Source organism: Streptomyces showdoensis (assembly GCF_039535475.1).
GTDB classification, from domain to species: Bacteria; Actinomycetota; Actinomycetes; order Streptomycetales; family Streptomycetaceae; genus Streptomyces; species Streptomyces showdoensis.
In genome coordinates this window covers 2195755-2422556 of record NZ_BAAAXG010000026.1, presented here as the reverse complement: position 1 = coordinate 2422556, position 226802 = coordinate 2195755, and the positions used below count along the sequence as shown (strand labels likewise).

Annotated in this window: 196 protein-coding genes, 3 tRNA genes and 4 pseudogenes (2 of these 203 only partly in view); 87 read left to right on the top strand and 116 right to left on the bottom strand. The window is 72.9% G+C overall.

Features of this window, described 5'->3' with window-relative positions:
- The 3 genes and pseudogenes from ABD981_RS24080 to ABD981_RS24070 form a co-directional block, all read right to left on the bottom strand.
- A protein-coding gene (locus ABD981_RS24080) for a serine/threonine-protein kinase (RefSeq protein ID WP_046910161.1) crosses the window boundary here: on the bottom strand, window positions 1–1422 show its 5' portion. 114 nt of this gene lie to the left of the window's left edge; 1422 of the gene's 1536 nt are visible here — the first part of the coding sequence; its start codon is at window positions 1420–1422; its stop codon lies off the left edge, out of view.
- Window positions 1419–2057: a hypothetical protein gene (locus ABD981_RS24075; protein ID WP_046910162.1), complete on the bottom strand. Its 639-nt coding sequence runs from the start codon at window positions 2055–2057 to the stop codon at window positions 1419–1421. The genes ABD981_RS24080 and ABD981_RS24075 overlap by 4 nt, the downstream gene beginning before the upstream one ends.
- Before the next feature lie 77 nt (window positions 2058–2134).
- Window positions 2135–4271, bottom strand: a pseudogene (locus ABD981_RS24070) (N-6 DNA methylase).
- 178 nt (window positions 4272–4449) lie between these two features.
- Here ABD981_RS24070 and ABD981_RS24065 point away from each other — a divergent pair.
- Window positions 4450–5247: a DUF4352 domain-containing protein gene (locus ABD981_RS24065; RefSeq protein WP_046912046.1), complete on the top strand. Its 798-nt coding sequence runs from the start codon at window positions 4450–4452 to the stop codon at window positions 5245–5247.
- A 121-nt stretch (window positions 5248–5368) separates the two neighbouring features.
- A complete protein-coding gene (locus tag ABD981_RS24060) occupies window positions 5369–6145 on the top strand; it encodes a hypothetical protein (protein WP_046912047.1) in 777 nt (258 codons plus the stop codon).
- Between the two features lie 148 nt (window positions 6146–6293).
- Here ABD981_RS24060 and ABD981_RS24055 read toward each other — a convergent pair whose 3' ends face one another.
- From ABD981_RS24055 to ABD981_RS24045, 3 genes are all read right to left on the bottom strand, one after another.
- Window positions 6294–7037 carry a hypothetical protein gene (locus ABD981_RS24055; RefSeq protein WP_046912048.1) on the bottom strand — a complete coding sequence of 248 codons (744 nt, stop codon included), beginning with the start codon at window positions 7035–7037 and terminating at the stop codon, window positions 6294–6296.
- 75 nt (window positions 7038–7112) lie between these two features.
- A complete protein-coding gene (locus ABD981_RS24050; protein WP_205628322.1) occupies window positions 7113–7757 on the bottom strand; it encodes an HNH endonuclease family protein in 645 nt (214 codons plus the stop codon).
- Window positions 7758–7850: 93 nt separating this feature from the next.
- Window positions 7851–8693: an SCO6745 family protein gene (locus ABD981_RS24045; protein WP_046912059.1), complete on the bottom strand. Its 843-nt coding sequence runs from the start codon at window positions 8691–8693 to the stop codon at window positions 7851–7853.
- 226 nt (window positions 8694–8919) lie between these two features.
- Here ABD981_RS24045 and ABD981_RS24040 point away from each other — a divergent pair, with 226 nt between their 5' ends.
- Window positions 8920–9501: a TetR/AcrR family transcriptional regulator gene (locus ABD981_RS24040; RefSeq protein WP_046912049.1), complete on the top strand. Its 582-nt coding sequence runs from the start codon at window positions 8920–8922 to the stop codon at window positions 9499–9501.
- 73 nt (window positions 9502–9574) lie between these two features.
- The gene (locus tag ABD981_RS24035; RefSeq protein ID WP_046912050.1) at window positions 9575–10840 is read left to right on the top strand and encodes an SGNH/GDSL hydrolase family protein; all 1266 of its coding nucleotides are present in this window, start codon (window positions 9575–9577) and stop codon (window positions 10838–10840) included.
- A 21-nt stretch (window positions 10841–10861) separates the two neighbouring features.
- Here ABD981_RS24035 and ABD981_RS24030 read toward each other — a convergent pair whose 3' ends face one another.
- From ABD981_RS24030 to ABD981_RS24015, 4 genes are all read right to left on the bottom strand, one after another.
- Window positions 10862–12820: an NACHT domain-containing protein gene (locus ABD981_RS24030; protein WP_131723948.1), complete on the bottom strand. Its 1959-nt coding sequence runs from the start codon at window positions 12818–12820 to the stop codon at window positions 10862–10864.
- A 67-nt stretch (window positions 12821–12887) separates the two neighbouring features.
- Window positions 12888–16421, bottom strand: a complete 3534-nt coding sequence (gene mfd / locus ABD981_RS24025) for a transcription-repair coupling factor (RefSeq protein WP_046912052.1) — start codon at window positions 16419–16421, stop codon at window positions 12888–12890.
- A 147-nt stretch (window positions 16422–16568) separates the two neighbouring features.
- On the bottom strand, window positions 16569–19142 hold the full coding sequence (locus ABD981_RS24020) for an ABC transporter permease (protein WP_046912053.1): 2574 nt from the start codon (window positions 19140–19142) through the stop codon (window positions 16569–16571).
- Window positions 19139–19927, bottom strand: a complete 789-nt coding sequence (locus tag ABD981_RS24015; RefSeq protein WP_046912054.1) for an ABC transporter ATP-binding protein — start codon at window positions 19925–19927, stop codon at window positions 19139–19141. The genes ABD981_RS24020 and ABD981_RS24015 overlap by 4 nt, the downstream gene beginning before the upstream one ends.
- Before the next feature lie 234 nt (window positions 19928–20161).
- On the opposite strand from ABD981_RS24015, the gene ABD981_RS24010 reads away from it, so the two are divergent.
- Window positions 20162–21910, top strand: a complete 1749-nt coding sequence (locus tag ABD981_RS24010; protein WP_046912055.1) for an MFS transporter — start codon at window positions 20162–20164, stop codon at window positions 21908–21910.
- Here ABD981_RS24010 and ABD981_RS24005 read toward each other — a convergent pair.
- A complete protein-coding gene (locus tag ABD981_RS24005) occupies window positions 21888–23192 on the bottom strand; it encodes an MFS transporter (RefSeq protein ID WP_123955217.1) in 1305 nt (434 codons plus the stop codon). The genes ABD981_RS24010 and ABD981_RS24005 overlap by 23 nt on opposite strands.
- A 78-nt stretch (window positions 23193–23270) precedes the next feature.
- On the opposite strand from ABD981_RS24005, the gene ABD981_RS24000 reads away from it, so the two are divergent.
- Window positions 23271–24185 carry an ArsR/SmtB family transcription factor gene (locus ABD981_RS24000; protein WP_046912056.1) on the top strand — a complete coding sequence of 305 codons (915 nt, stop codon included), beginning with the start codon at window positions 23271–23273 and terminating at the stop codon, window positions 24183–24185.
- Here the strand turns inward: ABD981_RS24000 and ABD981_RS23995 are convergent.
- From ABD981_RS23995 to ABD981_RS23985, 3 genes are all read right to left on the bottom strand, one after another.
- Window positions 24182–25072 (bottom strand): coiled-coil domain-containing protein, encoded by an 891-nt coding sequence (locus ABD981_RS23995; protein ID WP_046912057.1) that lies wholly within the window; start codon window positions 25070–25072, stop codon window positions 24182–24184. The two genes, ABD981_RS24000 and ABD981_RS23995, sit on opposite strands and share 4 nt — an antisense overlap.
- 134 nt (window positions 25073–25206) lie before the next feature.
- Entirely contained in the window at window positions 25207–27786 is a 2580-nt protein-coding gene (locus tag ABD981_RS23990; RefSeq protein ID WP_345530377.1) for an SUKH-4 family immunity protein, read from the bottom strand.
- Window positions 27787–27793: 7 nt separating this feature from the next.
- Window positions 27794–28792 (bottom strand): SMI1/KNR4 family protein, encoded by a 999-nt coding sequence (locus ABD981_RS23985; RefSeq protein ID WP_046906968.1) that lies wholly within the window; start codon window positions 28790–28792, stop codon window positions 27794–27796.
- A gap of 263 nt (window positions 28793–29055) precedes the next feature.
- Between ABD981_RS23985 and ABD981_RS23980 the strand changes: the two genes are divergently transcribed.
- Together ABD981_RS23980 and ABD981_RS23975 are read left to right on the top strand one after the other, a co-directional pair.
- A complete protein-coding gene (locus tag ABD981_RS23980) occupies window positions 29056–29568 on the top strand; it encodes a YwqJ-related putative deaminase (protein ID WP_046906967.1) in 513 nt (170 codons plus the stop codon).
- 49 nt (window positions 29569–29617) lie between these two features.
- Complete coding sequence (locus ABD981_RS23975; protein WP_046906966.1) at window positions 29618–30109, top strand: SUKH-3 domain-containing protein; 492 nt, start codon at window positions 29618–29620, stop codon at window positions 30107–30109.
- Window positions 30110–30160: 51 nt separating this feature from the next.
- Here the strand turns inward: ABD981_RS23975 and ABD981_RS23970 are convergent, their stop codons facing one another.
- Window positions 30161–31495 (bottom strand): sensor histidine kinase, encoded by a 1335-nt coding sequence (locus ABD981_RS23970; protein ID WP_046906965.1) that lies wholly within the window; start codon window positions 31493–31495, stop codon window positions 30161–30163.
- 577 nt (window positions 31496–32072) lie between these two features.
- Between ABD981_RS23970 and ABD981_RS23960 the strand changes: the two genes are divergently transcribed.
- From ABD981_RS23960 to ABD981_RS23930, 7 genes are all read left to right on the top strand, one after another.
- Window positions 32073–32147, top strand: a tRNA-Gln gene (locus ABD981_RS23960).
- A 107-nt stretch (window positions 32148–32254) separates the two neighbouring features.
- Window positions 32255–33703, top strand: a complete 1449-nt coding sequence (gene glmU / locus ABD981_RS23955; protein WP_046906964.1) for a bifunctional UDP-N-acetylglucosamine diphosphorylase/glucosamine-1-phosphate N-acetyltransferase GlmU — start codon at window positions 32255–32257, stop codon at window positions 33701–33703.
- Window positions 33704–33824: 121 nt separating this feature from the next.
- Window positions 33825–34799 (top strand): ribose-phosphate diphosphokinase, encoded by a 975-nt coding sequence (locus ABD981_RS23950; RefSeq protein ID WP_046906963.1) that lies wholly within the window; start codon window positions 33825–33827, stop codon window positions 34797–34799.
- Window positions 34800–35064: 265 nt separating this feature from the next.
- Entirely contained in the window at window positions 35065–35658 is a 594-nt protein-coding gene (locus ABD981_RS23945; RefSeq protein ID WP_046906962.1) for a 50S ribosomal protein L25/general stress protein Ctc, read from the top strand.
- Window positions 35659–35755: 97 nt separating this feature from the next.
- The gene (gene pth / locus ABD981_RS23940) at window positions 35756–36352 is read left to right on the top strand and encodes an aminoacyl-tRNA hydrolase (protein ID WP_046906961.1); all 597 of its coding nucleotides are present in this window, start codon (window positions 35756–35758) and stop codon (window positions 36350–36352) included.
- 54 nt (window positions 36353–36406) lie between these two features.
- Window positions 36407–36850, top strand: coding sequence for a hypothetical protein (locus ABD981_RS23935; RefSeq protein ID WP_046906960.1), 444 nt, complete (start codon window positions 36407–36409; stop codon window positions 36848–36850).
- A 128-nt stretch (window positions 36851–36978) separates the two neighbouring features.
- Complete coding sequence (locus ABD981_RS23930; RefSeq protein ID WP_046906959.1) at window positions 36979–37773, top strand: LPXTG cell wall anchor domain-containing protein; 795 nt, start codon at window positions 36979–36981, stop codon at window positions 37771–37773.
- An 87-nt stretch (window positions 37774–37860) separates the two neighbouring features.
- On the opposite strand, the gene ppc is transcribed toward ABD981_RS23930, so the two are convergent.
- Complete coding sequence (ppc, locus tag ABD981_RS23925; RefSeq protein WP_046906958.1) at window positions 37861–40590, bottom strand: phosphoenolpyruvate carboxylase; 2730 nt, start codon at window positions 40588–40590, stop codon at window positions 37861–37863.
- Window positions 40591–40826: 236 nt separating this feature from the next.
- Here ppc and ABD981_RS23920 point away from each other — a divergent pair, with 236 nt between their 5' ends.
- Both ABD981_RS23920 and ABD981_RS23915 read left to right on the top strand, forming a co-directional pair.
- The gene (locus ABD981_RS23920; RefSeq protein WP_046906957.1) at window positions 40827–41819 is read left to right on the top strand and encodes an acyl-CoA desaturase; all 993 of its coding nucleotides are present in this window, start codon (window positions 40827–40829) and stop codon (window positions 41817–41819) included.
- On the top strand, window positions 41816–42496 hold the full coding sequence (locus ABD981_RS23915) for a TetR/AcrR family transcriptional regulator (protein ID WP_205628138.1): 681 nt from the start codon (window positions 41816–41818) through the stop codon (window positions 42494–42496). The genes ABD981_RS23920 and ABD981_RS23915 overlap by 4 nt, the downstream gene beginning before the upstream one ends.
- 57 nt (window positions 42497–42553) lie before the next feature.
- Here ABD981_RS23915 and ABD981_RS23910 read toward each other — a convergent pair whose 3' ends face one another.
- Window positions 42554–42922, bottom strand: coding sequence for a VOC family protein (locus ABD981_RS23910; protein WP_046906956.1), 369 nt, complete (start codon window positions 42920–42922; stop codon window positions 42554–42556).
- On the bottom strand, window positions 42922–43758 hold the full coding sequence (locus ABD981_RS23905; protein ID WP_046906955.1) for a trans-aconitate 2-methyltransferase: 837 nt from the start codon (window positions 43756–43758) through the stop codon (window positions 42922–42924). Before ABD981_RS23905 ends, ABD981_RS23910 begins: the two co-directional genes overlap by 1 nt.
- A gap of 178 nt (window positions 43759–43936) precedes the next feature.
- Between ABD981_RS23905 and ABD981_RS23900 the strand changes: the two genes are divergently transcribed.
- Window positions 43937–44434 carry a MarR family winged helix-turn-helix transcriptional regulator gene (locus ABD981_RS23900; protein WP_046906954.1) on the top strand — a complete coding sequence of 166 codons (498 nt, stop codon included), beginning with the start codon at window positions 43937–43939 and terminating at the stop codon, window positions 44432–44434.
- Here ABD981_RS23900 and ABD981_RS23895 read toward each other — a convergent pair.
- The 8 genes from ABD981_RS23895 to ABD981_RS23860 form a co-directional block, all read right to left on the bottom strand.
- Window positions 44393–45118, bottom strand: a complete 726-nt coding sequence (locus ABD981_RS23895; RefSeq protein WP_046906991.1) for a LuxR C-terminal-related transcriptional regulator — start codon at window positions 45116–45118, stop codon at window positions 44393–44395. The genes ABD981_RS23900 and ABD981_RS23895 overlap by 42 nt on opposite strands.
- A gap of 239 nt (window positions 45119–45357) precedes the next feature.
- Window positions 45358–46512: a galactokinase gene (gene galK / locus ABD981_RS23890; protein WP_046906953.1), complete on the bottom strand. Its 1155-nt coding sequence runs from the start codon at window positions 46510–46512 to the stop codon at window positions 45358–45360.
- Window positions 46509–47477: a UDP-glucose 4-epimerase GalE gene (gene galE, locus ABD981_RS23885; RefSeq protein WP_046906952.1), complete on the bottom strand. Its 969-nt coding sequence runs from the start codon at window positions 47475–47477 to the stop codon at window positions 46509–46511. The genes galK and galE overlap by 4 nt, the downstream gene beginning before the upstream one ends.
- Complete coding sequence (galT, locus tag ABD981_RS23880) at window positions 47474–48514, bottom strand: galactose-1-phosphate uridylyltransferase (RefSeq protein WP_046906951.1); 1041 nt, start codon at window positions 48512–48514, stop codon at window positions 47474–47476. The genes galE and galT overlap by 4 nt, the downstream gene beginning before the upstream one ends.
- A gap of 111 nt (window positions 48515–48625) precedes the next feature.
- Window positions 48626–49300 (bottom strand): response regulator transcription factor, encoded by a 675-nt coding sequence (locus tag ABD981_RS23875; protein WP_046906950.1) that lies wholly within the window; start codon window positions 49298–49300, stop codon window positions 48626–48628.
- A 134-nt stretch (window positions 49301–49434) separates the two neighbouring features.
- Window positions 49435–51258, bottom strand: a complete 1824-nt coding sequence (locus ABD981_RS23870; protein WP_046906949.1) for an outer membrane protein assembly factor BamB family protein — start codon at window positions 51256–51258, stop codon at window positions 49435–49437.
- Between the two features lie 52 nt (window positions 51259–51310).
- Window positions 51311–53116: an outer membrane protein assembly factor BamB family protein gene (locus ABD981_RS23865; protein WP_046906948.1), complete on the bottom strand. Its 1806-nt coding sequence runs from the start codon at window positions 53114–53116 to the stop codon at window positions 51311–51313.
- A 132-nt stretch (window positions 53117–53248) separates the two neighbouring features.
- Entirely contained in the window at window positions 53249–55054 is a 1806-nt protein-coding gene (locus ABD981_RS23860; RefSeq protein ID WP_046906947.1) for an ABC-F family ATP-binding cassette domain-containing protein, read from the bottom strand.
- Between the two features lie 109 nt (window positions 55055–55163).
- Between ABD981_RS23860 and ABD981_RS23855 the strand changes: the two genes are divergently transcribed.
- Together ABD981_RS23855 and ABD981_RS23850 are read left to right on the top strand one after the other, a co-directional pair.
- Window positions 55164–56243, top strand: a complete 1080-nt coding sequence (locus ABD981_RS23855; RefSeq protein WP_046906946.1) for a hypothetical protein — start codon at window positions 55164–55166, stop codon at window positions 56241–56243.
- Complete coding sequence (locus ABD981_RS23850; protein ID WP_123954348.1) at window positions 56240–57349, top strand: hypothetical protein; 1110 nt, start codon at window positions 56240–56242, stop codon at window positions 57347–57349. Before ABD981_RS23855 ends, ABD981_RS23850 begins: the two co-directional genes overlap by 4 nt.
- Before the next feature lie 118 nt (window positions 57350–57467).
- Here the strand turns inward: ABD981_RS23850 and ABD981_RS23845 are convergent, their stop codons facing one another.
- A complete protein-coding gene (locus tag ABD981_RS23845) occupies window positions 57468–58802 on the bottom strand; it encodes an acyltransferase family protein (protein WP_046906944.1) in 1335 nt (444 codons plus the stop codon).
- Between the two features lie 213 nt (window positions 58803–59015).
- Here ABD981_RS23845 and ABD981_RS23840 point away from each other — a divergent pair, with 213 nt between their 5' ends.
- Window positions 59016–60005, top strand: coding sequence for an SMP-30/gluconolactonase/LRE family protein (locus ABD981_RS23840; RefSeq protein WP_046906943.1), 990 nt, complete (start codon window positions 59016–59018; stop codon window positions 60003–60005).
- A gap of 3 nt (window positions 60006–60008) precedes the next feature.
- On the opposite strand, the gene ABD981_RS23835 is transcribed toward ABD981_RS23840, so the two are convergent.
- The 6 genes from ABD981_RS23835 to rsmI form a co-directional block, all read right to left on the bottom strand.
- Window positions 60009–60917, bottom strand: coding sequence for a 4-(cytidine 5'-diphospho)-2-C-methyl-D-erythritol kinase (locus ABD981_RS23835; protein WP_046906942.1), 909 nt, complete (start codon window positions 60915–60917; stop codon window positions 60009–60011).
- On the bottom strand, window positions 60914–61795 hold the full coding sequence (gene rsmA / locus ABD981_RS23830; protein WP_046906941.1) for a 16S rRNA (adenine(1518)-N(6)/adenine(1519)-N(6))-dimethyltransferase RsmA: 882 nt from the start codon (window positions 61793–61795) through the stop codon (window positions 60914–60916). Before rsmA ends, ABD981_RS23835 begins: the two co-directional genes overlap by 4 nt.
- Window positions 61792–62952, bottom strand: a complete 1161-nt coding sequence (locus tag ABD981_RS23825) for a resuscitation-promoting factor (protein WP_276205570.1) — start codon at window positions 62950–62952, stop codon at window positions 61792–61794. Before ABD981_RS23825 ends, rsmA begins: the two co-directional genes overlap by 4 nt.
- 72 nt (window positions 62953–63024) lie before the next feature.
- On the bottom strand, window positions 63025–63894 hold the full coding sequence (locus tag ABD981_RS23820) for a TatD family hydrolase (RefSeq protein WP_046906940.1): 870 nt from the start codon (window positions 63892–63894) through the stop codon (window positions 63025–63027).
- A gap of 52 nt (window positions 63895–63946) precedes the next feature.
- Window positions 63947–64375, bottom strand: coding sequence for a hypothetical protein (locus ABD981_RS23815; protein WP_046906939.1), 429 nt, complete (start codon window positions 64373–64375; stop codon window positions 63947–63949).
- A gap of 139 nt (window positions 64376–64514) precedes the next feature.
- Window positions 64515–65402 carry a 16S rRNA (cytidine(1402)-2'-O)-methyltransferase gene (gene rsmI / locus ABD981_RS23810; protein WP_205628136.1) on the bottom strand — a complete coding sequence of 296 codons (888 nt, stop codon included), beginning with the start codon at window positions 65400–65402 and terminating at the stop codon, window positions 64515–64517.
- A 52-nt stretch (window positions 65403–65454) separates the two neighbouring features.
- On the opposite strand from rsmI, the gene ABD981_RS23805 reads away from it, so the two are divergent.
- From ABD981_RS23805 to ABD981_RS23785, 5 genes are all read left to right on the top strand, one after another.
- Window positions 65455–67209 carry a dolichyl-phosphate-mannose--protein mannosyltransferase gene (locus ABD981_RS23805; RefSeq protein WP_046906937.1) on the top strand — a complete coding sequence of 585 codons (1755 nt, stop codon included), beginning with the start codon at window positions 65455–65457 and terminating at the stop codon, window positions 67207–67209.
- A 115-nt stretch (window positions 67210–67324) separates the two neighbouring features.
- Window positions 67325–68962, top strand: a complete 1638-nt coding sequence (locus tag ABD981_RS23800) for a penicillin-binding transpeptidase domain-containing protein (protein WP_046906936.1) — start codon at window positions 67325–67327, stop codon at window positions 68960–68962.
- A gap of 113 nt (window positions 68963–69075) precedes the next feature.
- Entirely contained in the window at window positions 69076–69564 is a 489-nt protein-coding gene (locus tag ABD981_RS23795; protein WP_046906935.1) for a YbaK/EbsC family protein, read from the top strand.
- The gene (locus ABD981_RS23790) at window positions 69561–70412 is read left to right on the top strand and encodes a DMT family transporter (protein ID WP_046906934.1); all 852 of its coding nucleotides are present in this window, start codon (window positions 69561–69563) and stop codon (window positions 70410–70412) included. The genes ABD981_RS23795 and ABD981_RS23790 overlap by 4 nt, the downstream gene beginning before the upstream one ends.
- A gap of 115 nt (window positions 70413–70527) precedes the next feature.
- Window positions 70528–71043: an RICIN domain-containing protein gene (locus tag ABD981_RS23785; RefSeq protein WP_165590918.1), complete on the top strand. Its 516-nt coding sequence runs from the start codon at window positions 70528–70530 to the stop codon at window positions 71041–71043.
- On the opposite strand, the gene ABD981_RS23780 is transcribed toward ABD981_RS23785, so the two are convergent.
- The 4 genes from ABD981_RS23780 to ABD981_RS23765 form a co-directional block, all read right to left on the bottom strand.
- On the bottom strand, window positions 71040–72203 hold the full coding sequence (locus ABD981_RS23780; protein ID WP_123954346.1) for a serine hydrolase domain-containing protein: 1164 nt from the start codon (window positions 72201–72203) through the stop codon (window positions 71040–71042). The two genes, ABD981_RS23785 and ABD981_RS23780, sit on opposite strands and share 4 nt — an antisense overlap.
- A 113-nt stretch (window positions 72204–72316) precedes the next feature.
- A complete protein-coding gene (locus tag ABD981_RS23775) occupies window positions 72317–73081 on the bottom strand; it encodes an energy-coupling factor ABC transporter ATP-binding protein (protein ID WP_123954345.1) in 765 nt (254 codons plus the stop codon).
- A complete protein-coding gene (cbiQ, locus tag ABD981_RS23770) occupies window positions 73069–73830 on the bottom strand; it encodes a cobalt ECF transporter T component CbiQ (protein ID WP_046906930.1) in 762 nt (253 codons plus the stop codon). Before cbiQ ends, ABD981_RS23775 begins: the two co-directional genes overlap by 13 nt.
- Window positions 73830–74909: an energy-coupling factor ABC transporter permease gene (locus ABD981_RS23765; protein ID WP_046906989.1), complete on the bottom strand. Its 1080-nt coding sequence runs from the start codon at window positions 74907–74909 to the stop codon at window positions 73830–73832. Before ABD981_RS23765 ends, cbiQ begins: the two co-directional genes overlap by 1 nt.
- 144 nt (window positions 74910–75053) lie before the next feature.
- Between ABD981_RS23765 and ABD981_RS23760 the strand changes: the two genes are divergently transcribed.
- A complete protein-coding gene (locus tag ABD981_RS23760) occupies window positions 75054–75416 on the top strand; it encodes an SsgA family sporulation/cell division regulator (RefSeq protein ID WP_046906929.1) in 363 nt (120 codons plus the stop codon).
- A gap of 138 nt (window positions 75417–75554) precedes the next feature.
- Here the strand turns inward: ABD981_RS23760 and ABD981_RS23755 are convergent, their stop codons facing one another.
- Both ABD981_RS23755 and ABD981_RS23750 read right to left on the bottom strand, forming a co-directional pair.
- Window positions 75555–77735, bottom strand: coding sequence for an MMPL family transporter (locus ABD981_RS23755; RefSeq protein WP_046906928.1), 2181 nt, complete (start codon window positions 77733–77735; stop codon window positions 75555–75557).
- A 113-nt stretch (window positions 77736–77848) separates the two neighbouring features.
- The gene (locus ABD981_RS23750) at window positions 77849–78418 is read right to left on the bottom strand and encodes a TetR/AcrR family transcriptional regulator (RefSeq protein WP_046906927.1); all 570 of its coding nucleotides are present in this window, start codon (window positions 78416–78418) and stop codon (window positions 77849–77851) included.
- Window positions 78419–78603: 185 nt separating this feature from the next.
- Between ABD981_RS23750 and ABD981_RS23745 the strand changes: the two genes are divergently transcribed.
- Window positions 78604–82107, top strand: coding sequence for a S41 family peptidase (locus ABD981_RS23745; protein WP_046906926.1), 3504 nt, complete (start codon window positions 78604–78606; stop codon window positions 82105–82107).
- Here the strand turns inward: ABD981_RS23745 and ABD981_RS23740 are convergent.
- From ABD981_RS23740 to ABD981_RS23720, 5 genes are all read right to left on the bottom strand, one after another.
- Window positions 82050–82598, bottom strand: coding sequence for a GNAT family N-acetyltransferase (locus ABD981_RS23740; protein ID WP_046906925.1), 549 nt, complete (start codon window positions 82596–82598; stop codon window positions 82050–82052). The two genes, ABD981_RS23745 and ABD981_RS23740, sit on opposite strands and share 58 nt — an antisense overlap.
- Window positions 82599–82714: 116 nt before the next feature.
- The gene (locus ABD981_RS23735) at window positions 82715–82897 is read right to left on the bottom strand and encodes a hypothetical protein (RefSeq protein ID WP_046906924.1); all 183 of its coding nucleotides are present in this window, start codon (window positions 82895–82897) and stop codon (window positions 82715–82717) included.
- A gap of 166 nt (window positions 82898–83063) precedes the next feature.
- Window positions 83064–83945 (bottom strand): SDR family oxidoreductase, encoded by an 882-nt coding sequence (locus ABD981_RS23730; RefSeq protein WP_046906923.1) that lies wholly within the window; start codon window positions 83943–83945, stop codon window positions 83064–83066.
- Window positions 83942–84844 carry an alpha/beta fold hydrolase gene (locus ABD981_RS23725; protein WP_046906922.1) on the bottom strand — a complete coding sequence of 301 codons (903 nt, stop codon included), beginning with the start codon at window positions 84842–84844 and terminating at the stop codon, window positions 83942–83944. The genes ABD981_RS23730 and ABD981_RS23725 overlap by 4 nt, the downstream gene beginning before the upstream one ends.
- Complete coding sequence (locus ABD981_RS23720) at window positions 84841–86364, bottom strand: flavin-containing monooxygenase (RefSeq protein ID WP_046906921.1); 1524 nt, start codon at window positions 86362–86364, stop codon at window positions 84841–84843. The genes ABD981_RS23725 and ABD981_RS23720 overlap by 4 nt, the downstream gene beginning before the upstream one ends.
- A gap of 322 nt (window positions 86365–86686) precedes the next feature.
- Here ABD981_RS23720 and ABD981_RS23715 point away from each other — a divergent pair, with 322 nt between their 5' ends.
- The gene (locus ABD981_RS23715) at window positions 86687–87301 is read left to right on the top strand and encodes a MerR family transcriptional regulator (RefSeq protein WP_046906988.1); all 615 of its coding nucleotides are present in this window, start codon (window positions 86687–86689) and stop codon (window positions 87299–87301) included.
- A 20-nt stretch (window positions 87302–87321) separates the two neighbouring features.
- On the opposite strand, the gene ABD981_RS23710 is transcribed toward ABD981_RS23715, so the two are convergent.
- Entirely contained in the window at window positions 87322–88125 is an 804-nt protein-coding gene (locus ABD981_RS23710) for an exodeoxyribonuclease III (RefSeq protein WP_046906920.1), read from the bottom strand.
- A 50-nt stretch (window positions 88126–88175) separates the two neighbouring features.
- Between ABD981_RS23710 and ABD981_RS23705 the strand changes: the two genes are divergently transcribed.
- Together ABD981_RS23705 and ABD981_RS23700 are read left to right on the top strand one after the other, a co-directional pair.
- The gene (locus ABD981_RS23705) at window positions 88176–88667 is read left to right on the top strand and encodes a GNAT family N-acetyltransferase (RefSeq protein WP_046906919.1); all 492 of its coding nucleotides are present in this window, start codon (window positions 88176–88178) and stop codon (window positions 88665–88667) included.
- 194 nt (window positions 88668–88861) lie between these two features.
- Complete coding sequence (locus tag ABD981_RS23700) at window positions 88862–89602, top strand: class I SAM-dependent methyltransferase (protein WP_046906918.1); 741 nt, start codon at window positions 88862–88864, stop codon at window positions 89600–89602.
- Window positions 89603–89696: 94 nt separating this feature from the next.
- On the opposite strand, the gene ABD981_RS23695 is transcribed toward ABD981_RS23700, so the two are convergent.
- The 7 genes and pseudogenes from ABD981_RS23695 to galU all read right to left on the bottom strand — a co-directional run bounded on the left by ABD981_RS23695 (window position 89697) and on the right by galU (window position 95100).
- Window positions 89697–89770: transfer RNA gene (locus ABD981_RS23695), tRNA-Ala, on the bottom strand.
- A 96-nt stretch (window positions 89771–89866) separates the two neighbouring features.
- Window positions 89867–90947: pseudogene (gene sepX / locus ABD981_RS23690) on the bottom strand (divisome protein SepX/GlpR).
- A 155-nt stretch (window positions 90948–91102) separates the two neighbouring features.
- Window positions 91103–91720, bottom strand: coding sequence for a GNAT family N-acetyltransferase (locus ABD981_RS23685; protein ID WP_046906916.1), 618 nt, complete (start codon window positions 91718–91720; stop codon window positions 91103–91105).
- Entirely contained in the window at window positions 91717–92313 is a 597-nt protein-coding gene (locus tag ABD981_RS23680; protein WP_240495163.1) for a MogA/MoaB family molybdenum cofactor biosynthesis protein, read from the bottom strand. Before ABD981_RS23680 ends, ABD981_RS23685 begins: the two co-directional genes overlap by 4 nt.
- Entirely contained in the window at window positions 92310–92795 is a 486-nt protein-coding gene (gene moaC, locus ABD981_RS23675) for a cyclic pyranopterin monophosphate synthase MoaC (RefSeq protein WP_046906915.1), read from the bottom strand. The genes ABD981_RS23680 and moaC overlap by 4 nt, the downstream gene beginning before the upstream one ends.
- Before the next feature lie 57 nt (window positions 92796–92852).
- Window positions 92853–94196: a molybdotransferase-like divisome protein Glp gene (gene glp, locus ABD981_RS23670; RefSeq protein ID WP_046906914.1), complete on the bottom strand. Its 1344-nt coding sequence runs from the start codon at window positions 94194–94196 to the stop codon at window positions 92853–92855.
- 4 nt (window positions 94197–94200) lie between these two features.
- Window positions 94201–95100: a UTP--glucose-1-phosphate uridylyltransferase GalU gene (gene galU, locus ABD981_RS23665; RefSeq protein ID WP_046906986.1), complete on the bottom strand. Its 900-nt coding sequence runs from the start codon at window positions 95098–95100 to the stop codon at window positions 94201–94203.
- A 126-nt stretch (window positions 95101–95226) separates the two neighbouring features.
- Between galU and ABD981_RS23660 the strand changes: the two genes are divergently transcribed.
- Window positions 95227–95808 carry a 5-formyltetrahydrofolate cyclo-ligase gene (locus ABD981_RS23660; protein ID WP_123954353.1) on the top strand — a complete coding sequence of 194 codons (582 nt, stop codon included), beginning with the start codon at window positions 95227–95229 and terminating at the stop codon, window positions 95806–95808.
- 25 nt (window positions 95809–95833) lie between these two features.
- On the opposite strand, the gene ABD981_RS23655 is transcribed toward ABD981_RS23660, so the two are convergent.
- Window positions 95834–98548, bottom strand: a complete 2715-nt coding sequence (locus tag ABD981_RS23655; protein WP_046906912.1) for a penicillin acylase family protein — start codon at window positions 98546–98548, stop codon at window positions 95834–95836.
- Between the two features lie 224 nt (window positions 98549–98772).
- Between ABD981_RS23655 and ABD981_RS23650 the strand changes: the two genes are divergently transcribed.
- The 6 genes from ABD981_RS23650 (at window position 98773) to mscL (ending at window position 104539) form a co-directional block, all read left to right on the top strand.
- Window positions 98773–100332 (top strand): potassium/proton antiporter, encoded by a 1560-nt coding sequence (locus ABD981_RS23650; protein ID WP_123954343.1) that lies wholly within the window; start codon window positions 98773–98775, stop codon window positions 100330–100332.
- Between the two features lie 243 nt (window positions 100333–100575).
- Window positions 100576–101850, top strand: coding sequence for an MFS transporter (locus ABD981_RS23645; RefSeq protein WP_046906910.1), 1275 nt, complete (start codon window positions 100576–100578; stop codon window positions 101848–101850).
- 68 nt (window positions 101851–101918) lie between these two features.
- Window positions 101919–102245 (top strand): FmdB family zinc ribbon protein, encoded by a 327-nt coding sequence (locus tag ABD981_RS23640; protein ID WP_046906909.1) that lies wholly within the window; start codon window positions 101919–101921, stop codon window positions 102243–102245.
- Window positions 102246–102321: 76 nt separating this feature from the next.
- Window positions 102322–103164 carry an S-methyl-5'-thioadenosine phosphorylase gene (locus ABD981_RS23635; protein ID WP_046906908.1) on the top strand — a complete coding sequence of 281 codons (843 nt, stop codon included), beginning with the start codon at window positions 102322–102324 and terminating at the stop codon, window positions 103162–103164.
- Window positions 103165–103381: 217 nt separating this feature from the next.
- On the top strand, window positions 103382–103939 hold the full coding sequence (locus tag ABD981_RS23630; protein WP_046906907.1) for a hypothetical protein: 558 nt from the start codon (window positions 103382–103384) through the stop codon (window positions 103937–103939).
- A gap of 111 nt (window positions 103940–104050) precedes the next feature.
- Window positions 104051–104539: a large conductance mechanosensitive channel protein MscL gene (mscL, locus tag ABD981_RS23625; protein ID WP_046906906.1), complete on the top strand. Its 489-nt coding sequence runs from the start codon at window positions 104051–104053 to the stop codon at window positions 104537–104539.
- Window positions 104540–104558: 19 nt separating this feature from the next.
- Here mscL and ABD981_RS23620 read toward each other — a convergent pair whose 3' ends face one another.
- The 10 genes from ABD981_RS23620 to ABD981_RS23575 form a co-directional block, all read right to left on the bottom strand.
- Window positions 104559–104774: a hypothetical protein gene (locus tag ABD981_RS23620; RefSeq protein ID WP_046906905.1), complete on the bottom strand. Its 216-nt coding sequence runs from the start codon at window positions 104772–104774 to the stop codon at window positions 104559–104561.
- 84 nt (window positions 104775–104858) lie between these two features.
- Window positions 104859–105278: a hypothetical protein gene (locus tag ABD981_RS23615; RefSeq protein ID WP_046906904.1), complete on the bottom strand. Its 420-nt coding sequence runs from the start codon at window positions 105276–105278 to the stop codon at window positions 104859–104861.
- Window positions 105275–105943, bottom strand: coding sequence for a QcrA and Rieske domain-containing protein (locus tag ABD981_RS23610; RefSeq protein WP_046906903.1), 669 nt, complete (start codon window positions 105941–105943; stop codon window positions 105275–105277). Before ABD981_RS23610 ends, ABD981_RS23615 begins: the two co-directional genes overlap by 4 nt.
- Window positions 105940–106539 carry a 4Fe-4S dicluster domain-containing protein gene (locus ABD981_RS23605; RefSeq protein ID WP_046906902.1) on the bottom strand — a complete coding sequence of 200 codons (600 nt, stop codon included), beginning with the start codon at window positions 106537–106539 and terminating at the stop codon, window positions 105940–105942. Before ABD981_RS23605 ends, ABD981_RS23610 begins: the two co-directional genes overlap by 4 nt.
- An 8-nt stretch (window positions 106540–106547) precedes the next feature.
- A complete protein-coding gene (locus ABD981_RS23600; RefSeq protein ID WP_046906901.1) occupies window positions 106548–108860 on the bottom strand; it encodes a molybdopterin oxidoreductase family protein in 2313 nt (770 codons plus the stop codon).
- Complete coding sequence (locus ABD981_RS23595; RefSeq protein ID WP_046906900.1) at window positions 108857–110035, bottom strand: hypothetical protein; 1179 nt, start codon at window positions 110033–110035, stop codon at window positions 108857–108859. The genes ABD981_RS23600 and ABD981_RS23595 overlap by 4 nt, the downstream gene beginning before the upstream one ends.
- A gap of 83 nt (window positions 110036–110118) precedes the next feature.
- The gene (gene pflA / locus ABD981_RS23590) at window positions 110119–110919 is read right to left on the bottom strand and encodes a pyruvate formate-lyase-activating protein (protein ID WP_046906899.1); all 801 of its coding nucleotides are present in this window, start codon (window positions 110917–110919) and stop codon (window positions 110119–110121) included.
- Between the two features lie 222 nt (window positions 110920–111141).
- On the bottom strand, window positions 111142–113436 hold the full coding sequence (gene pflB / locus ABD981_RS23585; RefSeq protein ID WP_046906898.1) for a formate C-acetyltransferase: 2295 nt from the start codon (window positions 113434–113436) through the stop codon (window positions 111142–111144).
- Between the two features lie 152 nt (window positions 113437–113588).
- On the bottom strand, window positions 113589–115013 hold the full coding sequence (locus tag ABD981_RS23580; RefSeq protein ID WP_240495162.1) for an MFS transporter: 1425 nt from the start codon (window positions 115011–115013) through the stop codon (window positions 113589–113591).
- A gap of 119 nt (window positions 115014–115132) precedes the next feature.
- Window positions 115133–118030, bottom strand: a complete 2898-nt coding sequence (locus ABD981_RS23575) for a nitrite reductase (protein ID WP_046906897.1) — start codon at window positions 118028–118030, stop codon at window positions 115133–115135.
- A gap of 315 nt (window positions 118031–118345) precedes the next feature.
- Here ABD981_RS23575 and ABD981_RS23570 point away from each other — a divergent pair, with 315 nt between their 5' ends.
- From ABD981_RS23570 to ABD981_RS23545, 6 genes are all read left to right on the top strand, one after another.
- Entirely contained in the window at window positions 118346–119089 is a 744-nt protein-coding gene (locus tag ABD981_RS23570) for a sirohydrochlorin chelatase (RefSeq protein WP_046906896.1), read from the top strand.
- A gap of 131 nt (window positions 119090–119220) precedes the next feature.
- Complete coding sequence (locus ABD981_RS23565; RefSeq protein WP_046906895.1) at window positions 119221–120393, top strand: low temperature requirement protein A; 1173 nt, start codon at window positions 119221–119223, stop codon at window positions 120391–120393.
- 195 nt (window positions 120394–120588) lie between these two features.
- Window positions 120589–120723, top strand: coding sequence for a hypothetical protein (locus ABD981_RS23560; protein ID WP_276205569.1), 135 nt, complete (start codon window positions 120589–120591; stop codon window positions 120721–120723).
- Between the two features lie 62 nt (window positions 120724–120785).
- A complete protein-coding gene (locus ABD981_RS23555) occupies window positions 120786–121841 on the top strand; it encodes a P1 family peptidase (RefSeq protein WP_046906894.1) in 1056 nt (351 codons plus the stop codon).
- Between the two features lie 170 nt (window positions 121842–122011).
- Window positions 122012–122800 carry a DUF6227 family protein gene (locus ABD981_RS23550; RefSeq protein ID WP_046906893.1) on the top strand — a complete coding sequence of 263 codons (789 nt, stop codon included), beginning with the start codon at window positions 122012–122014 and terminating at the stop codon, window positions 122798–122800.
- Entirely contained in the window at window positions 122797–122931 is a 135-nt protein-coding gene (locus ABD981_RS23545) for a hypothetical protein (RefSeq protein WP_276205568.1), read from the top strand. Before ABD981_RS23550 ends, ABD981_RS23545 begins: the two co-directional genes overlap by 4 nt.
- A gap of 64 nt (window positions 122932–122995) precedes the next feature.
- Here the strand turns inward: ABD981_RS23545 and ABD981_RS23540 are convergent, their stop codons facing one another.
- From ABD981_RS23540 to ABD981_RS23525, 4 genes are all read right to left on the bottom strand, one after another.
- Window positions 122996–125017 carry a PTS fructose transporter subunit IIABC gene (locus tag ABD981_RS23540; protein WP_046906892.1) on the bottom strand — a complete coding sequence of 674 codons (2022 nt, stop codon included), beginning with the start codon at window positions 125015–125017 and terminating at the stop codon, window positions 122996–122998.
- 166 nt (window positions 125018–125183) lie between these two features.
- Window positions 125184–126137 carry a 1-phosphofructokinase gene (pfkB, locus tag ABD981_RS23535; protein ID WP_046906891.1) on the bottom strand — a complete coding sequence of 318 codons (954 nt, stop codon included), beginning with the start codon at window positions 126135–126137 and terminating at the stop codon, window positions 125184–125186.
- Window positions 126134–126895, bottom strand: a complete 762-nt coding sequence (locus ABD981_RS23530) for a DeoR/GlpR family DNA-binding transcription regulator (RefSeq protein WP_046906890.1) — start codon at window positions 126893–126895, stop codon at window positions 126134–126136. The genes pfkB and ABD981_RS23530 overlap by 4 nt, the downstream gene beginning before the upstream one ends.
- Before the next feature lie 321 nt (window positions 126896–127216).
- Complete coding sequence (locus ABD981_RS23525) at window positions 127217–128776, bottom strand: MFS transporter (protein ID WP_046906889.1); 1560 nt, start codon at window positions 128774–128776, stop codon at window positions 127217–127219.
- Window positions 128777–128838: 62 nt separating this feature from the next.
- On the opposite strand from ABD981_RS23525, the gene ABD981_RS23520 reads away from it, so the two are divergent.
- Window positions 128839–129801 (top strand): helix-turn-helix transcriptional regulator, encoded by a 963-nt coding sequence (locus tag ABD981_RS23520; protein ID WP_046906984.1) that lies wholly within the window; start codon window positions 128839–128841, stop codon window positions 129799–129801.
- Between the two features lie 277 nt (window positions 129802–130078).
- On the opposite strand, the gene ABD981_RS23515 is transcribed toward ABD981_RS23520, so the two are convergent.
- Together ABD981_RS23515 and ABD981_RS23510 are read right to left on the bottom strand one after the other, a co-directional pair.
- The gene (locus ABD981_RS23515; RefSeq protein WP_046906888.1) at window positions 130079–131080 is read right to left on the bottom strand and encodes a sigma-70 family RNA polymerase sigma factor; all 1002 of its coding nucleotides are present in this window, start codon (window positions 131078–131080) and stop codon (window positions 130079–130081) included.
- A 319-nt stretch (window positions 131081–131399) separates the two neighbouring features.
- A complete protein-coding gene (locus ABD981_RS23510) occupies window positions 131400–132188 on the bottom strand; it encodes a dioxygenase family protein (protein ID WP_046906887.1) in 789 nt (262 codons plus the stop codon).
- 119 nt (window positions 132189–132307) lie between these two features.
- Between ABD981_RS23510 and ABD981_RS23505 the strand changes: the two genes are divergently transcribed.
- Window positions 132308–132802, top strand: coding sequence for a MarR family winged helix-turn-helix transcriptional regulator (locus ABD981_RS23505; protein WP_046906886.1), 495 nt, complete (start codon window positions 132308–132310; stop codon window positions 132800–132802).
- Window positions 132803–132986: 184 nt separating this feature from the next.
- On the opposite strand, the gene ABD981_RS23500 is transcribed toward ABD981_RS23505, so the two are convergent.
- Window positions 132987–134534, bottom strand: coding sequence for an MFS transporter (locus ABD981_RS23500; RefSeq protein WP_046906885.1), 1548 nt, complete (start codon window positions 134532–134534; stop codon window positions 132987–132989).
- A 106-nt stretch (window positions 134535–134640) separates the two neighbouring features.
- Entirely contained in the window at window positions 134641–135315 is a 675-nt protein-coding gene (locus ABD981_RS23495) for a TetR/AcrR family transcriptional regulator (protein WP_046906884.1), read from the bottom strand.
- 277 nt (window positions 135316–135592) lie between these two features.
- On the opposite strand from ABD981_RS23495, the gene ABD981_RS23490 reads away from it, so the two are divergent.
- Window positions 135593–136867 (top strand): M6 family metalloprotease domain-containing protein, encoded by a 1275-nt coding sequence (locus tag ABD981_RS23490; RefSeq protein WP_046906883.1) that lies wholly within the window; start codon window positions 135593–135595, stop codon window positions 136865–136867.
- A gap of 197 nt (window positions 136868–137064) precedes the next feature.
- Here the strand turns inward: ABD981_RS23490 and ABD981_RS23485 are convergent, their stop codons facing one another.
- The 4 genes from ABD981_RS23485 to ABD981_RS23470 all read right to left on the bottom strand — a co-directional run bounded on the left by ABD981_RS23485 (window position 137065) and on the right by ABD981_RS23470 (window position 142010).
- Complete coding sequence (locus ABD981_RS23485) at window positions 137065–138951, bottom strand: class I adenylate-forming enzyme family protein (protein ID WP_382747698.1); 1887 nt, start codon at window positions 138949–138951, stop codon at window positions 137065–137067.
- A 113-nt stretch (window positions 138952–139064) separates the two neighbouring features.
- The gene (locus ABD981_RS23480; RefSeq protein WP_046906882.1) at window positions 139065–139700 is read right to left on the bottom strand and encodes a ScbR family autoregulator-binding transcription factor; all 636 of its coding nucleotides are present in this window, start codon (window positions 139698–139700) and stop codon (window positions 139065–139067) included.
- Between the two features lie 130 nt (window positions 139701–139830).
- Window positions 139831–141090, bottom strand: a complete 1260-nt coding sequence (locus ABD981_RS23475) for a cytochrome P450 family protein (protein WP_240495160.1) — start codon at window positions 141088–141090, stop codon at window positions 139831–139833.
- Window positions 141091–141326: 236 nt separating this feature from the next.
- A complete protein-coding gene (locus tag ABD981_RS23470) occupies window positions 141327–142010 on the bottom strand; it encodes a ScbR family autoregulator-binding transcription factor (RefSeq protein WP_046906881.1) in 684 nt (227 codons plus the stop codon).
- A 272-nt stretch (window positions 142011–142282) separates the two neighbouring features.
- On the opposite strand from ABD981_RS23470, the gene ABD981_RS23465 reads away from it, so the two are divergent.
- Together ABD981_RS23465 and ABD981_RS23460 are read left to right on the top strand one after the other, a co-directional pair.
- A complete protein-coding gene (locus ABD981_RS23465) occupies window positions 142283–144187 on the top strand; it encodes an acyl-CoA dehydrogenase family protein (RefSeq protein ID WP_123954340.1) in 1905 nt (634 codons plus the stop codon).
- Window positions 144188–144252: 65 nt separating this feature from the next.
- Window positions 144253–144325 (top strand) — tRNA-Arg (locus tag ABD981_RS23460).
- A 93-nt stretch (window positions 144326–144418) separates the two neighbouring features.
- On the opposite strand, the gene ABD981_RS23455 is transcribed toward ABD981_RS23460, so the two are convergent.
- Complete coding sequence (locus ABD981_RS23455) at window positions 144419–145621, bottom strand: tyrosine-type recombinase/integrase (RefSeq protein ID WP_123954339.1); 1203 nt, start codon at window positions 145619–145621, stop codon at window positions 144419–144421.
- Window positions 145621–146196 (bottom strand): helix-turn-helix domain-containing protein, encoded by a 576-nt coding sequence (locus ABD981_RS23450; RefSeq protein WP_123954338.1) that lies wholly within the window; start codon window positions 146194–146196, stop codon window positions 145621–145623. Before ABD981_RS23450 ends, ABD981_RS23455 begins: the two co-directional genes overlap by 1 nt.
- 128 nt (window positions 146197–146324) lie before the next feature.
- Here ABD981_RS23450 and ABD981_RS23445 point away from each other — a divergent pair, with 128 nt between their 5' ends.
- The 12 genes from ABD981_RS23445 (at window position 146325) to ABD981_RS23390 (ending at window position 154139) form a co-directional block, all read left to right on the top strand.
- Entirely contained in the window at window positions 146325–146552 is a 228-nt protein-coding gene (locus ABD981_RS23445; RefSeq protein WP_240495159.1) for a helix-turn-helix transcriptional regulator, read from the top strand.
- Between the two features lie 26 nt (window positions 146553–146578).
- Entirely contained in the window at window positions 146579–147193 is a 615-nt protein-coding gene (locus ABD981_RS23440; RefSeq protein WP_240495158.1) for a hypothetical protein, read from the top strand.
- Window positions 147190–148962, top strand: a complete 1773-nt coding sequence (locus ABD981_RS23435) for a DUF927 domain-containing protein (RefSeq protein WP_046906880.1) — start codon at window positions 147190–147192, stop codon at window positions 148960–148962. The genes ABD981_RS23440 and ABD981_RS23435 overlap by 4 nt, the downstream gene beginning before the upstream one ends.
- Window positions 148963–149324: 362 nt before the next feature.
- Entirely contained in the window at window positions 149325–149579 is a 255-nt protein-coding gene (locus ABD981_RS23430) for a hypothetical protein (RefSeq protein ID WP_046906879.1), read from the top strand.
- Window positions 149576–149743 carry a hypothetical protein gene (locus ABD981_RS23425; protein ID WP_165590917.1) on the top strand — a complete coding sequence of 56 codons (168 nt, stop codon included), beginning with the start codon at window positions 149576–149578 and terminating at the stop codon, window positions 149741–149743. The genes ABD981_RS23430 and ABD981_RS23425 overlap by 4 nt, the downstream gene beginning before the upstream one ends.
- Window positions 149744–149912: 169 nt before the next feature.
- On the top strand, window positions 149913–150152 hold the full coding sequence (locus tag ABD981_RS23420) for a hypothetical protein (protein WP_046906878.1): 240 nt from the start codon (window positions 149913–149915) through the stop codon (window positions 150150–150152).
- Entirely contained in the window at window positions 150149–150727 is a 579-nt protein-coding gene (locus tag ABD981_RS23415) for a hypothetical protein (protein ID WP_046906877.1), read from the top strand. Before ABD981_RS23420 ends, ABD981_RS23415 begins: the two co-directional genes overlap by 4 nt.
- Window positions 150727–151563 carry a hypothetical protein gene (locus ABD981_RS23410; RefSeq protein WP_046906876.1) on the top strand — a complete coding sequence of 279 codons (837 nt, stop codon included), beginning with the start codon at window positions 150727–150729 and terminating at the stop codon, window positions 151561–151563. The genes ABD981_RS23415 and ABD981_RS23410 overlap by 1 nt, the downstream gene beginning before the upstream one ends.
- A 283-nt stretch (window positions 151564–151846) precedes the next feature.
- Window positions 151847–152233, top strand: a complete 387-nt coding sequence (locus tag ABD981_RS23405) for a hypothetical protein (RefSeq protein WP_123954337.1) — start codon at window positions 151847–151849, stop codon at window positions 152231–152233.
- Window positions 152234–152578: 345 nt separating this feature from the next.
- Entirely contained in the window at window positions 152579–152779 is a 201-nt protein-coding gene (locus ABD981_RS23400; RefSeq protein WP_046906875.1) for a hypothetical protein, read from the top strand.
- A gap of 2 nt (window positions 152780–152781) precedes the next feature.
- Window positions 152782–153318 (top strand): DUF6879 family protein, encoded by a 537-nt coding sequence (locus ABD981_RS23395; RefSeq protein ID WP_046906874.1) that lies wholly within the window; start codon window positions 152782–152784, stop codon window positions 153316–153318.
- On the top strand, window positions 153315–154139 hold the full coding sequence (locus ABD981_RS23390) for a helix-turn-helix domain-containing protein (RefSeq protein WP_345530376.1): 825 nt from the start codon (window positions 153315–153317) through the stop codon (window positions 154137–154139). The genes ABD981_RS23395 and ABD981_RS23390 overlap by 4 nt, the downstream gene beginning before the upstream one ends.
- A 1350-nt stretch (window positions 154140–155489) precedes the next feature.
- Here ABD981_RS23390 and ABD981_RS23385 read toward each other — a convergent pair.
- From ABD981_RS23385 to ABD981_RS23345, 9 genes are all read right to left on the bottom strand, one after another.
- Window positions 155490–155756 carry a hypothetical protein gene (locus tag ABD981_RS23385; RefSeq protein WP_046906871.1) on the bottom strand — a complete coding sequence of 89 codons (267 nt, stop codon included), beginning with the start codon at window positions 155754–155756 and terminating at the stop codon, window positions 155490–155492.
- Window positions 155757–155941: 185 nt separating this feature from the next.
- Window positions 155942–156184, bottom strand: coding sequence for a hypothetical protein (locus tag ABD981_RS23380; protein WP_046906870.1), 243 nt, complete (start codon window positions 156182–156184; stop codon window positions 155942–155944).
- Between the two features lie 23 nt (window positions 156185–156207).
- Window positions 156208–156603, bottom strand: a complete 396-nt coding sequence (locus tag ABD981_RS23375) for a DUF6907 domain-containing protein (protein WP_046906869.1) — start codon at window positions 156601–156603, stop codon at window positions 156208–156210.
- A 2-nt stretch (window positions 156604–156605) separates the two neighbouring features.
- The gene (locus ABD981_RS23370; RefSeq protein WP_046906868.1) at window positions 156606–156989 is read right to left on the bottom strand and encodes a hypothetical protein; all 384 of its coding nucleotides are present in this window, start codon (window positions 156987–156989) and stop codon (window positions 156606–156608) included.
- A gap of 469 nt (window positions 156990–157458) precedes the next feature.
- A complete protein-coding gene (locus ABD981_RS23365) occupies window positions 157459–157743 on the bottom strand; it encodes an HNH endonuclease (RefSeq protein ID WP_046906867.1) in 285 nt (94 codons plus the stop codon).
- Window positions 157740–157931: a hypothetical protein gene (locus tag ABD981_RS23360; RefSeq protein WP_046906866.1), complete on the bottom strand. Its 192-nt coding sequence runs from the start codon at window positions 157929–157931 to the stop codon at window positions 157740–157742. Before ABD981_RS23360 ends, ABD981_RS23365 begins: the two co-directional genes overlap by 4 nt.
- Window positions 157928–158284, bottom strand: coding sequence for a hypothetical protein (locus tag ABD981_RS23355; protein WP_046906865.1), 357 nt, complete (start codon window positions 158282–158284; stop codon window positions 157928–157930). The genes ABD981_RS23360 and ABD981_RS23355 overlap by 4 nt, the downstream gene beginning before the upstream one ends.
- On the bottom strand, window positions 158281–158868 hold the full coding sequence (locus ABD981_RS23350) for a DUF6907 domain-containing protein (protein ID WP_046906864.1): 588 nt from the start codon (window positions 158866–158868) through the stop codon (window positions 158281–158283). The genes ABD981_RS23355 and ABD981_RS23350 overlap by 4 nt, the downstream gene beginning before the upstream one ends.
- Entirely contained in the window at window positions 158865–159383 is a 519-nt protein-coding gene (locus ABD981_RS23345; RefSeq protein ID WP_046906863.1) for a DUF6907 domain-containing protein, read from the bottom strand. The genes ABD981_RS23350 and ABD981_RS23345 overlap by 4 nt, the downstream gene beginning before the upstream one ends.
- A gap of 344 nt (window positions 159384–159727) precedes the next feature.
- Here ABD981_RS23345 and ABD981_RS23340 point away from each other — a divergent pair, with 344 nt between their 5' ends.
- On the top strand, window positions 159728–160444 hold the full coding sequence (locus ABD981_RS23340; RefSeq protein WP_382747712.1) for an XRE family transcriptional regulator: 717 nt from the start codon (window positions 159728–159730) through the stop codon (window positions 160442–160444).
- A gap of 293 nt (window positions 160445–160737) precedes the next feature.
- Here the strand turns inward: ABD981_RS23340 and ABD981_RS23335 are convergent, their stop codons facing one another.
- From ABD981_RS23335 to ABD981_RS23325, 3 genes are all read right to left on the bottom strand, one after another.
- Window positions 160738–162789: a restriction endonuclease gene (locus tag ABD981_RS23335; RefSeq protein WP_205628135.1), complete on the bottom strand. Its 2052-nt coding sequence runs from the start codon at window positions 162787–162789 to the stop codon at window positions 160738–160740.
- Window positions 162790–162940: 151 nt separating this feature from the next.
- Window positions 162941–164632, bottom strand: coding sequence for an MFS transporter (locus ABD981_RS23330; RefSeq protein ID WP_123954336.1), 1692 nt, complete (start codon window positions 164630–164632; stop codon window positions 162941–162943).
- A 272-nt stretch (window positions 164633–164904) separates the two neighbouring features.
- Window positions 164905–167328 (bottom strand): D-alanyl-D-alanine carboxypeptidase family protein, encoded by a 2424-nt coding sequence (locus ABD981_RS23325; RefSeq protein ID WP_240495157.1) that lies wholly within the window; start codon window positions 167326–167328, stop codon window positions 164905–164907.
- A gap of 184 nt (window positions 167329–167512) precedes the next feature.
- On the opposite strand from ABD981_RS23325, the gene ABD981_RS23320 reads away from it, so the two are divergent.
- The 3 genes from ABD981_RS23320 to ABD981_RS23310 all read left to right on the top strand — a co-directional run bounded on the left by ABD981_RS23320 (window position 167513) and on the right by ABD981_RS23310 (window position 169747).
- Window positions 167513–168217, top strand: a complete 705-nt coding sequence (locus ABD981_RS23320; protein ID WP_046906859.1) for a GOLPH3/VPS74 family protein — start codon at window positions 167513–167515, stop codon at window positions 168215–168217.
- Between the two features lie 212 nt (window positions 168218–168429).
- Window positions 168430–169326 (top strand): helix-turn-helix domain-containing protein, encoded by an 897-nt coding sequence (locus tag ABD981_RS23315; protein WP_046906858.1) that lies wholly within the window; start codon window positions 168430–168432, stop codon window positions 169324–169326.
- A gap of 220 nt (window positions 169327–169546) precedes the next feature.
- Window positions 169547–169747, top strand: a complete 201-nt coding sequence (locus tag ABD981_RS23310) for a DUF397 domain-containing protein (RefSeq protein ID WP_046906857.1) — start codon at window positions 169547–169549, stop codon at window positions 169745–169747.
- 189 nt (window positions 169748–169936) lie between these two features.
- Here the strand turns inward: ABD981_RS23310 and ABD981_RS23305 are convergent, their stop codons facing one another.
- Window positions 169937–170758, bottom strand: coding sequence for a hypothetical protein (locus ABD981_RS23305; protein WP_046906856.1), 822 nt, complete (start codon window positions 170756–170758; stop codon window positions 169937–169939).
- Between the two features lie 82 nt (window positions 170759–170840).
- Between ABD981_RS23305 and ABD981_RS23300 the strand changes: the two genes are divergently transcribed.
- Both ABD981_RS23300 and ABD981_RS23295 read left to right on the top strand, forming a co-directional pair.
- A complete protein-coding gene (locus tag ABD981_RS23300) occupies window positions 170841–171635 on the top strand; it encodes an SDR family oxidoreductase (RefSeq protein ID WP_046906855.1) in 795 nt (264 codons plus the stop codon).
- 182 nt (window positions 171636–171817) lie between these two features.
- A complete protein-coding gene (locus ABD981_RS23295) occupies window positions 171818–173365 on the top strand; it encodes a sodium:solute symporter family protein (RefSeq protein ID WP_046906854.1) in 1548 nt (515 codons plus the stop codon).
- Here ABD981_RS23295 and ABD981_RS23290 read toward each other — a convergent pair.
- Window positions 173350–174468, bottom strand: coding sequence for an ADP-ribosylglycohydrolase family protein (locus tag ABD981_RS23290; protein ID WP_046906853.1), 1119 nt, complete (start codon window positions 174466–174468; stop codon window positions 173350–173352). The two genes, ABD981_RS23295 and ABD981_RS23290, sit on opposite strands and share 16 nt — an antisense overlap.
- Before the next feature lie 166 nt (window positions 174469–174634).
- Between ABD981_RS23290 and ABD981_RS23285 the strand changes: the two genes are divergently transcribed.
- A complete protein-coding gene (locus ABD981_RS23285) occupies window positions 174635–175714 on the top strand; it encodes a tyrosine-protein phosphatase (protein ID WP_046906852.1) in 1080 nt (359 codons plus the stop codon).
- Between the two features lie 25 nt (window positions 175715–175739).
- On the opposite strand, the gene ABD981_RS23280 is transcribed toward ABD981_RS23285, so the two are convergent.
- Both ABD981_RS23280 and ABD981_RS23275 read right to left on the bottom strand, forming a co-directional pair.
- On the bottom strand, window positions 175740–178331 hold the full coding sequence (locus tag ABD981_RS23280; RefSeq protein WP_046906974.1) for a bifunctional FO biosynthesis protein CofGH: 2592 nt from the start codon (window positions 178329–178331) through the stop codon (window positions 175740–175742).
- 124 nt (window positions 178332–178455) lie between these two features.
- Window positions 178456–179290, bottom strand: a pseudogene (locus ABD981_RS23275) (TIGR03619 family F420-dependent LLM class oxidoreductase).
- A 151-nt stretch (window positions 179291–179441) separates the two neighbouring features.
- On the opposite strand from ABD981_RS23275, the gene ABD981_RS23270 reads away from it, so the two are divergent.
- On the top strand, window positions 179442–180902 hold the full coding sequence (locus ABD981_RS23270) for a CehA/McbA family metallohydrolase (RefSeq protein WP_046906850.1): 1461 nt from the start codon (window positions 179442–179444) through the stop codon (window positions 180900–180902).
- Window positions 180903–180981: 79 nt separating this feature from the next.
- Here ABD981_RS23270 and ABD981_RS23265 read toward each other — a convergent pair whose 3' ends face one another.
- Both ABD981_RS23265 and ABD981_RS23260 read right to left on the bottom strand, forming a co-directional pair.
- Window positions 180982–181617 carry a hypothetical protein gene (locus ABD981_RS23265; RefSeq protein ID WP_046906849.1) on the bottom strand — a complete coding sequence of 212 codons (636 nt, stop codon included), beginning with the start codon at window positions 181615–181617 and terminating at the stop codon, window positions 180982–180984.
- Window positions 181618–181720: 103 nt separating this feature from the next.
- Entirely contained in the window at window positions 181721–182254 is a 534-nt protein-coding gene (locus ABD981_RS23260; RefSeq protein ID WP_046906848.1) for a GNAT family N-acetyltransferase, read from the bottom strand.
- A 51-nt stretch (window positions 182255–182305) separates the two neighbouring features.
- Between ABD981_RS23260 and ABD981_RS23255 the strand changes: the two genes are divergently transcribed.
- Window positions 182306–183073 (top strand): GNAT family N-acetyltransferase, encoded by a 768-nt coding sequence (locus ABD981_RS23255; protein ID WP_046906847.1) that lies wholly within the window; start codon window positions 182306–182308, stop codon window positions 183071–183073.
- A 123-nt stretch (window positions 183074–183196) separates the two neighbouring features.
- Window positions 183197–183664 (top strand): carboxymuconolactone decarboxylase family protein, encoded by a 468-nt coding sequence (locus tag ABD981_RS23250; protein ID WP_240495156.1) that lies wholly within the window; start codon window positions 183197–183199, stop codon window positions 183662–183664.
- Here the strand turns inward: ABD981_RS23250 and ABD981_RS23245 are convergent.
- Entirely contained in the window at window positions 183630–184133 is a 504-nt protein-coding gene (locus tag ABD981_RS23245) for a GNAT family N-acetyltransferase (RefSeq protein ID WP_046906846.1), read from the bottom strand. The genes ABD981_RS23250 and ABD981_RS23245 overlap by 35 nt on opposite strands.
- A gap of 119 nt (window positions 184134–184252) precedes the next feature.
- On the opposite strand from ABD981_RS23245, the gene ABD981_RS23240 reads away from it, so the two are divergent.
- On the top strand, window positions 184253–184471 hold the full coding sequence (locus ABD981_RS23240; RefSeq protein WP_046906845.1) for a hypothetical protein: 219 nt from the start codon (window positions 184253–184255) through the stop codon (window positions 184469–184471).
- 85 nt (window positions 184472–184556) lie between these two features.
- Here the strand turns inward: ABD981_RS23240 and ABD981_RS23235 are convergent, their stop codons facing one another.
- From ABD981_RS23235 to ABD981_RS23210, 6 genes are all read right to left on the bottom strand, one after another.
- Window positions 184557–186131 carry an APC family permease gene (locus tag ABD981_RS23235; protein WP_046906844.1) on the bottom strand — a complete coding sequence of 525 codons (1575 nt, stop codon included), beginning with the start codon at window positions 186129–186131 and terminating at the stop codon, window positions 184557–184559.
- A gap of 246 nt (window positions 186132–186377) precedes the next feature.
- On the bottom strand, window positions 186378–187859 hold the full coding sequence (locus ABD981_RS23230) for an aldehyde dehydrogenase family protein (RefSeq protein WP_205628134.1): 1482 nt from the start codon (window positions 187857–187859) through the stop codon (window positions 186378–186380).
- Complete coding sequence (locus tag ABD981_RS23225) at window positions 187856–189595, bottom strand: N-acyl-D-amino-acid deacylase family protein (protein WP_046906843.1); 1740 nt, start codon at window positions 189593–189595, stop codon at window positions 187856–187858. The genes ABD981_RS23230 and ABD981_RS23225 overlap by 4 nt, the downstream gene beginning before the upstream one ends.
- Window positions 189596–189758: 163 nt before the next feature.
- Window positions 189759–190883 carry an LLM class flavin-dependent oxidoreductase gene (locus tag ABD981_RS23220; RefSeq protein ID WP_046906842.1) on the bottom strand — a complete coding sequence of 375 codons (1125 nt, stop codon included), beginning with the start codon at window positions 190881–190883 and terminating at the stop codon, window positions 189759–189761.
- 153 nt (window positions 190884–191036) lie between these two features.
- Window positions 191037–191798 carry an SDR family NAD(P)-dependent oxidoreductase gene (locus tag ABD981_RS23215; protein ID WP_046906841.1) on the bottom strand — a complete coding sequence of 254 codons (762 nt, stop codon included), beginning with the start codon at window positions 191796–191798 and terminating at the stop codon, window positions 191037–191039.
- Window positions 191799–191884: 86 nt separating this feature from the next.
- Window positions 191885–192805: an LLM class F420-dependent oxidoreductase gene (locus tag ABD981_RS23210; protein WP_046906840.1), complete on the bottom strand. Its 921-nt coding sequence runs from the start codon at window positions 192803–192805 to the stop codon at window positions 191885–191887.
- Window positions 192806–193026: 221 nt separating this feature from the next.
- Between ABD981_RS23210 and ABD981_RS23205 the strand changes: the two genes are divergently transcribed.
- Window positions 193027–193500, top strand: a complete 474-nt coding sequence (locus ABD981_RS23205; protein WP_046906839.1) for a DUF2690 domain-containing protein — start codon at window positions 193027–193029, stop codon at window positions 193498–193500.
- 20 nt (window positions 193501–193520) lie between these two features.
- Entirely contained in the window at window positions 193521–193997 is a 477-nt protein-coding gene (locus ABD981_RS23200; RefSeq protein WP_046906838.1) for a DUF2690 domain-containing protein, read from the top strand.
- Between the two features lie 91 nt (window positions 193998–194088).
- Here ABD981_RS23200 and ABD981_RS23195 read toward each other — a convergent pair whose 3' ends face one another.
- Window positions 194089–195306, bottom strand: a complete 1218-nt coding sequence (locus ABD981_RS23195; RefSeq protein ID WP_046906837.1) for an amidohydrolase family protein — start codon at window positions 195304–195306, stop codon at window positions 194089–194091.
- A 145-nt stretch (window positions 195307–195451) separates the two neighbouring features.
- On the opposite strand from ABD981_RS23195, the gene afsR reads away from it, so the two are divergent.
- Both afsR and ABD981_RS23185 read left to right on the top strand, forming a co-directional pair.
- Window positions 195452–198658, top strand: a complete 3207-nt coding sequence (gene afsR, locus ABD981_RS23190) for an SARP-family global regulator AfsR (RefSeq protein ID WP_046906836.1) — start codon at window positions 195452–195454, stop codon at window positions 198656–198658.
- Window positions 198659–198886: 228 nt separating this feature from the next.
- Window positions 198887–199093, top strand: a complete 207-nt coding sequence (locus ABD981_RS23185; RefSeq protein ID WP_046906835.1) for a hypothetical protein — start codon at window positions 198887–198889, stop codon at window positions 199091–199093.
- 414 nt (window positions 199094–199507) lie between these two features.
- Here ABD981_RS23185 and ABD981_RS23180 read toward each other — a convergent pair whose 3' ends face one another.
- Window positions 199508–201052, bottom strand: coding sequence for a FadD3 family acyl-CoA ligase (locus ABD981_RS23180; protein ID WP_046906834.1), 1545 nt, complete (start codon window positions 201050–201052; stop codon window positions 199508–199510).
- Between the two features lie 86 nt (window positions 201053–201138).
- Between ABD981_RS23180 and ABD981_RS23175 the strand changes: the two genes are divergently transcribed.
- Genes ABD981_RS23175 through ABD981_RS23165 form a run of 3 tightly spaced genes read left to right on the top strand, consistent with a single transcriptional unit; the run spans window position 201139 to window position 203505 of the window.
- Window positions 201139–202281, top strand: a complete 1143-nt coding sequence (locus ABD981_RS23175) for a lipid-transfer protein (RefSeq protein WP_046906971.1) — start codon at window positions 201139–201141, stop codon at window positions 202279–202281.
- Window positions 202282–202285: 4 nt separating this feature from the next.
- Complete coding sequence (locus ABD981_RS23170; RefSeq protein WP_046906833.1) at window positions 202286–202723, top strand: Zn-ribbon domain-containing OB-fold protein; 438 nt, start codon at window positions 202286–202288, stop codon at window positions 202721–202723.
- Window positions 202720–203505: an enoyl-CoA hydratase/isomerase family protein gene (locus tag ABD981_RS23165; RefSeq protein ID WP_046906832.1), complete on the top strand. Its 786-nt coding sequence runs from the start codon at window positions 202720–202722 to the stop codon at window positions 203503–203505. Before ABD981_RS23170 ends, ABD981_RS23165 begins: the two co-directional genes overlap by 4 nt.
- On the opposite strand, the gene ABD981_RS23160 is transcribed toward ABD981_RS23165, so the two are convergent.
- The gene (locus tag ABD981_RS23160) at window positions 203471–204112 is read right to left on the bottom strand and encodes a hypothetical protein (protein ID WP_046906831.1); all 642 of its coding nucleotides are present in this window, start codon (window positions 204110–204112) and stop codon (window positions 203471–203473) included. The genes ABD981_RS23165 and ABD981_RS23160 overlap by 35 nt on opposite strands.
- A gap of 121 nt (window positions 204113–204233) precedes the next feature.
- On the opposite strand from ABD981_RS23160, the gene ABD981_RS23155 reads away from it, so the two are divergent.
- Window positions 204234–204869 (top strand): hypothetical protein, encoded by a 636-nt coding sequence (locus ABD981_RS23155; RefSeq protein ID WP_123954334.1) that lies wholly within the window; start codon window positions 204234–204236, stop codon window positions 204867–204869.
- A 28-nt stretch (window positions 204870–204897) separates the two neighbouring features.
- Here the strand turns inward: ABD981_RS23155 and afsK are convergent, their stop codons facing one another.
- Together afsK and ABD981_RS23145 are read right to left on the bottom strand one after the other, a co-directional pair.
- Entirely contained in the window at window positions 204898–207348 is a 2451-nt protein-coding gene (gene afsK / locus ABD981_RS23150; protein ID WP_345530375.1) for a protein serine/threonine kinase AfsK, read from the bottom strand.
- A gap of 156 nt (window positions 207349–207504) precedes the next feature.
- Window positions 207505–208284: a VOC family protein gene (locus ABD981_RS23145; RefSeq protein ID WP_046909945.1), complete on the bottom strand. Its 780-nt coding sequence runs from the start codon at window positions 208282–208284 to the stop codon at window positions 207505–207507.
- Window positions 208285–208593: 309 nt separating this feature from the next.
- Between ABD981_RS23145 and ABD981_RS23140 the strand changes: the two genes are divergently transcribed.
- On the top strand, window positions 208594–209241 hold the full coding sequence (locus ABD981_RS23140; protein WP_046909946.1) for a TetR family transcriptional regulator: 648 nt from the start codon (window positions 208594–208596) through the stop codon (window positions 209239–209241).
- A gap of 109 nt (window positions 209242–209350) precedes the next feature.
- Here ABD981_RS23140 and ABD981_RS23135 read toward each other — a convergent pair whose 3' ends face one another.
- Complete coding sequence (locus tag ABD981_RS23135) at window positions 209351–209836, bottom strand: nitroreductase family deazaflavin-dependent oxidoreductase (protein WP_046909947.1); 486 nt, start codon at window positions 209834–209836, stop codon at window positions 209351–209353.
- The gene (locus tag ABD981_RS23130; RefSeq protein WP_046909948.1) at window positions 209837–211036 is read right to left on the bottom strand and encodes an acyl-CoA dehydrogenase family protein; all 1200 of its coding nucleotides are present in this window, start codon (window positions 211034–211036) and stop codon (window positions 209837–209839) included.
- A 209-nt stretch (window positions 211037–211245) separates the two neighbouring features.
- Between ABD981_RS23130 and ABD981_RS23125 the strand changes: the two genes are divergently transcribed.
- The 4 genes from ABD981_RS23125 (at window position 211246) to ABD981_RS23110 (ending at window position 218030) form a co-directional block, all read left to right on the top strand.
- Complete coding sequence (locus ABD981_RS23125) at window positions 211246–212421, top strand: thiolase C-terminal domain-containing protein (RefSeq protein ID WP_046909949.1); 1176 nt, start codon at window positions 211246–211248, stop codon at window positions 212419–212421.
- A 97-nt stretch (window positions 212422–212518) separates the two neighbouring features.
- On the top strand, window positions 212519–213874 hold the full coding sequence (locus ABD981_RS23120; protein ID WP_123954848.1) for an FAD-dependent monooxygenase: 1356 nt from the start codon (window positions 212519–212521) through the stop codon (window positions 213872–213874).
- Window positions 213875–214019: 145 nt separating this feature from the next.
- Entirely contained in the window at window positions 214020–217325 is a 3306-nt protein-coding gene (locus tag ABD981_RS23115) for a FlgD immunoglobulin-like domain containing protein (protein WP_123954849.1), read from the top strand.
- A 36-nt stretch (window positions 217326–217361) separates the two neighbouring features.
- A complete protein-coding gene (locus ABD981_RS23110) occupies window positions 217362–218030 on the top strand; it encodes a pyridoxine/pyridoxamine 5'-phosphate oxidase (protein ID WP_123954850.1) in 669 nt (222 codons plus the stop codon).
- Window positions 218031–218037: 7 nt separating this feature from the next.
- On the opposite strand, the pseudogene ABD981_RS23105 reads toward ABD981_RS23110, so the two are convergent.
- From ABD981_RS23105 to ABD981_RS23090, 4 genes and pseudogenes are all read right to left on the bottom strand, one after another.
- Window positions 218038–219937: pseudogene (locus ABD981_RS23105) on the bottom strand (AMP-dependent synthetase/ligase).
- Window positions 219938–220189: 252 nt separating this feature from the next.
- Complete coding sequence (locus ABD981_RS23100; protein WP_046909952.1) at window positions 220190–220981, bottom strand: ABC transporter permease; 792 nt, start codon at window positions 220979–220981, stop codon at window positions 220190–220192.
- A 98-nt stretch (window positions 220982–221079) separates the two neighbouring features.
- Window positions 221080–222057 carry an ATP-binding cassette domain-containing protein gene (locus ABD981_RS23095; RefSeq protein WP_046909953.1) on the bottom strand — a complete coding sequence of 326 codons (978 nt, stop codon included), beginning with the start codon at window positions 222055–222057 and terminating at the stop codon, window positions 221080–221082.
- A 43-nt stretch (window positions 222058–222100) separates the two neighbouring features.
- Complete coding sequence (locus ABD981_RS23090) at window positions 222101–222772, bottom strand: DUF4097 family beta strand repeat-containing protein (RefSeq protein ID WP_046909954.1); 672 nt, start codon at window positions 222770–222772, stop codon at window positions 222101–222103.
- Between the two features lie 261 nt (window positions 222773–223033).
- On the opposite strand from ABD981_RS23090, the gene ABD981_RS23085 reads away from it, so the two are divergent.
- Window positions 223034–223819 carry a GbsR/MarR family transcriptional regulator gene (locus tag ABD981_RS23085; protein ID WP_046909955.1) on the top strand — a complete coding sequence of 262 codons (786 nt, stop codon included), beginning with the start codon at window positions 223034–223036 and terminating at the stop codon, window positions 223817–223819.
- 97 nt (window positions 223820–223916) lie between these two features.
- Here the strand turns inward: ABD981_RS23085 and ABD981_RS23080 are convergent, their stop codons facing one another.
- From ABD981_RS23080 to ABD981_RS23070, 3 genes are all read right to left on the bottom strand, one after another.
- A complete protein-coding gene (locus tag ABD981_RS23080) occupies window positions 223917–225257 on the bottom strand; it encodes a dicarboxylate/amino acid:cation symporter (protein WP_382747733.1) in 1341 nt (446 codons plus the stop codon).
- 387 nt (window positions 225258–225644) lie between these two features.
- Window positions 225645–225911 carry a DUF4229 domain-containing protein gene (locus tag ABD981_RS23075; RefSeq protein WP_046909957.1) on the bottom strand — a complete coding sequence of 89 codons (267 nt, stop codon included), beginning with the start codon at window positions 225909–225911 and terminating at the stop codon, window positions 225645–225647.
- 94 nt (window positions 225912–226005) lie between these two features.
- On the bottom strand, window positions 226006–226572 hold the full coding sequence (locus ABD981_RS23070) for a hypothetical protein (protein ID WP_046909958.1): 567 nt from the start codon (window positions 226570–226572) through the stop codon (window positions 226006–226008).
- 166 nt (window positions 226573–226738) lie between these two features.
- Between ABD981_RS23070 and ABD981_RS23065 the strand changes: the two genes are divergently transcribed.
- Window positions 226739–226802 carry the 5' portion of a GNAT family N-acetyltransferase gene (locus ABD981_RS23065; protein WP_046909959.1) on the top strand. Its footprint extends 470 nt past the window's final position, so 64 of the gene's 534 nt are visible here — the first part of the coding sequence; it begins with the start codon at window positions 226739–226741; its stop codon lies beyond the right edge, outside the window.

The following is a 226802-nucleotide window of genomic DNA, read 5'->3' as shown; positions in this document are numbered from 1 at the left end:
CGCCCGGCCCGCCCCGTGGTCCCCCATGGCGAGCAGCAGCAGCCCGACCCGGTGCCGGATGTCGAACGCGCGGGTCTGCTGGTCCGGGGCCGTGCCGTGCTCGAAGTACGGCAGCAGGGCGCGGTACTCGGCGAGCGCCGCCGACGGGTCGCCGAGCTGCTCCAGGCACTGGGCCGCGTCATAACGGAATTGAAGGGTCTGGGGATCGGCCGGGCCCGCCTCCGCCGCGCGGTCCTCCGCGAGGCGGCGCAGCTCGGGCAGGGCCCGCCGGTACTGGCCGTCGTCCATCAGCGTCGACGCGTACTGCTTGCGCAGGATGCGGACGACCGGCGAGTGCTCGCCGTGCTCCGCGGCCGCCGCCGGGAGGATGCCGCCGAGCATGTCCACGGCCTGCGTCAGGGACCCCTCGCCGAGCAGGCGCTTCACCTCGTCCACCGCGGCGGCCACGTCCGGCTTCGCGGGGGCGGGCGGCACGGACGGCGGCGGGGGCACGGCGGCCTGCACCGCGTGGTCGGGCCAGGGGGCGTGCGGGCGGCGGAAGGGGCGGGTCGGGTCGAGCGGACCCGACGGCCCCGGCGCGCCGCGCGGCGGCAGCAGCGGGAGCAGGTGCTCGTACACCTCCTGCGCGCCCGAGGGGCGGGCCAGCGGGTCCTTCGCCAGCAGGCGCAGCACGAGCGCTTCGAGGGCCTCGGGCACCTCGGGCCGGATCCGGCGGACCGGGACGGGCGCCTCGTACAGGTGGCGGTGGAGCACGCCGAGCGCGGTCGAGCCGGCGAAGGGCACGTTGCCGCTGAGGAGTTCGTGGAGGAGCACGCCGAGCGCGTACAGGTCGGTGTACGGCCCGACGGCGCCGCCCATCGCCTGCTCGGGCGCCATGTAGGCGGGGCTGCCGATGGGCGAGCCGGTGTGGGTGAGGCGGGTGGTGTCGGTGTCGAGGACGGAGGCGACGCCCAGGTCGAGCACGATGACGGTGCCGTCGGGGCGGACCATCACGTTCCGCGGCTTGAGGTCGCGGTGCACGATCGGCACCGCGTGCACGGCCGCGAGCACCGCGCACAGCTGCGCGGCGACGGAGACCGCCCAGGGCCAGGGGTACGGGTCCTGCTCGGCGAGGTGGTCGGCGAGGTCGGCGCCCTCCACGTACTGCATGACCAGGTACAGGTCGTCGCCGTCGCTGCCCGCGTCGTGGACGGTGACGAGCCCGGGGTGGCCGACCTGGGCGGTGACCCGGCACTCGCGCACGAATCGGCGGCGCAGCTCCTGGGCCGCCGTCGCCGGGCCGCTGATGGCGACGGGGCTGAGCAGCTTCACCGCGACCCGGCGGTCCAGCCGGCCGTCGTACGCCGTCCAGACCTGGCCCATGCCGCCCTGGCCGATCAGGGTGGACAGCTCGTAGCGCCCGCCGATGACCCGCCCGTTCACCGCCCGCCTTCCCGGGGGTCCTTGTCCTTGCGGAGGAGGTCGCTGAGCTCGTCGAGCTCGGCGCGGACCTGGTCGATGCGGGGGCTCGCCGCGGGGGGCACCGGCGGCGGGGTGACGGCCGGGGGCCGGGGGTGGGACGGCTGCGGTACCGGCTGGGGCTGCGGTACCGGCTGGGGCTGCGGGTAGCCGTAGGACGGCTGCGGCTGCTGGTACGGGAGTTGCTGCGGCTGGGCCTGCGGGTGCCGGTGCTGCGGGACCGTCGCCGCGTACGGGTTGTACGGCTGCGGCGGGACCGCCGCGCGGCCGGTGTGGTCGTGGCGGATGTCCACGACCAGGAAGTACGCCGTGAACGCCACCGCGTTGAGCAGGATCATCCCCACGGCCCAGTCGGCCCGGCTGGTGTTCTCGTCCTCCGGCATCAGCACGATCCCGGCGATGACGACGGCGACCGAGACCCCGAGCAGGATCCAGTCGACGACCCGGCGGGTGAGCAGTGCGATCCGCAGGGCCGTCGCCCAGGCGAGCAGCCCGATGCTGACCAGCGGGAGCACGACGAAGAGCACCCGCAGCACGATGACCGAGGCGGGAACACCGCGCTGCGGCGGCGCGGGCTGCGGGTGGCCGTGGCCGTACATTCCTGCTCCTGGTCACCTGAATGGCTCTGTTGTCGAGGACGAGCGTATACAAGTGCGGCCCGCGCCGTCAGGGAGCTTCAGGGAGCCACGGTGCCGTCCGCGAGCCCGTCGTACATCCCCTGCACCAGCTGCTCGCCGAGCCGTCCCGCCTCGCGCAGCGCCTCCTCGAACTCCGCCAGGGCGCGGAACCGCTCCCCGTAGCGCTGCTGTTCCGCGAGCGGGAGGCGGGGCAGCTGGAGGCGGCGGACGTCGAGCCGGGTGGCGGTCGAGGCGTACGAGCTGGCCTGCCGGTTGTTGGCGGTGGCGCGCAGGAAGCCGGCCAGGAACCAGGGGTCCAGGGCGGCCGGGTCGGGGCGCAGCAGGTGCACGTTGCGGCCGAGGGCGGCGCCCGCGGTGGCCGGGTCGACGACCCGGGTGACGGAGCCTCCGCCGAGGACGGGGACGACGACGTCGCCGGCGGCGAGCAGCACCGGCTCCTCCCCCGGGCCTTCGGCCGGGGCCTCGGGCAGCACGCCGGAGGGCGCGTGGCCGGCGAGGACGTCGGCGTCGGTGAGGACGGCGACGGGGGCGCCCGGGGCGGCCGTCCCCGAACCTCCCGCGCGGAGCGTGAGGGCGCCCGCGCGGGCGAGCTCGCCGACCGTCGTCGCGGGCCGGCCCGGGCCGCCGGGGGCGGGGCTCGCGGCGGGCGGCGGGGTCAGCTCGCGGGTGCGGCGCAGGGTCTCGGTCAGCCGCTCGCGCACGCCCGCCAGCTGTGCGGCGCCCTCGGCGGCGGCGGGCGGCGGGAGGTGGCGGGCGGGGGTCAGATCGACGTCGTCGTCGAGGAGCTCGACGACGGGGACGCCCCGGCTCTCGCCGGGCGTCTCGGCGAGGACGCCGTCCCGGTCGAAGGGCCGCCAGGCGTCCAGGACGGCGGCCTCCACGGCGGGCCAGTCGAGCCGGTCGCGGCCGGCGGCGCCGGTCGGGGTGTGGTCCGAGGCCGTGTCGACGAGCAGCAGTTCGGCGGGGGGCCGCTCACCGGGGACGGGCCTGCGCAGCACCCACAGGTGGAGCGGGATGCCGTACGGGGGCGCCGCGCCGGCCGGGAGGGCGACGACGGCCCGCAGGGCGCCGCGGCGCAGCAGGTCGGCGCGGATGCGGCGGCCGGAGCGGCGGGAAGCGGCGGCGGGCGGCATGAGCAGGACGGCGGTGCCGCCGGGGCGCAGACGGGCCAGGGAGTGCTGGACCCAGGCCAGTTCGGACTCCGTGCGGGCCGGGAAGCCGTACTCCCAGCGGGGGTCGTAGGCCAGCTCGTCGTGGCCCCAGTTGCGCTCGTTGAACGGCGGGTGGCACAGCACGGCGTCGGCGAGGAGCGCCGGGAAGGCGTCGGCGCGCAGGGTGTCCCCCGCGTGGACGCGCACGTCGGCGTCGCCGGAGAGGGCCAGGCGCAGGGCGGTCAGCGCGGCCAGGTCGGGGTCGGCGTCCTGGCCGTGGAGGGCGCCGCGCACGCCCCCGGCGGGCAGGGCGGCGGCGAGCAGGGCGCCGGTGCCGCAGGCGGGGTCGAGGACGCCGGCCGCGGGCCCGGCGAGCGCGGCCATGAGGGCGGCGGGGCCGGGCGGGGTCAGCGTGTACTGGCGCGGGTTGGCGTCGAGGTGGCGCCCGAGGAGGAACGCGTAGGCGTCGTGGGCGCCGGTGGTGTCGGGCGCCGGGGTGGCGCCGGTGGCGGTCGGGGGGGGCCGCCGCGGGGGCCGCCGCGGCGGCGGCGGCGAGCTCCACGACGCCGCGCAGGAGGGGGACGGAGGGGGTGAGTTCGGCGGCCGAGGGGGTGCGGACGGCCCGCTCGGCGCCGAGGCGCTCGGTCAGCGCCTCCTCCAGCGGGACCGGGAGCACCTCCGCGAGCCGCTCGTCCGGCACCGCGGCCAGCGCCGGCCAGGCCGCCCGCCGGTCCCGTACGAGGAGGAGCGCGCAGCCCGCGTGGACGAGGGCGGTGACGGCGCCGGCGGGGTGACCGGCGACGAGCTGCCAGACGCGCTCGCGCAGCGGGACCTCGGCCAGCTTGCCCTGGGTGCGCAGCCACTCCTCGACGTCGGCGAGGGCGAAGGAGGGGCTGGTCTCCGTACCGCCGACGGGCTTGGGGAAGTCGGCGTGACGGCGGCGCCAGTTGCTGACGGCCGCCCGGCCGACCCCCGCGAGACGGGCGATGCCCGCGGCGGTCACCTCTGCTGCGCTGTCGGGCACCTGCCTCAACTCCCCTCATTGCCGTGTGTGTGACGCCGATCTTACTGACGAACAACGCCCGCACCACTTCACAGCGTGAGCCGATCCATTTCTCGTGAACCGTGTTGACTCGGTTCACAGTCTCTGTTGTTATTGATCCATCGCGCCAGACAAACTCACTGTCCGGGAGGACACACCCATGTCGTACGACACGCAGCTCCCGCACGCCCCGACCCCGGCGGTCATGCGCAACGGGCTGGGCACCGCGGCCCTGATCCTCGGCATCATCGGCACGCTGTCCGGCCTCATCCCGCTGTTCTTCTGGCTGGCCGGAATCCTCGGCCTGATCGCGCTGATCCTCGGCCTGGTCGGCAAGGGCCGCGTGAAGCGCGGCGAGGCGAACAACAAGGGTGTGACCCTGACCGGCGCGATCCTCGGCCTCGCGGCCCTGGTCCTCTCGGTGGTCGGCGCGGTCATCACCTTCACCGCCGTCAGCGACGCGGTGGACGAGATCGACAAGGCGATCAAGGACTCCGCCCCGAAGGACCCGAGCTCCAAGAGCCCGGCGGGCAAGGGCGACGCGGGCGGCGCGGCCGGCAAGGACAAGCCGCTCGCGGCCGGCGACACCGTCGTCTACGACGACGACCTGAAGGTCACCGTGACCGAGGCCAAGACGTACTCCCCCGGCGAGTTCGCCATGGGCCACACCAAGGGCAACAAGGCCTACCAGGTCACCGTCACCATCGAGAACGGCGGCAAGAAGAAGTTCGACACCGCACTGGTGACGGCGCAGGCCCGCGCGGGCAAGGACGGCGCCACGGCCGAGCAGATCTTCGACGACAAGGTCGGCAGCGGCTTCAGCGGCACGGTCCTGCCCGGCAAGAAGGCCACCGCCACCTTCGCCTTCGACGCCCCCGCCGCCGCCAAGGACCTCACGGTAGAGGTCGGCCCCGGCCTGGACTACAACGCCTCGCAGTGGGACCTGAAGATCGGCTGACCCCGGCCCCCGTCGTCCGGGCAGCCTCCCGGGCGGCCACCCCCGCCCCGTACCTCCCGCGCTCCCCGCGTAACCTCCTCCCGCGCATCACGCACACCCCCATCCCCCTCGGAGAACCACCATGTCTGCCACCGTCCGCCTCCGCCGCGCCGCCCTCACCGCGACCCTGTGCGCCGCCGTCGCCATCGGTGCGACCGCCTGCGGCCCCTTCTCCGGCGGCACGAACGACGACGCGAAGCCGGCCAAGCCCGCCGGGCCCTTCGGGGACCTGAGCGGCCCCCAGATCGCCAACAAGGCGATCGGCGCGACGAAGGCGGCGGACTCGCTCACCCTCGACGTCGCCCTGAAGACCACGGACGGCCCGATCAAGGCCCGCCTCGCGACCGACGTGCGGGGCCACTGCGCCGGCACGATGACGATCGGCACGACGGGGAGCGCCGAGCTGATCAAGCCGGACGCCAAGTCCGTCTACATGCGCTTCGACGAGGCCTTCCTCAAGGAGCAGGCGAAGGGCGAGTCCGCCGAGGTGCAGGCGGAGGTCGTGAAGCAGCTCAAGGGCCGCTGGCTGAAGACGGACGCCAACGACCCCGACGCCAAGGACAGCCTCGCGCTGTGCGACCTGAAGTCGCTGCTCTCGGAGTTCGAGCAGGGCCTCAACACGGCCGTGAAGGGCAAGGAGACCACGGTCGGCGGCAAGAAGGCACTGATGCTCACCCAGGCCTTCGACTCCGAGAAGACCACCCTCTACGTGGCCACGGAGGGCGAGCCGTACCTGCTGAAGATCGTGACGGCGGGCGGCAAGGAGCCCGGCACGGTCTCCTTCTCCGACTACGACAAGCCGGTCGACGCGAAGACGCCGCCGGCGAAGGACGTGGTGGACGAGAAGGACCTCGGCTGACGGCCGAGCGAAGAACCGGAACCCGGGGGGGGATCCGGGGGACCCGGGGCCCGAGGGGGACCCGGCAGGGGGAACGGAAAAGGCGTGAAGGCCGCTGCGGGGGAGCGGCCTTCACGCCTTCCGTCGTCGTACGGGACTCCCGAGAGCCTCAGAGACCGTGCCGGACCCACACGTTGGGCTCGACGTACACCGCGTAGCCGCGGGAGACCTCGCAGTGCACCGGCACCAGGGCGCCCTCGACCTCGACGGGGCCGTCGGTGTCGAAGGGCAGACCGGTCCACCGGCGCCACTGCTCCACGGAGGCGCCGATGGTCATCGAGGCCGGGGCGACCTTCTCGACCGTGGCGCCCGCGCGGACGTGGACGCGCAGCCAGGGGTCGACCGGCAGCCCGTCCTCACGGGTGCGGAAGGCGTACTCGTGCATGGACGACTCCGCCTCCAGGTGCTTGCCGTTGGGCCGCACCGGGGCGACCACCTCGGCGAAGCCGAGGCGGCGGGCGTTGTCACGCATGGCGGACAGCATGATGTGCGAGAGCCCGTTGCCGAGCGCGCTCGTGTCCACGGTCACCTCGATCGCACTGACCGTGTCGGGCGTGCGCCCGTGCCGGAGGTCGGAGAACGCCCAGAGCAGGACCTGGTCCCAGCCGGTGCCGGGCAGTTCGCCGCGGCCCTCGGCCGAGAGCTGGAAGGGCACGCTGAACGCGCGGGCCACGACCTTGCCTTCGGGGTCGGTGGCGACGAGGACGAACTCGGGGAACGCGGAGACGATCTGCCCCATGTTCGCCCAGCCGACCGGGTCGTACATCATGAACTCCGGCCAGAGGTCCTTCATCCGCCACAGCGCCCCTTCGAGTTCGGGGCGTTCGGCGAGGGTCGTGATGTGCAGGTCCATGCCGGTGAGGTTAACGGGCGTTCCCACCAGGGGAGAAACGATTTTCCCTGGTCACCCGCCCCCTCCCCGCGAGCCTCACGGCAGCCGCTGCTCCGGGCACGTCGCCAGCACCCGCTTCATCGCGTCGCGCTCCCCGGCCGTCACCCACACCCCGTACTTCTTCTTCACGGCGGCCTGCCGGGCGACGTACGCGCACCGGTACGCCTTGTTCGGCGGCAGCCAGGTCGCGGCGTCGCCGTCCGACTTGCGGCGGTTGGCGGCCGAGTCGACCGCGAGCAGGTTGAGCGGATCGTTCGCGAAGCGCACCCGGGTGTCCGGGGCCCACTTCTGCGCCCCCTTCTGCCAGGCGTCCGAGAGGGCCACGACGTGGTCGATGTCGACCTTGCTGCGCCCGCGCACGTAGGCGACGGCGCCGCCGGTGTACGGGTCGTCGTCCAGCGTCCCGGAGGCGACCTTGCACCGGCCGTCGGCGAAGCGGACGCCGGACAGGTCGCGCCGGAGTATGTCGTCCCGGGTGCCGCAGCCGTTCCGGTCGACGTCGACCCAGGCGCGCCCGAACTTCTCGCGCTCGTAACCGGTCCTGGGCGCACGCCCCTTCACGGGGAGCGCGTCCACGGCGGCGAGCGCGGTGCCGGCGGCCGCGGGCTTCGGGGGCGCGCCGTTGCCGTCACCGGACGCGCCGCCGCCCGCGAGGGGGCCGCAGGCGGCACTGGCGAGCATGGTGAGGACGGCGAGGGCCGAGGCGATGAGGGTCTTTTGATACGTCAGCACCAGAAGATCCTATTTGATACATGATCAGGGATATGGGACCCGCTATCCGATCGTCCCGATCCCCAGCGTGTTCTCCGCCGGCAGCAGCCCCGAGCCGATGACCGCGAGCCACGGCCCGCCGAGCAGGTCGGCGAGCCGGGCCGTGGCCTCCGGGCCGAGGGCGGCCCAGGGGGCCGCGGCCAGTTCGTCGGTGCGGCGCTCGACCTCGGCGCGCAGGGCGCGGCCGGCGGCGGTGGCGGTGCCGCCGGGGCCGACGAGGCCGCGGGCGGCGAGGCGTGCGCGGGCGGCGGCCCATTCCCCCTCGGTCCAGCCGCGGCTCGTGAAGACGGGCTCGGCGGCGGCGCCGACGGCGGCGAAGGAGACCAGGGCCTCGACCGGGTCGAGGCCGGCGGCCAGGAGTGCCGCGAGGTGTCCGTCGCCTCGGTGTTCGCGCAGGACCGTGGCGGCCTGCCACAGGACGAGGTGCGGGGCGTCGGGCCAGGGCAGTGCGGCGTTGGCGGCGGCGAGCGGGCGGCCCGCGGTCACCGAGGCCTCGGCGGCGCGGCGGGCGAGCGCGGCGGCCTCCGCCAGCTCGGGGCCCTCGACCGTCCCGTCGCCGAGGACGGCCCGGTAGGTCCGGTCGACGGCACGGAGCCGGGCGGCGAGGACGTCGGCGGGCGCGGCGAGGTCCCAGGCGGCGGGGACGTACCGGTCCACCATGTCCGGGGCGAAGCTGTAGAACGCGGAGGCCACCCGGACGCCGCCGGCCGGACCGAGGGGAGCGGCGCGCCAGGCGAAGTAGGAGGGCCAGCGCTCGTCGACGCCGTAGCCGAGGGCGGCGGCCTCACCGAAGGCCTCGGGGGCGTAGTAGAGCACGGCGTGGAGGGGTTCGAGCAGGTGCCACATCTGGCGCACGCGCCCGGGCTCCACGACCTGGCCCCGCAGACCCCACAGACCCTCCGCACCCTCGGCGCCCCGCGCGCCCTCGACACTCCCGACACCCTGCGCGTTCCGCACGTCCTGCGAGTTCTGCACGTTCACGACGTCTCCCGTCCCGCATCATCTTGTCACTGACTAGATTCCTCCCGCACTCCGAACTTGTCAATGCCTAGATCCCGCGTACGCTGCTGCCATGACCAGTCGGCGCACCTACCACCACGGCGACCTGCGGCAGGCCGTGCTCGCCGCCGCCCTCGACGTGATCGCCACCGAGGGCCCCGCCGGGCTCAGCCTGCGCGACCTCGCCCGCCGCGCGGGCGTCTCGCACGCGGCCCCCGCCCACCACTTCAAGGACCGCACGGGCCTGCTCACCGCGATCGCCGCACAGGGCTACGAGCTCCTCGCCGAGGCCCTCGCCGACGCGCCCGACCTGCGGGAACGCGGGGTGCGGTACGTCCGCTTCGCGGCGGCCCACCCGGCGCACTTCCAGGTGATGTTCCAGCCCGACCTGCACCGCGCGGACGACCCGGAGCTGCTCGCCGCCAAGGAGCGGGCCGGCGCCGAGCTCCGCGCGGGCGTCACCGGACTCCCGGTCACCACCGACGCGCCGCGCGACACCGGGATCGCCGCCTGGTCGCTGGCCCACGGTTTCGCGACCCTGCTCCTCACCCACAACCTCGACGCCCCGCTCGGCGACCGGGATCCGGGCGAGGTGTTCCGCGCGCTGACCGGACTCCTCGGCTCCGCCCAACTCGACGGCGAGGGGCGGGAATAGCCGAAGTCGATCAAGACTTGTCACCCGTCGTGCGCACAGGAAAGACCACGGCACACGACAACGGGCGGAACACATGAAGACCAGCAGCACCCTCCGGCGCGCGGGCATGACCCTGCTCGCCGCCACCACCCTGACCGCGATCCCCACCACCGCCGCGACGGCCGACCAGGCCCGCGGCGGCGCCGCCTGGCACGGCACCTGGGCCGCCTCGCCGCAGGCGCCCGCCGCGCCGTTCGCCCCCAACTGGTCGGTGCGGGGCTTCGACGACCAGACCGTCCGGCAGACGGTGCGCGTCACCACCGGCGGCACCCGGGCCCGCATCGAGCTGACCAACCGTTACGGCAGCACCCCGCTCAGGATCACCGGCGCGACCGTCGCCCGTACCGCCGAGGGCGGCGCGGTGCGGCCCGGCTCGGTCCGCGCGCTCACCTTCGGCGGGCGGGGCTCCGTCACGATCCCGGCCGGCGGCACGCTCGTCAGCGACGGCGCCCCGTTCAGGACCGCCGCGTTCGAGACGCTCACCGTCACGCTCTACCTGGCCGGCCCGACCGGTCCCGCCACCTTCCACCACTTCGCCGGCACCACCAGCTACCGGGCGGCGGGCGACCACCGCGCCGACGTGACCGGCACGGCGTTCACCGAGACCGACTCGTCCTGGTACTACCTCTCCGGCGTCGAGGTCTCCGGCGGCGCCCACACGGCCCGCCGGGACGGCATCGTCACCTTCGGCGACTCCATCACCGACGGCGTCGGCGCCACCCCGGGCGCGGACGACCGCTACCCCGACGAGCTCGCCGAGCGCCTCGCCGCGGCCGGTTCCCCTCGCGCCGTCCTCAACCACGGCATCGGCGGCAACCAGGTCGTCAACGACACCACCTGGGCCGGCGAGAAGGGCATCGCGCGCTTCAAGAAGGACGTGCTCACGGAGAAGGGCGTCGGCACCGTCGTCCTCCTCGAAGGCATCAACGACATCGGCGGCAGCGGCCCGTCCTTCCCCGGCGGCCCGACCCCCGAGGTCTCCGTGAACCGCCTCATCGAGGGCCACCGCAGCCTCATCCGGCAGGCGCACGCCCGGGGCATCAAGGTGATCGGCGCGACGCTGACCCCGATCAAGGGCTCGTTCTACTTCACGCCCGAGAACGAGGCCAAGCGCGAGGCGTTCAACGCCTGGGTCCGCACGTCCGGCGCGTACGACGGCATCGTCGACTTCGACCGCGCGGTCGCCGACCCGGCCGACCCGGACCGCATCCTCCCCGCGTACGACTCGGGCGACCACCTCCACCCGGGCGACGCGGGCTACCGCGCGATGGCCGCCACGCTGGACCTCGACGAGCTGTGACCCGCCGCGGCACCCCGCCCGCTACGGCGCGGGGTGCCGCACCAGCCACTCCTGGAACTCCCGGTGGCGGAACTGGTAGGCGGCACCGGAGGTCCGGAGCAGGCCGGCGGCGACGGACCAGTCGAGGAAGCGGGCGAGGCGGAGGGGGAGGCGGCGCAGGTTCCACAGCCGGAACAGTCCGTACTCGACGAGACCCGAGAGCAGTTCGAGCACGACGGCCGAACCGATCATCGCCACGACCGACGTCGGCAGCCTCATGGCCTCGCCGCCGTAGAACACCGCCGCCACCGCCGTGACGAGCACAGTGGCGAGGGCCAGTTGGCCCCGCAGCTGGCCCGCCGGGCCCGTGGCAGCGTCGTCGACTTCCGCCGCAGCGGCGAACACCAGGTAGAGGACGAACACCGCTCCCACCACCGGCGCCAGCGAGGTCATGCCCTGGCCGCCCAACCGCTGCGGCACGGCCTGCCAGATGCCGAACAGCAGGGTGCCCGAGATCATCAGTCCGGACCAGCTCCGGGGCACCCTTCGCATCACCCGGCGCACTCCCACCCGCCACAACGCACTGCCGGCCGGCGGCATCGACGCCGCCGCCTGCGACCGTGACGACACCTGCGCCCTCAGCCTCCGGACCAGTACGGCGATCATGAGGAGCACCGCGAGCACGACCGGGAACGACAGCTCGACGCGCTCCCCCGAATCCAGCGCGAGATCCGCCAGCACGACCCACAGAATCACGCCGAGCTGGACCAGTTCCAGCACCCTGACCGCCCAGCGGGGCGCGAACCGCCCGAGCCCCAGCAGGGCCAGGTCGGTCTCCGGCCCCAGGAGCACGGCGAGCACCCGCAGCCGCCGGTGCACCCAGCCAGGCGCGTAACGCCCCGCCCCCACCGCCGCGCTCCTCACCGACGCCCCGATGAACCGCCCCAGCAGCAGATCCGCCGTCTCCCCCTCCGTCCCCGCACCCACCAGCTCCGCCGGGTCGCCGTCCCGTTCGTACGCCACCGCCACGAGGGTCAGCCGCCACGGCGTGGACAGGGCGCGGGCCAGGACACCGTGCGGGTGGGCGCGGAGTTCGTCGAGGACGGGGTCCCAGCGGTGCGGGCGGCGGGCCCCGCGGAGCGCCAGGAAGTCGTGGGCGCGCTCCGCCGTCACCGGGTCGATCCCGATGCGCGCCGCGTCGAGGATGTGGACCCCGTCGGCCTCCAGCGCGTCGTACTCGCGCGAGCGGCAGGTGAGGACGAGCGGCGCGGGTTCGGTGCCGTCCTGGTAGCGGGAGAGGGCCTCCAGGGCCCGGCCCGCGCGGGAGTCGGCGGCGGGGGTGCCCGTCGGGTCCATCTCGTCGAGGCCGTCGAGGACGGGAAGCACCATGCGGGCGGCGACGACCCGGCGGGCGGAGGCCGCCGGCAGGCCGTAGTCCCGTTCCAGGTGGCGGGTGAGCCAGTCGCGGAAGGGCTCCCCCGCGTCCCAGTCGGCGAGGGCGACGAGCACCGGGACGGGCTCGTCGTCGGCCCGCACCCGGGTGAGCTCCATGACGAACTTGCGGGCCAGCACGGTCTTCCCGGCCCCCGGCTCGCCCGTGATGACCAGCCGCCGCGGCCGCAGCCCCCGGTAGTCCTCGACGACCTTCTCCAGCCGGCCCGCGGGCGAGGCCGGCAGCTCGGCGGCGCGGGCGCCCGCGTACGGGCGGAAGGCGAAGGTGACGTCGATGGCCTTCAGGTCGCCGCCGAGCGAGCTCATCCACTGCGGCTCGCCGATCGCCTTCACCTCGCGGGCGAGCCGGGCGACCGCCGCCGCCTCGTCCTCGTCCGCGCGCCGCCAGAACGTGGCGACGAGTCCGACGACGCCGACCGCGCCGCACGCGAAGGCCATGAGGTCGGTCCGCTGGGACAGGTCGAGCGCGCCGGACCGCCCCGCGAGGGCCCAGAACAGCCCGCCGATCACCAGGGCGCAGCCGCCCGCCCCGATCACCCACCTGCGCACCACCCGCATCCCCCTCCCCGTTCCGGTCATCCTGCCGGAACGGGGAGGGGGCGCGGTCGGGAACGGGTCAGGACCCCAGGATCTCCGCCAGGAACTCCCCGGTCCACGCGAGCAGTTCGCGGCCGACGACCGGCTTCCCGCCGATCTTCCCGGCGGTCGGGCGCGGCACCAGGATCTGGTGGACGGCCGGCTTGATGACCGTGCGCGGGTAGAGCCGCTTCAGGCGCAGCTCCTGGGACTCGCGCAGCTCCACCGGCGCGAAGCGGATGTTGGGGCCCTGGAGGACGATCTCGCCGACGCCGCAGGCGCGGGCCAGCATGCGCAGGCCGGCGACGAGGAGGAGGTTCTCGACCGGCTCGGGCAGCTTGCCGTAGCGGTCGGTGAGCTCCTCGCGCACGGCCTTGATGTCCTCCTCCGAGTTGGCGGAGGCGATGGCCCGGTAGGCCTGGAGGCGCAGACGCTCGCCGGGGGCGTAGTCGTGCGGGACGTGGGCGTCGACCGGGAGCTCGATCTTGACCTCCAGGGGGGCCTCCTCCTCCTCGCCGCCCTCCATCTGCGCCCGGTAGTCGGCGACGGCCTCGCCGACCATCCGTACGTACAGGTCGAAGCCGACCCCCGCGATGTGGCCGGACTGCTCGCCGCCGAGCAGGTTGCCCGCGCCGCGGATCTCCAGGTCCTTCATCGCCACGTACATGCCCGCGCCCATCTCGGTGTGCTGGGCGATGGTCGCGAGGCGCTCGTGGGCGGTCTCGGTGAGGGGCTTCTCCGGCGGGTAGAGGAAGTAGGCGTAGCCGCGCTCGCGGCCCCGGCCGACGCGGCCGCGCAGCTGGTGCAGCTGGCTCAGGCCGAAGTTGTCGCCGCGCTCGACGATCAGGGTGTTGGCGTTGGAGATGTCGATGCCGGACTCGACGATCGTGGTCGAGACCAGGACGTCGAACTTCTTCTCCCAGAAGTCCACCACGACCTGTTCCAGGGCCTGCTCGGACATCTGGCCGTGGGCCGTCGCGATCCGGGCCTCGGGGACGATCTCGCGCAGCCGGGCCGCCGCGCGGTCGATGGACTCGACGCGGTTGTGGATGTAGAAGACCTGGCCCTCGCGCAGCAGTTCGCGGCGGATGGCCGCGCCGATCTGCTTCTCCTCGTACGGGCCGACGAAGGTGAGGACCGGGTGCCGCTCCTCGGGGGGCGTCGTGATCGTCGACATCTCCCGGATGCCGGTCACCGCCATCTCCAGCGTCCGGGGGATGGGGGTGGCGGACATGGTCAGCACGTCGACGTTGGCGCGGAGCTTCTTCAGCTGCTCCTTGTGCTCGACGCCGAAGCGCTGCTCCTCGTCGACGATGACCAGGCCCAGGTCCTTGAACTTCGTCTCGGAGGAGAACAGGCGGTGGGTGCCGATGACGACGTCGACCGAGCCGTCCTTCAGGCCCTCCATCGTCGCCTTCGACTCGGTGTCCGTCTGGAAGCGGGACAGCGCGCGGACGTTGACGGGGAACTGCGAGTAGCGCTCGGAGAAGGTGCCGAAGTGCTGCTGCACGAGCAGCGTGGTGGGCACGAGGACGGCGACCTGCTTGCCGTCCTGGACGGCCTTGAAGGCGGCGCGGACGGCGATCTCCGTCTTGCCGTAGCCGACGTCGCCGCAGATCAGACGGTCCATGGGGACGGTCTTCTCCATGTCCTCCTTCACCTCGGCGATGGTGGACAGCTGGTCGGGCGTCTCCGCGTACGGGAAGGCGTCCTCCAGCTCCCGCTGCCAGGGGGTGTCGGGGGCGAAGGCGTGGCCGGGGGCGGCCATGCGGGCGGAGTACAGCTTGATGAGGTCGGCGGCGATCTCCTTGACCGCCTTCTTGGCGCGCGCCTTGGTCTTGGTCCAGTCGGCGCCGCCGAGGCGGTGCAGGGTCGGGGCCTCGCCGCCCACGTACTTGGTGACCTGCTCCAGCTGGTCGGTGGGGATGTAGAGGCGGTCGCCGGGCTGGCCGCGCTTGGCGGGCGCGTACTCGACCAGGAGGTACTCGCGGGTGGCGCCCTGCACGGTCCGCTGGACCATCTCGATGTAGCGGCCGACGCCGTGCTGCTCGTGGACGATGTAGTCGCCGACCTCCAGGGTCAGCGGGTCGATCGTCTTGCGCCGCTTGGCGGGCATCCGCTGCCCGTCCTTGCCGGCGGCCTTCTGCCCGGACAGGTCGGTCTCGGTGAGGACGGCCAGCTTGAGCGCCGGGTCGACGAAGCCGTAGTCGATGGAGCCGCAGGCCACGTGGACGACGGACGGGGAGATCGCGGCGAGGTCGGTGTCGAGGCGGGCGGCGATGCCCTCGCCGCCGAGCACCTCGACGGTCCGGGAGGCGGGGCCGTGGGCCTCCGTCACGTAGACCGTGCGCCAGCCCTCGGCCAGCCAGCCCTTGGTGTCGGCGAGGGCGCGGGCGGTGTCGCCGCGGTAGGTCTCGGGGGCGTGCATGCCGAGCTTGAGGGTGTCGGCGGCGAGGGCGGTGTCGTCGGCGGCGAACGGGGACACCGACCACCACATCATGTCCAGCTCGCGGGCCCGGTCGCGGACGTCCGCGATCCCCCGGAGGGAGGCCGCGCCGACGTCGATCGGGGCCTCGCCGCCGCCGGCCGTGGCGGCCCAGGAGGCCTGCAGGAACTCCTGGCTGGTCGCCACCAGGTCGGCGGCCCGGGTGCGCACCCGCTCGGGGTCGCAGACGACGGCCATGGAGCCCTCGGGGAGGACGTCGAGCAGCAGCTCCATGTCGTCGACGAGGACGGGCGCGAGGGACTCCATGCCCTCCACCGCGATGCCCTCGGCGATCTTGTTGAGCAGCTCGCCGAGCTCGGGGTGGGCCTCGGCGAGGGCGGCCGCCCGCTCCCGTACGTCGTCGGTCAGCAGCAGCTCGCGGCAGGGCGGCGCCCACAGGCCGTGCTCGGCGACCTCCAGGGACCGCTGGTCGGCGACCTTGAAGTAGCGGATCTCCTCGACGTCGTCGCCCCAGAACTCGATGCGGAGCGGGTGCTCCTCGGTGGGCGGGAAGACGTCCAGGATGCCGCCGCGGACGGCGAACTCGCCGCGCTTCTCGACGAGCTCCACCCGGGAGTACGCGGCGGCGGCGAGGCCCTCGACGATCTCGTTCAGGTCGGCGGTCTGCCCGCTCCTCAGCGCCACCGGCTCCAGCTCGCCCAGCCCCTTGACCTGCGGCTGGAGCACCGAGCGGATGGGCGCGACGACGACGCTGACGGGTCCGGCGGCGGGGTCGTCGGTACGGGGGTGGGCGAGGCGCCGCAGGACGGCGAGGCGCCGGCCGACGGTGTCCGAGCGAGGGCTCAGCCGCTCGTGCGGCAGCGTCTCCCAGGACGGGTAGTCGACGACCGTGTCGGGGTCGAGGAGCGAGCGCAGGGCGGCGGCCAGGTCCTCGGCCTCGCGCCCGGTGGCGGTGACCGCGAGCACCGTCCGCCCGGCCTCACGGGCGAGGGCGGCGACGGCGAAGGGGCGGGCGGCGGGCGGGCCGACCAGGTCGACGTGCGCGCGGTTGCCGTCGCGGGCGGCCGTCACCGCTTCGGCGAGTGCGGCGTCCTTGACGACGGCGTCCAGCAGACCGTGCAGGCTCATGAAGGTCCATCCCGGCGGAGGTGGGCAACGCGAAGGGCCCGACACGTCTCACGGGCCGGGGGCTCCAGCGTACGACGCCCCGCCGACAGCCGCCGCCGGACCCGGCCGTGTGGGGCGGGTCCGGCGGCGGGCGCGGAGGCTCCGGGACTACTCCGTCGCGATCGCGTTCAGCACGTTCATCCGTCCTGCCCGGAAGGCCGGGACCAGGGCCGCGAAGAGGCCGACGAAGGCCGAGCCGACGAAGACGGTGAGGATCGTCGGCCAGGGGATCTCCAGGACGCCCAGGCCCTCCAGGGCGAGGAGCCGCTGGGCGGCGGTGCCCCAGCCGAGGCCCAGGCCGAGGCCGAGGAGGGCGCCGAAGAGGGCGATGACGACCGACTCCAGGCGGATCATGCGGCGCAGCTGGCGTCGGGAGAGGCCGATGGCGCGCATCAGGCCGATCTCGCGGGTCCGCTCGACGACCGACAGGGCGAGGGTGTTCACCACCCCGAGGACGGCGACGATGATCGCGAGGGCGAGCAGTCCGTACACGATGTTCAGGAGCTGGCCGACCTGGTCCTGGAGCTGCTTCTTGTAGTCGGCCTGGTCGGCGACCTTGTACTGCGGGTAGGGGGCGAGGGCCTTCTTCAGCCCCTCGTACGCGGCGGCCTCCTGGCCGTCCTTCGCCGTGGCGAAGACGATCATGCTCTTGGGCATCCGCTCGGCCGGGAGGAAGCGGGCCGCGGTGGTGATGTTCGTGTACATCACGCCCTTGTCGATGTTGTTGTCGTCGGAGGTGACGGCCGCGACCCGCAGCCGGGCCTTCTCGCCGCCCTTGAAGGCGACCGTCAGCGTGTCGCCGACCTTCACGCCGTGCTCGGCGGCGTAGAGGCTGCCGACGGACATCGCGCCCGGCCCGTAGGCGGCGGACAGCTCGCCCGCGGTGGTGTCGCGGCGCACGTCCTGGGCGTACGTCGGGTCGGCGGCGACCAGGCCCAGCTCGGCGGCCTTTCCGCGCGGGTCGGTGACGACGGCCTCGACCCACTTGTACTCGGTGACGTGGTCGAGCCCCGGGGCCCGCTCCACGGCCGCCTGGGCCTGCGGCACGACCGGCTGCCGGTTGGTGGACTGCACGATGAAGTCGGCGCCGACGGAGCGGTCGAGCTCCTCCGTTGCGGAGGCGACCATCGAGGAGCCGACCACGGACAGGCAGGCGACGAGCGCGAGGCCGATCATCAGGGCGGCTCCGGTGGCGCCGGTGCGGCGCGGGTTGCGCAGCGCGTTGCGCTCGGCCATGCGGCCGACCGGGCCGAAGACCCGCAGCACGACGAGGCCGAGGCCCCGGACGACTCCGCCGGACAGCAGCGGGCCGATCACGACGAAGCCGAGCAGCGACAGGACGACGCCGAGGCCGAGCCAGAGGGAGCCCGCGCCGGCCTTCTCGGCCTGCGTGGCGGCCCAGAGCGCGGCGGCGCCCGCGGCGGTGAGGACCAGGCCGAGGACGGCCCGTACCGCACCCGCCTTGCCGTCGGCGGGGGTTCCCGCGTCGCGCAGGGCGGCCATCGGGGAGACCTTCGAGGCCCGGCGGGCGGGCACGAAGGCGGCGAGGAGGGTGACGACGACGCCGAGGACCAGGCCGACGACGGGGGTGGTCCAGCGGACGGTGAGGTCCTCGGTGGACAGCTCCATGCCCATGGACGACATGAGCTGCATCAGGCCGACGGCGAGCCCCACGCCGGCCGCGACGCCCGCGACCGAGCCGACGACGCCGAGGAGCAGCGCCTCGACGAGGACGGAGCGGTTGATCTGGCGGCGGGAGGAGCCGATGGCCCGCAGCAGGCCGATCTCGCGGGTTCGCTGGGCGACCAGCATGGAGAAGGTGTTGACGATGAGGAAGATGCCGACGAGGAACGCGATCCCGGCGAAGCCGAGCATCGCGTACTTCATGACGTCGAGGAAGCCGGCGACGTCCTCGCGGCCGGCGTCGGCGGACTCGGCGGCGGTCCGCAGCGTGTAGCCGGAGCCGACGGCCGCCGCGATGTCCGCCTTGAGGGCCTCGTCGTCGACGCCGGGCGCCGCGTCGGCGGTGATCCGGGTGAACAGGCCCTCCTTGCCGAGGAGTTCACGCTGGGCGGTGGCGGTGTCGAAGTAGACGAGGGTGGCGCCGGGGTTGGTGACCTTGAAGTCGACGATGCCGGAGATCCGCGCGGTGAAGTCGCCGGTGACGGCGATGGTGCGCAGCTCGTCGCCGATCTTCAGGTGGTGCTTCTCGGCGGTGCCGCCGTCGACCATGACCTCGGTGGGGCCGCGCGGCTCGTGGCCGGACGCGATCTCCATCGAACGCAGCTCGTCGGAGGACCAGTTGGCGGCGATGGTCGGGGCACCGGTGGTGGGACCGACGTTCTCGTCGCGGGAGTCGACGACGGTGACGCTGGTGGAGACGACCTGGCCCTGCGCGGCCTTGACGCCCTTGGCGCCCTGGACCTTCGCGACGAGCGAGGCGGGCAGCGTCTCGGGGCGCCCGTTCTGCGGGATCTCGTCGTCCTGGCCGGCCCGCGACGGGCTGACGGTGACGTCCGAGGCGGTGGAGGCGAAGAGCTTGTCGAAGGTGGCGGTCGTGGTGTCGCTGAACACCAGGGTGCCGCAGACGAAGGCGACGGAGAGGAGGACGGCGACGGCGGAGAGCGCCATGCGGCCCTTGTGCGCGAGGAAGCTGCGCAGCGAGGTCTTGAGCACGGTCACGACGTCCGCCCGCGCGCGTCGAAGTCCTTCATGCGGTCGAGGACGGCCTCGGCGGTGGGCCGGTGCATCTCGTCGACGATGCGCCCGTCGGCGAGGTAGAGGACCCGGTCCGCGTAGGAGGCGGCGACGGGGTCGTGGGTGACCATGACGATGGTCTGCCCCAGCTCGTCCACCGACTGCCGGAGGAAGCCGAGGACTTCGGCCCCGGCCCGCGAGTCGAGGTTCCCGGTCGGCTCGTCACCGAAGATGATCTCGGGCCGGGCGGCGAGCGCGCGGGCCACGGCGACGCGCTGCTGCTGGCCACCGGAGAGCTGGGTGGGCCGGTGCCTGAGCCGCTCGCCGAGACCGACGGTCTCGACGACCCGCCGCAGCCACTCCTGGTCGGGCTTGCGGCCGGCGATGTCCATCGGCAGCGTGATGTTCTCCAGCGCGTTCAGCGTGGGGAGCAGGTTGAAGGCCTGGAAGATGAAGCCGATGCGGTCGCGCCGCAGCCGGGTCAGCTTCTTGTCCTTCAGGCCGGTGATCTCGGTCTCGTCGAGGAAGATCTGGCCGCCGGTGACGGTGTCGAGCCCGGCGAGGCAGTGCATGAGCGTGGACTTGCCGGAGCCCGAAGGCCCCATGATCGCGGTGAACTGTCCGCGGGCGATGTCCACGTCGACGTGGTCGAGCGCGACGACCCGGGTCTCCCCCGTGCCGTACGCCTTGACGACCTGTCGCGCCCGCGCGGCGACGGCCGTACGCCCTCCAGTACCCCCGTGCCTGGGGATGGTCACAGCCGAAGTCACGGTAAGTCTCCTATGCGGTCTTCGTGTTGGTCTGCGGTCTTCGTGTTCGTACGGGATTCCGTAAGACCAAGCTAAGGACGGCGGGGGCCCGGCTCGTCCTCCGTCGGGACGAACGGCCCCTGGGCTGGATGGGGGAGGAGCCCCTAGGGGTTCTCCATCGGAGGATCGAGTGAGAGGCTGACCCGGGCGCACTTAGATGTACGAAGCATCCGTCGGGTGGGGAGAGGGGCCAGCGTGTCCGAGGCGACCACGAGACAGACAGTGCCGCCGGGGGCGGACGCCACCCGGCGCGGACCGGTCGTCGCCGCGCTGATGCTCGCCATGGCGCTCGCCGCGCTCGACGGCACCGTCGTCTCCACCGCCGTCCCCCAGATCGTCGGCGACCTCGGCGGACTCTCCGTCTTCTCCTGGCTGTTCTCCGGCTATCTGCTCGCCGTGACGGTGACGCTCCCGGTGTACGGGAAGCTCAGCGACACCTTCGGCCGCAAGCCCGTCCTGGTCTCGGGAATCGTCCTCTTCCTGGCCGGCTCGGTGCTGTGCGCGACCGCCTGGGACATGTACTCGCTGATCGCCTTCCGCATCGTCCAGGGCCTGGGCGGCGGCGCCCTCCAGGGCACGGTCCAGACGATCGCCGCCGACCTCTACCCGCTGAAGGAGCGCCCCAGGATCCAGGCCCGCCTCTCCTCCGTGTGGGCCACCGCCTCGGTGGCGGGCCCGGCGGCGGGCGGACTGCTCGCCGGGTACGCGGACTGGCGCTGGATCTTCCTGGTCAACCTGCCGGTCGGGGCGGCGGCGCTGTGGCTGATCACGCGGTACCTGGTGGAGCCCGGGCGCCCCCTAGGGGACGGGCGGCCGGAACCCGCCGCCGGGCACGCCGACGCTTCCCGCTCCCGCCCCGGTGCCCGCACCCGCACCCGTGTCCGTGCCCGGGTCTCCGTCGACTGGGCCGGCGCCCTCGCCATCTTCGCCACCGGCACCCTGCTCCTGACGGCGCTCGTCCAGGGCGGCGTCGCCTGGCCCTGGCTCTCGGGCCCGTCGCTCGGCCTGTTCGGCGGGGCGGCGGCGCTCGGCGTCCTCACCGTGTTCATCGAGCGACGGGCCGCCGAACCGATCATCCCGGGCTGGGTCTGGCGCCGCCGCACCATCGCCGCCGTCAACCTGGCGCTCGGCGCCCTGGGCCTGCTGATGGTCGCCCCGACCGTCTTCCTGCCCACGTACGCCCAGGCCGTCCTCGGCCTCGGCCCGATCGCCGCGGGCTTCGTGCTCTCCGCGATGACCCTGAGCTGGCCCGTCACCGCCGCCCTGTCCAACCGGGTCTACACCCGCATCGGCTTCCGCCTCACCGCGATCCTCGGCATGACCGGCGCCCTCCTGGTCCTGCTCGCCTTCCCCCTGCTGCCCTTCCCCGGCGAGCCCTGGCAGCCCGCGCTGCTGATGCTGCTGCTCGGCGGGGCGCTCGGCTTCTTCCAGCTGCCGCTGATCGTCGGCGTCCAGTCGACCGTCCCGTACGAGGAGCGGGGCACGACCACCGCCTCCGTCCTCTTCGTGCGCCAGGTCGGACAGAGCGTCGGCGCCGCCCTGTTCGGCGCCGTCGCCAACGGGGTGCTCGCCGCGCGGCTGGGCGGCGGGGGCGGTGAGGGGAGTGGCGGGGGCGGTGACCTGGACGGTCTGGTCCGCGCCCTGGAGGACCCCGGCTCGCTCACCGGACAGGCCGCCGACCACCTGCGCCGGGCGGTGGACGCGGCCGTCGACTACGTCTTCGTCGGCGCGGCGGGCGCGGCGGCCCTCGCCCTCCTGGCCCTGCTCACCCTCGCCCCGCGCCGCTTCCCGGTGCTCAAGGAGCAGCGGTCCGCCGAGGACGGGGCGGACCGGGCGGACCGGGCGGACGGAACCGAAGGGACCGACACGGCGGACGGGACCGAGAAGGCGGACGGGACCGACACGGCGGACGGGACGGACGCTACCGCCGGCTCCGCGGGCTGAGCGCGAGCGGCAGGACGGCGAGCAGTTCGCCGAGGGCCCCGGCCCACAACGCGGTCCGCACCCCCGCGTACTGGCCGAGGAGCGCGCCGAGCAGCGCGCCCAGCGGCATGCAGCCCCACACCACGAAGCGGAAGGTCGCCGTCACCCGGCCCAGCAGCGGCTCAGGGACGAGACGCTGGCGCAGCGCCACCGACCCGATCTTGAAGGGCATGAACGCCGTCCAGCCCAGCCCCTGGAGCGCCACCGCCACCGCGAAGCGCCAGTCCGCCTGGAAGAACGGCAGCGCCAGCAGCCACAGCACCCCGCTCACGACGACGGAGCCGCACATCACCACCCGGCCCTCGCCGAACCGCCCGCCCAGCCGCGCGGCGACCCGGGCGGTGAGCAGACTGCCGAGGAAGCCGCCGGCCGCCTCCGCCGTGAAGACCAGGCCGCACAGGAACGGCGAGAGCCCGAGACCGCCCTCGCCCTCCCCCGCGAGCAGCACCAGGAGCATGGAGGCGCCGACCGTGCCGCACAGGTTGGAGACCGCGGCGGTCAGGGTGAGCGCCCGCAGCACCGGCGTCCGGAACACGAACCGAAGGCCCTCGCCGATCTCCGCCCGCAGCCGCGTCCCGGGCCGCCGTTCGGGCCGCGGGTCGGGGCGGCGGATCCGGGAGAGCAGCAGCGCGGACGCCAGGAAGCTGACCGCGTCGGCGACCAGCGCGAGCGGCGCGCCGACGGCGGCGATCAGCGCCCCGCCCGCGCCGGGACCGCCGGCCGCGGTGACCGTACGGGTCGACTCCAGGGCCACGTTCGCCGCCAGCAGCCGGTCCGCGGCGACCAGCCCGGGCAGATGGCTCTGGTAGGCGATGTCGAAGAAGGCCGTGCAGACCGACATCCCGAAGGCCACCGCGTACAGCTGGGGAAGGGTCAGGACACCGCACCAGGCGGCCACCGGCAGGGAGGCCAGGAGCAGCGCCCTGACCAGGTCGGTCACGACCATCACCCGGCGGCGGCGCATCCGGTCCACCCAGGCTCCGGCGGGCAGCCCCAGCAGCAGGAAGCCGAGGTACTCGCACATCACGAGCAGCCCCGTCCCGAAGGGCGAGGCACCGAGCGGGCCGATCGCCACCAGGGGCAGGGCGAGCACGGTGACCGCGGTGCCGGCCTGGCTCACGGTGTCCCCGGCCCACAGCCGGCGGAAGTCCGGGAGGCGCCACAGCGGGGGCGGGACGGGGAGGGCGGGGGCAGGGGCGGCGGGTGCGGTCGCGGGCGCCGCGGCGGTCGTATCCGGGGTCATGTCCGGGAACACCACCACCCGGCCCGGCTCCTGCCCATTGTTTTAGTCTGGGCTAAACAGTCCGAGGGGGGCGCGCTCATGGGTGACGTACGGTTCGGGGTCGACGACCTGGGGCGGCTGCGGTTCGCCGTGTCGCCCCTGTGGGAGACGGTCGCCGCCCTGCGCGCCGCCGCCGACCCGGGCGGCCATGCCCTCCATCTCCCCTGGCTCAAGCGGGTGTTGACGCTCCCCCGCCCCGTGGAGGCGCTCGACGCCGCCGTCCCCGCCCCGCGCTGCCCGCTGGCCGAGGTCGAGGAGGAGCTCGCCGCGTACGAGGGGCCCGCCGCGACGGCGCGGGCGCTGACCGACTGGTGGCGGGCGGCCGTCCGCCCCCACTGGCCGCGCATCCGCGCCGTCCTGGAGGCCGACCTCGCCCACCGCACCCGGCAGCTCTCCGAGGACGGCATCCAGGAGGTGCTGACCGGCCTCCACCCGGGCCTGCGCCGGACCGGGGACCGGCTGAGCTCGCCGGACCTGCCGGCCGGCGAACTCGCCCTGGACGGCGGCGGGATCACCCTCGCGCCCAGCGTCTTCGCCACCCGCTGCGTCCTGCTCCCCGGACGCCCCGGCACTCCCCCGTGCCTGGTGTATCCCGCGCGGGCCGTCGGCACCCTGTGGGAGCGCGGCGGGGACGGCGGCGACGGACTCGCCCGGCTCCTCGGCCGCAGCCGGGCCGGGCTGCTCGCGGGCACGAGCGCGCCGGCCACCACCACCGCGCTCGCCGCCCGCAGCGGGCTGACCCCGGGCGCCGTCTCCCAGCACCTCACGGTGCTGCGGGACGCGGGCCTGGTGACCGGCCACCGCTACCGGCGCGAGGTCTACTACCGGGCGAGCGAGCTGGGCCTCGCGCTCCTGGCGGGGGCGGGGACGGCCGGACCGACCGGGACAACCGGGGCCGTGGGGGCCGTGGGGGCCGTCGGAAGCGCCGAGGCCGTCGAGACCGCCCGGGGCTAGGCGCCGCCTTCGGGCTCCTCGCCCCTCGGCGGCTCCACCCGGCCGGTCAGCGCGGCCAGCGAGGAGCGGATGTGCTCCATGTGGGAGTGGATCTCCTCGCGGGCCTCGTCGTGCTCCCGCCGCACCCGGTCCGTCTCGCGCTCGATCCGCTCCTGCCGGAGGCGCGCCTCGGCGAGGATCTCCGCGGCCTTCGCCTCGGCGTCCTCCTGGCCGTGCCGGGCGGCCTCCTTCGTCTCGGCGAGCCCGCGCCGCGCCTCCTCCAGCTTGCCCTCCGCGTACGCGACGAGCTCGTCGTGCCGCGCGTCGAGCTCGGCCACCCGCTGCCCTGCCGCCCGCTCCGCCTCCTCGCGGAGCGCCTGGTGCTCCTCGCGCTGCGCGGCGCGGAGCGCCTCGGCCTCGCGCCGGATGCCGTCGAAGGCGGTCCGCGCGTCGGCCCGCGTCTTCTCGGCGTCGCGCTGCGCGGCGGTCCGCAGGGCGTCGGCCTGGAGCCCGGCCTCCCGGTCCGTCGCGCGGGCCGCCGAGTCGGCCGCCGCGCGGACGCCCTCCGCGTACGCCTTCGCCGCCTCGGCGGCCTCCGCGGCGGCCGCCTCCGCCGCCTCGGCGAGCTCCTGCGCCTCGGCCTCCGCGGTCCGTACGAGGGTCTCGTCCTCGGCCTCGGCGAGCTCCAGGATCCGGCGGGCCCGCTCGCTCAGGGTGTCGTAGCGCTGCGGGGCGAGGGTGGCGACGGCCTCGCGCAGCCGGGCCGCCTCCGCCTCCATCTCCTTGGCGAGGACGGTCAGGCGCGCCGCGCGCTCCCACGCGCCGTCGCGCTCCTCGGACAGCGCGGCCAGGTAGCGGTCGACCTGCTCCGGGCGGTAACCACGTCCCCGTCCGACGGCGAAACTCATCCCTGACGCCCCTTCGTCTCCCTTATGTCCGACAAACATCAAGGATGCGGCATCAGAACGGACGAAAGGCGCCCGACGTGAACACACGTCGAGCGCCTTTCGTCACATCCCGCTCATGCGGGGACCCGGTCGGGCTACAGCAGGCCGTCCCACATCTGCTCCAGCAGCACCGACCACCAGTTCTCCGGCGAGGACAGCGCCGCCGGGTCCAACATCGCCAGCTGCGCCTGGAAATCGGTCGTCCAGCGACCCGCCTGCTCCGGGTTGAGCCCGAACCGCAGCCGCCACATGCGCCCGAGCAGCGCCAGGCAGCGGACGAACTCCGGCAGCCCGGTGTTCACGAACTGCGGCGGCACCGACTGCCCGCCCGGACCGGCCTCCACCGGGACGGCCACGATGTGCGCCGTCCCGTACTGGACGCAGATCGCCCGGCCGAAGTCCGAACCGAGCACCAGGTACGAACCGGCGTCCGGCGCCGGCTGCACCTGCCGCTGCGCCGCCAGCTCCGCGAGCGTCGGCACCACCGGCATGGCCGGCTGCGCCCAGAAGAACGGCCCGAAGTCGGCCGGCAGACCCGCCCACACGAGCGTGACCGCCACCAGCTCCGGCACCCCCTGGCGGGACACCGCGCGCTGGTCGAAGCGCAGGATTCCGGGACCGAACGCCCCGGCCAGCTCCTGCGCCACCCCGTCCGGCGGCAGCGGCGGCGCCGGCTGCACCTGCGGCAGCGGCGCCCGCACCGGAGCGGGCCGCGCCGGACCGTCCGCGACCTGGTGCAACTCACCCTGGTGCGTGATGAGTTGCTGCATGCCCTGCTGACGGCCCGCGTGATCACGGCCGTACGGGGCGATGTTGGTGATCCGCGCCTGCGGCCAGGTCTCCCGGATCATCCGCGCGCAGTAACCGCCCGGCAGCTCGCACGACTCCAGCTCCGTGTGCAGCTCCAGCACCTGCTGCGGCGGCACGTTCATCGCGCGCAGCTCGTGCAGGATCTGCCACTCCGGGTGCGGCGTGCCCGGCGCGGAGCGGCGGATGATCTGCTGCTCCGAACCGTCGGGCGCGCGGAAGCGCAGCACGGCCTGGTAGCCGGGACCCACGGTCGGCAGCCCGGCGGGCGGCTGCTGCGGGTACCCGTACGCGGGCGGCGGCGCGGGCGCGTTCATCGGCGCGGGCGCCGGCCCCGGCGGCGGGGGCGGCCCGGCCGGACCGGGCTGCGCCAGCATCGTCGCGGCGTGCGCGATCCCACCGGGCGGCGTCCCTGCCGCACCGGGCATCCCCGGCGGCGGGGGCGGGGGCGGCGGCGCGCCGGGCCCGCCCTGGTTCGGGTGCGCCAGCATCGTCGCCGCGTGCGCCACCCCACCGGGCGGCGTCCCGGGCGCGCCCGGCATCCCCGGCGGCGGGGGCGGGGGCGGCGGGGCCCCCGGACCGCCCTGGTTCGGGTGCGCCAGCATCGTCGCCGCGTGGTGCACGGCGGGCGGCGGCGTCGCGCCGGGCGGCGCCGGCGGACCGGGCGGACCGGGCGGCGCGGGCTGCGCGGGCGCAGCGGCGGCGGGCGGCGTCGGCTGCGGGCCCTCGGGCCCGAGCTGCGACACCAGCTGCGTCCGCACGTACCCACCGGGCGGCGGCGTCGGCGCCTTGCTCGTCGCCGCGTCCGCGAGGTCCGCGGCACCGGGCGCGCCCTGCGGCGCGGGCGGGGCGGGCGGCGCGACGGGGCCGGGCGGGGTGCTCGGCGGCCCCGGGGGCACGGCGGGACCGCCCTGCCCGAACGGGGCGTCCGTGTTCAGCCGCGGGGCGATGGCGGTCGGCGGCAGCGCGCTGCCGCCCTTCATCAGCGCGGTGGGAGCGTCCGCGCCCACGACCGGCGGCGGCGTGTCCTCGTCGTCCGCCCCCGAGAGCGGCGGCGCGAACACCGTCGCCGGCAGCGGTACGGCCCCGTCGGCACCGCCCGCACTCGCGTTCGCGTCCGCCCACGGGCCCTGCGCGGGCGCGGCGGCGGGAGCCTCGGCCGGAGCCGGCACGGGGGCGGGCACCTGGACCGGGGCCGGAGCGGCCTCGGACGCGGCGGCCGGGGCCCCGGAGCCGTCCGGCACGGACACCCCGGCAGCGGGCGTGGCGGCCGGAACGGGCGCGGCCTCGGGCACGGGAGCGGCCTCGGGAAGCGGCACCGGCGCGGGCGCGGGCGCGGCCTCCGGCGCGGAGAACCCCCCGGCACCCGCCTCGGCCGCGGAAGCGGAGGCCCCGTCGACGGAGACCCCGGCGGCCGACGCCTCCGGACCCGCCGAACCACCCTCCGCCGACGCCCCCGCACTCGCCTGCGACGCGTTCGACTCCACCGGCGGCAGACCGATCTTGTCCGCCGCCTCCTGCAACCACTCCGGCGGACTCAGCAGGAACGAGGTCTGGTTCAGGTCGATCCGGGCCGACGCCTGCGCCGGCACCGGAGCCGCCTCCGCGGCGGCCCCGTACTCCTCCTCGTACCGGCGGATCACCTCACCCACCGGCAGCCCCGGCCACAGCGTCGCCTCACCGCTGTCACGGGCGATGACCAGCCGCTGCCGGCCCCCGTCCGGGGTCGGCGCCTCCTCGCGGTCCTCGGCCCACACCACGAAACCGAGCCCGAACTCCCGCACCCGCACCTCACGGTGCAGATACGCCGGCACATCGCCGTTGATCCACTCCTCGGCGCGCTCCTGCGCCTGCGCGAACGTCACCACAGCCAGTTCACTCCCCCACCGGAACCACGGGAACGGCGCGCGCGAAGCCGCCGTCCACCATCAGGTTCGCCACCGTCTCCAGCTCCGGCGGATTGCCCGCGAGCCGCTGCAGGAACACGTCGAAGTCCGCGCCGCAGGGCAGCAGCAGCCGCTCCACCCGCTCGTTCACCGACCAGCCGGCCGCGACCTCCCCGGAGTCCCGGGCGTCGTCGTAGGCGCAGAACCACACCGAACCGACCGCATCGCCCTTCACCTTCACCGCGAGCAGACCGCCCTGCACGAAGGCCACCCCCAGGTAGTCCTTCGTCAGATGGTCCCGGAGGCACTTGTTCACGTACACGAGGTCGTTGACCCCGGCCTCCTCGCGCACCGTGAAGAACGGCTGGTCCACCAGCAGACCCAGCTCCGCGTCGAGCGCCGTGCCCACCGGAGCACAGCCGCCCGCCGCCTTCAGGAACGACCGGTACGCGCCCGGCAGCCGGTACCCGAGGTCCTCCTCGACCCCCTGCAACTGCTGCTCCGACACCGGCATCGCCCGCTTCGGCAGCCCGAAGTGCGCCGGCCGCGTCTCCTGCAACGGCCGCGTGCCCCGCTTCGCGTGGTCCACCGCCGCCGTCGTCACGCCACCGTGGTGCCGCAGCAGGGCCTTCACCTCGACCGGCACCAGCTCCAGCCGGCGCGTGTGCGCCACGTGGTGCCAGGTCCAGCCGTGCGGGGTCGCCACCGCGGGGATCGTGTCCCACAGCTCGTGCCCGGTCGCGGCCAGCGCCGCGTTCGCCGACACGTAGTCCGTCAGACGCAGTTCGTCGACACCGAAACCCTCCGGCGGATCGGCGATCTCCGCCGCCGCCCGCGCGTACACGGAGAAGTCCGGGTAGCCGCGCTCGTCCACCCGCACCCCACGGGGATGCCGGGAGGCCCGGACCGGGTCCGGGAAGTGCACGACCTGCCCGGCGTACGCCGAGTTCGGCGGCGCGGTGTCCTGGCCGAGCCGACCTGTCGTCATGGCGGTTGCCCCCTGTGACTGCCGCCGGCTCCCGCCGACTGCTGCTGGTTGGTCCGCACAGCCTAAGCGGTGCCGCCCGCACCCGACCCGGCCCGATGTCCCCACCCCGCCCACGGTGACCACGTGTCACGACGGCATGACAGGACCGCCATGATTCCGACACACCGAAAACACGTTTCCGCGCCCCAGCTTCCACATCCGGCACCGCGTTTGGCAGGCTGTTCACGCAACTCGGGGGATTGCAGGAGGGGAAGAACAGCACCATGCACGCAAGCACCACACCGGCACCATCACCCACACAGGGTGACCCACGCCTCAGTTGGGGCAGCGACGCCGACCACCAGCGCGCCCCCTTACTGCGTCACCGCCGCGACGGAATCCTGCCCGCCGTCGGCGCGGCCCTGTCCGTCCGCGGCGAGACCCTCACCTGCACCGCCGCCCGCGGCGACCGGGCCCCCGCACTCCACCCGCTCGTCCAGGACTTCCTCGACACCCTCACGAGCGGCCAGCGCGAACGCTTCACCGGACGCTGCCCGGAAGCCATCCTGCTCTCCCGGCACCTCACCGCCACCGAGGGCACCCGGTCCAAACGAGCCCAGCGCAAACCGCTCACCCAGAGCGAGGCACGCCGCTCCCTCAAACACGCCAAACTCACCGCACGGCGCATCCGCGAGGACGGCGACCCGCTGCACGGCAGCTACGCCACACCCTGCCGCTCCTGTACGGCGATGCTCGCGCACTTCGGCGTCCGCGCCGTCGACCCCACCGACGGCTGAGCCCCGCCCCGCACCCGGCCGCCACGCCCAGAACGGCAGAACCACACCCATGCCCGACCTGAACAGCACCCGATTCCCGGTCAACGTCGACGCCGCCCTCCGCGAAGCCGGCTGGCAGCCCGGCCGCTGGGACATGAAGCTCGCCGAGGAATGGGCCGACACCCTGCGCGCCCACGTCACCCCCGCCGGACACCGGCACAGCGTCTTCCCCGCCGCCGTCGAAGCCTGGGCCGAATTCGGCGGCCTGCACGTCACCGCCCCCGGACACGGCCGCCAGATAGCACCCGCCGCCGTCCGCTTCGACCCCCTCGCCGGCATCCACCTCGCCCGCACCCTCGGCGACCTCGGCCGCGCCCTCGACACCGAACTCGCCCCGCTCGGCGAAGAGAGCGAACACCGGGCCGTCCTGGCCATGGACGTCGAAGGACGCGTCTACAGCATCGACCACACCGGCGACTGGTACCTCGGCCGGGACCTCGACGCGGCCCTCTCCACCCTCATCACGGGCACCCAGCCGACCCGCCTGGTGGCAGGAGCCTGAGCGAGGACCCAGCCCCCGGGCCCTGATCCGACCCGATCCCGAAGACCGGGCCTAGACCGGCTCCCCCACCGGCAGCACCGGCAGCACCGCGCTCACCCGGAAACCGCCCGCGTCCGTCGGCCCCGACACGAACACCCCGCCCAGACCCGACACCCGCTCCCGCATCCCGACCAGCCCGTTCCCGCCGCTCGGCAGATGCGCGTCGGCGGCCGCCGCGTCCGACGGACCGTTCTCCACCTGCATCGCCACCTCGGCCTCCCGGTGCGCCAGACGCACCACGACCTCGGCACCCGCCGCATGCTTGTGCACGTTGGTCAGCGCCTCCTGGACCACCCGGTACGCCGTCTGCTCCACCTCGGCCCCGTACGCCCGCGGCTCCCCCATCACCACGAGCTCCACCACCGCGCCCGCCTGCCGCGACTGCTCCACCAAGGCCTCCAGGGCATCCAGGCAGGGACCGGAATCCTCCGCAGCCGCCTCCGCCGCGGCGGCCGCCGCACGCCCCACCGCGGCCAGCGGCAGCGCCGACGACGCCTTCGGCACCTCCTCGCGGAGCACCCCCAGCATCTCCCGCAACTCCGTCAGCGCCTGCCGGCCCATGTCCCCCACCAGCGCCGCGTTCTTCACCGCCTTCTGCGGATCCTTCAACGCCACCGCCTGCAACGCCGCCGCGTGCACCACCATCAACGACACCCGGTGCGCCACCACGTCGTGCATCTCCCGCGCGATCCGCGTCCGCTCCTCCTGCCGCGCCCACTGGGCACGCTGCTCCGCCCGGTCCGCGAGCAACGACAGCTCCTGCTCCAGGCTGTCGGCACGCTCGCGCAGCGACTCCATGAGCCGGCGCCGGGCACCTATGTAGAGGCCGAAGAGGAGCGGCGGGGCGTTCAGCCCCAGGGTCATGAAGAGCGAGACGACCGGGACGTACCAGCCGCTCGGATCGAAGTCCTGCTGGTCCACGTCGGCGTGGGCGACGTCCTGGCGGAGCCGGACCATCGTCACGATGTACACGGCGACCGTGGACATGCCGGCGAGCGCGGCGGTGAAACGGCGGGGCACCTCGGAGGCGGCCAGCGAGTACAGGCCGACGACGCCCATCAGATAGCCCATCTCGGCGGGCGTGACGGCGATCGACACCAGCACGACGGTGATCGGCCACCGGCGCCGCACCAGCAGCACGGACCCGACCATCAGCCCGAACAGCACCCCGACGGGCACCGGCAGCGAGGCCTTCTCGGCGAAGCCGATCCCCTCGAGCCCGCACTCCAGCGCCGACACCACGGCCAGCGCCACGTCGAGCACGACGCTGCGCCGCCTCCCCCACCACCACCAGGCACGCGGGGCGCGCGCGCCCGCAGCGTCCTGGTCTGCCCCCGTTGTGGTCATGCCTTCCACCCTACGGGCGAGAGCCAGCGATTTTCCCGCCTCCACCACCGCCCGGAGCGGCGCACGTCAACATGTGCGCACACCAGGCGCTCGAACTGGTGAATCGACAGCACTTTCGACCCGGACGTCCGCATTCCGGACGACGGTGGTCCCATACCAAGCGAAACGAGCCGGTACGCCGACTTCGAAGGCCTGCGCGCCCAGGCCGTGGCCCTCCGCCGCGAAGGCCTCAGCCGCTCATCCGGCTCTACCTGGCCTCGCTGCGACTCCTGGAGGTCAAACCGGAACGGCTCGCGTTCCGCGTCATGATCCACGCGACGGCGGACGCGGAAAGCGCCCTGCACTATGGGCCGAGCTCATCGGCGTCGCCCCGAGGGCCTTCCGGAAGACCACGATCAAGAGGCACAACCCGAAGACGGTCCGGAAGAACACCGGCCCCGATTACCGGGGCTGTCTCGTCATCCGCGTCGCACAAGGCGCCGAGCCGTACCGTCGCATCGAGGGCTGGTGGTGCGGCATAGTAGGTGCCGTCGACTCGGCCGGCACCTCACAATGTCCGATTTAGTCGACTTAGCTATCCCCTGTGGTGTAATCGGCAGCACTGGGACCTTTGGAGTCCTATGTCCGGGTTCGAGTCCTGGCAGGGGAGCCATTCGGACAAGGGTCCCGACCTACCAGGTCGGGACCCTTACTCATACCCCGCCCAGTACCCCCCGGTATCCTTCGGAGGTCCACCACCCGAAGCCGAAGGGCATTCCCGTGAGCGCCAACCGCCCGGCCGCCGTCGTCGTCCTCGCAGCGGGTGAGGGCACCCGCATGAAGTCGAAGACCCCCAAGGTTCTGCACGAGATCGCCGGGCGTTCGCTCGTCGGGCATGTCGTCTCCGCCGCCCGTGAGCTGGAGCCCGAGGACCTGGTCGTGGTCGTCGGGCACGCGCGGGAGCAGGTCAAGGGGCATCTGGACGAGCGGTACGCGGGGACGCGGACCGCCGTGCAGGAGGAGCAGAACGGGACCGGGCACGCGGTGCGGACGGCGCTCGGGGAGCTCGGGCGGGCGCCCGAGGGGACCGTGGTCGTGGTCTGCGGCGACACCCCGCTGCTGTCCGGCGAGACGCTGCGGGCGCTCGCCGCCACGCACGCGGCCGACGGGAACGCCGTGACCGTGCTGACCGCCGAGGTGCCGGACGCGACCGGCTACGGGCGGATCGTGCGGGACGGGGCCACCGGGGCCGTCACCGCGATCGTGGAGCACAAGGACGCGTCCGACGCGCAGCGGGCGATCCGGGAGATCAACTCCGGGGTGTTCGCGTTCGACGGGGTGCTGCTCGCGGACGCGCTGGGCAAGGTCCGGACCGACAACAGCCAGGGTGAGGAGTACCTGACCGACGTGCTGTCCATCCTGCGGGAGGCCGGGCACCGGGTGGGCGCGTCCGTGGCCGTGGACCACCGGGAGATCCTGGGGATCAACAACCGGGTGCAGCTGTCGGAGGCCCGCGCGCTGCTCAACCAGCGGCTGCTGGAGCGGGCGATGCTCGCCGGCGTGACCGTGGTGGACCCGGGCTCGACGTTCGTGGACGTGACGGTGACCTTCGAGCCGGACGCGGTGGTGCTGCCGAACACGCTGCTGCTGGGCGCGACGCACGTGGGCGAGGACGCCGTGGTGGGTCCGAACACGCGACTGACGGACACGACGGTGGCGCGCGGCGCGCGGGTGGACAACACGGTCGCCGACTCCGCCGTGGTGGGCGAGGGCGCCTCGGTGGGGCCGTTCGCGTACCTCCGTCCGGGGACGAAGCTGGGTGCGAAGGCGAAGGCCGGTACGTACGTCGAGATGAAGAACGCCGTGGTGGGCGAGGGCACGAAGGTCCCCCATCTGTCGTACGTGGGTGACGCGACGATCGGCGAGTACACGAACATCGGCGCGGCGAGCGTCTTCGTGAACTACGACGGCGAGGCGAAGCACCACACGACGATCGGTTCCCACTGCCGTACGGGTTCGGACAACATGTTTGTGGCACCCATCACGATCGGGGACGGGGCGTACACCGCCGCCGGGTCCGTCATCACGAAGGACGTGCCGCCGGGTTCGCTGGCCGTCGCCCGTGGCCAGCAGCGGAATATCGAGGGCTGGGTGGCCCGTAAGCGGCCGGGCAGTGCGGCCGCGCAGGCGGCTCAGGTCGCCTCGGAGAACTCTGTCGGCGAAAGCTGACCGGAAACGAGTACGTCGAACTCGGCGTACCGTGATAAGTGCACACAAATTCGGCTGGCTCGCACACGCGCACGGGAGCGCGGGTATCCGTTGCCAGAGAAACCGTCGAGGAGACAGTGCTGTGACCGGGATCAAGACGACCGGCGAGAAGAAGCTGATGCTCTTCTCCGGCCGCGCCCACCCCGAGCTGGCCGAGGAGGTCGCACACCAGCTGGGTGTCGGCATCGTGCCGACCAAGGCTTTCGACTTCGCCAACGGTGAGATCTACGTCCGCTTCCAGGAGTCGGCGCGCGGCGCGGACTGCTTCCTGATCCAGAGCCACACGGCTCCGATCAACAAGTGGATCATGGAGCAGCTGATCATGATCGATGCTCTGAAGCGGGCTTCGGCCCGGAGCATCACCGTGATCATCCCGTCCTACGGCTACGCCCGTCAGGACAAGAAGCACCGCGGCCGTGAGCCGATCTCGGCCCGTCTGGTCGCCGATCTGCTGAAGACCGCGGGTGCGGACCGCATCCTCACGGTCGACCTGCACACGGACCAGATCCAGGGCTTCTTCGACGGTCCGGTGGACCACCTGTCGGCGCTGCCGGTCCTGGCGGACTACGTGGGCGCGAAGGTGGACCGCTCGAAGCTGACGATCGTGTCCCCGGACGCCGGTCGCGTGCGCGTGGCGGACCGCTGGTGCGACCGCCTGGACGCGCCGCTGGCGATCGTCCACAAGCGCCGTGACAAGGACGTCGCCAACCAGGTGACCGTCCACGAGGTCGTCGGTGACGTGAAGGGCCGCGTGTGCGTCCTGGTGGACGACATGGTCGACACCGCGGGCACGATCTGCGCGGCGGCGGACGCCCTGTTCGCGCACGGCGCCGAGGACGTCATCGTGACGGCGACGCACGGCATCCTGTCGGGCCCGGCCGCCGACCGCCTGAAGAACTCGAAGGTCAGCGAGTTCGTGTTCACGGACACGCTGCCGGACCCGAGCTCGCTGGAGCTCGACAAGATCACGGTGCTGTCGATCGCGCCGACGATCGCGCGCGCGGTGCGCGAGGTGTTCGAGGACGGCTCGGTGACGAGCCTGTTCGAGGAGCACTGAGCCTCGCCCCCGGAGTGACGGGTAAGGGCCGCTTCCCCTGGGGAGGCGGCCCTTACCCGTGCCCGGGCTCGTGTCCCCGCCGGGTCCCGGGGTGATCCATTTGGGTGCCCGGTGGGGTGCGGCTAGACTGTCGTGGTTGCTCGGCGAGGGAGGCCGGATCCTGTGGATCCCGGCGGTCCGTTATCGACGCGCTCTTCGTAGCAGGCCATCGCCAGTCGTGGCCGGGTGACAGTCGCAACCGTCACCACCCATACGAGGAGTGCACATGTCCGAGGTCAAGCTTTCCGCTTCGATCCGCACCGAGTTCGGCAAGGGCGCCGCCCGCAAGATCCGTCGTGACGCCAAGATCCCCGGTGTTCTCTACGGCCACGGCTCGGACCCGGTTCACGTGACCCTGCCGGGCCACGAGCTCCAGATGGCGCTGCGTACCCCGAACGTCCTGCTGTCCCTGGACATCGAGGGCCGCAACGAGCTGGCGATCCCGAAGGCCGCGCAGCGTCACCCCGTGAAGGGCGACCTGGAGCACGTCGACCTGCTCGTCGTGAAGCGCGGCGAGAAGGTCACCGTCGAGGTTCCGGTCACCGCCGAGGGTGAGCTGGCCGCCGGTGGCAACCTGCTGGAGCACGTCCTGGGCACCCTCTCCGTCGAGGCCGAGGCCACCCACCTCCCCGAGGCCGTCACGGTCTCCGTCGAGGGCCTGGAGGCCGGTGCCTCCGTCCTGGCGCAGGACATCGCGCTGCCCGCCGGCGTGACCCTGGTGACCGAGGCCGACGCCGTCGTCCTGCAGGTCCTGGCCGCGCAGGCCGAGGAGCCGGCCGCCGAGGGCGAGACCGAGGCCGCCGAGGGCGCCGAGGCCTGAGCCGTAGGCTCTGCTTGACGTGACGGGGTGACGGGCCGGGAACGGCCCGCCACCCCGTTTCTTTCTGTCTGTACGCATTCGAGGAGACGTGACGCAGATGACGGACGACGCGAACGCCCCCTGGCTGATCGTCGGCCTCGGCAATCCGGGCCCCGAGTACGCGGGCAACCGGCACAACGTGGGCTTCATGGTGGCGGACCTGCTGGCCGAGCGCATCGGCGGCAGGTTCAAGCGGGCGCAGAAGGCGCAGGCGCAGGTGGTGGAGGGCCGGATGGGCCCGCCCGGGCCCGCCAACCGCCGGGTGGTGCTGGCGAAGCCGATGTCGTTCATGAACCTGTCGGGCGGTCCGGTGACGGCCCTGCGCGACTTCTACAAGGTGCCGACGGCGCACGTCGTGGCGGTCCACGACGAGCTGGACATCGACTACGGGGTGCTGCGGCTGAAGGTCGGCGGCGGCGACAACGGGCACAACGGTCTGAAGTCGATGACGAAGTCGATGGGTGCGGAGTACCACCGGCTGCGGTTCGGCATCGGCCGGCCGCCGGGCCGGATGCAGGTCGCGGACTTCGTCCTGAAGGACTTCTCGTCTACCGAGCGCAAGGAGCTGGACTACTTCGTGGACCGGGCGGCGGACGCGGTGGAGTGCCTGGTGACGGAGGGTCTGGAGCGGGCTCAGTCGGCGTACAACGCGTAGCGCGTGGCGGGCGCGGCCTGGCGCCCGTTCGGTACGACTGTACGATCGCGGGTCATGACGTTCGCCCGTAACGCCGCCATGGCCCTGGTCGTCCTGCTCCTGCTCGTCGCGGGCGCCTGGTCCTCCTGGAACACGGCCCAGCACGTACTGCTCCCGAAGGGGCGCGAGCACGGCACGCTGACGGTGACCGGCTGCACCGAGGAGACCTGCAGCGGCCGTTACGTGCCGGAGGACCCGGCCTCGCGGCTGCGGGCGCTGACGATCGAGCACTCGGTGGCGGCGGAGAAGGGCGAGACGCTGCCGGTGGTGGTGAAGCCGGGTACGCAGGAGGCGGTCCGGACGGGCTGGGGCGGCGGGCTGCACGCGTGGCTCCCGCTGGGCGGGGCGCTGCTGTTGGCGGCGCCGCTGATCGGGGGCGGGATGCGGCTGCCGAGGACGGCGTGGTCGGTGGCGGGCGCGGGGGCGGCGGTGCTGTTGGGCGCGTTCTTCGCACTCTGACGATTTTCGGACACCATGGCGTGATCCCACCGAATCGTTATGTCCTCTGGGTTAAGGGCGACTTAAAGCGACGGATAGGCTGCCTCAGCCGCCCCCCACGGCTTCCCTCATCAGATGGACGACAGCACATGCGACGATCCCTCATACCCGCCGGCGCCCTGGTCGCGGCCCTGGCGGGCTCGTTGGTCCTGGCGCCCGGCGCCTTCGCAAGCGGCAAGCCGCACGGCGACAACGGCACCGTGAAGATCCACGACTCGAAGACCGACGAAGAGCTCAAGCAGAACGAGCCCAAGGTGTGCTCCTTCTACCTGGACGCCTTCGGCTTCGACGCCGGCCAGAAGGTCCAGTGGCACATCGAGGCCTGGGCCAACAACGACCAGGACAAGGGCACCACGGTCAAGGACGGCACCATCGTCCTCGACGGTGACGGCCACGAGCGCACCGCGGACATGACCCTTCCGAACGGCCAGTACAAGCTGTTCTGGAACTTCGAGGGCGAGAACGGCCGCGCCAAGCACAAGGTCTTCAAGACCGACTGCGAGCCCGACGAGGAGAACCCGGGCGAGCCCACGCCGTCCGGCACCCCGAGCGGCACCCCCTCGGAGACCCCCTCCGAGACGCCGTCGGGCACCCCGTCCGGCACCCCCTCGGAGACGCCGTCCGGCACCCCGAGCGGCACGCCCGGCACCGGCACCGAGACGCCCGGCACCTCCGAGTCGCCGTCCGCCTCCGCCACCACCCCCGGCGCCACCGCGAGCACCGGGACCGACGCCGGTTCCACCGGCGGCACCAACGGCACCGAGGGCGACCTCGCCCAGACCGGCTCCAGCGCCCCGATCGGCGTCCTGGCCGCGGTCGCCGCCGTCCTCGCGGGCGCCGGCGCCTTCCTGGTGAGCCGCCGCCGCAAGGCCCAGCAGCACTGACGCGACACGCCGTCATGACGGTGCCCCCGCGGGAAGGATCCCGCGGGGGCACCGTCGTGTCCGGAGGTCCCTCCGGGGCACTCGTCGTCAGCCGGTGTTGCGCAGACCCGCCGCCACGCCGTTCACCGTGAGCAGCAGCGCACGGGAGAGCAGCGGGTCGGCCTCCTCGCCGGCCGCGGCCGCGGCCCGCTGACGGGCCAGCAGGGCGACCTGGAGGTAGGAGATCGGATCCAGGTAGGCGTCGCGGATGGCGAAGGTCTGCTGGAGCACCGGGTTGGAGTCCAGCAGCCGCTCGCCGCCCGTCACCTTGAGGACCTCGGCGACGGTGAGCGCGTGCTCGGCCTCGATGGTGTCGAAGACGTGCCGGAGTTCCTCGGGGACGAGGGTGTCGACGTAGTGCCGGGCGATCCGCAGGTCCGTCTTCGCGAGCGTCATCTCCACGTTGGAGAGGAAGTTGCGGAAGAAGTGCCATTGCTCGTGCATCTCGCCGAGGACCTCTTCGAGACCGGCTTCGCGCAGCGCCTTGAGGCCGGAGCCGACGCCGAACCAGCCGGGGACGATCTGGCGGGACTGGGTCCAGCCGAACACCCACGGGATGGCCCGCAGTCCGTCGAGGGAGACGCCCGAGCCGGGACGGCGGGACGGCCGCGAGCCCAGGTGCAGGTCGGCGAGCTGGTCGACCGGGGTCGAGGCGAGGAAGTACGTCGGCAGGTCCGGGTCCTCGACCAGCCGGCGGTACGCCGAGTGGGCGGCGTCCGAGACGGTGTCCATGGCCGCGTCCCAGCGGGCCAGCGACTCGTCGGACTGGCGGGGCGCCGTGTGCAGGGCGGAGGCCTGGAGCGTGGCGGCGACCGTGAGCTCCAGGTTCTCCCTGGCCAGCGACGGGATCAGGTACTTGTCGGAGATGACCTCGCCCTGCTCGGTCACCTTGATCTCGCCCTCCAGGGTGCCCCAGGGCTGGGCGAGGATCGCGTCGTGCGAGGGGCCGCCGCCGCGGCCGACGGTGCCGCCGCGGCCGTGGAAGAGGCGCAGCCGCACGCCGTAGCGGTGGGCGACGTCGCGCAGCCGGCGCTGGGCGCGGTGGATCTCCCACTGGGAGGTGGTGATGCCGCCGAACTTGGAGGAGTCCGAGTAGCCGAGCATGACCTCCTGGACGTCGCCGCGCAGCGAGACGAGGCGCCGGTAGGAGGGGTCGGCCAGCATGTCGTTGAGGATGACGTCGGCGGCCTTGAGCTCGTCGGTGGTCTCCAGGAGCGGCACGATGCCGATCTCGGCCCAGCCGGCGTGCAGGTCGATCAGGCCGGCCTCGCGGGCGAGGACGGTGGCCGCGAAGACGTCGTCGGCGCCCTGGCACATCGAGATGATGTAGGACTCGATGACCTCGGGGCCGAAGCGCTCGAAGGCCTCCTTGACGGTGTGGAAGACGCCGAGGGTCTTCTGTCCCGCCGGGTCGAGCGGGGCGGGCGTGGGTGCCAGCGGGCGCCGCGACCTGAGCTCCTTGGCGAGCAGCTTCTGCCGGTAGTCGCGCGGCATGTCGGCGTACCGCCAGGACTCCTCGCCGAGCCGGTCGAAGAGCTGGCCGAGGGCGTGGTGGTGGGCGTCGGCGTGCTCGCGGACGTCCATGGTGGCGAGCTGGAGGCCGAACGCGGACAGGGTGCGGATGGTGCGGTCCATCCGGCCGTCGGCGAACAGCCCGCCGCGGTGCTCGCGCAGCGAGGTCTGGATCAGGGTGAGGTCGCGCAGCAGCTCGGCGGTGCCGAGGTAGTCGCGGCCCTCGACGTGCGGGGTGCCGGTGGCCAGCCGCTCGCGGGTGTTGACCAGCTTCTGGCGGACGCAGGTGGCCTTGAGCCGGTACGGCTCCTCGGCGTTGAGGCGCTTGTAGCGGGGGCTGATCTCCGGCAGGCGCTCCAGGTCGGCCTGGAGCGAGTCCAGGAGCTCCTGGGTGGCGCCGGTGTAGCGGATGGAGTTGGAGAGCAGTCCGCGCAGGTAGTCGACGAGTTCGAGGGCGTCGGTGATCCCGTGCTCGTGCTGGAGGATGAGCACGTCCCAGGTCACCTGCGGGGTGACGTTGGGGTTGCCGTCGCGGTCGCCGCCGATCCAGGTGCCGAAGGTCAGCGGGCGGGTGCCGGAGGGCAGTTCGAAGCCGACCCGCTCCAGCTCGGCGGCGAGGTCCTCCAGGACGTCGCCGACGGCGTTGGCGTGCAGCTCGTCGAGGTAGTAGATGGCGTTGCGGGCCTCGTCGGCCGGCTCGGGCCGGACCACGCGGAGCTCGTCGGTCTGCCAGATGAGGTCGATGTTCTCGGCGAGCCGCAGGTCGTGGCGGCGCCGGTCGGCCTCGATGACCGGGGTCTCCAGGAGCACGGCGATGCGCCGCAGCTTGTTGAGGACCGAGCGGCGGGCGGCCTCGGTGGGGTGCGCGGTGAACACCGGCCGCACGTTGAGGTTCTTGATCGTCTCGCGTACGTGGGCGGGGTCGCCGTCCTTGAGCATGTCGGCCGTACGGGCGAGCAGCCCGCCCTCGGCGGCACGCTTGTCGCGCATCTCGCGGCCGCGGTGCACCTGCTCGGTGACGTTGGCCAGGTGGAAGTAGGTGGAGAAGGCGCGCACCAGGCGGGCGGCGGTCTCCAGCTCGACTCCGCGCAGCAGCTCGGCGGCGGCCTCGCCGTCCTCGCGGGTGAGGCGGCGGACCTTCTCGACGAGGTCCAGGAGCTCCGGGCCCTCCTGGCGGACGAGCGTCTCGCCCAGCAGGTCGCCCAGTCGGCGGATGTCGGAGCGCAGCTCGGCGCTGGCTGTGGAGGTCTGGTCGGCACTGCTCACAGGTGCGGCTCCTTGCAGTGTTTGAGCACGTCTGGAGGGGTACTGGAGGCTTGCGGACCGCGCTGTCCGACGCACCCAGGATAGGTGTCCGATCCGGCGGCACGGGCAACGCCCCGGCTTAGGCGCTCTTGCCGGGCGCCGACGCGCTGCCATACTTACGTCGCCGTAGGTTACGGGACCGTAGCCTCGGCCTCCTTTCCGTACGCGCCCTCACCTTCACCCCCCAGGGGACAGCCATGACCATCAGCCCCGAGGTGACCTCGGAAACCGCCTCCGAGGCACGGGGGACCACCGCCCCTGATCTGCCCTCCGCCACGCTGGGCGGTGACAGCAAGCGGTCGATCGAGCAGATCACGCTGCTGCTGTTCATCACGGTGCCGTTCCTGGCCCTGGTCGCGGCGGTGCCGCTGGCCTGGGGCTGGGGGGTGAGCTGGCTCGACCTGGGCCTGCTGACGGCGATGTACTACATCGGCTGCCACGGCATCACGATCGGCTTCCACCGCTACTTCACGCACGGCTCGTTCAAGGCGAAGCGCCCGCTGCGGATCGCGCTGGCGATCATGGGCTCGCTGGCGGTCGAGGGGCCGCTGGTGCGGTGGGTGGCGGATCACCGCAAGCACCACAAGTTCTCGGACGCGGAGGGCGACCCGCACTCGCCGTGGCGCTTCGGCGAGACGGTGCCGGCCCTGATGAAGGGGCTGTGGTGGGCGCACATCGGCTGGATGTTCGACGAGGAACAGACGCCGCAGCACAAGTACGCGCCCGATCTGATCAAGGATCCGGCGATCCGGCGCATCTCCCGCCAGTTCGTGCTCTGGACGGTCGTGTCGCTGGCGATCCCGCCGGTCGTGGGCGGTCTGGTGACGCTGTCGTGGTGGGGCGCGTTCACGGCGTTCTTCTGGGGCTCCCTGGTCCGGGTGGCGCTGCTGCACCACGTCACCTGGTCGATCAACTCGATCTGCCACGCGGTGGGCAAGCGCCCCTTCAAGTCGCGTGACCGCTCGGGCAACGTGTGGTGGCTGGCGGTCCTGTCCTGCGGCGAGTCCTGGCACAACCTGCACCACGCGGACCCGACCTCGGCCCGGCACGGCGTCCTGCGGGGCCAGGTCGACTCCAGCGCGCGGCTGATCCGCTGGTTCGAGCAGCTGGGCTGGGCGTCCGACGTGCGCTGGCCGGCCGCCTCCCGCATCGAAGCCCGGCGCCAGAGCGCGCCCGCAGACGCGGCATGATGGAAGACGTGGCGATCGCAGGCAGTACAGGCAGTACGAGTGAACCGAAGCCCCGGCGCGGCCGCCGGGTGAGGATGACGGGCGCGGAGCGCCGGGAGCAGCTCCTCGACATCGGTCGCACGCTGTTCGCGGAGAAGGGCTTCGAGGGCACGTCGGTGGAGGAGATCGCGGCGAAGGCCGGGGTGTCCAAGCCGGTGGTGTACGAGCACTTCGGCGGCAAGGAGGGCCTGTACGCGGTCGTGGTGGACCGGGAGATGCGCCAGCTCCTGGACATGGTGACGGGCGCGCTGACCGCCGGCCATCCGCGCGAGCTGCTCGAACAGGCCGCGTTCGCGCTGCTCGACTACATCGAGCGCTACACGGACGGTTTCCGCATCCTGGTCCGCGACTCGCCGGTGGCGCAGTCGACGGGCACCTTCGCCTCGCTGATCAGCGACATCGCCACGCAGGTGGAGGACATCCTGGGCCTGGAGTTCAAGGCCCGCGGCTTCGACCCGAAGCTGGCCCCGCTGTACGCGCAGGCCCTGGTCGGCAGCGTCGCCCTGACCGGCCAGTGGTGGCTGGACGTGCGCAAGCCGAAGAAGGCGGAGGTCGCGGCGCACCTGGTGAACCTGGCCTGGCACGGCCTGGACGGCCTGGAGCAGAAGCCGCGGCTGATAGGGCACCGCAAGAACTGAGGCCCGGAGGCCGGGGACGGGGGCGTCGCACGCGTGTGCGGCGCCCCCGTCCCCGTGTCACTCGACGGGCTCCAGGAACTCCAGCCGGTTGCCGACCGGATCCGCGCAGTGGAAGCGGCGGTGGCCCGGCAGGTCGCCGTCCCAGACGACCTCGGTCCCGTGTCTCTCCAGGCGGGCCGCGAAGTCGCGGATCCCGGAGACCCGCAGGCCCGGGTGGGCCTTGCGGGCGGGCCGGAAGTCGGCCTCCACCCCGAGGTGGAGCTGGACGGCGCCGTCGGCGGCGGCGAACCAGCAGCCTCCGCGGGCGGCGAGGACGGGCGGCTTCGGGATCTCGGTCATGCCGAGGACGTCCCCGTAGAAGGCCCGCAGGAGGTCCTCGCTGCCGACCGGAGCGGCGAGCTGGACGTGATCGACGGCTACTAACATCAGGCGCCCTTCCTGGCGACGGCGAAGATCCTCCGGAACGGGAACGGGGTGCCGTGCGGGCCCGGGGGGTAGGCCTCGCGGAGCCGTTCGCGGTACTGGGCGAGGAAGGCCTCGGTGGCGGCGCGGTCGTCCCTGAGGGCGGTGAGGACCGGGCGCAGCGCGGTGCCCTTCACCCAGTCGAGGACGGGGTCCTCGCCGGGGAGCAGCTGGTGGTAGGTGGTCTCCCAGACGTCCGTCTCGCAGCCGAGGTCGGTCAGCCGGCGGAGGTAGTCGCCCGGTTCGAGGATGTGGACGTAGCGCCGTCCCTGGTCGCCGACCCGCCCGCGCCACTCGGGGGTCTCGCAGAGCTCGCCGAGCAGGGCGTGGCTGGGCGAGGTGAAGTTGCCGGGGACCTGGAAGGCGAAGGTGCCGCCGGGGCGCAGTCCCGCGACCCAGGGGGCGAAGGACTCGGGGTGGTTCGGCACCCACTGCAGGGCCGCGTTGGACACGATCAGGTCGTACGGCTCCTCCGGCGTCCAGTGGGCCGCGTCGGCCGCCCGGAAGTCGAGCCAGCCGCCGCCGGCCGTGGTGCCGGCCCAGTCCTTCTCGGCCCGCTCCAGCATCTCGGGCGAGAGGTCGAGGCCGGTGATGTGCGCGTCGGGCCAGCGGTCGGCGAGGAGCGCGGTGACGTTGCCGGGGCCGCAGCCGAGGTCGGCGATCCGGGCGGGCCGGCCGTCGTTGCCGGGCAGCTGCGGTATTCGGGCGAGCAGATCGATGAACGGGCGGGTGCGGTGACCCGCGTGACGGAGGTACTGCTGTGGGTCCCATGTCGGTGCGGCGGATTCCACGGAATGCATGTTCGAAGCCCCCTTGCTGGAACGAGTTGCCGAAGCGGAACGGAGTTCCGGCCCGGTCCCTTCCCCATAGTCCAGGAGACTATATCTCTACGTCAAGATATTTCTTATTGAGACACTTGAAGTCGAGAGACTTAATACCAAGAGACTTTATGTCAACAGACCCTCTACACTGATCGACATGGAGGACGAGGTCGACCGGCTGGTCGCTGCATGGCGCCGAGAGCGCCCGGACCTCGACGTGGAACCGCTCGAGGTGCTCAGCCGTGTCTCACGCCTGGCCCGGCACCTCGACCGCGCCCGTCGGCTCGCCTTCTCCGAGCACCAGCTGGAGCCCTGGGAGTTCGACGTCCTGACCTCGCTCCGCCGGGCCGGCGCGCCCTACCAGCTCTCCCCCGGCCAGCTGCTCACCCAGACCCTGGTCACCTCCGGCACGATGACCAACCGCATCGACCGGCTCACCAAGAAGGGCCTGGTCGAACGGCTCCCCGACCCCAGCGACCGGCGCGGCGTGCTGGTCCGCCTCACCCCCGAGGGCCGTGACCGCGCCGACCAGGCGCTGGCCGGACTCCTCGCCCAGGAGCGGGCCATCCTGGCCCGCCTCTCGCGCACCGAGCGCGGCGAACTGGCCGCCCTGCTACGCCAGCTGACCGCCCCGTTCGACAACATCCCCGGCTAGCCCGGCGTCCGGCTCCTCGGCCGGACCCACCCCGGCCCGCCGGGCCAGCGCCACGGCGGCGAGCGTCGAGTGCACGCCCAGCTTCCCCAGCACGTTCTGCATGTGGGTCCGGACGGTGTGCGGCGACAGGAACAGCCGCTCGGCGACCGCCTTGCGGCCGAGACCGGCCACCATGCAGCGCAGCACCTCCCGCTCGCGCGGGGTCAGCGACTCCACCAGCCGCTCGCTCTCCGTACGGTGCTTGCGGGCCTCCGTCAGCTCCCGCAGCACCCCCGTGAGCAGCGCCGGCGGCAGATGGGTCTCGTCCCGCAGCACCCCGCGCACCACGGCCAGCAGCCGCTGCAGCGAACAGTCCTTGGCCACCCAGCCCCAGGCGCCCGCCTGGAGCGCGAGCGCCGCCCGGTGGGCGTCGTCCTTCTCCGCGAGCACCACGCTGCGCAGCCCGGGCCGCCCCTCGCGCACCCCCGCGACCAGCGCGATCCCGTCGCCGCCGCCCAGGTCGGCGTCGACCAGCATCACGTCGAAGCGCCGCCCCTCCCCGGCACCGCGGTCCAGGCAGCGCAGCGCGGCCGGGCCGCTGCCCGCGGCGGTGACGTCGACGTCGGGCTCCGCCGCGAGGGCGGCTGCGAGCGACTCGGCGAAGATGCGGTGATCGTCCACCACCAGAACCCGGATACGGGCCACGGACACCCCCAAGTGTCGAGGAACGGCCCGGCGCGGGCACGACGCCGGGGGCGGGTCCGCCGGTCGCACGGCCGCCGCCGTGCCATGACAGTTACCCCGCCCCGGGCGCCGTACCCGGCGGGTCTCGATACCCCTGATCAGCACCGGCCCCCACCGGCGCTGCGCACCAGGGTAAGGGTGCGGCGCTCCGGTGGAGGCCGAATCGCGGAACTGTGCGGGTCCGTGGGAAGTCGGGGGCTTCAGCCCACCCGGCGCGCGCCCGCCGAAGGGACCGCCGGGAAGACGCCCGGAGCGGCGAATCCCGCCTCGGCGAAGGCCTTGCCAACCGCGGCCGCGACCTCCTCCGCCCGGTCCGCGGCCACCAGGACCACCGCCGAACCGCCGAAGCCGCCGCCGGTCATGCGGGCGCCGAGCGCGCCCGCCGCGTTCGCCGCCTCGACCGCGAGGTCCAGTTCGGGGCAGGAGACCCGCAGGTCGTCGCGGAGCGAGGCGTGGCCCTCGGTGAGCAGGGCGCCCACCGCGTGCGGGTCGCCGGCGTCGAGGAGGGCGATCACCCGTTCGACCCGGTCGTCGTCGGAGACCACGTGCCGGACATAACGACGAACCGTTTCATCGTCCAAACGTGCGAGGGCATCGGACAGTTGCGTGGCCGGTACGTCACGCAGGGCGCGCACACCGAGCGCCCGCGCACCGGCTTCGCACCCGGCGCGCCGCTCCGCGTACGCGCCGTCCCCCAGGGCGTGCTTCACCCGGGTGTCGACGACCAGCAGGCACAGCCCCCGGGCCGTGAGGTCGAAGGGCACCTGGCGGTACGACAGGTCCCGGGTGTCCAGGTACAGGGCGTGGCCCTCGGTGGCGCACGCGGAGGCCATCTGGTCCATCACCCCGCACGGCACGCCGACGAAGGCGTTCTCCGCCCGCTGGGCGAGCACGGCCAGCCCGGGGCGGGAGAGCCCGAGCCCGAACAGGTCGTTCAGCGCGAGGGCGGTCACCACCTCCAGGGCGGCGGAGGAGGAGAGCCCGGCGCCGGTCGGCACCGTCGAGGCGAGATGGACGTCGGCGCCGGTGACCGGATGCCCGGCCTCCCGCAGTGCCCACACCACACCGGCCGGGTACGCGGCCCAGCCGTACCCCGAGGCCCCGGACAGGGGCTCCAGGGTCTCGACGTCGAGCTGCACGATCCCGCCCCCGACCTCGGCGGAGTGCAGCCGCAGCACGCCGTCGTCCCGGCGGGAGACGGCGGCCACGGCCGTGTGCGGCAGAGCCAGCGGGAGTACGAAGCCCTCGTTGAAGTCGGTGTACTCGCCGATCAGGTTGACCCGCCCGGGTGCGGCCCAGACCCCGTCGGGGGCCGCTCCGTACAGCGCGCCGAACTCCGCCGCGACCGTGCTCATGCCTGTCCCTGCTCCTTCTTCCGGGTGAACGCCCAGGCGTCCTCCACGATGGCCGCCAGATCCGGGCGGGACGGGGTCCAGCCGAGGCGCTCGCGCGCCGTGTCGGCCGAGGCGACGAGCACGGCCGGGTCCCCGGCGCGGCGCTCGGCCATGACCTCGGGCACCGGGTGGCCGGTGACCTTGCGGACGGTCTCGACGACCTCCCGCACGGAGAAGCCGTTGCCGTTGCCGAGGTTGCAGATCAGGTGCTCGCCGGCGGTCATCGCGTCCAGCGCCAGCAGGTGGGCCTCGGCGAGGTCGGCGACGTGGATGTAGTCGCGCACGCAGGTGCCGTCGGGCGTCGGGTAGTCGTCGCCGTAGACGTTGATCGCGGCGCGCTGCCCGAGCGCGACCTGGAGGACCAGCGGGATGAGGTGCGACTCGGGGTCGTGCCGCTCGCCGCACTCCTTGTAGGCGCCGGCCACGTTGAAGTAGCGCAGCGACACGGCGGCCAGGCCGTGGGCGGCGCACTCGCCGGTGATCATGTGGTCGACGGCCAGCTTGGTCGCGCCGTACGGGTTGGTCGGCGCGGTCGGCGCGGCCTCGGTGATCGGCACGGTCTCGGGCTCGCCGTAGGTGGCGGCGGTCGAGGAGAACACCAGGCGGCGCACGCCGGCCTCGCGCATGGCCGCGATCAGCGCCATGGTGCCGCCGACGTTGTTGTCCCAGTACTTCTCGGGCTTGGCGACGGACTCGCCGACCTGGGAGAAGGCGGCGAAGTGCAGCACGCCGTCGTAGCTGGCGTCGAGCCACTTCGCGGCGTCCTGGATGCGGCCCTCGATGAACTCGGCCCCGGCGGGGACGCCCTCCCGGAAGCCGGTGGAGAGGTCGTCGAGGACGGTGACCTCGTGCCCCGCCTCCAGGAGGTGGGCGGCGACCGTGCTGCCCACGTAGCCGGCTCCACCGGTCACCAGGTACTTACTCAACTGCTTGCCACCTCTCGGAGTCTGTCGGCCGCGGACTCCGGCGACACGTCGTTCATGAACGCGCCCATGCCGGACTCGGTGCCCGCGAGGTACTTCAGCTTGCCAGAGGCCCGGCGGACGGTGAAAAGCTCCAGGTGCAGCGCGAACTCCTCCCGGTCGGCGCCGGCCACCGGAGCCTGGTGCCAGGCGGCGATGTAGGGCGTCGGCGGCTCGTCCGTACCGAAGATCCGGTCGAAGCGCCGCAGCAGTTCCAGATAGAGCCCCGGGAACTCCGCGCGGGCCTCCTCGCCGAGCCCGGTGAGGTCGCCGACCCGCCGGTGCGGGTGGAGGTGCACCTCGTAGGGCCAGCGCGCGGCGTACGGCACGAAGGCGGTCCAGTGCTCCCCGGCGAGCACCACCCGCTCGCCGGCCCGCTCCCGCTCCAGGACGTCCTCGAAGAGGTTGCGCCCGGTGGCGGCGCGGTGGGCGACCGCGTTGCGGAGCATGGTGGCGGTGCGGGGCGCGACGTACGGGAACGCGTAGATCTGGCCGTGCGGGTGGGCCAGGGTGACGCCGATCTCGGCGCCCCGGTTCTCGAAGCAGTAGACCTGCTGGACGCCGGCGCGGGCGGAGAGTTCGGCGGTGCGGTCGGTCCAGGCGTCGAGCACCAGGGCGGCCCGCTCCTCCGTGAGGCCGGCGAAGGAGGCCCCGTGGTCAGAGGTGAAGCAGACGACCTCGCAGCGGCCGTTGGCGCCGGACAGGGAGGGGAAGCGGTTCTCGAAGACGGCCACCTCGTACTCCGGGGCCGGGATCTCGCTCTGCCAGTCCGGGGTGGAGGGGCAGAGCGGGCAGCTGTCGGCGGGCGGGTGGTAGATCCTGCCCTGCCGGTGCGAGGCGATGGCGACGTCCTCGCCGAGCAGCGGGTCGTGACGGACCTCGGAGGCGGAGCGGACCGGGTCGAGCGGCCGGCGGTCGACGGCGTCGCGGACGGAACCCTCGTCGGCGTCGAAGTAGAGGAGCTCCCGCCCGTCGGCGAGGCGGGTGACGGTCTTCTTCACGGCGGGCGGCCTCCCACAGCCTCCATCAAACAGAACCACCCATAAAAAACCACAATCAAACATCGAAGGTCAACACTCATCCAGGACCGGCCACCCGCACGAAGGACGGGACTACGCCCGCTGCACCGGCACCCGGTCCAGCAGCCCCGTCCGCGCCGCCAGCGCCGCCGCCTCCAGCCGGGACCCCACGCCCAGCTTCATCAGCACCCGCTGCACGTGCGTGCGCGCCGTGCTCGGCGCGATCGCCATCCCCGCCGCGATCACCCGGGTGTCCTCCCCCTCCGCCACCCGGACCAGGACCTCCGCCTCCCGCGGGGTCAGCATCCGCAGCAGCCGCTGCCCCTCGTCGTCCGGCTGCGCCACCGGGTTGAGCAGCTCCGCGAAGGCGGCCTGGAGCAGCTGCGGCGCCACCGCCGCCTCCCCCGCGCGGGCCTTCATCAGCGCCCGCTCGACGCCCTCGATCCGCTCGTCGTGCCGGACGTACCCCGAGGCCCCGGCCGCGAAGGCCGCCGCGATGCCGCGCGGCGAGGGCACCGGCCCGAGCACCACCACGGCCACCTGCGGGCGCTCCCGCTTGATCCGTACGACCGGGTCGAAGGCCCCCGGCTCGGCCGGCGCCGAGGTACCCAGCAGACAGACCTCCGGCGCACGGCTCACCACCAGCTCCGCCGCGCCCGCCACCGGCGCCGCCGACGCGAGCACCCGGTGCCCGCGCAGCTTCAGCGCCGAGGCCAGCGCCTCCGCGTGCAGTCGGTGGTCGTCGACCACCACGAGCCGAACGCCCATCGATCTGGCCCCCATCTCTCCCCTAACCCCCCTGGACTGTCGGATTCTTCGCCAGGCAGGGCCTATGCAAACAGCCCGGCGCACCGATGTGCATCGGTGCGCCGGGCCGTCCGTCCAGGACCCGCGACAGGACGTCAGTGCGTGCTGTACCCCACGACCAGGTACTCCTTGGTCGAGGACGCGGAACGCTGCTTGTCGATCATGACCTCGGACAGGAAGAGCCGCCCGTCCGCGTACACGGCCTCCACGTAGTCCGCGGAGAAGGAGCGCTCGGGGCTGTTGATGCCCTTCTCCACCGGGTTCTCCAGGAGCTTGGTCTCCTTCATGGAGCCGCCGTCGATGGAGACGATCTGCCCGCCCTTGTCGTAGGGCGCCTGCTTGTACGCGATGATGTTGCCGCCGTCCATGCGCAGCGGGACCAGCGTGTAGCGGTCGCCCGCGTCCGCCTTCTCGGGCACCGGCTTGCCGGTGGCCAGGTCGAACGCGACGATCTCGTTGGTCTCGTCGCCGTACTCGTCGGTGCTGCCCTCGTGGTCCTCGGTGGGCAGGTAGAGCCGCCCGTTGCCGACCACGACCTTGCTGCAGTTCTCCACCTCGGTGGAGCGGCAGCGGGCCGCGTAGCGCTCGGAGTCCGCGCTGATCTTCGCCTTCAGCTTGCCGGTCTTCTCGTCGATGGAGAAGAAGTCCGAGATGCCGGAACCGTCGGTCGCGGTGTCGCCGACGTCGGCGGCCACCACCAGCGGCTTGGTGGAGACGACCGAGGCGTAGTCGACGCCCGGGGGCATCTTGAACTGCGAGACCGGGGCGCCCGTGGCCGGGTTGAGGTTCTGGATCAGCACGTACTGGCTGCCGTACGGACCGCACTTGCGGGCCGCGACCAGGCCCTCGCCGCCGCCGTAGCCCATGTCGTAGCAGTTGTTGTCGTTGGCCTGCGGCTTCCAGCGCGGGTTGCCGTTGGCGACGTCGAAGGCCGCGCCGCCGTCGGTGCCGCCGGCCGCGACGGTCGCGCCGCTCAGCGTGACCTCGCTGAACCGGGCCTTGCTGTCGCCCGCGGAGCCGCCGGTGACGGAGGTCGACCAGACCAGCTTGCCGCTGTTGAGGTCGATCAGGCCGACCTCGGTGCACGGCTGGTAGTTCTTCGGGGGCAGCCGCTTGGTCGCCTCGAAGAGGATCGGCGTCTTCCCGTCCGCGGTGACGTGCGAGGAGGCGCCGCAGACCTGGCCGGTCAGCGGCAGCGTCCACAGCACGGTGCCGCTGTCGCGGTCGTAGCCGACGACCGAGTTGACCCCGGTCTTCACGTAGGCCTTGTCGGTGAGCCAGGAGCCGGAGACGTCGGTGACGTCCTCGACCTTGGGCTGCGGCAGCTGGACGGTCAGCTTCGCCGAGGTGTTCGACGGGACCTTCTCCTTGCCGCCCCCGCCGAGACCGCCGCCCGAGCCGCCGTCCGCGCCGCCGTTGGCGGTGGAGCCGGAGGTGCCCTTGGCGTCCTTGTCCTCGTCACCCCCGCCGGAGTTCGCGTACCAGAGGCCGCCGCCGATGATCAGCGCGACCGCCACCACCGCGGCGACGATGATCTGCAGCTGCGTCGACGGCTTCTTGCCGCCGCCGGAGCCCGGCGGGGGCACCTGCTGGTACTGCGGGTACTGCGGCTGGGTCGGGTAGCCGTACGGCGGCTGCTGCGGCTGGCCCGGCTGCTGGGCCGGGTAGCCGTACTGCGGCTGGGGCTGCGTCGGCGGCTGCTGCGGATAGCCGTACGGCGACGGCTGGTGCGGCTGCTGCTGCGGGTAGCCGTACGGCGGCTGGTCCGGTGCCTGCGGCGGGGGCGTCGGCGCGCCGAATCCGCCCGGCGGCGGGTCCTGCGGCGCGCCGAACCCGCCCGGCGGCGGGTCCTGGGGCGCGCCGAACCCGCCCGGCGGCGGGCCGGGGGGCTGGTTCGGTGGTGGCGGTGGCTGCGTCATGGCGTGGGTACCTCGGGGTCGGGAAGGGGACGGGGACGGGGCGGGCGGGGCGTCACTTGCCGTACGCCATCATCGTCTTGGTCTCCTTCTCCTCCTTGTCGTTGGAGGCGGAGACCCGGCCCGCGGCGATCACGAAGCTGCCGTTCCCGTACGCGTAACCGGCGTTGTAGAAGGAGCTCTCGACCGTCGAGACCGCCGCCTGGAACTGCAGCAGCACCTTCGGCGCACCGCCCGTCGGGGCGATGGTCGCGACCGCGCCGCCCGTGTCGTAGCGCGGCTCGACGTAGAGCAGCACGTCGGAGCCCTCCATGCGCAGCGGGGTCATCTGCTGCTCGCCGGGCGCCTTGGAGCGCCACTTGGGCTTCCCGGTGTTCAGGTCGAAGGCGATGACCTCGTTCGGCGTGCCGTACGCGGTCTCGGTCGCCATGTAGAAGGTGTTCGCGTCGGCGGCGACCCCGGTGCAGCCCTGGAGGTTCTTGCCGAAGACGACGAACGCGCCGCCGCAGCTGGGGGCGAACTTGTCCTTGCCGCCCTGGATCTGCGAGCGCTCGGTGCCGTTGGCCTTGAGCGAGAAGACCGCCCACTTCTTCTGCTCGCGCTGGGTGGCGGAGACGACCAGCGGGTCGACCGAGTAGACCCGGTCCACCTCCCAGTCGGTCTGCAGCTTGAAGGTCCACTTGGGCTTGCCCGTCGCCGGGTCGACCTCGCTGACCGCCTGCGACTGCTTGTTCACGTCGCCGGAGGGGCACTTGGAGGCGGCGATCAGCTTGCTGCCGCCCGCGTACGCGAAGGGCTTGCAGCCGCTGGTCGGCGAGGTGAACAGCTGCCTGCCGTCGGTCAGCGAGAAGCCGTACGCGGAGCTGGAGCCGGCCGCGGTGACCGTGTCGCCGCTGATGGCGAGGGTGTTGTCGGAGAAGGCGAAGAGGCCGGTGGCCTTCGGGACGGCCTTCTTCCAGCCCGCCTTGCCGGTCTTGAGGTCGACCTGCTGCATCTGCGTGCACTTGGCGCTGTCGCCCGCGCTGTCGTTGTACGCGAAGACCATGGTGCCGTTCGCGGAGGGCTCCGGCGGCGCGGCGCACAGCTCGAAGGGCACGTCGAGGTGCCACTTCGCGGAGCCGTCGGCCAGGCTGTAGCCGTCGATGCCCTTGTACATGGCCTTGACGACGGTGTCGCCGACGATCCACGGGCCGAACACGTCGGCGCCGTTGCGCGGCAGGTCGACGTTGTTCTTCAGCAGCCAGGAGATCTTCGCCTCGCCGTCCTTGCGGCCGGCGTTCAGGCTCTCCTCGCCGTTCTGGCCGTCGCCGCTGCCGTCGCCCTGGTCGACGGAGTCCGTCGGCTTCGGGGCGGTGGAGGCGGAGTTGCTCGGCTTGGCGACCGGGTCGTCGCCGTCGTCGCCGCTGAGCGCGAACCAGCTGACGCCGCCGACCACGAGCAACGCGGCGGCGGCCGCGGCCACGATGACGCCGGGCTTGCCCTTGAAGGGGTTCTTGCCGCCCCCGCCGGGCGGGGTCTGCTGCATCGGGGCGGTCGGGTAGCCGCCGTACGGGTTGGGCTGCTGCTGACCGTAGGGCCCGGGCTGCTGGCCATAGGGGCCCGGCTGCTGACCGTACGGACCGGGCTGCTGGCCGTAGGGCCCCGGCTGCTGCTGGGGATAGCCGTACGGGCCCGGCTGCTGCTGCGGCGGGACCGGCGGCGTCTGCGGGGCCTGCTGCGGGTACCCGTACGGCCCCGGCTGGGCCTGCGGGGCCTGCGGCGGGACCGGCGGTGCCTGCGGAGGCATCGGCGGGACCGGCGGCAGGTTCGGGTCCGGAGCGCCGAAGCCTCCCGGCGCCTGGTTACTGGGCGGCTGGCTCATCAGCGCTTCCCCCTTTTGTGAGCGGGTTTTCTTTCTACCACTCGCGGGATGGCGCAAAAGTGGCCGGTCCTCCCTTGTGCCCAAGGGAGGACCGGCCCGTGATGACGTCGTTATGCGTCTTCTACGAGTTCTCTACGCGTCCTCGGCCAGCTCGAGCCAGCGCATTTCCAATTCCTCGCGCTCGCCCGCGAGTTCCCGCAGCTCGGCGTCCAGCTTCGCGACCTTCTCGAAATCCGTGGCGTTGTCCGCGATCTGGGCGTGCAGCTTGGCCTCCCTGTCGGAGAGCTTGTCGAGCTGCCGCTCGACCTTCTGCAGCTCCTTCTTCGCGGCGCGCGCGTCCGCCGCCGACACGCCCTGCTTCGGCGCGGCGGCCGCGGCGGGGGCGGCCGGCACGGCGGCCTCGATCATCTTCCGGCGCCGCTCCAGGTACTCGTCGATGCCGCGCGGCAGCATCCGCAGGGTCTGGTCGCCGAGCAGCGCGAAGGTCCGGTCGGTGGTGCGCTCCAGGAAGAAGCGGTCGTGGGAGATGACCACCATCGAGCCGGGCCAGCCGTCGAGCAGGTCCTCCAGCTGCGTCAGGGTCTCGATGTCCAGGTCGTTGGTCGGCTCGTCGAGGAAGAGCACGTTGGGCTCGTCCATGAGCAGCCGCAGCAGCTGGAGCCGGCGGCGCTCGCCACCGGAGAGGTCGCCGACCGGCGTCCACTGCTTGTCCTTGCCGAAGCCGAACTGCTCGCAGAGCTGCCCCGCGGTCATCTCCCGGCCCTTGCCGAGGTCGACCCGGTCGCGGATCTGCTGCACGGCCTCCAGGACCCTGAGGGTGCCGGGGAGTTCGGTGACGTCCTGGGAGAGGTAGGCGAGCCGCACGGTCTTGCCGACCACGATCCTGCCGGCCGGCGGCTGCGCCTCGCCGTCGGTGCGGGAGGCCTCGGCGAGGGCGCGCAGCAGCGAGGTCTTGCCGGCGCCGTTGACGCCGACCAGGCCGATGCGGTCGCCGGGGCCGAGCTGCCAGGTGAGGTGCCTGAGCAGCGTCTTGGGGCCGGCGGTGACGGTCACGTCCTCCAGGTCGAAGACCGTCTTGCCGAGCCGCGCGTTGGCGAACTTCATCAGCTCGGAGCTGTCCCGGGGCTCCGGCACGTCCGCGATGAGCGCGTTGGCGGCCTCGATCCGGAAGCGCGGCTTGGAGGTACGGGCCGGGGCGCCGCGGCGCAGCCAGGCGAGCTCCTTGCGGACCAGGTTCTGCCGCTTGACCTCCTCCGTGGCCGCGATCCGCTCGCGCTCGGCGCGGGCGAAGACGTAGTCGGAGTAGCCGCCCTCGTACTCGTAGACCGCGCCGCGCTGCACGTCCCACATACGGGTGCAGACCTGGTCGAGGAACCAGCGGTCGTGGGTGACGCAGACGAGCGCGGAGCGCCGCTCGCGCAGGTGCCCGGCGAGCCAGGCGATGCCCTCGACGTCGAGGTGGTTGGTGGGCTCGTCGAGGACGAGCAGGTCCTGGTCCTCGATGAGCAGCTTGGCGAGCGCGATGCGCCGCCGCTCGCCGCCGGACAGCGGGCCGATCACGGTGTCGAGGCCGTTCTCGAACCCGGGCAGGTCGAGCCCGCCGAACAGCCCGGTGAGCACGTCGCGGATCTTCGCGCTGCCCGCCCACTCGTGGTCGGCCATGACGCCGATGACCTCGTGCCGGATGGTCGCGGCCGGGTCGAGCGAGTCGTGCTGGGTGAGCACCCCGAGGCGCAGCCCGCCGCTGTGCGTGACGCGGCCGCTGTCGGCCTCCTCCAGCCGGGCGAGCATCCGGATGAGGGTGGTCTTGCCGTCGCCGTTGCGGCCGACGACGCCGATCCGGTCCCCTTCGGAGACGCCGAGGGAGACCCCGTCGAGCAGCGCACGGGTGCCGTACACCTTGCTGACGGACTCGACATTGACCAGGTTGACGGCCATTTCACTCCTGTACCGGGGGATCGATCGACGTCCAGGGTAGACGGGCGGGGCGGGTGGGATAGCGTGCGGTGATTTCGTTCGCAGTCGTACACGGGGGCGGGGGCCGGGGATGGGCGATTCGGCATGGGCGCGGTTCCGGCGCCACCGGTGGCTGCCGCAGGCCGCGCTGGTCCTGCTGGCGGGGGTCCTGATCGCGGGCTTCGTGCTGGTCAGGGCCGAGCGGCGGGCGAGCCACAACGCGGAGGTCCTGGCCCGGGCCTGCGGCGGGGTGCTGCCCCGCGAGGCGGTCCGGGCCCTGCTGCCCGAGGACGAGCGGTGGACCGGGCGGAGCGGCCCGGGGCCGCGCGGTCTGGTCTCCTGCGGGGTCGGCGGTGACGGGGGCCGGCTGGACGTGACGGCGGCGCCGGTCCTGGAGGCGCCCCTGAAGGGCGTGCGGGTCGAGCACGTCACCGGCGACCCGTACGAGCGGGAGCCCCGCTGGGCGGGGGACCACGAGCAGGCCGACGGCCAGGTGACGGTGGCCTGCCCGGGCGGGCTGCCCGGGTACGCGGGACCGGTGACGGCCTTCCGCGTCTACGGGTCGCTGTCCGGCGAGTCCGTGGACGACCGGCCGCGCGACGCGGTCGACCCGGCGGTCGCGGCCGTCGCGGAGGACCTGCGCACGGCCCACCGCTGCGGCGGCGCGCCGGTCCGCCCGGCGGACGTGCGGCCCTTCCCGGCGGCCGGGTCCGAGGAGTCCGGGAAGGAGTCCGCCAAGGGCGTCCTGGCGGCCTGCGACTGGTTCCGCCCCGCGCGCCTCGGCCCCGGGTGGCAGCCGACCGGGCAGCTCGACCGGGGGGCCTCGCACACCGGCGCCCGCGGCTGCTCCACCGGCGCGCTCAAGGGGCGGCAGGGCATCGGCGTGACCTCGGCGAGCTGGTGGGGCGTGCTCCTCCCTGAGGTGCGCACGGAGTACGGGCGCGAGCTCGCCGCCGCGGGCCGGGACGTCCCGCCCGCCGCCGGCGCGCGCTCCTTCACGGTCGCCGCCTGGGCCGAGGCCCGCTGCGCCGAGGGCCCGGCGCTGCACCGGGTGAGCGTGACGGGCGAGCGGCCGGACGGCCTCGCGGACCGGGCCGAGGCGCTGCTCGGCCGCTACCTGGAGGCGGCGCACTGCCGCGACACGAGGACCTTGGGGACGGTGTGGCAGTGAACACGGAGAAGCCGGCCCCGGGCCGGCGCCGGAGGCTGAAGCTCGCGGCGGGTCTCACCGCCGGGGCGGTGCTGGTCGCGGGCGGCCTCTTCTGGGCGTCGGGCGGCTGGGACCGTCTGCGCCACGACGGGGCCCTGGACTCGGCCTGCGACGGCACCCTGGCGGCGGAGCCGCTGCGGGAGCTGGTGGGCGGGGCGGAGGTGACGGCCGGGATCCGGCGGGGTGCCGACGGCTCCTGGTGGCAGTGCCGGGTGGGCGAGGCCGACGAGGACCGGGACGGCCGGATCGACCTGCGCGTGACCGTGAGCGGGGCGGGCGGCCGTTCGGCGGACGTCGAGGCGGACCGCACCGACGCGCCGCTCGGCCACGGCTGGACCGGCGGCTTCGCCTACGACCCCGACCGGGTGTCCGGCGACATGGGCGACGCCTCGGCCTCGGTCCTGCTGGCCTGCGCCGGGAAGCCGGGCGAGGGCCTCGTCGCCGAGGTGCGGGCCAGGACCGACCGCCTCGACTTCGGCCGGCCCGAGGAGCGGGCCCGGCTCGGCGCCGTGCTGACCGGGACGGCCACCGCCTACGCCCGGCAGCAGGGGTGCCGGGTCGCCGAGGGCGGGCCGCTGCGGGAGGTCGGCGCCTCGGTGAGCGCCTGGGACCACAAGCCCTTCGCCGCGGTCTCCGGGGGCTGCGCCGGGATCCTGGACGCCCGGACCGCGGCCCGCTGGGGCGTCCGTACGGCCGTCGAGACCGCCGCGGGCCCCAAGCCCCGGGAGGGCTGCGTCCTCGGCGGCCTGCGCGGGGCACCGCTCTACACCTTCACCGCCTCGTACGGCCCGGCCCTGGACGAGGGCCTGCGGGACCGCCTGGAGTCCCTGCCCGACCGCCCGGACGCCGACCGCCCGGACGGCCGTTACGCGCTGTGGGCCCGCTGCCACGACGCGGTCCGCCGCGTCGCCTACGACGTGTACGCGGAGACCGGCGGCCGCGGCACGAGCCCCCTCGCCCTCGACCACCCGGGCCTGCGCGCCGCCCTCCAGCGCTTCGCGGACCGCTCGGCGAAGGCCCACGGCTGCGACCGGCCGGGGACCGCGCGGGTGTACGACACCGACTGAGAAGTCGCGGGACCGCGCCACCAAGCCGCACGAGTACGCGGCGGCGGGCATGGCGCACTACCGGCTCGTCGAGTCGGAGGGCGAAGGCGAGGAAGACCCTTCCCCGTCGACATCGACCTCAGCGAGATCGACGGGCTCGGGGTCCCCGCCCCGCCCGCTCCACCAGGAACCATCCCGCCAGGGCCATCGCGACGGCTGCCGGGGCCGTGACGCGGACCGCTATCAGCGTCGCGCCGTGGCCCTCCAGGAGGCCGGCGAAGCCGGTGGTGGAGAGGCCGAGGACGCCGAGCAGCGCCAGGGTGACGCCGAGGGCGGCGAGCGAGGTGAGCGGGGCGTCCCCCCGGCCGGGGGCCGCGGGGAGGCCGGCGGAGGGGGCGGGCCGGGCCGGCTGCTCGAAGCGGCGGAAGAGGGCGACCAGGAGGGCGGTGAGGACGGCCGCGGCGGCGATCCTGGCCGGGACCTGGGCCCACCAGGCGCCCGTGGCGGGGGCCGGCAGCGGCACGTCGAGGGCGAGCAGCACGCCGTACACGCCGAGCATGGCGGTCAGGTGCCACAGGAACGCGGTCATGGCGACGCCGTTCGCGGCGACGACCGCGCGCCAGACCCGGGCGCGGGCGGTGAGGCGGGCGCCGGGGCCCTTCAGGAGCTCGACCGCGCCGACCAGCCACAGGCCGTGGCAGAGCAGGGCCAGCGTCGGCGGGGCCATGTTGGAGACCTTCTCGCCCGGCATGCCGACCATGGACAGCGGATACGGGCCGAGGGCCACGAGCAGGCCCGCGCCCGCGAGTCCCGCCGCGGCGAGGACGGCGGGGCGGCGGATCATGCCGTCGGCGCGCAGGAAGCCGAGCTGATGGACCGCCAGCCACACGAAGGCGAAGTTCAGGAACTCCACGAACGGCACCCCGGCCGCGAAGCGCAGCACGTCCACCGCCACCGCGCCCGCTACCAGCGCGGCGAACGCCCCCCAGCCCCAGCGCTCGTGGAGCTTCAGGAGCGGCGGGGTGAAGGCGACCATGGCCAGGTAGATGCCGATGAACCAGAGCGGCTGGGTGACCAGCCGCAGCGCCACCCCGGTCAGCCCGCCGTCCGCGCCGAGCAGCTGCACGGCGAGCGCCAGCACGCCCCACACCCCGATGAAGACCATCGTGGGGCGCAGCAGCCGTTGCAGCCGGCCCCGCAGGAAGGCCGCGTACCGGGGGCGGGAGCGGTGGGCGAGGGCGTGCGAGAAGCCGCCGACGAAGAAGAACACCGGCATCACCTGGAGGGCCCAGGTCAGCGCCTGGAGCCCGGGGACGACGGCGAGGAGGTTGCCGACCTGCCCGTCGGCGGTGACGGCGGCCATCAGCCAGTGGCCGAGGACGACGACGGCGAGCGAGGCGACCCGGAGCAGGTCGACGTAGCGGTCCCGGCTCGCCGGGGTCGCGGCGGCGAGGTCACGCGCACTGGTTCCCATGCCGGTACGGTCCCGCGCCCGCGCCCGGCGGCGTCAGGGCTGCGGTACTCAACCCGGGCATGAGTACGAACGGAGTGCTGTCCTCGGCCGCGCGGGCGACTCCCCGGCCCCGGCTGCCGGGGCGGCGGACCGACGGGCCGCCATGTTCGGGGGTGTCCCAGCCGCAGCCACCCCCGCACCCGCACCGCACCGCACCGCACCCAGGAGAGACCCATGGCCCGCAGTCCCCGCCTCGCCGCCGCCCTCGCGGCCGGCGCCGCGCTCACCGCGCTCACCCTGCTCGCCGCCGGACCCGCCGCCGCGGCCGGCGACCCGAAGGTGACGGACCCGCACGTCCTCGCCCACTTCGACTTCGCCGGGGGGCAGACCCCGGAGAACATCGCCCTCGAACCCGACGGCTCCGCCGACCTCACCTTCGCCTTCGCCCACCAGGTCGCCCGCGTCGACCGGCACGGCGGCACCAGGATCCTGGCCACCCTGCCCACCGTGCAGGATCCGCAGGCCCCGAACGTCGGCGGCGCGATCGTCTCCGGCATCGCCCGGGCCCAGGACGGCACCCTGTACGTCAACTACGTCACCGGGACGCCCGAGACCGGCGTCTGGCGCATCGCCCCCGACGGCGGCGCACCCGAGCAGATCGCCCAGCTGCCCGCCGACGGCTTCCCCAACGGCCTCGCCCTCGACGAGGAGTGCGGCACCCTCTACACCGCCGACTCCACCCTCGGCACCGTGTGGAGCGTGCCGGCGGACGGCGGCGAGCCCACCGCGTGGGCGACCGGGACCGCGCTGGACGGCACCCCGGAGCTGCCCTTCGGCGCCAACGGCCTCAAGCTGCACGACGGCGCCGTCTGGGTGTCCAACACCGCCCGCGGGACCCTGCTGCGGATCCCCTTCGGCCCCGGTGACGACCGGACGGCGGGCCCCGTCGAGACCCGGGCGACCGGGCTCACCACCATCGACGACTTCGCGTTCACCGGGCACGGCGACACCGTCCTCGCCGCGCTCAACCTGATCGACGAACTCGCGCTGGTCCGCCCGGACGGCAGCCACAAGACGGTCCTCACGAAGGCCGACGGCCTGCAGAACCCGACCTCCGTGGCCGTGCACGCCAAGACCGTCTACGTGAACAGCGCGGCCTTCTACGTCCAGCGGGACCCGGACCCGAACCTGCTGCTCGCCCGGATCTCCAAGAACAAGGACTAGCCGCTAGCCGACGACGGTCGCGCCCGCCGCCGGGGAGGTCGCCACCCGTGCCGTACGGCAGGTGCCGGAGGCGATCAGGGCGGCCGCGACCGACTCGGCGGACTCGGCGTCCTTCACCAGGAACGCGGTCGTCGGGCCCGAGCCGGAGACCAGCGCGGCCAGCGCCCCGGCCGCCGTGCCGGCCGCCAGCGTCGCGGCCAGCGAGGGCCGCAGCGACAGGGCGGCGGCCTGCAGGCCGTTGGCGAGGGCGCCCGCGAGGGCGGCGGTGTCGCCGGTGCGCAGGGCGTCGAGCAGGGCCGGGGAGGCGACCGGCTCGGGCACCTCGACGCCCTCGTTGAGGCGGTCGAACTCGCCGTACACGGCAGGGGTGGAGAGCCCGCCGTCGGCGACGGCGAAGACCCAGTGGAAGGTGCCGCCGACCGGCAGCTCCGTCAGCCGCTCGCCCCGGCCGACGCCGAGGGCGGCGCCGCCGACCAGGCTGAACGGCACGTCGCTGCCCAGCTCGGCGCAGATCTCCAGGAGTTCGGCCCGCGGGGTGTCCAGGCCCCACAGGGCGTCGCAGGCCAGCAGGGCGCCCGCGCCGTCGGCACTGCCGCCGGCCATGCCGCCCGCGACCGGGATGTCCTTGGCGATGTGCAGGTGCACGTCGGGCGCGATGCCGTGCCGGGCGGCGAGGAGTTCGGCCGCGCGGGCGGCCAGGTTGGTGCGGTCGAGCGGCACCTTGTCGGCGTCGGGGCCCTCGCAGGTGACCGTCAGGGCGTCCGCGGGGGTCGCGGTCACCTCGTCGTACAGGGAGACGGCGAGGAAGACGTTGGCCAGGTCGTGGAAGCCGTCGGGCCGGGCGCCGCCGACCGCGAGCTGCACGTTGACCTTGGCGGGGACCCGTACGGTGACGGCACCGGCGCCGCTCATGCCCCGGCCCCCTTGTGCTCCGCGATCCGGGCGAACTCCTCGACCGTCAGGGCCTCGCCGCGCGCCTGCGGCGAGATGCCGGCCGCCACCAGGGCCGCCTCGGCCGCGGCGGGCGAGCCCGCCCAGGTCGCGAGGGCGGCGCGCAGGGTCTTGCGGCGCTGGGCGAAGGCGGCGTCGACGACGGCGAAGACCTCCTTCTTGGAGGCGGTGGTCCGCACCGGCTCGGTGCGCCGCACCAGCGACACCAGGCCCGAGTCGACGTTGGGCGCGGGCCAGAAGACGTTGCGGCCGATGGAACCGGCCCGCTTGACGTCCGCGTACCAGTTGGCCTTCACCGACGGCACGCCGTACACCTTGTTGCCCGGCCGGGCGGCGAGCCGGTCGGCGACCTCGGCCTGGACCATGACGAGGGTCCGCTCGATGGTCGGGAAGCGGTCCAGCATGTGCAGCAGCACCGGGACGGCCACGTTGTACGGCAGGTTGGCCACGAGCGCGGTGGGCGGCGGGCCCGGCAGCTCCTGGACCAGCATGGCGTCGGAGTGGACGAGCGCGAAGCGGTCCTTCCTCTGCGGCATGCGGGCGGCGATGGTGGCCGGCAGCGCGGCGGCGAGGATGTCGTCGATCTCGACGGCGGTCACCCGGTCCGCGGCCTCCAGCAGCGCGAGGGTGAGGGAGCCGAGCCCCGGTCCCACCTCCACGACCACGTCGTCGGGGCGCACCTCGGCCGTGCGGACGATCCGCCGGACCGTGTTCGCGTCGATGACGAAGTTCTGGCCCTTCTGCTTGGTCGGGCGCACGCCGAGGGCGGCGGCCAGCTCGCGGATGTCTGCGGGGCCGAGGAGGGCGTCGGGACTGTCGGGTCCGGTGGTGGTGCTCACCGGTACAGCCTACGGCCGCAGTGGGGCCACGGAGTCGCCCCCCGGGTCACGTAGAGCTTCTTCGCCCGGAAGGTCTGTTCCGCGGCGGGCGCGTTCTGGGCGACCCCGGTGCCGCCCAGGGAGCGCCAGGTGCCGGGGTCGAACTGGTAGAGCCCGCCGTAGGTGCCGGAGGGGTCGACGGCGCCGGGACGGCCGCCGGACTCGCAGGCGGCGAGCGCGGCCCAGTTCAGGCCGTCGGCGCCGGCGACGGAGGTGGGCAGCGCGCGGGTGCCGATCCGGACCCGCTGGGCGACGGGCTCGCGGACGGTCTCCTCGCCGGTGCGGCGGGGCTTCTGCCGGACGCCGTTGACGGTGCGCAGGCTGTACGTGACCCGGCGGACGCCCGGGACGCCCTGCCGTTCGACGAGCTCGGTCCCGGCGAAGAGCTCGTCGTCGCGGATCCGCTCGACGGCGAACGGGACGGGCTCCTCGCGGATCTCCTGGCTGCCGGTGATCCGCAGCACGGTGACGGTCTGCCCGTCGCGCGGGAAGGAGCCGGGCGGCACGGAGGTGGTGTCCTGGCCCGAGAGGGTGATCCCGGCCTCCTCGACGGCCTCGCGGACGGTGGCCGCGTTGGTGCGGACGGTCCGCTCGCGGCCGTCGGCGAGGAAGGTGACGGTCCGCTCGGTGCGCACGTCGAGGGCGAGTCCCTGGCGGGAGATGGGCGCCGAGCGGGAGGCCGACAGGTAGGCGCCCTCGGCGCGGACGCCGAGCTGCCGCAGCGCCCCGTCGACGGTCCGCGCGGTGGTCCACACCTGGCGGCGCTGCCCGTCCAGGGTGAGGGCGACGGGCCGCCCGTAGCGGACGACGACCTCGTCCCCGCTGGCCAGGGCGGCGGCGGGGGCCGGGGCGACGATGTCGTGGTCGCCGACCGTCAGGCCCTCGTCGGCGAGGAGTTCGTCGACGTCGTCGGCGAAGGTGTGCAGGGTGCGCGGGACGCCGTCCACGGACAGCCGGACGGCCTTGTCCTGGGCGACGAAGGCGCTGGTGCCGCCGGCCAGGAAGGCGACGACGAGGGCCTGCGGGACGATCCGCCGCAGTCCCTCGACGGCGGGCGGGCTCGCCTTGCGGCGCCGGGCGGCCCGGCGAGCCCCGGATCTGTGCGACGAAGTGCTCACGATGCCGGGACCCTAGCCCCGCGTGCGGTCACTCTCCAAAACGACCCGACTACCTGGCGTAACCGTTATGGATCAGTAATCGAAGGCGTTGGCGGTGTTCACGGCGATCGCCCCGGCCAGCTCCTCCTCGGTGATGCCGCGCACCGCCGCCATGGCCCGCACGGTGACCGGGATCAGGTACGGGGCGTTGGGGCGGCCCCGGTAGGGCGCGGGGGTGAGGAAGGGGGCGTCCGTCTCGACCAGGACGAGCTCCAGCGGGGCGACCGCGAGGGCGTCGCGCAGCGGCTGGGCGTTCTTGAAGGTGACGTTGCCGGCGAAGGACATGTAGTAGCCCTTGGCGGCGCAGATCTCGGCCATCTCGGCGTCGCCGGAGTAGCAGTGGAAGACGGTCCGCTCGGGGGCGCCCTCCTCGTCGAGGACCCGCAGCACGTCGGCGTGGGCCTCGCGGTCGTGGATGACGAGGGCCTTGCCCCGGCGCTTGGCGATCTCGATGTGGGCGCGGAAGGAACGCTCCTGCGCGGCCATGCCCTCGGGACCGGTGCGGAAGTGGTCCAGGCCGGTCTCGCCGACGGCCCGCACGTACGGCAGGGCGGCCAGCCGGTCGATCTCGGCGAGGGCCTCGTCGAGCGCCGCGTCCCCGCCGGGGATGCGGGCACCCTGCCGGGACCATCCGTCCGGGTCTCCCAGGACGATCCGAGGGGCCTCGTTGGGGTGCAGCGCGACGGCCGCGTGCACGTTGTCGTACCGCTCGGCCGTCTCGGCGGCCCACCGGGAGCCCTTGAGGTCGCAGCCGACCTGGACGACCGTGGTGACGCCGACGGCGGCGGCCTTGGTCAGGGCCTCCTCGACGGTGCCGGACTGCATGTCGAGGTGGGTGTGCGAGTCCGCGACCGGGACCGGCAGGGGCTCGGGCAGCGGCGGCGGGGCGTCCTTGGAACTCATGGCCCCGATCGTACGAGGGCCATGAGTCCGCCCGCCAAGGCGTATCGCCGCGTTACCGCCGGGACCGGAAGGGATGCAGCAGGTCGGAGAGGTGCCAGTGGTGCGCGGGCTTCTCCTGCTCGGGTCCGGCCGGGGTGTCCTCGGTGAGCTCCTGGCCGATCGGCCCGGCGATCGACACCGGCTTGGTCGCCTTGGCCCCGTGGCCGTGCCGTTCGGCGGCGGCCATCAGGTCGAGCACCGAGGAGACCTGGCCCGCGCGCATGATCCGCACGACGTGGCCGCCGCAGTTCATGCAGGTCGGGCTGGACAGCGGGGACGGGACCCGCTCCCCGTCGGCCTTGTAGACGACGAATTCATGACCCTTGGCGTCGACGTGGTGCTCTATGTCGTAGGCCTGCTCCCAGCCGTACCCGCATCTCATGCAGGCGAAGGCGTACGCCTCGTGCGCGACGGGCGTTCCGGTGCCGGTGATCTCAGTCATTCCAGCTCCTCTCCACTGGTCCAGTGGACGCCTTTTCCGGCCGAAGCGCATCAGCGCCGGAAAAACCATGGAAGCTCTTTGGCGTTCCCTTGCCCTAAGGGGCCCGGGAGAGGCCCGCCGCCGGGTTCCGCTTTGCCTTTCAGATTAGTCCTTTACCGTTTCCGGGGCCTGGCGCCGCCGCATTCTTTGCCGCCACCACGGCATCGAACACCTCGCGCTTGGGAACCCCCGCCTCGGCGGCGACGGCCGCGATCGCCTCCTTGCGCCGCTCCCCCGCCTCCTCGCGCACCCGCACCCTGCGCACCAGCTCCTCGGCGTCCAGTTCGGCGGGCGGGGCCTCCGGCGCGCCCTCGACGACGACGGTGATCTCACCCCGTACGCCCTCCGCCGCCCAGGCCGCGAGCTCGCCGAGCGGGCCGCGCTTGACCTCCTCGTAGGTCTTGGTCAGCTCCCGGCAGACGGCGGCCCGGCGCTCGGCGCCGAAGACCTCGGCCATCGCGGCGAGGGTGTCGTCGAGCCGGTGCGGGGCCTCGAAGTAGACGAGGGTCCGCCGCTCGTCCGCGACCTCGCGCAGCCGCCCGAGGCGCTCGCCGGCCTTGCGGGGCAGGAAGCCCTCGAAGCAGAAGCGGTCCACGGGCAGCCCGGACAGCGCGAGCGCGGTGAGCACGGCGGACGGGCCGGGCACGGCGGTGACCTTGATGTCCTGCTCGACGGCGGCGGCGACCAGCCGGTAGCCCGGGTCGGAGACGGAGGGCATCCCGGCGTCGGTCACCAGCAGCACCCGCGCCCCGCCGACCAGCGCCTCGACCAGCTCGGGCGTCCGGGCGGACTCGTTGCCCTCGAAGTAGGAGACCACCCGTCCGGTGGTGTGGATGCCCAGCGCGCGGGTCAGTCCGCGCAGCCTCCGGGTGTCCTCCGCGGCCACGATGTCCGCGTTCTCCAATTCGGTGGCGAGCCGTGGCGGCGCGTCCGCGATGTCGCCGATGGGGGTCCCTGCGAGTACCAGCGTTCCTGTCACACGGGTCATCCTCCCAGCCCGGACAGGCGACGCGCACAGGCGCGTTCCCTACGATGGCGCGGTGACCAGTACCGCACCCGAGGCCCTGGAGGGTCAGCACCCCGTGGCACCCACCGTGGCAGAGCCCCCGTCGTGGCAGCGACGGCTGCGGCAGTTCGGCTACCGGCCGGACACCACGGGCGCCCTGTCCGTCGGCCTGCGGGAGCGGCTCGTACCGCCGTACACCCGCCCCTCGGAGCGGCTGTGGTCGCTGTTCCTGATCGGGCCGGCCGCCGCCGACCGGATCTGGCGCGCCGCCGCCTGGGCCGGGCCGCTGCTCGTCGCGCTGGTCGCGGGCGTGCTGCGGTTCTGGAACCTGGGCAAGCCGCACGCGGTGATATTCGACGAGACGTACTACGCCAAGGACTCCTGGGCCCTGATCAACCAGGGGTACGAGGGGGCGTGGCCGAAGGACATCGACAAGACGATCCTGAACGACCCCGGCGCGGTCCTCGTGCCGACCGACCCCGGGTACGTCGTGCACCCGCCGGTCGGCAAATGGGTCATCGGCGTCGGCGAGAAGCTGTTCGGCTTCGAGCCGTTCGGCTGGCGTTTCATGGTCGCGCTGCTCGGCACCCTGTCGGTGCTGATGCTGTGCCGGATCGGCCGGCGGCTGTTCCGCTCGACGTTCCTGGGCTGCCTGGCGGGCCTGCTGCTCACGGTGGACGGCCTGCACTTCGTGATGAGCCGCACCGCGCTGCTCGACCAGGTGCTGATGTTCTTCGTGCTGGCCGCCTTCGGCTGTCTGGTCGTCGACCGGGACCGGGCGCGGGCCCGGCTCGCGGCCGGGCTGCCCGAGGACGACCAGGGGATCCTGCGGCCGGACGCCTCGGTCGCCGAGACCCTGCGGCTCGGCTGGCGGCCGTGGCGGCTCGCGGCCGGCGTGATGCTCGGCCTGGCGGCCGGCACCAAGTGGAACGGCCTCTACATCATGGCCGCGTTCGGCCTGCTGACCGTCCTGTGGGACCTCGGCGCCCGCCGCACCGCCGGCGCCGTCCGCCCGTACGCGGCGGTCCTCAGGCGCGACCTGCTGCCGGCCTTCGTCTCCGTCGTCCCGGTGGCCATCGGCACCTACCTGCTGTCCTGGACCGGCTGGATCGTCACCGACAAGGGCTACTTCCGCAACTGGGCCGCCGAGCAGGACAAGCTGAACGGCGGCGGCGCCTGGGGCTGGCTGCCGGACTGGCTGCGCAGCCTGTGGCACTACGAGACCGAGGTCTACAAGTTCCACGTGGGGCTGAACTCGCCGCACACCTACGAGTCCAACCCGTGGAGCTGGATCGTCCTCGGCCGCCCGGTCTCCTACTTCTACGAGTCCCCCCTCCCCGGCCAGTCCGGCTGCCCCGCGAGCGCGAGCGACAAGTGCGCGCAGGAGGTGCTGGCCCTCGGCACGCCGCTGCTGTGGTGGGCGGCCTGCTTCGCGATCCTGTACGTGCTGTGGCGCTGGGCCTTCCGCCGCGACTGGCGCGCGGGCGCGATCGCCTGCGGCATCGCGGCCGGCTGGGCGCCGTGGTTCCTCTACCAGGAACGCACCATTTTCCTTTTCTACGCGGTGGTGTTCGTCCCGTTCCTGTGTCTCGCGGTGGCCATGATGATCGGGGCGATCGTGGGGCCCGCGGGTTCCTCGGAAAGGCGGCGCACTTTCGGTGCGGTCGCCGCGGGTGTGCTCGTTCTCCTCATCGTCTGGAATTTCATCTATTTCTGGCCCCTGTACACCGGGCAGGCGATTCCGATCCAGGGCTGGCGGAACCGGATGTGGCTCGACACCTGGGTCTGACGCCCCCGGGGTAGCGGGAAACAGACGTTCCGGTCGCTTTCCGGTAACGGCCGTGCCGGCTGTCACTCCCGCCCCCTAGGCTGCTGGGGCCAACCTGGGGGAGGGAGTCGCAGTCATGCGCAGTGGTGTGAAGGTCGCGGTCGTCGGCGGGGTCTTCGTCGTCGTGGCGAGCGGGGTCGGATACGGGGGCTACAACCTCTGGAACGGGATCACCGGAGGGTCCGACGGGGTCGGCACGCGGTCGGGCTCCGCGCCGAAGTCGGGGCCGGTCACGCCGGAGGAGGTGACGGCGACCGCGAAGGACTTCCTCGCGGCCTGGGCCGGCGGGGAGTCGGACCGGGCGGCGCAGCTGACCAACGACCCGGTCGGCTCGGGTCCGGCCCTGCTGGGCTTCCGCGAGGAGGCCAAGGTCTCCGCCGCGACGATCACCCCCGGGCCCGCGACGGGCGCGACGGTGCCGTTCACGGTGCAGGCGACCGTCACGTACCAGGGCGTGTCGAAGCCCTGGACGTACTCCTCGCGGCTCACCGTGGTCCGCGGGGCCACCACCGGGCGCCCCCTGGTCGCCTGGAAGCCTGCCGTCCTGCACCCGAAGCTGAACTCGGCGTCGGCGTCGATCCGCACCGGCGCGGCCAGGACGGCGGCGGTCGACGCCGTCGACGTCCGGGGCCGGGAGCTCACGGCCGAGAAGTACCCCTCGCTCGGCCCCGTCCTGGACCAGCTGCGCGCCCGGTACGGCGCCACGGTGGGCGGCAGGCCGGGCGTCGAGACCTTCGTCGACTCGGGCGTGGAGGGCGTGCCCGACACGACCCTGCTCACCCTGTCGAAGGGCGAGCCGGGGAAGCTGCGGACGACGATCGACGCGGACGTGCAGGCGGCGGCCGAGCGGGCGGTCAAGCGGCACGGCTCGGCGTCGGTGGTCGCGATCAAGCCCTCGACGGGCGCGATACGGGCGGTCGCCAACAACCCGGCGGCCGGCTTCAACACGGCGTTCTCCGGCACGAAGGCGCCCGGCTCCACCCTGAAGATCGTCACGGCGGCGCTGCTCCTGGAGAAGGGCCTGGTCACGGCGGACAGGCCGGCGGAGTGCCCGCCGACGGTCATGTACTACGGCCGGACGATCCGGAACCTGAACGGCTTCTCGATGGACGGCGCCCCCTTCGGGAAGAGCTTCGCCCGCTCCTGCAACACGGCCTTCATCAAGAAGATCGACGACGTCGGCGACGACGCCGCGCTGGGCAAGGAGGCCAGGGAGGTCTTCGGCATCGGCCTCGAATGGAAGACAGGCATCACCTCCTTCGACGGCTCCGTCCCCGCCGCGACCGGCGGCGAGGCCGCGGCCCAGTACATCGGCCAGGGCACGGTCCAGATGAACCCGCTGAACATCGCCTCGATCACGGCCACCGCGAAGGACGGCACCTTCCGGCAGCCGTACCTGGTCGCCCAGGACGTGGACGACCGGGTGTTCGCCACCGCCGAGCGGAAGCTCCCCGCCGCCGTGGCCCGGCAGCTGCGCGACATGATGCGGCTGACGGCGACGGCCGGCTACGGCACGGCGACCGGGGTGATGTCCTCGGTCGGCGGCGACAAGGGCGCGAAGACCGGCTCGGCGGAGGTCGACGGCCAGGACTCCTCGGACTCCTGGTTCACCGGCTTCGCGGACGACCTGGCGGCGGCGGCCCTGGTCGAGAACGGCGGGCACGGCGTCGACGCGGCCGGGCCGATCGTGGCGAGCGTCCTGCAGGCGGACTAGGCCGTGTCTTCCGGATCAGGCCGGATCAGCCCGCGGCGGGTCGCCCGCCCGGGCGGGCCCCGGCCGGTAACCCGGTCGCCTGCCCCGTACACGTACCGCTAGCGTGGCCGTCCATGACGACGTCACACGCCGATGCCCACCCCCAGTTCGCCGCCGCCCTGAAGGAGTTGGGACTCGACGTCGAGGTCCGGCGCTTCCCGGACGAGACGCGGACCGCGCAGCAGGCCGCCGAGGCCATCGGCTGCGCGGTCTCGGAGATCGTGAAGTCGCTGATCTTCTCCGCGGACGGGGTCCCCGTGCTGGTCCTCATGGACGGGGCCTCGCGGGTGGACCTGGAGCGGGTCCGCGAGGAGCTGGGCGCGACGGAGGTCACCCGCGCCGACGCCCGGACCGTCCGGGAGGCGACGGGCTACGCGATCGGCGGCGTCCCGCCCTTCGGGCACCGCACCCGCACCCGGGTGCTCGCCGACCGCGGGCTGCTCGGCCACGCGGTGGTGTGGGCCGCGGCCGGCACCCCGCACACCGTCTTCGCCCTGGCCCCCGAGGCCCTGATCGCGCACGCGGGCGGCACGCTGGCGGACGTCCGCGAGCGCACGGCGTGACCCCGCTCGTGGTCGCGGCCGTGCTGGTCGCGGCCGTGACGCACGCCAGCTGGAACGCGATAGCCGCCCGCATCACGGACCAGCTCCTGTCCTTCACCCTGATCTCCGGCGGCGGCGCCCTGATCGGCGCCGTCACCGCCTGCTTCGTCCCGCTCCCGGCGGCCGGGGCCTGGCCCTACCTGATCGCCTCGGCCGCGCTGCACGTGGCGTACTACGCGCTCCTGATGAAGTCCTTCGCGCTCGGCGACTTCGGCCAGATGTACCCGATCGCCCGCGGCACCGCGCCGCTCGTGGTGACCCTGCTCGCCGCGGTGTTCCTCGCCGAGATCCCGTCCGCCGAGCAGATCGCCGGCGTGGCGGTCGCCTGCGCGGGTCTCACCGGCCTCGCCCTGTGGGGCATCCGCGGCAAGGGCGCCCGCCCGGACTGGGCGGCCCTGCTGGCGGCGGGGGCGACGGGCCTGTCCATCGCCGCGTACACGGTCGTCGACGGCGTCGGCGTGCGCGCCTCGGAGACCCCGCTCGGCTACATCGCCTGGCTGATGGTCCTGGAGGGCCTCGTCATCCCCGCCTACGCCCTGTACCGCCGCCGCTCGGCCCTGGCAGCCGAACTGCGCCCGTACGCCGCCCGCGGCCTCCTCGGCGGGTTCCTCTCGGTCGGCGCCTACGCCCTGGTCCTGTGGGCCCAGACCAAGGCCCCGCTCGCCCCGATCGCGGCCCTGCGGGAGTCCTCCATCATCGTGGGCGCGGCGATCGGCGCGGTGCTGTTCAAGGAGCGCTTCGGCGGGCCGAGGATCGCGGCGGCGGGCCTGATGGTGGTGGGCATCGGACTGATGCTGTACGCGAGTTGAGCGGAATCTTCCCTCCGCATCCCAAACTCGACGACAAGACCGATATCGGCCGCCTATGTTCCTGATCAAGATCGCGTACGCCGTCGAGCGGCGTACGCCCACGGAGGGAGATCCCATGATCAGGTCGCGTGCCCTGGGCGCCGCCCTTGCCACCGCCACGCTGACGGCCACCGCGCTCGTCGGCTCCGCCTCCACCGCGTCCGCGGTGTACGTGGAGCCGCAGCCGGGCTTCCATCTGAAGAACGCCTACGGCGGCAAGTGCGTCGCCCTGCAGGGCAACGAGAACCACTCGATCCCGTTCGCCTGGGACTGCCTGGACTACGCCGACCAGTACTGGATATTCGACGAGACCAACGCCCCGACGCCGGGCGTCTTCCAGCTCAAGAACCTCAACAGCGGCAAGTGCCTGGTCGTGCAGGGCTTCGACAACGGCAAGGTCCCGATGCAGTTCGACTGCCTGAACTACGCGGACCAGTTCTGGCAGAAGGTGTCCACGGCCGACCCCGACGTCTTCAAGCTGAAGAACTTCAACAGCGGCAAGTGCCTGGCGCTGCAGGGCAACGAGATCGACCGCAACCCGTTCCAGTACGACTGCGAGGACTACGCCGACCAGGGCTGGTACATCCGCTAGAGCGCGGCGCGCACCGCCCGCACCAGGGCCTGCGCGCGCGGGTCGGCCGTGACCGTCTTGCGCATGCCGTTGGTGACGTAGCCGAAGGCGATCCCGGATTCGGGGTCGGCGAAGCCCAGCGAGCCGCCCCGGCCGGGGTGGCCGAAGGAGCTCGGGCCGAGCAGCGGTGAGGCCGGTCCGTGCAGCATGTGGCCGAGGCCGAAGCGGGTGCCGACCAGCAGGACCCGGTCGGCACCCGCCGACTCCTCGGTGCGGGCCAGCGCGAGGGTGGCCGGCGCGAACAGGCGCGGGCCGCCGTCGACCGGGCCGAGCGTCGACGCGTAGAAGCGGGCGAGCGCGCGGGCGGTGGCGACGCCCGCCGAGCCGGGCAGCTCGGCCGCCCGGTACACCGGGTCGTTCTCGTCGGGCGCGGGCTCGATCACCCCGAAGGCCCGCCGGGTCAGCGACTCCGGGTCCTTGTACGCCTCGGAGACCGCGCGCTTGGGGCGCAGCTTGAGCGCGCCGCTGTCGGCGGGCTCGAGCTCCTCGACCGGGCCCAGCCGGCCGACCCGGTGGGCCTCCGCGTCGGGCAGGCCTATCCACAGGTCCAGGCCGAGCGGGGCGGCGATCTCCTCGGCGACCCAGCGGCCGATCGTGCGGCCGGTGACCCGGTGGACCAGGCCGCCGAGCAGCCAGCTGAAGGTGTGGGCGTGGTAGCCGTGGGCCGTGCCCGGCTCCCAGACGGGGGCCTGGGCGGCGATCGCGGCGGAGGCCGTCGGCAGGTCGACGGCCTCGGCCAGGGTCAGCGGGCGGTCCAGCACGGGCACGCCGGCCCGGTGCGCGAGCAGCTGGCGCACGGTCACCCGGTCCTTGCCGGCCGCCTTGAACTCGGGCCAGTACGCGGCGACGGGAGCGTCCAGGTCGAGCTGCCCGCGCTGGTGGAGCAGGAGCGGGACCGCGGCGGCGACGCCCTTGGTGGCGGAGCGGACGACCTGCGCGGTGTCCACCGCCCAGGGGGCCTCCCCCCGGACGTCCCGCGTCCCCGCCCACAGGTCGACGACCTTGGTGCCGTCCCGGTAGACGGCGAGCGCCGCCCCGCGCTCGCCGCGCTGCTCGAAGTTGCGCAGGAACGCGTCCCGGACCGGTTCGAAACCGGCCTCCACGGTGCCCCGGACGTCCACTGACCCACGCTCCCTCTCGCCGTACGCGCCTTGCGTTCCCCCATGGTGCAACGCGACGGCCGGCGGGCCGATTCCGGGGGCCGGAGGCCGGGATCCGGGAGCCGGGGCCGGAGTCAGGCGACGGAGCTCGGCACGAAGCCGTACGGCAGTTCCAGCCGGTGCCGGGCCATGAGCTCCTCGTCGGAGAGGATGTCGAGGGTCCGCCCGTCGGCGGCGATCACGCCCTCGCTGAGGATCACCGAGCGCGGGCAGAGCTCCAGGGCGTACGGCAGGTCGTGGGTGACCATCAGGACGGTGACGTCCAGGGAGCGGAGCACGTCGGCGAGCTCCCGGCGCGAGGCCGGGTCCAGGTTGGAGGAGGGCTCGTCGAGGACGAGGATCTCCGGTTCCATGGCGAGCACGGTCGCCACGGCCACCCGGCGCCGCTGCCCGAAGGACAGGTGGTGCGGCGGCCGGTCGGCGAACTCGGCCATGCCGACCCGGTCCAGGGCCCGGTGGACGACCTCCTCCAGCTCCGCGCCCCGGACGCCCGCGGCCGCCGGGCCGAAGGCGACGTCCTCACGGACGGTCGGCATGAAGAGCTGGTCGTCGGGGTCCTGGAAGACGATGCCGACCCGGCGCCGGATCTCGGCGAGGTTCTTCTTGGCGACCGGCAGCCCGGCGACGGTGACGCCGCCCGCGCCGCCGGTGAGGATGCCGTTGAGGTGCAGGACGAGGGTGGTCTTGCCGGCGCCGTTGGGCCCGAGCAGGGCGACCCGCTCGCCGCGCCCGACGGTCAGGTCCACGCCGAACAGGGCCTGGTGGCCGTCGGGGTAGGCGTAGGCGAGGCCGTCGACCCGGAGGGAGGGGGGCGTGGTCACAGCGGTCATAGCGTCCATCCGAGGAGGCAGATCAGGAGTGCGGCGAGCGGGAGCGCGGCGGCCTGGCGCCACTGGGCTGCCGTGGCGGTGACCTCGTCGATGACCGGCATCGACCCGGTGTAGCCGCGGCTGACCATCGCCAGGTGGACCCGCTCCCCGCGCTCGTAGGAGCGGATGAAGAGCGCGCCGGCCGACTTGGCGAGGACGCCCCAGTGCCGGACGCCCCGGGCCTCGAAGCCGCGCGAGCGGCGGGCGACGGACATCCGGCGCATCTCGTCGGTGATCACGTCCCCGTAGCGGATCATGAAGGAGGCGATCTGGACGAGCAGCGGGGGCAGCTTCAGCCGCTGGAGGCCGAGCAGCAGGCCGCGCAGCTCGGTGGTGGAGGCGAGCAGCACGGAGGCGGCGACGCCGAGGGTGCCCTTGGCGAGCACGTTCCAGGCGCCCCACAGGCCGGGGACGGAGAGGGAGACGCCGAGGACGGTGGTCCGCTCGCCGGGGACCACGAAGGGCATGAGCACCGCGAAGGCCACGAACGGGATCTCGATGAGCAGCCGCTTCAGCAGGAAGCCGGCCGGCACCCGGGCCCGCGCGGCGACCACGCCGAGCAGCGCGGCGTAGCCGGCGAAGGCCCAGATCGCCTCGCGCGGGGTGGAGACCACCACGACGACGAAGCCGGAGACGGCCGCGAGCTTGGTGTGCGGAGGCAGCGCGTGGACCGGCGAGTCACCCCTCCGGTAGAGCTTGTGCGCGTGCCCCGCACCCATCAGGCGTCCGCGTTCGCGGTGGCGGCGGCGGTCGTGTGCCTGCGGCGGCGCACGACCCAGAAGGCGCCGGTGCCGACGGCGAGGGTCGCGCCCACGCCGATCACACCGGCGAGGCCGCCGGACAGGCGCGCGTCGGCGACGTCCTTGACGCCGTAGTCGGCGAGCGGGGAGTCGGCGGCCGCGTGCGGCTGGACCTTGCTGTCGATGCCCTTGTCGGCGGCGACCTTCTCCAGGCCGTCCGGGCTCGCGGAGGCGTAGAAGGAGACGAAGCCGGCGAGGACGAGGGCGGTGACCACACCGCCGATCCACAGCTTCTTCGGGGAGGGACCGGCGGTCGGCGCGGGGACGCCGACGGGCTCGGCGTCGATGAGCTCGCCGCCCACGCGCAGCTTGAGCGGCGCGGTCAGGCCGCGCGCGCCGTGCACGAGGTCGGGCCGGACGGCGATGACCGCGCCGACGGTGAGCATGGTGATGACGGCCTCGCCGATGCCGATGAGGACGTGGACGCCGACCATCGCGGTGAGGACCTTGCCGATCGGCACGTCGGTGGTGCCGCCGATCGCGTAGATCGCGGTGAAGGCGGTGGCCGCGGCCGGCACGGAGACCAGCGCGGCGACGAAGGAGGCGATCGTCACCGAGCGGCGGGTGCGCGGCAGGACGAGGACCAGGCCGCGGAAGAGCGCGTAGGACACGACGACGGTGACCACGCCCATGACGGTGATGTTCACGCCGAGCGCGGTGAGGCCGCCGTCGGCGAACAGGACGCCCTGCATGAGCAGGACGACGGCTATGCACAGGACGCCCGTGTAGGGGCCGACGAGGATCGCGGCGAGGGCGCCCCCGAGGAGGTGCCCGCTCGTCCCCGCGGCGACGGGGAAGTTGAGCATCTGCACGGCGAAGATGAAGGCCGCGACGAGACCGGCCAGCGGCGCGGTCCGCTCTCCCCCGTAGCCTCCGGCACGGGAGGTACCCCCGAGCTCCTTGCGGGCTCCGCGCAGGCTGACGGCGACGGCGCCGGCGGCGACGACACCGGCGGCGGCCGATACGGGGGCGTTGATGAATCCGTCAGGTACATGCACGTCCCGCATCATAGAGCGCTCCTGCGAAGTGCTTGCAAGAGCGCGGGGAACACAAAAGAGGTGGGCTCGCCCGGCGCATGCGCCGGTATATATGGGACATTGGATGACAAATGAGACGAGAGTAAGAGCGTGAGGAGTCGTTCGATGACGCGCACCACGCATGACCACGCCGTCGAGGACCAGGCCCGCGGGCGGCTCGTCACCGACGCCCCCCTCTCCCGCCGCATACCGGTCGCGCTCCGCTACGACGCCGACTTCACCCCCGCCACCGTGCGCTTCGTCTTCCCCGGCGACATCGAGTGGTCCTTCCCGCGCGCGCTCCTGGAGACCGGGCTGCGCGCCCCCGCCCGGCGCGGGGACATCGGGGTCTGGCCCTGCGGCCGGGTCCAGACGGTCGTCGAGTTCCACGGCGTGGACGGGGTGGCCGTGGTCCAGTTCGACACCACGGCCCTGATGCGCTTCCTCCGGCACACCTACGCCGCCACCGCGTCGGACTCGACGCGATGACGGCGCGGGGTCGCGTCGGCTCCCCGTCCCCACAGGTTCCGGCGCGGTCCGGGGCCCGCCGCCCGCTCAAGCGGCGGCCCCGGGGTTCATGAGGCCGTACGGCTCACGCGGTCGCGACGACCCGTACGGCACCCGGACTCAGGCGGAGACCAGCTCCTTCTCCCGGCCGCCGGGGTCCTGGGGACCCGCGTGGTCGCCGGCGGCCAGCGCCTCGCCCTCGACGTCCACGTTGGGCAGCACCCGGCCGAGCCACTTCGGCAGCCACCAGGCCTTGTGACCGAGGAGCGCGAGGACCGCCGGGACGATCGCCATGCGGACCACGAAGGCGTCGAAGAGAACGGCGACGGCCAGACCGAAACCGATCATCTTGATCATCTGGTCGTCCATGCCGATGAAGCCGGAGAAGACCGCGATCATGATCACCGCGGCGGCGGTGACCACGCGGGCGCTGTGCTTGAAGCCGGTCACGATCGCCTCGCCGGGGCGCGCCCCGTGGACGTACGCCTCGCGCATCCGGGTGACCAGGAAGACCTCGTAGTCCATGGCCAGGCCGAAGACCACGCCCACCATGAAGATCGGCATCATCGACATGATCGGGCCGGTCTGCTCGACCCCGAACAGGCTGCCGAGCCAGCCCCACTGGAAGACCGCGACGACCGCGCCGAGGGCGGCGACCACGGAGAGCAGGAAGCCGAGGGCCGCCTTCAGCGGGACCAGGACCGAGCGGAAGACCACCATCAGGAGCAGGAAGGCGAGTCCGACGACCAGCGCCAGGTAGGGCAGCAGCGCGTCGTTCATCTTCTGCGAGAAGTCGATGTTCATCGCCGTGGCGCCGGTGACCAGGACGTCGTCGCCGGTCGCGCCGCGGATGTCGTGCACCAGGCCCTCGGTGTCCACGGAGGACGGGCGGTCCTTCGGGATCACCGTGATCATCGCGGCGTCGCCGGCCTTGTTCGGGGTCGGCGGGGTGACCGCGACGACGCCTTCCAGGCCCTTGATGGTGTCCACGGTCTTGTCCGCGGTCGCCTTGCCTCCGTCGACGACGACCAGCAGCGGGCCGTTGAAGCCGGGGCCGAAGCCCTCGGAGAGCAGGTCGTAGGCGCGCCGCTCGGTGGCGGAGACGGGCTTGACGCCGTCGTCCGGCAGGCCCATCTCCAGGGAGGCGGCCGGCACGGCGATCGCGCCGAGGCCGAGGACGCCGACGAGCAGCACGAACACGGGGCGGCGGATGACGAAGCGGGCCCAGCGGGTGCCGCCGTTCGGCTTGTCCTGCTTCTCGGGGCCGGCCGCGGCGCCCTTGCGCTGCCTGCGGCCCACGACCTTGTCGCCGGCGAAGCCCAGCAGGGCCGGGATGAGGGTGAGCGCGATCAGTACGGCGATCACGACCGTGCCGGCGGCGGCGAAGCCCATCTTCGTCAGCATCGGGATGTTGACGACGGCCAGGCCGACCAGGGCGATGACCACGGTGAGGCCGGCGAAGACCACGGCGGAGCCGGCGGTGCCGACGGCGCGCCCGGCCGCCTCCTCCTTCTCACGGCCCTCGGCGAGCTCCGCGCGGTAGCGGGAGACGATGAAGAGGGCGTAGTCGATGCCGACCGCGAGGCCGATCATCATCGCGAGGGTCGAGGTGGTGGAGCCGAGGTCCAGGACGTTGGCCAGCGCGGTGATCGTCGAGACGCCGATGCCGACGCCGATGATCGCGGTGAGCAGCGGCAGTCCGGCGGCGACCAGCGAGCCGAAGGTGATGACGAGCACGATGCCCGCGATGACCACGCCGACGATCTCGCCGGCGCCGGTCTCCGGCATGCTCTGGAGCGCGTCGCCGCCGATCTCGACGGTCAGGCCCTGGCCCTGCGCGGAGTGCCCGGCCTCCTTGAGAGCGTCCCGGGTCTCCTCGGTCAGCTCCATCCCGCTGACCTTGTAGGCGACCGAGACGTAGGCGATCCGGCCGTCCTGCGAGACGGCCTGCGCGGTGTACGGGTCGGTGACCCGGGCGACCTGGTCGGAGCTCGCCTTCAGCGCGGCGACGGTCTCCTCGACCTTCGCCTTGTTGGCCGGGGTCTTCATGGTCTGGCCGGCCGGGGCCTCGAAGACCACCCGGGCGGTGGCGCCGTCGGCGCTGCCCCCGGGGAAGCGCTCTTCGAGCAGGTCGAAGGCGCGCTGGGCCTCGGTGCCGGGGATCGAGAAGGAACTGGAGGTCGCGGCGGGCGCGGTGGCGGCGCCGACGCCGGCGAGGGCGAGGAGCGCCACCCAGAGGAGGGCGACGAGCCGTCGGCGCCGGAAGGCGGAACGGCCGAGCTTGTAGAGGAACGTGGCCACGGGGGCGTACTCCCGGTATCGAGTGGGACAGGGCATGGGGAGCCGGCCCGACGGCGTGAGCGGTGCGCAACGTCAGGAGGTACGGGTACTGCGGGACTGAGGGGTCGGGGAGGTCAGGCGCCGAGTGAGGGGAGCACGACGGCGTTGACGTAGTCGGTGAGGAAGGCGGCGTCGACCGGCCGGTCGTCGATGAGCGGCCGGGCGATGAACGCGCCGATCAGCATGTGGGGCATGAGCTTCAGCGCCGGGTTGTCGGCGTCGACCTCGCCCCTCCGCACGGCCCGCTGGAGCATCTCGTCGAGGCTGTTCATCTCGGGTTCGACGAGCAGCTCGCGCATGGCCTGGAGCAGTTCGGGGTTGTTGTGGACGGCATGGGCCAGACCCCGCATCAGCGCGGCGTCCTTCTCCATCCGGCAGTCGTCGGTCCGCTCCAGCATCAGCGCGAAGTCACCGCGCAGACTGCCGGTGTCGATCTCGTCGATCCTGACCGGCTTGTCGTGGCGCAGGGCCATGGCGACGAGTTGCGGCTTGCTCCCCCACTGGCGGTAGAGGGTGGCCTTGCTGGACCGGGTGCGGGCGGCGACGGCGTCCATGGTGAGGGCGTCGTAGCCGACCTCGCGCAGCAGGTCGAGCACGGCCGCGTAGAGCTCGGCCTCCCTTTCGGGGGTGAGCCTGCTGGCCATGACCGGCCTCCTGTCCGACGGGGTTTCCTGGGTACGCGACCGAACGAAACGGTTTCGTACACCACGACGATACCCAGCCGCCTAGCGAAACGAAACCGTTTCGTACGTGTCCTGGGCCACACACCGGACCCCCTCGACCACACGTACGAGTTGCCGCACCCCCTTCCCGCGGAAAGCATGAGGAGGTGAGTGACGACCTCGCGTATCTCCGCTTCCCGCACCTCCACGACGAGCTGCTCTGCTTCGTGACCGAGGACGACCTCTGGGTCTCCCCCCTCGTGCCCGAGGGCCACCGCCCCGGGCGGGCCTGGCGGGTCACCGTCGACCGGACGCGGGTCGGGCACCCGCGCTTCTCCCCCGACGGGCGCCATCTCGCGTACACGAGCTGGCGCAGCCTCGACCCCGAGATCCACCTCGCGCCGGTCGACGGCGGCCCGGCCCGGCGGCTGACGTACTGGGGCTCGACCGACACCCGGGTCTGCGGCTGGTCGCCCCCCGACAAGGACGGCCGGTCCGACATCCTCGCCGTCTCCTCGCACGGGCAGCCGTTCTCGTACTACTCCTGGGCCTACACCGTCCCCACCGACGGCACCCCCGGCGGCCGGATGCCCTGGGGCCCGGTCTCCGACATCGCCGTCGCCGACCTGGACGAGCAGCGCCGCACCCTGCTGCTGACCGGCCGGCCGCCGCACGAGCCGGCCTCCTGGAAGCGCTACCGGGGCGGGGCCATGGGGCGGCTCTGGCTGCACGGCGAACGGCTCCTCGAAGAGCTCGGCGGGCAGCTCGACTCGCCCATGTTCGTCGCCGCGCCCGAGGCCGAGGGCGGCCACCGGATCGCCTTCCTCTCCGACCACGAGGGCATCGGCAACCTCTACTCCTGCCTGCCCGACGGCAGCGGCCTGCGCCGCCACACCGACCACGACGCGTTCTACGCCCGGCACGCCTCCAGCGACGGGCGCCGGGTCGTCTACCAGTGCGCCGGCGAACTGTGGATCGTCGACGACCTGAGCGCCGACGCGCGGCCGCGCCGCCTGGAGGTCCGGCTCGGCGGCCCCCGCACCGGCCGCCGGCCCTACCAGGTGCCCGCCGCGCACCACGTCGACGCCCTCTCCGTGGACGAGACCGGTCGGGCCAGCGCCGTCTCGGTGCGCGGCAGCCTCTACTGGCTGACCCACCGCGACGGCCCGGCCCGCACCATCGCCGACACCCCCGGCGTACGGGTCAGGCTGCCCGAGATGCTGGGCAGCGGCGGCCAGGTCGCGTACGTCACCGACGCGGAGGGCGAGGACGCGATCGAGATCGCCTACCTCCCGCGTGCCAGCGGCGACCGGGAGCCCCGCCGGCTCGCCGCGGGCCGGCTCGGCCGGGTCGAGGAGCTGGTCTCCGACCCCGACGGCGAACGCCTGGCCATCGCCTCCAACGACGGCCGCCTGCTGCTCCTGACGACGACGGAGCCGGACGACGACGATCGGGACGATCCGGACGCGGCGGGCACGGCAGGCACGGCGGGCACGGCGGGCACGGCGGGCGCCGAGACCGGCGGGGACGGCGAGACCGCGGCCGACGGCGAGGGCGGGGCGCCCGCGGCCCCCTCCGAGGCAAGGGGCACGGAAGCCGCCCCGGACGCCGCCGGCACCCCCGGCACTCCCGACGCCCCCGCCGACGGCCTCACCGAGCTGATCCGCTCCGTCAACGGCCCCGTCCGCGACCTCGCCTTCTCCCCCGACGGGGCCTGGCTCACCTGGTCCCACCCGGGCATCGGGCGTTCCCTGCGCTCCATCAAGATGGCCCGGATCTCCGGCCCCGGCTCCCCCACCGTCGTCGACGTCACCAACGGGCGCTTCGAGGACGAGAACCCGGTCTTCACCAGCGACGGGCGCTACCTCGCCTTCCTCTCCTGGCGGGGCTTCGACCCGGTGTACGACGTCCACACCGGCGACCTGTCCTTCCCGCTGGGCTGCCGCCCGTACCTCGTACCGCTCAACTCGGCGACCCCGTCGCCCTTCGCGCTGCTGCCCGACGGGCGGCCGGCGGCGGGCGGCATGGACCCCGCCGACGAGGAGGCGGGCACCGGCGACGGGACGGTGACCGTCGAGCTCGAAGGGCTCGCCGAGCGGGTCACGCCCTTCCCCGTCACCGCCTCCAAGTACTCCGCGCTGTACCCGGTGGCCGGCGGCGGCCTGGTCTGGCTGCGCTGGCCGATCTCCGGCGCGCTCGGCGAGACCTTCGCCAACCCCTCGGACCCCTCGCCCCGGCCCACCCTGGAGCACTACAACATCACCAAGGCCCGCAGGACCGAGCTCGTCACCCACCTCGACTGGTTCGCGGTCAGCGGCGACGCCTCACGGCTCGTCGTCGTCGACGAGGGCGAGCTGCGCGCCGTCCCCGCCAACGAGTCCGGCGACTCCGACTCCACCGTCTACCTGGACCTGCGGCGGATCGTGCACGAGGTGGACCCGGCGGCCGAGTGGCGGCAGGCCTTCGACGAGGCGGGCCGGATCATCCGCGCCTACTTCTGGGAGCCCGACCTGGGCGGGGTCGACTGGACGGCGGTGCTCGACCAGTACCGGCCGCTCGTCGAACGCTGCGCCTCCCCCGACGAGTTCGCCGACCTGCTCCGCGAGGTCTTCGGCGAACTCGGCACCTCCCACGCGTACGTCACCCCCGCCCGCCGCAACGAGGGCCCGCCGCACTACCAGCGCGCCCAGGGCCTGCTGGGGGCCAACTTCGTGCTCCGCGAGGACGGCTGGCTGGTCAAGCGGATCCTGCCCGGCGACTCCTCCGACTCCAAGGCCCGCTCCCCGCTCGCCGGCACCGGCATCCGCGAGGGCGCGGTCCTCACCCATGTCGACGGCCGCCCGGTCGACCCGGTGGCCGGCCCCTACCCGCTGCTGTCCGGCACCGGCGGCACCACCGTCGAGCTCACCTTCAGGCCCGCCGGCGCGGAGGGCCGCTCCCGCCGCGTCGCCGTCGTCCCGCTCGTCGACGAACGCCCGCTGCGCTACCAGGACTGGGTCGCCAAGCGGCGGGCGGTGGTCCGGGAGCTCAGCGGCGGCCGCTGCGGCTATCTGCACATCCCCGACATGGGCGGCTCCGGCTGGGCCCAGTTCAACCGCGACCTGCGCATGGAGGTCTCCCGGCCGGCCCTGATCGTCGACGTCCGGGGCAACGCCGGCGGCCACATCAGCGAGCTGGTGATAGAGAAGCTGACCCGGCGGATCCTGGGCTGGGACCTCACCCGCAACGCCCAGCCCGTCTCGTACGCCTCCAACGCGCCGCGCGGCCCCGTCGTCGCCCTCGCCGACGAGGCCACCTCCTCCGACGGCGACATGATCACCGCCGCGTTCAAGCTGCTCGGGCTCGGCCCGGTGGTCGGCCAGCGCACCTGGGGCGGCGTCGTCGGCATGACGGGCCGCCACCGGCTCGGCGACGGCACCCAGATCACCGTGCCGATGAACGCGGCCTGGTTCCCCGAGTACGGCTGGTCCATCGAGAACCACGGGGTGGAGCCGGACCTCACCGCCCTGCGCACCCCGCTCGACTGGGCCGAGGGGCGCTACGCCCAGCTCGACGACGCCGTGCACATCGCCCTCGCACTGCTCGACGAGACCCCCGCCGCGAGCCCCCCGGGCTACGAGGGGCTGCCGGACCACTCCCGGCCGAAGCTGCCGCCGAGGTCCAGCTCGTAGGCGATCCCCGGCTCGCCCGAAAGCCCCGGCTGCCCGCCGGGGCCGCCGGGCAGGGTCACGCTCCCGACCGCGCCGAAGCCGACCCGGGCCAGCACCGCCCGGGACGGCCCGTTGCCGAGGGTCGTTTCGGCGGTGAGCCGGCTCAGCCCGTACTCCTCGCGGGCCAGCCGGCACAGCTCGCGCACCCAGCGGGTCGCGAGCCCGCGCCCGGTGGCCTTCTCGGCGAGCCGGTAGCCGAGCTCGGCGCTGCCCCCGTCGAGGTCCACGAGGTTGAACCGGCCGAGGATCTCCCCGTCCTCCGCGACCAGCACGTGGAAGGCGATCCCCCCGCTCTCCTGCTCGTCGAGCAGCGCCCGGTGGCGGGCGTCGAAGCCGTCGAAGTACGCGTCGCCCCGGTCGGGCACGGAGGCGGCGAAGAAGGCCCTGTTCTCCCGCTCGAACGCGAGCAGGGCGGGCGCGTGGTCGGATCGCAGTCGTTCGAGTACGGGCATGGGCGCCACCGTACGGAAACCGGGGGGCGCGCGCCCCCGGTTATGGACCCCGCCCCGGCCGGAAACGCGCGAAGGCGCACCCGGCGTCCCGGGTGCGCCTTCCTCACAGGACGGCGTCAGGCGTCGTAGTCCCGGTCGAGGCGGTCCTCGGCCTCACGCTGGGCGTCGTCGAGCGACTCCTGCCCGCGCTCCTTGGCCCGCGCGGCGCGCTGGGACGCCTCGTCCTTCTTCGACGGCATGCTCTTGGCCTGGTCGGCGAGCTCCCGTGCCTTGTCCTGGAACTGGTCCTTGATGCCCATGAAGGTTCACTCCTAGAAGGGTGTGAGGGGACGGGGCGGGGTCGCCCCTTGGGCCTCGACCAGCGTGGCACGGCGGGTCACCCGTCGCACGTCGACCGGACACGCAGCGTCACATCACGACGTCACCGCGCCCCAGGGCGGACGTCACCGCACCGCACCCCCGGCGTCACACCCGTTCGCCGCGCTCCTGCTCGTCGGCCGCGCCGCCCGCGCCCACCAGCCCCTTGGAGACCTGGCCGAGCCGCGGCTCGAAGCGGCGCATCTCGCGCTGCCCCACGGAGGCGATGATCCCGGGGAGGTAGCCGCGGGTCGACTGCATCCCGCGCAGCCACCACTGGGCGTAGACGTGGGCCGAGCGGCGCTCGACGCCCGCGACGATCCGGTCCACGGCCGGGCCGAGCGGGTAGGTGCGGTTCGACGGCCAGGGCAGCCGCTGCCGCAGCTCCTTCATCACGTCGTCCTGGTCCGCGCCCCGCACCATGTCCGTGTCGGTCCAGGAGAGGTAGCCGACGCCGACCTTCACGCCCTTGTACGCGACCTCGGCCCGCAGGCTGTGCGCGAAGGCCTCCACCCCGGACTTGGAGGCGCAGTACGCGGTCATCATCGGGGCGGGGGTCATCGCCGCGAGCGAGGCGATCTGCAGGAAGTAGCCGCGCGACTCCATGAGGACCGGCAGGAAGGCCCGGGCGGTGACCGCGCCGCCGATCAGGTTGACCTCGATGACCCGCCGCCAGGCGACGGGGTCGGAGTCCACGAACGGACCGCCCGCCGCGACGCCCGCGTTGGCGACCACGATGTCGACCTTGCCGAACCGCTCCTTGACCTCGGCGGCGACCTTCGCCATGGCCTCGTGGTCGGTGACGTCCGCGTGCCACCAGTCGGCCTCGGTGTGCAGCCGGCCGGCGACCTCCTTCAGGAGCTCGGGCTCCAGGCCGACGAGGGCGATCTTCGCGCCGCGCGCGGAGAGCTTGCGGGCGAGGAGTTCGCCGACCCCGCGGGCCCCGCCGGTGACGACGGCGACCTGGCCCTCCAGACTGACCCTGCTCATGCCCCTGCCTCCTCGTTCTGCTTCGCGCCCAGGTAGGTGAGCGTCAGTTCGCGGATCTGCGCGGTGACGGCCTCCGGGGCCTCCACCGGCGTCATGTGGCCCATCCCGGTCAGCTCGACCAGGCCCGTGCAGTGCGGCAGGGCGGCCGCCATGGCGCGGGAGTGGACGGGCGGGGTGAGCCGGTCGGCGGTGCCGACGAGCACGGCCACGGGCAGCCGCAGCTCCCGCACCCCGGCCTCCAGATCGAGCCCGGCCAGCACGTGCGACCAGCCGACCCGGGCGCCGCGCGGGCAGGCGTGCACGATCCGGGCGCAGGCGTCGACCCGGTCGGGCGCCGAGCCCGGTCCCATCGTCGCGTACTTGAGGATCTTCTTCGAGACGGCGGTGACCGGCCCGAGCGGCGCCTTCGCGCCCAGCACCGAGACGGTCAGCCGGGTGCGCAGCCGGCCCGGCCGCAGCGGCAGGACCAGCGACTCGGCCGCGAGCCGGGAGGGCCCGGTCGAGCAGAGCAGCACCGCGGCGGCGTGCTGCCGCAGGCCGGGGCGGCCGGCCGCGGCCATGACCGTCATGCCGCCCATGGAGTGGCCGGCCACGACGGCCCGCTCGCCGGGCCCGAGGGTGGCGGCGAGCACGGCCTCCAGGTCGTCGGCGAGCGCGTCCGTCGTGTAGCCCTTGCCGCCCGGTACGGGGGCGGGGCTGCGCCCGTGGCCGCGCTGGTCGTAGGCGATGACCCGGTGGTCGGCGGAGAGGGCGCGGATCTGCGCGTCCCAGAAGCGGGTCGAGCAGGTCCAGCCGTGGGCGAGGACGACCGCGGGGGCGCCCTCGGGCCCGTACACCTCGACGTGGAGGGTGGAGCCGTCGGCGGAGAGCGCGGTCAGCTCGCGCGCGGCCGGGCTCACTTGGCCGTCTCCTTCCGGCGCGGGGCACGGCGGGCCGCGGCGGGCTTGGCGGCGGCGCGCAGCACCTCGTACTCGGACAGGTCGACCGTCCGGGTCTCGCGCCGGAACTCGCCGGTGGTGCCCGGCCACAGGGTGGTGTTGCGGCCGTTGGCGTCGAGGTACCAGCTCTCGCAACCGCCGGACTTCCAGACGGTCCGCTCCATCCGGGCCTGCACCCGGCGGTTCCAGGTGCCGACGGCGGAGGGCCGGGCGGCGAGCGCGGCCCGCCCGCCGAGCACGTTCAGCTGGCGCAGGTAGTCGGCCATGTAGTTCAGCTGGGACTCGATCATGAGGATCATGGAGGAGTTCCCGAGGCCGGTGTTGGGCCCGATGATCGTCATCCAGTTGGGGAAGCCGGCGACGGTGGCGCCGCGCAGCGACTCCATCCCGCCCTTCCAGTGGTCGGCGAGCGAGCGCCCCTCCTGGCCGACCACGCGGGGGGCGATCGGCATGTCGGTGACGTGGAAGCCGGTGCCGAAGACGATCACGTCGGCCTCGGTCTCGGTGCCGTCGGCGGCGACCAGGACGTTCCCCCGGACCTCCTTCAGCCCGGCGGCGACGACGTCGACGTTGGGCTGGGCGAGCGCCGGGTAGTACGTGTTCGACAGCAGGATCCGCTTGCAGCCGATGCGGTACGAGGGGGTCAGCTTGGCCCGCAGCACCGGGTCCTTGATCGCCTTGGCCATGTTGGCCTTGGCCAGCCGCTCGACCAGGCCCAGCTCGTTGGGGCGCTTGGTGAAGGCGCTGACCTGGAGCTCCCGGATGCCCCAGAGCAGCCCGCGGCGGGCGGCCGTGGTGAACGGCAGCTGCCGGTGCAGCCAGCGCTCGGGGGCGCTGATGGCGCGGTCCGCGCGGGGCATGACCCACGGGGGCGTGCGCTGGAAGAGGGTGAGCCGTCCGACCTCCGGCTGGATCGCCGGAACGATCTGGATGGCGGAGGCCCCGGTGCCGACCATGGCGACCCGCTTGCCGGTGAGGTCGTAGTCGTGGTCCCACTGCGCGGAGTGGAAGACCTTGCCGGTGAAGTCGGCGAGACCGGGGATGTCGGGGATCTTGGGGTCGGAGAGCGGCCCGGTGGCCGAGACGACGACGTCGGCGGAGAAGGAGCCGCGGCTCGTCTCGATCTCCCAGCGCAACTCGTCCTCGTCCCAGGCCATCCGCATGACCTCGTGCCCCAGCCGCAGGTGCGGCCGGATGCCGAAGGTGTCGGTGACGTGCTCCAGGTACGCGCGGATGTGGCGCTGGCCGGAGAAGGTGCGCGGCCAGTCGGGGTTGGGCGCGAAGGAGAAGGAGTAGAGGTGGGAGGGGACGTCACAGGCGCAGCCGGGATAGCTGTTGTCCCGCCAGGTGCCGCCCACGGAGTCGGCCCGCTCCAGGACGACGAAGTCGGTGATCCCCTCGCGGCGCAGCCGGACGGCGGCCCCGAGTCCGCCGAATCCCGATCCGATCACCGCCACCCGTACGTGCTCGTGCTTCGCCATGCCGCCTCCCGTGCGCCCGGCCAAGATTCCGCCAGCAATCACTGGCACAATCGGGACTGTAGAGCAGTGACATACCGAGCGGTAGGGGTACGGCCGGGGAAAGTTACCGGCGGTACAACATAGGCTGGCGAGCGTGGTGAGACGATCAGGAGAACCGGTGGGGACACAGGGCCCGGAGGAGCCGACGACGGCCGGGCCGCCGCCCGGCCCCGCGGACGCACACGGGACTCCTGCGGCCACGGAGAGCCCGGCCGGCACGGGCACCCCGGCCACCCCGGCCACCACGCAGCCCCCGGCGGCGGCCGCCGCGCGCGAGTACCGGATGACCGACCTCGCCGAGGCCGCCGGCATCACCGTGCGCACCCTGCGGTTCTACCGCGAGCGCGGACTGATCCCGCCGCCCCGCCGCGAGGGCCGCATCGCCTGGTACGACGAGCGCCACCTCGCCCGGCTCCGGACGATCGCCGCGCTGCTCGACCGGGGTCACACCCTCAACGGGATCGCCGACCTCACCGCCGCCTTCGAGTCCGGCCGCGACGTCGGCGAGGTCCTCGAACTCGGCACCCCCACGGAGGAGGAGCCGGTCCGCCTCACCCCCGAGGAGCTGGCCGACCACTTCGCCGGGGAGGTCACCCCGGAGAACCTGGCCGCCGCCCTGGACCTCGGCTACCTGGCGACGGACGGCGAGGACATCGTCCACGTCAGCCGCCGGCTGCTCGACGTCTCGGCGGCCCTGGTCCGGGAGGGCGTCCCGCTGGCCGCCGTACTGGAGGCCGGCGGGCGGGTCCGCGAGCACGCGGAGGCACTCGCGGAGCTCTTCACGGAGCTGCTCGGCACGTACGCGGCCGAGGGGGACCTCCAGCGGCTGCGCCCGCTGGCCAAGAGCGTGGTGGAGGCGGAACTCTCCCTGGCCCTGGACCGCCGCCTGCAGCCCTGACCCCGCCCGTCGACCGGCCCCTACAGCTCGTAGACGGCGGTGACGGGCGCGTGATCGCTCCACCGCTCCTCGTGGGTGGCGGCCCGCTCGACGTACGCCTTGACGGCCCGCGCGGCGAGTCCGGGCGTGGCGACCTGGTAGTCGATCCGCCAGCCGCTGTCGTTGTCGAAGGCGCGCCCGCGGTAGGACCACCAGGAGTAGGGGCCCTCCTGGTCGGGGTGGAGCGCCCGGACGACGTCCACGTACCCGCCGTCGCCCTCCTCGAAGACCCGGCCGAGCCACTCGCGCTCCTCGGGGAGGAAGCCGGCATTCTTCCGGTTGGCCTTCCAGTTCTTGAGGTCGGCCTCGCGGTGGGCGATGTTCCAGTCGCCGCAGACGACGACCTCGCGCCCGTCGGCGGCGGCGCGCCCCCTGAGCTCCTTCAGGTACGGCAGGAACTCGCCCATGAAGCGGATCTTCTCGTCCTGCCGCTCGGTCCCCACCTCGCCGGACGGCAGGTAGAGGCTGGCGACGACGACACCGGGCAGGTCCGCCTCGATGTAGCGCCCGCTGCCGTCGAACTCGCTCGACCCGAAGCCGACGCGCACGGCGTCGGGCTCACGCCGGGTGTAGAGCGAGACGCCGGCGCGCCCCTTGGCGGCGGCGGGCGCGTGGGCGGTGAACCAGCCCTCGGGGGCCCGGACCTCGGCGGGCAGCTGGGCCTCCTCGGCGCGCACCTCCTGGAGGCAGACGGCATCGGCCGAGGTCTGGGCCAGCCACTCGACGAAGCCCTTCTTGGCGGCGGCCCGGAGTCCGTTGACATTCGCGGTCGTGACAGTGAGCATCCCGGGAGAATACCGACACCCACGGGCCGCATACATGTACCATACACCGCATGGATATACGCCCCACGCCGTACGACCACCCCGACGCGGTCAAGCTCAACGACGCCGTGCAGCTGGAATACGCCGAGCGCTACAAGGACGACGACGGCGAAGGTGAGGGCGACCTCACACCCCTGGACGCCACCATGTTCGCCCCGCCGCAGGGCCTCTACCTGATCGCGTACGCCCCCGAGGGCCACCCGGTGGCGACGGGCGGCTGGCGCTCGCAGGAGGCGAACGGCGAGGGCTACGCGGACGGCGACGCCGAGCTGAAGCGGATGTACGTGATCCCCGAGGCCCGCGGCCTGGGCCTGGCCCGCCGCATCCTCGCCACCCTGGAGGCCGACGCCCGCGCGGCCGGCCGCACCCGCATGGTCCTGGAGACGGGCACGGCCCAGCCGGAGGCCATCGCCCTGTACACGTCCAGCGGCTACGCGCCCTGTCCGAAGTTCGGCTACTACCGCGACTACCCGAACAGCCGCTGCTTCGCGAAGCGGCTCTGACCCGCCCGGGGGGCGCCCCCGCCCCCTGGACGATCCCACCAACCCCCCTCCCGGCCACCGGAATCCACACGCCTCACCCCCTCGTCGATCTTCGGACCTTCCGTCAGTTCAGCCTCCGGCCACCCGGCGGAAGACTCTCCGCCAGAGGCCGCGGCCTGTCCGGGCCGACGCCCACGACTGAGGGGAACCGCACGATGAGCGGTCAGCTGTACGACGAGATCGGCGAGGCGTTCGAGGGCTTCAAGACCCTCCCGCTGGCGCGCTACGGCGAGGTGCCCGGCTTCCTCGCCCTGGTGGGCGACGTCCGGGGCAAGTCGGTCCTCGACCTGGCCTCCGGCACCGGCTTCTACAGCCGCGAGTTCAAGCGCCGCGGCGCCTCCCACGTCCTCGGCGTCGACATCTCGGGGGAGATGATCGCCGCCGCGCGTTCCCTGGAGGACGCCGACCCGCTGGGCATCTCCTACGAGGTCGGCGACATCGCCGAACTGCCCGCCTTCGAGGAGCCCTTCGACCTGGCGGTGGCGGTCCAGGCCTTCAACTACGCCGACGACGTCGCGACCATCGAACGGATGGCCCGCGCCGTCCACCGCAGCCTGGCGCCCGGCGCGGAGTTCTTCCTCTTCGTGCAGAGCCCCGAGTTCCGCTTCGGCGGCCCCTCGCTGGCCAAGTACGGCTTCCTCTGCGAGCCGACCGGCGCGGAGAACGAGGTCGGCCCCCAGATCCGGCTCACGGCCCTCCTCGACCCCCCGATCTCCTTCACCGCCCACCCGCCCCGCCGCGACGTCTACGAGGACTCCCTCCAGGCCGCCGGCTTCACCGAGCTGACCTGGGTCCCCCTGGAGATCTCCCCCGCGGGCCTCGACGCGTACGGCAAGGACTTCTGGACCGACTTCACCGACAACCCCGCCCTGACGATGCTCCGCTGCCGCGCCTGACGGAACCACCGGGCCGGACCTCCGGTTCCGGCCCGGCCCCGGCAACGCAGAAGTCCCGCCCGATCTTTCGATCGGACGGGACTCCCGTTGTCTGTGGACCTGTGGGGATTTGAACCCCAGACCCCCTCGATGCGAACGAGGTGCGCTACCAGACTGCGCCACAGGCCCTTGCGACGTGTGAAACATTAGCACCCCGACCGGGGTAGTTGGAAATCCGCTCCCCCGCAGGTCAGCCGGGGGCCGTCGCGGGCCCCCGGCGAGGGGTCATTCGTTGGCCGCCCGGGGGCGGTCGTCGTCCGCGTACTGGTCGAAGAGCGGGGTGCGGCCGTGGTCCCGGCGGGCACGGGGCTGGGCCGTGCGCTGGCGGGGGGGCCGGGGCGGGCGCCGGGGCCGGGTCCGCCGCCGTGGAGGAGCGGGCCGCGCTCCAGGTCTCGGGGTCCGTGATGTCGACGCCGCCCGAGGCGCGCGGGGCGACCGGGGCGGTGACGTAGGTCGGGAGCGGGACCGGGACCGGCTCCCAGCTGTCTCCGCGGGCCGGGCCGCGGTCGCGCTGCTGGTCCACCCACTCGGCGTGGTCCGTCTGCTCCACCAGGGCGCGCCGGCCGGCCTCCTGCGGGGAGACGGCCGGGGCGGGCTCCGGGACCTCGGAGGGCTCCGGCTCGGGCGTCGGGGTGGGGCGGCGGCTCTCGCGCAGGCGGGCGGCGGCGGCCTCGGCGTTGCGGCGGTCCATCACGTAGACGAAGCGCCGCCGCTCCTGGACGCGCAGGTACACGATGTACGCGCTCAGGAGCACGGCCGGGACGCCGGGCGCCCACAGGAAGGCGAGGCCGCCGACGGCCGCGACCACCGCGCCGAGGGTGAAGGCCAGGAAGAGGAGCACCGTGGTGCGCCGGCGCCGGGCCAGGGCCTTGCCCCGGCGGGCCCGCTCGGCGGCCGCGCTCGGCGCACGCCGGGCGGACGCGGGGGCGGGGGCCGGGGCGGGGGCGGATGCCTGGGCCTGGGGCTGGGGCGCCGGGGGCTGGTCCGGGTCCGGGAGCTCCAGGCGGGCTTCCGTCCTGGCCGCGGGCGCGCAGAAGCCCCGGACGTCGACCGAGCTCAGATGCTCCGTCGCCGCGTCCGGGTCCACCTCGGGCGCCACTCCCTCGGCCGCACGGTCCCTGCCCTTGAGCTCCTTGGCGTACCGGCGCTCCATTCCCGCCCGTCCGGACAGCAGCCGGATGGCGGTGCTGAAGCGTTCCGTCGGACGGGCTTCGTTCAGCTCGTCCTGCCTGCGGAGCCACATCGGCACCAGGTAGGCGGCCCAGGCCCCGACGATGACTGCGTAGATGAGGCCGCTGCTGCTCACGCCTCACACCGTAGAGGGGTTCGCACGGAGGCATCGGCCAATTGGGCCGGTGTGTCGCACGATCTGGCTGATATCACTGAATTTTTTTGTGATTGTTCAGACCGATTGAGCGCTTTGGGTGCCAACTGAGGATGAAATTCGAACACTTATGGCAATTAGTGGTGCTGCCGCCTCGCCTGGTGCCAGCGGCGCAGCAGCCCCTCCGGAACCTCCTCCGCCGTCAGCGCGAAGACGAGGTGGTCCCGCCACGCGCCGTCGATGTGGAGGTAGCGCGGACGCAGCCCCTCCTCGCGGAAGCCCAGCTTCTCCACGACCCGCCGCGACGGTCCGTTCTCCGGCCGGATGCAGACCTCCATCCGGTGCAGCCCGACCGTGCGGAAGCAGTGGTCGACCGCGAGCGCGACCGCCGTCGGCATGACGCCCCGGCCGGCCACCTCGCTGTCCACCCAGTACCCGACGTGCCCCGAGCACATCGAGCCCCAGGTGATCCCCGCGACCGTCAACTGCCCCACCAGGCGCCCCTGGTACTCGATCACGAACGGCAGCATCCGCCCCGCGTTCGCCTCCGCCCGCAGATGGCGCACCATCTGGCGGTACGTGGGACGCTGCGCGACCGGACCGCCCGGCCCGGGCGGCGGGACGGTCGCCTCCCAGGGACGCAGCCAGTCGCGGTTGCGCCGGTTCACCTCGCGCCAGGCCCGCTGGTCGCGCATCTTTATCGGGCGGAGCAGCACGTCGCCGTCCACCAGGACCACGGGCCAGGACGGGATCATGACTCCGGGCCCGCTTCCGGCGCGGGTCTGGGGTGGTCGCCGCCGCGGATCTGGTCGACGGCGTGCAGGAGCAGCGGCTCCAGGACGGCGAGCCCGTCCCGTACCCCGCCGGTCGAGCCCGGCAGGTTCACGATCAGCGTCCCGGCGGCCACCCCGGCGAGGCCGCGGGAGAGCGCCGCGGTCGGCACCTTCTCCCGGCCGTACGCCCGGATCGCCTCCGGGATGCCCGGGATCTCCCGGTCCAGGACGCGGCGGGTGACCTCGGGGGTCTCGTCGGTGGGCGAGATGCCCGTACCGCCGGTGGTGACGATCGCGTCGTAGCCGGCGGCGACCCCGGCGCGCAGCGCGGCCTCCACGGGCGCGCCGTCCGGGACGACCTGCGGGCCGTCCACGGCGAAGCCCAGCCCGCGCAGCGCCTCGGCGATCAGCGGGCCGCCCTTGTCCTCGTAGACCCCGGCCGCCGCCCGGTTGGAGGCGGTGACGACGAGGGCCGCGTACGGGGCGGTGAGGGCGCCACCGGCGAACGCCGCCGGAGGACGCGGCGCCTCGTGCCCGGAACCGTGCCCCGGTCCGTGCCCGTGGGCCCCCGTCACGCCTCGCCCCGCGTCCAGTGGCCCGACTTGCCGCCGGTCTTCTCCTCGACCCGCACCTCGGAGATGACCGCGCCCTTGTCGACCGCCTTCACCATGTCGACGACGGTCAGCGCCGCCACCGACACCGCCGTCAGGGCCTCCATCTCGACGCCCGTGCGGTCCGTGGTCTTCACGGTCGCCAGGATCTCGACCGCGTCGTCCGCGACCGTCAGGTCGAGGGTGACCCCCGAGACGGCCAGCGGGTGGCAGAGCGGGATCAGGTCGGGGGTCTTCTTCGCGCCCATGATCCCGGCGATCCGGGCGGTGGCGAGCGCGTCGCCCTTCGGCACGCCCTCGCCGCGCAGGAGCTCGATCACCCGCGGCGAGACGAGGACGCGACCGCTGGCGCGGGCGGTGCGGGCCGTGACGTCCTTCGCGGAGACGTCGACCATGCGGGCCGCCCCCGCCTCGTCGATGTGGGTGAGTCCTTGCTGCGTGCTCATGGCGGTGACACTCCCGGTCGCTGTGTGGGACGACACGGTACCCCCACCTGGGCCTCCTCAGCCGAGGAGGACCACGTCCAGCTCGGTGCCGGGCTCGACGGCCGTCACCTCCTCCGGTACGACGAGCAGCGCGTCCGCGTGCGCCAGCGCGCCGATCAGGTGCGAGCCGGCTCCGCCCACGGGGGTGACGCTGCCCGAGCCCGCGTCGTACGTCCCGCGCAGGAACTGGCGGCGCCCGGCCGGAGAGGAGAGCGCCCGGTCCGCCTTGAGCTCCGCCCGGACCGTGGGCCGCGCGGTGTCGGGCCGGTCGGCGAGGCCCATCAGGGCGCGGATCGCGGGCCGCACGAACAGCTCGAACGACACGTACGAGGAGACCGGGTTGCCCGGCAGGGCGAGCAGCGGGATGTGGTCCGGGCCGATCATGCCGAAGCCCTGCGGCTTGCCCGGCTGCATGGCCAGCTTGCGGAAGTCGACCTCGCCGTCCGCCGTGAGCGCCTCCTTCACGACGTCGTACGCCCCCACGCTGACCCCGCCGGTGGTGACGATCAGGTCGGCCCGGATCAGCTGGTCCTCGATCGCGGCCCGCAGCGACTCGGCGTCGTCCGCCACCGCGGGGACGCGGAAGGCGAGCGCTCCGGCGTCGCGCGCGGCGGCGGCCAGGGCGAAGCTGTTGGAGTCGTAGATCTGCCCCTCGGCCAACGGCTCGCCGGGCTGCGCCAGTTCGCTGCCGGTGGAGAGCACGACCACGCGCGGGCGGGGCCGCACCCGCACGGTGCCCCGGCCGATCGCCGCGAGCAGGCCGATCTGCGGCGGCCCGAGGACGGTGCCCGCCGCGAGGGCCAGCTCACCGGCCCGGACGTCACTGCCGCGCTCCCGGACATGGGCGCGGGCCTCGGCCGCGCGGTGCACGCGGACCTCGCCGGCCGCGCCCTCCGGGGCGGCGCTCGCGGGGCGCATCGAACCGGCCGCTCCCCCGCCCGTACCGCCGTCGGTCCACTCGACCGGGACGACGGCCTCGGCGCCGGGCGGCAGCGGGGCGCCGGTCATGATCCGGGCGGCCTGTCCCGGGCCGACCTCGGGCAGGCCGTCCGCGCCGGCGGCGACGTCGCCGACGACGGTGAGGACGGCGGGGAACTCCTCGCTCGCCCCGGCCACGTCGGCGACCCGGACCGCGTACCCGTCCATGGAGCTGTTGTCGAAGGGCGGCAGCGCGACCGGCACCGTGACGTCCTCGACCAGGACGCAGCCCTGGGCCTCGGGCAGTTGCAGCTCGATGGGTTCGAGCGGGGCGACCGCCGCCAGGACGTCGGCGAGGTGCTCGTCGACGGACCACAGGCCGCGGGCGGGGCCGGCGCAGGGGTCGGACGGGCCGTGGTCCGACGGTGCCGTACTGCTGCTCACGGTGCTACATCTCCTCGCTGACGTATCTGCGGAGCCAGGTCCGGAAGTCCGGCCCCAGATCTTCACGTTCGCACGCCAGTCTGACAATGGCACGCAGATAGTCCCCACGATCCCCGGTGTCGTAGCGCCGGCCCTTGAAGACCACGCCGTGCACCGGGCCGCCGGCCCGCTCGTCCTGGACCAGCTTCTGGAGGGCGTCGGTGAGCTGGATCTCGCCGCCGCGGCCCGGCTCGGTCTCCCGCAGTATCGCGAAGACGGCGGGGTCGAGGACGTAGCGGCCGATGACCGCGTAGTTGCTGGGCGCCTCCGTCGGGAGCGGCTTCTCCACCAGGCCGGTCACCTTGACCACGTCCGACTCGCCGGTCGGGCCGACCGCCGCGCAGCCGTAGAGGTGGATCTGGGAGGGCTCGACCTCCATCAGCGCGACGACGCTGCCGCCGAAGCGCTCGCGTACCTCGACCATGCGCGCGAGGAGCGGGTCCCGCGGGTCGATCAGGTCGTCGCCGAGCAGGACGGCGAACGGCTCGTCGCCCACGTGCGGGGCCGCGCACAGCACGGCGTGGCCGAGACCGCGCGGGTCGCCCTGGCGCACGTAGTGCATGGTCGCCAGATCGCTGGACTCCTGGACCTTCGCGAGGCGTTGCTCGTCCCCCTTGCGGGACAGCGCCTCCTCCAGCTCGTAGTTCCGGTCGAAGTGGTCCTCCAGGGGCCGCTTGTTGCGGCCCGTGATCATCAGGACGTCCGAGAGTCCGGCCGCGACGGCCTCCTCGACGACGTACTGGATCGCCGGTTTGTCCACGACCGGAAGCATCTCCTTGGGCGTCGCCTTGGTCGCCGGGAGGAACCGGGTGCCGAGACCGGCGGCCGGGATGACAGCCTTGGTGAGTGACGGCGTCTGAGTCATGCGCTGCACCATAGCCGTTCGGTATGGGAGGAAGATGAGCCTCCCGTGAGCTTTCTTAAGCTCGTACCGCTACCACCCGATACAAGAGGAATTCGAGCCGCGTTGAGCCAGGATCCGGGTACGGAACTGTCCGAGAAGACCGTCTTGCGCCGCGCACTCCTCGGCGCCCGAGCCGAGTTGACGCCCGAGGACACCGCGCGGGCCGCCGGGCTCCTCGCGGGGTCCGCGCTGGAGCTCGCCGAGCTCGCCGGGGCGGGGACCGTCGCCGCGTACGTCTCGGTGGGGCGCGAGCCCGGCACGCGCGCGCTGCTCGACGCGCTGCGCGAGCGGGGCGTACGGGTCCTGCTGCCGGTGCTCCTGCCCGACAACGACCTCGACTGGGCCGTCTACGAGGGCGCCGAGCGGCTCGCCAGGGCCGGCCGCGGGCTGCTCGAACCGGTCGGCGAGCGCCTCGGGCCCGAGGCCGTGTGCGCGGCGGACGCCGTGCTCCTGCCGGGGCTCGCCGTCGACGCGCGCGGCATGCGGCTGGGGCGGGGCGGCGGCTCGTACGACCGGGTCCTCGCCCGGCTCGCGCGGGCGGGGGCGCATCCGGCCCTCGTCGTGCTCCTCTACGCGAACGAGGTGGTCACGCGGGTCCCGGAGGAACCGCACGACCACCCCGTGCACGCGGTGGTGACCCCGGAGGGGGTCCGGCGCTTCGCGCCCTGATCCGCCCCGAAGGGCGGACCACGGCTTACGGCTGGAGCGTCAGGGTGTCCTTGGTGGCGGAGTCGACCGCCGCCTTCCCGTAGGCCCAGTCGAGCAGCTCGCCCTTCACCCACTTGTCGGTCTGATCCGTGTAGTGGCTGTTGAACGCGTGGCCGGAGGCGCCGGTGAGGTTGATCCAGCGGGACCTGTCCCAGTCGCCGACGTTGACGACCATCCGCATCGACGGGACCCAGATCACCTCGTAGCCGCCGGCCGCGTTCCAGCCGGTGGCGTCGACGGCCGCCTCGCCGCCGCCCAGGTTCCACGGGCCTCGGTTCAGCAGCGACTGCACGAAGCCGGGGCCCGCGGTGCCGAGCGTCTGGTTCTTCAGCGTGAGCTGGTGCAGGCGGCCCCAGCTCCAGGTCGAGACGTCCTTGCCCAGCTTGGCGGTGAGCTCCCAGCGGGCGTCCTTCATGGCCTGCGCGAGCAGCTGGTCACGGGTCTCGGTGGGGGCGTTGAGCCGGTCGCCCGGCGTCTTCCACCAGTCGTTCTTCTCCTGCTTGAGCAGCGGGCGGACCACCTCGTACCAGCGGTCGCCGCCGTCCGGCTGCGCCGAGTCGGCATCGCGCTCGCCGCACTCGCGGACCAGCTTGTTCTGCTCGTCGACCGGGCTGGTGGCGTCGGCCCGGCGCACGTTGATGCACTCGCCCTCGACGCGCAGCTCCTTGGGCAGCTTGTCGCCGAAGGCCAGCTTGAGGACGTTGCGCCAGACCGCGTTGAAGTACGCGGCGGCGGCGGAGTCGGGCTCCTGGGTGTAGTCCCAGCCCTCCAGCAGCTTCTGCGCCTCACGGACCTGCGGGTCGGCGACGTCGATCTTCAGCAGCAGCGGGTTGAGCAGGGTCGCGATCTCGCTGCGGTTGTCCATCTGCATGGTCTGCATGTCGTCCGGCGAGATCTTGCCGCCGTCCTTGATCTTCGACTCGATGAGGTCGTTGATCCGCTGGCTGCGCGAGCCGTAGCCCCAGTCCTTGGTGAGGAGGTAGGGGTACTTCTTCTCGTCGATGACGGCCTGGTTGGCGGTCACGACGTAGCCGCGCGCCGGGTCGTACTCGTAGGGCAGCTCGGCGAAGGGGATGTAGCCCTTCCAGCCGTACGAGGAGTCCCAGCCGGGCGCGGGCAGGGTGCCGTCGCCCTTGGCGCGGACCGGGATCTTGCCGGGCGACTGGTAGCCGATGTGGCCCTCGGTGTCGGCGTAGATCATGTTCTGGGACGGGACCTCGAAGTCCTTGGCCGCGGCGCGGAAGCCCTTGAAGTCCTTGGCGCGGTTGAGCTCGAAGACGGCGTCCATCGACTTGCCGGGCTGGAGCGCGGTCCAGCTCAGCGCGACCCCGTAACCGGTGCCGCGGTCGGGGGCGGCGTTGCCGACGGGGGCCTTCTGGCCGACCTTCTCCAGCTCGGTGGAGCGGTCGGAGACCAGCGGGCCGTGTTCGGTGGAGCGGACCGTGATGGTGCGGTCGCCGCCGCCGGCGACCTTGATGGTCTCCTCGCGGGTCCGGAACGGCTTGGTCTTCCCGTCGACGACGTAGCCCTGCTCGCCGACCTTCTCCAGGTAGAGGTCGGTGACGTCGGCCCCGAGGTTGGTGAAGCCCCAGGCGATGGAGTCGTTGTGGCCGATGATCACGCCGGGGGTGCCGGAGAAGCTGTAGCCGGCCACGTCGTAGCGGCAGGTCGCCGAGACGGAGCGGCAGTGCAGGCCCATCTGGTACCAGAGGGACGGCAGCATCGGCGCGAGGTGCGGGTCGTTGGCGAGCAGCGGCTTGCCGGAGGTCGTGTACTTCCCGGAGACGACCCAGGAGTTCGAGCCGATGCCGTTGCCGTTGGGGCCGATCAGCGCGGGGATCTCGTCGAGGGCGTCGGAGAGCCTGGCGAGCTGCGTCTGGGTGCCGCCGAGCGCGTCGGCGCCGCTGCCGCTCCCGTCCTCGTGGGCCTCGGCCTTGGGGTCGAACTTGCCGGTGATCTTGTCGACAGCGCCCTTCGGCACGATCGGCTGGTGGAGCTCGTACGGGTAGCCCGGGTAGAGGTCCTTGATCTGCTGCGAGCTGAGCCGGCCGGCCATCAGCGAACGGTCGATCTCGTCCTGCATGTTGCCGCGCAGGTCCCAGGCCATCGCCTTGAGCCAGGCCACCGAGTCGACCGGGCTCCACGGCTCGATCGTGTAGTCGTTGGTGAAGGCCAGGGCCGCGTACTCGACGGAGATGTCCGACGGGTCCCGGTCCTTGAGATAGGCGTTGACGCCCTCGGCATAGGCCTGGAGGTTCTTCTTGGTGTCCGCCGACAGCACCTTGTCGTACTCCTGCTGCGCGACCTGCCGCCAGCCGAGCGTGCGGAGGAAGGCGTCGGTGTCGACCTGGCTCTTGCCGAACATCTCGGAGAGGCGGCCGGCCGTCATGTGACGGCGGACGTCCATCTCGTAGAAGCGGTCCTGGGCCTGGACGTAGCCCTGGGCGCGGAAGAGGTCGGCCTCGCTGTCGGCGTAGATCTGCGGAACGCCGTAGGCGTCGCGCTTCACCTCGACCGGTCCGGAGAGCTTGTCGATCCGGAGGGTGCCGGTGGTCTGCGGGAACGAGCCCCGGACGGTGCTGACGCCCCAGTACGCCCCGTACCCGATGCCCGCGACCAGAGCGAGGACCAGGACGAGGACGATCAGGCGGGCACGCCGCCCCTTCTTCTTGGCGGGGGGCGCGGTCGTGTTGGAGGGCATCGCTGTCCTTCGAGGGGCAGGGTGGTCCTGGAGTACGGGAGCAACCTTAGGCGCAGCGTCCGGAGGGCCCGGACGCGGAGTCAGGAAGAGAACCGTACTTATACGCACGGTTGTGCGATGTAACACCAAGGAGGCGTCAAGAAAACGTTAAAGATTAGGTAAGGTAACGAAGTAACCGGCGCTGGAGGAACGATCCAGCTGCACGTGAGGGGAAGGATCGGCCACTGACTGTCCACCAGCTCAACGAACTCCTGCTCATCTGCTCGCTCGTACTGCTCATCGCTGTCGCGGCGGTGCGGATCTCCTCCCGGAGCGGGCTCCCCAGCCTGCTGCTCTATCTCGGGATCGGGGTCGCCATAGGGCAGGACGGCATCGGCAACGTCGCCTTCGACAACGCCGAACTGACCCAGGTGATCGGCTACGCCGCACTCGTGGTGATCCTGGCCGAGGGTGGCCTGGGCACCAAGTGGAAGGAGATCAAACCCGCGTTGCCCGCGGCGGTCGTACTGTCGACCGTCGGCGTCGCGGTGAGCGTGGGCATCACGGCCTCGGCCGCGCACTACCTCGTCGGCCTGGAGTGGCAGCAGGCCCTCATCATCGGCGCCGTCGTCTCCTCGACCGACGCCGCCGCCGTCTTCTCCGTGCTCCGCAAGGTGCCCCTGCCCTCCCGGGTCACCGGCGTCCTGGAGGCCGAGTCCGGCTTCAACGACGCCCCCGTAGTCATCCTCGTCGTCGCCTTCTCCACCGTCGGCCCCGTGGACGCCTGGTACCTGCTCGTCGCCGAGATCGCCCTGGAGCTCGCCATCGGCGTCGCCGTCGGCCTCACCGTCGGCTTCCTCGGCGCCTACGGACTGCGCCACGTCGCACTGCCCGCCTCCGGCCTCTACCCGATCGCCGTCATGGCCATCGCCGTCGTCGCCTACGCCGCCGGCGCCATGGCCCACGGCTCCGGCTTCCTCGCCGTCTACCTGGCCTCGATGGTGCTCGGCAACGCCAAGCTGCCGCACGCCCCGGCCAACCGCGGCTTCGCCGAGGGCCTCGGCTGGATCGCCCAGATCGGCATGTTCGTCCTGCTCGGCCTGCTCGTCACCCCGCACGAGCTCGGCAACGACTTCTGGCCGGCCGTCGTCATCGGCCTCGTCCTCACCATGGTCGCCCGCCCCATGGAGGTCTTCGTCAGCCTCCTTCCGTTCCGCATCCCCTGGCAGGAGCAGGCCCTGATGTCCTGGGCCGGCCTGCGCGGAGCCGTGCCGATCATTCTCGCCACCATCCCGATGGTCTCCGGGATCGAGGGCAGCGAGCGGATCTTCAACATCGTCTTCGTGCTGGTCGTCGTCTACACCCTGGTCCAGGGCCCGACCCTGCCCTGGCTGGCCAAGGCCCTCAAACTGGGCGACTCGGCCGAGGCCGCCGACCTCGGCGTCGAGTCCGCCCCCCTGGAGCGGCTGCGCGGCCACCTGCTCTCGGTCGCCATCCCGGAGAAGTCCAAGATGCACGGCGTCGAGGTCGCCGAGCTCCGGCTGCCCGCCGGGGCGGCCGTCACCCTGGTCGTCCGGGAGGACGCGAGCTTCGTGCCCGGCCCCGCCACCGTGCTGCGGCGCGGCGACGAGCTCCTCGTCGTCGCCACCGACCCGGTACGGGACGCCACCGAGCGCCGGCTGCGCGCGGTCGGCCAGGGCGGCAAGCTGGCCGGCTGGCTCGGCACCGGCGGCGCCACCGCCGTCGCCGCCACCGAACGCCACCGGGGATCCCTTCCGAACCCCTTCCGGCGAACATCCGGTTAATCGCAGGCATTAATTCAGGTGCGGGGGCGTTTTCCCAGGCGGGAAGACGCCCTTCCCTGTACCATGAAGGCACACTTGATCGAACCAACTCTGCCTGACGCAGAGCTGGCGCGACCGTATGGCGGCCGCTGCCCTCCGTGTGGGGCCCGGTATCTACCGCAGTTCCGCGCATGAGGACAGCTCTCGGCGATACCCGCACCACCGTGCACGGGCCCGCTACCAGGCGGCAGAAAGGCATGGACCGTGGCGTCCACGGTCTCCGAGAAGCGGCCCGGTTACGGCCAGCTGCTGCGCACCCCTGGAGCTCTCTCCTTCCTCCTGCCCGGCTTCGCCGCCCGGCAGCCCTTCGCGATGCTGACCATCGGCATCGTGCTGCTCGTCCAGCACACCACCGGCTCCTACGGCAGCGCCGGCGCCGTCGCCGCCGTCACCGGCGTCTCGATGGCCATGTTCGCCCCGCAGACCGGCAAGCTGGCCGACCGCTTCGGCCAGCGGGCCGTTCTCATCCCCGGCGTGCTCGTCCACGCCGCCTCGGTCTCCCTCCTCGTCGTGCTGGCCCTGGCCGGCGCCCCGATGTGGGCCCTGTTCCTCGCGGCCGTCCCCGCCGGCGCCTCGGTGCCGCAGGTCGGCCCCATGGTCCGGGCCCGCTGGGCCGCCAAGCTGGACGGCAAGCCGCTGATGCCGACCGCGGCGGCCTTCGAATCGGTCACCGACGAGTTCACCTTCGTCGTCGGCCCGGTCCTCGCCACCGCCCTGTGCACCGGCGTGCACCCGGCCGCCGGCCTGATCGCCGAGGCCGCCCTCACCCTGGTCGGCGGCCTGTTCTTCGCCGCCCAGCGCAGCACCCAGCCCGCCTTCGGCCTGACCGCCGCCGGCCTGACGGACGGCGAGCCGCACCGCTCGGCCCTGTCCATCCCCGGCGTCCGGGTCCTCGCCATCGCCTTCCTGGGCATCGGCTCGGTCTTCGGCGGCATGCAGGTCTCGCTGACCGCCTTCAGCCAGGAGATCGGCAACCCCGGCGCCAACGGTCTGCTGTACGGCATCTTCGCCGCCGGCAACATGCTCGCCGGCATCGCCATGGGCGCCGTCGCCTGGAAGATCGGCCCGCGCCGCCGGCTGATCCTCGGCTACGTCGGCCTCACCATCGCCGCCTCCCTCCTGTGGACCACGCACTCCGTCCTGCTGCTGGGCGCCCTCGGCCTGGTCGTGGGTCTGTGCATCGCCCCGGCGCTGATCACCGGCTACACGATCGTCGAGACCCTGGTCCCCGCCACCTCCCGCACCGAGGCCTTCACCTGGCTCACCGGCGCCGTGGCGCTGGGCCAGGCCGCCGCCGTCACCGTCGCCGGCCGCCTGGCCGACGCCCATGGCGCGAGCACCGGTTTCCTGGTGCCGATGGCGGGCACCGTGCTCGCCCTCGCCACCCTGCTCGCCCTGCGCTCGCGGCTTCAGCCGCGCGCGCAGGTCCGCGTCGCCGCGCGTGGCATCGGTCACCGAGTTCCCGTGACGGTGGACTGAACCGGCGGAATACGTCACTATGGATCGTCGTTAGCACTCGATGAGTGTGAGTGCCAGGAGGAAGACAAGTGCCGACCTACCAGTACCAGTGCACCGAGTGCGGCGAGGGCCTCGAGGCGGTGCAGAAGTTCACGGATGACGCTCTGACCGAGTGCCCGAACTGCAAGGGACGCCTGAAGAAGGTGTTCTCGGCAGTCGGCATCGTGTTCAAGGGCTCCGGCTTCTATCGGAACGACAGCCGCGGCGCGTCGTCCAGCAGCTCGCCGGCCTCGTCGAAGTCCTCTTCGTCGTCGTCCTCCACTTCGTCGTCTTCGTCGTCGACCCCCGCGTCCTCGTCTTCGTCCTCCTCGGACTCGAAGCCGGCGGCCTCGTCGAGCTCCACCTCGGCGGCCTGATCCACCTTTCCCGCGCTGCCCTGCCGATTCCGTCGGCAGGGCATTTCGCGTTCTCCGGGCGGCTAGGGTGACCGCCATGACGAGCGACGTGTTCGCGGACATCGGCGTGATCGGCGGCTCCGGGTTCTACTCCTTCCTGGACGATGTGACCGAGGTGCCGGTCGACACCCCGTACGGCAGCCCCAGCGACTCCCTCTTCCTCGGCGAGCTCGCCGGACGACGGGTCGCCTTCCTCCCCCGGCACGGCCGCGGCCACAGCGTGCCGCCGCACCGGATCAACTACCGCGCCAACCTCTGGGCCCTGCGCTCGGTCGGCGTCCGGCAGGTCCTCGGGCCCTGCGCGGTGGGCGGCCTGCGCGAGGAGCACGGCCCCGGCACCCTCGTCGTGCCCGACCAGCTGGTCGACCGGACGAAGACCCGCGCACAGACCTTCTTCGACGGGGAGCCACGCCCGGACGGGGCCGTCCCGAACGTGGTCCACGTCAGCTTCGCCGACCCCTACTGCCCCGACGGACGCAGGGTCGCCCTGAAGGCCGCCCGAGGTCAGGGCTGGGAACCCGTCGACGGCGGCACGATGGTCGTCGTCGAGGGGCCGCGCTTCTCCACCCGCGCCGAGTCGCGGTGGCACGCGGCCGCGGGGTGGTCGGTGGTCGGCATGACCGGCCATCCCGAGGCCGTCCTCGCACGGGAACTGGGACTCTGCTACACCTCCTTCGCACTGGTGACGGATCTGGACGCGGGCGCGGAGACGGGGGACGGCGTCTCGCACTCCGAGGTACTGCGGGTGTTCGGCGAGAACGTGGGCCGGCTGCGCGATGTGCTCTTCGACGCGGTGGCCGCGCTCCCCGCGACGACCGACCGGGACTGCCTGTGCACCCGGGCCCACGACGGGTGGGACCTCGGGATCGAACTGCCCTGATCTCGCGGCGGGGTGAGGAAGGCGCCGTGAGGACCGGACGGACTCAAGCGTCGCGGACGCCGCCGCAGGACGGCAATCGCTCGCGGGGGTGAGGAAGTTGTCCACAACGGGCCGGCTGTCCACAGGCCGGAGCGGGATCACGGCGAGAGCGGGATGGTGAGTGCGGTTCGCCGGACGGTCCGGCGGACGGCTCACCTCACGACGGGCGGTATCCGCGATGACCTCGGACTCCTGCTTCCCCCACACCCGCACCTCGGTGCCCGCGCCCTGCGGTGTCCCACCGTTCGATCCGCTGCGCGTGCGCGGCGGCAGGCTCCGGCTGCGTCGGGCGCTGCGGCGCAGGCGGCGTGCTCCCGCCGCGGTTCTGGCGGTGACGGCCGCCACGCTCGCCGCCGCCGGCGTGGCCGGGGCCGACGACCTGGTGGCCCAGCCGCAGCCCCGGCCCGCGGCGCAGGAGCGGCACCGGCCGCCGGCCGTTCCGCTGGTGTCGGCCCCGGTGCGGATCGCCGACGCGGAGACCGTCCGACTGCTCAGGCCCGGCGACCGGGTGGACGTGATCGCCGCGCCCGGCATGACGACGGTCGGGGTCGGCGGAGGCAGCGGGGGAAGCGAGGCGCGAGTGGTCGCCTCGGGCGTCCGAGTGGCCGAAGTACCCGGCCCGGGTGAGACTCGTTCGGACGGTGGGGCGTTGGTCGTCCTGTCCGTTCCACGGCCGACGGCGGTGGCGCTCGCCGGTGCGGGCATGACGTCCCAACTGGCGGTGACGCTGTGCTGATTCGCACTGACGGCCTGTCAAGTCACCGTCCCGTGTGTACGGATTGGACGCCTCTGCGTCGCTCGCGGCGTAATGGCTCCGCACACTGCACACGAGACGAAGGGCACCACGGTGAGCGCGAAGAAGGAAAGCGTGCTGGAGGGCTTCAAGGCCTTCCTCATGCGGGGCAATGTCATCGACCTGGCCGTGGCGGTCGTCATCGGTGCCGCGTTCACCAACATCGTGAACTCGGTGGTGAAGGGCATCATCAACCCGATCGTCGGCGCGTTCGGCACCAAGGACCTGGAGAGCTACAAGTCCTGCCTCAAGGCTCCCTGCAAGATCGTGAACGGCGAGATGCAGGGCATCCAGCTGGAGTGGGGCCTGGTCCTCAGCGCCATCCTCAGCTTCATCATCACCGCGGCCGTCGTCTACTTCCTGATGGTGCTGCCCATGGCCAAGGTGCTGGCCAAGCGTGCCGCGCACGACAAGGCGAAGGAAGGCGTCCAGGAGACCCTGGAGGTCAGCGAGCTGGAGGTCCTCAAGGAGATCCGCGACACCCTGGTCGCCCAGCGGGGTCCGTCCTCCGGCGCGGGCACCGGGGCGCACCCCACCTCCTGACCGGCGGCTCGCGTCGGCGTCAGAGGTGGTGCGGCGGCTTCTCGTCGAGGAAGCGCGCGAGGTCGGCGGCGCTGTCGCCGCCGGCCGGAGGCCGCTCGCCCCATCCTCGGTCCGTGTCGTCCGCGGACTGCTGGTCCAGCGGATCGTCGAAGATCAGTGCCGGCCTGGGTTGGGGATCGGGTCGGGAGTCGGACTGCTTCGCTGCTCGCGGTCCGGGGGCGGGGGCGGTGCTCATGTCTTCAGGGTACGCCGGGATCACCTCCCCGTACCGGGCGTCCCCGCCGGATCCGCGGCGCTCAGCGGCCGGCCGGTGGCTGCGTCAGCGGTCCTTCGGGTCGAGGAGCCACAGGCCGAGGACGACGAGGAACGACAGGACCAGGAAGCCCGCCCCCCACCAGGCGGTCCCGGTGTTACCGGCCATCCACTCGTCGACCACGATCGTCAGTCCCCACAGCTGGCCCACGACGACGGTGAGGGCCAGCACCAGGCGGGCGGTGAGCCTGGAGGAGCGTTCCGGCTCCTGCTCGGTCCCGGCACCCGGGCCCGGACCGGTGTTCCGGATCCGGGGGTCGCCGTAGCCGCTGGTGGGGCGGATCTGGGGGTAGCGCTCGTGGACCGGGCGGTTGAGGCGCGGCTGGGCGCTGCCGGGGGTGTAGGCGGGCCGGGGCGGGAGGTCCTGCGGGGGCTCGGGCCGGTGGCCCGGGGCGGCCGGGTCCTTGGGGAACGGGGTGTCGGTCATGTCCGGCGGCTCCTCTCCAGGGTGCTGCCGAGCGGGCTGCCGTTTCCGGCGCCCGGGCAGCCGAGGCGGCCTGCGAGGTCGGGGCGGCTGTCGCCGAGCTGGCGGCAGAGGCCCTCCTGGGCGCTCTCGCCGGAGCGGGTGGTGCCCACGGCCCAGACGCTGCCGTCGGCGTCCTCGACCAGGAGGACCTTCGGCAGCGGCCGGGGCGGCGGGCCCGCGGTCACCTCTCCGGTGCGGGCGTCGAAGATCCCCTCGTGGCAGGGGCAGTACAGCTCGCCCTCGCTCCCCCGGTCCTTGCGCCAGAGGACCGCACAGGCCAGGTGGGTGCAGACGGCGGAGTAGCCGGCGAGGGTGCCGTCCTCCAGGCGGACGGCGACGGCCCGGTCCTCCTCTTCCGGGTAGCGGAAGGCGATGGACTCGCCGGGCGGGATCTCGTCGGCGATCTTCTTGGGCTGCGGGGCTCCGTCGCTGTCGCCGTGCCGGTGCAGGATGCCGGAGGCGACGCCGATGCCGCCGACGGCCAGGCCGCCGGAGACGGTGGCGACGATCCGCAGGTAGTCGCGGCGGGTGGTGAGGGAGTCGGCGGAGACACGGTCGCGCAGGGCGGCCTGGGCGGCGTCGGGTGCTTCGGCGCCGCTGTCGGAGGGCTGTTCGGTGAGGCTCATCGGACGTCCACTCCGTTGACTTCGACGATGGGCAGACCGCCGGGGACCGGCCATTGGACCTTGTCGGCGGGGACGACCATCGCCACGCCGGTGGAGACGGTGGTGGCGCCGAAGGTGAAGGAGTCGGCGACCTGGACGCCGGGGCGTTCGGCACGGAGCTCGTCGAGGGTGCCGTAGAAGAGGGCGCCGGTGGGGCAGACGGTGGCGCACATGGGGGCGAGGCCGTAGGCGGTGCGGTCGTAGCAGAGGTTGCACTTCATCTGGAGCTTCGCCTGGAGGTCGATCTTCGGTACGCCGAAGGGGCAGGCGTTGACGCAGTTGGCGCAGCCGATGCAGCGGCTGGTGTCGGCCTGCTGCACGACGCCGTCGGCGGTGACCAGGATGGCGTCGGCGGGGCAGACCTCGGCGCACGGGGCGACGGGGTCCTCGCAGTGCATGCAGACGGTGGGGAGGGAGGCGACGGAGCGCCCCTCGTCGGGGTAGTCGAGGTGGATCATCGACTTGCCGCGGTGCGAGTCGCATTCGCGGCAGGCGGAGACACAGGCCTGGCAGCCGATGCAGCGGCCCGGGTCGATGAAGATGGTGCGGCCCATCATGTGCGGCGTCAGCTCCTCTCCGAGGTGCCACGGCCCTGGGGGGCCGTGGGGGGCAGGGGGTCGGCGCGGGAGACCTGGGTCTCCGGGTAGGCGACCTGGCCGGGGGCGGTGGGCGGCGCGGGGACCTCGTCGATCCGTTCGGCCGGCTCGACGCGGGCGGCGCAGACCTTGTACTCGGGGATCTTGGAGCGGGGGTCGAGCGCGTCGATGGTCAGCGCGTTGGCGGCCGTGGGCACGGGCCAGTGGTACGGGACGAAGACGGTGTCGGGGCGGATGGCCTCGGTGACCAGGGCGGGGAAGACCTCGCTGCCGCGTCGGGTGACGACGCGGACCGGGTCGCCGTTGCGGAAGCCGAGGGAGGGGTGCACCTCGACCCAGGGGCGGGGGGTCTGCTCGACGAGGGCGCCCAGGCGGCGGGTCTGGTTGCCGGAGAGGAAGTGGGCGACGGTGCGCCCGGTCGTCAGGGAGAGGGGGAATTCCTCGCTGTACGGGTCCATGGGCGGGTGCCATTCGACGACCTGCAGGTGGACCTTGCCGTCGGGGTGGTAGGTCCGGCCGTCCTCGAAGAGGCGGGGGGTGCCGGGGTGCTCGGTGTCCGGGCAGGGCCAGGCGATGCCGCCGGTCTCCTCCAGCCGCTCGTAGGTGATGCCGTAGTAGTCGTTGACCGTTCCGGCGGAGGCGATGCGCAGCTCCTCGAAGACGGAGCGGGAGTCGGGGAAGTCGAACTTGTCGGCGGCGCCGAGGCGTCTGGCGAGTTCGCAGATGACCCAGGTGTCGGTGCGGACGCCGGCGGGTGGTTCCTGGGCCTTGTTGTGCTTGACCACCCGGGCCTCGGCGTTGGCCATGACGCCCTCGTCCTCGGCCCAGACGGTGACGGGGAAGACGACGTGGGCGTTGGCCGCGGTCTCGGAGAGGAAGAAGTCGAACTGGGCGTGGAACTCGGCGGTGTCGTACCCGTCCTTCACCGTGGCGTAGTTCGGGAGGGAGACGAAGGGGTTGTTGCAGATGCCGATGAGGCCGCGGATCTCGCGGCGCTGCATCTGCCAGACCATCTCCATCATGGAGGTTCCGGCGGGCGGCAGCTCGGCCTCGTCGATGCCCCAGATCTCGCAGATCTGACGGCGGTGTTCGGGGTTGGCGATGGAGCGGCCGCCGGGCAGGAGGTCGGACTTCTGGCCGTGTTCGCGACCGCCCTGGCCGTTGCCCTGGCCGGTGATGGTGCCGTAGCCGGCGCCGGGGCGGCCGATGTTCCCGGTGGCGACGCACAGGTTGATGATCGACAGGCAGTTCTCGACGCCCTGGGAGTGGTGTTCGACGCCGCGGGCGTGCCAGGCCATGGCCTTGTCGACGCCGGCGAACATGCGGGCGACCTGGACGATCTGTTCCTCGGGGACGCCGCAGATCTCGGCGGCGCGGGCGGGCGGATAGTCGGCGACGGTCTTCTTCACCTCCTCCCAGCCGGTGGTGTGGGCGGCGAGGTAGGCCTCGTCGGTGAGGCCTTCGGCGACGACGACGTGGAGGACGGAGTTGAAGAAGGCGGAGTCGGTGCCGGGCTTGAGGGCGACGTGCAGGTCGGCGGTGCGGGCGATGGGGGTCTCGCGCGGGTCGACGACGATCAGGGTGGCGCCCCGGTCCCGGGCGCCCCAGAGGTACTGGGTCATGACGGGGAAGCATTCGCCGACGTTGGAGCCGGCGATCAGCAGGCAGTCGGTGAGGAGGATGTCGGAGAAGGGGTTGCCGGCCCGGTCGATGCCGAAGGCGAGTTTGTTGGCGCCGGCGGCGGAGACCATGCACAGGCGCCCGTTGTAGTCGACGTGCCGGGTCTTCAGGGCGACCCGGGCGAACTTGCCGACCAGATAGGTCTTCTCGGAGAAGAGGCTGGCGCCGCCGAGCAGACCGAAGGCGTCGTTGCCGTACTCGCCCTGGATGCGGCGGACCTCGGAGACGGTGAAGTCGAGGGCCTCCTCCCAGCTGACCTCGCGGAAGGGCTCGTCGCGGTTGCTCCGCATGAGCGGGGAGGTGAGCCGGTCGGGGTGGTTGACCTGCTGGTAGGCGTTGATGCCCTTGGGACAGAGCCGCATCCGGTTGATGTCGTGGTTGCGGGGTTCGACGCCGAAGACCTTGCCCGCCTGGTCGACCCGCAGGTACATGCCGCACTGCACGCCGCAGAAGCAGCAGTGGGTGGGGACGAGGGTCTCCCCGTTCTGGTCGGCGTGCCAGCGGTCGGCGGGGATGCCTCCGGCGTCGCGGAAGTTCCGCGTGCCGGGCGGGGCGACCGAGGGGTCGAGCGGCAGCGGCTGCCCGGCCTGCGCGTGCGTCACTTGAAGCCCTTCTTGACGTGGGTGAGGTAGGCGTTGCCGCGCAGGACGCGCTTGCAGCGGGGGCAGTACTCGGCCCATTCGTCGAAGTCGAGCCGGAGGTCGCGCATGGTGCCCTGGAGGTTCTCGACGTAGGGGGCGGTGTCGATGGGCTCTCCGCAGCGGCGGCAGGCGAGGAGCCCCTCGTCGGCGGCTGCCGCCGCGGCGGCGGCCCCCGGGACGGCGGCCCCCGGGACGGCGCCGGTCCCGTCCTTGCGGCGCGCGGTGTACTTGAAGAGCTGCATGCCGACCGCGGCCGGCCGCTGCACGATGTGGAAGAACTTCCCGAACGGGATGTAGATCAGGGTGAAGACCACCGACACCATGTGCAGGATCGCCAGGAACTCGTAGCCGCCGCCGTGCAGGAAGATCGAGGAGAAGGTGAGCAGCAGGCCGGTCACCGAGATCACGATGAGGGCGATCAGCGGGACCAGGTCGTAGGCGAAGCGCTGGCCGGTGATGGCCCCGCGGTCCTTCATCCGGCGCCAGAGGAAGTAGGAGGCGCCGGGGATGACGAGGACGGCGGCGATGTCCAGGCCGTGGAACATCAGCCAGCCGACGGCGTTCAGCGCGTTGAAGCCGAGGACCTTGAAGCCCCAGATCCGCATCTCGTAGCCGGGGCCCGAGCCGGTCGAGGAGGTGAAGGTGAACCAGCCCCAGGTCAGCGGGAAGGTGATCAGGGCGGCGAGCACGCAGCCCCAGAAGATCAGCTGGTGGGCGGCCCAGCGGGCGTGCGAGCGGGCGCCGAGGAACTTCTGGAAGCCGAGGTAGGTGGCGATCATCCGGGGCAGGGCGGTGGGTGCCCTGCGGAAGTTCTCGGCGGAGAAGAAGGCGCGCCAGCCCTGCTTGAACAGACGCCGGGCGCCGGGGGCGGAGACCCACACGGTGTAGCGGTAGGCGACGCCGAAGGCGAGGAAGACGGTCGCCACCGCATAGGGCAGGAGGGCCGAGTCGAAGTCGCGCAACAGCCGGCTGCCGAGGACGATCGCGAGGATCAGCAGGAGGGAGACGACGACCCCCGCGAGGCTCGCGCGGCGGCGTACCTGGGCGGGGGTCTGCGGCGGCGGGTCGGCGGCGGCGGGCGGCGTCCCGGTGGGGGCCTGCGGTGGCTCGGCGGGGGCCTGCGGTGGCTCGGTCACGCGGTCACCGTAGGGCGAATGATTTAGCTTTGTCCTGTTTTCCCGCGCAGGTGGGTGAGCGTGCCGCCCGGCTTGTCAGATTGTCAGACGGCGTACAAGCCGTGGGACCGGAAGACCTCACGCACGGCGGTGACCTGCTCCGAAGTCGGGGAGGGCGTGTCGTGGAGGGTGAAGGGCTTGGCGAGTGCCTGCCACTTCGCTTCGCCGAGCTTGTGGAAGGGGAGGATGTCCACGCGGGAGACGTTGCCGAGACCGGCGGCGAAGGCGGCGACTCCCTCCACGTTGGCGGGGTCGTCGGTCAGCCCCGGGACGAGCACGAAGCGGACGTGGACCTCCTGGCCGAGGTCGGCGAGGCGCCGGGCGAAGTCCAGGGTCGGCCGCAGCGGCCGGCCGGTCACCTTCTGGTACGTGTCCGGGTCCCAGGACTTGATGTCGAGAAGGACCAGGTCGGTGTCGCGCAGCAGGGCGTCGGTCGCGCGCACGCCCAGGAAGCCCGAGGTGTCCAGGGCGGTGTGCAGCCCGAGCTCGTGCTTCATCCGGTGCAGCAGCTCGCCGGTGAAGACGGGCTGGAGCAGCGGTTCGCCGCCCGAGACGGTGGCCCCGCCGCCGGACGCGGAGATGAAGCGGGTGTACTTGCCCGCTTCCGCGATCACGTCGTCGGCCGAGGTGCGCTTGCCGTTGCGCATCCGCCACGTGTCGGGGTTGTGGCAGTAGAGGCAGGTCAGGGGGCAGCCGGAGAGGAAGGTGACGAAGCGGGTGCCGGGGCCGTCGACGCCGGTGGACAGGTCCCAGGAGTGCACGGACCCCTCGGAGGGCCGCTGGGTCGCCGCGGCGGCCGGGGTGATGGGAAGGGTCGGAATGTCCGAGCCGAGGAGCACGGCCATGGCAGGGCCTCCTGTCCGGGCGGATGGAAGAGGTGGTGCGGAAGAGGTGGTGCGGAAGAGGTGGAAGCGGTGGTGCGGGAAGGGGCGGTGCCGTCGACGGGGGCGGTGGCGTCCTCGGGGCGGGTGTCGCGCGCGGCTCCGGGGCCCGGGTGAGGGTCGAGGAATCGGGCCCCGGGGCCGCGCGGGTCTTGGGGGGCCGGCCGGTGAGGGCCGGCCCCGTGGTCACAGGGACCCGTGGAAGGTGCGGTTCAGGACGTCGAGCTGCTGCTCACGGGTCAGCCGGACGAAGTTCACCGCGTATCCGGAGACCCGGATGGTGAGCTGCGGGTAGTTCTCCGGGTGCTCCATCGCGTCCATCAGGACGTCCCGGTTGAGGACGTTGACGTTCATGTGGAAGCCGTCGCTGGCCATGTAGCCGTCGAGGACACCGGCGAGGTTCTTGATCCGCTCCTCGGGGGTGCGGCCCAGGCCGTCCGGGGTGACGGTGTTGGTCAGCGAGATGCCGTCCTCGGCGTCCTCGTACGGGAGCTTGGCGACCGACAGGGCCGAGGCCACGTAGCCGTGGGTGTCGCGGCCGTTCATCGGGTTGGCGCCAGGGGAGAACGGCTCACCGGCGCGGCGCCCGTCGGGGGTGTTGCCGGTCTTCTTGCCGTAGACGACGTTGGAGGTGATGGTCAGGACGGACTGGGTGTGTTCGGCGTTCCGGTAGGTCGGGTGCTTGCGCACCTTCTTCATGAACTCCTCGACCAGCCACACGGCGATCTCGTCGACGCGCTCGTCGTTGTTGCCGTAGGCGGGGAACTCGCCCTCGATCGTGTAGTCGGTGGCCAGGCCGGTCTCATCGCGCACCGGGGTGACCTTGGCGTACTTCACGGCGGCCAGCGAGTCGGCGGCGACCGAGAGGCCGGCGATGCCGCAGGCCATCGTGCGGCGCACGTCGCGGTCGTGGAGGGCCATCTCGATGCGCTCGTAGGCGTACCGGTCGTGCATGTAGTGGATGACGTTCAGGGCGTGGACGTAGACGTCGGCCAGCCACTCCATCTGCTCGTCGAACTTGCGCATGACCTCGTCGTAGTCGAGCACGTCCGAGGTGATGGCGCCGGTCTCGGGGCCGACCTGGGCGCCGGACTTCTCGTCGCGGCCGCCGTTGATCGCGTACAGGAGGGTCTTGGCGAGGTTCACGCGGGCGCCGAAGAACTGCATCTGCTTGCCGACGGGCATCGCCGAGACGCAGCAGGCGATGGCGGTGTCGTCGCCGAAGCGCGGGCGCATCAGCTCGTCCGACTCGTACTGCACGGAGGAGGTGTCGATGGAGACCTTGGCGCAGAACTCCTTGAAGCCCTGGGGGAGCTGCGGCGACCAGAAGACGGTCATGTTCGGCTCGGGGGCCGGGCCGAGGTTGTAGAGGGTCTGGAGGTAGCGGAAGGAGGTCTTGGAGACCAGCGGCCGCCCGTCCTCGCCCATGCCGGCGATGGACTCGGTGACCCAGGTCGGGTCGCCGGAGAACAGCTCGTCGTACTCGGGAGTGCGCAGGAAGCGGACGATGCGCAGCTTGATGATGAAGTCGTCGACCAGTTCCTGGGCCTGCTCCTCGGTGAGGAGGCCGGCCTCGAGGTCGCGCTGGAGGTAGACGTCGACGAAGGTGGAGGTGCGGCCCAGCGACATCGCGGCGCCGTTCTGCTCCTTCACGGCGGCGAGGTAGGCGAAGTACAGCCACTGGATGGCCTCGCGGCCGGTGGTGGCGGGGCCGGAGATGTCGTAGCCGTAGGAGGCGGCCATCGCCTTCAGCTCGCCGAGGGCGCGCATCTGCTCGGAGAGCTCCTCGCGCAGCCGGATGGTCTCCTCGAGCGAACGGTGACCGGCGGGGAGGGAGTTGAGCTCCTCCTTCTCCTCCTTCTTCACCGCGATGAGGCGGTCGACGCCGTAGAGGGCCACGCGCCGGTAGTCGCCGATGATGCGGCCGCGGCCGTAGGCGTCGGGGAGTCCGGTGACGATGCCGGCCTTGCGGGCGGCGCGGATCTCGGGGGTGTACGCGTCGAAGACACCCGCGTTGTGGGTCTTGCGGTACTCGGTGAAGACCTTCTCCAGCTCCGCGGAGACCGGGTAGCCGTAGGTCTCCAGGGCGCCGGCGACCATGCGCCAGCCGCCGTACGGCATGATCGCGCGCTTGAGCGGCGCGTCCGTCTGGAGACCGACGATCAGGTCCTTGTCGCGGTCGATGTAGCCGGGGGCGTGGGCGGTGATGGTGGAGGGGATGTCGTACGAGACGTCGTAGACGCCCTTCGCGCGCTCCTCCGGGAACTTGTCCGTGATGGCCTTCCACACGGCGGTGGTCCGCTCGGTGGGGCCGGCGAGGAAGGAGTCGTCGCCCTCGTACGGCGTGTAGTTCTGCTGGATGAAGTCACGGACGTCGATGGCGTCGCGCCAGAGGCCGCCCTTGAAGCCCTTCCAGGCTCCCTCGTTCACCGTCGCTTCAGCAGGGGTCGCAGTCACTGCCCGCACCGCCTTCTCGATCATTCGACATAGCCTCTTTGCTTGCTTCCATTCCACTCCCTTTGATCGATCAAAGGGGGCGGCAATGGTCACCAGTCGATGGCCCTAGGTCCCGTTCCGGGAATGGGAGAAGGCCCCGCCTGGGCGGGGCCTTTTCCGGACGGGGACAGGGCCGGTCAGCTGGGGGCCTCGGCGCCCTTGCGGGCGTAGAACCACCAGGTCACGACGGTGCAGCTGGCGTAGAAGGCGACGAATCCCCACATCGCGCTGGTCACGGCCACCGAGCCGAAGAGGGCAGGGATGAAGAAGAAGCCGTAGGCCGCGATGGCCGAGGTGAAGCCGGTGACCGCACCGGACTCCATTTCCGCCTGCTTGAGGGCCCGGGCGTATTCCGGGGTGCCCTCCGTCAGCCCCTTCAGGTGGGTGCCTCGGAAGATGACCGGGATCTGCCGGAAGGTCGAACCGTTGCCGATGCCGGAGAAGAGGAAGGCCGCGAGGAAGCAGAAGAAGAATCCGTAGAAGGAGCCTCCGCCACCGCCCGAGGGCAGGAAGTTGATCACGCCGATGATGGAGATCGCCATGCCCACGAAGGACAGGATCGTCACCCGCGCGCCGCCCCACTTGTCCGCGATCCAGCCGCCCGCCCACCGGGCGAGGGCGCCGACCGCCGGGCCCATCCAGGCGTAGGTGGCGACCGAGTAGTCCGGGAAGGTGGTCTTGATCAGCATCGGGAGCGCCGCGGCGAAGCCGATGAAGGAGCCGAAGGTGCCGACGTAGAGCCAGGTCATCAGCCAGTTGTGCTTGCGCTTGAAGATGACCTTCTGCTTGCTGAAGGGGGTGGAGGCCACCTTCAGGTCGTTCTGCCCGAACCAGGCCACGGCGGCCAGCACCAGCAGCACGGGCACCCAGATGAAGGCCGCGTTCTGCAGGTAGACCGGGGTGCCGTCCGCCTTGTGCTGGGCGGAGCCGATGGCGATCGTCGACCAGGTGATGACGATCGGGGTGAGCAGCTGGACCACCGAGACGCCCAGGTTGCCCAGGCCGCCGTTGATGCCGGTCGCGCTGCCCTTCTTCGCCTTGGGGAAGAAGAAGCCGATGTTGGCGAGGGAGGAGGCGAAGTTGGCGCCGCCGATGCCGCAGAGCGCGGCGATCGCGACCATCACGCCGTACGAGGTCGACGGGTCCTGGATCGCGATGCCCAGCCAGATCAGCGGCACGATCAGCACCACCGTCGACAGGGCGGTGAAGCGCCGCTGGCCGACCATCGGGCCGAGGAAGGTGTAGAAGATCCGGGCCGTGCCGCCGGTCAGACCGGGGATGGCCGTCAGCCAGAACAGCTGGGAGGTGGAGAAGGAGAAGCCGACGTCCTTCAGGTTGGTCGCGGTGACCGACCAGACCTGCCAGACGACGAAGGCCACGAGCAGCGCCGGAACCGCGATCCACAGGTTGCGGTTGGCGACCTTCTTGCCGACCGACTTCCAGAACAGCTCGTTCTCCGGCTCCCAGTCCGTGATGGGCCGGCCGGGGCGGTACTGCTCCGTGTCGTACGAGGCGGGTGACGGACCGGCCTGCGTTCTGCTGTCCTGGGCTACGGAACTCATGGCGCTTCCCTGACTTTTCCGAGTGGTTCTTGCCCTTCCAGGCTGCGCCGCCGCACAAGGCCGGCGTGAGAGTCCATCGTCGGCGGACGGCACGGCGTAGGTCCCGTCGGTCCCGGGCCCTACGAACCCTTCGGGACCTGGGGGACCGCCAGCAGCGGCAGCGCCACCTCCGGGTCGTCCAGGCAGACGCCGGTCCGCAGGTCGAACTCCTGCTTGTGCATCGGCGAGGCCACCACCGGCACGCCGCCGCGGGTGCCCATGATCCCGTTCGCGATGACGTCGGCGCCCGAGAACGGGTCCCGGTTGCCCACCGCGTACACCTCGCCCGTGCCGTCCTTGAACAGCGCGGCCTCCGTCCCGTCGGCGAGCACCGCGGCCCGGCCCCGGCCGGGCTCCAGGAACCGGACGCCCGCCACGTGCGGCTCGAAGCGCTCCAGGGCCGCCGGGTCCTCCAGGACCGCCTGCCACTCGTCGCGGTACGCGGCCACGTGCCGGTCCATCTGCGCCTCCAGCTCGGCGCAGATCCCCAGCGAGTCCTCCACGAGGACCTCCCGCAGGTGCGCGATGCCGCCGCCGGTCCCGCCCAGGCGCTCCAGCCAGGCGGAGGTGCGCTCCAGGCGCTCGCCCGTGCGGATGTAGTACATGAGGAAGCGGTCGACCAGGGCGAACAGTTCCGCCGCCGAGAGGTCGGCGGCCAGCAGGTCGGCGTGGCGGGGGGTGGTGCCGCCGTTGCCGCCGACGTACAGGTTCCAGCCGCCGGCGGTGGCGATCACGCCGATGTCCTTGCCGCGTGCCTCCGCGCACTCGCGCAGGCAGCCCGACACCCCGCCCTTGAACTTGTGCGGGGCGCGCAGGCCCCGGTAGCGCAGCTCCAGGTCGATCGCGAGCTGCACCGAGTCGCCCTGCCCGAAGCGGCAGAACTTGGAGCCGACGCAGGACTTCACCGTCCGCAGCGACTTCCCGTACGCCTGGCCCGACTCGAAGCCCGCGGCGATCAGCCGGCGCCAGATCGCGGGGAGCTCCTCCTTCCGCGCGCCGAACAGGTCGATGCGCTGGCCGCCCGTGATCTTGCTGTAGAGACCGTGGTCGCGGGCCACCTCGCCGATGACGATGAGCTGCTCGGCGGTGATCTCGCCGCCCGGGACGCGCGGCACGACCGAGTAGGTGCCGTCCTTCTGGAGGTTGGCGAGGAACAGGTCGTTGGAGTCCTGGAGCGCCGCCTGTTCGCCCTCCAGGACGTGCCGCAGCCCGAGTTCGGGGGCGAGGGTGCCGAGGACGTTGGCGACGACGGGCTTGCAGACCGTGCAGCCGGAGACCGCGCCGGAGCCGGAGCCGGCAGCGGAGCCGGAGCCCGCGCCCCCGACCGTGCCCGCGCCCCCGACCGTGCCCGCGCCCGCACCCGCACCCGCACCCGCACCCGCACCCGCGTCAACACTCCCGTACCGCTCCATCAACTCGGTGAAGGAGCGGATGTGTTCCGTGCGGATCAGGTCGTAGATCTCGGAGCGGCCCAGCTCCGGGAAGTGCTCGCACAGCCCGCGCGGCTTCTCCACGCCGGCCGCGTCCAGGACCGCCTGGAGGGTGTTCAGGCAGCCGCCGCAGCCGGTGCCCGCCTTGGTGCAGCGCTTGACGCCGCCGACGTCGACGAGCCCGTGCTCGGCGATCGCCTCCCGCACCGCTCCCTTGGTGACGTTGTGGCACGAGCAGACGACGGCGTCGTCCGCGAGGGCCTCCGCGCCCGGCAGCTGCCCCGCGCCGTCCGGGGACGGCAGGAGGAAGGCCTCGGGCGGGGCCGGGAGCTGCCTCCCCGCGTGCGGCCGCAGCGAGCCGTACGCCTCCGCGTCACCCACCAGGATGCCGCCGAGGAGCTGCCCCTCCGGGCCGAGCAGCAGCTTCTTGTAGACGCCCTCGCGCCCGTCCGAGAACACGATCTCGGTGGCCCGCGGCTCGTCGGCGAACGGGTCGCCGAACGACGCCACGTCCGCCCCGAGCAGCTTCAGCTTGGTCGACGTGTCGGCGCCCGTGAACACCGAGCCGCCCGGCCCCGCGAGCCGGTCCGCGACCACCTCCGCCATCTGGTAGCCGGGGGCGACCAGGCCGTAGACCCGGCCGTCGCAGGTCTGGGCGCACTCGCCGACCGCGTACACGTACGGGTCGCTCGTCCGGCAGTGTTCGTCCACCGCCACGCCCCCGCGGTCGCCGACCGCGAGCCCCGCCTCGCGCGCGAGGCGGTCCCTGGGCCGTACGCCCGCCGAGAAGACCACCAGGTCGGCGGGGATCCGCGTACCGTCGGACAGCATCAGGGACCGCACCCGGCCGTCGGCGTCGACGTCGACCTCGGCCGCGCCGACCCCCGTGTGCACGGCCACGCCCATCGACTCGATCGTGGCGCGCAGCGCCGCCGCGCCGCCGTCGTCGACCTGGAGCGGCATCAGCCGGGGCGCGAACTCCACGACGTGCGTGGCGACCCCGAGGCTGCGCAGCGCGCCCGCCGCCTCCAGGCCGAGCAGCCCGCCGCCGATGACGACCCCGTCGCGGACGCCGTTCCCCGCGCCGGCGTACGAGGTGAGGGCCTCGACGTCGTACAGGGTGCGGTACGTGAAGCAGCCGGCCGCGTCGGCTCCGGGGATCGGCGGCACGAACGGGTACGAGCCGGTGGCCATGACCAGCACGTCGTACGGCACCACGGCGCCGGAGGTCGTGGTGACCGTCCGGGCGGCGGTGTCGACGTGCTCGGCCGGGTCGCCGAGCCGCAGGTCGACGAGGTCCTCGTCGAGGGCGGGGAGGGCGAGCCGGCCGGGCTCCGTGCCGGCGAAGACCGAGGAGAGGTGCACCCGGTCGTACGCGGGGACGTCCTCCTCCGCGAGCACCACCGCGCGCCAGCCGGGCCCGCCGTCGGGGCCGGCGAGCGCGCCCCGCTCGGCCAGGGCCTCCAGGAGCCGGTGCCCGACCATGCCGTGGCCGATCAGCACGAGGTTCCGGGTCTGCTGGGCGGGGCCGGCGGGGGCGGCAGCCATGGCGGTCTCCGTGGGGTGGGAGGTACGGGTGACGTGTACGTGGGGGGAGTGCAGGTGGAGGGGGAGGGTCCCGTGCTCCGTCGCCTTCGACGGTAGGGCGGCACGGCCACCCGGGCGGGCCCGAAAAGGGCCCGATGCTCCGGGACTTGCGGCCCTGCGGTTCGGGACCTGCGGCGGGGCCGGGGGGCGGCGGCGCGGGCATAGCGTGGGCCGCGAGGGGGCCGTGCCGCCGAACGACACCGGCGGCGCGGCCCCGGACGGGCCCTGGGGAGGGGTGAACGGGCCCTCCGGTTCGGCGCCGTCGCGGAGGCAGTCATGCGGGATCTCGTACTCGCCGTGCACGGCAGCGCCGTGCCCGAGGCCGGGGCGACGGTCGCCCGGCTCGCGGACACCGTCCGCCGGCTCACCGAAGCCCCCGTGGCCGTCGCCCATCTGGACCACCAGAAGCCGTCGTTGCCGTACGTGCTCGCCGACCGGCCGGGCGCCGTCGTCGTGCCGCTGCTGCTCGGCGACGGCTACCACCGCACCGTCGACGTCCCCGCCGTCGCCCGGCACTTCGACTGCACCGTCACCCGCGGCCTGAGCGGCGAGCCGGGCGTCGGGCTCGCCCTGTGCGACCGGCTGCGCGCCGCCGAGCGGGCGGCGGGCGGCCCCGCGGACGCGGTCGTCGTCGCCGGTGCCGGTTCGTCCCGGCCGGGCGGCAACGACGGCACCCTGGCGGCCCTGGACCGGCTCGCGCACCTGGTCCCGGTCCCGGTGACCGCCGCCTACTGCTCGGCCACGGGCCCGACGGCACCGCCGGTCGCCGAGGCCGTCGCCTCGCTCCACGCCCGCGGTTTCCGCCGGGTCGCGGTCGCCGCGCACCTGCTGGCCCCCGGCCGCTTCACCCGCGCCCTGGAGGCGCTCCCCGGCGTCTGGGCGGTCTCGGCACCGCTGGCCGACCACCCGCGGATCGCGGGGGCGGTGGCGAAGCGGTACGGGACGGCGCCGCACGCGGCCGGGGAGGCGGCGGGGAGCCGTCCCTCCGCGCGGGCCTCCGTGGCGGGCGGACGACGGTAGGGGCGGGGCCGCCGGGACCCGGCCCCGAGGGACGGGAACCGCGCGCCCCACCCCGTGTCCCGGTCGGACACGTCCGCTCGCGCGCCCCCGGGAATCCCCTCCTCGCCCCCTCGTCTGCTGTCCTGTGGGGCATGACGCAACCCTTCCTGCCGCTCACCGCCCGATCCCGTGAGGAGTCGCACCGCGCCGCGACTCCCCTGGAGCTCTTCTTCGACCTCTGTTTCGTCGTCGCCGTCGCCCAAGCCGGTGCCGAACTCGTGCACTCCGTCGCCGAGGGGCACGCCGGAACCGGCATCATCAACTACACGATGGTCTTCTGGGCCATCTGGTGGGCGTGGATGAACTTCACCTGGTTCGCCTCCGCCTACGACAACGACGACGCCCTCTACCGCGTGGTCACCCTCGTCCAGATCGCCGGCGTCCTCATCCTCGCCGCCGGGGTCTCCCGCGCCTTCGAGGAGCACGACTTCCTCGTCGTCTTCATCGGCTACGTCGTCATGCGGCTCGCGCTCTCCTCCCAGTGGCTGCGCGCCGCCCACCACGCCACCGATCCGGCCGAGCGGACCATGTGCCGGCGGTACGCGGGCGGGGTCGTCGCCTGCCAGGCCGGCTGGACCGCGCTGCTGCTCGTGCCCGAGGACGTGCGGCCCTGGGTGTTCCTGGTGATGGCGCTGGCCGAGATGGCCGTGCCGGTGTTCGCGGAGAAGGACGTCACCACGCAGTGGCACCCGCACCACATCGCCGAGCGCTACGGCCTGTTCACGATCATCGTGCTCGGCGAGTCGATCGCCGCCGCGACGGTCGCCGTGAAGTCGGGCATCACGGAGAACGACGCCCTCCGCGAGCTGCTGCCTATCGCCGCCGGCGGGCTCCTCATCGTCTTCGCCGCCTGGTGGATCTACTTCGTCGTCCCCGCCCACGACCGGCTCAGCAGCAACCGGCAGGGCTTCCTGTGGGGCTACGGGCACTTCCTGATCTTCACCTCGGCCGCCGCGATCGGCGCCGGCCTGGAGATCTCCGTCGAGCAGGCCGTCGGCAAGGCGCACATCTCCACGCTCGCCGCCTCCTCCGCCGTCACCATCCCCACCGCCGTCTTCCTCCTCTGCGTGTGGCTCCTGCACGCCCGCTACTTCAAGGTCGGCATCGCCCAGCAGTCCGTCCTCCCGGTCGCCTCCCTCGCCATCCTCATGTGCACGTTCGCCGGACACTGGGCGGTCTTCGCGGCCGGTCTGGTCGCCGCCGCCACGGTCGCGGTGGGGGTGACCCTGACCGCGACCAACCCGGCCACCCGCGACGCCGCCTGAGCCACAACGCCCGCGTGATCCTCCGGCTGCTCGGCCCGCTCACCGCCTCCGGCGCCCCCGCTCCCGGCGGCCCCGCTCCCGGCGGCCCGCGCGTGCGCGCGCCGGCGGCGGCCGTCAGCGCCCGTCAGCGCCCGCCGGATCACCGTCGACACGGTCTCCCCCGGGCCGACGCAGACCGCCAGGCCGGCGGCCGCGATGGCCGCCGTGCCGCAGCCGGCGGACATGCCGATCGGCGGGCAGGCACCGCCCTGGGTCGGCAGGCCCGACGACATCGCCGCCCCGGTCGCCTTCCTCGCCTCCGCGGAGGGCCGATGGATCCCGGCACCGTGATCGACGCCTCCGGCGGCACGTATCTCGGACCCAAGCGCTGACCCGCGTGGTACGCAGGGGACATGACACTGCATCGGCATGACGCACTCACCGACGTGGGCGGCCTGCGGGTCGGTCACGCGCGGGTTCCGGGGGAGCTGGCGCTGTCCGGCACCACCGTCGTCCTCGCCCCGGAGGGCGGGGCCGTGGCCGCCGTGGACGTGCGCGGCGGGGGGCCCGGGACGCGGGAGACGGACGCGCTGGACCCGCGCAACCTGGTCCAGCGGATCGACGCCGTCGTCCTGACCGGCGGCAGCGCGTACGGGCTCGACGCGGCGGCCGGGGTGATGGCCTGGCTGGAGGGGCAGCGGCGCGGGGTGCGGGTCGGGCCCGACCCGGCGCACGTGGTGCCGGTCGTGCCCGCAGCCTGCCTCTTCGACCTCGGCCGGGGCGGCGACTTCGCGGCCCGGCCCGACGCCTCGACCGGCCGGGCGGCGGTGGAGGACGCCGCCCGGACCGGTCCCTACGCGCCGGTGGCGACGGGCACGGTGGGCGCGGGCACGGGGGCCGTGGTCGGCGGGCTCAAGGGCGGGGTGGGGACCGCGAGCACCGTGCTGGACTCGGGGATCACGGTGGGGGTGCTGGTGGTCGTCAACGCGGTCGGCTCGGCGGTCGACCCGGAGACGGGCGTGCCGTACGGGCGGTACTTCGAAGGCGGGCGCCCCGTCTTCCCCGACCCGGCCGTGCACGAGGCGGCGCGGCGCCGGCTCGCCGAGGCCCGGGCGGAGGGCACGCCGCCGCCCATGAACACCACGCTGGCGGTGGTCGCCACGGACGCGGCGCTGACCCGCGCGCAGGCGCAGAAGCTCGCGGGGACGGCGCACGACGGCATCGCGCGCGCCGTCCGTCCGGTGCATCTCCTCAACGACGGCGACACCGTCTTCGCCCTCGCGACCGGGGAGCGCGAACTGCCCGCGGAGGCGGGTCCGCTCGCCCTGAACGAGATCCTCGCGGCGGGCGCGGACGCGGTCACGCGGGCCATCGTCCAGGCGGTTCTCGCCCCGGAGACGGGGGTGACCGGGCCGGGCGGGGACCACCCCGCGTACCGCGAGCTCTACGGCGACCCGTACGACGACTAGCCCCCTGAACCGACTGCCGGTATACCAAAGGGAGTTGACGAACTCGTGAGGGGGCGCGGGAACTCGATGCGCGCCCCCGTCCGTTTTCCCGAACGCGAGACACGATGTCAGACCCAGGGACTACGTTTAGCAAGCACCAAGTGACATGCGGCGACGGCCTGGAGACCCCCTTGAACGATCCGCACGATCCGCAGGATCCTTCGCACGACCCGTACGAGACGACCGACACCCAGGTTGAGCGGCTCCTCGGCCGGGCTCTCAACTCCTTCGACCTGCCCGACTCCACGGTCGAGCGCCTGGCGTCGGCGCTCGCCCACTCCAGCGCGCTGCACTCCTCGCACCACAGCGCGTCGCTGCACCGCACCACCTACCGCCACACCTATCTGCTCGCCGACGGCACGGCCCTCAGCCTCTGGGAGCTGGTGCACAACTCCGGCCGCGACGGCACCGAGCACCACGAGCTGTACGTGGAGGAGTCCGAGGCCCGGCTGGCCGCCTCGCGGCTGCCCTCCGGCCCCTCGCTCGGCTGGAGCGTGGAGCGCGCCGACGGCCTGGCCGCCGACGAGGACGACGACCTGGAGGTGCTGAGCGCGCTCCTCGCGCGCCCCATACCGGCCCAGCCCAGGATGTACGTGCCGGACAACTCCGCGGACCACGCCCGCCGGGTGCTCCGGCGCGCGGAGAACGCGGACCGGCCCGGCGAGCCGACCGCCCGGCGGCTCCGGCTCGCGTTCGCGCACCACATCACCCAGGCCTTCGGGCGCCAGTGCCCCGTGGAGGGCGGCCGGGACGCCGGCTTCACCCTCTACGAGCACCAGTTCCTGCTCCTCGACGGCAGCGAGGTCAGCCTCTGGGAGGTCGAGCACACGGCGACCCCGGACGGGCGCCACATGTGCGAGGTGTACGCGGACGAGCGCGCGGCCCGCGAGGCGATGGAGTCCCGGTCCCGGGTGCGGTGACCCCCGCGCCCCCGCCCTTCCCGGTCCTCGCCCGCCGCGCTCAGCGGGTGCGGACCGGGAGGGCGACCGTCACTCCCGTCAGCCGCTCGGTGGGCGACCTGAAGAACAGCGTCGCCGTCATCGACCGCTGACGGCGACGAGAAGGAGGAGGGACCCCTCGGGGTCCCTCCTCTCCACGGTCCGGGCACGGCCCGGTCAGGCCGCGACGGTCACCTTCGTCGCGGTCTCGGCCGCTTCGCCCGCCGCGTCCGCCCGCGTCTCCCCCGGCGCGGGCTTCCGCGCGCTCTTGAGGAGGATGACCACCGCGGCGCTCACCACCGTGCCGGCCGCGATCGCGAGCAGGTACAGCAGCGGGTTGCCGATCAGCGGGATCACGAACAGGCCGCCGTGCGGGGCCCGCAGGGTGCACTCGAAGGCCATCGACAGGGCGCCGGTGACCGCGCCGCCCGCCATCGCCGCCGGGATGACCCGCAGCGGGTCCGCCGCGGCGAACGGGATCGCGCCCTCCGAGATGAAGGAGGCGCCGAGCACCCAGGCGGCCTTGCCGTTCTCCCGTTCGGTCTTGGTGAAGAGCCGGCCGCGCACGGTCGTTGCCAGCGCCATCGCGAGCGGCGGCACCATGCCCGCGGCCATCACCGCGGCCATGACCTTGAGGGAGCCCTCGTTGGGGGTGGCGAGGCCGCCGACGGCGAAGGCGTACGCGACCTTGTTGACGGGACCGCCGAGGTCGAAGCACATCATCAGGCCCAGGATCACGCCGAGGATCACCGCGTTGGCGCCGGAGAGGCCGGACAGCCAGTCGGTCAGCGCGTTCTGGAGGCTCGCGATCGGCTTGCCGATGACGAGGAACATCAGGAAGCCGACGACGATCGACGAGAGCAGCGGGATCACGACCACCGGCATGATGCCTCTGAGCGCGGCGGGGATCCGCACCTTCTGGATGGCGAGCACCGTGCCGCCGGCCACCAGACCGGCGACGAGACCGCCGAGGAAGCCCGCGTTGATGGTGAGGGAGATCGCGCCGCCGACGAAGCCGGGGACGAGACCGGGGCGGTCCGCCATGCCGTACGCGATGTATCCGGCGAGGACCGGTACGAGGAAGCCGAAGGCCAGTCCGCCGATCTGGAACATCAGGGCGGCCCAGCTGTCGACCTGGCCCCAGGCGAAGTGCTCGGCCACGGAGGGGGCCTTGTTGATGTCCCAGCCGCCGAGGGCGAAGCCGAGGGCGATGAGGAGGCCGCCTGCGGCGACGAACGGCACCATGTAGCTGACGCCGGACATGAGCCACTTGCGGAGCTTGGTGCCGTACCCCTCGTCCGGCTCGCCCGCCCTCTCCACCGGGGTGGCGGCGACCGGGGCGGCGACCTCGCCGCGGGCGGCCTTGTCGCGGACCTCGGCGACGAGTTCGGCGGGGCGGTTGATGCCGGCCTTGACGCCGACGTCGACGGTCGGCTTTCCGGCGAACCGTTCCTTCTCCCGTACGGGGACGTCGTGCGCGAAGATCACGCCGTCCGCGGCGGCGACGACCGCCGGGTCGAGCCGGGTGAACCCGGCCGAGCCCTGCGTCTCGACCACCAGCTCCACCCCCGCCGCCTCGCCCGCCTTCTCCAGGGCCTCGGCGGCCATGTAGGTGTGGGCGATGCCGGTGGGGCAGGAGGTGACGGCGACGATTCGGAAGGCCGCGCCGTCCGACGCGGCGACCGGGGCCGTACCACCGGACGCGGTCTCCGGCCCACCGGACGGGGTCTCCGGCCCGCCGGACGGGGTCTCCGGAGCCTCCTCCCCCGCGATCAGCGCCGCCGCTGCCGCCGGAGAGGTCGCCGCCCGGAGCGCCCCCGTGAACTCGGCGTCCATCAAGTGCCGGGCCAGCGAGGAGAGGATCGTCAGGTGGGCGTCGTCCGCGCCGGCCGGGGCCGCGATCAGGAAGACCAGGTCCGCCGGGCCGTCGGGGGCGCCGAAGTCGATGCCCGCGGCGGAGCGGCCGAAGGCCAGGGTCGGCTCGGTGACGTGGGCGCTGCGGCAGTGCGGGATCCCGATGCCGCCGTCGAGCCCGGTCGGCATCTGGGCCTCGCGGGCGGCGACGTCCGCCAGGAAGCCGTCGAGGTCGGTGACCCGGCCCCGGGCGACCATCCGTTCGGCGAGCGAGCGGGCCGCCGCCTCCTTGGTTTCGGCGGACAGGTCGAGATCGACCAGGTCCGCGGTGATCATGCTGCTCATCGCGGGCTCCCTTGCTCGCTGAGTACGGGTTCCAGAGGTGCGCCGAAGGCCGCGCCGGCCACCGGCGGATCGAGGCGGGCCCCGCCCGCCACCGACAGGTCCAGGCAGGCCGCCCCCGCCCCGCCCGCCACCGACGGGTGGCCCGAGCGGTCCGCGGCCCTCGCGTTCACCGCGCACCGCCCGGCTCGCTCAGGACCAGGTCCAGGGGGACGTCGGCGGTCACCGTGACCGCCGTCGGGTCCAGGTCCGCCGGGGTGGGCATCTCGCTGCCGGGAAGCTGGACGGCCGCAGCGCCGTGGGCCACGGCCGCGGCCAGGGCTTCGGGGCCCTCGCCGCCCGCGGCCAGGAAGCCGGCGAGGGACGCGTCGCCCGCGCCGACGTTGGAGCGGACCGCGGAGACCGCGGCCCGGCCGTAGTGGACGCCGTCCGCGGCGACGAGGAGCTGGCCGTCGGCGCCGAGGCTGGCGAGGACGGCGCCCGCGCCGAGGTCCCGCAGCTCCTCCGCCGCCTTGACCGCGTCGCCGACGGTGGCGAGCGGGCGGCCGACGGCCTCCGCGAGCTCCTCGGCGTTGGGCTTGACGACGTCCGGGCGGGCGGCGAGGGCCGCGAGCAGCGAGGGGCCCGAGGTGTCGAGGGCGATCCGGGCCCCGGCGCCGTGGGCGCGGGTGACCAGCTCGGCGTACCACTCGGGGGCCAGGCCGCGCGGGAGGCTGCCGCAGCAGGCGATCCAGTCGGCGGACGGGGCGTGGGCGAAGACGGTGGCGAGGACGGTCTCGGACTCCTCGGGCGTCAGCCGGGGGCCCGGCGCGTTGACCTTCGTCAGGGTGCCGTCGGGTTCGGCGATCGCGATGTTGGAGCGGGTCGGCCCGGCGAGCGGCACGGGTGCGACCTCGATGCCCTGCCCGGCGAGCAGTTGGGCGACCAGCGCCCCGGGCGCCCCGCCGAGCGGGACGACGGCGACGGTGCGGTGCCCGGCGGCGGCGACCGCGCGGGAGACGTTGACGCCCTTGCCGCCGGGGTCCACGCGTTCCGCGGAGGCGCGGAGCACCTCGCCGCGGTCCAGGGCGGGGACCTCGTAGGTGCGGTCCAGGGAAGGGTTGGGGGTGACGGTGAGGATCATGCGCGGACGACCTCCGTTCCGGCCGCCTCGATGGCGGCGGCGTCCTCGTCGGAGAGGCCGCTGTCGGTGATGAGCAGGTCGACGTCGGCGAGGCCGCCGAAGCGGGCGAAGTGCTCCTGGCCGTGCTTGGCGGAGTCGGCGAGCAGCACGACCCGGCGGGCGGCGGCGATGACGGCCCGCTTGACGGCGGCCTCGGCGAGGTCGGGGGTGGTCAGGCCGTGCTCGGGCGAGAAGCCGTTCGCGCCGAGGAAGGCGACGTCGGCGCGGATCTCCCCGTACGCCCGCAGCGCCCAGGCGTCGACGGCGGCGCGGGTGCGGTGGCGGACGCGGCCGCCGACCAGGTGGAGGTCGATGCCGGGGTGGTCGGCGAGCCGGGCGGCGACGGGCAGGGCGTGCGTGACGACGGTCAGGTCCCGGTCCAGGGGGAACTCCGCGGCGAGCCGCGCCAGCGTGCTGCCGGCGTCGAGGACGACGCTGCCCTCCTCGGGGAGTTCGGCGAGGGCGGCGCGGACGATCCGGTCCTTCTCGTCGGCGGCGGTGGACTCGCGTTCGGCGAGGTCGGGCTCGAAGTCGAGCCGGCCGGCCGGTATGGCGCCGCCGTGGACGCGGCGGACGAGCCCGGCGCGGTCGAGTGCCTTGAGGTCGCGCCGTACGGTCTCGGCGGTGACCTGGAACTCCTCGGCGAGGGAGAGCACGTCGACCCGGCCCCTCTCGCGGGCGAGGCTGAGGATCGCCTGCTGGCGCTCCGGTGCGTACATGTGGGTTTACGTCCGTTCCATGCCCGAACCTGTGGTTTCAGCGTCAGGCTACGCCCGGGTTTCGGGAAAGTAAACGGAATCGGGCATCGATACGGGCAGGAACGGGCATCGCGCGGACATTCGGACCGAAGGACCGCGCCCGGGCGTGCCGAAGGCCCCGGCCGGGGATTCCCGGGCCGGGGCCTTGGGTTTTGGGCCTTGGGCCTTGGGCCTTGGGCCTTGGGCCTTGGGCCTTGGGCCTTGGGCCTTGGGCCTTGGGCCTTGGGCCTTGGGCCTTGGGCCTTGGGCCTTGGGCCTTGGGCCTTCGGACGGTGCCGAGGGTCAGGAGACGAGCGCGGTCTCCTTCGCGGCGGGCTCGGAGCCCGCCGGGGCCGCCGACGCGTCGGCGTCGTGGGCGTCGCGGGCGTCGTCCCCGCCCTCCAGGTGCTGCTTCGGCTTGGCCGGCAGCGCGAACATGATCAGGAAGATGGCGCCCAGCACCGCCGCCGCCCAGCCCAGCGAGTTCTGGAACGCGTCGGTGAAGGCCGCGCCCGTCTCCGCCGGGAAGCGGGCGAGGCGCTCGTCGTCGATGGTCCCGAAGAACACCACCGACACGAGGCCGAGGCCCAGCGCGTTGCCCATCTGGCCGGTCGTGTTGATCAGGCCCGAGGCCGAGCCGGCGTGCTCGCGGGGCACCTCCGACAGCACCGCGTCGGTCAGCGGGGCGACGATCAGGCCCATGCCCAGGCCCATCACGACCAGCGGCGGGATCATCTGCCAGGAGTGGATCCCGGCCCCGTAGCGGCCCGCCTCGAAGAGGTAGAGCAGGATGCCCGCGGCCATGGTCAGGGCGCCCGCCTGGAGCACCTTGCGGCCGAAGCGCGGCACCAGCTTCTGCACCGAGAGGCCCGCCGCCGTGGAGACCGCGATCGAGAACGGCACGCCGGTCAGACCCGCGTGCAGCGGCGTCCAGCCGAGGCCGATCTGCATGTAGAGCGTCCAGACCAGGAAGAAGATGCCCATCACGACGCCGAAGGTGAGCTGCACCGCGATGCCCGCCGCGAAGCTCTTCACCTTGAACAGCGACAGCTCGACGAGCGGCGAGCCGTCCTTCCTCGTCTTGTACTTCTCGTACGCGACGAGGGCGGCGAAGACGACGAGGCTGCCGGCCATCATCAGGTGGCCCCACAGCGGCCAGCCCAGCTCGCGGCCCCGGGTCAGCGGGTAGATCAGCATGAGCAGCGCGCCGGTCACCAGGACCATGCCCACCAGGTCGAGGCGGAGCGCCTTCGGGGCCTTCGACTCGGTGATGAAGCGACGGCCCAGGATGAGGGCGGCGACGCCGACCGGCAGGTTGATGAGGAAGATCGGACGCCACTCCAGGCCCGCGATGTTCCACTGGGTGAGCAGCGCGCCGAGCAGCGGGCCGGAGACCGCGCCGAGGCCGATGATCGCGCCGAACATGCCGAAGACCTTGCCGCGCTCGTGCGCCGGGAAGGTGACGTGCACGATCGAGAGGACCTGCGGCACCATCATGGCCGCCGCCGCGCCCTGGAGCAGGCGGGAGCCGACCAGCATCTCCTGGTTGGCGGCGAGGCCGCACAGGGCCGAGGCGATCGTGAAGCCGGCGGTGCCGACCAGGAACAGGCGCTTGCGGCCGTAGATGTCGCCGAGCCGTCCGCCGGTGATCAGGCCCGCGGCGAACGCGAGCGCGTAGCCGGCGGTGATCCACTGGATCGCGCCGAACGAGGCGCCGAGGTCCCGCTCGATGCTGGGGATCGCGATGTTCACGATCGTGGCGTCGACCAGGTCCATGAAGGCGGCGGTCATGACGATGGCGAGGGCGATCCAGCGCCTCTTGTCGGTGGCGGCCGCTTCCGTGACGGCGTCGTGTGCACTCATACGAGAAAGATAAGAGTCATATAGGTCAGTCCATGTCCTAGATGCGCCGCATGCTGGAAGACATGACGGACACCCCGGCACGACTCCTGAATCTGCTGTCGCTGCTCCAGACCCCGCGCGAGTGGCCGGGCAGCGAGCTCGCCGAGCGGCTCGCGGTCTCCGCGCGCACGATCCGGCGGGACATCGACCGGCTGCGGGACCTCGGCTACCCGGTCGAGGCGAGCAAGGGCGCGGTGGGCGGCTACCGCCTGGTCGCCGGTACGGCGATGCCGCCGCTGCTCCTGGACGACGAGGAGGCGGTGGCCATCGCGGTCGGACTGCGCGCGGGGGCCGGGCACGCCATCGAGGGCGTCGAGGAGGCCTCCGTACGGGCCCTGGCCAAGCTGGAGCAGGTGCTGCCGTCCCGGCTGCGGCACCGGGTCTCCACCCTCCAGAACGCGACGATCCCGCTGACCCGCGGGGACGGGGCGACGGTCGCGCCCTCCACGCTGACGGCGCTCGCGGGCGCGGTCACGGGGCAGGAGCGGCTGCGCTTCGGCTACCGCGCGGGGGACGGCACCGAGTCGAAACGGCTCGTGGAGCCGTACCGGCTGGTGTCGACCGGGCGGCGCTGGTACCTGGTCGCCTACGACCTGGGGCGCGAGGACTGGCGCACCTTCCGGGTCGACCGGGTGAGCGACCCGTTCCCGACGGGGGCCCGCTTCGCCCCGCGGGAGCTCCCGGCGGGGGACGCCGCCGCGTACATGGCCCGGTCGATGGCCCGGTCCCAGCCCGAGCTCGACCTGGACGTCTCCTTCGAGGCCCCGGCCGCGTTCGTGACGGCTCGGCTGCCGTCCCACCTGGCCCCGGTGGCGACCGGCGACACGAGCTGCCGGCTGCGCACCCGCACGACCGACTCGACGGAGTGGCTGGCCGTCCGTCTGGCCCTGGTCGACGCGCCCTTCACCATCCACGGCCCGGTGTCGCTCCGCACCTACGTGGCGGACCTGTCGGCCCGTCTGGCGGCGGCGACGCACCGGCCCTGATCCCGGGGGCACGACGCCGAGGGCGCTCCACCGGGCGCCGGCCCCGGCAGCCGGCGCCGGCCCGGGGCCGGCGACACGACAGGTCCGTGACACGACGGGTTGGTGGCACGACGGGTTGGTGGCACGACGGGTTGGTGACACGACGGGCCGGGCCGACCACGTCACGGGTCTTCTACACGACAGGCCGGGCCGGCCACGACACGACCCGGCGACACGACAGGCCCGGGTTCCGGGGGCACTCCCCCGGAACCCGGGCCCGCAGTCCGCGCCGGCCGCTCTAGGCCACCGCGTCGAAGCCCGTGTCGCGGGCCATCTTCTTCAGTTCCAGCAGCGCGTGCTTCTCGATCTGGCGGATGCGCTCGCGGGTCAGACCGTGCTCCTTGCCGACCTCCGTCAGGGTCCGCTCGCGACCGTCCTCGATGCCGTAGCGCATGCGGATGATCGAGGCGGTGCGGTTGTCGAGCTTGTCGATGAGGTCGTCGAGCTCCTCGCTGCGCAGCAGGGTGAGCACCGACTGCTCCGGAGAGATCGCCGACGTGTCCTCCAGGAGGTCGCCGAACTGGGTCTCGCCCTCGTCGTCCACCGACATGTTGAGCGAGACCGGGTCGCGCGCCCAGTCGAGGACGTCGGTGACCCGCTCGGGGGTCGAGTCCAGCTCGGCCGCGATCTCCGCGGGCTCGGGCTCGCGCCCGTGCTCGCGGTTGAACTCGCGCTGGACCCGGCGGATCCGGCCGAGCTCCTCGACCAGGTGGACGGGGAGCCGGATGGTGCGGGACTGGTCGGCTATGGACCGCGTGATGGCCTGGCGGATCCACCACGTGGCGTACGTCGAGAACTTGAAGCCCTTCGCGTAGTCGAACTTCTCGACCGCGCGCACCAGGCCCGCGTTCCCCTCCTGGATCAGGTCGAGCAGCGGCAGCCCGCTGCGCGGGTAGCGCCTCGCCACGGCGACGACGAGTCGCAGGTTCGACTTGATGAAGAGGTCCTTGGCACGCTCGCCCTCGGCGAACAGCGCCTCCAGCTCCTCGCGGGTCGCGCCGCCGGCCTCGCTCTCCACCTCGCCGTCGAGGATCTGCCGGGCGTAGACGCCCGCCTCGATCGTCTGGGAGAGCTCGACCTCCTTGGCGGCGTCGAGCAGGGGCGTGCGCGCGATCTCGTCGAGGTACATGCCGACCAGGTCGCGGTCGGCGATCTCCCCGCCCACGGCGCGAACGCTGCTTGCCCGGCTGCTTCCGCTCTTGGCGGAGGACTGACGACGGGCGACGGCACGGGTTGCCATGCGTGCTCCCTTGCTGAGTAGGTCGCGACACCCTTTCGGGTGCCCTGCATCCGACGGAAACAACGACTGGAATCAGGACAGAATTCCCACCCGGCACATGGATTTTCGCGATCATGCAGTATCCTGCGCCGCCGCCGACGAGGAGGGCAGGCCGGAGGAACCCGCGGACCCGCAGGTCAGACCGCCTCGGAGGGCGATCCGGCGCCCCCTGCCGAGCGGCGCGGGCGCCGCGCGCGTGAGACCGCCGTCACATCCGGTACGGGGACTCCGTCGGCTCCGCCCTCACCCCTGAAGACGTCGCCCGCGGGCTCGGGGTTGCTCAGCCGAACTGGACCGAGCGCTTCGCGAGCCCCATCCAGAACCCGTCGATCGCGCTCCGCTCCCGGTCCAGGTCGCCGGCCGCGTCCGCCGCACCCATCGCGACGAAGAGCGGGGCGAAGTGCTCGGTGCGCGGGTGGGCGAGCCGGCCGGCGGGGGACTTCGCCTCGAAGTCGAGCAGGGCGTCCACGTCGTGCGCGGCGAGGGCCTCGTGCCCCCAGGCGTCGAACTCGGCGGACCAGCCGGGCACGCCGGGCCCGGTGTGCCGCAGGGCGGCCAGGTTGTGGGTGAAGAAGCCGCTGCCGACGATCAGGACGCCCTCGTCGCGCAGCGGGGCGAGCCTGCGCCCGATCTCCATGAGCCGGCGGGGGTCGAGGGTGGGCATGGAGATCTGGAGCACGGGGATGTCGGCGCCGGGGTACATCTCGACGAGCGGCACGTAGGCGCCGTGGTCGAGCCCCCGGTCGGGCATGTCCTGCACGGGGGTGCCGGGCGCGCGCAGCAGCTTGCGGACGGACTCGGCGAGCGCGGGCGCGCCGGGGGCCGCGTACCGGACCCGGTAGTAGTGCTCGGGGAAGCCCCAGAAGTCGTAGACGAGGGGCACGGTCTCGGTGGCGCCGAGGGCGAGCGGGGCCTCCTCCCAGTGGGCGGAGACCATGAGGATCGCCTTGGGGCGGGGCAGGGTCGCGGACCAGGCGGCGAGCTCGCCGGGCCAGACGGGGTCGTCGGCGAGCGGTGGGGCGCCGTGCGAGAGGTAGAGGGCGGGCATCCGTTCCAGCGTGGCGTCCATGGCGTCCGCCTTTCGTCCGGTTCTCCGAAGCCTGAAGTCCTTTAACTTTCAAGCTCACTGTCCCCGTCAGGGTAGAACCATATGGTTTAACTTTCAAGAATGGGTCGTACGATGGACCCATGACCGTGACCGAACCCCGCTGGCTCAGCGACGAGGAACAGCGCGTCTGGCGCGCCTACCTCCATGCCACCACCCTGCTGGAGGACCACCTCGACCGCCAGCTCCAGCGCGACGCCGGGATGCCGCACACGTACTACGGGCTGCTCGTCCAGCTCTCCCAGGCACCCCGGCGCCGGATGCGCATGACGGAGCTGGCCAAGGACGCGAAGATCACCCGCTCCCGGCTCTCGCACGCCGTCGCGCGCCTGGAGAAGAACGGCTGGGTGACGCGCGAGGAGTGCCCCTCCGACAAGCGCGGCCAGTTCGCCGCCCTCACGGACGAGGGGTACGAGGTGCTCCGCCGGACCGCGCCCGGGCACGTCACCGCGGTGCGGCAGGCGCTCTTCGACCGGCTCACCCCGGAGCAGGTCGAGCAGCTCGGGACGATCATGCGCACCATGGCGGAGGGCCTCCAGCCCTCGGACCCGAACGCGGACCTGCCCTGGCTCCGCTGAACGGGAGCCAGGGCAGGCGGTGACGCACGAGGTGGCGACCGGGGGCCGGTGAGCCGTCGGACCGGGGTCGGTCGGCGATGGGGCCCGGGGTCAGTGGGCGAGGAGACCCAGGGGCCAGTGGGCGAGGAGGCCCAGGGCCAGTGGGCGGTGAGGCCCGGGGGTCAGTGGGCGATGAGGCCGGGGGTCAGTGGGCGATGACGGGGATCTTCACCTCGTCCTCCGCGCCCGCGCCCGAGCCGGAGGCGGCCACCGCACCCGTGTCCGGCTTGCCGGTGTTGATCAGGGTCAGCGCGATCACGGCCGAGACGGCCAGGATGCCGACCGCCCACCAGATCGCCGCCGAGTAGCCCTCGACCATGCCCTGGAGCTGGAGCAGCTTCTGCGCGGCCGGGGTGGTCGCGCCGGCCGCGTGGTCGACCAGGTACGCGGTCGTCGCCGAGGCGGCGATCGTGTTCAGCAGGGCCGTGCCGATGGCGCCGCCGACCTGCTGCGAGGTGTTGACCATCGCGGAGGCCACACCGGCGTCCCGCGGGTCCACCCCGTGCGTGGCCAGGGACATCGCCGGCATGAAGGCCGTACCCATGCCGAGGCCCAGCAGCAGCTGCGCCGGCAGGATCAGCCCGGCGTACGAGGAGCCGATCTCCAGCTGCGTCAGGAGCAGCATGCCGAGCGCGGCGGTCAGGAAGCCGGGGCCCATGAGGAAGCGCGGCGGGACCCGGGTCATCAGCCGGGTGCCGATCTGGGTGGAGCCGGTGATCATGCCCGCGATCATCGGCAGGAACGCGAAGCCCGTCTTGACCGGCGAGTACCCCTTCACGACCTGCAGGTAGTAGGTCAGGAACAGGAACAGGCCGAACATCGCGATGACGGCGAGGCCGAGCGAGAGGTAGACGCCGCCGCGGTTGCGGTCCGTCACCACGCGCAGCGGCAGCAGCGGCGACTTCACCCGCGACTCGACGAGGGCGAAGGCGGCGAGCAGCAGGACCGCGCCGACGAACAGGCCGATGGTGGTGGGGTCGCTCCAGCCGTCGGACTCGGCGCGCGTGAAGCCGTACACCAGGGAGACCAGGCCGAGGGTGGACAGGACCACGCCCGGGACGTCGAGCGGCGCGCGGTTGCGGCCGCCGGCCGGCTCACGGATCACGAAGTAGGCGCCCAGGGCGGCGACGACCGCGAACGGGATGTTGACGAAGAAGGTCCAGCGCCAGTTCAGGTACTCGGTGAGGAAGCCGCCGAGGATCAGGCCCACGGCGCCGCCGCCGCCGGCGATCGCACCGTAGATGCCGAAGGCCTTGGCGCGCTCCTTGGCGTCGGTGAACATCACCGCGAGCAGGGACAGGGCGGCCGGGGCGAGCAGCGCGCCGAAGGCACCCTGCAGCGCGCGGGCGCCGAGCATCATCGCCTCGCCGGTGGCGGCGCCGCCGAGGGCGGAGGCCGCGGCGAAGCCGATCAGGCCGACCACGAAGGTGCGCTTGCGGCCCCACAGGTCGGCGACCCGGCCGCCGAACAGGAGCAGTCCGCCGAAGGCGAGGGCGTAGGCCGTGATGACCCACTGCCGGTTGCCGTCGGAGATCCCGAGGTCCTGCTGGGCGGAGGGCAGCGCGATGTTCACGATCGTCGCGTCGAGCACGACCATCAGCTGGGCCAGGGCGATGAAGACCAGGGCTTTCCAGCGGCTCGGGTCGGCCTGGGCCGGGGGTGAGGAGTGGGCGGAGCGGACGGTTTCGGACATGGGGGTAGCCACCTCTTGGCGCGTACTGGTGAAAAAGGGATTTCCAGGACTCCGTGAAGGAGTCGACTTCTCTGAAGGCGAAGGCGTTACGGAGCGGGGGGCGAGGTCACGAGGAGCAGCGGGATTCGCTCCTCAGGTCCTCGAGGGTGGCGGCGGCCCCGGGCAGTTCGGAGCGCGCGGGCGCCTCCAGACCGTCCAGGAACACCTGCAGATGGCGGTGGACGAAGCGGTCCATGTTCAGGCAGGCCGTCCCGGGCAGCGGCCGGGTCAGCTGGGAGACGGCGACCATCAGGTCACCGACCCCCACGTCGGCCCGGAGCCGGCCGGCCGCCTGCGCGCGGTCGACGAGGCCCTGCACGGCCTCCTCCAGACGCTCGCGCTCGGCCCGCAGATCGGGGTGGTCCTTGTCGAAGTCGCCGTCGAGCATCGGGCACAGGGCGCCGATCCGCTCGTCGGCGGCGGCGTGGGTGAACCGGCGGAGGGCGGCGAAGGTGTCCACCTCCCCTTCGGCGGCCTCCAGGGCCCGCTCGGTCACGCGGGCCATCAGGGAGTTGACCACCTCGCGGACGAGGTCGCCCCGCTCGGGGAAGTTGCGGTAGAGCGTGGCGTTGCCGACGCCCGCGCGGCGCGCGACCTCGTCGAGCGGCACCTGGGAGCCGAACTCGACGAACATCTCCCGCGCCGCCGTCACGATCCGCTCGCGGTTGCGCAGCGCGTCCGCGCGGGGGCGGGGCACGCGGCGGGCGGGTGCCGCGTCGGCGGTGCTGCTGCTCGTGCTCACTGCGCTGCCTCCCAGAGCTTCCTGACGCCGGTCGCGATGCCGAACCGGCCCCTATCCGGGGACCAAGTCCCCACTTCGCTGAACACAGGCTTAAACGGGGACTCGGTCCCCGGTTATTTCCCCCTTCAACTGTGACCTGGGTCACATCGAATGGCGGAGCGCGCGCACCGCTCCGGCGTACCCCGGTCGGGCCACCCGACGCGCGCTCCCCCGACCCCCGCCACAGGCTGATCCCACGGCGCCGCCCCCGATCGGCGCAGATCAGAGAGGCGACCGCATGCAGGAGTCCCGCCGGCTGATACGCAGACCCGTCGCCCTGGCCTCGGCCGGCGCGCTCGCGCTCGCCGCCCTGGCATCGGCCAGCACGACCCTGCCCGGCCCGGCCCCCGCCTCCGCGGGACCGGTCGCCGCGGGCCCCGGGGAAGCGCCGCTCGGCCCGTGCCGGATCGCCACGACGATGGGTGTGCAGATGTCGGAGGGCCTGCCCACCTCCCCCGGGTACGCGCGGTCCACGGGACGGATCAGGGCGCTCAACCTGATGGTCGACTTCCCGGACGCCCCCGGCGAGGGCACGGCCATGAGCCGCTACCGCGAGTTCTTCCCGCAGACCGCCGACTGGTTCCGCACCAGCTCGTACGGCCGCCTCCTCTACCAGCCCGAGGCCCCGATACCCGACTGGCTGCGGATGCCCCGCCCCTTCGCCTCGTACGGGGTCGAGCGCGGCTCACCGTACGAACCGGGCTACCGCAAACTGGTCGAGGACATCATCAAGGCCGCCGACCCGAAGGTGGACTTCAGCTCGTACGACCTGGTCAACGTGCTCGTCACGCCCAACGCCGGCCCCTCGGCCCTCGACACCGTCCTGTCCGTCACCTTCTCGGGCAACGGCGACGCCCCCTACGCGGACGGCGTCCCGCTCTCCAACACGTCCTTCGTCTACAGCCGCCAGGACGACGGCTCGGGGACGTACGCCGAGACCGGCTACCGGGTCCTGCCGCACGAGAACGGCCACGTCTTCGGCCTGCCGGACCTCTACACCGTCGACGGCGGCGGCACCGTCGGGCACTGGGACATCATGTCCGAGGACTGGGGCGCCAACAACGACCTGCTCGGCTGGCACAAGTGGAAGCTGGGCTGGCTCGACAACGACCAGGTCGGCTGCGCCTCACGGACCGGCGACGTCGAGTACGCGCTCACCCCGCTGGCCACCACGGGCGGCCGCAAGCTGATCTTCGTCCCGCTCTCCGACAAGGCCGGGTACGCGGCCGAGGTCCGCACCCGCGAGGGCAACGACGAGGCCGTCTGCCAGCCCGGCGTCCTCATCTACCGCGTCGACACCGACGTGGACACCGGCCGCGGACCGGTCACCGTCACCGACAGCGAGCACGGCAGCGGCGGCTGCACCCGCCGCCCCAACGTCCACGCGGAGCTCTCGGACGCCCCGTACCGCCCGGGCGAGACCTTCACCGACCGGGCGAACGGCATCCGGATCAGCGTGGTGGAGGAGGACGGGACGACGGGCGGGTACCGGGTGCGGGTGTCACGGAGCTGAGGGGGGCGGGGCGGGGCGTTGCCGTGCGGGGCGGGCCGGTGCGGGCCGGTGCGGTGCGGGGCCGTGCGGGGCGGGCCGGTGCGGGGCGGGGCCGTGCGGTGCGGGGCCGTGCGGTGCGGGGCCGTGCGGTGCGGGCCGGTGCGGTGCGGGTCCCGGTCCTGCCCGCCCTCCCGTCAGCGCTTCCCGGCGCCGTCAGGTCAGTGCTGCCCGTCGCCCCGCGGCGCGTCCCGCAGCTCGTCCCTGATCCGCCCCTTCAGGACCTTCCCCGTCCCGTTGCGCGGCAGCTCCGCCTCCCGCACGAGCACGTGCGCCGGCACCTTGAACGCCGCGAGGCGCGCCCCGACGTGCGCCCGCAGCCGTTCCGGGCCCGCCGTCGCGTCGGCGCGCAGGCGGACCACGGCGGCGACCTCCTCGCCGAGGACGGGGTGCGGGACGCCGACGACGGCCGCCTCGACGACGTCAGGGTGGTCCTGGAGCACGCCCTCGACCTCGACGCAGTACACGTTCTCGCCGCCCCGGATCACCATGTCCTTGATCCGGTCCACGACGGTGACCCGCCCGTCCCGGACGTGCGCCAGGTCGCCGGTGCGGAACCAGCCCTCGGGCGTGAAGGCGGCCCGGGTGGCCTCCTCGTCGCCCCAGTAGCCGCGGATCAGCGACTGGCCGCGCAGCCACAGCTCGCCGATGCCCTCGGCGTCCGGCCGGTCGACCCGCACCTCGGTGGCGGGGGTGGGCCGCCCGGCGCTCGCGGGGTGGGCCCGGTACTCGGCGCCGAAGTTGGCGAGCACCCCGCCGCAGGTCTCGGTGAGGCCGTAGCCGTTGCGGGGCTCGACGCGCTCCCCGAACCGGGCGGCGAGCCGCGCGGCGAGCCCGGGCGGGGCGGGCGCTCCCCCGGTGCTGAAGAGGGTGAGCGTCTCCAACGGGTCCTCCGCGCGCTCGGCGGCGTCGAGGAGCTGGAGGGCGGTGGTCGGGACGCCCGCGTAGTGGGTGACGCCGTGGGCCCGGATCAGTTCCAGGGCCCGGTCCGCGTCCCACTTGCGCATCAGGACGAGCGTGCCGCCGGCGGCCATCACCGAGTAGAAGGAGGTGAACGCGGCGACGTGGAAGAAGGGGTACGTGGTGAGGGAGACCGGCGCCGGCCCGGCCCCGGGCAGCGCGCCGCGCCCGAGCGCCGAGGCGGCCGCGTGGTAGCGCGGGTTCATCGCCGCCCCGGCCTGCGCGAGGTGGGTGGCGACGGCGCCCTTGGGGCGGCCGGTGGTGCCGGAGGTGTAGATGACGGTGGCGTCCTGCTCGGGCAGCACGTCCACGGACGGCGGCCCGAGGAACGGGTCGAGATCGGGGACGTACGCCTCGAAGCCCTCGGGCGGCACGGTGTCCGGCTCCCCGTGGAAGACGATGCCGGGTACGGAGCGGGCCCGGGCCCAGGCGGCGACGCGCGGGAGCCGCTCGCCGTCCACGAGCAGGACGCGGGGCGTGCAGTCGTCGAGCGCGTACGCGAACTCGTGCTCCGTCCACCAGGCGTTGAGCGGGACGGCGACGAGCCCGGCGAGCTGCGCGGCCCAGAAGGCGACCTGCCACTCGGGGTGGTTGCGCATCGCGACGACGGCGCGGTCGCCGGGGCGCAGCCCGTGGACGTCCACGAGGCGGCGGGCGAGCCCGCAGGCGGCGTCGAAGAACTCCCGGTAGCTCAGCACCCGGTCCTCCGCGACGAGGAAGGGGCGCTCGCCGTAGGCCCAGGTGGCCTCCACGAACTCCCGCAGGGTCCGGGGCCCGCCGACGTACACCCCGTCCTCGACGGCGAAGGGGGCGCCGGGCGCGGTGAGGCGGGCGGCGTGGGGGTCGGCGTGAGCGGCGGTGCGGGGAACGGCGTGGGGGTCGGGGTGAGGACCGGCGTGGGCTTCGGTGCGGGGACCGGCATGAGGGTCGGTGTGGGCTTCGGCGCGGGGACCGGCGTGCGACGCGGCATTCCGGTCCGCGCCGTCCCCGTGGTCCGTACCCGAGCCGGTGTACGGGCCGGTGTGCGGGCCGGTGTACGGGCCGTTGTGCGAGCCGGTGTACGGGCCGGTGTGCGGCGACTCGACCACGACTGTCCTCCCAAGCGCCTGCTCAGCCTGCCGCCCGCCGACGCTATGTCCGCCCCTCCGCAGCGTCAAGCGCGGCCGGCCCGGAGACCTGGGCCCTGTCCTCCGGACACGGCCTAGCGTGAGGCGGTCGGTTCCGCGGCCGGGTCGCCGGAGGCGACGAAGAGGCCCACCCGGGCGGCGCCGACCACCCGGGGCAGCAGGAAGGACCAGAAGCGGGTCAGCGGCGCGCGCTCCAGCCAGCACGGGTCCTGGTGCCCCAGCACCTCGTGCCCGGCGGCCACCGCCACCACCGCCGCGGCGACGTCGCGGGCCGTCACGTCCGGGGCGAGGTGTCCCTCGCGCTCGGCCCGGGCCACGGTCGACTCGACCCAGTCGCGCCAGAGCCGCCGCAGGTCCTGGGCGGCCCGGGGCCGCCGCTCGGCGTTGGCGCTGAGGTCGAAGCCCGCGCGCAGCACCGAGTCGGCGCGCAGCCCCTGGACCAGTTCGTGGCTGGCGTCGATGAGGATCTGCAGCGGCAGGGCCTCGCGGTCCCGGGTGATCCGGACGAGCCGCTCCCCCGCCGCCCCGACGACCGCGTCGGCGAGGGCCGCCTTGCTCTGGAAGTGGAAGTGCAGCGCGCCGCTGCTGACCCCGGCCCGGGCGCTGATGGTCGCGAGCGAGGCGACCTCGAAGCCGTCCCGGTCGAAGAGCGCGGCGGCCGACTCGATGAGCGCGTTGCGGGTCCGAATCGCCCGCTCCTGCTTGGCCAAGGGGCCTCCGTCGCTACCGCCGCTCCGTCGCGGACGCGCCAACACGTGTCACTCCTCCCGGCACTTTAACAAACCGGCCCTGCGGTTTGCGATGGACGGAGGAGCGGAGGTGGCCGTCCGGCCGGTTCGGCTAGGAGCCCAGTCGTACGGGCAACGCCCCGTACCCGTTGAGCAGGAAGGTCGGCATCGGGGCCAATTCCGCCGCGGAGCAGCCCAGTTCCAGCGCGGGGAAGCGGTCGAAGAGCGCGGAGAGCGCGACGGACGCCTCCAGGACCGCGAGCGGGGAGCCGAGGCAGCGGTGCACACCGTGACCGAAACCGAGCGTGTCCCGGTCGGTGCGCAGCAGGTCGAAGCGGGCGGCGTCCGGGCCGTACCGGCTCGGATCCAGGCCGCCGGCAGCGAAGTTGACGAGGATCGGGTCGCCCTGGGCGATCCGTACGCCGTCGAGATCGATGTCCTCGACGGCGAAGCGCATCGGCGAGTAGGCCGCGGGGCCGTGCGTGCGGAGGGTCTCGGCGACCACGTCCTCCCAGGAGGCGCGGCCGGCGCGGACGTGGGCGAGCTGCTCGGGGTGGGTGAGCAGGGCGGCGGTGGCGTTGACGATGAGCGCGGCGGTGGTGTCCTGGCCGGCGGCGATCAACAGGAAGAGCGAGCCGAGGAGTTCGTTCTCGGTGAGGGCGTCGGCGCCGTCGCGGGCGGCGATGAGGGAGGAGGTGAGGTCGTCGCCCGGCGCCAGGCGCCGCTCGGCGACGAGTCCGGCGAGCTGCCGGAAGGCGGTGCCGCGGGCGGCCTCCATGGTGGCGGCGGAGACGCTGGAGCTGAACACCGTGCGCAGGGCCGCGCAGAGTTCGTCGCGGGCGGCGCCCTCGGCGACGCCGAAGAGCTCGCAGATGACCTGGAGGGGGAGCGACTCGGCGTAGGCGGTGCGGAGTTCGGCGGTGCCGCCCGCTTCGAGCGCGGCGGCGAGCGGGTCGAGGAGCGAGGCGGCTATCTCCTCGACGCGGGGCTTGAGGGCGGCGGTCCGGCGCGCGGTGAACGCGGCGGCGACCAGGCGGCGCAGCCGGGCGTGCTCGGCCCCGTACGAGAAGAGCATGTTCTCGTTGGCGACCCAGGGGTAGAGCGGCCACTCGGGCGTGATCCGGCCCTCGACGAAGGCGGGCCAGTGGCGGCGGGCGTCCTTGGAGACGCGGGGGTCGAGCAGCAGCCGCTCGACGTGCTCCTGGCCGACGACGGCCCAGGCGCGGACGCCGCCGGGCAGCTCGACCTGGACGGCCGGCCCCCGCGCGCGGAGGGCGGCGGCCTCGCCGGCGAGGTCGCTCCCCGTGACGTCGAGGGTGTGCGGGTCCTGGGTGGCGAAGGGGCAGGAAGCCATGCCGGTACCGGTGTCCATGTGTGTGCGCTCCATTCGGTTCGTCCTGGTGTTCCGCGCCCCGCCGCACACGCGACCGAGGAGAAGGACCGTTTCCCCTCCCCGTCGGCCCGAAGTCCTTCCGGCGCCGCTTCCGCTTCCCCCGGCCGCTTCCGCGTCCGTGAGCCGCCCCGCCCGTGAGCCGCCGCGTCCGTCAGCCGCCGTGCGGGTCAGCCGTCCCGTCCGTCAGCCGCCGTGCGGGTCAGCCGCCGCGTCCGTCAGCCGCCGGCGACCGCGACGGCGGCGGCGTCGCGCAGCCGGGCGGCCTCCTCGTACGACTGCTCCGCGCGGGAGGGCGTGAAGTCGAGGCGGACGAGCACGCCGGGGACGGCGATGGCGCTCAGCAGGGTCCGCATGAGGTCCGCCACCTTCTCCACGATGTCCCCGTGCCCGGTCATGATCTTGGACAGCACCTGGACCCCGGTGAAACTGCCGGTGAACAGGGCGGCCGCGGAGGGGATGTCCACGTGCGGGAGCAGCTCGCCGGCTTCCTTGGCGCGGCTGAGCACGTCCATGTTGTGGTCGATCCACCCCTGCATGGGGACCCGGCGGTCGAGCCCGTCGTGGGGCGAGCCCTGGTCCACGGTGAGGCGCACGCTGCCGCGCACCATGGGGTCGCCGACGTGCAGCAGGTGGGCGAGGACCAGCGCCTCGTCCGTGAGCTGCTGGAGCAGGAGCTCACGCTCGGGCACGGGAGGGAGGGCGGCGACCTGCCCGGCGAGCACTTCCTGGGCGAGCTCCTCCTTGGAGGAGAAGTGGAAGTAGAGGGCGCCCTTGGTCACCCCGCACTTCTTCAGGACCTCGGAGATCGTCGCCGCCTCGTAGCCGACCTCGTCGAACAGTTCGGCCGCCGCGAGCACGATCTTCTGGCGCGTGCGGATGGCCCGTTCTTGTTGTGCCACTACATCCTCCGTACCTCACGGCCCGGAGAGACCGAGAGGCTGGTATTCCAACGGCTCACATGGAGTGACGAGTCGGCGACCGGTCCGCACGAACTCCCGTCGGCAGTAGGGTGAGGCCGGGCGAGACCGAATTCTTCACACGTCCACATTTCGAGAATAAAACCATCCAACCGGTTTGACAAGGATATTGAAACAAAACCGGTGGGTCCGTATCTTTATTGGACAGGTCACCACCATCCCTACCGGGTCCACTCTCTTCGGGGGACGAGTCGATGCTCCAGCACGCGGAGACGCCGCTCAGAGACGGCGTCGAAACCCCTGAGGACGTCGCTGCTCCCGAGGACGCCGTCGGCGCCGACGACGGCGGCGTGAGAGGCGACGGCGGCGCCGCGTCGGGCCCGGAGGCGACGGCCCGCGACCTGACCCACCTCCTCTTCGACGCGGACGACCGCGAGCGGATCCACGCCGAGTGGCGCCGGCTGGTCTCGGGAGAGGCCTTCGCCCACCGCCCCGGCCTCACCCCGGCGGAGCGCACGGCCCTCTCGTACGAACGCCTCCGCCTGGTCAACGACACCGTGGCCGGCACGGCCGCCGAGGTGCTCACCTACGACGCCCACCGGCTCGCCGCCCTCCACGAGTGGACCGGCTTCGTCGACGGCGGCCTGTGCACGCTCGCCAGCGTCCACTACAACCTGTTCCTCGGCAGCCTCCTCGACCACGACGGCTACCGGCGCGACCTGACCGCGTTCACGGCGATGGAACGCACCGGAACCTTCCTGTGCACCGAGCTCGCCCACGGCAACGACGTCGCCGCGCTGGAGACGGTCGCCGTCCTCGACCGCGAGACCGGCGGCTTCGAGCTGCACACCCCGAACCCCGGGGCGCAGAAGTTCATGCCCAACACGAGCCTCACCGGCGGCCCGAAGACCGCCCTGGTCGCCGCCCGGCTGCTGGTGGACGGCGAGGACCAGGGCGTCTTCCTCTTCCTCACCCCGCTCAGCGACGAGCACGGCCACCTGCCCGGCATACGGGTGCGCCGGCTGCCCGACCGCACCGGCACCCCCGTCGACCACTGCCTGACCTCCTTCGACCGGGTACGGCTGCCGCGCGAGGCGATGCTGGAGGCCGCGCACGGCCGCTTCGACAAGGACGGGCGGTTCGGCAGCAGCCTCGGCAACCGGCGCAAGCGGTTCCTGCGGTCGGTCGGCCGGGTCACCGTGGGCAAGCTCTGCATGAGCGCCGGCACGCTGGGCATGGCCCGCGCCTCGCTCGCCATCGCCGTCCGCTACTCCGAGCACCGCGAGGTGGCCGCCCCCCGGGCCGGCGAGCGCATCCCGCTCACCGCCCACCGCAGCCACCACGGCCGGCTGCTGCGCGCGCTGGCCACGGCGTACGCGATGACCTTCCTGCACCGGTCGGTCCTCGACCGCTGGGCGGCCCACGACCCCACCGACCGCGCCGAGCGCGAGGCGGCCGAGCGCATCGTCGCGGTGGCCAAGGGCTGGATCACCTGGCAGGCCCGGGACATCACGATCGAGAGCCGCGAGCGCTGCGGCGCGCAGGGCCTCTTCCCCGAGAACGGCCTCGCGGACCTGCCGCTGAGCGTCGAGGGCGGCATCACGGCCGAGGGCGACAACCTGGTCATCTGGCAGAAGGCGGCCTCCGAGCTCGTCTTCGCCCACGAGGCGGGCCCCGCGCGGGCCCCCGAGGGCGAGCTCACGGACCTCCCCTTCCTCCGCGACCTGCACGCCTGCGTCGAGCGCATCTGGCAGACCCGCGCCCGCTCCGCCCTGCGCGAGGGCCCCTCCGGCGACCCGGTCGGCCGCTGGAACGAGACCTCGGGCGCCGCCCTGGAGATGGTCGCCGCCCACGCCCGCCTGGCCGCCGCGGACGCCTTCCTGACGGCGACGGCCCGCGCGACGACGACCCGCCCCCTCCTGGAGTCCCTGGCCCGCCTCTTCCTCCTCGACGAGCTCCGCCCCCACACGGGCGACCTCCTCGCGGCGGGCCACCTCACCCCGGCCCAGGTGAACGCCCTCCACACCACGACGAACCACACCGTGGCCACCCTGGCCCCCCACCTCACCCCCCTGGCCGCCGCCTTCGACCTCCCCCCCGAATACCTGACGGCCACCCCCATCGCGAACGCGGACTACCTGAACCGCTTCACGTACTGACGGCCCGGGGTTCGGCCCCCTGCCACGACGGGCCCACCCGCTACACTGTCGAGCGTTGCAACCCCGCCTTCGTAGCTCAGGGGATAGAGCACCGCTCTCCTAAAGCGGGTGTCGCAGGTTCGAATCCTGCCGGGGGCACAGGAAGGTTCGTGCAGGTCACGAGCCTGATCGCGAAGCAGCCCCCCGGGTTTATCCCGGGGGGCTGTACGCATTCCATACACCTGATTCTGGCTACCCAGGCGGGGCGACTGGCGCTCTCAGTCGCGCGAGAGCGGCCGATCGGCCCGCATCCAGGACGTCGGCGACCTCGTCGAGCCGGTCCGGCCACAGGTGCCCGTACACGTCCAGGGTCATGGCCGCGGACTTGTGGCCCAACATCGTCTGGACGACCTTGACGTCCGCGCCGGCGGCGATGGCCAGCGACGCGGCCGTGTGCCGTAGCTTGTGGGGCGTGAGGCTCAGATCCCCCAGGCCAGCCGCCTGGACGGCCTTATCCCAGTCCCGGCGCCGGAAGTTCGGGTAGCGCATGGGCCCACCCTCGGGCGCTGTGAACAGCAGGTCGTCACGGTGCCGCCCGGCGACCAACGGCAGGAGCTCGTTGGCGAACGACCGGGGGAGCGGCACGGACCGCTTCTCGTGGTTCTTCACCGGCCCCAGCTCGAGGTGCCCGTCGATGTCGGAGTAGGCCTGCAGGATCCGTATGCGGCGCTCCGCCAGCTGCGTCCGACCGACCTTGATAGCGATGGCCTCGCCCCATCGGATGCCCGTGTAGCCGAGGGTCCGGATGAACGTTTGGTAGCGGCCGGCGCACTCGGCCAGTTTCTCCAGCTGGTCGTGCGTGAGGTAGACGTGGTCGTCCTGGTCGTCGTTCCGCGGCAGGTCGTGTTCGTGGCAGGGGCTGACGGCGATCCGGTGCGTCTTCACCGCGTGCTTCATGACGCTGCTGAGCACGTAATAGGTCTTCTTGATGCGGTCCGGCCCGAGGGGCTTCCCTCGCTTGCCGGGCGTGCTGCAGAGCTCCGTCACCCACTGATTGACCTCGGCCCACTGCACGGCGGCGATCTGCCACTCTCCCCACTTGGGGATGACGTACAGATCGAGGAGTTCTCGGTAGTCGTCCTTGGTCCGTCGGCCCTGCTTCCGCAGCGACCCGTGCCACTCCTCAGCAACCAGCCGCACGGCCGCCTTGCCCGACTGAGGGTCGCGGTAGGAGCCCTTGTCGAGGCGGGCGGTGATGGCGTGCACCTCGGCCTCGGCCTGAGGCAGCTTCTGGAACGTCTTCGCCTTGCCCTTGCCGTCCGGGCCGTACCAGCGGACCCGCCAGCGGCCCGGAGGCTGACGCTTACTACCGGCCCGCTTGGCGTCCTGCCACTTGGCCAGGGCCGACTGGTAGTCGGCGTGGTTCTCTCGATCTTCGATCCAGACTCGCGCCATCAGTCCCCCTCGAAGGCTTCGGGGTCAAGCTGCCGAAGCCGGTCCAGGCTGGCTCCGCCCACCGAAGCCAACAGCTCGTACTTCTGCCGCGCCTGCGCCAGTTCCTCCCTGCTGCGCTCACCTCGGAGCATCAGGTAGTTGGAATCACGGCGCCTCCGTGGCGGCCTGGAGTAGAGATCGAAGTCCAGTAGGTCGGTAGAACTGCGCGACTCGTCCAAGACGAGCGGCCTCTCGCCGTCGACCCATGCCCAGGCGTCGGCCGCAGAGACTGCGCCAGCACCGCTGAGTTCGACGGTCTCCTCGGGGGCGTCTTTGAGCGGGAGCAGGAGTGCTGACGGATTGACCTTCAGCACTGCGGCAAGGGCGACGAGCTCATCGGCGCTGACAACGCGGTCGCCCTTCTCCATTCGGGTGATTCCGGAGGCGGAGATCGGGCGCCCGGCACGCTCGAGGATCCCGCTCAGCTGCCTGGTGCTCAGGCCTCGAACCTGCCGCATGCGGGCCAAGTTCTCGCTGACCGTCTTACCCGTGGGGCCGATCTCGATGGCGCGCTTGCCGCGCTGCTGCTCGCTCATGCACTGCAGCTTAAGCGCCCTAGGTGGGCTTGCATTGCAGCGCGTATGCGTTACTCTCGGCTTCATGGGTGCAGCATAGGTGCATCTGAGTTCATCCTGCAACACCCGATACGAGATGGAGGGATACGGTGCAGACATCCGACATGCGATCGGAACTGCTCAACCCCAAGCAGGTATGTGCGGAGTACCCGATTTTTGGGTCCACGGGATCACTCGCTGAGCGCCGCTGGCGTGGCGACGGTCCGGCCTACATCAAGACGGCCGAGGGCCGCGCGGGACGTGTCTTCTACAGGCGCAGCGACATCGAGCAGTGGCTCGACGAGCGGACTGTGCAGACCGGAGGCAAGGCTGCATGAACCCGAAAAGCGAAACGCCCCGGGTCGTGACCGGGGCGTTTCAGGAAGACTCCGCCGAGGGCGGGACGTCTGCTGCCACCGTAGCGCAGCTCCAGCGGCGCCGAGAAGCCGCCGGACGATGTGAGCCGCTGCACTGCGGACACCGCGACCCGCTCGACTGCGACCCGGCCTGCAGCGGCGACGAGCCGCCCGCACCGGTCGTCATCGCCGAAACCGTGCAGCACATCCCCGCCGAGGACGCCGTGCAGCTGTGGGCCGAGGCCCGGTCGCTGTACTTCGCCGCCGACTTCCCCAAGTACGCCAGCAAGGAGTGGAGACAGCTCCACCCCGACGACCCGCGGCGGCTCGCCGGCGCCCTCGACGCCGCCGAAATGTGGCGCAAATACGGCGACGAAGAAGCCCTCCTGCAGTGGTTCCGCGACGCCACCGCCGCCCGCGAACCCCTCTGGGCCCGCCGCACCATCGCCGAACTCAACGAACTCGCCAAGCCCAAGCCGCCCCACCAGGTCACCGCCACCGACGGCTGGCCCCCCATCAAAGTCCCCGGCACCGACACGTGGCGCCACAACCTCGACGGCCGCCAAATCGACCTCCCCCACAACCGACCCCGACCCCGCACGTACATGGAGGCCGCTGCATGAGCGAGGCCCCCCTGCGAGCCGTGAAGCCCAGCACCCCCGACGGCAACCAGGCATCACCCCAGCAACCCGACATCGGGTTCGAGTACAACAAGATCTTCGCGAGCCTCCCGGGCGAGACGAAGACCCCCACCGGATATCGCGTCAGTCGAGGCGGAGTCTCGCTCCGCCGGCCGGTCAGCAAGACCGAGGACACGTGGGTCCGATTCGCGTTCGCGCCCCTGGTCATGACCGCCACGTTCGAGGACCCCGACGGCGAACAGTTCGTCGAGCTGTCCTGGACGGACCGCAGCAAAGGCAAGAAGCCCCGAGTCGTGTCTCGGATCGTGTCGCGCGAGACCGCCAAGCGGGGCCGCGAGCTAGTGCGACGGCTGGGAGGGGCGGGGCTGCCGGCCGTCGAAGGGGACTCGAGGCTCCTTGAGCGATGGCTGGCCGAGTTCGAGGCGGCCAACTACGACAAGATCCCCAGTGAACCTCTCGCTCACTGGCTTGGCTGGCAGCCCGACGGATCGTTCGTCGCCTCACCCGAGGACGGGGTAAAGGTCGACGTCGTCTACGACGAGCTGCGGGAGGTGGCCAAGGCGCATGGCCGTTCCGGGACGCTCCGGGGCTGGCAGGACGCAGTGAAGGGCCTGGAGCCGTTTCCCGTTCCACGGGTTGCCGTAGCGGCCTCCCTGGCCGCCTCGCTGCTCAACCCGCTACGGATCAACTCGTTCACCCTCGACATCTCGTCTCGGTCCACAAAGGGCAAGACCACCGCACTGCAGTGCGCGCTCAGTGCATGGGCCAACCCCAGCGAGCAGTCCGACGCCATGTCCAACTGGCGCACCACCCTGTACGCCATCGAGAAGCGGCTCAACCTGGTGCGCGGCATCGTCACCATCTTCGACGAGACCATGGCCGTCACCGACGAGTCACTCATCGACGAAGTCCTCTACCAGCTGCCGATGAACCACGGCAAAGCCCGATCAGGCGGAGCCTTCGGCAGCATGCTGCCGTGGGAGACGATCCTGCTCTCCTCCGGTGAACGGCCCGCCCTCTCCTTCACCACCAGCCAGGGCGCCGCAGCCCGCATCCTCGGCACCACCCTCCCACCCTTCGGGAACAACGGCGGGCCCGCGGCGGTGAAGGCCAGGGAGGGCGTACTCGAGAACTTCGGGCACGCCGGCCCCGAATTCGTCGCCCACCTGCGCGACCTCCTCGACAAGCCCGGAGGCAGGGACAGGCTACGGGAACGGCACCGTCAGCTGGCCGACAGGTTCCGCGGCGACAACGACATGACCGGTCGGCGTGCCCCCATGGTCGCTGTGCTGGCCCTGGCCGAGCTCATGGCCTGCGAGTCAAAGCTGCTGCCCTACAAGCCGCTCCCAGAAGAGCAGTGGCACCGCCTGTTCGCCGCGCACAGCCCGACCGACAACAGGCCCGAGATGGCCATGGATGTTGTCCGCGAGTACATCGCAGGCCACGCCTGGGAGCTGTGGGGCGGACTGTCGACGGAGGACCGGCAACCGACCCGCGGCTGGCTCGGCGCCGTGAAGCGCAGCGGCGACCAGACGAAGGTCGCCATCCTGCCCGAACGGCTGCGCGGCATCCTCACCGACGCCGGTTACTCCCTCGATGCCGTCGTGGGCGGCTGGATTGACTCCGAGTACCTCGAACTCAAGAAGACGCAGCGACCGCAACACCTCATCGCGACGCGTTTCGACGGGCGGGTCGCGAAGTGCTTCATCTTCACCCCCAACGCCTTCCCTGACGACCAGGAGGCCGCGTGAGAGCCCGTGTAACGCAGTCGTGCGTTACACCCCAGAGAGCCCATTTTCGCAGGTCAGAGGCTTACCGGGCGATCGGCGAGGGGTGTAACGCAGTTCTCCGGAAGAGACACCCCAAAAACGGCCGCGCGTGCGTGCGCGCGTGTAGGTGTGTGGATCCCTGCGTTACTGCGTTACACCCTCTCTCTCCATAACAAAAGAGCAGGTCAAAGGGCTTATAGGGCCGTAACGCAGACCGTAACGCAGGCGTAACGCACCGGCCCCCTGCGTTACGGCCCACCCAGCAGGAAGACAGTCGACCAGCTAGCCCCCACTCACCCCTTCTGCTGCCGCCTTTCGACAGCAACCACAGACCAGGAGTCACCTTGAACATCTCCACCAGCTGCCCCGTATCCCTCGCCCCCGCGCACCCCGGATGGGTCGTCCGGAACACCGACTCCGACGGCGGCAGCCTCGACTACCCGATCGTCGCCTGGGCCGTCGTCGCCACCGGCGCCGAGGACGGAACCACGGACACCGACGTCCAACCCGTGTTCATCGCCGACGGACACCCCTGGACGGTCATCGACTGGTACGCCGCCAACGGCGACGAGCACCACCTGGCGGTGGCCGAGTCGTGAGCGAGTCCCACGTCGAGCAGCAGGTCGCCCGGCGGATAGCGGCGGCGAAGCTGAAGGAAGAGCAGCGGAAGCGGCGCCGCGAGGAACTGGCCGAGCGGCGCCGGTACGGCCTCCAGGCACGGCACGCAGCCAAGATGCGCCGCTGGACCAAGGACCAGCGATGACCGCCCGCCCCCGGCCCCGCTGCGCCGCCTGCGACCGGTCGCTGCCCAAAGGCCGTTACCGGCTGTGCGTCGCAGGCTGCGGGGCCCGCCTGTGCCGCACACCCCACGTCCCGCGCTGCACCGACCTCCACGCCGGCCGGTGCCCCAACTTCCAACCCCTGGACGGGACATGACCGACATCAACGTCACCACCTACGGCTTCGTCGTCGCCGCCCTCAGAGACAACGACGACGACGCCTGGAGCCTCCTCGACGGCCTCGACAGCAACGAACTCGCCCAGGTTGCCCTCGGCGCCACACTCGCCCTCGCCACAGCCCTCAGGGGCTACTGCGGGGCCGAGCACACCGACGACATCATCCGCACCCTGCAGGGCTTCGCCCTCGCCGACAGCACCGGAGGAACCCGATGAACCGCGAACAGATCATGGCCCGCTATCAGCAGCAGATCGCCCGCATCGAAGGCAGCCAGATCTACAGCAGCCACGCCAAGCAGGTCATGGCCGCCAAGGCATGGAAGGCCGCCCAGGGCGAGATGGACACGCTCCGACAGGACGAAGTCGACGCCATCCGCGGCCGGCGCGAACAGCTCCAGCGCAAGATGTTCGGCCGCGAGAACACCGCCGACGCCCAGACCGTCATCGCCCGCCGCGACGCCAACGACCGCGTCGCCAAGCTCGACAACCCGCGCCTCGCCACCAGCCAGCTGCGCGACGCCATCCGGCAGGGCGACCGCACCATGGCCCAGGCCCTCGCCCAGCGCGCCGCCACCCTCAACTGGACCGACGTCCTCGAGACCTACGCCGACTACCAGCCCGACTTCCGCGACCACGTCAACGAGTACAACGAACTCCCCGACCCCGACCAGGCCAGCCAGTGGACCATCAGCCACGGCTTCGCCCACGTCGTCCCCACCCCCGGCATCCTCAGCAACCTGTCGACCACCCACATCGCCGGCCTCGCCGAGCAGGACCTGGAGACCGCGTAATGGACTTCGGAATCCGCGCCGCAGACGCCGACAGAGCCGTCACCGCCGCCGAACGACGCAACCTGCCCGTCCCCAACAGCGTGAGCGCGGCCCGGGAAATCCGGGCAGCCGTCTCCGCCACCAGCCAGCTGCCCGACCTCCAGCGGCCCTCCCTGCCCAACACCGCCGCGAAGACCACGGCCGTCATCCAGGCCCACGCCGAAGCGCTCCGCCTGGCCGACGTCACCCGCCGCGCCGCCGACCTGTTCACCGACGAAGCAGACCAGCGGTACGTCGACGTCACCCGTGCAGCGATCCCGGCCTGGATCGCCGGCCTACAGAAGGAGTTCGCCGCCCTCGTCGGCGTCGTCACCAAGGCCGCAGCCAAGCTGCCCGAGTCCATCGACCACGTCGACTCCGGCCGACTCGACTGGAACAACCCGATCTACTCGACCGCGTACACCAAAGCCGAAGGTGCGGTTGCCCAGCTGGAACAGCTCATCCACGACAGGGCCGACATGGTCAAGGTCGCGGGCGGCGACGGGGGCAGGGACAACGCCCTGTTCGCCGTGGCCGCCCTGCCCGAGCCGACGATCGCGGCCGTCATGGCGGACGACTGGCAGCGGCTGAACCAGGGGATCCTCCAGTGGCGCGACCTGAAGCAGTCACCGGTGGCGCGATGGGTGTACCTCGTCAGGCAGACCGACATGACGCTGAGCCTCGCCACGCCAGGTGAGGTGAGGCAGCGGTCAGGCCAGGTCGAGCGGTGGAGGGAGGCAGGCCACGCCCGCCGGTCGGGGATGACCCTCAGAGGTGGGCAGGCAGCCGCCGAGCAGTACCTCGCTGAGACCGCATGACCTACAAGCTCGGCGTCAACGGCACTCGACGTTGCGGCATGACAGCTGTCGAGACCCATGGTGCGGGCCTCTCAGCCGCACCAGCGCCGACGTCTCGGCCGGCCAGTTCGGGGGTCGACCGAGGCACCCGGGGTGGGGGGATACCCCTCCCCCCACCCCTCCAGCCATCGGGGCCGTATAGCACCTGACTGTCTGCGACCCCTGAAACGATCCCATGCACCCCGCTGACCTGCGGGTATGCATGATCACTTGATGGCCCGTCAAGGGCGGATAGGAGGCCCCGATGGGAGCCCGTAGCATCGCCGCAGGTCAGGAGCCCGTAACCGTAACGCCGGTCCCGGCGGGGCTGACCGAGTCGGGCACCCGGCTGTGGGAGTCGGTGGCCGGCGAGTTCGACCTGGACGTCCACGAGCAGCTTCTGCTGCTGCAGGCCTGCCGGACGGCGGACCTGTTGGACCGCCTGTCCCTTGAGGCGTCGCGCGGCCGGCTGACCGTGAAGAACGCCAAGGGCGAGGAGGTGACGAACCCGGTCATCACCGAGCACCGGCAGCAGTCCCTCGTCCTGGCCCGGCTGCTGGCGTCGCTGCGTATGCCTTCGGGCGAGGAGGACGAGCGGCCCCAGCGTCGCGGTGCGGCCCGCGGTTCCTACGGTGTGCGGCGCGTCGCGTGAGGCGTCGTCCTCGAGGCCGGTCCGAGGCTGGTGGGCCTGCCTGGTTGGCGGAGTACCGGCCCGAGGATTGGCATGTGCGCGACCCGGAGGAGCCGGCCGACTACCTGTACGGCCGCATCTGCTGGGCGGCTGCCTGTGCGGCGTGGCGCCGCGGTGAGGATCCGTCGCCCTGGCTCGGCCCTCCGGTGTGGCGGGACGGTACTGCCCGGCCGGCCAGCGGCCAGTAGCGGATTGCGGGTGAGGGCCGGGTGCTGGCGCAGGCCCTGCAATTCGGTGCAACCGGCCCCCTCGAGAGGCGCGGCGCGGCCATGCTGGGACTCCATCCCGACGAGAACGGAGCCCGGCATGACGCTCAGGTTCATCGGCACCACCAGCGAGCACGGGAACTGCCCCACCCTGTACGAGGTTGTGGAGACCGGCGACATTGTCGTCCAGGGCGACGAGGTCGACACCGAGCACCGCGCACAGCTGCGGGACCTCGGCGTCGCCGAGACCGCCGTCGTCATCCCCCGCGAGCTGCTGACCCGCTTCGCCCCCAAGGAGTGACCGTGCCTGCGCTGATCCCCTTCGAGGAGATCGCCCACCTCTTCGCCGCCTTCGAGCACACGGCGTTCCGTCTGGAGACCCGCCGCGGCTACGCCACGGACCGGTCCGGCGCCCGCTTCCAAGCCTTCCTGCGCGGCGTTGACCCTTCCCCGGAGCCCGGGCACCCGTGGAACGTGAACGTGCGCCAGAAGGCCGAGCAGGGTGCCCGTTTCTCCCGCGTGCGCCTCATCGACGAGCCGCCTACGGAAGGGCAGCGGTTCCTCATGGCGACCGCGGCAGGGAACGTCGCGGCCGGCGAGGACATCCGCGTCCTCGAGCGCACCATCGCCGAGCAACTGTGCTTGCCCGACTGGGACTTCTGGCTCTTCGACTCCCGCCTGTTGGTGCGCATGCACATCGATGACACGGACACGACGGTCGGTGTCGAGGTGGTCAACGACCCCGGGCAGGTGCTGTCCGCCTGTAGGGCCCGTGACGCCGCCCTCGCGGCCGGCAGGCCCTCCGCAGAGGTGTGGGCCCGGGTACGTTCCTCCGTGTGAGCACGGACTTTCAGGCGGGGCGGGAAGCCCTCGGCGCGCGCTTGGCAGAGGTGCGCGCCGCGACCGGGCTGAACGGCAAGCAGTTCGCTCAGCGCCTCGGCTGGCCCGCCTCGAAAGTCTCGCGCCTCCAGGCGGGCAAGCAGACCCCGGCAGTCGCGGACCTGGAGGCGTGGGCCGCCGCCGCAGAGCAGCCCGAGCTGCTGCCTGATCTGCTGGCCAGGCTCCGGGGGCTGGAGTCGCAGCAGCGGCACTGGCGCCGCCAGCTCGCTGCCGGCCACGCACCCGTTCAGGACCGGTACGTCGTCGAGTACCGCCGCACAGCGACCGCGCGAGGCTATGAGGCCACCGTGGTGCCGGGACTGTTCCAGACTCCCGACACTATGGACCGGAAATGTGGGAGAAGAAAGCAGAGAGAGGAGAGAGAAAAGAGAAAAAGAGGAGGAGGAAGGAAGGAGGAGAAGAAAGAGGGGAGGAAAGAGAGAAGGGGGAAGAAGGGAAGAGAAGAGAAGGGGAGGAAAGAAGGGAAGGAAAAGGAGGGGAAGGGAAGGGAGGGAAGGGAAGGGGAAAAGGAGAGGAGGAAAAGAAGGGGAAGGGAGAAGAGGAGAGAGAGGAGGAGGAAAAAGAGGGAAAGAGGGGGAGAAAGAAGAAGAAGGGGGAGGGGAGTAGAAGAGGAAGAGGGAGAGGAGAGAAGAGAAAAAAAGAAGGAAGGAAGAAGAAGAAGAAGGGGAAAGGGAAGGCAGAGGGGGAAAGACCAGGGGAAAGAAAAAGGGAAGAAAGGGAAAGGGGCGGATCGCCAGCGCAGCGGGGGCTTGCGGGCGTGAGAAACCGGTCAAGCCTTCGCCGTGTGATCGCGGATCGGCGCCTGCGTGCTGCGCCGCGGGGCTGTCCGGTGGCGGGAATTGGCAGGCGAAGATGCAGTATGACGAGAGGGGGGCTGGGGGTTAGTGATAGGGGGATTTCGGGATGCGAGGAGGGGGGTGCCGCATGCGTCTCTTCATATGAATACTGGTGTGTTCGCGGTTATTGTTGAACTCCTCGCTCTCTTTCTCCGGCTCCCCTCCTTTCAACCCCAACCACCCCCCACAACTACCCTTTTTCTCCCACCCCACACATCCCACACCCCCCCCCCACCACACCCTTCCACCCACGCCACACACCCAACTTCCCACCATGCCTCATTCACTCACCCCCACTTCCCTCCAACAGACTAAACAGCCCACTCCACACCCTCACACGTCCACACAACCTTCATCCACACGGCACAAGTCGTCCACAACCACCTAACCGACAGCGCAACAACAAGAATTGGGAAACAACTCTTACCACCGAGGATGGCCTATGAACAACCACGCGGCAGCAAATACGCCCCAGAAATACACAGGCAGACACGTCTGAAGGCCATTCACCTACACAACGACGCCACCGTGGCCGCCTGCAACGAAGCGAAGGCCCAGCTCGCCTACGACCGTACATATGCCGGTTCAGGCGCTCACCCGCCACGTCTACTGGCACATGAATCCGGACGAGTGCGGCCCCCGCCAGTTCCCGGTGTTCGGCCGACAGCTCTCATCCCGCCTGGGCGCGCTCGACGCAGGCCAGTGACGGCCGAGAGAAGGCACCGATGGCGCCCGTGACGGAACCCGTGACGAAAGGCCCGGCACCCGTTACGCGTCACGGGTGCCGTAGCGGGCTCGACCTGCGGGGTCACGTCCCCGTCACGGCCTTGTCACGCCCCAACTTGCCCCGGTCTGTTCCCCGGACGGCGGGCGCACGGTGTCCGGGTCTCGTCCGGGTGCTGTCCGCCCCGTGTCCGGTGGACAGTCCGGGGCATTTCGGGTGCTCAGGGGGCTGCTCAGCGCTGCTCCGTCGCAGGTGGGCTGCTGCTCAAGGGCTGCTCTGGGGGTGCTCTGGGGGTGCTCTGGGTTGCTCGCTGAGCAGGGCTTGAGCAGCAGCCTGAGCAGCTGTGACCTGCGGTGGAGCAGGCTGAGCAGTGGCTGAGCAGCTGCTAGAGCACCCGAAATGCCCGGTATGGCCCCTGCTATCGGGGTGCTATGAGGCTGGTCGGGGCGGCCAGCTGTAGCGGCCGTGACCAGTAGATCTAGCGGCTGCGACCTGGGGTCTAGCAGCGGCTGGCAGGGCGGTAGCAGCCGCCGTCGGCGGCCCCGCAGCCCCTACGGGAGTTCGACCTCGATCTCGGCCCAGACGTGCGTACCGCCCGCCTCGGTCGTCTGGTAGGACATCGAGATCCGGCCCGTGATGACCTCTACTCCGTGAACGGAGATTTCGTCTCCCTCGGAGGGGAGGGGGATGGGCGTCGGGCTGGTGAACTTCGTGAGGAAGTGGCCTCGGTGCACGATCTCCAGGGTGTACTGGGGCGCGCCGTCGACGTCGCCGTTCTCCTGGATCTCTCGGAAGGCTGCATGAAGTTCGGAGTCCATGCCGTCATCATCCCCTCTCCGGGCTGGCTGCGGTATGCGGGCCGCTCATCACTTCATGGGCGTCCATAAAGTGATCACTTTCGCGGTGCCGCGAAGATCAGGCCGACCGTGCCCGGTGGAGTGCGGGCACGGGTGACCAGGCTTTCCTGGGATTTCAGGAAGTTCTCAGGCGGTCGCCAGGGAAGTCAGTGGCGCCGGTTGGGGTCGTGGTTGCCGCCGGCGATCCACGGGGGCACGTCGCCCTGCTCGGCCAGCTTCAGCAGGTTCTCCAGCTGCTTCTTGTCGGCGGGGTCGGTCGTCTTGGCGAGCTCGGCCCGCAGGTCGGTCTTGAGCTCGTCGACGGTGCCGCTGTACCGCTGCGTCGATCCGGTCAGGCGGGCCTTCCAGTTGGCCTTCTGGGTCGGGGTGGGCTTCTTGAACAGGGCCATGGGGTTCCTCCGGTGAGTTGGTGTTAGCGGTTGGTGCGGCGGTCGGTGTCGAGGCGGTCCAGCTGGCCGCGGAGCCTGACGAGTCCGGCCCGGTAGTCGTCGAGCGCCTGCAGCAGGTGGTCGACGCCGGCCAGGTCGAGTTCGAGGCCGTCCTCCTTGAACTCGGAGAACTGGGCCCAGACCGAGGCGGCGGCCGGGCTGGGGTCGGTGGAGTGCAGGCGCAGCTCCGCGGTGAGCGCGGGCACCCGGACGGGCTTGTAGCGGGCCCGGTCGCGCGGCAGGTCCAGTTCGAGGGGCGCACCCTGGTGGAAGCAGTCGTCGGCGTCGTCGTCCCAGTAGGCGTGGTCGGTGACGCACCACGAGGGGCACTGGATGGTGGCGGTGGCGCCGCCGATGGTGGGGCCGGTGTACGTCTTCACGGTCAGGACTCCTTCGGGGCGTACAGCGGGTAGGCGCGGTCGATGGCCCGGTACTCGGCCTGGATCTGCTCGCGGATCGACGGGTCGTCGAGCAGGTCGGAGAAGTCGCGGGCGTACTCCTGGAGAAGGGTCACGCTGTGCGTGGCGACGATGCAGTCGACGGCGCCGCGGGTGAACTCGACGGTCCACGTGTCCGGGTGGTCGTCGTCGGGTCCGCCGGCGGCCAGGTCGACGCAGACGGCGAGCATGTCGCGGGTCATGGCGAACTGGAGGGTGACGACGGCGCGCGGCTCGTCGGTCGGGTCGACGGCCCCATGCAGGGTGAGGGGCGGGAGCGCGGGAGGGAGGTCGACGCTGCGGGTGTCGTCGGTCGTGTACAGGGTCATGGGAACGTCTCCTTCGGAGGGTTACCGGGACCGCTTCCGGGCCAGTCGGGAAGCGGGTTGCGAGGGGCACCGGCCCATGGGGGTAAAGGGCGGGAACGCCTCGGAGGCCAAGTGAGTATTGGGCTGTCGGGCCTAGGGGGGATTGGGAACCGCAGGGGTGCCGTGTTCCGCAGCGGGACCGTCCCCGGTAGGAGTCAGGGGCGGGAACACATGTGGAACGAGCTGCCCGTTCGCGGCCTCTCCCGCCGCCGGAGTCGATGGGATTCGACGTGCCGATTCGACCCCGGCGATGAGAGGGGCATTAGGTCCCAGCGCTGCGACAACGGCCCCCGCAGAGGGAGGGGAGAGATGGGTCGCACGCTGGGAACTCTTCGCCCCTCAGGAGGGGAAGGGGACTTTCCATGCACGCTGCGGTGACGGCCCGCAGGGGACCCTCCCCGGTTGCATCGGGGAGGGTCCCCTGGGGCAGCTACGCGGCGAGCTCGAGCGACGGCGCGAGACGCAGCAGCAGCCACGCCAACGTCACCGGCAGAGCGTCCGCCTTCAGCTGGTTGCACGGGTAGCAGGCGACGACGATGTTCCGGGGCCTGCTCTCCCGCCACAGGCTCCACGGGATGTAGTGGTCGAGGGTGACGTCGGCCTCGTCGGCGAACGGCTGCCGGCAGTAGTGGCACTGCCAGCCGTCCCGCTCGAGGACGTAGGCGCGGATCATCCGCTTCGTCTGCCGGTTGCTGAGAAACCCGCGGTTGCTCATTCGCCGACCCTCCCGTCCCGGGCGATCCGCTGGACGAGCCGGCGGCACAGCATCGCGCCGTGAAGGTCCCCGGCCCGCTCCGCGAGTGCCAGGCCCGCGAACGCGGTGCCGATGGACGGCAGCTGACGCTTCTTCCTGCCGAGCAGGGCCAGACGCTCCGTCGGCCGGGCGATCGTCGACGCGCTCACTGGGTGCCCCCGTCCAGGTCGAAGATCAGCGACGTGGGAACGCCGGAGCCCTCGAAGCAGAAGAAGTACGTCAGCCACGCCTCGGACAGCTTCAGCAGGGCCCGCTGGTACCCCTCGGACTCCTCCCGCAGCCAGCCCTCGTACCGCCGGCGGTAGTCGCTGTCCGGCAGGCCGCGGAGTTCGGCGCGCTTCTTCGTCAGCCGCTTCCGCCACTGGACGAGGACCGGCAGCAGGGCGCGGATGTAGTCGTCGGGCCCGTCCTCCTCGCCGTCGGGACCCATCTCCAGGTCCCACAGCGTCTTGTAGGACGCGTCCTCGAACAGGCGGGCCGGCCCCTTCCATCCGGCGCTCACGACTGCACCTCCAGGGCGGCCAACTGCCGTGCCATGTGGCGGAGTTCGGCGGCGTGGTCGACGAGCAGGCCGGCGGCGATGTCGAGGCCGGTCGACGAGAAGGCGTGGAAGTCCTCGGCCATGTTCACCACGGCGTGCACCTGCGGCGCCGTCGGGGAGAACGGCCGCTGCACCAGCGAGACGCCGAGCGCGGGCACGATGCCGTGGCACAGGGTCGGGATGGCGGCGACGGTCTCAACGCCCTGGTGCTCGATGTCCACCTGGAAGCTCTCGGCCGGGTGGAGGCCGACGCACCAGGACGGTTCCGGGACGTGCACGGGCCCGTGGTCGCCGGTCTCGACGGTCACCATGCCGTCGACCACCGGCGCCTTGCGCGCCACGTACAGGGGCTCCTCGGGCCGGTTGGGCCAGGTGCGGCCGTACACGTCCCGGTGGAGCTCGTGGAAGCCCGTGGAGTGGATGCACGGGTATCCGGGCTGCATCGGCTGCGGGGCGGCACAGACGGCCGGGTCGCCGTCGAGGGCGCCCTGGTGCCAGTCCTTCAGCTCGTCCGGCACGCCCTGGAGGGGGTCGCGGTCGCTCATCGGGCCACCTGGCCCTGGTACGCGGCGCGGACGGCGACGAGTTCGGCGTGCATGGCCCGCAGCTCGTCGACGCGGCCCTGCAGGGTGCTGATGACGGTGGCGAACCCGTCGGGGTCCAGGCCCTCGATCCACGCGCCGTCCATGACCTCGAGGTCGATGTGCGGCAGACGGTGGGCGATGCGCCGGTCGAACGGGTCGACGTTCATCATGGCCCGCAGGACGGACAGCTCCTCCGGACGCCCGGAGTCGTTGATGGGGAGGGTGACGTCGCTGGACTGCCGGTAGCACCAGATGTCCTCGGCGAGCGTCTCGCCGTCGCGCACCTCGTCGTGGCTGTCGATGCAGCCCGGCATGCAGGTGAACGTCTTCCGCTCGCCGGTCGCCGTGTCGGTGAAGGTCCACGTGCGGGGGGCCTTCGTCATGCTGACCGGCTCGACGGCGGGCCGCTTCGTGCGGAACGCGCTGGGCAGAGAGGCCAGCAGCTTGTGGGCAGCACGCTGTACGGTGATGGTCATGGTTCGTCCCTCGTTTACAGGGTCGGTACCTAGGCCCCTTTCGGTGTTCGTAGCACCGTCTGGGGCCGCTTCCGTTGTGGAAGCGATGGGTTCACCATAGACGCATCTGCGTCTAACGTGCAACACCTTGGACGGGATCCGTAAGTCCATGTCCATTCCTCCTGGTGGGGGCACTGACAGGCTCCACCATGACGCCGACATGTCGCCCCGCGCGGCGTCACGGCAGGCGACAGTTCGGCGTCTTACGGGGCGTCATTTCGGTGTCGTTCGAAGGGTGTTCGCGCTACCTTGAAGCCATGACCCCACCGAACCCGACACTCCGTGCGGTACGCATGGGAATGCTCATGAGTCAGGACGATTTCGCCCACGCCATCCGGCAGGCCGGCGACCGCGTCGGCCGCCCCAATGGCGCCACCAAGCGGCTGGTGCAGCGCTGGGAATCCGGCGCCGTCGCCGCACCCCGCCCCGAGTACGCCCGCGCCCTCGAGACCGTCACAGGGATACCCATCGCGTCCCTCGGCTTCGTCGGCATGGTCCCCACCGCCCGCGTCGGCGACGACGGCCAAGGCGGGCACGACGTTGCCTCCTCGGCGGAAGGAGTCGCACCACCGGTCGCCGCGGCCAGCACTCAACTCGACCCGCGCGCCAACTACAGCGGTGTGTGGCTGTCCCGGTACGAGTTCTACTCGAGCGGCCGAGACGCCACCTACGTCTGCCAGCACCACGTCGTCATCCTGCAGCACGGCAACCGGCTCACGGTCCGCTCACTGCCCAGCGCGTCGACCAACCCGGACTCGCCGCTCACCATGGACCTCACAGCCGACGGCAGCGTCGTCACCGGCACATGGGTCGAGCAGACCGCCACCGACGGCTACTACCGCGGGGCCAGGTACCACGGCGCCGTGCAGCTGCTCGTCGAGCCGACCGGCCGGCGCATGGCGGGCAAGTGGGTCGGCTTCGGCAAGGACATGGACATCAACACCGGCCCGTGGGAACTCGTCTTCCGCGACGCCTCGACCAACCAGTCCACCCTCGCCAAGTACAACCGGCCTCCGGAGTAGCAGTACACATCCCGTACACACGGGATCAAGGTACGAACTAATACCCGCTGATACCGACTAATGAGAAACGTGCAGGTCAGCGGCCCGTGGGGGCGTTCGGGCAGGTGGGCAGGGGGGTGTGAGAGACCTCCTAAAGCGGGTGTCGCAGGTTCGAATCCTGCCGGGGGCACAAGGGCGAGGGCCCCCTACCGATCTCGGTAGGGGGCCCTCGTCGTCGACGGGAGCGGGGCACGGCGGCGTCCTCAGGGTTTCCCCAGCGCTTCCCCACGCCCCGCCGACGGCCGTGTCGCCGCTCACTCCACCTGAATCCCGAAGTCCCCCACCAGCTCCTCGAGACCGCCCCGGTACCCCTTCCCGCCGAGAACGAAGTCCCAGTCGCCGCCGGCCCTTCGCCGGAAGGACCCGAGGACGAGGGCCGTCTCGCCGGGCCGCCCGTCGGAGACCTCGAGGCGGTCGAGCTCGCCGCCGGCGTCGTCGCGGAGCCGGATGCCCGCGTCGGTGAAGCCGCCGAGGTCCGCGTCCGGGTTCACCTCGGGGTCCACCGCGGCCACGAGGACGAGCCGGTCGGCGCGGGCGGGCAGGGCGTCGAAGCCGACCCGGACGGCGGCCCGGTCGCCGGGGGCGGCGGCGACCATCGCGACGGAGCCGTCGGGCGTGGAGTGGTTGTTGAAGAAGACGAACCACTCGTCGCCGAGGACCCGGCTGCCCGAGCAGACGAGCGCGCAGACGTCGAGGGCGACCGAGCCGGACCAGACCATGCCGAGCAGGTTGAAGTCCTCGGCGGCCTCGGGCGACGGGGTCACCGCGGCCTCGACGGGGGCGGGCGTCGTCCCTGGGCCGAGGCGCCCGCGCAGGCCGTGCTGGTGGAGGAGGTCGACGAGCTCGGTCCCCGAGATCAGGGTGAGGGGCTTGCCGTTGGCGAAGGTGTAGGAGCCGGGCCCGAACCGGGAGGTGGTGACGAGCACACCCTTGTTGGCGCCGGCGTCCTGCACGGTGCCGTACAGGTCGCGGACGGCGGTCGGCGGCACGGTGTTCCGGTAGCGCTTCACCTGGACGACGATCGACCCGCCACTGATCGGGTCGGAGTCGAGCGCCTCGACGTCGACCCCGCCGTCGTTGGAACGACGCGTGGTCACGGCCTGGAGCCCGCGGGCCCGGAACAGCTCCGCCACCAGCCCCTCGAAGGCGATCGGATCCATGGCGAGCAGGTCGGGCTCCTCGCCGTCGCCCTGCACGACGACCTCGGAACCCACCTGGTCGGGCGTGCGGAGCGGCGCCACGGCGACGCGCTCCTCGGGCTTGGCCGACAGCCGGCCGGCGAGGGCACCGGTCAGGCACTCCACCGCCCCGACGAGCTCCAGGTTCAAGCGGTCGAAGTCCTGCCGCCCGACGACCACGGACGCGACGCACACCCGTCCGGCCAGCCCGGTGGCGGGATCGACCCCGCCCACGTACCCGTTGAGGGCGACGCTCTCCAGGGCGCCGGCGCGGTCCGCGGCGAACAGCTCCCGCACGGCGAGGAGGACACTCTGGGAGAGGACGTCCCGGTAAAGGGCCCGCCGCTGCGTGACGGGCCGCGGGACCTCCTTGTCCTGGTCGGTGCTGGGCAGGTACTTGACGCCCTTGGCGGCGGGGACGACCTCGTACGGGGGCAGCTCCCAGTCGAGGACGAACGTCCGGCCGGCACGGTCGTAGGCGGCGGCGACCTCCCGGGGGAAGCCCTCGGGCCAGGCGGTGGAGGCGAAGAGCACGGCCGAGAAGTAGTCGACGACCGTGTCCGGCTCGCCCGACCGCAGGGCGTCGGCGGTCCCGGCGAGCCCGTCGTTGTGGCGCCGGATCTCGGCGAGCCGGGCAGCGGCCCACGCGTCGTACTCCCGCCGGTACGCGGCCAGCTGCTCAAGGCGCCGGGCATCGGCGGCCTGCGCCGCGTACCAGTCCTGCTCGAACCGCGCCCGCCCGCCGTGCCCCTGGCAGTACCGCTGGTCGGGCATGGCCACGGGAACCCCAAGGGGCCCGGGCGCGAACGGCTCGACCTCCTCGGCCTGCCGCAGGGCCTCGACCCCGAAGGCCGGCACCCGGCACCCCGCGACGAGCAGCCCTTCGAGCGCGGCGACCCGCGCGTCGAGCTCCCGGGTCCGCCGCAGGGCGTCCTCGTCCCGGTGCCGCCGATAGGCGGCCTTCTGGTCCCTCTGCATCCGGGCGACATCCCGCTCGTACGCCCGCTGCGCTCCCTCGGCGTCACGCTGCTGCCGGAGCACCGCCTGCTGCTGCCCCTCCCGTTGCCGCTGCGCGACCCGCTGCTGCTCGGCCCAGATCCCGATCAGCCCACCGGAACGCCGCCCCATCCGCACACCCCTCCCCGAACACCACCTGTACGCCCCCCGCAGCCCCCAAGTGTCCCGGACGAACCCCCTCCAGGACACCTGATCGCACGACCGAGCGCGGTGCGCACGGCAGGACTCACACCCCACCGCGCGGGAAGCTCCGCGCGGCGCCTCAGCGCAGTTCCTCCGGGCAGGTCGTGCCGCGGGGGAAGAGCTTGTACGGGGCGCCCAGGCGGTAGGTGCCGGCCTTCGGGGCGAGGAGTTCGGTCCATTCGTCGCCCTCCGCGTCGGGTTCCGCCTTCAGGAGGCAGCCCTCCTGGTTGGCGAAGACCTTCGGGAGGTCCGTCTCAGAGGATTCGCGGGCCTCCTTCGAGGCCTCCGTCTCCTGCGGGGGTTCGATCTTGCCGCCGTCGGCGTCCAGGAGGGCCAGCCACGGGGAGTACGGGACGCGGATGAGGACGCGGCCGGGGGCGTCGAGGCGGATGACGACCTCGTTGGCCTCGGCCTTCTGGACCTGGGCCGGGGGGTCCGCCAGGGGAGTCGGGTCCGTCACCTCGTACAGGCGCCAGTTCGCGTCCGACCAGATCTGGTGGAGGTAGGGCAGGCCCTCGTCGACGAGCTCCGCCTCGCGTTCGGCGCCCGAGTCGGGGGCGCCCGTCGGCAGGACGACGTAGTGGACCGCCCAGCGGCCGAGCCAGTCCTGGTAGTTCGCCGCGTTCAGGGTGTCGTCGTAGAAGAGCGGGTTGCGCTCCATGTCGGCCTGGCGGTTCCAGCCGCGGGCCAGGTTGATGTACGGGGCGAGGGCGGACGACTCGCGGTGGCTGGAGGCCGGGACGACCTCCACGCGGGCCTTCTCCGCGCCCCGCACCTGGAGCTGGTTGATCAGCGGCGCCACCTCGCGCGCCCAGGACGCGTCCGGGGCGGTGCGGATCACGTCGTCGACGCCCTTGAAGCCGATCCAGACGTTCAGGCCCACGAAGGCCAGGACGATCGCGTACCAGCGGCGGGACCGGGGGCGCGCGTACGGCAGCGCCGCCAGCAGGACCACGCCCGCGAAGAGCATCACCAGGCGCGAGACGTTCGAGCCGATCTGCGAGTCGATCAGCCAGGTGAGGAGCGTCCCGGCCGAGTAGACCGCCGCGCCCGTGCGGACCGTCCGCCAGTCCCGGGGGACCAGGACGAAGCACAGGACGCCGAAGAGGAAGGGCAGCGAGGTCGACATCAGCGACATCGGCTGCGTGCCCGAGAAGGGGAAGAGCCAGGCGGAGAGGGCCACGACCACGACCGGGGCCAGGCCCAGGGCGTACGCGCCGGGCCGGCGCTTGTTCAGGAAGAGCGCCGCCGCCGCCACGCCCAGGAACAGGCCCGCCACCGGGCTGCAGGCCGTCGCCAGGCCGGCCAGCGGGGCCGCCACCGCCGCCTTCGCCCAGCGGCGGTACCGCCACCGGTGCGGCCAGCAGAAGACCGCCGCGACCGCGCCGAGCGCGAACATCATGCCGAGGCCGAAGGTCACCCGGCCGGACAGCGCGTTGCACAGGAACGCGAAGACCCCGGCCAGCGCGCACGCCATCGGGTTGCGGACCGCCCGCACCCGCACCAGGATCAGCGCCGTCAGCGCCGCGGACAGCGTCCCCGCGATCATCATCGTGGTCCGGACGCCCAGCACCGACATCACGTACGGCGAGACCACGCTGTACGAGACCGGATGCATCCCCCCGTACCAGGCGAGGTTGTACGCCGAGTCCGGGTGCCGGCCGACGAACTCCGCCCACGCGTCCTGCGCGGCCAGATCGCCGCCGCTGTTCGCGAAGAAGAAGAACCAGAGGATGTGCGTGACGGCCGCGGCGGCCGTCGCGACGAGCACCGTGTAGCGGCGCTTGCGCCGCGGGGCGGCGGGGGGCGCGGGCGGCCCGGGGGCCGGTCGCTGGCCCGGAAGCTCTATTCGCGAAGGCGAAGACACGTGGGTTTGGCCTCCGGTTTCCCGGGTCCCCTCTGCGGTGGTCAACTGCGGCCCTCTCCCCTGCCCTGCCCGGCTCTGCTGGTGCCCTTCCGTACCGACGTTCCGCTTCCCGTCCCCGGGCACGACGCTAACAGCCGGGCGCCCGGGAGGCTCCCCGGGCACCCGGCCGAAGCGGGTCAGCCGATGCGGGTCAGCTTCTTGTCGAAGCCCGGCTCGACGAGGTCGTCCTGCAGCGCCACCGGGGCGCTGACCTTGCCGTTCCCCGTGCCGATCGACACCTGGCCGACCACGTCGCCGGTCTTCCCGGAGTGCGGGAGCGCCTTACCGCCGTCCGTGAGCTCCAGGTTCACCTTCAGCCCCGGCCAGCCGATCGCCCGCAGCTCCTTGGTCGCCACCACCGGCGTCCGGCCGCCGAGACCGTCGTCCACGTAGCCGACGACCTGCCCCTTCTTCACCACCGCCGCGGACGTGACGTCCTTCTGCGCCTGCTGGATCACCTTGAGGCTGTTCTTGATCGCCAGCTCCAGCTTCTTGTACAGCGCGTCGGCGTCCTTGGCCCCCATCACGATGCCGATGATGCGGTGCTTCTTGCCGTCGACGACCGTGTTCGCCGCCCACAGCAGGTTGCCGCCGGCCGGGGTCGACGAACCGGTCTTGATGCCGGTCACGCCCGGCTCCAGCAGGATCGTGTTGTTGTTCTCGATCCGGCCCGGGATGCCCTCGACGGTCAGGTTCGGCATGTCCACGATCTCGCGGAACACGTCGTACTGCATGACCGCCTTGCCGAGCTTCAGCTGGTCCAGCGGGGTCGACATGGTGCTCGACTGCAGACCGGACGGGTCCGTGTACGTCGAGCCGGTCATCCCGAGCTCCTTGGCCGCGGCGTTCATCTTCTCGACGAACGCGGCCTCCGAACCGGCGTCCCAGCGGGCCAGCAGCCGCGCCACGTTGTTGCCGGAGGGGATCATCAGCAGCTGCAGCAGCTGCTTCTGCGTGTACTTCTCCCCCTCCTTGATCGGGGCCGTCGACTCGTCCTTCGCCTTCGCCTGCTCACCGGCGGTCGCGTCGACCTCGATCTCCGGGCCCGACTCGTTCCCCTTGATGGGGTGGTCGCGGAGGATCACGTACGCCGTCATCGTCTTCGCGACGCTCGCGATCGGCGCCGGCTTCTGCGGGCCGTACGTGCCGAGCGAACCCACGCCCTCGACCTCGGCGGCGCCCTGGCCCTCGGACGGCCACGGCATCTGCAGCTCGCCGCCCTCGAAGGTGTACGTGGGCGCGGCCGAGAGGGTGAGCACCGGGGCCGGCAGCGGCCGCACGAACTGTACGACCGCAAACACGACGATCAGCAGCAGGACCAGCGGGGTCCAGATCTTCACCCGCCGGACGCCGGTCCGCAGCGGGGTCTCCGGCGGCGGCGGGGTGTTCGTCAGCTCCGCCAGGATCTCCAGCGGCGGGCGGGGCGGCAGCGGCTGCTGCCGGGTCCGCTCCGGCTCCGCGAGGGACGGCGGTACGGGAGCCCCGGCGGCGGGCGACGGGGTCGCCGCGGCCGAGTCGGGCGCCGTCGTCGGCTTCGGCTGCTCCTGGGTGATGTCGCCCTTGAGCGGGCGGAACATCGACTCGGGGAGCTTCAGAGCGGTCGTGGGCTGGTCGACGGGGGGCTTGGCCTCCGCCGGGGCCTTCGGGGCCTCGGTCGCCTTCGGCGCCTCGGGAGCCTTCGCAGCCCCGGTCGCCTTCGGGGCCTCGGTCGCCTTCGGGGCCTCGGTCGCCTTCGGGGCCTCCGGCTCGACCGGCGGCCTGACGGCCTTGAAGACGGCGGTCGGCTGGTCCACCGGCGACGCGGGGGCGGGAGCGGGCTCGTCGGCCGGCTCGTCGGCCGACCCGGCCTCCGGCTCCGGCTCCGACCCCGGCTCCGGCTCCGGCTTCGCCTCGGCCGCGGGCGCCGCGGGCTTCCGCGCGGCGAACCAGGACTCGCCCCCGGCGGCGGGCTTCCCCGCCTCGGGCTCCTCCGCCTTCGCGGGCTCCTCGGCCTTCGCGGCGGCCGGGGCCTCCGGCTCCGGGGCGTCACCCTCGGCGTCGCCCTCGGCGTCGCCCTCGGCGCCCTCGAGCTCCCCGGCGACCTCGGCCTCCGGCTCGCTCGCCGCGGCAGGCTCCTCGGCCTCACCGCCGGCCTCGGCCTCGGCCTCGGCCTCGGGCACGTCGTCGCCCGCCGCCTCGGCCTCGTCAGCCTCGTCCACCGGCTCGGCAGCCGCCTCCGCGCCGCCCTCGGCACGCTCGGCGCCCTCGGCGCCCTCCTCGGCGTCCGTCGCGACCCACGCCGCCACGGCGGCCCTCAGCCGGTCGCCCTCCTGGGGACCCTCCGCGGCCGCGTCCCCGGCGCCCCCGGCCCCGTCCTCCGCAACGTCCTCCGCCGCCCCGGCGGTCACCGCGTCCTCCGGTGCCGTCCGCGGGGCCAGCGCCTTGAAGACCGCCGTCGGCTCGTCCACGCGGTCCTGAAGCACGGACAGACGCGGGTCCTTGCCGTCGCCGCCGGCCGCGCTCTCCCGCTGCTCCGCCCTGTCCGGGGACTCGCCCGCCACCGTGCCTCCTCCATGGGTCATACGAAAAGCGTCCGGAACTCGTCCGGACGTCCGAACCATCTACCAGTGTCCTGTGTGGACCGCTTGGCTCCCGTGCTAGACGAGAACGACATACCTGCCGGTTCCCGTACGAACCACCCAGGCACTCTCGACAGATGAATGTGAGAGGGGTCACCCTGTCATTCATCCACGCGGGGAGGCATGGATGGGCAGGAGCCGCAGAACAATTCCGGAGGAGCTTCTGCTGCTCGCTCTGGACCCGGCCACGGGTACCACAGCGCAGCCGCAGTCGCTCGACCTCGGCCTGGCCGGAGCACAGCTAGTGGAGCTGGCTCTGGCAGGACGGATAGCCCCTGACGGGGATCGTATCGCCGTGGTGATGCCACGGCCGACCGGAGATCCGACTCTGGACTCCGCACTGGAACTGCTGCGCAGACGCGGCAGTCCGGTCCGGGCCGTCCACTGGATCGGCGGGCCCCGACTGGGGCTGCGTCAGATCTATCTCGCGCACCTGGAGCGCTGCGGCATGGTCCATGCCGTAGAGGGCCAGATGTGCGGGGTGCTGCCGACGACTCGCTACCAGGCGACGGACACGGCGATCAGCCGGGACATCAGGTCCCGGCTGGACAGTGCGATCCGCACCGGCGTACCGCCGGACCCGCGGACCGCGGCGCTCGCCGCGCTGGCCCACGCGGTCGGACTCGGCAAGCACCTGTACCCGGGCAACGAAGGACGGTCGTCGCGGTCCCGGCTGCGCGACCTGATCCGGCACGACCCCATGGGCGGACTCGTGGCGCACGCCGTGATGGACGTCCAGAACGGCGTGGCCGCACAGCCGCGCCGCAACGCGGCGGCGAGCGGGGTTCCGCAGCAGCCGCGCCGGGGCAGCATGGCCCGCGCCGCCATGTGACCCCGGGCGTGCGGTCGGCGTGCGCACCCGCGCGTGACCCACGCCCCGTGATCCACACCGGGAGCCGCATACGCGTGCGGGACGGCCGTCGTGACGGCCGTCCCGCACGCGCACGTCTGATGATTTCCCAGCGCACGGCACACCTTTGGTGGCAGTCTGCCAAGCAGTAGATACTCACAGCTACGCAGCCGACAGCCGGAGGTGCAGTTTCCGTGGCGTCCAGTGTCAACCCCACCGTCAGGCGACGCCGATTGGGCCAGGAGCTGCGCCGGCTCCGGGAAGCGAAGAACATGACGGCCGAGCAGGTCGCCGAGCGTCTCCTCGTCTCCCAGTCGAAGATCAGCCGTCTCGAGAACGGCCGCCGGTCGATCAGCCAGCGCGATGTCCGCGACCTGTGCGGGGTCTACGAGGTCGAGGACGAGCGGGTGGTCGACTCGCTCATGCAGATGGCCAAGGATTCCCGCCAGCAGGGCTGGTGGCACGCCTTCGGCGACATCCCGTACAGCGTCTACATCGGTCTGGAGACCGACGCGGAGAGCCTGCGGGTGTACGAGCCGCAGATCATCCCGGGGCTGCTCCAGACGCACGGCTACGCCGAGGCGGTCATCAGCGGGGCGCTGCCGGAGTCGACGCCCGCCGACATCGACAAGCGGGTCACGGTCCGCACCCGCCGCCAGGACCGCATCAAGGGCGACGAGCGTCCGCTGCGGCTGTGGGCGGTCATCGACGAGGGCGCGCTGCGCCGGGTGGTCGGCAGCAGGCAGCTGATGGTGGAACAGCTGGAGCACCTCATCGAGCAGTCGCTGCTTCCCCACGTGACGGTGCAGGTGCTGCCGTTCGACATGGGCGCGCACCCGGGCATCAGCGGGCACTACGCGATCCTGGAGTTCCCCGACACCTCCGATTCCAGCGTGGTCTACATCGAGGGCGTGACGAGCGACCTGTACCTGGAGAAGGCGCAGGACGTCGCGAAGTACAGCGTGATGTACGAGCACCTGCGGGCCCAGGCGCTGAACGCGGAGCAGACCCGGGAGTTCGTCACCCGGATCGCGAAGGAGTACCGGGAGTACGCGGACGGCGCCGCCGGAGGCGCCGGGAGCCAGGGCTGAGGGCCCGGCCACCGGCGGAAAGGGAAGGCAGAGGCGTGAAGAGGAAGGAAGGGGACCGGTACGGTACACCCCCGACTCACCTCAACGGAAGCGCAGTTGGAATATGCCATCCGGTCGGGTGAACGCCGGTCCCACCGGACGGGTCCGGGCGAGTAGCGTCGATCACGCCAAGCCAAGAACAACGTTGGCGTGACACCTACTGAAACCGGAGTTGAGAAACATGGGCATCATTCAGGGCGGCACGGACACCTGGACCAAGTCTTCGTATTCCGGCGGCAACGGGGCCTGCGTCGAGGTGAAGTCCCCCGTCGTGAGCGCGATCGCGGTCCGTGACTCCAAGGCCCCCGAGGGCCCTTCCCTCTCCTTCGGACCGGGTACCTGGAACGCGTTCGTGGGCGAGGTGAGCGCCGGGGCCCTGTGACCCCGCGCGCACACCGTCCACCGCAGGAGAAGAGCCCTCTCGCCCGGTCCGCCGTCCTGGTCGAGGGGGCTCGGCCTTTCCCGGGCCCGAGGAGCACGACCCCGCCCGAACCCCGCCCCCGCCCGGACCCCGCCCGACCGCGGCCCCGGCCCCGGCCCCGCCCGGCCCCGGCCCCGCCCGGCCCCGGCGCTAGCGCAGTTCGTCCACGTACCGGTCCGTCCCCGGCACCGTCGGGACGAAGGGGGCCACCAGCTCGACCCCCGCGCCCCACTCCGCCGCCGCCAGGTCCGCGAAGTGCTCGGACCAGCAGTCGCTCGGGTCCCGCTCCAGGAACCACAGCAGGGTCAGCCGGGTGTCGACGCCCTCGACCTGCTTCACATAGGTCATCCGGTCGCCGGGCAGCGGGGTGGGCCGGAAGAGCGTCACCATCGCGGCGGGCGAGCCCGCGAGCCGGCGCGGCAGTTCGCGCGAGCGCAGCCGCTCCACGAGGGCGTCCCGCGCCTGAGGACCCTCGGCGTCCACGACCTGGAGGACGAGCCCGGCATAGGGGTGGTCGAGGGCGTGGAAGTCCCGGGGTCCGGCCGCCCCGTCCCGGTAGACCGTCGCCTCGTGGTCCTGGAACGAGGTGAAGACGTGGGTGCGGTCGTGGTAGACCCGCGCGTCCCGGTTGAGGCGCTTGTTGATGCCGACGGTCCACTTCATGTGCTCGTCGTAGCGGCCGTCGGTGATCCAGTACGTGGAGAGGTAGCAGCCCGCGGTGACGGGCTGGGCGACCGCGGACTTCTCGGGGCCGCGCAGCTCCTGGAGCGCGCGGGTGGCGACCCAGCGGCGGCCGGCGAACATCCAGGGCATGGCCATGGCGCCGGCGTAGTAGTGGTCGTCCTCGTACCAGCGGTTGTAGGCGTACTCGTGGCCCGGGTGCGGTTCGACCATCGTGATCAGCGCGTGGCCGGGGTGCACGCCGTACGGGCCGACCGACGCCAGTTCCGCGTAGGTCTCGATGTCGCTCATCGTCCTGCCCCTTCCCTGCTCGGTTCCGTGCACCTACTCTGACGGGCCGTCAGATCAATGAACAGGCCCAGGGAGGTTCCGGATGCCGTTCCAAGGACTGCTCCAGGGAAAGACCGTCGTCGTGTCGGGGGTCGGCGCCGGGCTCGGCCACCGGATCGCCGAGACGGTGGTGCGGGACGGGGGCCGGGCGGTGCTCGGCGCCCGCACGGAGGCCAATCTCGCCAAGTCGGCCGCCGAGATCGACCCCGGGGGCGACAGCACCGCCTACCGGGTCACCGACATCACCGACGAGGCCCAGTGCGAGGCGCTCGCCGCGCTCGCGGTGGAGCGCTTCGGCGGGATCGACGCCGTGGTCCACGTGGCCGCCTGGGACTCGTACTTCGGCGGCCTGGAGGACGCCGACTTCGCGACCTGGCAGGGGGTCCTGGACGTGAACCTGCTGGGCACGCTGCGGATGACCCGGGCCTGCCTGCCGGCCCTGAAGGAGCGGGGCGGCTCGGTGGTGCTGATCGGCACCCAGTCGGCGGTGGCCGCGCCCTCGCAGGTGTGGCAGGCGGCGTACGCGGCGTCCAAGGGGGCGCTGACCTCCGCGATGTACTCGATGGCGCGCGAGCTCGGGCCGCACCGGATCCGGGTCAACACCGTGCTGCCGGGCTGGATGTGGGGGCCACCGGTCCAGGCGTACGTGCAGTTCACCGCGCACACCGAGCAGGTGCCGGAGGCCGAGGTGCTCGGACGGCTCACGGAGCGGATGGCGCTCCCGGAGCTGGCGACGGACGGGGACGTGGCGGAGGCGGCGGCCTTCCTCGCCTCGGACCGGGCGCGGGCCATCACCGGACAGTCGCTGCTCGTCAACGCCGGGGAGCTGATGCGCTGAGCCCTCACGCACCCCCTCGGGGACGCCTCGCGAACCCCGACAAATTCATATCCATGAACAAGGGTCAGTAAAGCGAACGAATTTACTGCCCCTTGACCCTCCTTTGCCTTGTCCCTGCCTTGTGACTCCCCACACGATGAACGGCGTTCACAAGGCGGACCGGACCCTCTGGAGGGGACGCAATGGACAGTCTCGACTGGGCCGTGCTCATCGGCTACTTCGGCGTCATGGTCGCCATCGGTGTCTGGTCCCACAAGCGCGTGGCCGACGTCTCCGACTTCTTCACCGCCGGCGGCCGGATGCCCTGGTGGCTCTCCGGCATCTCCCACCACATGTCCGGATACAGCGCCGTGATGTTCACCGGCTACGCCGGCATCGCCTACACCTACGGCGTCACCTCCTACGTCACCTGGTCCTTCCCCATCGCCCTCGGCATCGCCGTCGGCGCCCAGCTCTTCGCGCCCCGCCTCAACCGGCTCCGCTCCCGCCTGCACGTCGCCTCGCCCCTGGAGTACCTGAAGACCCGCTACGACCTGCCCACCCAGCAGGCCCTCGCCTGGTCCGGCGTGCTGCTCAAGATCGTGGACGTGGGCGCCAAGTGGGCCGCCATCGCCACCCTGCTCTCCGTCTTCACCGGGATCTCCCTGAACCAGGGCATCCTCGTCACCGGGGTCGTCACCGGCGTCTACTGCACGGTCGGCGGGCTGTGGGCGGACGCGCTCACCGAACTCGGCCAGTTCGTCATCCAGTTGCTCGCCGGCGTGGCCATGCTCGTCGCCGTCCTCGGCCGGCTGGGCGGCGTCGAGGCGCTGTGGACCGTGTGGGACCGGCCCGAGCTCCAGGGGCACACGGCGCCGACGGCCGGCCCGTACACGCTGACCTTCCTCCTCGCGTACCTCTTCATCAAGACCTTCGAGTACAGCGGCGGCATGTGGAACCAGGCCCAGCGCTACATGGCCACCCCGTCCGCCCGCGAGGCCACCCGCTCGGGGCGGCTCTCCGCCCTGCTCTGGTTCGTCTGGCCGCTCGTGCTCTTCTTCCCCATGTGGTGCGCGCCGCTGCTCGTGCGGCCGAAGAGGGCGGACGCCTCCGACGCGTACGCCCTGATGACCGAACAGCTGCTGCCGCACGGGCTGCTGGGGCTCGTCGTGGTCGGCTTCTTCTCGCACACGATGGCCATGTGCTCCTCGGACGCCAACGCCATCGCGGCCGTCTTCACCCGGGACATCGCCCCCGCCCTCAGCCGGGCCGCCCGGTCCTGGACGCAGCGGGCCGGGCTGCTCGCCGCCCGGCTGACGACGGTCGCCTTCCTCGGCCTGTCGATGGCGGTCGCCACCCAGGTGAACTCCCCCGCGTTCAAGGACATCATCACCGTCGTGATCGCGTGGGTGGCCGGGCTGATGGGGCCGATCGCGATCCCGTTCATGCTCGGGCTGCTGAAGACCTTCCGCCGCTCCGGGCCGACGGCCGCGCTCGTCTCCTGGGCGGCCGGGCTCTTCGCCTTCTGGCTGACCGCCTACGGGCTGGACGGCGTCGAGCTGCAGATCCGGATCGTCGCCCCGCTCGCCACCTCGCTCGTGCTGTACGTCCTCCTCGGGTACGTGAAGCCCGAGGCGACGCCCGAGCGCGACGCGCTCCTCGACCGGATCGGCGGCGACGGCCACGGCGACGGCGCGGCGGCCGTCCCCGGGCAGGCGTCGGGCGAGCGGAGCGGTCAGCCCCTCGGGTAGCGGGCCAGCCAGCCGGGCGCCGACTCGGCGGGGCCGTGCAGGGCGGCGCCCTGGGTCATCTCCATCGCGAAGTCGTCCGCGAGCTCCAGGACCGTCGCACGGCCCTCCAGACCGGCGAGCCAGGCCGGCGGGAGGGCCGTCTCCCCGTGCAGGGCGCCGAGCAGCGCACCGGTCAGGGCGCCGGTCGCGGCGGACGGGCCGTCGTGGTTGACCGCGAGCCGCAGCCCGTGCCGGACGTCCTCGCCGACCAGGGCGCAGTACACGGCCGCCGCCAGCTGCCCCTCCGCCCGGTCCTCGGCCGCCCCGAGCCCCGCCACCCGGTCCGCGTCCGGCGTCCCCTGGCGTACGGCGGCCAGCGCGGCCTCCAGGGCCCCGGTCACCGGCTCGTGGCCGGGACGCGGGGCGAGCTGCTCCAGCGCGGTGCGGACGGCGCCGTCCACGCTGTCGCCGCGGGCCAGACCGTGCACGACGACCGCGAGGGCGCCGGCCGCCAGGTACCCGGCGGGGTCGCCGTGGGACTGCGCCGCGCACTCGACCGCGAGCTGGCAGACCAGTTGCGGCTCCCAGCCGACGAGCAGCCCGAAGGGCGCCGAGCGGACCAGGGCGCCGGAGTCGGCGGCCCCGGGGTTCTTGGGCTTGTCCAGGGTGCCGAGGACCTCGTCGCCGAAGCCGGTCAGGCAGGCCCTCGCCGGGTCCCGGCGGGCGTACAGCCACTCCTCGCGGGCCAGCCAGCCCAGGTCGGCGCGCCGCTCGTCGGGGCCCCAGTCGCGCTGGGTCGCCGCCCAGCGCAGGTGCGCCCGGTGGACGTCGGTGGGCGGGTGCCAGGCGCCGGTGTCGCGGCGGACCTGGGCGCGGATCAGGCCGTCCACGGTGAACAGGGCCATCTGCGTGGCGGCCGTGACGGCGCCGTACCGGCCGTGGGCGGGGACCGGCTCGGTGAGGCCCTGGGGGCCGTGGGCCTCGCGGAGGGCGGCGAGCGTCCGCCCGGCCGCCCCGGCCCCGAGCGCGTCGCCGACGGCGCCGCCGAGCAGGCAGCCGCGGACGCGGGCACGGAAGTCCTGCTGTTCGGCACGGCCCCACACGGCCGCGGCTGTGGTCGTCACGTCGTGCCTCCCCCGGTCGGCAGCATCTGGTCCAGCACTGTAATAGACCGGATGCGCTCGTTCGGGGCTCGGAACGTTTTGTGATCCGACGCCTGACAGTCCATTTTCGGTAGCGTTTCGACCGCAGTTCACCGGATGTTCGCACCTGGCCAGAACCATCCGCGCCATGAGCCCTGTGACACGAGTCAAGACCTCCGCCGCCGCGCTGGCCGCCGCCGCGCTCCTGGCGGGTCTCGGCGCCCCGACCGCCTCCGCGCACACCCGCCCCGAGCACGGGCGCGCGGAGCACTCCCGTACCGCCGTCCCCTTCACCGCCGCGACCGTCACCGAGAACCCCGGCGGCACCTTCACCGTCCGCTGGGACGCCCCCGGCACCCGCTCCGTCGCCGTCCGCACCGACGGCCGCACGGTCGCCCGGGGCGGCTCCTCCGGCAGCGTCACCGTGACCGGGCTCCCCTCCGCCGACCGCCGCTGGTTCGACCTGGTCCCCGAGCGGGGCGGCTCGCTGCGCCTCGCCGACCGGCTGATCCGCCTCCAAGGCGCGGTCAACTTCCGCGACGCGGGCGGCTACCGCACCCGGGACGGCCACTGGGTGAAGATGGGCGAGGTCTACCGCTCCGACGCCCTCGACAAGGCCACCGACGCCGACCTCGCCAAGCTGGGGCGCCTCGGCATCCGCACCGTCTTCGACCTGCGCATGGAGTCCGAGCGGACCACCGCCCCCGACCGCGTCCCGGCCGGCGCGCGCTACCGCGTCGCCGACGTCCTCGCGGGCACCGGCACCTTCACCACCCTGCCCAGGACCCCCGCCGAGGCCGAGGCCATGATGGTCACCGGCAACCGCTTCATGGTGAGCGGCGACACGGCGAAGGCCGCGTACGGCACCGTCTTCGACACCCTCGGCGAGGGCGGCGTCCTCTTCCACTGCACCGCGGGGAAGGACCGCACCGGCTGGGCCGACGCGGCCCTCCTCACCGCCCTCGGCGTCCCCGAGGAGACGGTCATGGCCGACTACCTCGCCAGCAACACCTACCGGGCCGCCGCCAACGAGGCCGTCCTGTCCCACCTCCCGCCGCAGCAGGCCGCCGTCTACAAGCCGCTGCTCGACGTCCGGCCCGCGTACCTCGACGCGAGCCTGGACGAGGTGGACCGGGAGTTCGGCTCCTTCCGGGCGTACCTGCGCGAGGGTCTCGGCGTCGACCACCGGGAGCTCAAGGAGCTGAAGCGCGAGCTCCTGGTGGGCTGATCCGGCCCGGTCCGGAGGACAGGGCCTACTCCTGGACGAGCGGCAGCAGCTCCGGCAGGTGCCCGTCGGAGGCGCGGGCGGTCCGCTGCCGCTCCTCGGGCACCTCGCCGTACAGCGTCGTCCGCGGCTTCGCCGGGCGGCCGGCGCTCTCGGCGATGGCCTCCAGATCGCGGATCGAGCGGTACGAGCCGTAACTCGACCCCGCCATACGGGAGATGGTCTCCTCCATCAGGGTGCCGCCGAGGTCGTTGGCGCCCGAGCGCAGCATCTCGGCGGCGCCCTCCGTGCCCAGCTTCACCCAGCTGGTCTGGATGTTGGGGATGTGCGGGTGCAGCAGCAGCCGGGCCATCGCGATGACCGCCCGGTTGTCGCGGACCGTCGGGCCGGGGCGGGCGATGCCCGCGAGGTAGACCGGCGCGTTGGTGTGGATGAACGGCAGCGTCACGAACTCCGTGAAACCGCCCGTCTCCTGCTGGATGCGGGACAGCGTGCGGAAGTGCCCCAGCCAGTGCCGCGGCTGGTCGACGTGCCCGTACATCATCGTGGACGAGGAGCGGATGCCCAGCTCGTGCGCGGTGGTGACCACCTCGATCCAGGTGGCCGTCGGCAGCTTGCCCTTGGTGAGCACCCAGCGGACCTCGTCGTCGAGGATCTCGGCGGCGGTGCCGGGGATCGAGTCGAGCCCCGCCTCCTTCGCCGCCGTCAGCCACTCGCGGATCGAGAGCCCGGTGCGGGAGGCGCCGTTGACGACCTCCATCGGGGAGAAGGCGTGGACGTGCATGCCCGGGACGCGCTCCTTCACCGCCCGCGCGATGTCGAAGTAGGCGGTGCCGGGCAGGTCCGGGTGGATGCCGCCCTGCATGCACACCTCGACCGCGCCGACCTCCCAGGCCTGCTGGGCGCGGTCGGCGACCTGGTCGAGGGAGAGGGTGTACGCGTCGGCGTCCGTGCGGCGCTGGGCGAAGGCGCAGAAACGGCAGCCGGTGTAGCAGACGTTGGTGAAGTTGATGTTCCGCGTGACGACGTACGTGACGTCGTCGCCGACCGCCGCGCGCCGCACGTCGTCGGCGATCCGGGTCAGCGCGTCGAGGGCGGGCCCGTCGGCGTGCAGCAGGGCCAGCGCCTGGGCGTCGGTGAGCCGGGTCGGGTCGTCGGCCGCGACGGCGAGGGCCTCGCGCACGTCGGTGTCGATCCGCTGCGGGACCATGCCGGGCGCGGCGGCCTCGCGCAGCGCCTCCCAGTCCCCGTACACCTCGTCGAAGTCCTCGCGGCGGTCGCCGGTGCGGCCCTCGGTGTCGATGGTGCGGTGCAGATCGGTGCGGCCCGCGGCGCTGAACGCCTCGTCGGGCTCCTGCCAGGGCAGCCCGCGCACGGGGGCGTCCGGGTTCGCGAGCCCGGTCTCCGGGTCGGCCAGCGCCCGCACGTGCGGCAGCAGCCGCGGGTCCAGCCAGGGCTCGCCGCGCCGCACGAACTCGGGGTACACGCAGAGCCGTTCGCGCAGCTCGAAGCCGGCCGCGCGGGACCGCTCCGCCAGCTCCTCGATCTGCGGCCAGGGACGCTCGGGGTTGACGTGGTCGATGGTGAGCGGGGACACCCCGCCCCAGTCGTCGACGCCGGCCGCGAGGAGCCGCTCGTACTCGGCGTCCACGAGGTTCGGCGGCGCCTGGAGGCAGGCGCTCGGGCCCATGATGAGCCGGGCCACGGCCACCGTGGCGACCAGCTCGTCGAGCTCGGCGTCGGGCATGCCGCGCATCGCCGTGTCCGGCTTGGCGCGGAAGTTCTGGATGATCAGCTCCTGGACGCCGTGGTAGGCGCGGGCGACCCGGCGCAGCGCGAACAGCGACTCGGCCCGCTCCTCGTACGTCTCGCCGATCCCGAGCAGCAGCCCCGAGGTGAAGGGGACGGAGGACCGCCCGGCGTCCTCCAGCACCCGGAGCCGCACGGCGGGCTCCTTGTCGGGCGAGCCGTGGTGCGGGCCGCCCGGCTCGCTCCACAGCCGCTCGGCCGTGGTCTCCAGCATCATCCCCATGCTGGGGGCGACGGGCTTGAGCCGCTGGAAGTCCGTCCAGGACATCACCCCCGGGTTGAGGTGCGGCAGCAGCCCGGTCTCCTCCAGGATCCGGATCGCCATGGCCCGTACGTACGCGATGGTGTCGTCGTAGCCGTGCGCGTCCAGCCACTCCCGGGCCTCGGGCCAGCGCTCCTCCGGCTTGTCCCCGAGCGTGATCAGCGCTTCCTTGCAGCCGAGCGCCGCACCGCGGCGGGCGATGTCCAGCACCTCGTCGGGCGTCATGAACATCCCGTGGCCGTCCCGGCGCAGCTTGCCGGGGACGGTCGCGAAGGTGCAGTAGTGGCACTTGTCGCGGCACAGCCGGGTCAGCGGTATGAACACGCTCTTCGAGTACGTGACGACCCCGGCCCGCCCGGCCGCCTCGAGACCGGCGTCCCGCACCCGCCCGGCCGAGCCGACCAGCTCGGCCAGATCCGCCCCGCGCGCCTGCAGCAGCACCGCGGCCTCGGAGACGTCGAGCGCGACTCCGTCCCTGGCCCGCCTGAGGGCGCGGCGCATCGCGTTCTCGGTGGGTCCTGCGGGGCGTCGTGCCTGGTGATCCGTCATGGAGCGAGCATACGAGCGCACGGCCGAGGTGAGTATGCGCACTCATCCGCCGGCGCTCGGGCCGCTCCTGCGCCGCTCGCCGTCACCGTCGTCTCGCGCCGCTGCACCACGGGGTCCTGACGCGTCACAGGTACGCGGCGAACGCGTCCAGTGCCCGCAGCACCTCGCCCTCCTCCCCGGGCGGGAGCTGCACGACGACCTCCTCGCAGCCGAGCTCCGCGTAGTGGGCCAGCTTGCCGGGGTCGGGGAGGATCGCGAAGGGGACGACCTGGAGGGCCTTCGGGTCGCGGCCGGCCCGCTCCCACGCCTCGCGGAGGACCGGGAGGGTCCGGGTGAGGCCGCGGCCGCCGATCGGCATCCAGCCGTCGGCGTAGTCGGCGATGTGCGCGAAGAGCTTCGGGCCCGCCGCGCCGCCGACCAGGGTGCGGGGGGGCGCCGCCCGCGGGTTTCGGCCAGGCGTGCGAGGCGCGCACGGAGAGGCCGGAGTGCTCGCCGGCGTACGCGGTGGGTTCGGGGGCCCACAGGGCGCGCATCAGGTGCATCGCCTCGCGGGTGTGCTCGCGGCGGGCGGCCCAGGTGACGCCGTGGTCGTCGGCCTCCTCGCGGTTCCAGCCGAAGCCCACGCCGAGGGTGAAGCGCCCGCCGGAGAGGTGGTCGAGGGTGGCGACGCGCTTGGCGAGGGAGATCGGGTCGTGCTCGCCGACCAGGGTGACGCCGGTGCCGAGCAGCAGGTGCTCGGTGACGGCCGCGGCCTGGCCGAGCGCGACGAAGGGATCGAGGACCCGGGTGTACTCGGGCGGCAGCGGGCCGCCGTTCGGATAGGGCGTGGTGCGCTCGGCGGGGATGTGGGTGTGCTCGGGCAGGTAGAGCCCGGCGAAGCCGCGCTGTTCGAGCTCGCGGGCGAGCCGCACGGGGGTGATGGTCTCGTCGGTCAGGAAGATCGTGGTCGAGATCCGCATGACGGCACGGTAGGGGGTGCCGGGTGGAATTCCGAGGGGTGCGCGGCGCTTCCCTGCCGGGTGGCGCGGGAGCGGGGCCCGCGAGCCGGGGTCCGGCGGAGACCACTTCGCGTTGTTCCCCCGTTCACGGGACGGGAGGACAGTCGGGGGCATGACGGAGACGACCAGACGCGCGCTCCTCGCGACGGGCGCGGCGACCGCGCTCACCTTGGGGACCGTGAGCTTCGCCCGGGCCGACGGCGGTGACCTCACCCGTACGGTGAGCGGCAGCCTCCCGCCGGGCTCCCCCGACTACGTGTACCTGCCGCTGGAGCTGCCGCGCGGGGTGCGCGAGCTGCACGTGGCGTACTCCTACGACCGGCCGGCCGTGCCCGCCGGCACCCAGGGCAACGCCCTCGACATCGGGCTGTTCGACCAGCGCGGCACCGCGCTCGGCGGCCGGGGCTTCCGCGGCTGGTCCGGCGGGGCACGCAAGGAGTTCTTCGTGCGGGCCGACGACGCCACGCCGGGCTACGTCGCGGGGCCGCTGCGGCCCGGCACCTGGTCCGTGGTCCTCGCGCCGTACACGGTGGCCCCGCAGGGCCTCGCGTACACGGTCACCGTGACCCTGCGGACGGGCGAGAGCGCCCCGGCGGTCCCCGCCGCGTATCCGCCGGAGCGGGCCCGCGGGCGGGGCCGGGCCTGGTACCGGGGCGACTGCCATCTGCACACCGTGTACTCGGACGGGCGCCGCACCCCGGCCGAGGTCGCCGCGCTGGCCCGGGCGGCGGGGCTCGACTTCCTGACCACGACCGAGCACAACACCCATGCCGGGCACGGGGCGTGGGCCGGGCTCGCCGGGGACGACCTGCTGGTCCTGCTCGGCGAGGAGGTCACCACGCGCAACGGGCACGTCCTCGCCCTCGGCACCGATCCCGGCACCTTCGTCGACTGGCGCTACCGAGCGAGGGAGAACCGTTTCGCGCACTTCGCCCGCGAGATCCGCCGGGCCGGCGGGCTGGTGGTCCCCGCGCACCCGCAGGCCACCTGCATCGGCTGCGCCTGGAAGTTCGGCTTCGGCGACGCGGACGCGGTGGAGGTGTGGAACGGCCCCTACACCCCGGACGACGAGGTCGCCCTGGCCGGCTGGGACGCGGCGCTGGCGCGCGGGCGCTGGACCCCGGCGATGGGCAACAGCGACGCCCACCGCGACCCCGACCGGGTGGGCACCCCGCAGACGGTGGTCCTCGCGGAGGAGCTGAGCCGGGCGGCGGTGCTGGACGGGCTGCGGGCGGGGCGGAGCTACGTCGCCGAGTCCTCGGCGGTGTCCCTGGAGTTCACCGTCACGGACGGCCGCGGGCGCTCCGCCGGGATCGGCGAGCGGCTGGCCGTCCCCGCCGACGAGCCGGTCACCGCCCGGCTGCGCGTCACCGGCGCCCCGCCCGGCGGTTCGCTCCGCCTGGTCACGGACCAGGGCGTGCTGCACACGGCGCAGGGCACGGACGCCGCCGAGTGGACGACGACCGCCGCCTACGCCACGTACGTCCGCGCGGAGGTGCGCCACCCGGCGACGGCCCCGCCGCTGCCGGGGGCGCTGGCCGCGTTCACCAATCCGGTGTTCCTGGGGGCCTGATCCGAAGCACGCGGCCTCGGTCGTCTCCGGAAAGCAGCGCCGTCTGCCCGCGAGCCGGGCGGGACTTTCCGGACACGGCCTAGCGGCCGGAGACGGGGTGCCGGGCGGCGAGGGCGCCGTAGCCGCCGCGCTCCCACACCCGCTCGCGGAAGCGCTGGAGGGTGAGGGGGGCGCGGTCCTCGCCGGGTACGTCGAGGAAGTGGACGGTGCCGCAGCGGTGGCAGTACCAGCCCTGCGACCACAGTTCCTCGGCCTGGTGGCGGCCCGCGGTCCGGCGGGCGTGGACGGCCCCGCGGTACAGCAGCAGGACGACCACGAGGACGACGACGGCCAGCGCGAGGGCGGCGGTCCAGCCCAGGAAGGCCAGGTCGGGGCCGGTGTCCTGGGCGAGGTCGTCGGGTGCCCCGACGTACCCGCCGTCGGGGAAGCCCGCCTCCTCGGCCGTCCCGGCGAGCTTCCGTCCCAGGAAGGCGCCGAGGCCCAGGAGCCCGGCGAGCAGCCCGAGGCCGGCCAGTCCCCGGGACGGCTTCGGGGGCACGGGCGCGAGCGCGTCGGCGAGGGCGGTGGTGGAGGTCCGGGTGACCGTGCGCAGGTCGCCGTCCGCGTCACGCTCGCGGCTGGTGACGGCGTTGCGGCCCGCGAGGTACACGGCGGGCACCGCCTGCACCAGGTCGTCGCGCCCGCAGCCCGGGCAGGTGTGCCGGTCCTCGTTCATGCTTCCCCCTCGTCCCCGTCGCGGGCCCCCGTGCCCCTCCGGCACAGGGTGACGGGTCCCTGTCACCCCCGGGTCGCCGCCGCGTCACCGTTCCGTACCGCCGTCAGGCGCGGTACTCCGTGAGGTCGATCGCGTGGATCCGCAGCGCGTGCCCGAACTCGGGGTGCACGGTCTCGCGCTCCAGGGTCATGCCCAGCTTGCGCATCACGTTCTCCGAGGCGGTGTTGCCGGCCCGGGCGATGCTGATCACGCGGTCGAGGCCGCGGTCCTGCAGGGCGAACTCCAGGGCGGCGTGCGCGGCCTCCGAGGCGTAGCCCTGGCCCCAGAACTGCCGCCCGAGCCGCCAGCCGATCTCCACGTCGGGCAGCACCTCCGGCAGGAACTCCGGCACCGACAGGCCCGTGAAGCCGATCAGCTCGCCGGAGCCGAGCAGTTCGACGGCGAAGAGCCCGAAGCCCTCCTCGTCCCACTCGTCCTCCCACCGCTCGATGTTCTCGGCCGTCGTCTCCAGGTCGCGCACGGAGCCGTCGCCGATCCATTGCATGACCTCGGGGTCGCCGTTGATCTCGGCCATCGGGACGAGGTCGTCGTCGGTCCAGCGGCGCAGCAGCAGTCGGGGGGTGAGGATCTCGGTCATGGCTCCATCATCCCGCGCCCCGGACGGCCCCGGCACGGTCATGCTGTGACCATGCTGAATCGTCTGGAGAACTATTACGACGCCGCGCCCCGGTCCGCCGCCCGGGCCGAGGAGTTCGGTCCGCTGACCCTCTTCGTACGGGAGGGGGCGGGCTGGCCGTACTACGCGCGGCCGGCGCTCGGCCACGACGGCGAGGTGCCCGTGGCGGCCGTGGAGAAGGTCCGGGCCCGGCAGCGGGAGCTGGGGGCGCCCGAGGCCTTCGAGTGGGTGGCGGAGACGACGCCGGGGCTGCGGGCGGCGGTGGAGGCGAGCGGGCTCGTGGTGCACGAGCACCCGCTGATGGTGCTCGACGCGGAGGCCGAGGCGCTGCCCGCGCTGCCGGAGGGCTTCACGGTGCGCCTGGTCGACGGCGCCGACCCGGGCCTGGAGAGCGCCGTGGCCGCCCCGTACGCCGCCTTCGGCGCCGAGCCCACGCCCGCCGCCGCCGCGCAGGTCGCGGCCAGGATCGGGGCGGGCCTGACCCGTCTCGCGGCCGCCTTCGACGCCTCCGGCACCGCCCTCGCGGCCGGGCAGCACCAGCCGGTCGGCGCGGTCTCGGAGGTCGTCGGGGTCGGCACCCGCCCGGAGGCCAGGCGCCGGGGGCTCGGTCTGGCCGTCACGGCGGCGCTGGTCGCGGACGCGCGGGCGGCGGGGGTGGAGACGGTGTTCCTGACCGCCACCGACGACACGGTGGCCCGCCTGTACGCCCGGCTCGGCTTCCGGACGGTCGCCACGGCGCTCATCGCGGAGCCGGCGGAGGAGAACGCCCCGGAGGCGTGAGCCGGCCCGCCTCTCCCCCGGCGGAAAAAACCTCCTCGGAGCTGTCACATCGGCGTCGCGCGATCCGTCAGTGCTGTGAAGGCAACGGAAGACGCGACAGCGACAGACACCGAGGAGCGCACCATGCAGCACGAGATCAAGCCCCGGATGGCCAACCCCGCCTCCGTGCTCTCCGACGCCGGCCCGGCGATCATGAGCCTGCTGAAGGCCACCCGCCAGGGCGGCGTCCCGGAGTCCACCCTGGAGCTCGTGCACCTGCGGGCCAGCCAGATCAACAACTGCGGGTTCTGCGTGGACTACGGGGCCAGGAGCGCCCGGAAGAACGGGGTCTCCGACGAGAAGCTGTTCTCGGTCGCCGCCTGGCGCGAGGCCCCGTACTTCTCCGACGAGGAGCGCGCCGCACTGGCCCTGGCCGAGGCGGCGACGCGGCTCGCCGACAGCTCGGACGCCGTGCCGGACGCGGTCTGGGACGCCGCGGCCGACCACTACGACGAGCAGCAGCTCGCCGCGATCGTCCTGATGGTGGGCGTCACCAACCTCTTCAACCGGATCAACGTCACGACCCGGCAGCCGGCCGGCGCGGCGTTCTGAGCGCCGGCTGCCGCACCATCCGCACGTCGACCGGGTCCTCCGACTCGACCGTGAAGCCCGCCCGCTCGTAGAGCCGGCGGGCCGCACTGCCCTGGACCACGGTCAGCCGCACCGGGACCGCCTCGGCGTCCGCCCGGTCCAGGAGCGCCGCCAGCAGCGCCGTCCCGAGGCCCCGCCCCTGGGCCTCGGGGGCGAGGTAGAAGTGGGACAGGCTGTGGCCGGGGCCGTGCGCGTACGGGGCGAAGGCCACGCAGCCCGCGAAGGCGCCGTCGACCTCGACGATCGAGGTGTGCTCGGGCCGGAACTCGTCCCGCAGCCGCTGCCGCACCCGGTGCTCGTCGTAGCGGCCCAGGCGTTCCAGGTCGTCCCGCATCACGACGGCCTTCAGCTCGGCGACGGGCTCCACGTCCGCCGCCCGCGCCGGGCGCAGCTGCCAGGGGCCCGTGCCCCGCTCGGTATGCGCATGCACGCCCGCATCCTAGGGAGGGCCCGGTGTCCGGGGTCCGCGTGCCCCTCCCGTCGGCGGGCGGCGGGCGGCGGGCGGCGGGCGGCCGTAACCGGATCACGGCCCTCCGCGTTGGAGCGGGCATGAAGAAGATGCTCACCGCAGTCGCCCTCACCGGTCTCGCCGTGGCGGGCGGCCTCAGCGCCGCCGCCGGGACCGCCGCCGCCGACACCGGCGGCGCCAACCTGCCCTCCGTCGTCCCGCTCAGCGGGGTCCTGATGCCGAAGGGCAAGGGCGCCGCCCCGGAGGGGATGCCCGGCGCCAACCAGCTGGTGTCGGGGCTGCTGCCCGGCCAGCACTGACCCCGCGCGGGGACGACGAAGGTGGCGGGACCCCCCACGGGCCCGCCACCTCGTCGTTTCCGTCAGCCGACGGGCGCGGAGTCCATCAGTCCGCGACCACCAGCGACGGGGTCTCCTTGGTGAGCACCTCGCCGCGGAAGAACGCGGGGCTGCGGCGCTGCATCACCAGCATGATCACCACGCCGAGCAGCAGCAGCCCGACGCCGATGACGAAGACGGAGCCGACGCCGAAGACCGCGGAGCCGGAGCCGTAGGCCGGGTCCCACATGTCGTACAGCGTCTTGCCGAACACGGCGGTCAGCATCAGGCCGCCGAGGGCCGGCATGAGGCCCTTGAAGGCGAAGCCGCGCACGGAGCGGAACAGCTCGCCGCGGAAGTACCAGACGCAGGCGAAGGCCGTCAGGGCGTAGTAGAAGCAGATCATCAGGCCGAGCGCGTAGATCGTGTCGACCAGGACGTGCTCGCTGACCAGGGTCATCACGGTGTAGAAGACGCCGGTGGCGACACCGGCCACGATGGTCGCCTTGCCGGGGGTCTTGAAGACCGGGTGGACTTTGGTGAAGGACTTCGGCAGGGCCTCGTAGGTGGACATGGCCAGCACCGTGCGGGCGACCGGGATGAAGGTCGTCTGGAGGCTGGCGGCGGCCGAGGCGAGCACCGCGACGAAGAGCAGGATGCCGAGGGCGGGGCCCATGACGGGGCCGGCCAGGGCGGCGAAGACGTTGTCGGAGGTCTCCGGGTTGGCGAGGCCGAGGCCCTGGCCGCCGGAGCCGACGGCCATCTGGGCGGCGATGCCGGTGGCCAGGTAGGAGCCGACCAGGACGACCATCGCGATGAGCGCGGCGCGGCCGGGGGTCTTCGCGCTGCCGGTGGTCTCCTCGTTGGTCGCCATGCAGGCGTCCCAGCCCCAGTACATGAAGATCGACAGGGAGAGTCCGGCGGTGAACGCGGCGAAGGACTGCACCGCGAAGGGGTTCATCCAGGACCAGGAGAAGTCGACCGAGGTCTCGAAGGAGCCGGCCTTCGACAGCGCCATCGCCACGAACAGGCCGAGGACGACGAGCTGGAGGCCGACCAGGGTGTACTGCAGGCCCTTGGTGGCGGTCATGCCGCGGTAGCTGATCGCGGTGGCGGTGGCGATCAGGGCGAGGCAGGTGACGATGTGGACGGCCTTGTTGTCGTCCAGGGCGGCGATCGAGGGCTTGCCCGTGATCTCCCCGGCGAGCAGCCAGAAGTAGGAGGTCGCGACGCCCGCCAGGTTGGACAGGACGATGATCGTCGCGATGACCAGGCCCCAGCCGCACATCCAGCCGACCTTGGGGCCGAAGGCCTTCACCGTCCAGGTGAAGGAGGTGCCGCAGTCGGGCATGACCTTGTTGAGCTCGCGGTACGCGAACGCGACGAGGAGCATCGGCAGGAAGCCCGCGAGGAAGACGGCGGGCATCTGGAGGCCGACCTCGCCGGCGGTGGAGCCGAGCGTCGAGGTGAGGCAGTAGACCGGGGCGACGGTGGAGATGCCGATGACGGCGCTGCCCATCAGGCCCACGGAGTTCCCGCCGAGGCCCTTGGTGCGCACGCCCTGGGTGTCGGCGGTGCCGCCTGAGGTCGCGGCGCCCCTTACCGTGTCTCCGGCCTGGGGCCGCACATCCACCTGAGTCATGAACAGGACGTTAAATGCTGCGGTTTCCACATCCGGAAGATCTAAGTCCGCTCATCTGATCGATCATCGCCTTGCATTGCGAGGTCGAAAGCGGACAGCCGCCAATGATTGAAAGATCGACGACCGCGCCGGACCGACCAAGCGGTAGGTCCGGCGTGGAGTGTCCGATATGCGGGAACCGCAGCACTGTCCCGAATGTCCGTTTCCAAAATTTCCCGAGGAATTTTCCGAAGGCCTCGTCCCGGCTCAGCCCGGCCAGACCACCGCCTGCGTCTCGCTGTACGCGTGCAGCGCGTAGGAGCCCACGTCCCGGCCGACCCCGCTCTTCTTGAAGCCGCCGAACGGCGCCTCCATGTTCCGGCCGATGGTGTTCACCCCGACCCCGCCGGCCCGCAGCCGCGCCGCGACCCGGAAGGCGCGGGCCACGTCCCCGGACCACACGTAGTCGATCAGCCCGTAGTCGCTGTCGTTCGCGAGGGCGATGCCCTCCTCCTCGTCGTCGAAGGGGACCACCACGACCACCGGGCCGAAGATCTCCTCCCGGACCACCCGCATCTCGTTGGTGCAGTCCGCCAGGAGCGTCGGCGCCACGTAGAAGCCGCGGTCGAGACCGGGGCCTGCCGGGCGCTCGCCGCCCGCCACCACCGTGGCCCCCTCCTTGCGGCCCAGCTCCACGTAGGACTCGATCCGGTCCCGGTGGGCCGCCGAGATCACCGGGCCGACCACCGTGCCCCGCTCCGCCGGGTCGCCCACCTTCATGAAGCCGAGGTAACCGGTCAGCTCCTCGACCAGCCGGTCGTGGATCCCGCGCTGGGCCAGCACCCGGGTCGGCGCGGTGCAGATCTGCCCGCTGTAGAAGGAGAAGGTCGTGCCGATCCCCATCACCGCGGAGTTCAGGTCGGCGTCGTCGAAGACCAGCGCCGCGCCCTTGCCGCCCAGCTCCATCAGCTGCCGCTTCAGACCCCGGCCGCACACCTCGCCGATCGCCTGGCCGACGGCGGTGGAGCCGGTGAAGGAGACCATGTCGATCTCCGGGGAGTCCACGGCGGCCTCGCCCACGGCCGGCGCGGAGCCCGTGACGAGGTTGACCACCCCGGCCGGGACGCCCGCCTCCTCCAGGGCGCGGACCATCGCGAACACCGACAGCGGGTCCTGCGGGGCGGGCTTCACCACGACCGTGTTGCCCATGGCGAGTGCCGGGGCGATCTTGCCGGCCGGGTTGGCCCAGGGGTTGTTGTACGAGGTGATGCAGGTGACCACGCCCACCGGGCGCCGCACCGCCACCGCCCCGAACACCCCCGCCTTCCCCATCGGGCCGGCCTCGTTGATCTGCGGCGGGAGCGCCTGCTCGACCGGCTCCAGGGCGCCGCGCGCGTACCGCCGGAAGCGGGAGGAGCCGACGGCGACCTGCATCCCGCGGGCGGTCGCGGTGGTCGCGCCCGTCTCCGCACGGGCCAGCAGGGTGTTCGCCTCGGCGTCGCGGGCCATCAGGTCGGCGGCCCGGTCAAGGATCGCGGCCCGCTCCTCCGGCTTCGTCCGCGACCAGCTCGCGAAGGCCGCGCGGGCCGCCTCGGCCGCCTCGTACACCTGGGCCCGGGAGGCCTCCGGCGCGAGGCCGACGAGTTCCTCGGAGGCGGGGTCGATCACCTCGTAGTGGCCGCCGTCGGGCTCGACCCACTCTCCCCCTATATAGAGGCGTTCCCTGATCTCGCGGGGACCTTCGGTCATCGCGTGCTCACCGTCCTCGTGTCGCGGCCCGAGCGCAGCACCCGGCCCGGGATGGCACCCGTCACCTCGTCGTCGCGCACCGTCTCGACCCCGTTGACCCGCACCGACACGATCCCGACCGCGCGCGAGTCCAGGCGCGGGCTGTCGCCGGGCAGGTCGTGGACCAGGGTCGCCGGGCCCGCGTCGATCCGCTCGGGGTCGAAGAGCACCAGGTCGGCGTGGTAGCCCTCGGCGATCCGGCCGCGCTCGCGCAGCCCGAAGAGCCGGGCCGGGTCGTCGCTGAGCATCTTCACCGCCTGCTCCAGCGGGACCAGCTTCCGGCCGCGCAGGCAGTCGCCGAGGAAGCGGGTCGTGTACGGCGCCCCGCACATCCGGTCCAGGTGGGCGCCCGCGTCGGAGCCGCCGAGCAGGACGTCCTCGTGCTGCCAGGTCTCGCGGCGCAGCGCCCAGGAGGCCGGGTCGTTGTCGGTGGGCATCGGCCACAGGACGGTGCGCAGCTCGTCGTTGGCGCAGATCTCCACCAGGCACTGGAAGGCGTCCTGGCCGCGCTCGGCGGCGACGTCCTTGACGACCCGGCCGGTCAGGCCCTCGTTCTCGGGGCTGTACGTGTCGCCGATGACGTACCGGCCGAAGTGCGCCAGGCGCCGGAAGACGCCGGCCTCCTTGGAGTCGGCGCGCCGCAGCATCTCGGCCCGTACGGCGGGGTCGCGGAGCTTCGCGATCCGCTCGGGCACCGGCAGGCCGAGGACCTCGCCCCAGCCGGGGATGAGGTTGAGGGCGCAGAAGGTGCCGAGCGACATGTTCATGGGGGTCAGGATCGGCATGGTGAGGGCGACGATCCGGCCGCCGGACTTGCGGGCGCGCTCGGAGGCGAGCAGCTGGCGCGGGACCCGCTCGGGGACGGTGGCGTCGATGGTGAGGACGTTCCAGTTGAGCGGGCGGCCGGCGGCGGCGGTCATCTCGACGAAGAGCTCGATCTCGGCGTCGGAGAACTGGTCGAGGCAGCCCGCGAGGATCGCCTCGATCTGGGTGCCCTCGTGCTCGCCGACCGCCGTGGAGAGGGCGATGAGCTCGGCGGGCAGGGCGTGCCGGGAGGCGACCGGGGCGCCGTCGCCGTCGGAGTGGGTGGCCGACTGGGTGGTGGACAGGCCCCAGGCGCCGGCCTCCATGGCGTCCTTGAGGAGCGCGACCATCCGGGCCAGCTGCTCCTCGGTGGGCTGGCCGCCGACCGCGTCCGCCCCCATCACGTACCGGCGCAGGGCGCAGTGGCCGACCATGAAGCCGGCGTTGACGGCGATCCGCCCGTCGAGGGCGTCGAGGTACTCGGCGAAGGAGGACCAGCTCCAGTCGACGCCGTCCTCCAGGGCCTTGAGGGCCATCCCCTCGACCTTCGACATCATCCGGCGCGTGTAGTCGGCGTCCTCGGGACGGTCCGGGTGGAGCGGGGCGAGGGTGAAGCCGCAGTTGCCGCCGGCGACGGTGGTGACGCCGTGGTTCATGGAGGGGGTGGCGAAGGGGTCCCAGAAGAGCTGGGCGTCGTAGTGGGTGTGCGGGTCGACGAAGCCGGGGGCGAGGACGAGTCCGGTGGCGTCCTCGGTGGTCCGGGCGGCCTCGGCGACGGTGCCGGGCTCGGCGACGACGGCGATCCGTCCGTCGCGCAGGCCGACGTCGGCGGTGAGGGCGGGGGCGCCGGTGCCGTCCACGACGGTGGCGCCCTTGATGAGGTGGTCGAGCATGAGCCGTCCTTTCTGCGCGGGTCTGCGCGGATCCCGCGCGGGAACACGGGCGCGCCCCGGTCGGGGGCCGCGCAGCCGGCCGCGGCTGCGGGTGCCTCCGGCCGGGGCCGGTACGGGGCGGCGGTCCGGGAAGACGCCGCCCCGCGCGGAGGGGACCGTCCGGTTACTCGCCCGCGCCCTGGCGGAAGCGGGTGGTGCGGTGGACCGGGTCCGTGTCGATCTCGGGGATGACGTGCTCGCCGATGAGCTTGATGGAGTTCATCGTGTCCTCGTAGGAGATCCCGATCGGCAGGCCGAAGGAGAGCTGGTCGGCGCCGGCCTGCTCCCAGCGCCTGCACTGGGCCAGGACCTCGCTCGGGTCGCCGCAGATCATCAGCTCCTCGGCGATGAGGAGTTCGATGATCTCGGCCGAGTACTCGGGGAGCAGCTCGGGCCACTCGGGGATGCCCTCGGGGCGGGGGAAGGTGTCGTGGTAGCGGAAGAGCAGCGACTGGAGGTAGTTGAGGCCGCCGCCGACGGCGATCTCGACGGCCTTGTCGTGGGTCTCGGCGCAGATGGCCGTGGAGGTCACCATGACGTTGTCGTTGACGAAGTCGCCGACCGCCTTGGCCTCCTTGATCGCGTTCTTGTAGGACTCGACGACCCACTCCATGTCGGAGACCTTCTGGACGCTGAAGCCGAGGACGCCCAGCCCCTTCCGGCCCGCCATGGCGTACGAGGCGGGGGAGCCGGCCGCGTACCACATGGCCGGGTGGGACTTGCCGTACGGCTTGGGCAGGATCTTGCGGGGCGGGAGCGACCAGTGCTTGCCCTGGAACCCCTCGTACTCCTCCTGGAGCCACATCTTGGGGAACTCGGCGATGGTCTCTTCCCAGATCTCCTTGGTGTGGTTCATGTCCGTGATGCCCGGGAAGAAGCCGAGGATCTCGTGGGAGCCGGCGCCGCGGCCGGAGCCGAACTCGAAGCGGCCGCCGGAGAGGTGGTCGAGCATGGCGACCTTCTCGGCGACCTTCACCGGGTGGTTCACCTGGGCGAGCGGGTTGAAGATGCCGGAGCCGAGGTGGATGCGCTCGGTGGCGTGGGCGAGGTAGCCGAGGTAGACGTCGTTGGCGGAGAGGTGGGAGTACTCCTCCAGGAAGTGGTGCTCGGAGGCCCAGGCGTACTTGAACCCGGACTTGTCCGCCTGGATGACGTACTCGGTCTCCTCCATGAGGGCCTTGTGCTCGGCTTCGGGATCGGTCTCGGCCCGCTTGCCGACGTATCCCTGTACGAAGATCCCGAATTCCACGGAAGTTCACCGTCCTCGTGAGTTTCTGACGAATCGTCAGATCAGCGATGTGCCCGACTGTCGCACCGTGCGACGGGTGCGTCAATACCTGATGGAGCGTCAGAAACGCGGTTCCGTCGGCCGGCCGCCGACCGACCGCCGACCGTCCGCGGATCAGAAGAGGCTGACGCCGGCCAGCCAGCCGCCGTCGATGACGAAGGGCTGGCCCGTGATGTACGCGGAGTCCTCGCCGGTCAGGAAGAGCGCGAGGGCCGCCACCTCCTCCGGGCGCCCGATCCGCCCCAGCGGCACCAGCTTCCGGTACAGCTCGGCGGTGGCCGCCGGGTCCACGCCCTCCGGGTTGCTCATGGCGGTGTCGACGGCCCCCGGGCAGACCGCGTTCACCCGGATCCCCCGGGCCGCCAGCTCCAGCGCGGCCACCCGGGTCAGCCCCAGCACCGCGTGCTTGCTCGCCGCGTAGGCGCCGACCCCGGCCATGCCCGTCACCCCCGTGTACGAGGCGGTGTTGACGATCGTGCCGCCGCCGGCCGCCGCGATCTCGGGCGCCACGGCCTTCATCCCCAGGAAGCAGCCCACCTGGTTGACCCGCACGATGGCCTCGAACTCGTCCAACGGCGTCGACACCAGCTCGTTGAAGCGCAGGATGCCCGCGTTGTTCACCAGGCCGTCGATCCGTCCGAAGCGGTCCTTCGCGGCGTCCACCGCGGCCGCCCACTCCGCCTCGCCGGTGACGTCCAGGTGCACGTAGAGCGCCCGGTCCTCCCCCAGCTCCTTGGCGAGCGCCTCGCCGGGGCCGTCCAGGACGTCGCCCAGGACCACCCGGGCCCCCTCCGCGGCGAAGAGCCGCGCCTCCTGTTCGCCCTGCCCGCGCGCCGCGCCCGTGATGACGACGACCCGCCCGTCCAGCTTGCCCATGCGCTGTCTCCTTCCCGGTGGTGCCCGTGAGGCCCTGCCCTCGGATCAGGCCGGACCGGCCCGCGGCGCGATCCGAAGGACACGGCCTAGGTGAGGTGCGGAGCGACCTCGGCGGCGAAGGCCGCCATCTGGTCGACGAGTTCGGCCCGGCTCCGGCAGCGGAACCGCACCTGGATCTGGTCCACGCCCATCTCCCCGTAGGCGCGCAGCGACTCGGCGAGCGCCTGCGGCTTGCCGGTCAGGGTGCGCCGGCCGGTCTCCCAGCCGGGCTGCCCCACGTACAGCGGCTCGGCGATCGCCCCGACGGTGAACGGCGCCTCGATCCCGGCCTCCGCGCGCAGCCGCCGCAGCCGCGCGATCTGCTCGGCGAGCCGGTCGCGCGGGTCGCCCTGCGGCAGCCAGCCGTCCCCCTTGAGCGCCGCCCTGCGCACGGCCGCGGGCGAGGAGCCGCCGATCCAGACCGGGACGCGCTCCTGGGCGGGCCGGGGCCGCTGCCCGAGGTCCCGGAAGGAGAAGCGCTCCCCGTCGTGCTCCGGGAACTCCTCCTGCCCCAGCGCCGCGTGCAGCGCGTCGACGGTCTCGTCGAGCACCCCGCCGCGCCCGGCGAAGTCCACCCCGAGCGTCTCGAACTCCTCCGGGAGGTGCCCGGCCCCGACCCCGAGGACGAGCCGTCCGCCGGAGAGGTGGTCGAGGGTCGCGTACGCCTTGGCCGAGACCAGCGGGTGGCGCAGCCCGACGAGGGCGACGTGGGAGAGCAGCCGGACCCGCTCGGTGGCGGCCGCCAGGAACGAGAGGGTGGCCACCGGGTCGTACCAGATCGTGCTCATCGCCGCGGCCATCCGGCGCGGGACGGCGACGTGCTCGCAGCTCGCGATGTAGTCGAAGCCGTGCTCGTCGGCGGCGCGGGCGACCGCGAGGAGGTCGGCGGGGCCCGCGGCGGCCTCCCAGGGCTCGGCGTAGATCGTGCTCTGGGACTGGACGGGCAGCTGCATGCCGTAGACCACCATGGGGACTCCCTTATCTGACGTTCCGTCAGTTACGGCGACGGCCCCCATGCTGGCTCCTGACGTGCCGTCAGGCAAGGGGTGTGCCGGGTCCGGGTCGGGCCGGGGCGCGGGAGTGCGTTTTTGTCCAAGACCGGGGGCGGGGGCGGGCCGCATGGTGGGTACGGCAGCCCCCCTGCCCCTGTCGTGGCCGCTCCAGGCCCCCGTCGAACGGACCCCACTCCATGCGCAACCTGCTGCGCCGCACCGCCCAGGCCGGCACCGCCCTGCTCCTCGCCGCGGGCGCCCTCACCCTCACCGGCGGTTCCGCCCAGGCCGCCACCTACGACGGCGCCGACCCGGGCTCCGCCGGCTGCGGCGGCACCACCAGCACGGTCCAGTCCGCCGCGATGACCGACCAGCACGGCAACCGCCTGGGCACCCTGGAGCTCCGCTACAACTCGGGCTGTCGCACCGCCTGGGCCCGGATCACCATGAACTACACCCAGAGCGCCTGCGGCAACGCCTCGGCCGGCGTCGCCTGCCCCAAGGCGTGGGTCATCCGCAACTCCGACGGCCGCCAGTACACCTGCACCGTGACCGAGGGCCGCAGCTCCTGCTACACGCCGATGGTCAACGACGCCGGCGTCAGCTCCTACGCCCAGAGCTACACGGACACCGCGGGCGGCACCAAGTACACCCGCACCGGCAGCTACTGAGAGCGGAACGGACCCCCATCATGCGCAACCTGCTCCGCCGCACCGCCCAGGCCGGCACCGCCCTGCTGCTCGCCGCGGGAGCCCTCTCGCTGACCGGCGGTTCCGCCCAGGCCGCCACCTACGACGGCAACGACCCGGCCTCCACCAGCTGCGGCGGCACCACCAGCACCGTGCGGTCGGCGGCCATGTACGACCCGACCTTCGGCACCCACCTCGGCACCATCGAGCTGCGCTACAACTCCGGCTGCCGCACCGCCTGGGCGCGGGTCTCCCTCGACTACGCGCAGTTCAACTGCGGCAACGCCTCCGCGGGCAAGGCCTGCGCCCAGGCGAAGGTGGTCCGCAACTCCGACGGGCGCAGCTACTCCTGCACCGTCGCGGTGGGCAGCAGCTCCTGCTACACCCGCATGGTCAACGACGCCGGCGTCTCCTCCTACGCGGAGGGCTTCGCCGATGTCGCGGGCGGCATCACGTACGTGCGCACCGGCTCCTACTGAGCCGCCCCACCCCCAGCCCCCGCCCGGTCCGCCTCCCTCGGCGGGCCGGGCGGGCCCTTTCCGGCGCGGGGCCCGCTAGGCGCGGGGCCCGCTAGGGGCGCCAGAGGCCGTCCTCGGTGAGGCCCAGCAGGTCGATCGCGTTGCCGCGCACGATCCGCTCGACCACGTCCGGCGCCAGGTGGCCCATCTGCGCCTCGCCCACCTCGCGGGACTTGGGCCAGGTGGAGTCCGAGTGCGGGTAGTCGGTCTCGTAGAGGACGTTGCCCACCCCGATGGCGTCGAGGTTGCGCAGCCCGAAGGCGTCGTCGAAGAAGCAGCCGAAGACGTGCTCCGCGAAGAGCTCCGACGGCGGGCGCAGCACCTTGTCGGCGACCCCGCCCCAGCCCCGGTTCTCCTCCCACACGACGTTCGCGCGCTCCAGGATGTACGGGATCCACCCGATCTGCCCCTCGGCGTACATGATCCGCAGGTTGGGGAAGCGCTCGAACTTGCCGCTCATCAGCCAGTCGACCATCGAGAAGCAGCAGTTGGCGAAGGTGATGGTGGAGCCGACGGCCGGCGGGGCGTCGGCGGAGGTGGACGGCATCCGGCTGGAGGAGCCGATGTGCATGGCGATCACGGTGCCGGTCTCGTCGCAGGCCCGCAGGAAGGGGTCCCAGTGGTCGGTGTGGACCGAGGGCAGCCCGAGGTGCGGGGGTATCTCGGAGAACGCGACCGCGCGCACGCCCCTGGCCGCGTTGCGGCGGACCTCGGCGGCGGCGAGCTCCGGGTCCCAGAGCGGGATCAGGGTCAGCGGGATGAGCCGGCCCCGCGCCTCGGGGCCGCACCACTCCTCGACCATCCAGTCGTTGTAGGCGCGCACGCCGAGGAGACCGAGTTCACGATCGGCGGCTTCTGTGAAGGTCTGACCACAGAACCGGGGGAACGTGGGGAAGCAGAGGGCCGACTGGACGTGGTTCACGTCCATGTCGGCGAGCCGCTCGGGCACCGAGTACGAGCCCGGCCGCATCTGCTCGTAGGTGATGACCTCCAGCCGGATCTCGTCGCGGTCGTAGCCGACGGCGGTGTCGAGGCGGGTCAGCGGACGGTGCAGGTCCTCGTAGACCCACCAGTCGCCTATGGGACCTTCGTCCCCTTTGGCGCCCATGACGGGGGCGAACTTTCCGCCCAGAAAGGTCATTTCCTTCAACGGGGCGCGGACGATCCGGGGGCCGGTGTCGCGATAGCGGGACGGGAGCCGGTCCTGCCAGACGTGCGGGGGCTCCACGGTGTGGTCGTCCACCGAGATGATCTTGGGGAAGCTCTCCATGCCGTTCACGGTAGCGCCGATCTGACGGTTCGTCAGCTCATGCGCTCCCACCCGATGCCGGATCCGTCGACCCGATGCTGACGCGCGCCCTCCGGACAAGGCAGACTGTCTTGGGCGAAACCAGCGGTACGGGCAGGGGGAGCTAATGGACCGTGTGAGCGGGCCGCGGGTTCCGGAGCAACGGCCTCCGGCAACGGGTTCCGTCGGAACCGGCAGCGGGCCGGCCGAGGAACCGCGCTCCCGCGTGCCCGGAAACGGAGCGGCGCGCGACGGCGGCGTGGGCGCGGGCGCGGATGCCGTCACGGGGGCGGGCGCGGACACCTCCGAAGGCACCGGCACCAGCACCGGTACCGGCCTCGGAGCGGTCGGCCCGGAGGGCAGTCGCACTGGCCCCGGCACCGGCGAAGGCGTCCCCGGGGGCGCCGGCACCACCGCCGGCGACGGCCCGGCCGACGCCCTCCGCTTCGGCGTCCTCGGTCCCGTACGGGCCTCGCGGGGCGACCAGGTGCTGCCCACCGGCTCGCCGCAGCAGCGGGCCCTGCTCGCCGCGCTGCTCCTGCGCGACGGGCGGACCGCCACCGCCGGCGAGCTGATCGACGCCATCTGGGGCGAGGAACCGCCCTCGCAGGCGCTCGCCGCCGTCCGCACGTACGCCTCCCGGCTGCGCAAGATCCTGAACCCCGGCGTCCTCGTCAGCGAGTCCGGCGGCTACGCCCTGCGCACCACCGCGCCCGGCCTCACCCTCGACCTCACCGAGGCCCACGAGCTCGCCGCCGAGGCCGACAAGCTGCGCGCCGCCGGGCAGCGCTGCGCCGCCCGCGACCGGCTCAACGAGGCCCTCGGGCGCTGGGAGGGCGAGACCCTCGCCTCCGTGCCCGGGCCGTACGCCGACACCCAGCGCACCCGCCTGGAGGAATGGCGGCTCCAGCTCCTGGAGACCCGGCTCGACCTGGACCTGGAGGTCGGCGCCCACGCGGAGGCCGTCTCCGAGCTGACCGCGCTCACCGCCGCGCACCCGCTGCGCGAGCGCCTGCGCGAACTCCTCATGCTCGCGCTCTACCGCTCCGGGCGGCAGGCCGAGGCCCTCGCGGTCTACGCCGACACCCGGCGCCTCCTCGCCGACGAGCTCGGCGTCGACCCCAACCCCGAGCTCTCCCGGCTCCAGCAGCGCATCCTCCAGGCCGACGCCGAACTCGCCCGGCCCGTCGACGAGCAGCCCCCGGCCGCTGCCCCCGTCGCCCGCCCCGCCCAGCTGCCCGCCACCGTGCCCGACTTCACCGGCCGCGCCTCCTTCGTACGGGAGCTGGGCGGCCGGCTCGCCACCGCCGAGGGGCACGTCATGGCCGTCTCGGCGCTGGCCGGCATCGGCGGCGTCGGCAAGACCACCCTCGCCGTGCACGTGGCCCACGAGGCCCGCCCGCACTTCCCCGACGGACAGCTGTACGTGGACCTCCAGGGCGCCGGCTCCCGGGCCGCGGCGCCGGAGACCGTCCTCGGGGCCTTCCTGCGGGCCCTCGGCACCCCCGACTCCGCCATCCCCGACTCCCTCGACGAGCGGGCCGCGCTCTACCGCTCCACGCTCGACGGGCGCCGGGTCCTGGTGCTGCTCGACAACGCCCGGGACGCCGCCCAGATCCGGCCCCTGCTGCCCGGCACGGCCGGCTGCGCCGCGCTCGTCACCAGCCGCATCCGGATGGTCGACCTGGCCGGCGCGCACCTGGTCGACCTGGACGTGATGTCCCCCGAGGAGGCGCTCCAGCTCTTCACCCGGATCGTCGGCACCGAGCGGGTCCAGTCCGAGCGCGAGGCCGCCCTCGACGTCGTCGCCGCCTGCGGCTTCCTGCCGCTGGCCATCCGCATCGCCGCGTCCCGGCTGGCCGCCCGCCGCACCTGGACGGTCTCCGTGCTCGCCGCCAAGCTGGCCGACGAGCGGCGCCGACTGGACGAGCTCCAGGCCGGCGACCTGGCCGTCAAGGCCACCTTCGAGCTGGGCTACGGGCAGCTGGAGCCCGCCCAGGCCCGCGCCTTCCGGCTGCTCGGCCTCGCCGACGGGCCCGACATCTCGCTGGCCGCGGCCGCCGCCGTGCTGGACCTGCCGGAGTGGGAGACCGAGGACCTCCTGGAGGCCCTCGTCGACACCTCCCTCGTCGAGTCCGCCGCGCCGGGCCGCTACCGCTACCACGACCTCGTCCGCCTCTACGCGCGTGCCTGCGCCGAGCGCGACGAACAGCCGCCGGCCGAGCGGGAGCTGGCGCTCTCCCGGCTCCTGGACTTCTACCTGTCCACGGCCTCCCGGGTGTACGCCATCGAGCGCCCCGGCGACCGCCTCGTCGACCACCTGGAGCCGACCGCCTACCAGGGCCTCGTCTTCACCGACCGGCACGCCGCCCAGGACTGGCTCTACGCCGAGGCCAACTGCCTGCTGGCCTGCGTCCGCCAGTCGGCCACGACGGCGGGGACGCTGCGGCGGGCGGTGGACCTGCTGTGGGCGGCGCTGGACCTGGGCGAGTCCGGCACCAACGCGAAGGAGTTCGAGGCGATCGCCTCGGTCGTCCGCGAGGCGGCGCACGCCTTCGGGGACGTCCGCGCCGAGGGCCGGGCCCTGATGGCGCTGGCCGGCGTCCACCACACCGCGGGGCGGTTCGAGGAGGCCGACCGCGACGCGATGCTGTCGCTGCCCTGCGCCGAGGCGGCCGGGGACCCGCTGCCCGGCTGCTGGTCCGCGAACGCGCGGGGCATCATCGCCCTGTACCAGAACCGGTTCGAGGAGGGCGAGGTCCATCTCGCCCACGCCATCGAGCGGTTCCGGGGCATCGGCGACCGGCCCGGCGAGGCCAGCGCCCTGTGCAACCTGTCCCGGATCCACCTCGCCATGGGCCGCACCGCGCAGGCGATCGCGCTCGCCGAGGAGGGCACGGCGATCTACGACTCGATCGGGCACTCGCTGCGCGGCGCCAACGGGCGCTACGCGCTGGGCCTCGCGCTCACCGAGGCCCGGCAGCTCGGCCCGGCCGTAGAGCGGCTGCGGGAGGCGCTGGAGGTCTTCCGGGACAGCCGCCAGCGGCTGTGGGAGGGCATGACCCTGTTCCGGCTGGCGGAGGTGGACATCGCCGCGCGGCGGCACGCCCAGGCGGCGTCCAACGCCGAGATGGCGCTCACGGTCCTGCGGGGCATCGGCGGCGAATGGCGCCGGGCCAACGTGCTGACCGTGCTCGGGCGGGCCCTCGGCGGCATCGGCCAGTCGGGGCGCGCCCAGGTCTGCTGGCGGGAGGCGCTCGACGTCTTCGAGGGACTCGGCTCCCCCGAGGCGGCCGAGGTCCGCGAGCTGCTCGACGTCACCAGCGCGGCGTAGGTCCGCCCCCAGCACCCCCGGCCTGCGCGTTCATCGTTCGTTTATCGCCGGACGGCACGCTTCTCCTGTCGATCCGTCGCGTCGGGGGGCAGACGGGTCAGCGACAAGGTCGTCACCTCTGGCAATTAGGGTGAGCGGCCACGAAGGATCCGTCCGGCTGGTTCACGGGGGAGCGGCCGGACGGATCCAGCGCCGAATCCCCACCCTTCAGACGCAGGAGCTGACGAGATGAGCAACCCGATCGAGCAGAACCCGGTCGTCAAGCCTCAGGACATGCACGCCACGGGCGGCACCGAGAGCGAGATCACCACCAAGGACATGCACGCCACGTCCGAGCCGGCGATCGATGCCATCACCGCGAAGGTCACGGGCAAGGGCGACATCACGACGATGGACATGCACGCCACGTCGGAGCCGGCCAAGCCGACCATCTGAGCCACACGCCACGGGGACGGTTCCGGCGGCGCCATCGGGGGAGTCGCCGGGGCCGTGGTCGTCCGCAGAGCAACGCCGCACCGGTTCGGGGGACGCCCCCGGGTCGGGGGGATCCGAGGGGCACGGCCCGGTGCGGCAGGGGGGCGGGCGATCGTAGGGCGGAGGGGCCGGACCTCGGGTCCGGTCCCTCCGTCGCACGTCACACGGGGGGTGTGACGATCGCGGACCTGACGAAGTACGCGACCGCACCTCGCACTCGCGTTCGACGTTCGCGATGATCGATCACGTTCGGAAGGGCAGGCGGTGGGGACCGCCCGCCCGACCAGGACGAGGCACGCCACGCGCGCGCAGGGGGGAGGGCCTGGACCGGCACAACCGGTCCAGGCCCTTTGGCGTACGGGCCGCCCGTCGCGCTCAGCCGCCCGACCGCGACCTGAGCTCGCCCTTCACCACCTTGCCGCTCGCGTTCCGCGGCAGCTCCGGCACGAACTCGACCTCGCGGGGCACCTTGTAGTTGGCCATCTCCCGGCGGGACCAGGCGATCAGGTCGTCCGCCGTCAGCGTCGAGCCGGGGCGGCGGACCGCGAAAGCCTTGCCGACCTCGCCGAGGCGGGGGTCGGGGACGCCGACGACGGCGACGTCGGCGACGTCGGGGTGGAGGCCGAGGAGCTGCTCGATCTCCGCCGGGTAGGCGTTGAAGCCGCCGACGATGAACATGTCCTTGATCCGGTCGGTGATCCGGAGGTTGCCCGACTCGTCCAGGACGCCCACGTCGCCGGTGTGCAGCCAGCCCTCCGGGTCGATCGCGGCCGCCGTCGCCTCCGGGTCCTCGAAGTAGCCGGACATCACGTGGAAGCCGCGGACCAGGACCTCTCCCGTCTCGGACAGGCGCAGCTCCGTGCCGGGGACGGCGCGGCCGGAGGTGCGCGCGATCACCTCGGCCGGGTCGCCCCGGCGGCACATCGAGACGATGCCGCTCGCCTCGGAGAGGCCGTACGCGGTGAGGACCGTGCCGACGCCCAGGTCGGCGCGGAGCCGCTCCACGAGGCGGAGCGGGACGACCGCCGCGCCGGTGACGACCAGCCGCAGCGAGCTCAGGTCGTGGGAGCCGCGGGCGGGGTGGTCGAGGAGGGACTGGTGGAGGGTGGGCGGGCCGGGCAGGACGGTGATCCGCTCGGCGGCGATGTTGGCGAGGACGGTGTCCACGTTGAAGACGGGCTGCGGCACCATCACCGCGCCGCGCTGGAGGCAGGCGATGATGCCGGCCTTGTAGCCGAAGGTGTGGAAGAAGGGGTTCACGATCAGATAGCGGTCGCCCTCGCGCAGCCCGGCGAGCTCGCTCCACAGGGCGTAGCAGCGCAGGGTCTGACCGTGGGTGATGACGGCCCCCTTGGGGCGGCCGGTGGTGCCGGAGGTGTAGATGATGTCGGAGGGGTCGGACGGGCGGATCGCTGCGGCCCGGTTCCACACCTCGGCGGCCGGGACGTCGTTCCCCTCCGAGAGGAAGGACTTCCATGTGGTGTAGCCGGGGTCGTCGGGCGCCGTGTCGCCGAAGACCACCACCCGCTCCAGGTCGGGCAGTTCCACGCCCGCGCGGCGCAGCGAGGCCACGTACGAGGTGCCGAGGAAGGTGCCGGTGACGAAGAGCAGCCGGGCCCGGGAGCGGACCAGCACGTCGGCGGCCTCGGCGCCCTTGAAGCGGGTGTTGAGCGGGACGAGGACGGCGCCCGCGGTGACCGCGCCGAGGGCGGAGACGATCCAGTCGAGGGTGTTGGGCGCCCAGATCCCGACCCGGTCCCCGGCCCGCACCCCGGCGGCCAGACAGGCGGCCGCCGCGCGTTCGACGCGCTCGCCGAGTTCGGCGTACGTGATCCGGGTGCGGCCGTCGACGACCGCCTCGCGCTCCGCGTACCGCCCGGCGGCCCGGCGCACCAACTCCGGTATCGAGCCCCACTCCATCGCCCACTCCTCCCGTAGCTGACTATCCGTCAGATTAGCTGTAGCCTGACGCGCTGTCAGCAGTGCTGCCGGGCCGGGAGGACCACGTGCTCAAGGACGCAACAGCCATCGTCGGGATAGGCCAGACCCCCTTCGCCAAACAGCTCCCGGAGTCGGAGAAGACCCTCGCCTGCCGGGCGATCCTCGCCGCCCTCGACGACGCCGGCATCGCCCCCTCCGAGGTCGACGCCTTCGCCTCGTACACCATGGAGGAGACCGACGAAGTCGAGGTCGCCAAGGCGATCGGCGCCGGGGACGTCACCTTCTTCTCCAAGGTGGGCTACGGGGGCGGCGGTTCCTGCGCCACCGTCGGGCACCTCGCCGCCGCCGTCGCCTCCGGACAGGCCACCGTCGGCGTCGCCTGGCGCTCCCGCAAGCGCGGCAGCGGGCCGCGCCCCTGGAAGAACACCGCCGTCCAGCTACCCACCCCCGGCCAGTGGACCCGCCCCTTCGGACTGCTCCGGCCCGCCGACGAGATCGGCATGCTCGCCCGCCGCTACATGCACGAGTACGGCGCCACCCGCGACCACCTCTTCAACGTGGCCCTGGCCTGCCGCAACCGGGCCAACCAGAACCCCGCCGCGATGATGTACGAGCGCCCGCTGACCCGCGAGATGTACATGACCTCCCGCTGGATCAGCGAACCCCTCTGCCTCTTCGACAACTGCCTGGAGACCGACGGGGCGCTGGCCTGCGTGATCGTCTCCGCCGAACGCGCCCGCGACTGCCGGCAGAAGCCCGTCTACGTGCACTCCGTCGCCCAGGGACTGCCCGCCCAGCACCACGGCATGGTCAACTACTGGAACGACGACCCGCTCTCCGGGCCCGCCTGGACCGCCGCCCGACACCTCTGGAAGCAGGCCGACTTCGGCCCCGAGGACATCGACGTCGCCCAGATCTACGACGCCTTCACCCCGCTGATCCCGCTCTCCCTGGAGGGCTACGGCTTCTGCGGCCGCGGCGAGGGCGCCGCCTTCACCGAAGGGGGCGCCCTGGAGATCGGCGGACGGCTGCCGCTCAACACCGGCGGCGGCGGGCTCTCCGAGGCCTACGTCCACGGCTTCAACCTCATCAACGAGGGCGTCAAGCAGCTCCGCGGCGTCTCCACCGCCCAGGTCCCCGACGCCGCCACCTGCCTGGTCACCGCCGGCGAAGGCGTCCCCACGTCCGCGATCCTGCTGAGGAGCTGACCCCATGGCCCTGCTCACCCCCGTCACCGACGAGGACGGCGCCCCCTTCTGGGAGTACACCGCCCGCGGCGAACTCCGCATCCAGGCCTGCGCGGCCCCCGACTGCGGCGAACTCCGCTTCCCGCCCCGCCCCTGCTGCCCGCACTGCCAGTCCTTCGACAGCGAGTGGCGGCTCATGTCCGGCCGCGGGCGGATCTGGTCCTACGTCCTCCCCCACCCGCCACTGCTCCCCGACTACGCCGAACTGGCCCCGTACAACGCGGTCCTCGTCGAACTCGCCGACGCCCCCCGCATCCGCCTCGCCGGCAACGTGGTCGCCGCCCCCGACGCCCCGCTGAACTCGGTCGACCCGGCGCGGCTGCGGATCGGCGCGGCCGTGAAGGTGGCGTTCACGGAGATCGACGGCGTCGCCGTCCCGCGCTGGCTGCTGGAGCGCGGATGAGCGGCTCCGGGATCCGCGTCGAGCGGGACAAGGAGACCGGCGTCGCCGTCGTCACCCTCGACCGGGCCGAGAAGCACAACGCCGTCACCCTGGAGATGGCCCGGACGCTCGCCGAGACCTGGCGCGGCTTCCGCTACGAGGACGAGGTCCGCGCGATCGTCGTCACCGGCGCCGGCGGCCGCGCCTTCTGCACCGGCATCGACCGCACGGCCGCCGCCGGCGTGCCGCAGCCCTCCTCCCCGTACACGATCGACGACCCGCTGATCGCGATCGGCCCCAAGGCCAACGACCTGTGGAAGCCGGTGATCGCGGCCGTGGAGGGGATGGCCTGCGGCGGGGCCTTCTACCTGCTCGGCGAGGCCGAGTTCCTGGTGGCCGGCGAGAACGCCGCCTTCTTCGACCCGCACACCGCCTACGGGATGGTCTCCGCCTTCGAGACCATCCACATGGCCCAGCGCATGCCGTACGGGGAAGTCGCCCGGATGGCCCTGATGGGCACCGCCGAACGGGTCTCCGCCCGGCGCGCGTACGAGACCGGACTGGTCTCCGAGCTGACCGCACCCGGCGGGGCGCTGGCGGCGGCGCGGGAGGCCGCCGCCGTCATCGCGGGGTACCCGACCGAGGCCGTGCAGGGGACGGTCCGCGCCCTGTGGTCGGCCAGGGAGGCCACCCGCGCCCAGGCCCTCGCCCACGCGCCGCACCTGGTGACGCTCGGGAACCTGCCGCCGGACCGGCAGGCCGGGCTGTTCACGAGGAGGACGACGGAGTACCGGACGCGGTAGGGGCGGGGGCGGCGGAAGCGGACTGCGGGGTCACCGCGTCCACCACGCAGTGCTTCACCTGGCCGACGCTGCCGGGGGTCCGCATCGCGACGTCGTAGAGCCGGGAGCCGCCGCCCGTCAGGTCGACCAGGACCTCGCCCCGGTCGGCCGGCGAGCCGTCGGCCCGCTCGAACTCCAGGACGATGCGGTACCGCCCCGCCTCCCCGTCGGGCGCGGTGACCCGCACCGTGGCCGTGGTGTCGGCCTTGCGGGCCGGCTTGCCCTTGCGCTTCTTCTGCGCGGGTTCCACGCAGTCGACGACCTCGACCTCGATGCCGGAGCCGGGGCCCGTCGTCGGGGAGGGCGTGTACGTGGAGCCGTTCGCGCCGCCGGAGCCGTTGCCGGTGCCGTCTGTGGTGTCGGTGTAGTCGTAGTCGTCGTTCTTCTTCTTGGAGCTGGAGCAGCCGCCGCCCCCGCCGTCACCGCCACCGCTCCTGCTCTTGCCCGACTTGCTGCCCGACTTGCCGCTGCCGCCGCCGTGGCCGCCGCTGCCGCTCGTCTGGAAACCGGTCAGCGCGAGGACCACCACCGCGAGCGTCGCCGCCAGCCTCAGCCGTGTGCGCACCATTCCCTGCCCCCGTTCGTTCGTCGTGTTCGCGTCACCCTAGCGCCGGCTCCGCGCCACATGGCGGGGCCCCGGCACCCGGCGTAGCGTCGACAGCGAGAGCCGGACCCGAGGAGGCCGATCGATGATCCGCAACATCGTCGGCTCGGTCCTGGCCCTCGCCGGAGCGACGGCCGCCGTCTGGAGCCCCTTCCGTGCCTGGTACGACGGCCGTCACGGTCGCGACTACGCGATCGACGAACTCTTCACCGGCATCACCGACACCCGGTCCTCGGTGATCGGTTCGATCCTGCTGCCCTTCGCCTTCGCCGCGCTGCTGACCGTGCTCGGCGTCGTCCTCCGCTCCCGGCTGCTCGTCGCCCTGGCCGGTCTCGTCGTGCTCGGCTTCACCATCCTGTGGATGGTGCGGGTCGGGCAGGCCGAGGGCAGCCTGACCGTCGGGGCCGACGGGCGCGGACTCGGCGACGGCGTCGCCAACGCCCTGGGCGGCGGGGTGCTGCTGCTCCTCGGCGCGGTGGTCATGTCGGGCCGGTCCGGACGGCACGTGTCCCGGGTCGACCGGGCACCCGCGCCGACCCACCCGACCCTCGACGGCCCGACGCGGCCGGACCAGGCGACCCGGCCGACGCAGACGTACGCGCGGCCGCCCGAGCGCCCGTACGCGTACGGGCCGCCGGACACCGCCCCGCCGCCCGCCTCGGACGTGCCCCGGGACCCGGCGCGCGACGAGACCCCGCCACCGCCGGGACACCGGGGCTAGGCGGTGTCTTTCGGATCAGGCCGGACGCTCACGCGCCCCGGTTGGTCGCCGTGCCCTTCACCGCGTCCAGCGCGTACACGCAGCGGTCCTTGCTGCAGGCGTACACGACGCCGTTCCTGGCCACCGGCGAACCGGTGATCTCGCCGCCCGTCGCCAGCTTCCAGCGCAGCTGGCCGCCCGTCGCGTCCAGCGTGTACAGCACGTGGTCGGCCGAGCCGAAGTGCACCCGGCCGTCCGCGACGACCGGGGTGCCGATCAGCTCGCCGCCCGCCGCGAACCGCCACTTCGGGGTGCCGGTGACCGCGTCGAGCGTGTAGAGCGCGCTGCCGCTGCCCACGTGGACGTTGCCCGCGGCGACCAGGACCGGCTCGGTGGACTGGCGGGGCTCGGTGGCGATCCGCCAGCGGTCCTTGCCGGTGGTCGCGTCGAGCGCGTACACCGTGCCCAGGTGGTCGGCGAGGTAGACCCCGCCGCCGGTGACGGCCGGGCCAGGGGCGAAGGCGGGCGGGGCCAGGAAGACGGCCGGCGCCTCGAAGTGCCAGCGGACGTGCCCGCTCGCGATGTCGACGCAGAGCACCCGGGTGCCGGCCGCGACGTACACGCAGCCGTCCTCCGCGGGGGCCACCCGCACCGGCACCTGCGCGCAGGAGGCGGCGTCGCCGACCGGGTACGACCAGCGCTCCACGCCGGTGCGGGCGTCGAGCGCCTGGAGCCGGGCGTCGCGCCACACGTACACGGTGTCGCCGTGCACGGCGGGCCCGCCCTCGGGCGTCTCGAAGTCGGTCTGGGCGCCGGTGATCTCCCACAGCTTGGCGCCGTTGGAGGCCTCCCAGCCCTGGACGCCGCCGCCGCGGGTGCCGGTGACGACGGTGCCGCGGTCCACCTGGAGGGAGTAGACCCAGGCGTCGGTGTGCAGCCGCCAGCGCTCGCTGCCGTCGAGGGCGTCGAGCGCGTACAGGGTGGGCCCGTCGGAGGCGTGGATCCGGCCCCCGGCGACCGCCATGGACCAGGCCACGTCCCGGGTCTTGAACTGGCGCCGGCCGCTCGCCGTGTCCAGGGCGTGCACCTCGAAGGAGGTCACGTAGAGCAGGTCGCCGTCGACGACCGGGGTGCCCCACACGTCGTTGGACATGCGGAACCGCCAGGGCCGCCAGTGACCGGGCGCCTCGGGTGCCTGCGGGGCCTGGTGGGCCCGCTGGGCCTCGGGGGCCTGGGCGGGGCCGGGCAGCGGGCGGGAGCCGGGCGGCGGGCCGGGCTCGGTGGCGCCGGTGCCGCCGGGCGGGCGGATCCAGCCGGTGGCGGTGCCCGCGGCGGCGCCCAGGCCGACGCCGACGGCGGCCCGGGTGTCGGCGACCCTGGGGCCGGGCCCGATCGGGACGGGCGCGCCGCCGAGCCGCACCGGACCGGCGTCGGGCACCGGGGCGGCGGCGGGACCGGCGTGCCGCCCGCCGCCCGGGCGGTCGCCGTACGCGTCGGCCGGGCGGTCGGCGGGCCGGCCGGCGCGGGGGTCGCCGCCCCATTCGGCGGGCTGCCGGGGCGGGCGCGGCGGCATCGGCGGGTCGGCCGGGGGCTGCGGCGGGTTGGGGCGCCCGCCGCGGCGGGCCTCGATCATGGCGGTGGCGCGCTGCGGCAGCCAGGCCGCCGCCGTGCCGCTGTCGTCGCTGCCGGCGCCGAAGAGGTGCGGGGCGAGCTGGGCCTGGAGATCGGCCGGGGTGGGGCGCTTGCTGACGTCCATCTGCATGCAGGAGTCGATCAGCGGGCGCAGCTCGTCGGGCAGCCCCTCCAGGTCGGGGCCCTCGCGCAGCAGCATGAAGACGGTCTCGACCGGGTTGGCGCCGTGGAAGGGGGCGTGCCCGGTGGCGGCGAAGACCAGCATGGAGCCCAGCGAGAAGACGTCGCTCGCGCCGGTGACGCTGCGCGAGTCGCGGGCCTGCTCGGGGGACATGTAGGCCGGGGTGCCGACCGCGACGTTGGTCATGGTCAGGCGCGTGTTGGACACGCCGGACGCGATGCCGAAGTCGATCACCCGGGGGCCGTCCTCGACGACGAGGACGTTGGAGGGCTTGAGGTCGCGGTGGACCAGCCCGGCGCCGTGGATGGACTGCAGGGCCTCGGCGACGCCGGCCGCGAGCCAGCGGACCGCCTGGGCCGGGAGCGGCCCGCACTCGTTCACTATCTCTTCGAGGGAGGGCGCCGGTACGTACGCGGTGGCGAGCCACGGCACGGCGGCGCGCGGGTCGGCGTCGACGACGGCCGCCGTGTAGAAGCCGGAGACCGCCCGCGCGGCCTCGACCTCGCGGGTGAAGCGGACGCGGAACAGCTGGTCCTCGGCGAGCTCCGTCCGTACGGTCTTGATCGCCACGCGCCGCCCGGACGCCGAGCGCGCGAGATAGACGAGGCCCATGCCGCCCGCACCGAGCCGGCCCAGCACCTCGAAGGGCCCGATCCGTCTCGGGTCGTGCTGCGTCAGCTGCTCCACTTGCCTGCCACCTCCCCGTAGGGCCATGAGGGTACGGCCCCGTGGCCCCTGATTCTTCCTGTCCGGGGCGGTGGTTGCGAACCCGGGGGCGGATCGGGGTGTCCCAGCTCATATCACCGCGCATGCGACCGCTCGTGTCACCGCGCGTGCGGCGGCTCAGTCCGCGGGTTCGGCGAGGACGGCGAAGCGGGCGCCCTGGTTGTCGTGGAGCACCGCGATCCGGCCGTGCGGGGTGTCGAACGGGTCGGTGGCGACCCGCCCGCCGAGGCGGACGGCGGTGGCGCAGGCCGCGTCGCAGTCGTGGACGGCGAAGTAGGGCAGGACGTGGCCGGGCAGCTCGGCGGGGAAGGCGTCGGTCATGAGCGCCCGGCCGCCGAAGGCGGAGTCGTCGCCCGTGCGGGAGCCGGGCGGGGACCAGACGCGGTAGTCGAAGGAGCCGTCGCGGCCCTCGGCGGCGGGGTCGGCCTGGCGGCCGAGCCAGCCGAAGACGGTGGCGTAGAAGGTGTCGACCGACTCGGGCTCCCGCGTGTAGACCTCCATCCAGCAGAAGGCGCCGGGCCGGTTCACGGCCTCGAAGCCGTCGTCGTCGCCGGACTGGCGCAGTCCGAAGACGGCGCCTCCCGGGTCGGCGGCCAGCGCCCGGACGCCGAAGGGGCCGACGGGGTAGGGCTCCATCACCATCTGCCCGCCGGCGGCCTTGATCCGGGCGGCGAGGGCGCCCGCGTCGGTGGTGGCGAGGTAGACGGTCCAGGTGGTGGGCATCCGGCCGTCGCGCTTGGGGAGGAGGCCGGCCACCCGCTTGCCGTCGAGGCGGGCCTCGTCGCGCTCGGGGTCGAAGCTCCAGCCGAAGAGCTCGCCGTAGAAGCGCTTGCCCGCTTCCAGGTCGGGGAGCTGCGCGTCCACCCAGCAGGGGGTGCCCTGTGTGAATACGGCCATGGCCCCACGCTAGGGTCCGTCCCCCTGCCCCGCACCCCTCCAAAAACGAACATATGTTCTTTTATGGGGCCGGGAAGCCTTGTCCCGCAAGGGTTCCCGGGCGGTTGTCCACCGAAGTTGTCCACAGGCTGTTAATAAGCCTATCGGGGAGCGGGAGGGGGGAGGGAGGGCTCGAAAGAGGGCGCGATGCGGGCCGGGGACGGGCCTGGGGCGGGCCCTGGGCGGGCCTGGGCGGGGCCGGAAGTGGGCCGAATACCCATTTGCAGTCGGCCGAATCGCGCGCCGATCACCCCTCGGTAAGCTGACGGCATGACAGGACAAGTACGCACCGTCGACGGCCGCGTGGCCGGACGACGCGGCCAGGCGACGCGGCAGAAGCTGCTCGACTGCCTCGGCGAGATGCTCAGCTCCTCGCCCTACCGGGACGTCAAGGTCATCGACGTGGCCCGGAAGGCGGGTACTTCACCCGCGACGTTCTACCAGTACTTCCCTGACGTCGAGGGCGCCGTCCTCGAGATCGCGGAGGAAATGGCCAAGGAGGGCGCGGGGTTGACCGATCTGGTCTCCGGCCGCTCCTGGGTCGGCAAGGCCGGCTGGCAGACCTCCGAGGAACTGGTCGAGGGATTCCTGGACTTCTGGCGCCGACACGACGCGATCCTGCGGGTGGTGGACCTCGGGGCCGCGGAGGGCGACAAGCGGTTCTACAAGATCCGCATGAAGATCCTGAACTCGGTCACCAACTCCCTGACGGACGCGGTGAAGGAGCTCCAGGCGAAGGGCAAGGTCGACAAGGACGTCAGCCCCGCGGCGATGGCGGGCTCGCTGGTGGCCATGCTGGCGGCGGTCGCCGGCCACCAGAAGGGCTTCCAGACCTGGGGCGTGAAGCAGGCCGAACTCAAGCCGAACCTGGCCCTGTTGGTGCACCTGGGGATCACGGGCAAGAAGCCGACGAAGTAGCCCCCGCGAGCCCCCCGGGCCCTCCTTCACCCGTCCTGTCGCGCCGGCGGCGGTCCGGTACCCGTATCTGTACGCGTACCGGACTGCCGCCGGCGTTCTTTCTCCCCTCCTACCCCTCCGCCGGGGTCCGGGTCAGCCGGAAGAGCCGGATCTCGCGGTCGATCCGCGCCTGGTACGTCGCGTACGGCGGCCAGAAGGCCAGCGCCGCCCGCCAGGCCGCCGCCCGCTCCTCCCCCGTGAGCAGCCGGGCCCGCACGGGGAAGCTCTCGCCGCGCCAGCTGACCTCGGCGTCCGGGTGGGCGAGGAGGTTGGCGGTCCAGGCCGGGTGTCCCGGGCGGCCGAAGTTGGAGCCGATCAGCAGCCAGGTGCCGTCCGCGGGCTCCGGCATGCAGGCGAGCGGGGTGACCCGCGGCAGCCCGGACTTCGCGCCCTTGGCGGTGAGGACCACGCCCGGCAGCATCTGCGCGCTCAGCATCACCTTGCCGCGGGTCAGCCGGTGCACGGTCCGGTCCATGGCGGGGATGAAGTGCGGGGCGACCCTGGCGAAGGCCCGGGTGGAGGAGACCTTCTGCATCAGGCGCAGTCCGATCGGCATCTAGGCCACCTCTCCGAAGAGTCCGCTGCGTTCGGCGGCGCGGGCGCGCAGCCGGTGGGCGGGGCCGAAGAGGAGCTCGTCGGCGGCCGCGCGCTTGAAGTACAGCTGGGCGTCGTGCTCCCCGGTGACGCCGATGCCGCCGTGCGGCCGGGCGGTCTCCGCGGCGGCGGCCCGCAGCGCTTCGAGGGCCTGGGCGAGGGCCAGCGCGCCGGCCTCCGGCTCCGCGCCGTCGAGGGCCGCGCAGAAGGTGAGCGAGCGGGCGGACTCGACCTGGACCAGGAGCTCGGCGAGCCGGGGCTCGACCGCCCGGAGGGAACCGGCCGGGCCACCGGGCCGCTCGCCTGCACCGAGCCGCGCGACGGCGTGGTCGAGGGCGGCGCGCGCGGCGCCGACCGCCTCGGCGGCGAGCGCGACGGCGGCCGTGCGTCCGGTGGCGGCGAGCGCGGCGAGGACCGTCGGCGCCTCCCCGGTCTCCTCCCCCAGCAGCTCCGCCGGCACGTCCCGGAGCTGGATGGTGGCCTGGGAGCGGGTGGCGTCGAGGGCGGGCTGCCGCCGCCGTACGAGCCCGGCCGCGCCCTCCGCCCCGCGGACGAGGAAGAGCAGGGTGCGACTGCGCGGGAAGCCGCCGGCGTGCGCGGCGACCAGGAGCAGTCCGGCGCTGTGCCCGTCGAGGACGTGGACGGCCTCGCCGTAGAGCGACCAGTGCTCGCCGCCGGCGGGCCGGGTGGCCTGGACGCCGCCCGAGCGCCCACCGCCGGCCCAGGGCTCGGCCGCGTTGTCGCCGGTGAGCCCGAGGGCGAGCGGCAGCGACCCCCCGGGCACGGCGAGGGCGCAGGTCAGGGAGCCGTCGGCGATCCGGGGCAGCAGCTCGGCGCGCTGCCGCTCGGTGCCGAGGGCGGCGATCAGCGGGGCGACGAGGACGGCGGTGGCGAGCAGCGGGGAGGGGGCGAGGGCGCGGCCGGTCTCCTCGCAGGCGAGGGCGAGTGCGGCGGGGCCGCGTGCGACTCCCCCGTACTCCTCGGGCAGGGCGATCGCGGGCAGGCCGAGGGTGCCGGCCAGGGTGGCCCAGAGCCCGGCGTCGTATCCCTCGGGGGTGGCGACGGCGGCGCGGATCTCGGCCGGTCCTGCCCGCTGGGCGAGGAGTTCGCGCAGGGTCCTGCGGATCTCCTGCTGCTCTTCGGTGACGGCGGCGGTACGCATGGGGCTCCCCTCCGTAACTGACGGGGCGTCATATTAGGGCGGGGAGCGCCAGAAACACAGACCACGGCACCCCCGGTCCGACAGGGCCCCCGACGGGGGCGGCGCCCGGACCGGGGTGGACGGCGGACGGGCGGCGACCGAGCGGGGGCCGGACCCCGACACCCCGCCCCCACCCCCGGATCCACCAAATCTGATGTACCGTCAGATTCATGCCCACCACCTCAGGGGACCGCCGTCGCCGCGTCGCCGTCGTCGGCATATCCCTCTCCGACTGCGGCCGCGTCGACGAGGCCACTCCCTACGCCCTGCACGCCCAGGCCGCCCGCCGCGCCCTCGCGGACAGCGGCCTCGACCGCTCCGTCATCGACGGCCTCGCCTCGGCGGGCCTCGGCACCCTCGCCCCGGTGGAGGTCGCCGAGTACCTGGGACTGCGGCCCCGCTGGGTGGACTCGACCGCCGTCGGCGGCGCCACCTGGGAGGTCATGGCCGCGCACGCCGCCGACGCCATCGCGACCGGCCGCGCCAACGCGGTGCTGCTGGTCTACGGCTCCACCGCCCGCGCCGACATCAAGGCACGGCGGCGCACCTCCAACCTCTCGTTCGGCGCCCGCGGCCCGCTCCAGTTCGAGGTGCCGTACGGCCACACCCTGATCGCCAAGTACGCGATGGCCGCCCGCCGGCACATGCACGAGTACGGCACCACCCTGGAGCAGCTGGCCGAGGTGGCCGTCCAGGCCAGGGCGAACGCGGCCCTCAACCCGGAGGCGATGTTCCGGGACCCCGTCACCGTCGACGAGGTGCTGGCCGGCCCGATGATCGCCGACCCCTTCACCAAGCTGCACTGCTGCATCCGCAGCGACGGCGGCTGCGCGGTGCTGCTCGCGGCCGAGGAGTACGTGCCGGACACGGCGAAGGCCCCGGTCTGGGTGCTGGGCACCGGGGAGTACGTCTCGCACACCACGATGTCGGAGTGGGAGGACTTCACGGTCTCCCCGGCGGCGGTCAGCGGCAGGCTGGCCTTCGAGCGGGCGGGCGTGACCCCCGCCGACATCGAACTCGCCGAGATCTACGACGCGTTCACCTACATGACCCTGGTGACGCTGGAGGACCTGGGCTTCTGCGCGAAGGGCGAGGGGGGCGCGTTCTTCCAGGACAAGGACCGGCGGGAACGGCTGCCGGTCAACACCGACGGCGGCGGCCTCTCCGCCTGCCACCCGGGGATGCGGGGCCTGTTCCTGCTCGTCGAGGCGGTCCGCCAGCTCCGCGGCGAGGCACCGGGACTCCAGGTGCGCCGCCCGGACGGCTCCCTGCCGGAGCTGGCGGTGGCGTCGGGGACGGGGGGCTGGTTCTGCTCGTCGGGGACGGTCGTCCTGGGTCGGGACTGAGATCTATACAGTTGTCATAGACAGGCGTGTAGGACATCCGTATAGTCGGGGGTGCGGGGCCGCGACGGCCCCGCACCCACCGACAAGGAGTCCCCCCATGCGCGCAGCCCGTACGGTCCTGATCTCCGGCGCCTCGATCGCCGGCCCCGCCCTCGCACTCTGGCTGCACCGCTACGGCTTCGTCCCCACGGTCGTCGAGCGCGCCCCGGAACTGCGCACCGGCGGCTACAAGGTCGACCTGCGCGGCGGGGCCATCGAGATCTGCGAGCGGATGGGCATCCTGGCCGAGGTCCGCGCGGCCTCCACGGACATGGCGGGCGGCTCGTACGTCGACGCGCGGGGCCGCACCGTGGGCGAGCTGCCCGCCGAGATCTTCGGCGGCCGGGCGGAGCAGGACGACGAGATCATGCGCGGCGACCTCGCCCGCATCCTCCACGAGAAGACCCGCGAGGACGTCGAGTACCTCTTCGGCGACTCGATCGCCTCCCTGCACGACGACGGCGAGGGCGTCGACGTCGTCTTCGAGAGCGGCACCCGGCGCCGCTTCGACCTGGTGGTGGGCGCGGACGGGATGCACTCGCACACCCGGCGGCTGGTCTTCGGCGACGAGCGGCGGTTCCGGCACCACCTCGGCGCCTACATCTCGATCTTCACCGCCCCGAACCGCCTCCGCCTGGACCGCTGGGAGACCTACCACGCCCGCCCCGGCAAGCTGGTCTCCGTCTACAGCACCTCCGGCGAGAGCACGGGCGCCGCCAAGAACTGCTTCGTCTTCGCCTCCCCCGCCGAACTCGCCTACGACCACCGCGACACCCCCGCCCAGAAGCGCCTGCTCGCGGACGCGTTCGCGGGGGACGACTGGGAGATCCCGCACCTGATCGCGGACGCGGCGGAGGCCGACGACTTCTACTTCGACGCGATCGCCACCATCCGCATGGACCGCTGGTCCCGGGGCCGCGTCGTCCTCCTCGGCGACGCCGCCCACTGCACCTCCCCCGCCTCGGGCCAGGGCACCGGCCTCGCCCTCACCGGCGCCTACGTCCTGGCCGGCGAACTCGCGGCGGCGGGCGGCGACCACGTGGCGGGCTTCGCGGCGTACGAGGAGGTGATGCGGCCGGGCGTCGAACTCAACCGGCGCTTCGCGGAGAAGATGGCGAAGGAGATGACGGTCTCGTCCCGCCGGAAGATCGCCCTGCGCATGTTCCTGGTGCGGACCCTGCCGAAGACCCCGTGGAAGAACCTGATCGCCCGCAAGATCCGCGAGGAGATCCAGCGGGCGGCCGACGCGGTGCCGGTGAAGGAGTACGGGCAGCACGCCGCGTACGGGCAGCACGCCGCCTACGGGCAGCACGCCACCTACGGGGAGCACGCCGCGTACGGGGAGCAGGCGCGAGGGGCGACGGAGGGGGCGGGCCGGATGAAGCCGGAGAACGGGACGTTCCAGGGCATCTGAACCCGTTCGAAACCCGCTTCCGGTGCGGCTGGGGCCCCTGTTACGATCGCGCCTTCGGACGGGAAGCGCCGGGAGGGGCCGCGCGGAGCACGCGCGAACGAAGGCCACCCGTCCTCTGCCTGAACAGGCTTCGGAGGGGAATCACTTGTACACCCGCATACGCACCCGCGCCACGCTCGCGGCAGCGACCACCCTGGCCGTCGCGGCCGGCCTCACCACCGCGCTGGCCGCCCCGGCCCTCGCCGACGAGACCCCGGCGGCCGACGAGGTCGTGATCCCGGACGCGGGACGCGCCAAGCCGCGCGAGGAGACCCTGCTCCAGGCCGGGGCCACCGGCTACGTCCACCGCCAGGAGGGGACCGACGGCCTCCTGTGGACGGACACCGCCTCCGGCGCGAGCACCACGCTGCCCACGACCGCCCAGAGCGGCCATTCCGGCCTCTACATCACCACCGGCGGCGGCGCGGTCACCGTGACCGACATCGCGAAGCAGACCACGACCACGATCGCCATCCCCGCGGGCCGCGGCTGGTACGGGGTCTACAACGCCGACGGCATCGTCACCAGCACGGCCCAGGCCGACGGCACGTCCGTGGCCCTCACTCTGGTGCGCTCCGTGGACGGCGGCATCGTCGAGACCCCCGTGACCGGCGTACCGCAGGGCACCGGCACGCTGAGCCGGGTCGGCCAGGACGACCGGGGCGCGGTCCTCCGTGCCTCCCTCGGCGGCGACCTGTTCTACCTCCACTACGCGACCGGCACCCTGACCCCGCTCCCCGCGGCCTTCCGGAACGCCACGACCGTCCGGCTCGCCCCGGACCACGTCCTGGCCTGGTCCACCGGCAGCGGCACGCTGTACACGGTGCCTCGCACGGACGCCTCCGCCCAGCCCGTGACCACCGTCGTCCCGGCACCGGTCGACTCCCTCGGCAAGGTGGAGTTCTCGGTCCTCGGCACCCACGTCCTCTTCGTCCGCCCCGCCCCGTCCTACGACCAGCGCGGCGTCCTCGCCCAAAAGCTCCAGACCGTGCCTCTCGGCGGCGGCGCGACGACGGACCTGCTCCCGGCCGCGACCGCGAACCTCACCGTCTCCCCCGACGGCGGCGTCCTGGCCGTCGGCGGCACCAGCGCCTCCGGCTGGGCGGTGCACCGCATCACGCTCGGCGAGGACGGCACTCCCCGTGCCGCCACCGTGCAGAGCGTCCCGCGCGTCCCCGGGACACGCAACGGCCTGGCCCTGGGCGGCGGTCGGCTGAGCTACTTCGCCGACTCCGTCGTGGGCTCCTCCCCGGCGCTCTTCGACGTCGACACGAGCGCGACCGGCACGCCCTCCGCCGGCGAACCGCACCGGCGCAACCGCCCGCTCTGGGACAAGCCGTCCGGCTTGCGCTCGCTCGGCGACGGCGAGTCCGCGTTCGGGAACGGCGCCTGGGTGGACGCCACGCCCAACCGCACCGCCGAGCTGCCCTCCGCGGGCACCGTCGTGGACGCCGCGGGCCGTTTCGCCCTGGCGAAGAACGGCGACACGACCTACGCGGTCGACCTCGACCTCGACTACGCACTCGAGCCGGACGTCCGCCTCACCCTGCACAAGTCCGCCGCCGCCCTGTGGGGCACCAAGGTCTGGAAGCCCGCCCCCTCGACGGGCTCCGTCAACTCCTACGACCTGCTGAGCGGCGCGACCTCCCCCGCGGTCAACCTCGGCTCCGGCTGCGTGCCGTCCGAGCTCCAGGCGGTCGGCCGGTGGCTCTACTGGGCGTGCGGGACGGCCAAGGCCGGCATCTACGACCTCACGGCCAAGAGGAGCGTCGCCGTGCCGGCGGGCGAGTCCCTGCTCGGTGACGGCTTCGTCGTGCGCCACGACCGGACCGCGAACAAGCTGCTCCTGACGAACGCCGTCACCGGACTGACCACGGACTTCGCGGCCGTCCCCGCCTGGGCTGCCGCCGACGGGCGCGGGAGCACCTGGACCGTGGACAAGTTCGGCGCGAACGTCGCGTTCGTCGACGCCCAGAAGAACATCCACGTCAAGCGCGTCCCGGTCGCCGCACAGCCGTTCACACTGCTCGACCAGGACCTGCGGCAGATCTCCGGCGGCACCAGCCAGCTCCGCTGGCGCATGTCCCGTTCCGTCGGGGCGTGGAGCGTCGAGATCAAGAACCCGGCCGGCAAGACCGTCCGCACGTACCGCGGCACCACCGGAAACGGTGCCGGCGTCGCGGTCGACTGGGACAGCCGGGACGACCTCGGCCGCGGCGTCGAGGACGGCACGTACACGTACGTCATGAACGCGCAGCCCGCGAACGGCGTCGGAGCCGGCCTCCGCCGCACCGGCACGGTCTGGGCGTTCGACGTCGGCCTCACCACCCTCCCCGGCACCTACACCCCCGTCACCCCCGCCCGCCTCATGGACACCCGCTCCGGCCTCGGCGTCCCGAAGGCCAAGGTCGGCGCCGGGAAGACCGTCTCCCTCAAGGTGACGGGAACCGGCGGGGTGCCGGCCGCCGGTGTGACGGCGGTCGTCCTGAACGTGACGGCGACCAACGCCACGTCGAGCAGCCACGTCTCCGTCTACCCGTCCGGGACCGGGCAGACCTCCGCGTCGAACCTCAACTTCACGGCCGGCCGGACCGCCGCGAACCTGGTGACCGTGCCGGTCGTCGACGGCCGCGTGAAGTTCTACAACCGCGCCGGTTCGGTCGACCTGCTCGCCGACGTCGCGGGCTACTACACCGCGGGCACGGCGGGCTCCGCCTACACGCCCGTCACCCCGAAGCGCCTCATGGACACCCGCAACGGCACCGGCGTCCCGAAGGCGAAGCTCGCCGCGAACGGCACCGTCACCCTGCCCGTCACCGAGCCGGGCGCCACCGCCGTCGTCCTGAACGTCACCGCGACCAACCCCACCGCCGGCAGCTTCGTCTCCGTCTACCCGCACGGCACCCAGCGGACCTCCGCCTCGAACCTCAACTTCACCGCCGGCCAGACCGTGCCCAACCTGGTCGTCGTCCCGGTGAAGGACGGCAAGGTCACCTTCTACAACAAGAACGGCACCGTCGACCTCCTCGCCGACGTCGCCGGCTACTTCAAGAAGGACACCGGCTCCGTCTTCACCGGCATGCAGCCCAAGCGGCTCATGGACACCCGCAACGGCACCGGGGTCGCCAAGGGCAAGGTGGGGGCCGGCAAGACCGTCAGCCTCGACGTCGACCCGAAGTACACGGCGGTCGTCCTCAACGTGACCGCGACCAACCCGACCGCGGGCGGCTTCGTCTCCGTCTACCCGTACGGGACGACCCGCACCGCCGCCTCCAACCTCAACTTCACCGCCGGCCAGACGATCCCGAACCTCGTCGTCGTCCCGGTGAAGGAAGGAAAGGTCACCTTCTACAACCACTCCGGCACCGTCGACCTCCTCGCCGACATCGCCGGCTACTACACCGCCCGATAGCGACCCCCACCCCCGCGGGGCCTCATGATGGGCGGCATGCACACCAGCCAGTCACCCTTCGTCGAGGCCCTGCGGTCGTCCCGGGTCTGGGACACCGAGCTGCCCGCCTTCGAGCCCGCCGACGCGCCCGCCGAGCCGCTGCCGCTCTTCCACGCGTGGTTCGTGGCCGCCGTGGAGGCCAAGGCCGTGGAGCCGCACACCATGGCGCTCGCGACCGTCGACGCGGACGGGCGGCCGGACGCGCGGATCGTGATGCTCCACGACGCCGACGAGCGGGGCTGGCACTTCGCCTCGCACGCGGGCAGTGCCAAGGGGCGGCAGCTCGCAGGCCGGCCCGAGGCCGCGCTCACCTTCTACTGGCCGGTCCAGGGCCGCCAGGTCCGGATCCGGGGGCGGGTGTCCACCGGGACGCCCGAGGAGGCGTACGCCGACCTCCACGCCCGTACCCCCGGTGCGCTCGCCTCCGCGCTCGTGGGGCACCAGAGCGAGGTCCTGGAGTCCACGGCGGCCCTCGCCGAGGCGAGCGCCGCCGCCTGGGACCGGGCGCTGCGGGAGCCGGAGGCCGACGCGCCGAGCTGGACGCTGTACGTGGTCGAGCCGGCCGAGGTGGAGTTCTTCCAGGGCGACGAGCGGCGCCGGCACGTCCGGCTCCGCTACCGGCGGGCGGCGAACGGCGACTGGGAGCGGGAACTGCTCTGGCCGTGAGGGGAGTTCAGGGCCGGAGCGGTTCCTCGCCTCGGCCCCCGTACATCTCCTCGATCTCCCGCCCGAAGTCCCGCAGGACCGCCCTCCGCTTGAGCTTCAGCGACGGGGTCAGGTGCCCGCCCGCCTCCGTCCACTCCCGCGTCAGGATCCGGAACGCGCGGATCGACTCGGCCCGCGACACCATCCGGTTGGCCTCGTCGACGGCCCGCTGGACCAGCCCGATCAGCTCCTCGTCGCGGGCCAGCTCCCACAGGGCGAGGTGGTCCTTGCGCCGCATGTGCCGCCAGTGCAGCAGCCCGTCGTGGTCGAGGGTGATGAGCGCGGTGACGTACGGGCGGCCGTCGCCCAGGACCATGCACTGGGCGACGAGGGGGGTGGGCGCGCAGCCAGTCCTCCAGCGGGGCGGGGGCGACGTTCTTGCCGGCGGAGGTGACGATGATGTCCTTCTTGCGGCCGGTGATGCGCAGATGGCCCTCGTCGTCCAGGGCGCCCAGGTCGCCGGTGGGGAACCAGCCCTCGTCCGTGTAGGGCAGGGCGACCCCGCGCCGGGCGTCCCAGTAACCGGCGAAGACGTGGCCGCCCTTGAGCCAGACCTCGCCGTCGTCGGCGATCCGGACGGCGGTGCCGGGCAGCGGGCGGCCCACGGTGCCGGGGCGCGGCGAGCCCAGCGGGGTGACGGTCGCGGCGGCGGTGGTCTCCGTCAGGCCGTACCCCTCGTAGACCTCGACGCCCGCCCCGGCGAAGAACTCGGCGAGCCGCGCTCCGAGCGCCGAGCCGCCGCAGACGACGTGCCGGACGCGGCCGCCGAGCGCGGCCCGGATGCGCCGGTAGACGAGCGGCTCGTAGAGCGCGCGGGCGGCGCGCAGCCCGAGCGAGGGGCGCGGGGCCCGGCCGTAGCGTTCGGCGACTCCGGCGGCGCGGTCGAAGGAGGCGGCGCGGCCGGCGCGTTCGGCGGTCGCGCGGGCGGTGTGGAAGACCTTCTCCAGGACGTACGGGATGGCGAGGAGGAAGGTCGGCCGGAAGGCGGCGAGGTCGGCGAGGAGTTCGTCGCTCTCGACGGAGGGCGCGTGGCCGACCTTCACGCGGGCGCGGACGCAGCCGATGGCGACCATGCGGCCGAAGACGTGGGAGAGCGGCAGGAAGAGGAGGGTGGAGGCGGGTTCGCTGCTGACCGCCTTGAAGACGGGGTGGAGGAGCCCGACGGCGTTGTCGACCTCGGTGAGGAAGTTGCCGTGGGTGAGGGCGCAGCCCTTGGGGCGGCCGGTGGTGCCGGAGGTGTAGACGAGGGTGGCGAGGGTCTCGGGGGTGAGCAGCCCGCGGCGGGCGGTGACGGCCTCGTCGGGCACGTGCGCCCCGGCCTTGCGCAGCTGGTCGACGGCGCCGGTGTCGAGCACCCAGAGCTGGCCCAGGGAGGGCAGTTGGCGCCGCTCGGCGGAGACCAGCCGGGCCTGGGCCGGGTCCTCGACGACGCAGGCGGCGGCGCCGGAGTCCTGGAGGATCCAGCGGATCTGGTACGCCGAGGAGGTGGGGTAGAGCGGGACGGTGATGAGTCCGGCGGCCCAGGCGGCGAAGTCGATGAGCGTCCACTCGTAGCGGGTGCGGGCCATCAGCGCGAGCCGGTCGCCGGGCCGCAGTCCCTGGGCGATGAGTCCCTTGGCGACCGAGTGCACCTCGGCCGCGAAGGCGGAGGCGGTGACGTCGGTCCAGCCGCCGTCGGGCCGTTTGCGGGCGAAGAGCACGGCCGTTGGGTCCTCGCGGGCGGTGCCGTACGGGAGGTCGGCGAGCGAGCCGCGCCGTACCGGCGGGACGAGGGCGGGCACGGACGCCTCGCGTACGGTCCCGTCGACGCGGACCAGCGTGGGCACCGGCGCGGCGGGCGGAGCGGACGGCGACTCGGAGACGGGCACGTGCGGCTCCTCGGGCGTCGAGAACCGGACAGTAACCTTACTTTCGAGTAAATCTAGGGTGCGGCAAGGGATTTGGACAGATCCACGCCACCGCCGAAAGACCCTGGAGCCGAGGAGCCGAGGAGCCGAGGAGCCGAGGAGCCCAGGAGCCCCGGAACGCCGAAAGGGCGGCGTGCTCCGGCGCGTTGCCGGGGTACGCCGCCCTAGGGCGGTGCGGGTGTGCCGGGTGACGGGGCGCCGTCACGGGGGCGGCTACCGGGGGTCCTGGTTGAACTTCGAGGTCGACCAGAAGTAGCCGAGGACCGCGAGGCCCACGCACCAGGCGGCCGCCAGCCAGCCGTTGTAGCCGATCTCGCTGCCGAGCAGCAGGCCGCGCAGGGTCTCGATGGCGGGGGTGAAGGGCTGGTACTCGGCGATCGGCTGGAACCAGCCGGGCATCGAGTCGACCGGGGTGAACGCGCTGGACAGCAGCGGCAGCAGGATCAGCGGCATCGCGTTGTTACTGGCGGCCTCGGCGTTCGGGCTGACCAGGCCCATGCCGACCGCGATCCAGGTGAGCGCCAGGGAGAAGAGGACGAGCAGACCGAAGGCGGCCAGCCACTCCAGGGCGGTGGCGTCGGTGGACCGGAAGCCGATGGCCACGGCGACGGCGCCGACCAGGACCACGCTCGCGACCGACTGCAGCACGCTGCCGACGACGTGTCCGACGAGGACCGACGGGCGGTGGATGGCCATCGTGCGGAAGCGGGCGATGATGCCCTCGGTCATGTCGTTGGAGACCGAGACCGCCGTGCCGATCGTGGTGCTGCCGATGGTCATCAGGAGCAGGCCCGGGACGATGTAGGCGATGTACGCCGAGCGGTCCGGGGCGCCGCCGGTCAGGCCCGCGCTCATCGCGTCGCCGAAGATGTAGACGAAGAGCAGCAGGAGCATGATCGGGGTGAGCAGCAGGTTCAGCGTCAGCGACGGGTAGCGGCGCGCGTGGAGCAGGTTGCGGCGCAGCATCGTGGCCGAGTCGCGCACGGCGAGGGAGAGGGAGCTCATCGGACGTCCTCCTTGGACGGGCAGGGCTTGGGGTACGGGGCGGGACCGGGGGTACGGGGCGGGACGGGCGGGGCGAACCGCGGCGGTGGGGGCGACGGTCAGACGGACCGGCCGGCCTGGTCCGGGACCGTGGCGCCCGGGACCGTGGCGCCCGGGCCGGTGAGCGCGAAGAACACGTCGTCGAGGTCGGGGGTGTGCACGGTCAGCTCGTCCGCCTCGACCCCGGCCGTGTCCAGCCGGTCGAGCAGGACCCGCAGGGCGCGCTGGCTGCCGTCGCTGGGTGCCTGGAGGGTGAGCGACTCGTCGTCGCGCAGGGACGTCTCCAGGGCGAGGGCGGCGGCCTGGTAGGCGGCCGGGTCGGTGAAGCGGAGCCGGACGTGGCCGCCGGGGACGAGCCGCTTGAGCTCCTCGGCCGTGCCCTCGGCCGCGATCCTGCCGTCGTTCAGCACCGCGATGCGGTCGGCGAGTTCGTCGGCCTCCTCCAGGTACTGGGTGGTGAGGAAGACGGTGACTCCGTCGGAGACGAGACCGCGGATGATCTGCCACATGGTGTGGCGGGAGCGCGGGTCGAGACCGGTGGTCGGCTCGTCGAGGAAGATGATCCGCGGGTCGCCGACCAGGGTCATGGCGATGTCCAGGCGCCGCTTCATGCCGCCGGAGTAGGTGGAGGCGGGCTTCTTCGCGGCCTCGGTGAGGTCGAAGCGCTCCAGCAGCTCGGCGGCGACTCGCCGGCCCTCGCGCTTGGAGAGGTGGTGCAGGTCGGCCATCAGGAGCATGTTCTCCTCGCCGGTGATCAGCCCGTCGACGGCGGAGAACTGCCCGGTGACGCCGATCGAGGCGCGCACCTCCTGGGGGGCGGCGGCCAGGTCGTGGCCGCCGATGCGGACGGCGCCGGTGCCCGCGTCGGCGGAGATCAGGGTGGAGAGGATCTTCACGGCGGTGGTCTTGCCGGCGCCGTTCTGGCCGAGCAGGGAGAAGATCGTGCCGGCGGGGACGGCCAGGTCGACGCCGTCGAGGACGACCTTGTCTCCGTAGGACTTGCGCAGTCCGTGCGCCGCGATGGCCAGGTTGCTCATGGGAGGGGCTCCTTCACGCTGCTGGGGTGGGGCGGATACGGGGTCAGTTGCTGCGGGCGGTGATGTCGCCGTACGCGGTGGTGGCGCGGAAGGTCAGCCCGGCGGCGGCGCCCTCGGTGTTGCGCAGGGCGTTGTCGATGCGGCCGTAGCCGGTGCCGGCGTCGAGGGCGGCGGAGGCGCCGTGGGCCGCGCCGACCGTGATGTCGCCCTTCTCGGTGCGCAGTTCGACCGCGCCGCGGACGGCCTCGGTGACCGTGATGTCGCCCTGGCGGGTGCGGAGTTCGGCGGGGCCGGTCAGGCGGCCGATCGTGATGGCGCCGTCCTGGACGTCGACCCGGGCGCTCGCGGCCTCGTCGAGCGTGACCGGGCCCTGCGCGGTCTCCAGGACGACGTCGCCGAGGCGTCCGGTGCCGCGCAGTTCGCCGGCGGCGACCCCGGCCTCGACGCGGGAGCCGGCCGGGAGCTGGACGGTGACCTCGACGACGCCGGAGCCGCCGAGCACCTTGCGCTCGGCCTCGGGGGCGGCGATCCGCAGCACACCGTCGGCGAAGGTGACCTCGACGCGCTCGGCGGCCTTCACGTCCTGGCCCTTGGCGGCGTTCGCGGGGCGGACCTCGACGGTGGCGTCCTCGCGGTCGGCGGCGAGGAACTCCACGCGCCCGGCCGGGATGTTCAGGACGGCGGCGATCGGGGCGGTGGTGGCGAAGTTCTGCATGACGTTCTCCTGCGGGTCTCTGACGCTCCGTCGGCGTTTCCGACAATGGAAAAGCTACGTTGCGTTCGAGATCTAGGCAACGCATTCGTTGCGCACAAAACACATACATGCAGCTCAGCGCCATAAAATCGTTGCAACCGGAGTCCATTTAACGCAACGTCAGCGACCCATAGCGTTGCAATAGTCGAGGAGTGAACGCTATGCTGGGGACGTCAGGCAGCACGCAGAGGGCGCCCAGAGGGCACAGAGAAGGAGACCGCGATGCCGGGAGGCAGACTCACCCAGCAGGAACGTCAGCAGATCGCGCTGGGACTGGGCGACGGCCTCGCCTACGCGGAGATCGCCCGGCGCCTCGACCGCCCCACCTCGACCGTCACGCGCGAGGTCATGCGCAACGGCGGCCCCACCTCCTACCGGGCCGACCTGGCCCAGCGCGCCACCGAGCGCCGCACCCACCAGCGCCGGCAGACCGTGCCCCGGGGGCGGGGGGCGGCCCCGCAGACCCCCGGGCGCGACCCCGAGGCCGTACGCGAGTACGAGGAGACCTTCACGACCCTCCTCATGGCGCAGGGCCTGCCCAAGATGATGGCCCGGGTGCTGATGGCCCTCTACACCAGCGACGAGGGCAGCCTCACGGCGTCCGAGCTCGCCCAGCACCTCCAGGTCAGCCCGGCTTCCGTCTCCAAGGCCATCACCTTCCTCGACGCCCAGGGCCTGGTCCGCCGGGAGCGCGACGAGCGCCGCCGCGAGCGCTACACCGCCGACAACGACGTCTGGTACCACGGCACGGTCGCCGGCGCCCGGGCCAACCTCCAGCTCGCCGAGACGGCCCGCCAGGGCATCGGCATCCTCGGCCCCGACACCCCGGCCGCAGCCCGCCTGGAGACCATCGCCCGTTTCGTCGACTTCATCGGCGAGAGCCTCCTGCGCGCCGCCGAACAGGCCCGCGACATCCTCTACTCGCAGCCGGGCACGGCCCCGGAGGCACCGGAGGCGGCCGCCGCGCCGGAGCCGTCCGCCGCGCGGCGGGACGCCGAGCGCGCCTGACGGAGCCGCCTGACGGAGCCGCGCCCGGAAAAGCCGTGAGGCCCATGCCCCCTCTGCGGGGGCATGGGCCTCACGGGTCGAGCCGTGCGCGGAAGGATCAGGCCGCGGCCGGGACCGCCACCTTCTGCTCCGCCTCGCGGGCGTCCACCAGCTCGTCGACCGGGGAGGCCGAGGCCGAGTCGTACGCGGCGCGGTCGAGGATCTTCTCGCGGGAGGACACGAGCACGGGCACCAGGGCCTGGCCGGCGACGTTCGTGGCCGTGCGCATCATGTCGAGGATCGGGTCGATCGCCATCAGCAGGCCGACGCCCTCCAGCGGGAGGCCGAGGGTGGAGAGGGTCAGGGTCAGCATGACCGTCGCACCGGTGAGGCCGGCGGTGGCCGCCGAGCCGATGACCGAGACGAACGCGATCAGCAGGTACTCCTTGACGCCGAGCTGGACGTCGAAGATCTGCGCGATGAAGATCGCGGCGAGCGCCGGGTAGATCGCGGCGCAGCCGTCCATCTTCGTCGTCGCGCCGAACGGCACGGAGAAGGAGGCGTACTCCTTCGGGACGCCGAGGCGCTCGGTGACCCGCTGGGTGACCGGCATGGTGCCGACCGAGGAGCGGGAGACGAAGGCCAGCTGGATGGCGGGCCAGGCGCCCTTGAAGAACTGCAGCGGGTTGAGCTTGGCGACGGTCGCGAGGAGCAGCGGGTAGACGCCGAACAGGACCAGGGCGCAGCCGATGTAGACGTCGGCGGTGAAGGTGGCGTACTTGCCGATCAGGTCCCAGCCGTAGTTCACGATGGCCTTGCCGATGAGGCCGGCGGTGCCGATCGGGGCGAGCCGGATGACCCACCACAGGGCCTTCTGCAGCAGCTCCAGGATCGACTCGGAGAGGGAGAGGATCGGCTGCGCCTTCTCGCCCAGCTTCAGGGCGGCGATGCCGGCGACGGCGGCCATGAAGACGATCTGGAGGACGTTCAGCTCGGTGAAGGGCGTGATGACGTCCGTCGGGATGATGCCGGTGAGGAAGTCGATCCAGCTGCCCTGGTGCTCGGGGAGCTTGCCGTCCTTCGGCGTGAGGCCGGTGCCGGAGCCGGGGTTGGTCAGCAGGCCGATGGCGAGGCCGATGCCGACCGCGATCAGCGAGGTGATCATGAACCAGATCAGGGTCTGCGCGGCCAGCCGGGCCGCGTTGTTGACCTTGCGGAGGTTGGTGATCGACACCAGGATCGCGAAGAAGACGAGCGGGGCGACGGCCAGCTTGAGCAGCTGGACGAAGATGCCGCCGACCTGGGTCAGGGTCTCCTTCAGCCAGCCGATGTCCTGGCTGCGGGCGAGCCAGCCGAGCAGGACGCCGATGACCAGACCGGCGACGATCTGGGCCCAGAACGGGACCTTGGGTATGCGGGACTTCGCCACGGGCGCGGACGAGGACGCGGACACGGACACACTCCAGCGGTGCGTATCGGGAAATACGGGACGGGGGTGCGGCGCCGCGCTCGAAGCGCGGACCGCTGCATGATGCCGGGTCGGACTCAGCGACAACAGACCGCGGGCATACAGGGGGTCCCCCCTGAACGAGCGAAGCCGAGTGATCGGGGGAGGCACGGATCGACGTGCAGGCGCGCCACGAGCGGGGGGCTCGCGGCAGATCGGAGGCGCACTGCTGTCTTCATGCCGAACACGTTAACACTTGAACTTTGAGATCCTCAAAGATGTTCTTTGAGGCGCGGAACGGGTCCGGAACGGAGAAAACCCCAGGCGGGCGCCGTGTGAGGCGCCCGCCTGGGGTTCGGTGCGTGTGCTGTGAGCTTGCTTACGCGGCCTTTATGCCGCTCAGGCCGCGTCCTCCGCGGAGCGGTTCGCGTCGAGCCGGCCCTTGGCGCGGTCGACCTTCTCCACGATCTGCACGCTCATCGCGTCGCGCTCCTTGCGCAGCAGCACGAAGCTGAGCGGCGCGGAGATGACGATCGAGAGCAGCAGGACCCACAGCAGGTTGGAGTCGCCGAGGCCGCGCGGCAGTACGCCGACGTAGACCAGGCCCCACAGCGCGAGGAAGCTGCCGGCGAAGATGCCGAGGCGCATCAGGGTGTAGCGGAGCATGTCAGTCCCTCCCATACCGGACGAGCGTCCCTCCAGTGAAGCACGGGGAGGGACGCTCGCCGGGACCGGGGTCGGCCGTCGGTCGTCGCGCGGCTCAGACCAGCCAGCGGTGCTCGCGCACGAGGCGGAGTTCCGCCCAGCGTCCGCCGAGGCCGTAGTAGCTTCCGGCGCCGGTCGCGGCCGTGATCAGCAGCACCAGGGCGATCATCCAGTGGCTGTCCATGAAGGGGTTGGCGCTGGGCCAGAGGGTGACGAGCCACATGAAGCCCATCATCAGCGTCCCGGAGACCGCGGCGATCCGCATGCCGATGCCCAGGATCATCGCGAGACCGACGCCGAGCAGGCCGAGCATGAAGAGGGTGTCCAGCCACCAGGCCCCCGCGACCGAGTCGAAGAGGTGGGCGAAGGGACCCTGGGTGCCGTGCAGCAGGAAGCCCTCGGTGGGGTGACCGCCGTTGATCCAGGCGCCGGCCGACGGGGTGGACCTGCCGAGGCCGAGGGCCTTGTCCAGGAACGGCCACAGGAAGAAGAAGCCGACGAGGACGCGGGAGGCGGCGAGCAGGAGGCGGGTGCGGCCCGAGCGGACGAGGACGTCGTCCTGGCTGCCGGGCCGGCCGACGGGGCGGCGGAGGGTGTGACGTTCCGGCGTGTGAACAGCCATGGCGGCGGCCTTCTTCCCTGGTCAGGAGCCCGGGACGGGAGCTCGTGAATACATTCACAAGCTACTCCCGCACTTATCCCGCACAGACGGCCGAAGGTCCCGATCCGGACGTCCGAAGGTCGGAACATCCTTGAGCATCACGCCAGGTAAGGCATAGCCTCACCTCATGACCCTTACTTTCGAGCTGGACCCGCCCGTCGGCCCCGCCCTGCGGGACGGCGTGCTCGCCC

Coding starts and splice junctions, on each gene's coding strand:
- ABD981_RS23100 (WP_046909952.1), bottom strand. CDS start 220,981: ATGAGCTCCCTCTCCCTCGCCGTGCGCGACTCGGCCACGATGCTGCGC.
- ABD981_RS23510 (WP_046906887.1), bottom strand. CDS start 132,188: ATGGACGCCACGCTGGAACGGATGCCCGCCCTCTACCTCTCGCACGGC.
- ABD981_RS23320 (WP_046906859.1), top strand. CDS start 167,513: ATGGGCAGGAGCCGCAGAACAATTCCGGAGGAGCTTCTGCTGCTCGCT.
- ABD981_RS23160 (WP_046906831.1), bottom strand. CDS start 204,112: ATGGTGCGCACACGGCTGAGGCTGGCGGCGACGCTCGCGGTGGTGGTC.
- pflB (WP_046906898.1), bottom strand. CDS start 113,436: ATGATCGAGAAGGCGGTGCGGGCAGTGACTGCGACCCCTGCTGAAGCG.
- ABD981_RS23370 (WP_046906868.1), bottom strand. CDS start 156,989: ATGACCCTGTACACGACCGACGACACCCGCAGCGTCGACCTCCCTCCC.
- ABD981_RS23710 (WP_046906920.1), bottom strand. CDS start 88,125: ATGCTCACTGTCACGACCGCGAATGTCAACGGACTCCGGGCCGCCGCC.
- afsR (WP_046906836.1), top strand. CDS start 195,452: ATGGACCGTGTGAGCGGGCCGCGGGTTCCGGAGCAACGGCCTCCGGCA.
- ABD981_RS23205 (WP_046906839.1), top strand. CDS start 193,027: ATGCGCAACCTGCTGCGCCGCACCGCCCAGGCCGGCACCGCCCTGCTC.
- ABD981_RS23195 (WP_046906837.1), bottom strand. CDS start 195,306: ATGGAGAGCTTCCCCAAGATCATCTCGGTGGACGACCACACCGTGGAG.
- ABD981_RS23840 (WP_046906943.1), top strand. CDS start 59,016: ATGGCCCGCAGTCCCCGCCTCGCCGCCGCCCTCGCGGCCGGCGCCGCG.
- ABD981_RS23935 (WP_046906960.1), top strand. CDS start 36,407: ATGACGTTCGCCCGTAACGCCGCCATGGCCCTGGTCGTCCTGCTCCTG.
- ABD981_RS23310 (WP_046906857.1), top strand. CDS start 169,547: ATGGGCATCATTCAGGGCGGCACGGACACCTGGACCAAGTCTTCGTAT.
- ABD981_RS23565 (WP_046906895.1), top strand. CDS start 119,221: ATGACGCAACCCTTCCTGCCGCTCACCGCCCGATCCCGTGAGGAGTCG.
- ABD981_RS23095 (WP_046909953.1), bottom strand. CDS start 222,057: ATGAGCAACCTGGCCATCGCGGCGCACGGACTGCGCAAGTCCTACGGA.
- ABD981_RS23945 (WP_046906962.1), top strand. CDS start 35,065: ATGTCCGAGGTCAAGCTTTCCGCTTCGATCCGCACCGAGTTCGGCAAG.
- ABD981_RS23435 (WP_046906880.1), top strand. CDS start 147,190: ATGAGCGAGGCCCCCCTGCGAGCCGTGAAGCCCAGCACCCCCGACGGC.
- ABD981_RS24000 (WP_046912056.1), top strand. CDS start 23,271: ATGGGTGACGTACGGTTCGGGGTCGACGACCTGGGGCGGCTGCGGTTC.
- ABD981_RS23130 (WP_046909948.1), bottom strand. CDS start 211,036: ATGCGTACCGCCGCCGTCACCGAAGAGCAGCAGGAGATCCGCAGGACC.
- ABD981_RS23865 (WP_046906948.1), bottom strand. CDS start 53,116: ATGAGCCAGCCGCCCAGTAACCAGGCGCCGGGAGGCTTCGGCGCTCCG.
- ABD981_RS23305 (WP_046906856.1), bottom strand. CDS start 170,758: ATGAGCGACATCGAGACCTACGCGGAACTGGCGTCGGTCGGCCCGTAC.
- ABD981_RS23295 (WP_046906854.1), top strand. CDS start 171,818: ATGGACAGTCTCGACTGGGCCGTGCTCATCGGCTACTTCGGCGTCATG.
- galK (WP_046906953.1), bottom strand. CDS start 46,512: ATGAGCACGGTCGCGGCGGAGTTCGGCGCGCTGTACGGAGCGGCCCCC.
- ABD981_RS23515 (WP_046906888.1), bottom strand. CDS start 131,080: ATGGCAACCCGTGCCGTCGCCCGTCGTCAGTCCTCCGCCAAGAGCGGA.
- ABD981_RS23345 (WP_046906863.1), bottom strand. CDS start 159,383: ATGACCATCACCGTACAGCGTGCTGCCCACAAGCTGCTGGCCTCTCTG.
- ABD981_RS23555 (WP_046906894.1), top strand. CDS start 120,786: ATGACACTGCATCGGCATGACGCACTCACCGACGTGGGCGGCCTGCGG.
- ABD981_RS23110 (WP_123954850.1), top strand. CDS start 217,362: ATGCACACCAGCCAGTCACCCTTCGTCGAGGCCCTGCGGTCGTCCCGG.
- ABD981_RS23570 (WP_046906896.1), top strand. CDS start 118,346: ATGCGGGATCTCGTACTCGCCGTGCACGGCAGCGCCGTGCCCGAGGCC.
- ABD981_RS23280 (WP_046906974.1), bottom strand. CDS start 178,331: ATGACGGATCACCAGGCACGACGCCCCGCAGGACCCACCGAGAACGCG.
- ABD981_RS23540 (WP_046906892.1), bottom strand. CDS start 125,017: ATGAGCAGCATGATCACCGCGGACCTGGTCGATCTCGACCTGTCCGCC.
- ABD981_RS23615 (WP_046906904.1), bottom strand. CDS start 105,278: ATGACCGACACCCCGTTCCCCAAGGACCCGGCCGCCCCGGGCCACCGG.
- ABD981_RS23260 (WP_046906848.1), bottom strand. CDS start 182,254: ATGACCGAGATCCTCACCCCCCGACTGCTGCTGCGCCGCTGGACCGAC.
- ABD981_RS23180 (WP_046906834.1), bottom strand. CDS start 201,052: ATGGAGTGGGGCTCGATACCGGAGTTGGTGCGCCGGGCCGCCGGGCGG.
- ABD981_RS24075 (WP_046910162.1), bottom strand. CDS start 2,057: ATGTACGGCCACGGCCACCCGCAGCCCGCGCCGCCGCAGCGCGGTGTT.
- ABD981_RS23410 (WP_046906876.1), top strand. CDS start 150,727: ATGGACTTCGGAATCCGCGCCGCAGACGCCGACAGAGCCGTCACCGCC.
- ABD981_RS23400 (WP_046906875.1), top strand. CDS start 152,579: ATGACGCTCAGGTTCATCGGCACCACCAGCGAGCACGGGAACTGCCCC.
- moaC (WP_046906915.1), bottom strand. CDS start 92,795: ATGAGCACGCAGCAAGGACTCACCCACATCGACGAGGCGGGGGCGGCC.
- ABD981_RS23235 (WP_046906844.1), bottom strand. CDS start 186,131: ATGACTCAGGTGGATGTGCGGCCCCAGGCCGGAGACACGGTAAGGGGC.
- ABD981_RS23630 (WP_046906907.1), top strand. CDS start 103,382: ATGACCTCGGACTCCTGCTTCCCCCACACCCGCACCTCGGTGCCCGCG.
- ABD981_RS23700 (WP_046906918.1), top strand. CDS start 88,862: ATGAGCGGTCAGCTGTACGACGAGATCGGCGAGGCGTTCGAGGGCTTC.
- ABD981_RS23335 (WP_205628135.1), bottom strand. CDS start 162,789: ATGGGGCGGCGTTCCGGTGGGCTGATCGGGATCTGGGCCGAGCAGCAG.
- ABD981_RS23170 (WP_046906833.1), top strand. CDS start 202,286: ATGGCCCTGCTCACCCCCGTCACCGACGAGGACGGCGCCCCCTTCTGG.
- ABD981_RS23705 (WP_046906919.1), top strand. CDS start 88,176: ATGGATATACGCCCCACGCCGTACGACCACCCCGACGCGGTCAAGCTC.
- ABD981_RS23760 (WP_046906929.1), top strand. CDS start 75,054: ATGACGCGCACCACGCATGACCACGCCGTCGAGGACCAGGCCCGCGGG.
- ABD981_RS23995 (WP_046912057.1), bottom strand. CDS start 25,072: ATGAGTTTCGCCGTCGGACGGGGACGTGGTTACCGCCCGGAGCAGGTC.
- ABD981_RS23980 (WP_046906967.1), top strand. CDS start 29,056: ATGCACGCAAGCACCACACCGGCACCATCACCCACACAGGGTGACCCA.
- ABD981_RS23870 (WP_046906949.1), bottom strand. CDS start 51,258: ATGACGCAGCCACCGCCACCACCGAACCAGCCCCCCGGCCCGCCGCCG.
- ABD981_RS23125 (WP_046909949.1), top strand. CDS start 211,246: ATGCCCACCACCTCAGGGGACCGCCGTCGCCGCGTCGCCGTCGTCGGC.
- ABD981_RS24055 (WP_046912048.1), bottom strand. CDS start 7,037: ATGGACCTGCACATCACGACCCTCGCCGAACGCCCCGAACTCGAAGGG.
- ABD981_RS23785 (WP_165590918.1), top strand. CDS start 70,528: ATGATCAGGTCGCGTGCCCTGGGCGCCGCCCTTGCCACCGCCACGCTG.
- ABD981_RS23465 (WP_123954340.1), top strand. CDS start 142,283: ATGCTCCAGCACGCGGAGACGCCGCTCAGAGACGGCGTCGAAACCCCT.
- ABD981_RS23735 (WP_046906924.1), bottom strand. CDS start 82,897: ATGGGCATCAAGGACCAGTTCCAGGACAAGGCACGGGAGCTCGCCGAC.
- ABD981_RS23450 (WP_123954338.1), bottom strand. CDS start 146,196: ATGAGCGAGCAGCAGCGCGGCAAGCGCGCCATCGAGATCGGCCCCACG.
- rsmI (WP_205628136.1), bottom strand. CDS start 65,402: ATGACCCGTGTGACAGGAACGCTGGTACTCGCAGGGACCCCCATCGGC.
- ABD981_RS23075 (WP_046909957.1), bottom strand. CDS start 225,911: ATGCTCCGCTACACCCTGATGCGCCTCGGCATCTTCGCCGGCAGCTTC.
- ABD981_RS24065 (WP_046912046.1), top strand. CDS start 4,450: ATGTCGTACGACACGCAGCTCCCGCACGCCCCGACCCCGGCGGTCATG.
- ABD981_RS23775 (WP_123954345.1), bottom strand. CDS start 73,081: ATGGACGCTATGACCGCTGTGACCACGCCCCCCTCCCTCCGGGTCGAC.
- ABD981_RS23325 (WP_240495157.1), bottom strand. CDS start 167,328: ATGACCCATGGAGGAGGCACGGTGGCGGGCGAGTCCCCGGACAGGGCG.
- ABD981_RS23930 (WP_046906959.1), top strand. CDS start 36,979: ATGCGACGATCCCTCATACCCGCCGGCGCCCTGGTCGCGGCCCTGGCG.
- ABD981_RS23525 (WP_046906889.1), bottom strand. CDS start 128,776: ATGAGTGCACACGACGCCGTCACGGAAGCGGCCGCCACCGACAAGAGG.
- ABD981_RS23500 (WP_046906885.1), bottom strand. CDS start 134,534: ATGTCCGAAACCGTCCGCTCCGCCCACTCCTCACCCCCGGCCCAGGCC.
- ABD981_RS23380 (WP_046906870.1), bottom strand. CDS start 156,184: ATGGCCCTGTTCAAGAAGCCCACCCCGACCCAGAAGGCCAACTGGAAG.
- ABD981_RS23135 (WP_046909947.1), bottom strand. CDS start 209,836: ATGCCGATCGGACTGCGCCTGATGCAGAAGGTCTCCTCCACCCGGGCC.
- ABD981_RS23915 (WP_205628138.1), top strand. CDS start 41,816: ATGATGGAAGACGTGGCGATCGCAGGCAGTACAGGCAGTACGAGTGAA.
- ABD981_RS23340 (WP_382747712.1), top strand. CDS start 159,728: ATGAGTCAGGACGATTTCGCCCACGCCATCCGGCAGGCCGGCGACCGC.
- ABD981_RS23520 (WP_046906984.1), top strand. CDS start 128,839: ATGACGGACACCCCGGCACGACTCCTGAATCTGCTGTCGCTGCTCCAG.
- ABD981_RS23580 (WP_240495162.1), bottom strand. CDS start 115,013: ATGAGTTCCGTAGCCCAGGACAGCAGAACGCAGGCCGGTCCGTCACCC.
- ABD981_RS23215 (WP_046906841.1), bottom strand. CDS start 191,798: ATGGGCAAGCTGGACGGGCGGGTCGTCGTCATCACGGGCGCGGCGCGC.
- ABD981_RS23685 (WP_046906916.1), bottom strand. CDS start 91,720: ATGATCCCGTCCTGGCCCGTGGTCCTGGTGGACGGCGACGTGCTGCTC.
- ABD981_RS23635 (WP_046906908.1), top strand. CDS start 102,322: ATGACGAGCGACGTGTTCGCGGACATCGGCGTGATCGGCGGCTCCGGG.
- ABD981_RS23415 (WP_046906877.1), top strand. CDS start 150,149: ATGAACCGCGAACAGATCATGGCCCGCTATCAGCAGCAGATCGCCCGC.
- ABD981_RS23145 (WP_046909945.1), bottom strand. CDS start 208,284: ATGGCCGTATTCACACAGGGCACCCCCTGCTGGGTGGACGCGCAGCTC.
- ABD981_RS23265 (WP_046906849.1), bottom strand. CDS start 181,617: ATGAACGAGGACCGGCACACCTGCCCGGGCTGCGGGCGCGACGACCTG.
- pth (WP_046906961.1), top strand. CDS start 35,756: ATGACGGACGACGCGAACGCCCCCTGGCTGATCGTCGGCCTCGGCAAT.
- ABD981_RS23970 (WP_046906965.1), bottom strand. CDS start 31,495: ATGACCACAACGGGGGCAGACCAGGACGCTGCGGGCGCGCGCGCCCCG.
- ABD981_RS23715 (WP_046906988.1), top strand. CDS start 86,687: ATGACCGACCTCGCCGAGGCCGCCGGCATCACCGTGCGCACCCTGCGG.
- ABD981_RS24050 (WP_205628322.1), bottom strand. CDS start 7,757: ATGCTCGCCAGTGCCGCCTGCGGCCCCCTCGCGGGCGGCGGCGCGTCC.
- ABD981_RS23385 (WP_046906871.1), bottom strand. CDS start 155,756: ATGGACTCCGAACTTCATGCAGCCTTCCGAGAGATCCAGGAGAACGGC.
- ABD981_RS23455 (WP_123954339.1), bottom strand. CDS start 145,621: ATGGCGCGAGTCTGGATCGAAGATCGAGAGAACCACGCCGACTACCAG.
- ABD981_RS23720 (WP_046906921.1), bottom strand. CDS start 86,364: ATGGCGAAGCACGAGCACGTACGGGTGGCGGTGATCGGATCGGGATTC.
- ABD981_RS23140 (WP_046909946.1), top strand. CDS start 208,594: ATGACAGGACAAGTACGCACCGTCGACGGCCGCGTGGCCGGACGACGC.
- pflA (WP_046906899.1), bottom strand. CDS start 110,919: ATGGCCGTGCTCCTCGGCTCGGACATTCCGACCCTTCCCATCACCCCG.
- ABD981_RS23165 (WP_046906832.1), top strand. CDS start 202,720: ATGAGCGGCTCCGGGATCCGCGTCGAGCGGGACAAGGAGACCGGCGTC.
- mfd (WP_046912052.1), bottom strand. CDS start 16,421: ATGAGCCTGCACGGTCTGCTGGACGCCGTCGTCAAGGACGCCGCACTC.
- ABD981_RS23120 (WP_123954848.1), top strand. CDS start 212,519: ATGCGCGCAGCCCGTACGGTCCTGATCTCCGGCGCCTCGATCGCCGGC.
- ABD981_RS23855 (WP_046906946.1), top strand. CDS start 55,164: ATGGGCGATTCGGCATGGGCGCGGTTCCGGCGCCACCGGTGGCTGCCG.
- ABD981_RS23475 (WP_240495160.1), bottom strand. CDS start 141,090: ATGGACACCGGTACCGGCATGGCTTCCTGCCCCTTCGCCACCCAGGAC.
- ABD981_RS23530 (WP_046906890.1), bottom strand. CDS start 126,895: ATGTACGCACCGGAGCGCCAGCAGGCGATCCTCAGCCTCGCCCGCGAG.
- ABD981_RS24060 (WP_046912047.1), top strand. CDS start 5,369: ATGTCTGCCACCGTCCGCCTCCGCCGCGCCGCCCTCACCGCGACCCTG.
- ABD981_RS23875 (WP_046906950.1), bottom strand. CDS start 49,300: ATGGGCGTTCGGCTCGTGGTGGTCGACGACCACCGACTGCACGCGGAG.
- ABD981_RS23835 (WP_046906942.1), bottom strand. CDS start 60,917: ATGAGCGGCGCCGGTGCCGTCACCGTACGGGTCCCCGCCAAGGTCAAC.
- ABD981_RS23740 (WP_046906925.1), bottom strand. CDS start 82,598: ATGCCCGTACTCGAACGACTGCGATCCGACCACGCGCCCGCCCTGCTC.
- ABD981_RS23655 (WP_046906912.1), bottom strand. CDS start 98,548: ATGCCCTCCAACACGACCGCGCCCCCCGCCAAGAAGAAGGGGCGGCGT.
- ABD981_RS23155 (WP_123954334.1), top strand. CDS start 204,234: ATGATCCGCAACATCGTCGGCTCGGTCCTGGCCCTCGCCGGAGCGACG.
- ABD981_RS23070 (WP_046909958.1), bottom strand. CDS start 226,572: ATGGCTGTTCACACGCCGGAACGTCACACCCTCCGCCGCCCCGTCGGC.
- ABD981_RS23920 (WP_046906957.1), top strand. CDS start 40,827: ATGACCATCAGCCCCGAGGTGACCTCGGAAACCGCCTCCGAGGCACGG.
- ABD981_RS23985 (WP_046906968.1), bottom strand. CDS start 28,792: ATGACGACAGGTCGGCTCGGCCAGGACACCGCGCCGCCGAACTCGGCG.
- ABD981_RS23085 (WP_046909955.1), top strand. CDS start 223,034: ATGCCGGGAGGCAGACTCACCCAGCAGGAACGTCAGCAGATCGCGCTG.
- ABD981_RS23815 (WP_046906939.1), bottom strand. CDS start 64,375: ATGACTGAGATCACCGGCACCGGAACGCCCGTCGCGCACGAGGCGTAC.
- ABD981_RS23860 (WP_046906947.1), bottom strand. CDS start 55,054: ATGGCCGTCAACCTGGTCAATGTCGAGTCCGTCAGCAAGGTGTACGGC.
- ABD981_RS23910 (WP_046906956.1), bottom strand. CDS start 42,922: ATGTTAGTAGCCGTCGATCACGTCCAGCTCGCCGCTCCGGTCGGCAGC.
- ABD981_RS23820 (WP_046906940.1), bottom strand. CDS start 63,894: ATGAGTTCCAAGGACGCCCCGCCGCCGCTGCCCGAGCCCCTGCCGGTC.
- ABD981_RS23230 (WP_205628134.1), bottom strand. CDS start 187,859: ATGACCGAAGGTCCCCGCGAGATCAGGGAACGCCTCTATATAGGGGGA.
- ABD981_RS23285 (WP_046906852.1), top strand. CDS start 174,635: ATGAGCCCTGTGACACGAGTCAAGACCTCCGCCGCCGCGCTGGCCGCC.
- ABD981_RS23420 (WP_046906878.1), top strand. CDS start 149,913: ATGACCGACATCAACGTCACCACCTACGGCTTCGTCGTCGCCGCCCTC.
- ABD981_RS23270 (WP_046906850.1), top strand. CDS start 179,442: ATGACGGAGACGACCAGACGCGCGCTCCTCGCGACGGGCGCGGCGACC.
- ABD981_RS23795 (WP_046906935.1), top strand. CDS start 69,076: ATGACGACGTCACACGCCGATGCCCACCCCCAGTTCGCCGCCGCCCTG.
- ABD981_RS23975 (WP_046906966.1), top strand. CDS start 29,618: ATGCCCGACCTGAACAGCACCCGATTCCCGGTCAACGTCGACGCCGCC.
- ABD981_RS24045 (WP_046912059.1), bottom strand. CDS start 8,693: ATGTGGCACCTGCTCGAACCCCTCCACGCCGTGCTCTACTACGCCCCC.
- ABD981_RS23090 (WP_046909954.1), bottom strand. CDS start 222,772: ATGCAGAACTTCGCCACCACCGCCCCGATCGCCGCCGTCCTGAACATC.
- ABD981_RS23210 (WP_046906840.1), bottom strand. CDS start 192,805: ATGGTGGTCTACGGCATGCAGCTGCCCGTCCAGTCCCAGAGCACGATC.
- ABD981_RS23560 (WP_276205569.1), top strand. CDS start 120,589: ATGGCCGCCGTGCCGCAGCCGGCGGACATGCCGATCGGCGGGCAGGCA.
- ABD981_RS24035 (WP_046912050.1), top strand. CDS start 9,575: ATGAAGACCAGCAGCACCCTCCGGCGCGCGGGCATGACCCTGCTCGCC.
- ABD981_RS23905 (WP_046906955.1), bottom strand. CDS start 43,758: ATGCATTCCGTGGAATCCGCCGCACCGACATGGGACCCACAGCAGTAC.
- ABD981_RS23490 (WP_046906883.1), top strand. CDS start 135,593: ATGCAGGAGTCCCGCCGGCTGATACGCAGACCCGTCGCCCTGGCCTCG.
- ABD981_RS24040 (WP_046912049.1), top strand. CDS start 8,920: ATGACCAGTCGGCGCACCTACCACCACGGCGACCTGCGGCAGGCCGTG.
- ABD981_RS23845 (WP_046906944.1), bottom strand. CDS start 58,802: ATGGGAACCAGTGCGCGTGACCTCGCCGCCGCGACCCCGGCGAGCCGG.
- ABD981_RS23185 (WP_046906835.1), top strand. CDS start 198,887: ATGAGCAACCCGATCGAGCAGAACCCGGTCGTCAAGCCTCAGGACATG.
- ABD981_RS23365 (WP_046906867.1), bottom strand. CDS start 157,743: ATGAGCAACCGCGGGTTTCTCAGCAACCGGCAGACGAAGCGGATGATC.
- ABD981_RS23605 (WP_046906902.1), bottom strand. CDS start 106,539: ATGATGGGCCGCACCATCTTCATCGACCCGGGCCGCTGCATCGGCTGC.
- ABD981_RS23730 (WP_046906923.1), bottom strand. CDS start 83,945: ATGAGCAGGGTCAGTCTGGAGGGCCAGGTCGCCGTCGTCACCGGCGGG.
- ABD981_RS23620 (WP_046906905.1), bottom strand. CDS start 104,774: ATGAGCACCGCCCCCGCCCCCGGACCGCGAGCAGCGAAGCAGTCCGAC.
- ABD981_RS23405 (WP_123954337.1), top strand. CDS start 151,847: ATGGGAGCCCGTAGCATCGCCGCAGGTCAGGAGCCCGTAACCGTAACG.
- pfkB (WP_046906891.1), bottom strand. CDS start 126,137: ATGATCCTCACCGTCACCCCCAACCCTTCCCTGGACCGCACCTACGAG.
- ABD981_RS23225 (WP_046906843.1), bottom strand. CDS start 189,595: ATGCTCGACCACCTCATCAAGGGCGCCACCGTCGTGGACGGCACCGGC.
- cbiQ (WP_046906930.1), bottom strand. CDS start 73,830: ATGGGTGCGGGGCACGCGCACAAGCTCTACCGGAGGGGTGACTCGCCG.
- ABD981_RS23900 (WP_046906954.1), top strand. CDS start 43,937: ATGGAGGACGAGGTCGACCGGCTGGTCGCTGCATGGCGCCGAGAGCGC.
- ABD981_RS23505 (WP_046906886.1), top strand. CDS start 132,308: ATGACCGTGACCGAACCCCGCTGGCTCAGCGACGAGGAACAGCGCGTC.
- ABD981_RS23575 (WP_046906897.1), bottom strand. CDS start 118,030: ATGGCTGCCGCCCCCGCCGGCCCCGCCCAGCAGACCCGGAACCTCGTG.
- ABD981_RS23750 (WP_046906927.1), bottom strand. CDS start 78,418: ATGGCCAGCAGGCTCACCCCCGAAAGGGAGGCCGAGCTCTACGCGGCC.
- ABD981_RS23200 (WP_046906838.1), top strand. CDS start 193,521: ATGCGCAACCTGCTCCGCCGCACCGCCCAGGCCGGCACCGCCCTGCTG.
- ABD981_RS23350 (WP_046906864.1), bottom strand. CDS start 158,868: ATGAGCGACCGCGACCCCCTCCAGGGCGTGCCGGACGAGCTGAAGGAC.
- ABD981_RS24005 (WP_123955217.1), bottom strand. CDS start 23,192: ATGACCCCGGATACGACCGCCGCGGCGCCCGCGACCGCACCCGCCGCC.
- ABD981_RS23610 (WP_046906903.1), bottom strand. CDS start 105,943: ATGAGCCTCACCGAACAGCCCTCCGACAGCGGCGCCGAAGCACCCGAC.
- galU (WP_046906986.1), bottom strand. CDS start 95,100: ATGACTCAGACGCCGTCACTCACCAAGGCTGTCATCCCGGCCGCCGGT.
- ABD981_RS23800 (WP_046906936.1), top strand. CDS start 67,325: ATGCGCAGTGGTGTGAAGGTCGCGGTCGTCGGCGGGGTCTTCGTCGTC.
- ABD981_RS23300 (WP_046906855.1), top strand. CDS start 170,841: ATGCCGTTCCAAGGACTGCTCCAGGGAAAGACCGTCGTCGTGTCGGGG.
- ABD981_RS23240 (WP_046906845.1), top strand. CDS start 184,253: ATGAAGAAGATGCTCACCGCAGTCGCCCTCACCGGTCTCGCCGTGGCG.
- ABD981_RS23250 (WP_240495156.1), top strand. CDS start 183,197: ATGCAGCACGAGATCAAGCCCCGGATGGCCAACCCCGCCTCCGTGCTC.
- ABD981_RS23255 (WP_046906847.1), top strand. CDS start 182,306: ATGCTGAATCGTCTGGAGAACTATTACGACGCCGCGCCCCGGTCCGCC.